The 224,129-nt window shown below is 70.4% G+C and carries 215 protein-coding genes and 1 tRNA gene (2 of these 216 only partly in view); 105 read left to right on the top strand and 111 right to left on the bottom strand.

All coding sequences use genetic code 11. From position 1 onward, the window contains the following. A protein-coding gene (locus tag KFLA_RS05465; protein WP_012918769.1) for a DUF642 domain-containing protein crosses the window boundary here: on the bottom strand, positions 1-234 show its 5' portion. It extends 228 nt beyond the left edge of the window; only the first 234 of its 462 coding nucleotides appear in the window; it begins with the start codon at positions 232-234; its stop codon lies off the left edge, out of view. 157 nt (positions 235-391) lie between these two features. Between KFLA_RS05465 and KFLA_RS05460 the strand changes: the two genes are divergently transcribed. Continuing rightward, on the top strand, positions 392-2,191 hold the full coding sequence (locus KFLA_RS05460; protein WP_041289160.1) for a lipase family protein: 1,800 nt from the start codon (positions 392-394) through the stop codon (positions 2,189-2,191). 25 nt (positions 2,192-2,216) lie between these two features. Here KFLA_RS05460 and KFLA_RS05455 read toward each other — a convergent pair whose 3' ends face one another. Further along, a complete protein-coding gene (locus KFLA_RS05455; RefSeq protein ID WP_158307261.1) occupies positions 2,217-3,422 on the bottom strand; it encodes an MFS transporter in 1,206 nt (401 codons plus the stop codon). Between the two features lie 76 nt (positions 3,423-3,498). Beyond that, a complete protein-coding gene (locus KFLA_RS05450; protein WP_012918766.1) occupies positions 3,499-4,044 on the bottom strand; it encodes a GNAT family N-acetyltransferase in 546 nt (181 codons plus the stop codon). Positions 4,045-4,197: 153 nt separating this feature from the next. Between KFLA_RS05450 and KFLA_RS05445 the strand changes: the two genes are divergently transcribed. Continuing rightward, positions 4,198-4,863 (top strand): phosphotransferase family protein, encoded by a 666-nt coding sequence (locus tag KFLA_RS05445; protein ID WP_012918765.1) that lies wholly within the window; start codon positions 4,198-4,200, stop codon positions 4,861-4,863. A gap of 8 nt (positions 4,864-4,871) precedes the next feature. On the opposite strand, the gene KFLA_RS05440 is transcribed toward KFLA_RS05445, so the two are convergent. The 4 genes from KFLA_RS05440 to KFLA_RS05425 all read right to left on the bottom strand — a co-directional run bounded on the left by KFLA_RS05440 (position 4,872) and on the right by KFLA_RS05425 (position 9,021). Beyond that, on the bottom strand, positions 4,872-6,551 hold the full coding sequence (locus KFLA_RS05440; RefSeq protein ID WP_012918764.1) for a glycoside hydrolase family 13 protein: 1,680 nt from the start codon (positions 6,549-6,551) through the stop codon (positions 4,872-4,874). 98 nt (positions 6,552-6,649) lie between these two features. Continuing rightward, positions 6,650-6,955, bottom strand: coding sequence for an OsmC family protein (locus tag KFLA_RS05435; RefSeq protein ID WP_012918763.1), 306 nt, complete (start codon positions 6,953-6,955; stop codon positions 6,650-6,652). 24 nt (positions 6,956-6,979) lie between these two features. Beyond that, positions 6,980-8,446 (bottom strand): dihydrolipoyl dehydrogenase family protein, encoded by a 1,467-nt coding sequence (locus tag KFLA_RS05430; protein WP_012918762.1) that lies wholly within the window; start codon positions 8,444-8,446, stop codon positions 6,980-6,982. Then, positions 8,446-9,021 carry a hypothetical protein gene (locus KFLA_RS05425; RefSeq protein WP_012918761.1) on the bottom strand — a complete coding sequence of 192 codons (576 nt, stop codon included), beginning with the start codon at positions 9,019-9,021 and terminating at the stop codon, positions 8,446-8,448. Before KFLA_RS05425 ends, KFLA_RS05430 begins: the two co-directional genes overlap by 1 nt. Before the next feature lie 129 nt (positions 9,022-9,150). On the opposite strand from KFLA_RS05425, the gene KFLA_RS05420 reads away from it, so the two are divergent. Further along, complete coding sequence (locus tag KFLA_RS05420) at positions 9,151-9,723, top strand: TetR/AcrR family transcriptional regulator (RefSeq protein ID WP_012918760.1); 573 nt, start codon at positions 9,151-9,153, stop codon at positions 9,721-9,723. Positions 9,724-9,846: 123 nt separating this feature from the next. Further along, entirely contained in the window at positions 9,847-10,668 is an 822-nt protein-coding gene (locus KFLA_RS05415) for an SAM-dependent methyltransferase (protein ID WP_041289804.1), read from the top strand. A gap of 6 nt (positions 10,669-10,674) precedes the next feature. Here KFLA_RS05415 and KFLA_RS05410 read toward each other — a convergent pair whose 3' ends face one another. Further along, entirely contained in the window at positions 10,675-11,148 is a 474-nt protein-coding gene (locus KFLA_RS05410) for a MerR family transcriptional regulator (RefSeq protein ID WP_012918758.1), read from the bottom strand. 17 nt (positions 11,149-11,165) lie between these two features. After that, entirely contained in the window at positions 11,166-12,038 is an 873-nt protein-coding gene (locus KFLA_RS05405) for an SDR family NAD(P)-dependent oxidoreductase (RefSeq protein ID WP_012918757.1), read from the bottom strand. Positions 12,039-12,161: 123 nt separating this feature from the next. Here KFLA_RS05405 and KFLA_RS05400 point away from each other — a divergent pair, with 123 nt between their 5' ends. The 7 genes from KFLA_RS05400 (at position 12,162) to KFLA_RS05370 (ending at position 17,369) form a co-directional block, all read left to right on the top strand. Then, the gene (locus KFLA_RS05400) at positions 12,162-12,488 is read left to right on the top strand and encodes a PadR family transcriptional regulator (RefSeq protein WP_012918756.1); all 327 of its coding nucleotides are present in this window, start codon (positions 12,162-12,164) and stop codon (positions 12,486-12,488) included. Beyond that, positions 12,485-12,844, top strand: coding sequence for a DUF1048 domain-containing protein (locus KFLA_RS05395; RefSeq protein ID WP_012918755.1), 360 nt, complete (start codon positions 12,485-12,487; stop codon positions 12,842-12,844). Before KFLA_RS05400 ends, KFLA_RS05395 begins: the two co-directional genes overlap by 4 nt. Position 12,845: 1 nt before the next feature. Then, complete coding sequence (locus KFLA_RS05390) at positions 12,846-13,172, top strand: DUF1048 domain-containing protein (RefSeq protein ID WP_012918754.1); 327 nt, start codon at positions 12,846-12,848, stop codon at positions 13,170-13,172. A 155-nt stretch (positions 13,173-13,327) separates the two neighbouring features. Then, complete coding sequence (locus KFLA_RS05385; RefSeq protein ID WP_012918753.1) at positions 13,328-14,662, top strand: TrkH family potassium uptake protein; 1,335 nt, start codon at positions 13,328-13,330, stop codon at positions 14,660-14,662. Next, entirely contained in the window at positions 14,655-15,329 is a 675-nt protein-coding gene (locus KFLA_RS05380) for a potassium channel family protein (protein WP_012918752.1), read from the top strand. Before KFLA_RS05385 ends, KFLA_RS05380 begins: the two co-directional genes overlap by 8 nt. Before the next feature lie 90 nt (positions 15,330-15,419). Beyond that, positions 15,420-16,328 (top strand): GNAT family N-acetyltransferase, encoded by a 909-nt coding sequence (locus tag KFLA_RS05375; protein ID WP_012918751.1) that lies wholly within the window; start codon positions 15,420-15,422, stop codon positions 16,326-16,328. Between the two features lie 120 nt (positions 16,329-16,448). Then, a complete protein-coding gene (locus KFLA_RS05370) occupies positions 16,449-17,369 on the top strand; it encodes an NADP-dependent oxidoreductase (protein ID WP_012918750.1) in 921 nt (306 codons plus the stop codon). A 13-nt stretch (positions 17,370-17,382) separates the two neighbouring features. Here the strand turns inward: KFLA_RS05370 and KFLA_RS05365 are convergent, their stop codons facing one another. Then, positions 17,383-17,877, bottom strand: a complete 495-nt coding sequence (locus KFLA_RS05365) for a GNAT family N-acetyltransferase (RefSeq protein WP_041289801.1) — start codon at positions 17,875-17,877, stop codon at positions 17,383-17,385. 152 nt (positions 17,878-18,029) lie between these two features. On the opposite strand from KFLA_RS05365, the gene KFLA_RS05360 reads away from it, so the two are divergent. Continuing rightward, positions 18,030-19,220 carry an NAD(P)/FAD-dependent oxidoreductase gene (locus KFLA_RS05360; protein ID WP_012918748.1) on the top strand — a complete coding sequence of 397 codons (1,191 nt, stop codon included), beginning with the start codon at positions 18,030-18,032 and terminating at the stop codon, positions 19,218-19,220. 64 nt (positions 19,221-19,284) lie between these two features. After that, positions 19,285-20,229 carry an RNA polymerase sigma-70 factor gene (locus tag KFLA_RS05355; RefSeq protein WP_012918747.1) on the top strand — a complete coding sequence of 315 codons (945 nt, stop codon included), beginning with the start codon at positions 19,285-19,287 and terminating at the stop codon, positions 20,227-20,229. A gap of 51 nt (positions 20,230-20,280) precedes the next feature. Here KFLA_RS05355 and KFLA_RS05350 read toward each other — a convergent pair whose 3' ends face one another. Continuing rightward, positions 20,281-21,396, bottom strand: a complete 1,116-nt coding sequence (locus KFLA_RS05350; RefSeq protein WP_012918746.1) for a DNA glycosylase AlkZ-like family protein — start codon at positions 21,394-21,396, stop codon at positions 20,281-20,283. Between the two features lie 114 nt (positions 21,397-21,510). Here KFLA_RS05350 and KFLA_RS05345 point away from each other — a divergent pair, with 114 nt between their 5' ends. From KFLA_RS05345 to KFLA_RS05335, 3 genes are all read left to right on the top strand, one after another. Beyond that, positions 21,511-22,059, top strand: coding sequence for an SMI1/KNR4 family protein (locus tag KFLA_RS05345; RefSeq protein ID WP_012918745.1), 549 nt, complete (start codon positions 21,511-21,513; stop codon positions 22,057-22,059). Between the two features lie 189 nt (positions 22,060-22,248). Continuing rightward, entirely contained in the window at positions 22,249-24,873 is a 2,625-nt protein-coding gene (locus KFLA_RS37805) for a hypothetical protein (protein ID WP_158307260.1), read from the top strand. Positions 24,874-24,931: 58 nt separating this feature from the next. Beyond that, positions 24,932-25,525, top strand: coding sequence for an alpha/beta fold hydrolase (locus KFLA_RS05335; RefSeq protein ID WP_202797084.1), 594 nt, complete (start codon positions 24,932-24,934; stop codon positions 25,523-25,525). Here the strand turns inward: KFLA_RS05335 and KFLA_RS05330 are convergent. Then, positions 25,514-26,500 (bottom strand): phosphotransferase family protein, encoded by a 987-nt coding sequence (locus tag KFLA_RS05330; protein ID WP_012918742.1) that lies wholly within the window; start codon positions 26,498-26,500, stop codon positions 25,514-25,516. The two genes, KFLA_RS05335 and KFLA_RS05330, sit on opposite strands and share 12 nt — an antisense overlap. Positions 26,501-26,745: 245 nt before the next feature. Beyond that, a complete protein-coding gene (locus KFLA_RS05325) occupies positions 26,746-27,498 on the bottom strand; it encodes an SDR family NAD(P)-dependent oxidoreductase (RefSeq protein ID WP_012918741.1) in 753 nt (250 codons plus the stop codon). An 87-nt stretch (positions 27,499-27,585) separates the two neighbouring features. Here KFLA_RS05325 and KFLA_RS05320 point away from each other — a divergent pair, with 87 nt between their 5' ends. After that, positions 27,586-28,020 (top strand): Rrf2 family transcriptional regulator, encoded by a 435-nt coding sequence (locus tag KFLA_RS05320; RefSeq protein ID WP_012918740.1) that lies wholly within the window; start codon positions 27,586-27,588, stop codon positions 28,018-28,020. 118 nt (positions 28,021-28,138) lie between these two features. Here the strand turns inward: KFLA_RS05320 and KFLA_RS05315 are convergent. Together KFLA_RS05315 and KFLA_RS05310 are read right to left on the bottom strand one after the other, a co-directional pair. Continuing rightward, positions 28,139-28,211: transfer RNA gene (locus KFLA_RS05315), tRNA-Thr, on the bottom strand. A gap of 65 nt (positions 28,212-28,276) precedes the next feature. Continuing rightward, a complete protein-coding gene (locus KFLA_RS05310) occupies positions 28,277-31,213 on the bottom strand; it encodes an AfsR/SARP family transcriptional regulator (RefSeq protein ID WP_012918739.1) in 2,937 nt (978 codons plus the stop codon). Between the two features lie 70 nt (positions 31,214-31,283). Between KFLA_RS05310 and KFLA_RS05305 the strand changes: the two genes are divergently transcribed. Continuing rightward, on the top strand, positions 31,284-31,742 hold the full coding sequence (locus KFLA_RS05305; protein ID WP_012918738.1) for a DUF3592 domain-containing protein: 459 nt from the start codon (positions 31,284-31,286) through the stop codon (positions 31,740-31,742). A 20-nt stretch (positions 31,743-31,762) separates the two neighbouring features. Further along, the gene (locus KFLA_RS05300; protein WP_012918737.1) at positions 31,763-32,344 is read left to right on the top strand and encodes a dihydrofolate reductase family protein; all 582 of its coding nucleotides are present in this window, start codon (positions 31,763-31,765) and stop codon (positions 32,342-32,344) included. On the opposite strand, the gene KFLA_RS05295 is transcribed toward KFLA_RS05300, so the two are convergent. Then, a complete protein-coding gene (locus KFLA_RS05295) occupies positions 32,345-33,148 on the bottom strand; it encodes an EamA family transporter (RefSeq protein ID WP_041289158.1) in 804 nt (267 codons plus the stop codon). A gap of 299 nt (positions 33,149-33,447) precedes the next feature. On the opposite strand from KFLA_RS05295, the gene KFLA_RS05290 reads away from it, so the two are divergent. Beyond that, positions 33,448-34,302, top strand: coding sequence for a LysR family transcriptional regulator (locus tag KFLA_RS05290; protein ID WP_041289157.1), 855 nt, complete (start codon positions 33,448-33,450; stop codon positions 34,300-34,302). 3 nt (positions 34,303-34,305) lie between these two features. Here the strand turns inward: KFLA_RS05290 and KFLA_RS05285 are convergent, their stop codons facing one another. From KFLA_RS05285 to KFLA_RS05260, 6 genes are all read right to left on the bottom strand, one after another. Further along, positions 34,306-34,830: a type 1 glutamine amidotransferase domain-containing protein gene (locus KFLA_RS05285; RefSeq protein ID WP_012918734.1), complete on the bottom strand. Its 525-nt coding sequence runs from the start codon at positions 34,828-34,830 to the stop codon at positions 34,306-34,308. A 69-nt stretch (positions 34,831-34,899) separates the two neighbouring features. Next, positions 34,900-35,424, bottom strand: coding sequence for a gamma carbonic anhydrase family protein (locus tag KFLA_RS05280; RefSeq protein ID WP_012918733.1), 525 nt, complete (start codon positions 35,422-35,424; stop codon positions 34,900-34,902). A 10-nt stretch (positions 35,425-35,434) separates the two neighbouring features. Beyond that, complete coding sequence (locus KFLA_RS05275) at positions 35,435-36,658, bottom strand: MFS transporter (RefSeq protein WP_012918732.1); 1,224 nt, start codon at positions 36,656-36,658, stop codon at positions 35,435-35,437. Further along, positions 36,655-38,025 carry a GH1 family beta-glucosidase gene (locus KFLA_RS05270; protein WP_012918731.1) on the bottom strand — a complete coding sequence of 457 codons (1,371 nt, stop codon included), beginning with the start codon at positions 38,023-38,025 and terminating at the stop codon, positions 36,655-36,657. The genes KFLA_RS05275 and KFLA_RS05270 overlap by 4 nt, the downstream gene beginning before the upstream one ends. Further along, positions 38,015-38,623: a YbjQ family protein gene (locus KFLA_RS05265; RefSeq protein ID WP_012918730.1), complete on the bottom strand. Its 609-nt coding sequence runs from the start codon at positions 38,621-38,623 to the stop codon at positions 38,015-38,017. Before KFLA_RS05265 ends, KFLA_RS05270 begins: the two co-directional genes overlap by 11 nt. Before the next feature lie 27 nt (positions 38,624-38,650). Next, positions 38,651-41,869: a penicillin acylase family protein gene (locus tag KFLA_RS05260; RefSeq protein ID WP_012918729.1), complete on the bottom strand. Its 3,219-nt coding sequence runs from the start codon at positions 41,867-41,869 to the stop codon at positions 38,651-38,653. A 242-nt stretch (positions 41,870-42,111) separates the two neighbouring features. Between KFLA_RS05260 and KFLA_RS05255 the strand changes: the two genes are divergently transcribed. Further along, a complete protein-coding gene (locus KFLA_RS05255; RefSeq protein WP_012918728.1) occupies positions 42,112-43,203 on the top strand; it encodes an aminotransferase class V-fold PLP-dependent enzyme in 1,092 nt (363 codons plus the stop codon). A gap of 54 nt (positions 43,204-43,257) precedes the next feature. Here the strand turns inward: KFLA_RS05255 and KFLA_RS05250 are convergent, their stop codons facing one another. Next, positions 43,258-45,405 (bottom strand): DEAD/DEAH box helicase, encoded by a 2,148-nt coding sequence (locus KFLA_RS05250; protein ID WP_012918727.1) that lies wholly within the window; start codon positions 45,403-45,405, stop codon positions 43,258-43,260. 375 nt (positions 45,406-45,780) lie between these two features. On the opposite strand from KFLA_RS05250, the gene soxR reads away from it, so the two are divergent. After that, complete coding sequence (gene soxR, locus KFLA_RS05245; RefSeq protein WP_012918726.1) at positions 45,781-46,254, top strand: redox-sensitive transcriptional activator SoxR; 474 nt, start codon at positions 45,781-45,783, stop codon at positions 46,252-46,254. 54 nt (positions 46,255-46,308) lie between these two features. On the opposite strand, the gene KFLA_RS05240 is transcribed toward soxR, so the two are convergent. Next, entirely contained in the window at positions 46,309-47,331 is a 1,023-nt protein-coding gene (locus tag KFLA_RS05240; protein WP_012918725.1) for a LacI family DNA-binding transcriptional regulator, read from the bottom strand. A gap of 223 nt (positions 47,332-47,554) precedes the next feature. On the opposite strand from KFLA_RS05240, the gene KFLA_RS05235 reads away from it, so the two are divergent. Further along, on the top strand, positions 47,555-48,634 hold the full coding sequence (locus KFLA_RS05235; protein WP_012918724.1) for an ABC transporter ATP-binding protein: 1,080 nt from the start codon (positions 47,555-47,557) through the stop codon (positions 48,632-48,634). Positions 48,635-48,704: 70 nt separating this feature from the next. Here KFLA_RS05235 and KFLA_RS05230 read toward each other — a convergent pair whose 3' ends face one another. Both KFLA_RS05230 and KFLA_RS05225 read right to left on the bottom strand, forming a co-directional pair. Beyond that, entirely contained in the window at positions 48,705-49,694 is a 990-nt protein-coding gene (locus KFLA_RS05230; RefSeq protein ID WP_012918723.1) for an ABC transporter permease subunit, read from the bottom strand. After that, positions 49,691-50,704 carry an ABC transporter ATP-binding protein gene (locus KFLA_RS05225; RefSeq protein WP_012918722.1) on the bottom strand — a complete coding sequence of 338 codons (1,014 nt, stop codon included), beginning with the start codon at positions 50,702-50,704 and terminating at the stop codon, positions 49,691-49,693. Before KFLA_RS05225 ends, KFLA_RS05230 begins: the two co-directional genes overlap by 4 nt. A 211-nt stretch (positions 50,705-50,915) precedes the next feature. Here KFLA_RS05225 and KFLA_RS05220 point away from each other — a divergent pair, with 211 nt between their 5' ends. Genes KFLA_RS05220 through KFLA_RS05205 form a run of 4 tightly spaced genes read left to right on the top strand, consistent with a single transcriptional unit; the run spans position 50,916 to position 54,754 of the window. Further along, positions 50,916-51,224 carry a metal-sensitive transcriptional regulator gene (locus tag KFLA_RS05220; RefSeq protein WP_012918721.1) on the top strand — a complete coding sequence of 103 codons (309 nt, stop codon included), beginning with the start codon at positions 50,916-50,918 and terminating at the stop codon, positions 51,222-51,224. A 31-nt stretch (positions 51,225-51,255) separates the two neighbouring features. Continuing rightward, on the top strand, positions 51,256-51,492 hold the full coding sequence (locus tag KFLA_RS05215; RefSeq protein ID WP_012918720.1) for a heavy-metal-associated domain-containing protein: 237 nt from the start codon (positions 51,256-51,258) through the stop codon (positions 51,490-51,492). Then, positions 51,489-52,484, top strand: coding sequence for a hypothetical protein (locus tag KFLA_RS05210; RefSeq protein ID WP_012918719.1), 996 nt, complete (start codon positions 51,489-51,491; stop codon positions 52,482-52,484). The genes KFLA_RS05215 and KFLA_RS05210 overlap by 4 nt, the downstream gene beginning before the upstream one ends. A gap of 11 nt (positions 52,485-52,495) precedes the next feature. After that, positions 52,496-54,754, top strand: coding sequence for a heavy metal translocating P-type ATPase (locus KFLA_RS05205; protein ID WP_012918718.1), 2,259 nt, complete (start codon positions 52,496-52,498; stop codon positions 54,752-54,754). 59 nt (positions 54,755-54,813) lie between these two features. Here the strand turns inward: KFLA_RS05205 and KFLA_RS05200 are convergent, their stop codons facing one another. The 5 genes from KFLA_RS05200 to KFLA_RS05180 form a co-directional block, all read right to left on the bottom strand. Next, entirely contained in the window at positions 54,814-56,373 is a 1,560-nt protein-coding gene (locus KFLA_RS05200; RefSeq protein WP_012918717.1) for a glycoside hydrolase family 13 protein, read from the bottom strand. 28 nt (positions 56,374-56,401) lie between these two features. Then, positions 56,402-57,373 carry a carbohydrate ABC transporter permease gene (locus KFLA_RS05195; protein WP_012918716.1) on the bottom strand — a complete coding sequence of 324 codons (972 nt, stop codon included), beginning with the start codon at positions 57,371-57,373 and terminating at the stop codon, positions 56,402-56,404. Positions 57,374-57,382: 9 nt separating this feature from the next. Next, positions 57,383-58,303, bottom strand: coding sequence for a carbohydrate ABC transporter permease (locus KFLA_RS05190; protein WP_012918715.1), 921 nt, complete (start codon positions 58,301-58,303; stop codon positions 57,383-57,385). Positions 58,304-58,355: 52 nt separating this feature from the next. Continuing rightward, on the bottom strand, positions 58,356-59,735 hold the full coding sequence (locus KFLA_RS05185) for an ABC transporter substrate-binding protein (RefSeq protein ID WP_012918714.1): 1,380 nt from the start codon (positions 59,733-59,735) through the stop codon (positions 58,356-58,358). A gap of 214 nt (positions 59,736-59,949) precedes the next feature. Next, the gene (locus KFLA_RS05180) at positions 59,950-60,957 is read right to left on the bottom strand and encodes a LacI family DNA-binding transcriptional regulator (protein ID WP_012918713.1); all 1,008 of its coding nucleotides are present in this window, start codon (positions 60,955-60,957) and stop codon (positions 59,950-59,952) included. A gap of 124 nt (positions 60,958-61,081) precedes the next feature. On the opposite strand from KFLA_RS05180, the gene KFLA_RS05175 reads away from it, so the two are divergent. The 6 genes from KFLA_RS05175 (at position 61,082) to KFLA_RS05150 (ending at position 65,726) form a co-directional block, all read left to right on the top strand. Then, positions 61,082-62,308: a DUF4032 domain-containing protein gene (locus KFLA_RS05175; protein WP_012918712.1), complete on the top strand. Its 1,227-nt coding sequence runs from the start codon at positions 61,082-61,084 to the stop codon at positions 62,306-62,308. A 102-nt stretch (positions 62,309-62,410) separates the two neighbouring features. After that, positions 62,411-62,941, top strand: coding sequence for a SigE family RNA polymerase sigma factor (locus tag KFLA_RS05170; RefSeq protein ID WP_012918711.1), 531 nt, complete (start codon positions 62,411-62,413; stop codon positions 62,939-62,941). Continuing rightward, positions 62,938-64,059 carry a hypothetical protein gene (locus KFLA_RS05165; protein ID WP_012918710.1) on the top strand — a complete coding sequence of 374 codons (1,122 nt, stop codon included), beginning with the start codon at positions 62,938-62,940 and terminating at the stop codon, positions 64,057-64,059. The genes KFLA_RS05170 and KFLA_RS05165 overlap by 4 nt, the downstream gene beginning before the upstream one ends. After that, the gene (locus KFLA_RS05160; RefSeq protein WP_012918709.1) at positions 64,056-65,054 is read left to right on the top strand and encodes a hypothetical protein; all 999 of its coding nucleotides are present in this window, start codon (positions 64,056-64,058) and stop codon (positions 65,052-65,054) included. The genes KFLA_RS05165 and KFLA_RS05160 overlap by 4 nt, the downstream gene beginning before the upstream one ends. A 10-nt stretch (positions 65,055-65,064) precedes the next feature. After that, a complete protein-coding gene (locus tag KFLA_RS05155) occupies positions 65,065-65,301 on the top strand; it encodes a hypothetical protein (protein ID WP_012918708.1) in 237 nt (78 codons plus the stop codon). Positions 65,302-65,318: 17 nt separating this feature from the next. Continuing rightward, positions 65,319-65,726 carry a hypothetical protein gene (locus KFLA_RS05150; RefSeq protein WP_148256551.1) on the top strand — a complete coding sequence of 136 codons (408 nt, stop codon included), beginning with the start codon at positions 65,319-65,321 and terminating at the stop codon, positions 65,724-65,726. Between the two features lie 69 nt (positions 65,727-65,795). Here the strand turns inward: KFLA_RS05150 and KFLA_RS05145 are convergent, their stop codons facing one another. From KFLA_RS05145 to KFLA_RS05135, 3 genes are all read right to left on the bottom strand, one after another. Beyond that, a complete protein-coding gene (locus KFLA_RS05145; protein WP_012918706.1) occupies positions 65,796-66,191 on the bottom strand; it encodes a type II toxin-antitoxin system VapC family toxin in 396 nt (131 codons plus the stop codon). Positions 66,192-66,378: 187 nt separating this feature from the next. Then, complete coding sequence (locus KFLA_RS05140) at positions 66,379-67,146, bottom strand: SDR family NAD(P)-dependent oxidoreductase (RefSeq protein WP_012918705.1); 768 nt, start codon at positions 67,144-67,146, stop codon at positions 66,379-66,381. Continuing rightward, positions 67,143-68,297 carry an acyl-CoA dehydrogenase family protein gene (locus KFLA_RS05135; protein ID WP_012918704.1) on the bottom strand — a complete coding sequence of 385 codons (1,155 nt, stop codon included), beginning with the start codon at positions 68,295-68,297 and terminating at the stop codon, positions 67,143-67,145. The genes KFLA_RS05140 and KFLA_RS05135 overlap by 4 nt, the downstream gene beginning before the upstream one ends. Before the next feature lie 85 nt (positions 68,298-68,382). Here KFLA_RS05135 and KFLA_RS05130 point away from each other — a divergent pair, with 85 nt between their 5' ends. Further along, positions 68,383-68,967, top strand: coding sequence for a TetR/AcrR family transcriptional regulator (locus KFLA_RS05130; RefSeq protein ID WP_012918703.1), 585 nt, complete (start codon positions 68,383-68,385; stop codon positions 68,965-68,967). Between the two features lie 6 nt (positions 68,968-68,973). Here the strand turns inward: KFLA_RS05130 and KFLA_RS05125 are convergent, their stop codons facing one another. Next, positions 68,974-71,700 carry an AfsR/SARP family transcriptional regulator gene (locus KFLA_RS05125; protein WP_049797268.1) on the bottom strand — a complete coding sequence of 909 codons (2,727 nt, stop codon included), beginning with the start codon at positions 71,698-71,700 and terminating at the stop codon, positions 68,974-68,976. Between the two features lie 99 nt (positions 71,701-71,799). Between KFLA_RS05125 and KFLA_RS05120 the strand changes: the two genes are divergently transcribed. Both KFLA_RS05120 and KFLA_RS05115 read left to right on the top strand, forming a co-directional pair. Further along, positions 71,800-73,452, top strand: coding sequence for a DUF7800 domain-containing protein (locus tag KFLA_RS05120; protein WP_012918701.1), 1,653 nt, complete (start codon positions 71,800-71,802; stop codon positions 73,450-73,452). A 114-nt stretch (positions 73,453-73,566) separates the two neighbouring features. Beyond that, positions 73,567-74,457: a S1 family peptidase gene (locus KFLA_RS05115; RefSeq protein WP_012918700.1), complete on the top strand. Its 891-nt coding sequence runs from the start codon at positions 73,567-73,569 to the stop codon at positions 74,455-74,457. Between the two features lie 70 nt (positions 74,458-74,527). Here the strand turns inward: KFLA_RS05115 and KFLA_RS05110 are convergent, their stop codons facing one another. Genes KFLA_RS05110 through cysS form a run of 4 tightly spaced genes read right to left on the bottom strand, consistent with a single transcriptional unit; the run spans position 74,528 to position 77,672 of the window. Further along, positions 74,528-74,932, bottom strand: coding sequence for a type II toxin-antitoxin system VapC family toxin (locus tag KFLA_RS05110; RefSeq protein WP_012918699.1), 405 nt, complete (start codon positions 74,930-74,932; stop codon positions 74,528-74,530). Then, a complete protein-coding gene (locus KFLA_RS05105) occupies positions 74,929-75,210 on the bottom strand; it encodes a type II toxin-antitoxin system Phd/YefM family antitoxin (protein ID WP_012918698.1) in 282 nt (93 codons plus the stop codon). Before KFLA_RS05105 ends, KFLA_RS05110 begins: the two co-directional genes overlap by 4 nt. Positions 75,211-75,262: 52 nt before the next feature. After that, positions 75,263-76,225: a 23S rRNA (guanosine(2251)-2'-O)-methyltransferase RlmB gene (gene rlmB, locus KFLA_RS05100; RefSeq protein ID WP_012918697.1), complete on the bottom strand. Its 963-nt coding sequence runs from the start codon at positions 76,223-76,225 to the stop codon at positions 75,263-75,265. A 4-nt stretch (positions 76,226-76,229) separates the two neighbouring features. Continuing rightward, positions 76,230-77,672 carry a cysteine--tRNA ligase gene (gene cysS, locus KFLA_RS05095; protein WP_012918696.1) on the bottom strand — a complete coding sequence of 481 codons (1,443 nt, stop codon included), beginning with the start codon at positions 77,670-77,672 and terminating at the stop codon, positions 76,230-76,232. Between the two features lie 108 nt (positions 77,673-77,780). Here cysS and KFLA_RS05090 point away from each other — a divergent pair, with 108 nt between their 5' ends. The 4 genes from KFLA_RS05090 to KFLA_RS05075 all read left to right on the top strand — a co-directional run bounded on the left by KFLA_RS05090 (position 77,781) and on the right by KFLA_RS05075 (position 81,973). Continuing rightward, on the top strand, positions 77,781-79,019 hold the full coding sequence (locus tag KFLA_RS05090; RefSeq protein WP_012918695.1) for a neutral zinc metallopeptidase: 1,239 nt from the start codon (positions 77,781-77,783) through the stop codon (positions 79,017-79,019). Positions 79,020-79,139: 120 nt separating this feature from the next. Continuing rightward, entirely contained in the window at positions 79,140-79,985 is an 846-nt protein-coding gene (locus KFLA_RS05085; protein WP_012918694.1) for a lysozyme, read from the top strand. Between the two features lie 65 nt (positions 79,986-80,050). Next, positions 80,051-80,611, top strand: coding sequence for a GNAT family N-acetyltransferase (locus tag KFLA_RS05080; protein ID WP_041289153.1), 561 nt, complete (start codon positions 80,051-80,053; stop codon positions 80,609-80,611). Positions 80,612-80,683: 72 nt separating this feature from the next. Beyond that, the gene (locus KFLA_RS05075) at positions 80,684-81,973 is read left to right on the top strand and encodes a peptidase C39 family protein (protein WP_012918692.1); all 1,290 of its coding nucleotides are present in this window, start codon (positions 80,684-80,686) and stop codon (positions 81,971-81,973) included. 42 nt (positions 81,974-82,015) lie between these two features. Here the strand turns inward: KFLA_RS05075 and KFLA_RS05070 are convergent, their stop codons facing one another. Continuing rightward, positions 82,016-83,695 (bottom strand): DUF2207 domain-containing protein, encoded by a 1,680-nt coding sequence (locus KFLA_RS05070; protein WP_012918691.1) that lies wholly within the window; start codon positions 83,693-83,695, stop codon positions 82,016-82,018. A 486-nt stretch (positions 83,696-84,181) separates the two neighbouring features. Between KFLA_RS05070 and KFLA_RS05065 the strand changes: the two genes are divergently transcribed. The 3 genes from KFLA_RS05065 to KFLA_RS37800 all read left to right on the top strand — a co-directional run bounded on the left by KFLA_RS05065 (position 84,182) and on the right by KFLA_RS37800 (position 88,725). Further along, entirely contained in the window at positions 84,182-85,342 is a 1,161-nt protein-coding gene (locus KFLA_RS05065; RefSeq protein WP_237706735.1) for a neutral zinc metallopeptidase, read from the top strand. 110 nt (positions 85,343-85,452) lie between these two features. Beyond that, entirely contained in the window at positions 85,453-86,604 is a 1,152-nt protein-coding gene (locus KFLA_RS35365; protein WP_012918689.1) for a neutral zinc metallopeptidase, read from the top strand. 9 nt (positions 86,605-86,613) lie between these two features. After that, entirely contained in the window at positions 86,614-88,725 is a 2,112-nt protein-coding gene (locus KFLA_RS37800; RefSeq protein ID WP_012918688.1) for a neutral zinc metallopeptidase, read from the top strand. Positions 88,726-88,787: 62 nt separating this feature from the next. Here the strand turns inward: KFLA_RS37800 and KFLA_RS05050 are convergent, their stop codons facing one another. Then, complete coding sequence (locus KFLA_RS05050) at positions 88,788-90,473, bottom strand: DUF2207 domain-containing protein (protein ID WP_012918687.1); 1,686 nt, start codon at positions 90,471-90,473, stop codon at positions 88,788-88,790. 80 nt (positions 90,474-90,553) lie between these two features. Between KFLA_RS05050 and KFLA_RS05045 the strand changes: the two genes are divergently transcribed. From KFLA_RS05045 to KFLA_RS05035, 3 genes are all read left to right on the top strand, one after another. Then, positions 90,554-91,753, top strand: a complete 1,200-nt coding sequence (locus KFLA_RS05045) for a neutral zinc metallopeptidase (RefSeq protein WP_012918686.1) — start codon at positions 90,554-90,556, stop codon at positions 91,751-91,753. Between the two features lie 70 nt (positions 91,754-91,823). Further along, positions 91,824-95,795: a Pls/PosA family non-ribosomal peptide synthetase gene (locus tag KFLA_RS05040; protein ID WP_012918685.1), complete on the top strand. Its 3,972-nt coding sequence runs from the start codon at positions 91,824-91,826 to the stop codon at positions 95,793-95,795. Further along, complete coding sequence (locus tag KFLA_RS05035) at positions 95,795-97,156, top strand: M1 family metallopeptidase (RefSeq protein ID WP_012918684.1); 1,362 nt, start codon at positions 95,795-95,797, stop codon at positions 97,154-97,156. The genes KFLA_RS05040 and KFLA_RS05035 overlap by 1 nt, the downstream gene beginning before the upstream one ends. Before the next feature lie 24 nt (positions 97,157-97,180). Here KFLA_RS05035 and KFLA_RS05030 read toward each other — a convergent pair whose 3' ends face one another. Continuing rightward, positions 97,181-98,044, bottom strand: coding sequence for a LysR family transcriptional regulator (locus KFLA_RS05030; protein ID WP_012918683.1), 864 nt, complete (start codon positions 98,042-98,044; stop codon positions 97,181-97,183). Between the two features lie 91 nt (positions 98,045-98,135). On the opposite strand from KFLA_RS05030, the gene KFLA_RS05025 reads away from it, so the two are divergent. Next, positions 98,136-99,086 (top strand): nitrilase family protein, encoded by a 951-nt coding sequence (locus KFLA_RS05025; RefSeq protein ID WP_012918682.1) that lies wholly within the window; start codon positions 98,136-98,138, stop codon positions 99,084-99,086. 112 nt (positions 99,087-99,198) lie between these two features. Here KFLA_RS05025 and ispF read toward each other — a convergent pair whose 3' ends face one another. Genes ispF through KFLA_RS05010 form a run of 3 tightly spaced genes read right to left on the bottom strand, consistent with a single transcriptional unit; the run spans position 99,199 to position 100,906 of the window. Beyond that, a complete protein-coding gene (gene ispF, locus KFLA_RS05020; protein ID WP_012918681.1) occupies positions 99,199-99,669 on the bottom strand; it encodes a 2-C-methyl-D-erythritol 2,4-cyclodiphosphate synthase in 471 nt (156 codons plus the stop codon). Next, positions 99,666-100,367 carry a 2-C-methyl-D-erythritol 4-phosphate cytidylyltransferase gene (ispD, locus tag KFLA_RS05015; protein ID WP_012918680.1) on the bottom strand — a complete coding sequence of 234 codons (702 nt, stop codon included), beginning with the start codon at positions 100,365-100,367 and terminating at the stop codon, positions 99,666-99,668. Before ispD ends, ispF begins: the two co-directional genes overlap by 4 nt. A gap of 53 nt (positions 100,368-100,420) precedes the next feature. Next, positions 100,421-100,906: a CarD family transcriptional regulator gene (locus KFLA_RS05010; RefSeq protein ID WP_012918679.1), complete on the bottom strand. Its 486-nt coding sequence runs from the start codon at positions 100,904-100,906 to the stop codon at positions 100,421-100,423. A 252-nt stretch (positions 100,907-101,158) separates the two neighbouring features. Here KFLA_RS05010 and KFLA_RS05005 point away from each other — a divergent pair, with 252 nt between their 5' ends. Continuing rightward, positions 101,159-101,719 (top strand): copper chaperone PCu(A)C domain-containing protein, encoded by a 561-nt coding sequence (locus tag KFLA_RS05005; protein WP_012918678.1) that lies wholly within the window; start codon positions 101,159-101,161, stop codon positions 101,717-101,719. A 124-nt stretch (positions 101,720-101,843) separates the two neighbouring features. On the opposite strand, the gene KFLA_RS05000 is transcribed toward KFLA_RS05005, so the two are convergent. The 3 genes from KFLA_RS05000 to KFLA_RS04990 form a co-directional block, all read right to left on the bottom strand. Further along, a complete protein-coding gene (locus KFLA_RS05000; RefSeq protein ID WP_012918677.1) occupies positions 101,844-102,881 on the bottom strand; it encodes an iron-siderophore ABC transporter substrate-binding protein in 1,038 nt (345 codons plus the stop codon). A gap of 84 nt (positions 102,882-102,965) precedes the next feature. Continuing rightward, positions 102,966-103,643, bottom strand: coding sequence for a response regulator transcription factor (locus KFLA_RS04995; RefSeq protein ID WP_012918676.1), 678 nt, complete (start codon positions 103,641-103,643; stop codon positions 102,966-102,968). Next, positions 103,640-104,860 carry a sensor histidine kinase gene (locus KFLA_RS04990; protein ID WP_012918675.1) on the bottom strand — a complete coding sequence of 407 codons (1,221 nt, stop codon included), beginning with the start codon at positions 104,858-104,860 and terminating at the stop codon, positions 103,640-103,642. Before KFLA_RS04990 ends, KFLA_RS04995 begins: the two co-directional genes overlap by 4 nt. A 223-nt stretch (positions 104,861-105,083) precedes the next feature. Between KFLA_RS04990 and phoU the strand changes: the two genes are divergently transcribed. The 3 genes from phoU to KFLA_RS04975 all read left to right on the top strand — a co-directional run bounded on the left by phoU (position 105,084) and on the right by KFLA_RS04975 (position 107,623). Next, positions 105,084-105,794 (top strand): phosphate signaling complex protein PhoU, encoded by a 711-nt coding sequence (gene phoU / locus KFLA_RS04985; protein WP_012918674.1) that lies wholly within the window; start codon positions 105,084-105,086, stop codon positions 105,792-105,794. 141 nt (positions 105,795-105,935) lie between these two features. Continuing rightward, positions 105,936-106,877: a daunorubicin resistance protein DrrA family ABC transporter ATP-binding protein gene (locus KFLA_RS04980; RefSeq protein WP_012918673.1), complete on the top strand. Its 942-nt coding sequence runs from the start codon at positions 105,936-105,938 to the stop codon at positions 106,875-106,877. Continuing rightward, positions 106,874-107,623, top strand: a complete 750-nt coding sequence (locus KFLA_RS04975) for an ABC transporter permease (protein WP_012918672.1) — start codon at positions 106,874-106,876, stop codon at positions 107,621-107,623. Before KFLA_RS04980 ends, KFLA_RS04975 begins: the two co-directional genes overlap by 4 nt. On the opposite strand, the gene KFLA_RS04970 is transcribed toward KFLA_RS04975, so the two are convergent. From KFLA_RS04970 to mshA, 4 genes are all read right to left on the bottom strand, one after another. Next, positions 107,607-110,741: an AfsR/SARP family transcriptional regulator gene (locus KFLA_RS04970; protein WP_012918671.1), complete on the bottom strand. Its 3,135-nt coding sequence runs from the start codon at positions 110,739-110,741 to the stop codon at positions 107,607-107,609. The two genes, KFLA_RS04975 and KFLA_RS04970, sit on opposite strands and share 17 nt — an antisense overlap. Positions 110,742-110,816: 75 nt before the next feature. Further along, the gene (locus KFLA_RS04965; protein WP_012918670.1) at positions 110,817-111,563 is read right to left on the bottom strand and encodes a phosphoglyceromutase; all 747 of its coding nucleotides are present in this window, start codon (positions 111,561-111,563) and stop codon (positions 110,817-110,819) included. Positions 111,564-111,573: 10 nt separating this feature from the next. Then, positions 111,574-112,062: a type III secretion system chaperone family protein gene (locus KFLA_RS04960; RefSeq protein WP_012918669.1), complete on the bottom strand. Its 489-nt coding sequence runs from the start codon at positions 112,060-112,062 to the stop codon at positions 111,574-111,576. A 180-nt stretch (positions 112,063-112,242) separates the two neighbouring features. Beyond that, entirely contained in the window at positions 112,243-113,517 is a 1,275-nt protein-coding gene (gene mshA, locus KFLA_RS04955) for a D-inositol-3-phosphate glycosyltransferase (protein WP_012918668.1), read from the bottom strand. Between the two features lie 120 nt (positions 113,518-113,637). Between mshA and KFLA_RS04950 the strand changes: the two genes are divergently transcribed. Then, the gene (locus tag KFLA_RS04950; protein WP_012918667.1) at positions 113,638-114,381 is read left to right on the top strand and encodes an SDR family oxidoreductase; all 744 of its coding nucleotides are present in this window, start codon (positions 113,638-113,640) and stop codon (positions 114,379-114,381) included. A gap of 305 nt (positions 114,382-114,686) precedes the next feature. On the opposite strand, the gene KFLA_RS04945 is transcribed toward KFLA_RS04950, so the two are convergent. Beyond that, complete coding sequence (locus tag KFLA_RS04945) at positions 114,687-115,325, bottom strand: TetR/AcrR family transcriptional regulator (RefSeq protein ID WP_012918666.1); 639 nt, start codon at positions 115,323-115,325, stop codon at positions 114,687-114,689. 298 nt (positions 115,326-115,623) lie between these two features. Here KFLA_RS04945 and typA point away from each other — a divergent pair, with 298 nt between their 5' ends. Further along, positions 115,624-117,486 (top strand): translational GTPase TypA, encoded by a 1,863-nt coding sequence (typA, locus tag KFLA_RS04940; protein ID WP_012918665.1) that lies wholly within the window; start codon positions 115,624-115,626, stop codon positions 117,484-117,486. Between the two features lie 120 nt (positions 117,487-117,606). Then, the gene (locus tag KFLA_RS04935; RefSeq protein WP_012918664.1) at positions 117,607-118,185 is read left to right on the top strand and encodes a L,D-transpeptidase; all 579 of its coding nucleotides are present in this window, start codon (positions 117,607-117,609) and stop codon (positions 118,183-118,185) included. Positions 118,186-118,219: 34 nt separating this feature from the next. Here KFLA_RS04935 and KFLA_RS04930 read toward each other — a convergent pair whose 3' ends face one another. Continuing rightward, positions 118,220-118,723 (bottom strand): macro domain-containing protein, encoded by a 504-nt coding sequence (locus tag KFLA_RS04930; protein WP_012918663.1) that lies wholly within the window; start codon positions 118,721-118,723, stop codon positions 118,220-118,222. Between the two features lie 181 nt (positions 118,724-118,904). Between KFLA_RS04930 and KFLA_RS04925 the strand changes: the two genes are divergently transcribed. Next, complete coding sequence (locus KFLA_RS04925; protein ID WP_012918662.1) at positions 118,905-119,750, top strand: L,D-transpeptidase family protein; 846 nt, start codon at positions 118,905-118,907, stop codon at positions 119,748-119,750. A gap of 282 nt (positions 119,751-120,032) precedes the next feature. On the opposite strand, the gene KFLA_RS04920 is transcribed toward KFLA_RS04925, so the two are convergent. The 6 genes from KFLA_RS04920 to KFLA_RS04895 all read right to left on the bottom strand — a co-directional run bounded on the left by KFLA_RS04920 (position 120,033) and on the right by KFLA_RS04895 (position 125,272). Next, positions 120,033-120,386: a DUF2516 family protein gene (locus KFLA_RS04920; RefSeq protein WP_012918661.1), complete on the bottom strand. Its 354-nt coding sequence runs from the start codon at positions 120,384-120,386 to the stop codon at positions 120,033-120,035. 101 nt (positions 120,387-120,487) lie between these two features. After that, positions 120,488-121,021, bottom strand: coding sequence for a hypothetical protein (locus KFLA_RS04915; RefSeq protein WP_012918660.1), 534 nt, complete (start codon positions 121,019-121,021; stop codon positions 120,488-120,490). A 57-nt stretch (positions 121,022-121,078) separates the two neighbouring features. Then, a complete protein-coding gene (locus tag KFLA_RS04910; protein ID WP_012918659.1) occupies positions 121,079-121,636 on the bottom strand; it encodes a helix-turn-helix domain-containing protein in 558 nt (185 codons plus the stop codon). Positions 121,637-121,731: 95 nt separating this feature from the next. Further along, a complete protein-coding gene (locus tag KFLA_RS04905; protein ID WP_148256550.1) occupies positions 121,732-122,733 on the bottom strand; it encodes an asparaginase in 1,002 nt (333 codons plus the stop codon). 58 nt (positions 122,734-122,791) lie between these two features. Then, complete coding sequence (ygfZ, locus tag KFLA_RS04900) at positions 122,792-123,796, bottom strand: CAF17-like 4Fe-4S cluster assembly/insertion protein YgfZ (RefSeq protein WP_012918657.1); 1,005 nt, start codon at positions 123,794-123,796, stop codon at positions 122,792-122,794. A 93-nt stretch (positions 123,797-123,889) separates the two neighbouring features. Beyond that, positions 123,890-125,272, bottom strand: coding sequence for a C4-dicarboxylate transporter DctA (locus KFLA_RS04895; protein ID WP_012918656.1), 1,383 nt, complete (start codon positions 125,270-125,272; stop codon positions 123,890-123,892). A 171-nt stretch (positions 125,273-125,443) separates the two neighbouring features. On the opposite strand from KFLA_RS04895, the gene KFLA_RS04890 reads away from it, so the two are divergent. Next, a complete protein-coding gene (locus tag KFLA_RS04890; RefSeq protein WP_012918655.1) occupies positions 125,444-126,700 on the top strand; it encodes a sensor histidine kinase in 1,257 nt (418 codons plus the stop codon). Beyond that, on the top strand, positions 126,693-127,373 hold the full coding sequence (locus KFLA_RS04885; RefSeq protein ID WP_012918654.1) for a response regulator: 681 nt from the start codon (positions 126,693-126,695) through the stop codon (positions 127,371-127,373). Before KFLA_RS04890 ends, KFLA_RS04885 begins: the two co-directional genes overlap by 8 nt. Before the next feature lie 211 nt (positions 127,374-127,584). Here KFLA_RS04885 and KFLA_RS04880 read toward each other — a convergent pair whose 3' ends face one another. Beyond that, complete coding sequence (locus tag KFLA_RS04880) at positions 127,585-128,079, bottom strand: heme-binding beta-barrel domain-containing protein (RefSeq protein WP_012918653.1); 495 nt, start codon at positions 128,077-128,079, stop codon at positions 127,585-127,587. Between the two features lie 140 nt (positions 128,080-128,219). Between KFLA_RS04880 and KFLA_RS04875 the strand changes: the two genes are divergently transcribed. Continuing rightward, entirely contained in the window at positions 128,220-128,615 is a 396-nt protein-coding gene (locus KFLA_RS04875; RefSeq protein WP_237706734.1) for a DsrE family protein, read from the top strand. Between the two features lie 199 nt (positions 128,616-128,814). On the opposite strand, the gene KFLA_RS37250 is transcribed toward KFLA_RS04875, so the two are convergent. The 3 genes from KFLA_RS37250 to KFLA_RS04860 form a co-directional block, all read right to left on the bottom strand. After that, positions 128,815-131,028 carry an AAA ATPase-like protein gene (locus KFLA_RS37250; protein WP_012918650.1) on the bottom strand — a complete coding sequence of 738 codons (2,214 nt, stop codon included), beginning with the start codon at positions 131,026-131,028 and terminating at the stop codon, positions 128,815-128,817. After that, entirely contained in the window at positions 131,028-131,591 is a 564-nt protein-coding gene (locus tag KFLA_RS04865) for a hypothetical protein (protein WP_012918649.1), read from the bottom strand. The genes KFLA_RS37250 and KFLA_RS04865 overlap by 1 nt, the downstream gene beginning before the upstream one ends. 660 nt (positions 131,592-132,251) lie before the next feature. Continuing rightward, entirely contained in the window at positions 132,252-133,082 is an 831-nt protein-coding gene (locus tag KFLA_RS04860; protein WP_041289148.1) for a beta-keto acid cleavage family enzyme, read from the bottom strand. Between the two features lie 105 nt (positions 133,083-133,187). Between KFLA_RS04860 and dtd the strand changes: the two genes are divergently transcribed. After that, complete coding sequence (gene dtd, locus KFLA_RS04855; protein WP_012918647.1) at positions 133,188-133,613, top strand: D-aminoacyl-tRNA deacylase; 426 nt, start codon at positions 133,188-133,190, stop codon at positions 133,611-133,613. Positions 133,614-133,777: 164 nt separating this feature from the next. On the opposite strand, the gene KFLA_RS04850 is transcribed toward dtd, so the two are convergent. From KFLA_RS04850 to KFLA_RS04825, 6 genes are all read right to left on the bottom strand, one after another. Continuing rightward, complete coding sequence (locus KFLA_RS04850) at positions 133,778-135,004, bottom strand: choice-of-anchor P family protein (RefSeq protein ID WP_012918646.1); 1,227 nt, start codon at positions 135,002-135,004, stop codon at positions 133,778-133,780. A gap of 339 nt (positions 135,005-135,343) precedes the next feature. Further along, entirely contained in the window at positions 135,344-135,640 is a 297-nt protein-coding gene (locus tag KFLA_RS04845; RefSeq protein WP_012918645.1) for a DUF1416 domain-containing protein, read from the bottom strand. 1 nt (position 135,641) lies between these two features. Then, entirely contained in the window at positions 135,642-136,490 is an 849-nt protein-coding gene (locus KFLA_RS04840; RefSeq protein WP_012918644.1) for a sulfurtransferase, read from the bottom strand. Continuing rightward, positions 136,487-136,960: a DUF4395 domain-containing protein gene (locus tag KFLA_RS04835; protein ID WP_012918643.1), complete on the bottom strand. Its 474-nt coding sequence runs from the start codon at positions 136,958-136,960 to the stop codon at positions 136,487-136,489. Before KFLA_RS04835 ends, KFLA_RS04840 begins: the two co-directional genes overlap by 4 nt. A 262-nt stretch (positions 136,961-137,222) precedes the next feature. After that, on the bottom strand, positions 137,223-137,924 hold the full coding sequence (locus KFLA_RS04830) for an RDD family protein (RefSeq protein WP_041289147.1): 702 nt from the start codon (positions 137,922-137,924) through the stop codon (positions 137,223-137,225). Between the two features lie 34 nt (positions 137,925-137,958). Continuing rightward, positions 137,959-138,420, bottom strand: a complete 462-nt coding sequence (locus tag KFLA_RS04825) for a thioredoxin family protein (RefSeq protein WP_012918641.1) — start codon at positions 138,418-138,420, stop codon at positions 137,959-137,961. A gap of 104 nt (positions 138,421-138,524) precedes the next feature. Between KFLA_RS04825 and arfB the strand changes: the two genes are divergently transcribed. Genes arfB through KFLA_RS04805 form a run of 4 tightly spaced genes read left to right on the top strand, consistent with a single transcriptional unit; the run spans position 138,525 to position 140,782 of the window. Then, positions 138,525-138,959, top strand: coding sequence for an alternative ribosome rescue aminoacyl-tRNA hydrolase ArfB (arfB, locus tag KFLA_RS04820; protein ID WP_012918640.1), 435 nt, complete (start codon positions 138,525-138,527; stop codon positions 138,957-138,959). Positions 138,960-138,984: 25 nt separating this feature from the next. After that, a complete protein-coding gene (locus KFLA_RS04815) occupies positions 138,985-139,605 on the top strand; it encodes a hypothetical protein (protein WP_012918639.1) in 621 nt (206 codons plus the stop codon). Further along, positions 139,602-140,180: a hypothetical protein gene (locus KFLA_RS04810; RefSeq protein ID WP_012918638.1), complete on the top strand. Its 579-nt coding sequence runs from the start codon at positions 139,602-139,604 to the stop codon at positions 140,178-140,180. The genes KFLA_RS04815 and KFLA_RS04810 overlap by 4 nt, the downstream gene beginning before the upstream one ends. After that, complete coding sequence (locus KFLA_RS04805; protein WP_012918637.1) at positions 140,177-140,782, top strand: hypothetical protein; 606 nt, start codon at positions 140,177-140,179, stop codon at positions 140,780-140,782. The genes KFLA_RS04810 and KFLA_RS04805 overlap by 4 nt, the downstream gene beginning before the upstream one ends. Here the strand turns inward: KFLA_RS04805 and KFLA_RS04800 are convergent. After that, positions 140,736-142,121 carry a hypothetical protein gene (locus KFLA_RS04800; RefSeq protein WP_237706733.1) on the bottom strand — a complete coding sequence of 462 codons (1,386 nt, stop codon included), beginning with the start codon at positions 142,119-142,121 and terminating at the stop codon, positions 140,736-140,738. The two genes, KFLA_RS04805 and KFLA_RS04800, sit on opposite strands and share 47 nt — an antisense overlap. 61 nt (positions 142,122-142,182) lie before the next feature. Continuing rightward, complete coding sequence (locus tag KFLA_RS04795) at positions 142,183-142,422, bottom strand: MoaD/ThiS family protein (protein ID WP_012918635.1); 240 nt, start codon at positions 142,420-142,422, stop codon at positions 142,183-142,185. Between the two features lie 162 nt (positions 142,423-142,584). On the opposite strand from KFLA_RS04795, the gene KFLA_RS04790 reads away from it, so the two are divergent. Next, a complete protein-coding gene (locus KFLA_RS04790) occupies positions 142,585-143,295 on the top strand; it encodes a winged helix-turn-helix transcriptional regulator (protein ID WP_012918634.1) in 711 nt (236 codons plus the stop codon). 120 nt (positions 143,296-143,415) lie between these two features. After that, positions 143,416-143,727, top strand: a complete 312-nt coding sequence (locus KFLA_RS04785; protein WP_012918633.1) for a hypothetical protein — start codon at positions 143,416-143,418, stop codon at positions 143,725-143,727. Between the two features lie 89 nt (positions 143,728-143,816). Here the strand turns inward: KFLA_RS04785 and KFLA_RS04780 are convergent, their stop codons facing one another. Further along, on the bottom strand, positions 143,817-145,484 hold the full coding sequence (locus KFLA_RS04780) for a bifunctional metallophosphatase/5'-nucleotidase (protein ID WP_237706732.1): 1,668 nt from the start codon (positions 145,482-145,484) through the stop codon (positions 143,817-143,819). Between the two features lie 222 nt (positions 145,485-145,706). Here KFLA_RS04780 and mshD point away from each other — a divergent pair, with 222 nt between their 5' ends. The 3 genes from mshD to KFLA_RS35360 all read left to right on the top strand — a co-directional run bounded on the left by mshD (position 145,707) and on the right by KFLA_RS35360 (position 148,351). Next, positions 145,707-146,621, top strand: coding sequence for a mycothiol synthase (mshD, locus tag KFLA_RS04775; RefSeq protein ID WP_012918631.1), 915 nt, complete (start codon positions 145,707-145,709; stop codon positions 146,619-146,621). Positions 146,622-146,831: 210 nt separating this feature from the next. Beyond that, a complete protein-coding gene (locus KFLA_RS37245; RefSeq protein ID WP_012918630.1) occupies positions 146,832-147,437 on the top strand; it encodes a DUF6318 family protein in 606 nt (201 codons plus the stop codon). After that, positions 147,434-148,351 (top strand): PKD domain-containing protein, encoded by a 918-nt coding sequence (locus KFLA_RS35360; protein WP_012918629.1) that lies wholly within the window; start codon positions 147,434-147,436, stop codon positions 148,349-148,351. The genes KFLA_RS37245 and KFLA_RS35360 overlap by 4 nt, the downstream gene beginning before the upstream one ends. A 42-nt stretch (positions 148,352-148,393) precedes the next feature. On the opposite strand, the gene KFLA_RS04760 is transcribed toward KFLA_RS35360, so the two are convergent. After that, positions 148,394-149,467: an alpha/beta hydrolase gene (locus KFLA_RS04760; RefSeq protein ID WP_012918628.1), complete on the bottom strand. Its 1,074-nt coding sequence runs from the start codon at positions 149,465-149,467 to the stop codon at positions 148,394-148,396. A gap of 98 nt (positions 149,468-149,565) precedes the next feature. Between KFLA_RS04760 and KFLA_RS04755 the strand changes: the two genes are divergently transcribed. The 7 genes from KFLA_RS04755 to pstB all read left to right on the top strand — a co-directional run bounded on the left by KFLA_RS04755 (position 149,566) and on the right by pstB (position 157,526). Continuing rightward, complete coding sequence (locus tag KFLA_RS04755) at positions 149,566-151,725, top strand: RNA degradosome polyphosphate kinase (protein ID WP_012918627.1); 2,160 nt, start codon at positions 149,566-149,568, stop codon at positions 151,723-151,725. A 47-nt stretch (positions 151,726-151,772) separates the two neighbouring features. Then, a complete protein-coding gene (locus KFLA_RS04750; protein ID WP_012918626.1) occupies positions 151,773-152,663 on the top strand; it encodes an NUDIX hydrolase in 891 nt (296 codons plus the stop codon). 135 nt (positions 152,664-152,798) lie between these two features. Further along, positions 152,799-153,272 carry a bifunctional nuclease family protein gene (locus KFLA_RS04745; protein ID WP_012918625.1) on the top strand — a complete coding sequence of 158 codons (474 nt, stop codon included), beginning with the start codon at positions 152,799-152,801 and terminating at the stop codon, positions 153,270-153,272. Positions 153,273-153,507: 235 nt separating this feature from the next. After that, positions 153,508-154,641 carry a phosphate ABC transporter substrate-binding protein PstS gene (pstS, locus tag KFLA_RS04740; protein WP_012918624.1) on the top strand — a complete coding sequence of 378 codons (1,134 nt, stop codon included), beginning with the start codon at positions 153,508-153,510 and terminating at the stop codon, positions 154,639-154,641. A 117-nt stretch (positions 154,642-154,758) separates the two neighbouring features. Then, positions 154,759-155,811, top strand: coding sequence for a phosphate ABC transporter permease subunit PstC (pstC, locus tag KFLA_RS04735; RefSeq protein WP_012918623.1), 1,053 nt, complete (start codon positions 154,759-154,761; stop codon positions 155,809-155,811). Beyond that, the gene (gene pstA, locus KFLA_RS04730; protein ID WP_012918622.1) at positions 155,808-156,728 is read left to right on the top strand and encodes a phosphate ABC transporter permease PstA; all 921 of its coding nucleotides are present in this window, start codon (positions 155,808-155,810) and stop codon (positions 156,726-156,728) included. Before pstC ends, pstA begins: the two co-directional genes overlap by 4 nt. 21 nt (positions 156,729-156,749) lie before the next feature. Then, on the top strand, positions 156,750-157,526 hold the full coding sequence (pstB, locus tag KFLA_RS04725; RefSeq protein ID WP_012918621.1) for a phosphate ABC transporter ATP-binding protein PstB: 777 nt from the start codon (positions 156,750-156,752) through the stop codon (positions 157,524-157,526). A 72-nt stretch (positions 157,527-157,598) separates the two neighbouring features. Here the strand turns inward: pstB and KFLA_RS04720 are convergent, their stop codons facing one another. Continuing rightward, positions 157,599-158,042, bottom strand: coding sequence for a DUF2752 domain-containing protein (locus KFLA_RS04720; protein ID WP_148256548.1), 444 nt, complete (start codon positions 158,040-158,042; stop codon positions 157,599-157,601). Positions 158,043-158,163: 121 nt separating this feature from the next. Between KFLA_RS04720 and KFLA_RS04715 the strand changes: the two genes are divergently transcribed. After that, the gene (locus KFLA_RS04715; protein WP_012918619.1) at positions 158,164-158,889 is read left to right on the top strand and encodes an RDD family protein; all 726 of its coding nucleotides are present in this window, start codon (positions 158,164-158,166) and stop codon (positions 158,887-158,889) included. Between the two features lie 121 nt (positions 158,890-159,010). Then, a complete protein-coding gene (locus tag KFLA_RS04710; RefSeq protein ID WP_012918618.1) occupies positions 159,011-159,670 on the top strand; it encodes an RDD family protein in 660 nt (219 codons plus the stop codon). Between the two features lie 37 nt (positions 159,671-159,707). Here the strand turns inward: KFLA_RS04710 and KFLA_RS04705 are convergent, their stop codons facing one another. The 4 genes from KFLA_RS04705 to thiC form a co-directional block, all read right to left on the bottom strand. Next, complete coding sequence (locus tag KFLA_RS04705) at positions 159,708-160,262, bottom strand: hypothetical protein (protein ID WP_012918617.1); 555 nt, start codon at positions 160,260-160,262, stop codon at positions 159,708-159,710. Continuing rightward, positions 160,259-160,858, bottom strand: a complete 600-nt coding sequence (locus KFLA_RS04700) for a helix-turn-helix domain-containing protein (RefSeq protein WP_012918616.1) — start codon at positions 160,856-160,858, stop codon at positions 160,259-160,261. The genes KFLA_RS04705 and KFLA_RS04700 overlap by 4 nt, the downstream gene beginning before the upstream one ends. Positions 160,859-161,043: 185 nt before the next feature. Further along, positions 161,044-162,012 (bottom strand): WD40 repeat domain-containing protein, encoded by a 969-nt coding sequence (locus KFLA_RS04695; protein ID WP_202797082.1) that lies wholly within the window; start codon positions 162,010-162,012, stop codon positions 161,044-161,046. A gap of 60 nt (positions 162,013-162,072) precedes the next feature. After that, on the bottom strand, positions 162,073-163,710 hold the full coding sequence (thiC, locus tag KFLA_RS04690) for a phosphomethylpyrimidine synthase ThiC (protein WP_012918614.1): 1,638 nt from the start codon (positions 163,708-163,710) through the stop codon (positions 162,073-162,075). 333 nt (positions 163,711-164,043) lie between these two features. Here thiC and KFLA_RS04685 point away from each other — a divergent pair, with 333 nt between their 5' ends. Further along, positions 164,044-164,796: a lysophospholipid acyltransferase family protein gene (locus KFLA_RS04685; RefSeq protein ID WP_012918613.1), complete on the top strand. Its 753-nt coding sequence runs from the start codon at positions 164,044-164,046 to the stop codon at positions 164,794-164,796. Positions 164,797-164,949: 153 nt separating this feature from the next. Then, entirely contained in the window at positions 164,950-165,489 is a 540-nt protein-coding gene (locus KFLA_RS04680; protein ID WP_237706731.1) for a hypothetical protein, read from the top strand. A 1-nt stretch (position 165,490) separates the two neighbouring features. Here KFLA_RS04680 and KFLA_RS04675 read toward each other — a convergent pair whose 3' ends face one another. The 7 genes from KFLA_RS04675 to KFLA_RS04645 all read right to left on the bottom strand — a co-directional run bounded on the left by KFLA_RS04675 (position 165,491) and on the right by KFLA_RS04645 (position 170,645). Then, positions 165,491-166,489 (bottom strand): inorganic phosphate transporter, encoded by a 999-nt coding sequence (locus KFLA_RS04675; protein ID WP_012918611.1) that lies wholly within the window; start codon positions 166,487-166,489, stop codon positions 165,491-165,493. 2 nt (positions 166,490-166,491) lie between these two features. Continuing rightward, positions 166,492-167,124 carry a DUF47 domain-containing protein gene (locus KFLA_RS04670; protein WP_012918610.1) on the bottom strand — a complete coding sequence of 211 codons (633 nt, stop codon included), beginning with the start codon at positions 167,122-167,124 and terminating at the stop codon, positions 166,492-166,494. Positions 167,125-167,262: 138 nt separating this feature from the next. Next, the gene (locus KFLA_RS04665) at positions 167,263-167,568 is read right to left on the bottom strand and encodes a DUF202 domain-containing protein (RefSeq protein ID WP_012918609.1); all 306 of its coding nucleotides are present in this window, start codon (positions 167,566-167,568) and stop codon (positions 167,263-167,265) included. Beyond that, the gene (locus tag KFLA_RS04660; RefSeq protein WP_012918608.1) at positions 167,565-167,912 is read right to left on the bottom strand and encodes a YidH family protein; all 348 of its coding nucleotides are present in this window, start codon (positions 167,910-167,912) and stop codon (positions 167,565-167,567) included. The genes KFLA_RS04665 and KFLA_RS04660 overlap by 4 nt, the downstream gene beginning before the upstream one ends. Then, on the bottom strand, positions 167,909-169,144 hold the full coding sequence (locus KFLA_RS04655; RefSeq protein WP_237706730.1) for a glycoside hydrolase family 3 N-terminal domain-containing protein: 1,236 nt from the start codon (positions 169,142-169,144) through the stop codon (positions 167,909-167,911). Before KFLA_RS04655 ends, KFLA_RS04660 begins: the two co-directional genes overlap by 4 nt. A 37-nt stretch (positions 169,145-169,181) precedes the next feature. Then, complete coding sequence (locus KFLA_RS04650) at positions 169,182-169,667, bottom strand: MarR family winged helix-turn-helix transcriptional regulator (protein ID WP_012918606.1); 486 nt, start codon at positions 169,665-169,667, stop codon at positions 169,182-169,184. Positions 169,668-169,733: 66 nt separating this feature from the next. Further along, positions 169,734-170,645 (bottom strand): DMT family transporter, encoded by a 912-nt coding sequence (locus tag KFLA_RS04645; protein ID WP_012918605.1) that lies wholly within the window; start codon positions 170,643-170,645, stop codon positions 169,734-169,736. Between the two features lie 37 nt (positions 170,646-170,682). Between KFLA_RS04645 and KFLA_RS04640 the strand changes: the two genes are divergently transcribed. Further along, positions 170,683-171,330 carry a TetR/AcrR family transcriptional regulator gene (locus KFLA_RS04640; RefSeq protein ID WP_012918604.1) on the top strand — a complete coding sequence of 216 codons (648 nt, stop codon included), beginning with the start codon at positions 170,683-170,685 and terminating at the stop codon, positions 171,328-171,330. A 6-nt stretch (positions 171,331-171,336) separates the two neighbouring features. On the opposite strand, the gene KFLA_RS04635 is transcribed toward KFLA_RS04640, so the two are convergent. Both KFLA_RS04635 and KFLA_RS04630 read right to left on the bottom strand, forming a co-directional pair. Beyond that, the gene (locus tag KFLA_RS04635; RefSeq protein WP_012918603.1) at positions 171,337-171,996 is read right to left on the bottom strand and encodes a potassium channel family protein; all 660 of its coding nucleotides are present in this window, start codon (positions 171,994-171,996) and stop codon (positions 171,337-171,339) included. Next, on the bottom strand, positions 171,993-172,502 hold the full coding sequence (locus KFLA_RS04630; RefSeq protein ID WP_012918602.1) for an acyl-CoA thioesterase: 510 nt from the start codon (positions 172,500-172,502) through the stop codon (positions 171,993-171,995). The genes KFLA_RS04635 and KFLA_RS04630 overlap by 4 nt, the downstream gene beginning before the upstream one ends. A gap of 116 nt (positions 172,503-172,618) precedes the next feature. Here KFLA_RS04630 and KFLA_RS04625 point away from each other — a divergent pair, with 116 nt between their 5' ends. Next, positions 172,619-173,605, top strand: a complete 987-nt coding sequence (locus tag KFLA_RS04625) for a hypothetical protein (RefSeq protein WP_012918601.1) — start codon at positions 172,619-172,621, stop codon at positions 173,603-173,605. Positions 173,606-173,720: 115 nt separating this feature from the next. Here the strand turns inward: KFLA_RS04625 and KFLA_RS04620 are convergent, their stop codons facing one another. The 3 genes from KFLA_RS04620 to KFLA_RS04610 all read right to left on the bottom strand — a co-directional run bounded on the left by KFLA_RS04620 (position 173,721) and on the right by KFLA_RS04610 (position 176,936). Beyond that, complete coding sequence (locus KFLA_RS04620) at positions 173,721-174,386, bottom strand: fasciclin domain-containing protein (RefSeq protein WP_012918600.1); 666 nt, start codon at positions 174,384-174,386, stop codon at positions 173,721-173,723. 159 nt (positions 174,387-174,545) lie between these two features. After that, positions 174,546-176,243 carry a molybdopterin-dependent oxidoreductase gene (locus KFLA_RS04615; protein ID WP_063822767.1) on the bottom strand — a complete coding sequence of 566 codons (1,698 nt, stop codon included), beginning with the start codon at positions 176,241-176,243 and terminating at the stop codon, positions 174,546-174,548. Positions 176,244-176,315: 72 nt separating this feature from the next. Continuing rightward, a complete protein-coding gene (locus KFLA_RS04610; RefSeq protein WP_041289143.1) occupies positions 176,316-176,936 on the bottom strand; it encodes a flavin reductase family protein in 621 nt (206 codons plus the stop codon). 401 nt (positions 176,937-177,337) lie between these two features. Here KFLA_RS04610 and KFLA_RS04605 point away from each other — a divergent pair, with 401 nt between their 5' ends. The 3 genes from KFLA_RS04605 (at position 177,338) to KFLA_RS04595 (ending at position 180,364) form a co-directional block, all read left to right on the top strand. Beyond that, positions 177,338-178,498: a phosphotransferase family protein gene (locus KFLA_RS04605; RefSeq protein ID WP_337466404.1), complete on the top strand. Its 1,161-nt coding sequence runs from the start codon at positions 177,338-177,340 to the stop codon at positions 178,496-178,498. 68 nt (positions 178,499-178,566) lie between these two features. Further along, the gene (mgrA, locus tag KFLA_RS04600) at positions 178,567-179,601 is read left to right on the top strand and encodes an L-glyceraldehyde 3-phosphate reductase (RefSeq protein WP_012918596.1); all 1,035 of its coding nucleotides are present in this window, start codon (positions 178,567-178,569) and stop codon (positions 179,599-179,601) included. Between the two features lie 118 nt (positions 179,602-179,719). Then, positions 179,720-180,364, top strand: a complete 645-nt coding sequence (locus KFLA_RS04595) for a hypothetical protein (RefSeq protein WP_012918595.1) — start codon at positions 179,720-179,722, stop codon at positions 180,362-180,364. Between the two features lie 234 nt (positions 180,365-180,598). Here the strand turns inward: KFLA_RS04595 and KFLA_RS04590 are convergent, their stop codons facing one another. Both KFLA_RS04590 and KFLA_RS04585 read right to left on the bottom strand, forming a co-directional pair. Beyond that, positions 180,599-181,579 carry a TAXI family TRAP transporter solute-binding subunit gene (locus tag KFLA_RS04590; protein ID WP_012918594.1) on the bottom strand — a complete coding sequence of 327 codons (981 nt, stop codon included), beginning with the start codon at positions 181,577-181,579 and terminating at the stop codon, positions 180,599-180,601. Beyond that, positions 181,579-183,600, bottom strand: a complete 2,022-nt coding sequence (locus tag KFLA_RS04585) for a TRAP transporter permease (protein ID WP_012918593.1) — start codon at positions 183,598-183,600, stop codon at positions 181,579-181,581. Before KFLA_RS04585 ends, KFLA_RS04590 begins: the two co-directional genes overlap by 1 nt. 117 nt (positions 183,601-183,717) lie before the next feature. Here KFLA_RS04585 and KFLA_RS04580 point away from each other — a divergent pair, with 117 nt between their 5' ends. Continuing rightward, the gene (locus tag KFLA_RS04580) at positions 183,718-184,383 is read left to right on the top strand and encodes a response regulator transcription factor (protein ID WP_012918592.1); all 666 of its coding nucleotides are present in this window, start codon (positions 183,718-183,720) and stop codon (positions 184,381-184,383) included. Positions 184,384-184,386: 3 nt separating this feature from the next. Next, on the top strand, positions 184,387-185,760 hold the full coding sequence (locus KFLA_RS04575; protein WP_012918591.1) for a sensor histidine kinase: 1,374 nt from the start codon (positions 184,387-184,389) through the stop codon (positions 185,758-185,760). Positions 185,761-185,924: 164 nt separating this feature from the next. On the opposite strand, the gene KFLA_RS04570 is transcribed toward KFLA_RS04575, so the two are convergent. Next, positions 185,925-186,926, bottom strand: coding sequence for a TAXI family TRAP transporter solute-binding subunit (locus KFLA_RS04570; RefSeq protein WP_012918590.1), 1,002 nt, complete (start codon positions 186,924-186,926; stop codon positions 185,925-185,927). A gap of 179 nt (positions 186,927-187,105) precedes the next feature. On the opposite strand from KFLA_RS04570, the gene KFLA_RS04565 reads away from it, so the two are divergent. Both KFLA_RS04565 and KFLA_RS04560 read left to right on the top strand, forming a co-directional pair. Then, complete coding sequence (locus tag KFLA_RS04565) at positions 187,106-190,126, top strand: alpha-mannosidase (protein WP_012918589.1); 3,021 nt, start codon at positions 187,106-187,108, stop codon at positions 190,124-190,126. A 225-nt stretch (positions 190,127-190,351) separates the two neighbouring features. Further along, on the top strand, positions 190,352-191,683 hold the full coding sequence (locus KFLA_RS04560) for a cytochrome P450 (RefSeq protein WP_012918588.1): 1,332 nt from the start codon (positions 190,352-190,354) through the stop codon (positions 191,681-191,683). Here KFLA_RS04560 and KFLA_RS04555 read toward each other — a convergent pair whose 3' ends face one another. Then, the gene (locus KFLA_RS04555) at positions 191,684-192,187 is read right to left on the bottom strand and encodes a DUF5709 domain-containing protein (protein ID WP_012918587.1); all 504 of its coding nucleotides are present in this window, start codon (positions 192,185-192,187) and stop codon (positions 191,684-191,686) included. A 98-nt stretch (positions 192,188-192,285) separates the two neighbouring features. On the opposite strand from KFLA_RS04555, the gene KFLA_RS04550 reads away from it, so the two are divergent. Beyond that, complete coding sequence (locus KFLA_RS04550) at positions 192,286-193,440, top strand: FUSC family protein (protein WP_063822766.1); 1,155 nt, start codon at positions 192,286-192,288, stop codon at positions 193,438-193,440. Positions 193,441-193,859: 419 nt separating this feature from the next. Here KFLA_RS04550 and KFLA_RS04545 read toward each other — a convergent pair whose 3' ends face one another. Beyond that, positions 193,860-194,306, bottom strand: coding sequence for an OsmC family protein (locus KFLA_RS04545; RefSeq protein ID WP_012918584.1), 447 nt, complete (start codon positions 194,304-194,306; stop codon positions 193,860-193,862). 4 nt (positions 194,307-194,310) lie between these two features. Further along, on the bottom strand, positions 194,311-195,543 hold the full coding sequence (locus KFLA_RS04540) for a phosphatidylinositol-specific phospholipase C1-like protein (RefSeq protein WP_012918583.1): 1,233 nt from the start codon (positions 195,541-195,543) through the stop codon (positions 194,311-194,313). 144 nt (positions 195,544-195,687) lie between these two features. On the opposite strand from KFLA_RS04540, the gene KFLA_RS04535 reads away from it, so the two are divergent. Continuing rightward, positions 195,688-196,320, top strand: a complete 633-nt coding sequence (locus tag KFLA_RS04535; protein WP_012918582.1) for a TetR/AcrR family transcriptional regulator — start codon at positions 195,688-195,690, stop codon at positions 196,318-196,320. Positions 196,321-196,350: 30 nt separating this feature from the next. On the opposite strand, the gene KFLA_RS04530 is transcribed toward KFLA_RS04535, so the two are convergent. After that, entirely contained in the window at positions 196,351-196,749 is a 399-nt protein-coding gene (locus KFLA_RS04530) for a hypothetical protein (RefSeq protein WP_237706729.1), read from the bottom strand. Positions 196,750-196,905: 156 nt separating this feature from the next. Next, positions 196,906-198,792 (bottom strand): DUF5107 domain-containing protein, encoded by a 1,887-nt coding sequence (locus KFLA_RS04525; protein WP_012918580.1) that lies wholly within the window; start codon positions 198,790-198,792, stop codon positions 196,906-196,908. Between the two features lie 88 nt (positions 198,793-198,880). Between KFLA_RS04525 and KFLA_RS04520 the strand changes: the two genes are divergently transcribed. Next, on the top strand, positions 198,881-200,536 hold the full coding sequence (locus KFLA_RS04520) for an FAD-binding dehydrogenase (protein WP_012918579.1): 1,656 nt from the start codon (positions 198,881-198,883) through the stop codon (positions 200,534-200,536). A gap of 192 nt (positions 200,537-200,728) precedes the next feature. Further along, complete coding sequence (locus KFLA_RS04515; protein WP_012918578.1) at positions 200,729-201,898, top strand: tannase/feruloyl esterase family alpha/beta hydrolase; 1,170 nt, start codon at positions 200,729-200,731, stop codon at positions 201,896-201,898. On the opposite strand, the gene KFLA_RS04510 is transcribed toward KFLA_RS04515, so the two are convergent. Next, a complete protein-coding gene (locus KFLA_RS04510) occupies positions 201,895-202,812 on the bottom strand; it encodes a serine protein kinase RIO (RefSeq protein ID WP_012918577.1) in 918 nt (305 codons plus the stop codon). The genes KFLA_RS04515 and KFLA_RS04510 overlap by 4 nt on opposite strands. A 171-nt stretch (positions 202,813-202,983) precedes the next feature. Next, the gene (locus tag KFLA_RS04505; RefSeq protein ID WP_012918576.1) at positions 202,984-203,703 is read right to left on the bottom strand and encodes an NIPSNAP family protein; all 720 of its coding nucleotides are present in this window, start codon (positions 203,701-203,703) and stop codon (positions 202,984-202,986) included. A gap of 165 nt (positions 203,704-203,868) precedes the next feature. Between KFLA_RS04505 and KFLA_RS04500 the strand changes: the two genes are divergently transcribed. After that, the gene (locus tag KFLA_RS04500; protein ID WP_012918575.1) at positions 203,869-204,363 is read left to right on the top strand and encodes a hypothetical protein; all 495 of its coding nucleotides are present in this window, start codon (positions 203,869-203,871) and stop codon (positions 204,361-204,363) included. Positions 204,364-204,463: 100 nt separating this feature from the next. Here KFLA_RS04500 and KFLA_RS38220 read toward each other — a convergent pair whose 3' ends face one another. Further along, positions 204,464-204,607, bottom strand: a complete 144-nt coding sequence (locus KFLA_RS38220; RefSeq protein ID WP_012918574.1) for a GPGG-motif small membrane protein — start codon at positions 204,605-204,607, stop codon at positions 204,464-204,466. Between the two features lie 189 nt (positions 204,608-204,796). Here KFLA_RS38220 and KFLA_RS04495 point away from each other — a divergent pair, with 189 nt between their 5' ends. Further along, positions 204,797-205,762, top strand: a complete 966-nt coding sequence (locus tag KFLA_RS04495) for a TIGR03557 family F420-dependent LLM class oxidoreductase (RefSeq protein WP_012918573.1) — start codon at positions 204,797-204,799, stop codon at positions 205,760-205,762. A gap of 16 nt (positions 205,763-205,778) precedes the next feature. Here KFLA_RS04495 and KFLA_RS04490 read toward each other — a convergent pair whose 3' ends face one another. Continuing rightward, positions 205,779-206,396: a UdgX family uracil-DNA binding protein gene (locus KFLA_RS04490; RefSeq protein ID WP_012918572.1), complete on the bottom strand. Its 618-nt coding sequence runs from the start codon at positions 206,394-206,396 to the stop codon at positions 205,779-205,781. A gap of 170 nt (positions 206,397-206,566) precedes the next feature. Between KFLA_RS04490 and KFLA_RS04485 the strand changes: the two genes are divergently transcribed. After that, positions 206,567-207,364 carry a sigma-70 family RNA polymerase sigma factor gene (locus KFLA_RS04485; protein WP_049797522.1) on the top strand — a complete coding sequence of 266 codons (798 nt, stop codon included), beginning with the start codon at positions 206,567-206,569 and terminating at the stop codon, positions 207,362-207,364. Positions 207,365-207,413: 49 nt separating this feature from the next. Here KFLA_RS04485 and KFLA_RS04480 read toward each other — a convergent pair whose 3' ends face one another. The 5 genes from KFLA_RS04480 to KFLA_RS04460 all read right to left on the bottom strand — a co-directional run bounded on the left by KFLA_RS04480 (position 207,414) and on the right by KFLA_RS04460 (position 213,087). Beyond that, positions 207,414-209,792 carry a phosphoketolase family protein gene (locus tag KFLA_RS04480; protein ID WP_012918570.1) on the bottom strand — a complete coding sequence of 793 codons (2,379 nt, stop codon included), beginning with the start codon at positions 209,790-209,792 and terminating at the stop codon, positions 207,414-207,416. A 10-nt stretch (positions 209,793-209,802) separates the two neighbouring features. Continuing rightward, a complete protein-coding gene (locus tag KFLA_RS04475) occupies positions 209,803-210,975 on the bottom strand; it encodes a zinc-dependent alcohol dehydrogenase (RefSeq protein ID WP_012918569.1) in 1,173 nt (390 codons plus the stop codon). Between the two features lie 13 nt (positions 210,976-210,988). Further along, positions 210,989-211,312 (bottom strand): hypothetical protein, encoded by a 324-nt coding sequence (locus tag KFLA_RS04470; protein WP_012918568.1) that lies wholly within the window; start codon positions 211,310-211,312, stop codon positions 210,989-210,991. 49 nt (positions 211,313-211,361) lie between these two features. After that, complete coding sequence (locus KFLA_RS04465) at positions 211,362-211,967, bottom strand: flavodoxin family protein (protein WP_012918567.1); 606 nt, start codon at positions 211,965-211,967, stop codon at positions 211,362-211,364. A gap of 106 nt (positions 211,968-212,073) precedes the next feature. Continuing rightward, the gene (locus KFLA_RS04460) at positions 212,074-213,087 is read right to left on the bottom strand and encodes a DNA topoisomerase IB (protein ID WP_012918566.1); all 1,014 of its coding nucleotides are present in this window, start codon (positions 213,085-213,087) and stop codon (positions 212,074-212,076) included. An 89-nt stretch (positions 213,088-213,176) separates the two neighbouring features. Here KFLA_RS04460 and KFLA_RS04455 point away from each other — a divergent pair, with 89 nt between their 5' ends. The 4 genes from KFLA_RS04455 to ku all read left to right on the top strand — a co-directional run bounded on the left by KFLA_RS04455 (position 213,177) and on the right by ku (position 216,239). Next, a complete protein-coding gene (locus KFLA_RS04455) occupies positions 213,177-213,350 on the top strand; it encodes a CsbD family protein (protein ID WP_012918565.1) in 174 nt (57 codons plus the stop codon). A gap of 83 nt (positions 213,351-213,433) precedes the next feature. Next, positions 213,434-214,303, top strand: a complete 870-nt coding sequence (locus KFLA_RS04450) for an alpha/beta fold hydrolase (RefSeq protein WP_012918564.1) — start codon at positions 213,434-213,436, stop codon at positions 214,301-214,303. A 10-nt stretch (positions 214,304-214,313) separates the two neighbouring features. After that, on the top strand, positions 214,314-215,192 hold the full coding sequence (locus KFLA_RS04445) for a hypothetical protein (RefSeq protein WP_012918563.1): 879 nt from the start codon (positions 214,314-214,316) through the stop codon (positions 215,190-215,192). 33 nt (positions 215,193-215,225) lie between these two features. Further along, positions 215,226-216,239 carry a non-homologous end joining protein Ku gene (gene ku, locus KFLA_RS38695; protein ID WP_012918562.1) on the top strand — a complete coding sequence of 338 codons (1,014 nt, stop codon included), beginning with the start codon at positions 215,226-215,228 and terminating at the stop codon, positions 216,237-216,239. Here ku and KFLA_RS04435 read toward each other — a convergent pair. After that, positions 216,223-217,095: a LysR family transcriptional regulator gene (locus tag KFLA_RS04435; RefSeq protein ID WP_012918561.1), complete on the bottom strand. Its 873-nt coding sequence runs from the start codon at positions 217,093-217,095 to the stop codon at positions 216,223-216,225. The two genes, ku and KFLA_RS04435, sit on opposite strands and share 17 nt — an antisense overlap. Positions 217,096-217,167: 72 nt before the next feature. On the opposite strand from KFLA_RS04435, the gene KFLA_RS04430 reads away from it, so the two are divergent. From KFLA_RS04430 to KFLA_RS04420, 3 genes are all read left to right on the top strand, one after another. Beyond that, on the top strand, positions 217,168-217,824 hold the full coding sequence (locus KFLA_RS04430) for a type 1 glutamine amidotransferase domain-containing protein (protein ID WP_012918560.1): 657 nt from the start codon (positions 217,168-217,170) through the stop codon (positions 217,822-217,824). Positions 217,825-217,979: 155 nt separating this feature from the next. After that, complete coding sequence (locus KFLA_RS04425) at positions 217,980-218,675, top strand: hypothetical protein (protein WP_012918559.1); 696 nt, start codon at positions 217,980-217,982, stop codon at positions 218,673-218,675. 66 nt (positions 218,676-218,741) lie between these two features. Beyond that, positions 218,742-219,191 carry a GNAT family N-acetyltransferase gene (locus tag KFLA_RS04420; protein ID WP_012918558.1) on the top strand — a complete coding sequence of 150 codons (450 nt, stop codon included), beginning with the start codon at positions 218,742-218,744 and terminating at the stop codon, positions 219,189-219,191. Here the strand turns inward: KFLA_RS04420 and KFLA_RS04415 are convergent. Continuing rightward, positions 219,149-220,465 (bottom strand): MFS transporter, encoded by a 1,317-nt coding sequence (locus KFLA_RS04415; protein WP_012918557.1) that lies wholly within the window; start codon positions 220,463-220,465, stop codon positions 219,149-219,151. The two genes, KFLA_RS04420 and KFLA_RS04415, sit on opposite strands and share 43 nt — an antisense overlap. A 94-nt stretch (positions 220,466-220,559) precedes the next feature. On the opposite strand from KFLA_RS04415, the gene KFLA_RS04410 reads away from it, so the two are divergent. Together KFLA_RS04410 and KFLA_RS04405 are read left to right on the top strand one after the other, a co-directional pair. Further along, complete coding sequence (locus tag KFLA_RS04410) at positions 220,560-221,036, top strand: MarR family winged helix-turn-helix transcriptional regulator (protein WP_012918556.1); 477 nt, start codon at positions 220,560-220,562, stop codon at positions 221,034-221,036. Positions 221,037-221,084: 48 nt separating this feature from the next. After that, positions 221,085-223,232 carry a thiamine pyrophosphate-dependent enzyme gene (locus KFLA_RS04405; protein WP_012918555.1) on the top strand — a complete coding sequence of 716 codons (2,148 nt, stop codon included), beginning with the start codon at positions 221,085-221,087 and terminating at the stop codon, positions 223,230-223,232. A gap of 34 nt (positions 223,233-223,266) precedes the next feature. Here the strand turns inward: KFLA_RS04405 and KFLA_RS04400 are convergent, their stop codons facing one another. Further along, on the bottom strand, positions 223,267-223,755 hold the full coding sequence (locus tag KFLA_RS04400; protein WP_012918554.1) for a DnaJ family domain-containing protein: 489 nt from the start codon (positions 223,753-223,755) through the stop codon (positions 223,267-223,269). A gap of 141 nt (positions 223,756-223,896) precedes the next feature. Between KFLA_RS04400 and KFLA_RS37030 the strand changes: the two genes are divergently transcribed. After that, a protein-coding gene (locus KFLA_RS37030) for an aldehyde dehydrogenase family protein (RefSeq protein ID WP_041289780.1) crosses the window boundary here: on the top strand, positions 223,897-224,129 show its 5' end (the start). 1,312 nt of this gene lie beyond the right edge of the window; 233 of the gene's 1,545 nt are visible here — the first part of the coding sequence; the start codon lies at positions 223,897-223,899; the stop codon falls past the right edge of the window.

Here is a 224,129-nt window from a genome sequence, read left to right as displayed (position 1 = left end):
CCCGTTCACAGTGGCCTTTCCGCTCTTGACGGTGGGCGAACCTTCGGGATTGCCCGCCACCGCGAAGGTGACCTTGTACGTCGTGAGCAGCTGCGCGGGCAGGCTCCTGGCGACAGCGCCGTCGCCGGAACCGTTCAGGTCAAGGGACTGCCGCCCCTCGGCGTCCACCCAGTCGGTGGTCAGGTCGACGCTGCCCGACGTCACCGTCCAGCCGCCGAACTGCTGCCCGGCCACGTAGGCAGATGAACGGGTGGATCCTCACAGTCAGCGTACGAGCACGCTCCGCAATCGACCTCGCTCAGCGGCGCGGCCGCTCTGACAGCGCCGTAGACCGCTGCGCAAGCAGACTATGACTGGCAGTAACGACCGCGGATCGCCTACGGTGGGAGTCATGTCGGCTCGGACGCCGTACCGCCGGTTGAACCGCCGGGTTCGGGCGCTGCCCGGCCTGCTGTCGCGTGCGCCGTGGTGGGTGCTGGTGATCGTCGGAACGGCGACCACCGCGCTGGGTCTGCTGCTCGCTGTTCGGCCCCTGAGCTCGCTGACCGTGCTCGGCATCTACACCGGCATCAGTTGTGTGGTGTCCGGCCTCGGTGAACTGGTTGCCCGCCGCGAGCGTGGCGCGCGACTGCCCTTGGTCACGGGCATCGGCTGGGTCCTCGCAGGTCTGGCCTTGCTCGTCTGGCTCGGCCGGAGCCTGGAACTGCTCGGCCCGTTCCTGGCCTTTCTGCTCATCGTCAGTGGTGCTGTTCGGCTGCTCGACGTGCGACGAGGCCCGGCCGCGGACCGGGTGCTCGCGGCCGTGTTCGGACTGTCGGAGATCGCGTTCGGGCTGGTCGCGCGGGTCTGGCCGGACGCCACCCTGCTGGTCGTCGCGCTGCTGTTCGGCGTACGCACCGCCTGCTTCGGTCTGTCCCTCCTCGGGCGAGGAATCGGGCGCCGACTCCGGCCGGCCGGGACGCGACGGACGACCGGGCCCCGGTGGCAGCACGGTCTGCGATGGGTCGCCGCGGTGGTCGCGCTGTTCACCGCGACCACAACTCTCGTCGTCAGCGAGCAGTTCCGGCAGGGGATCCCGGTGGTCGACAACTTCTACGACGCGCCTGACGTCGTACCCACCGAGCCCGGGCGGCTCCTGCGGGCCGAGCCCTATGACGGCGACCTACCGCAGGGGCTCACTGCCCAGCGCATCCTCTACACGACCACCGCGGACGACGGCGTTCCCGGCCTGGCGAGCGCCGTCGTGGCGGTGCCCGCCGAGCCGACCGGTCGCCCGACGCCGCTGATCGCCTGGGCCCATGGCACGGTCGGTGTCGCGCGAGCGTGCGCTCCCAGCCTGGGGCGCAACGCGATCTCGACCGAGGGCATGCCGTCGATGGACGCCCTGGCGCGCAACGGGTGGGGCATGGTCGCCACCGACTACATCGGCCAGGGCACCGAGGGCGCTTTCCCCTACCTGGTCGGGCAGGGCGAGGGGCGCTCGGTCCTCGACGCAGTCCGGGCCGCCCATCAGTTGGACGGCCTCGACCTCGCACCCGAGACGGTGATCTGGGGACACTCCCAGGGCGGGCACGCCGCGCTGTGGGCCGGGCAACTGGCGCCGACCTACGCGCCGGACGTCAAGGTCGTCGGGACCGCCGCGCTGTCGGCCGCGAGCGATCCGCTTGCGCTCGCCCAGCTCGTCACCGCGCATCCCGGCGCCCTCGGGGCGAGCCTCGGCATCTCGTTCGTGGTGGCGGCGTACAGCCGTTCGTACCCGGACATCTCCCTCGACGTCGTCACTCCGGCCGCCAGGACGCTGGTGAAGGAGGCGGCCGCCCGGTGCACCAGCGAACCCGGGACCCTGCTCACGGTGCTCACCGGCGTCGCCGTCTCCCGCGACACACCGATCCTCGCCGAGGACCCGGCAACCGGAGCGGTCGGCCGACGGCTGCGCCAGAACGTCGCACTGGGCCCCTGGTCCGCTCCGCTGTTCATCGCGCAGGGCACCGCGGACGAGGTCATCATCTCGCGTCTCCAGGACGACTACGTGGCCCGGCTCTGCGCCGCCGGCCGCCCGCTGCGCTACACGCGGTACCCGGGCCGGACACACATGGGCGTTCTCGAACCCGGGTCACCGCTGAACACCGACCTCGAGCGCTGGACCGCCGATCGACTCGCCGGGAGGGACCAGCAGAACACCTGCTCCTGACGGCCCGCCCACTAATCCCCTAGCCTCATCGCGCCCGTGGTTCTACCGCAGCTCCAGGGCGCCGCATCACGGCGGCGGTCAGGCCGAAGAGCGCGGCTGAGGCGGCCAGGGCGATGGGCAGCGAGACCAGGCTTGCGGTCGCCGCGATCGCCAGGCCGCACGTCACCTCGCCGAGATACTCGGCCTGGGCCAGGAACGAGTGCGTCGTCGCCCGTACAACGCTCGTCGTCCGCGCGTTCACCCACAGCGCTGCGATGATCCGGGTCAAGGGGACAGCGATCCCGGACACGATCACCAGCGCGGCACTGGCACTGGCCGCATCCGGCGCGAACGCGACACCGGTCATGCCGAGCAGCCCGATCATCGCTGCCACCCGGTACGAGTGGCGCGCGCGCTCACCGTCGAGACGCCTCTCCACCCGACGCAGCACCACGGCGCCGACGACCAGAGCCAGCACACCGACACCCGTCAACCAAACGATCGGGTCCCAGGCCACTGGGAGCCCCAGGTCGACCAGCTGCTTCGGTGCGAGCCGGCCACCGGCGTCGGCCGCACCGTTGATCAGGAAGGTGGCCAGGAAGATCAGCCGGAGCTCCGGGCTCCGGCGGACGAGCGCGACACCGCCACGGAAGATGCTCCAGGACGCCGACCATCGGGCGGCCCGAGCCGGGGCGAAGCGTTGCTCGGTGAACCGGAGGGCCACGTACAGCCCGAGCAGAAGCATGGCGGCGCCGGCCGTCACGATCGCGATGTCGCGCTGCGTCGCCCAGGCCAGCGCGCCCAGCCCCACAAGCCCGGTCGCCGCGCCGGTCAGCTGCGCCCGCGCTGCCCGCGCCAGAACGGCGGAGATGCGCTCGGGCTGCTCGAGCTCGTCGGTGATCCAGGCGACGTCGGCTCCGCTGGCGAAGGACCAGGACACGCCCCACAGCACCTGGGTTGCCAGGAGCAACGGAAATGCCGTGACCAGCCCGGTCACCAGCATCGCCGTACCCATCAGGAGCTGGGAGACCACCAGCGACCACTTGCGGCTGATCGTGTCGGCCAGTACTCCGGCAGGCACCTCGCAGGCCAGCGCGAAGATCCCCTGCACAGCTCCGATCAGGACGATCTGGGCCGCCGAGAGGTTCGCGTCCACAACCAGGTAGAGGCTGGTGACGAGCCACCAGCCGTTGTGGAGGACGGCCCGTAGCCAGGTCCACCGGACGAACACCGTGATCAAGGAGCTGCTCACGAGACAGTCCACCGCACGGGATCCACCAGGCGCAAAGCGTTTTCCAGCTACCCAGCCACTCTGCGCCTCGGTGCCCTCAGCTGGTCAGCTGCGCGGCATCGCGCCAGACCATGCGCAGGCGCCGGGGAGAGCCGTGGAGACGGCTTGCATCTCCGCCCGGCGGTGAGACGGTTGCCGTCTCCACTTCACTGGCTCCCAGAGCGCGATAGAAGTGCTGAGCGTCGGTGTTCTGCTGCAGCACCCACAGGTAGATCGCGTTGCCCGTCGCCTGATCGATGACCGCGGCCGCCGCGTGAGAAAGGAGCCGGGTGCCGACGCCGGTACGGCGCTGACTGTGGTGGACGTGCAGATTGTCGACCAGGCTGCCCCACCTCGGATGGTGATCCAGCATGACGTGGACGAACCCCGCCAGCTGGTCGTCGTACTCGGCGAGAATCGTTGCGGTGCCGGTCGGCGCGGCCAGCCGGGCCGACCAGACCACACGACGGTCGGCCTCGAGGTCGCCGTCGAGGAACGAGTCGGAGAACGCACCTCGATAGTGCCGGCGCCAACTGTCCGCGTGCAGGCCGGCGACCCGCTCGGCATCGTCTGCTCCGGCTGATCGGAAGACCAGTGATCGCACGACAACTCCCTTTCCTGGCTCGCCGGTACGGCAATCACCCTAATGCGGTCAGGCGCCGGCCCACTTCGAATAGTCTCTGCTCGAGACGGCGGGCAGAGTGTGGCTCCGTGACTGGCGCTGTTCACCTGGCGTGCGAGGGAAGAGCTGACGTCGATGATTCCGATGAAGCACGGCTACACCAACAACACCATGGGCGACGGCGCCGTGGTGGAGAAGCAGTACGCCGGGCCGGACGCCGCGCTGCGCCGGGAGCGCGAGTACGCCGTACTGTGCGAGCTGCAGGGCCGGCTGCCGGTACCGCCCGTTCGGGGACTCGTTGCCGGGACTCTGCGGCTCGGCTTCGTGCCCGGCAAGCCAGGTCAGGAACTGCTCGACGCCGAGTATGCCGAGGCGGTTCTGATGTCGTGCGGGCGGATTCTCGGCCGTATCCACTCCACCGAGATCATCGGCCTGCCGAAGACCTCGCCCGGAGACGTCCTCGTGCACGGCGACTTCGGACCGAACAACCTCCTGCTCGACCCGGAGACCTTCGCGGTGACCGGCGTGGTGGACTGGGAGTTCGCCCACTACGGCGATCCGCTGGACGACCTCGCCTGGTGCGAGTGGATCGTCCGGATGCACCACCCGGAGCAGGCCCACGCCCTGCCCGCCTTCTTCGACGCCTACCCGGGCGACGTCCCCGCCTGGCCGGCAAGGCAAGCCGCGATGGTGGCACGCTGCAAGCAGCTACAAGACTTCTGCGAGCGCTGGACCCCGGACGGCCCGGCCGTCACCCTCTGGAAAGCACGCACCACCACCACCGCCGCCTGGACCGCGTAGGCCACCTCTCAGGTTGCCAGCCAGACGGCGGCGTTTCCTGGCAGGGTGTGATCGCCGGGAAGTGCACGGCTGGCTAGTAGTGGTCGCCCTGACGGCATTGGTACGGGCTCCGAGCCGATGTTGACGACACAGCGGAAGCCCGGAGCGCGGTCGAAGAGGATCAAGGATTCGCTGCTGCCCGGCAGCCAGGTGACCTCGCCGTCGCCCAAGGCCGGCAGGGCGCGGCGCAGTCGAAGAGCCGTGCGGTAGAACTCGAGCATCGACGACGGATCACCGGTTTGGGCTTCGACCGTCAGGGCCTTCCAGTCCGGAGGCTGCGGCAGCCAGGTGTTCGGCGTGGTAGAGAAGCCGTAGGGCGGCACGCTCCCCTCCCAGGGCAAGGGAACCCGGCTGCCGTCGCGTCCGGGATCAGTACCTCCGGATCGGTACCACGTGGGATCTCGCCGAGCAGCAGGCGGCAGTTCCTCGACCTCGGGCAGGCCGAGTTCTTCACCCTGGTAGAGATAGACGCTGCCCGGCAGGGCCAGGGTGAGCAGGACCGAGGCCCGGGCGCGCAACTGACCGAGCTGGGGATCCGCCGGCCGTCCGCGCAGGTCTTTGAGCCAGAAGCCGGGCTCCTGGGTCAGGCGAGCGAATCGGGAAGTGTGCCGCACGACGTCGTGGTTGGACAGCACCCAGGTCGGCGGCGTACTGGTGGCACTGTGCTCGGCCAGAGTCTCCACCAAGGTCCGCCGCAACTGGCCGCCGTCCCAGGGCGTGATCAGGTACCCGGGATTGAACGCGGTGTGCAGTTCGTCCGGGCGCAGGTACCGCGACAGCCGGCTCGGTTCATCGATCCAGGCCTCGGCGACGAAGACCTTCGGCGGGTCGTAGCTGTCGGCGATGGCACGCCAGGTCCGGTAGACGTCGTGCACCTCGTCCCGGTCCCAGTGCGGGTGAGCCGCCCAGGGCGGCCGGACCAGTTCACCGTCGACCTCCACCCGCGGCGGCGGGTACCGACGGCCGTCCAGATCGGGCAGTCCGGCCTCCTTGAACAACGCGTTGGCCACGTCGATGCGGAATCCGTCGGCGCCCAGGTCGAACCAGAACCGCAGCGTCTGCTCGAAGTCCGCCCGGACATCCGGGTGGTTCCAGTTCAGGTCGGGCTGCTCGGCCGCGAACAGATGGAGGTACCACTGCCCTGGTGAGCCGTCCGGTTCCGTCACGCGCGTCCAGGCCGGGCCGTTGAAGACGCTGGTCCAGTCGTTCGGCGGCAGTTCGCCGTCGACGCCCCGGCCGTCGCGGAAGAGGAACCGGTCCCGTGCCGCCGCGCCAGGTCCCGCGGCGAGCGCCTGCCGGAACCACGGGTGCTGGTCCGAGCAGTGATTGGGCACCAGGTCCAGCAGCACCCGAAGCCCCTTCTCCTGAGCTACGGCGATCAGTTCGCGCGCGTCGTCGAGCGTGCCGAACCTGGGATCGATCGCGCGATGGTTGCTGATGTCGTAGCCCGCATCCGCCATCGGCGACGGGTACCAGGGATTGACCCAGATCGCGTCGGCACCGAGCGCGACGACGTGATCCAGCCGGGCGCGGAGTCCGGCGATGTCGCCGAGGCCGTCCCCGTCGCCGTCGGCGAAGCTGGCGATGTAGACCTGGTAGACGACGGCATCGCGCCACCAGTCTGCAGAACTCTTCACGCCCGCGCTCATCGCTACTCCTCACTGTCGGCGTCGTCGGTCAAGCTAACCGCCGGCACCGACAGTTCAGGACGGATGCGTCGCCGGCAGTCCAGCGCACCGCGGATCGTTCAGGCCACGGTGGCGTCCACGGTGCCGGGGATGTTGCCGCGGGTGGCGTTGGAGTACGGGCAGATCGTGTGGGCGGCGGCGACGAGCGCGTCGGCGGTGGCCTCGTCGATGCCGCCGAACTCCGCGTGCAGTGCGGCGGAGAGACTGAAACCGCCCTGCTCGGGGTTCGTGGCGCCACCCGGTCCGCCCATCTCGTGCGGGACGGCGAGGGTGACGTCGAGCAGGCCGTCGTTGCTGGCTGCGCGCCCGCCGGCCCGACCGTCTCCGGTCGAGGTGGCCATGGCGGTGTACAGAGGTTGGGACATGCCGTTCTCCTTCTGTGCTTGGGATCAGGTGAGCCGAGTACGGCGGCCGTCGGCTTCGAGCAGGCGGAGCCAGATCTCGCTGATGGTCGGATAGGCGGGGACCGCGTGCCAGAGACGGTCGAGCGAGACCTCCGCGGTGACGGCGATAGTGGCCGCATGCAACAGTTCGGCCACGTCGGGCCCGACCGCGGTGAAGCCGATCAGGACGTTGCGGTCCGCGTCGACGATCATCCGGGCCTGGCCGCGGTAGCCGTCCGCGTGCAGCGCCGCGCCGGCGACCGCGCCAAGATCGTGGTCGACGACCCTGATCCGGAAGCCGGCGGCCGAGGCGGCCTCGGCGGACAGGCCGACGGCGGCGACCTCGGGATCGGTGAAGATCACCTGCGTGGTGGCCCGTTCGTCGGCGGTGACAGCGTGGCGCCCCCAGGCAGCGAGATCGAGCTCCTGGCCGTGAGCTCGCGCGGCGATCGCATCGCCCAGCGCGCGAGCTTGGTACTTGCCGTGATGCGTCAACAGTGCCCGCTTGTTCACGTCGCCCGCGGCGTACAGCCAGCCATCGCCGACCGGCTTGCCGTCGTCGCCGACCACAGCGAGAGCGTCGTCGACGGGAAGCCAGGCTCCGGGGGTGAGACCGAGGTGGTCCAGGCCGAGGTCCTTGGTGTTCGGGGTCCGTCCGGTGGCGACCAGGACTTCGTCGGCGGCGACGAGCCGACCGTCGGAGAGGGTGAGGTGCACGGTGCCGGACGTGTCCCGCCGGGCCTCGGTCGCGTCGAGCTTCAGGTGCAGCGAGACACCGGCCGCACGGAGCGCAGCGGTCACCTGGTCACTGGCGAACGGCTCAACACCGGGGAGCAGCCGGGTCTGGGAAATGAGTGTCACGTGTGAGCCGAGGGCGCTGAACGCAGTCGCCATCTCTGATCCGACCACTCCCCCGCCGATGATCGCGAGCCGATCGGGAACGGTTCGCGCGGCCGCAGCTTCCCTGCTCGCCCATGGAGCCACGTCCGCCAGGCAGAGGACGGGCGGTAGCTGGGCGCTGCTTCCGGTGGCGATGACGACTGCGTGGCGTGCCTGCAGCACCCTGCTCGTGCCATCGGTGCCGGTGACCGTGACGACCCGGGTGCCGGTGATGCGTCCGTGGCCGCGGACCAGCGCGATCCCTGCCTGGTCGAGCCATTCGGCTTGCCCCGTGTCGCTCCAGTTGGAGGCGAAACGGTCCCGCCGGGCCAGTACCGCGGCGACCTCCAGGCCCCCGGTGACTGCCTGACCGGCAGCCGGCAGTGCGCGAGCGGCGCGCACCGCGGCCGCGTCGCGGAGCAGGGCCTTGGTCGGCATGCACGCCCAGTACGAGCACTCGCCGCCGACGAGTTCGCGTTCGACGATCGCCGCGCTGAGGCCGCCTTGCACCACCCGGTCGGCAACGTTCTCGCCGACCGGGCCGGCGCCGATGATCACCACGTCGAAGGTGGTGCTTTCGCTCGGGTTCGCCATCACTTCGCCGCCGCTGCGAGGCGGTGCAGACGGATCGCCGAGCTCAGGAAGAAGACGCCGCCGACCGTGGCGTACCCGGCGATGCCGCTGATCGAAGCGTTCGCGCCGGCGGCCATCAGGACGAAGCCGGTCCCGGCGAGCGTGGAGAGTCCACCGCTCAGGATCATCGGCCACTGGCCACCGAGGCGGTAACGCAGGATCGCGACGATCAACTGCACGACGCCCGCGGTGATCGCCCAGGCTCCCCACACCCGCAGCACGCTCGGGATGCCGGAGGTGACCGCGACGGCCAGTGCGATCGCCGCGAGCAGGCTGAGGGCTAGGTTCGCGTACAGCGGTGTTCGCGCTCGGGTGGCACCCGAGGAACGGAGGTCGACGACGGCCGCGGCCAGGTCGACCAGCGGGTAGAGCACCAGGAGGGCGATGCTCACCGGATTGAGCGTCGACGCGCTGAGGATGAGCAAAACGGCCCAGAGGACGGCGAATCCGGAGCGGGCGTAGTACAGGTTTCGCAGGTTGGTGCCGGCGGTCGCCGCACCCGCGCGCTGGACGCCCGCCGCAGTGGAACTGGACATCAGAGTCTTCTTTCACTGTGGTAGATAGAACGATCGGTCTTGCTGAGCTTCACGCATCGGTGCCGCACTGTCAAGACCGATCGTTCTGTCTGCTAGCCTGGCGGCACGGATCCGAGGAAGGAGAGGCGGATGTCGGAAGCCCGGGCACGACTGCTCAGTACGGCCAGCGGCCTGTTCTACTCGGAGGGGCTGCACTCGGTCGGCATCGACCGCATCATCGCCACCGCCGGAGTGACCCGCGCGACGCTCTACCGGCACTTCCCCAGCAAGGACGAACTGCTCGTCGCCTACCTGACGCAGGCCGACCAGGCGATCCGCGCCCGAGTGAGCGCCGCGCGATCCGAGGATGCCTCCGCCGACGAGGTCATTCGCACTGTCAGTCGGTCCATCGCGGACGACATCCAGCACCCCGGCTTTCGCGGCTGCGCGTTCCTCAACGCCGCCGCCGAGTATCCCGACCCGGCCCACCCGGTGCACCAGGCGGTCCTGCGGCACCGGCAGTGGTTTCTGGCCACGATCACCGAGCTCTTCACCGACACCGGAAAGCCGGACCCGGAGCCTGCCGCCCAGCACTTCGTCATGCTGCGCGACGGCGCCATGACCGCCGGCTGCCTGTCCGACCCCGAGCCCATCTGCGCGACGTTCCTGCGCGGGATCGAAGGACTGCTCACGTACCGCAGCCGCCGGCAGCCGGACGCCTGAACCTCACACCTGACCAGGCGATCGTCACTTCGGGTTCCTGACCGATACCGCAGGTAACCAGGAGCTAGTAAGGTGTCGTCCGCCGACGGTCCGGTCGGCCCGGTTCGCAACTTGGGGAAGGTCATGCAGCCTGACAAGCAGCCACTCTCGATCACCATCGACGAGACCGTTCCGACCGCGGCGCGCATGTACGACTACTACCTCGGCGGCAAGGACAATTTCGCAGCGGACCGAGCAGCCGTTGCCGAGCTCGACCAGGTCGTCCCGAGCACCCGCGCCCTGGCCGTGAACAACCGGCGGTTCCTGCAGCGGGCCGTGCGGGTTCTCGCCGAGGAGCACGGGATCAAGCAGTTCCTCGACCACGGATCCGGCCTGCCCACGCAGGACAACGTGCACCAGGTCGCCCAGCGGACCCACGAGGACGCACGAGTCGTCTACGTCGACAACGACCCGGTGGTGCTGGCGCACGGCCGGGCGCTGCTGGTCGAGGACGAGCGCACGACGGTCATCCAGGCCGACCTGCGCGACACCGACACGATCTTTTCCCACCCCGACACCCAGCGGTTGATCGACTTCTCCCAGCCGGTCGCCGTGCTGTTCAACTCGGTCTTCCACTGCATCCCGGACAGCGAGACCGACGGCCCGTCGGCCGTGGTTCACCGGGTCACCGAGCGGCTGGTTCCGGGCAGCTACCTGGTGATGTGCCAGCTGGTCAGCGAGGACCCCCGGATCCGCGAGTCCGTCACCAAGTTCATGGACCAGGTCACGCAGGGCCACTGGGGCCGTGTTCGGCAGGAGAAGGACGTGGCCGAGTGGTTCGAGGGCATGGACATCCTCGAGCCCGGACTCGTCGAGGTGTCCACGTGGCGGCCCGACGGCAACGACGCTCCGCAGCAACTGACCTCGGAGTGGATCGAGTTCGGCGGCATCGCCCGCCTTCGCTGAGCGTTCTCAGCCTTCGGGGTGACCGTCGTAGGTGCGGATCTTGTACTCCGTGGTCTCCAGCGCGAGGGTGAGTTCGCGCAGCTGCTGCTTGATCCGGTCGCGCTGGTCGAGCATGATGCGCCGGCGGTCGGGCATCGTGCTCGCGCCTTGCTCGACGAGCGCGATGTACCGCTTGAGGTCGTGCATCGTCATGCCCGCCACCCGCATCCGGGTCAGAAAAACCAGCCGCCGCAGGTCTAGCGCGGAGTACTCGCGGTACCCGGAAGCGTTGCGGGCGGGCCGCACGAGGCCCTGCTGCTCGTAGTACCGGAGCGTGTGCGTCGACAGTCCGACGACACCGGCGGCCTCGGCGACTCCCAGCGGCGCCGCCGACGCGTCGATCGTGGCATCGCCCAGCAGGTCGTGCAGCGCGTCCACGACCGACGTGGACTGCTCGTCGGACGCGGTGAGAATGCGGTCGATCAGCGCGTCGGTGGCCATGCACGCCACCCTAGGGGTCAGAACGCCCGGACCGAGGGTGGCATCCCCGGGAAGTCCGCTGACTCGCTCACGGCAGCCCACTTCTGGACGTCGTCGAGCGCACGCTGGTAGACGCGGGTGAGGTTGCGCACCGCCTCGGCACCGAGCGGCAGCCGCAGCGGCGCGTCGGCGCCGTCGAGCACGTCCCGGATGATGGCGGCGGCCCGGCCGGGATCACCTTCCTGACGGCCGTCGGCGTCGGCCATGTTGGCCCGCACGGCACCGATCACGTCGTCGTACGTAGCTTGCCGGTCGGCGGTCTTGAGCACGTCGGCCGTGTTGAACTCGGTGCGGAAGCGGCTGGGCTCGACGATCAGCACGCGGATACCGAACGGCGCGACCTCGCCGGCCAGCGCCTCGGACCAGCCTTCCAGCGCGAACTTGCCGGCCGAGTAGCTCCCGACCGCGGGGAACGACATGCGTCCGCCCTGACTGCTCATCTGCACGATCGCGCCCGCGCCCTGCTCCCGTAGGTGCGGCAGAGCAGCCCGGACGTAGGCGGCCGGGCCGAGCAGGTGCTGCTCGAGCATGTCGCGCAGTTCGCCGTCGCTGACTTCCTCGGCCGCCCCGACCTGCCCGGCGCCGGCGTTGTTGACGAGGACGTCGACCCGCCCGAACACGTCGAGCGCGCGCTGCACGACCGCGGCAGCGCCCGACGTGTCCCGCACATCGTGCTCGACCCCCACGAACCGATCCCCACAGCGGGCCTTGAACGCATCGAACCGGTCGACGCGGCGCGCGGTCCCGAGCACCTGCTCCCCGGCCCGCAGGGCAGCCTCGGCCAGCGCCAGGCCGAGGCCGGAACTCGCGCCGGTGATGATCCATGTCTTGCTGTCGCTGCTTGTCGCCATGGTTTCGACCGTAGAGATTCGAGCGCGCTCGAAGGCAAGCTCCGACCTACTACTTCCACTACTCCGTGATACTGTGTACCGGTACTCAGCGGTACTGAGTACTTGGGCTCGAGGAGGCGCCGGATGGACGGCCTGACGGAGATGCTGAAGGGCACGCTCGAGGGCTGCGTGCTGCAGATCATCGGCAGCGAACAGACCTACGGGTACGCCATCACGCGCCGGTTGAACGAGCTCGGCTTCACCGACGTCGTCGAGGGCACGGTCTACACCATCCTGGTGCGACTGGAGAAGAACGGGCTCGTCGAGGTGACGAAGCGACCGTCGGGGCAGGGTCCGCCGCGCAAGTTCTATGCGCTCAACGACGCCGGCCGCGACGAGCTCACGACGTTCTGGGCGAAATGGGACTACGTCGCAGCACGGATCGACAAGCTCAGAGAGGGCGGGACATGAACCTGTGGCAACGCATGACCGGCAGCGACCTCACCCGTGAGTGGACGGCGTTCGAGGCGCGGGCCGCGGCACTGCCGGCCGACCACCGGGCGGCGTGGCAACAGATCAAGCTCCACCTGACCGCGTCCCACTCGGACTTCACCGGCCGAAACCTGCTACCGATCGCCGACGGTGCTTTGGGGCTGCTGGAAGAGACCGCGGCCGACGGGCAGAGCGTCCGGGAAGTGCTCGGTGACGACATCGCGGGCTTCTGCGCGGCGCTGGCCGGCGGCGAAGGGGCACCCAGCTATCGCGACCGGTGGCGCGACCAGCTGAACAGGAACGTCGCCAGGAAACTGAACCGGCTGGGAGGCTGACGTGGGCATTCGGGACATCATCGACGGCAAGAAGCAGTGGCGGGCGCACGTGGCACGCGTCAAGGCGCTCCCGCCGGACTACCAGATCGTCTACCAGGAGATCCAGAAGTACTACTTCAAGGTCGGACCGATCGACCTGCAGGAAGGCCACCTGCTGCCCGGGTTGCTCGGCTTCTTCGAGGAGGGCGCCGCTGCCGGCCGGGGCGTGCTGGAGCTCACCGGCGAGGACGTCGCGGCCTTCTGCGACGAGCTGATCAAGGATTCGCGCACCTACGCGGACATCTACCAGGAGTCCGTCAGCGCAGAGTCCGGCACGGCCGAGAAGTAGCACCGTTGGCGCTCACCAGCTGGGTTCGGCGGTTTCTAACAGACCTCTAACACCGTTGCTGCACAGGGATTCCGGGTGATGAACTCCCGGCGGCAAGGATGTAGTCGACGGCACCGCCGCGTACGATCCAGCGGGCAGCGACAACGGAGGTACGGATGAAGTGGCGCCACCCGGGCCAGCTGGTCGTGGCCGGGTTCGCAGCGGTGACAGCCGTCGGCACCATGCTACTGATGTTGCCAGTGGCATCGACCACCGGAGAGTCGACCGGTGTGGTGCCGGCGCTGTTCACCGCGGTGTCGGCGGTGTGCGTCACCGGCCTGATCGTGGTCGACACCCCGACGTACTGGTCCGGGTTCGGCGAAGGCGTCGTTCTCGGGCTGATCCAGATCGGCGGCCTGGGGGTGATGACGCTGGCCTCGGTCCTCGCCCTGCTGGTCGCACGTCGGCTCGGCATGCGCCTGCAACTGTCGGCCCAGGCCGAGACGAAAGCGCTGGGTCTGGGCGACGTCCGCCAGGTCGTCGGCGGCGTGATCCGGCTCAGCCTCGCCGTCGAGGTCGTCATCGCGATCCTGCTCGCGCTGCGCTTCGGTCTCGGCTACGGCGAGTCGTTCGGCCGCGCGGTCTACCTCGGGGTGTTCCACGCGGTGTCGGCGTACAACAACGCCGGCTTCGCCCTGTACAGCGACAGCCTGATCGGGTTCGCCACCGACCCGTTCATCTGCTTCCCGATCATGGCGGCGATCGTTCTCGGCGGCCTGGGCTTCCCGGTCGTGCTGGAGTTGCTGCGCCGCCGCCGGCGCGAGTGGCGCGGCCGGCCGTGGTCGCTGCACACCCGGATCACGCTGGCCACGTACGGCGGTCTGCTGGTCGTCGGCACCGTCGCCGTCACCGTGGTCGAGTGGCGCAATCCCGCCACGCTCGGCGCGCTGGAGCTTCACCACAGATTGCTGGTCGGGCTGTTCCACGGTGTGATGCCGCGGACCGCCGGGTTCAACAGTCTCGACGTGGCCCAGTTGGAGCCGACCACGCTGCTGGTCAACGACGTGCTGATGTTCATCGGCGGCGGCAGCGCCGGCACCGCGGGCGGCATCAAGGTGACCACCTTCGCGCTGCTGGCCTTCGTCATGCTCGCCGAGATCCGTGGCGAACCGACGGTCCACGTCCTGAACCGCCGGCTGCCCGGGCAGGTCCAGCGCCAGGCACTCACCGTCGCCCTGCTCGGCGTCGGCACTGTGATGGCCGGGACGCTCGCGCTGCTGGCGATGACCTCGTTCAAGCTGGACGACGTGCTGTTCGAAACCGTCTCGGCGTTCGGCACCGTCGGCATGTCCACCGGCATCACCGCGAAGCTCCCGGTGGCCGGACAGTTCGTCCTGATGGCCTTGATGTTCATCGGCCGGCTCGGTCCGGTCACCCTGGCGTCGGCACTCGCGATCAGAGACCGTCCGCGCCGCTACGAACTACCTGAGGAGAGACCCGTCGTTGGCTGACCAGAAACGCACGAACCACAGCTCGCGCATCGTCGTGATCGGCCTCGGCCGCTTCGGCAGCTCACTGGCCCGCGAACTCGCCCGCGGCGGCTACCAGATCCTCGGAATCGATGCCGACCCGCGCCGCGTCCAGGCCATCGCCGACGAGCTGACCCACACCGTTGTCGCCGACACCACCGACGAGGAGGCGCTGCGCCAGCTCGGCGTACCGGAGTTCGAGCGCGCCGTGGTCGGCATCGGCAGCAACCTCGAGGCGAGCATCCTGACCACGTCCTTGCTGGCCGACTTCGCCATCCCCACCATCTGGGCCAAGGCCACCAACCGGCAGCAGGGCCGCATCCTGGAACGGATCGGCGCCCACCACGTGGTCCTGCCCGAGCACGACATGGGCGAACGCGTCGCGCACCTGGTCACCGGCCGGATGCTCGACTTCATCGAGTTCGAGGACGACTACGCGATCGTGAAAACCAACGCCCCGGTCCAGACCCACGACCAGTCGCTGGGCAAGAGCCGGCTCCGCTCGAAGTACGGCGTCACCGTGGTCGGCGTCAAACGTCCCGGCGAGGGTTTCACCTACGCCACCGCCGACACCGTCGTGCACCGCGGCGACGTGCTGATCGTCGCGGGCAAGACCGCTGACGTCGAAACCGTCGCCGATCTCGACTGACCTCAGCAGCAGCTGGGCCGATCGGAGCGGGTGGTCAGCGAGGGCACAAAACCCCGCGCTCTTTCCGGGGAATCAGGGCAAGCTGAGGTCATGACTGCGACTGTCCGGACGGCGATCACCGACGCCGACTACGAGGCTTGGCGCGCGGTGCGGATCGCCGTACTGCCGTACGAGCGCTGCCCGACCGTCGCCGAGCTGCGCGAGCGGGACCGCCCCGGCCGGCTGATGCTGCTGGCGGAGGCCGACGGCCACGTGGTCGGCAGCGGACTGGCGGATCGTTCCGGCGACGGCGAACGGGCGTCGCTCACGCCGCGCGTCCACCCGGAGTTCCGGCGACGCGGCGTGGGGACCAGCCTGCTCCGGGCGCTCGCCGACCATGCCGTTGCCCAGGGCTACGACGCTGCCGGGACCGGCGTCGACGACGACGGGTCGCGGCTCTTCGCGGAGCGGTTCGGCTTCGTGGAAACGGATCGGCAGGTCGAGCAGGTGCGGCAGCTCGGCGACGAGCCGTGGCCGGCGGCACCGACGGAGTACCGCATCGTCTCGGTCGCGGACCGTCCGGAGCTGTGGCCGGCGGCCTACCACCAGGTCGCGCTGCCGACCTTGCCGGACATGGACCTGCCGGTCCCGCTGCGGGTTTCGCCGACGGACTGGGAGACGGAGTGGATCAACGACCCGGCCGCGATGTTCGTGGCCGTCGCCGGTGACACGGTGATCGGCGTGGCGGGGCTGCTGCTGGACACCGATCGTCCGGAACGCGCGGAGGTCGCCTACACCGCCGTACGCCGGGAGTGGCGCGGCAAGTCGGTCGCCGCGACCCTCAAACGCACCAGCATGGCGTGGGCCGCCGACCACGGAATCACCGAGATCTACACCTGGACGCAGCGGGGCAACGACGCGATGCGCCGCCTCAACGAACACCTCGGCTTCAGTTACGGCATCGTCAGCATCACCCTGCGAGCACCGCTGCCGCTGGCCGGGCTGGGTCCACAGCAGTAGATCGGCACGCTGGGCGAAGTGGCCCATCCTCCCTGCCGGGCAATGGCCCATGGATGCGGGCAACCTCGTCGGTACGGTCGAAAACGAGCGATCGTAGCTGCCTACCGTTAGGGGTCACTCATGCGTGCAATCACCGTTCGAGACCGCGCTGCCGGCGTCGACGGGCTGTCCCTGACGGACCTCCCCTCTCCTCATGCTGCCGAGAACGACGTCATCGTCCGGGTCCACGCCGCCGGGTTCACCCGCGGCGAGCTCGAGTGGCCCGGCACCTGGACCGACCGGGCCGGTCGAGATCGGACCCCGAGCGTGCCGGGGCACGAAGTAGCAGGCGTCGTCGCCGAGCTCGGGTTCGGCACCACCGGTCTCACGGTGGGTCAGCGCGTGTTCGGCCTGACCGACTGGACCCGGAACGGAACACTGGCGGAGTACGTCGCGGTGGAAGCGCGCAACCTCGCTCCGCTGCCCGCTGACGTGGACCACGTCGTCGCGGCCGCCTCGCCGATTTCCGGGCTGACCGCCTGGCAGGGTCTGTTCGAGCACGGCCGTCTGCGCACCGGCCAGACCGTGCTGGTCCACGGAGCCGCGGGCGCGGTCGGTTCGCTCGCCGTACAACTCGCGCGGGAGATCGGTGCCCAGGTGATCGGCACGGGTCGCGCCGCCCACCGGGCGACCGCGCTCGACCTCGGCGTGCACAGGTTCGTGGACCTCGACAGCGAACCACTGGAAGCCGCCGGCGAGGTGGACGTGGTCTTCGACGTGATCGGCGGCGACATCCTGGACGCCTCGGCCGCGCTGGTCCGCGCCGGAGGCGCGCTGGTCACCATCGCCGCTCCACCGACGGTCAAACCCCGCGACGGCCGAGCCGTCTTCTTCATCGTCGAGCCGGACCGTGGCCAGCTCGCCTCCATCGCCGACCGCCTCCGCGACGGCCGGCTGACCCCGATCATCGGCGCCGTACGACCGCTGTCCGAAGCCCCCACCGCCTTCGCCGGCAGCCCGCAAACACCCGGCCGAACGATCATCCGGGTCGCCGAAGACTGATTCTTTCAGCTGCTCACAGATACTTGGCCAAGGACAGATCGGTCCGGGGAGCGCCGTCGATGACGAATTCGGCGATGCGGCGCCCTTCGACGACGTAGCCGTGCCGTTCGTACAGGCGTTGGGCAGACGTGTTGGTCTCGAAGACGTACAGGGAGATCTTCCGGGCGCCGCGCTGCTTCGCCTCGGTGGCCACCGCGTCGAGCAGGGTGGAGCCGATGCCCTTGCCCCGCGCCGTCGGCGAGACGGCCAGACCGGCTACCTCCAGTACGCCGGCTCCCTCGGCGAACTGGTACTTGTCCTGCAGCTTGACGTACCCGACCACATCACCGCCGAGCTCCGCGACGAGGTAGCTCTGGGGTCCGGCGCGCTCGGTGAAGAAGCTCCCGCGCAGCGCGGCTCGGAACGAAGGGAACCCGCTGCTGGAGTCCCACGCGGCGGAATCCAGGGCCAGCAGTGCGGGGTCGTCGGCTTCCGCCGCAGGACGAACAAGCACGCGTTCAGCAGTCATCGTCACATCCTGAACCATGGCTTTCCTGGCTGCCCATCGTGCCCGCGCCCTCGCCCGCTCGCCTCGGCTACCTGTGATCTGGGTAACACGCTGTCAGGATCTTCGCTCAGTCGGTGTCTGGTGCTCGAACACTTCGGAGCGAAGGAGACACCATGCAGCAGAACACCGAGATCGTTGTGGTCGGCGGCGGGTACGCCGGGGTGATGGCGGCCAACCGTCTCACGCAGCGTGACGACGTGACGGTGACCGTCGTGAACCCGCGGCGGGTCTTCGTACCGCGGCTCCGGCTGCACCAACTGGTCGGCGGGACCCACGACGCGGTCGTCGCCTACGACGACGTTCTCGCCGAGGGGGTTCGGCTGGTCGTGGACAGCGTGACGCGGATCGACGCGGCCGAGCGCTCCGTGACGCTCGCCGAGGGTGGCACGATCGGCTACGACTACCTGGTCTATGCGGTAGGCAGCGGCAGTGCGGGGCCACAGGTGCCGGGAGCGGCCGAGTTCGCCTACCCGATCGCGACCCTGGACGCGGCACAGCGGCTGCGGTCGGTGCTCGCCGACCGGCCGCTCGCAGCCGGCGTGACCGTCGTCGGAGGCGGACCGACCGGCATCGAGACCGCTGCGGAACTGGCGGAGCAGGGCCGCGCCGTCACGCTGGTCTGCGGTGCTGCCCTCGGGCCGTACCTGCACCCTCGGGCTCGGCGTACCGCCCGCAAGTACCTGGCCAGGCTGGGCGTCAGGGTCATCGAAGGACCCAAAGCGTCGGTCACCGCGGTGACACAGGAAAGCGTGGAGCTCGGTGACGGGCGGACCCTGCCCAGCGAGGTGACGATCTGGACAGCGGGCTTCGGCGTACCCGACCTGGCCGCTCGCAGTGGGCTGCGGACCGACGCCGCCGGTCGCCTGATCACCGACGAAACCCTGACCAGCGTGAACGACGAGCGCATCGTCGCGGCGGGCGACTCCTCGGCGCCGTCCGAGCTGCCGTTCCGGATGAGCGCGTACGCCGCGGGCTGCCTGGGTGCTCACGCCGCGGACACCGTGCTGCACCGGATCGCCGGCGAGCGGCCGACCCCGATCGACCTGTCGTTCAGCGCGATGTGCATCAGCTTCGGCCGGCACGCCGGGATCTTCCAGCTCGCCCACAAGAACGACGTCGCGGCGCCGCTGTACTTCCCGGGACGTGCGGGCAAGAAGCTGAAGGAGCTGTCCTGTGCTTTCAGCGTGAAGCATCTGGTCAAGGAGGCGGAGAAACCGGGTTCGCACTCGTGGCCCAAGGACGGCAAGCACCGGCCGCAGCTGCTGCGGACCCGCCGCGACGACACCACCCCGTCGGTTGCCTAGGACACCAACCCGCCGTCGTGGCATCGGCCGCCGGACCACCGGCTACCGGGCAGGAGAGGACTTCATGAACAGCACAGGTGAATCGCACGGCCGGAAGGCCGATGCTCCGGCGGAATCCGCCGGCGCCACGGACGCGGCGACCGAGGCCTTCGTCACGCATCGGAACCTGCTGTTCACCGTTGCCTACGAGATGCTCGGTTCGGCGGCCGATGCCGAGGACGTCCTGCAGGAAGCCTGGCTGCGCTGGGTGAAGGTCGACCTGGACCAGGTCAAGGACCATCGCGCCTACCTGGTCCGGATCACCAGCCGGCAAGCACTCAACCGGCTGCGCTCGGTCAAGCGCCGCCGCGAGTCGTACGTCGGCTCGTGGCTTCCGGAGCCGCTGCTCACCACGCCGGACGTGGCTGCCGACGTCGAACTGTCCGAGAGCGTGTCGATGGCGCTGATGCTCGTTCTCGAGACGTTGACACCGACCGAACGCGCGGTGTTCGTCCTGCGCGAGGCCTTCGGGATCGGCTACGACGACATCGCGGCCGCCGTCGACAAGACCCCGGCCGCGGTGCACCAGATCGCCCACCGTGCCCGCCGCCACGTCGAAGCCCGGCGGCCGCGCCGCTCAGTCACCGCCCGGCAGGCCCAGGTTGCGCTCGACGCCTTCCAGCGCGCGCTCGAGACCCGGGACCTGCAAGGCCTGCTCGACGTGCTCGCGCCCGACGTCGTGGCGATCAGCGACGGCGGCGGCATCAAGCAGACCACTCCGCGGCCGGTCGTCGGCGCCCGCAAGGTGGCGACGTTCATCGTCGGTGGCCTCACCAAGCACGACGTCACGCTCACCGTCGAACCGACCGCGGTCAACGGCAGCCCCGCACTGGCTCTGCACTACGACGGCGACCTCGACGGCGTCATCGCCATCAGCGTCGAGGACTCCCGCATCACCGGCTTGTACTACGTCCGCAACCCGCAGAAGCTGACCCACCGAGCAACGGAGATTCCACTTACCCGGCAATGATGCCGCCCGGCCGCTCGCGAGGCAGGCGGGCCGCCGTACGACTTTCGCCGGCTACGAGGTCCGTCTCAAGTGCAGGTCCCGGCCGAGGATGCCGGAGAGTCTCGCGGCCTCTTGCTCGATGGCCTTCTCGGGTGGTCGTCGCTCGCCGAGCCAGGCGACCGTGAGCTCGTCACCCCTGAGCGCCCATGTTCCGCAGACGACTCCGCCAACTACCACAGGGTTGGCTTTGCGGGTCATGAGCGCTCGTAGCGATGCCGGGGTCACGTGGACGTCACTGGTGCCGGGACCGATCACCCACTGGTCGTGCCCGGGAAGGAACCGCACGGCCTCCGAATGCCGCGAAGCAGCCAGCGCGTCGACATCCTCCCGCACCACGTAGGCCGTGGTGCCTTGGACGTCGACTGCAGCCAGTCGATCACCGAGCCCGGAGATCCAACCGTTGATCCGTTTGCGGCCGGCGCTCAGCCCGTTGCCGAGCCAGTAGTGAAGATGGGCGAAGGTCGCTGGTCCGTAGCTTCGAAAGTACGCCGTGATGGCGCGCGGACCCGCGTCGTCGAGCTCGGGCAGCCCTGGCCACCGCGGGTTGCTGTCGAGGCGCTGGAAGGTGTGCTGCCCGTCCCGGCGTGGACCCAGGCTCACGTCGCCTTGCCACGTCAGCGGCTTGATCAGCGTGCCCGCGCCCTCGGCGAAAACCGGCTTCAGGTGCCGGTACGCCGGGCGGCGCGTCAGCACATCGCCGAGCTCGAAGATGGTCAGCGGCCCGTCGCTCAGCGCATCACGCACCGCGGCGCGGAAGTCGGGCCAGTCCTGCGGCGCGAGCCGGTAGTACTCCACCCAGCTCGGCAGCTCCCACTGCCGCCCGGCCGACCGGAGCGCGAGGTAGATCCCACCGTCCTCGGGCGCGAGGTAGTGCATCGCCCCGCGGAACGCGAACGCCTTGATCACCGTCCCGTCCGCCACCGCCGCCGCGAGCTCGCCGGGACGAGACGTCTCGCGCCGGGTCCTCACCGCGAGCTCGGCGAGGGACTCGTCCATGGACAGCACCGCACCCAGCCGACGAACGACGTCGGCCACCGACTCCGACCCGATCGGGTCCAGCAGGTGCCGCCCCATCCGCCAGCCCAGCGCCTGCGCCCAGGTGACCGTCGTCTCCGTCGACGTCTTCATCTCCGCATCCTCGCACCGATCCCGGACGAAAATCCGCCCATGAACCAGAAACCAACGATCCCCTGGTTTCTCCAAGGAACCTGATGTGAAGTAGGCGCTCCCTAGGGTGACCTCATGAGTATCGAGTCCCTCTGGCGCGACATCGAGCGCGAGCTCGCGTCAAGCCCCCAGGTCCTGTCGAGCCTGCGACCACCAGCCGCCCGCGACCAACTGCATCGCTGGAGCACCGCAGTCGGTGCCGACTTACCTGAGGCGTTGCGCGATGCATACCTCGTCCACGACGGCACCACGCTCACTGGCGCCGGTGGGTTCTCCTTCATCGCCGAGTGGTACCCACTCCCGGTCGAGCGCGCGATACAACGGCACGCATCTCACGCCGAGTACCTCCAGCTAGTAGCGAGTCCGAACTTGGTGCCGTTCGCCGTCGACCCCGGTGGCAGCGCGCTCGCGCTGAGCTTCGATGGAAGCGACGACCTGTACCTGATTCTCGACGACGCTCCCCCGGTTCCCTACACGTTCCACGAGTTCACCACCCTGGCTGGTCTCCTGTCAGCCACAGTGACCGGCCTGCAGGGCGCGAGCGGTGACTATCGGCCTGAACTTGATGAGCGACATCTCTCGTGGATCAACCTGGAAGAAGAGGCAGACGATCTGGGCTACTGACGCCGCTTACTTCCCGCGTCGACCGGAGGTGCACGCTGGTGGTGTCAAAGTTCGATCGACAACCGCCGTCCACAGTGAGCACGGCGCCGGTCACTGCCGACGCGTTCGCCCGAAGGGCGTCGAACCATCGCGCACGACATCGCTGCCGACTGATCATCTACACCGCACCCACCGGTTCGTCCTCCGAAGATGCGCTCCAATTGCTCGCAGGGCTCGGCACCCAGCGCATCGGCCGACCAGGCTGATCACCCCCGAGCCGACCTGACACGACCGGGGCCTTGCTGGACATGGGTGGGTATGACGAGTACATCGGGGTTGCCCCGCGCGGCGCAGATCCACGGTGCGCGTCGCATCGACTCTGTTCTGGCTGAGGATCAGCTGCCGGCGGACGGCGGCAAACGCCGAAGGTCGGTCCGCAATTCAGGGCGACGTGACAACGATTCGCCGGCTGGGCCCGTTTTTCAAGGTATGCAGCTCGTCGAGAACCGCCCGGCGTCGGTTGATCGGCTGCGGCGCCGGTACAGCGCGATGCGCCTGCTGCCATGGCTTCTTCCCGCTCTGGTCGCCGTCAGTGGACTCAGGTACGCAGGCGTCCCGGCGGACGCAATCGCGACGTACTGCGGGTACTTCGGCGCGGGCGTGGTGCTGCCGGGAACGTTGCTGCTGCGCCTCATCTGGCGTAGTACCGGCAACTGGGTGGAGGACGTCGCGCTCGGTGCGGCGACTGGGACGGCCTGTCAGTTCATCGGTTGGGCCGGCTTCACGGCGCTCGGACTTCAGCAGTGGTTGGCGATCTGGCCGGCGGCGGTGCTCGTTGCGTTCGTCGCGGTGCCGCGATTGCGCCGGTACTGGCGGATCGATCGCCCGGCTCCGTTGCCGCTCCGCTGGTCCTGGGGAGTGGCGATCGCGGTCGCGGTGATGCTGTTCGGCGTCGTCGCCGGGCCGCTGCTGTACCACCTCGCGCCGGGAACCCTGGAGAACAACCTGCAGCAGCCCGTCGGCACGGAGTACCACCAAGATCTGCTCTACCACCTGTCGATGGTGCACGAACTCATGCGCTCTGTACCACCACAGCTACCGCAGGTGGCCGGCGAAGCGCTGGATTACCACTGGTTCGCCAACGCCGACATGGCAGCGGCCGCCCACATCACCGGGCTGTCCGCCGAACTGGTGTTGTTCCGGCTCTGGCTGGTTCCCCTGACGGCGGTGACGATGCTGCTCACGGCCGTGCTGGCGCGGCAGATCTCCCGAGAGTGGCCGACCGCGGTGATCGCGGTGGGGATTCTCGCGGTGCCGGCAGCCGGAGCGCTGATCGGGCACCAGCGCCTGTCGGTCGTCGGCACCCTCATCTACTACGCCAGTCCTTCGCAGACGTTCGCGCTGATTGCGCTGGTGGCCGCGGCGTTCTTCCTCGTGGAAGTGCTGTACCGCACCAGCTCGTCAGGTGCGTGGGTTCTCGCAGTAACGTTCGCCGTCCTGGGTGGCGGCGCGAAACCGACCGTGCTGCCCCTCCTGCTCGGCGCGGTCGGTCTGGCCGGCCTGTACGTCGCCGTGCGCAAGCGGGGTGTTCCTTGGCGATCGGTGATCGCGGGTGGAATCCTGCTCTCCGCCGGAACTGTTGCCATGCTCACCGTGACCGGCAGCACCGGCGGATCGGGGTTTCGTCCACTGGCCGTCCTGCGGGCACAGGGACCGTCGTACTGGGCGGCCACCGGCGATCGGTCGCTCGCGGCGTCCGGCGACTTCCTGCTCCGCCCGATCGCCGAAGGTCGAGTCGTCGCAGTGGTGACCCTGCTCGCGGTGCTGCTCGTCGGCCAGCTCGGCATGCTGGTCGGGTTCGGTCTGCTGGCGTCGCGGCGGATGCGCACGGACCCGGCCGGCTGGTTCCTGCTCGGGGGACTGACCGCAGGCTGGCTCGCTTTCCTGCTGGTAGACCACCCTTCATCCAGTGAGTACTACTTCCTCCGCGGCCTGGTGCCGTTCGCGGCGGTGGCGGCGGCCTGGATGATCAGTATCGCCATCCGTGGACGGAGCCTGCGCCAGGGCCTGATGCTCGCCGTACTCGGTGTGGTGTTCGGCGTTGCCGTGGTTCCGGTTCAGGAGCTGGTCGAGGTCTCCGAGCTGGGCACCGGTTGGTCCGCGGTCCTGGCGCTGGCCCGTGGCCCGCTGGTCGTGCTGGTGGCGATGCTGCTCGCCTGGCACTGCTGGCGGCGGCTGCTCAACGCCTGGCCGGGGCTCGTCGGGATGGGGCTGCTGATCCCGGTCATGATGACGATCGGCGTCTCCTTGGGCAGCACGATCGACCAGGCCGCCGCCTCCCGCGCATCGACCGCACGACCGGTGTACACGTCGAAGAACCTCAGCTTCAGCGTCGGCGAACAGGCGGCCGCCCGCTGGCTGCGGGAGAACACGGGGCCGCACGACGTCGTGGCGACCAACACCGCCTGCTGGCCGAACCGCAAGGACTGCGTCGCGCTGGGATACCTGGTCAGCGGTCTGGGCGGACGCCGAACACTGCTGGAGGGCTGGGCCTACACGCAACAGGCTATGGCCGAGCACGGCACCGGCGGAAATGCATACATGTTCCAACCCGCACCGTGGCAGGAACGTGCCCAGCTGAATCGCCTGCTGTTCTCGGCGCCGACCGCGGAGACCCTCCGCCAGGCCCGCGACGAGTACGGCGTGCGCTGGCTGTTCGTGGACCGGGCTCACGACCGCGAACCGGTCGTGAGCACAGGGACGAACCTCGAGCTGCAGTTCGAGAACGGGGCCGTCAGCGTGTTCCGAATCACCGACGACCAGGCGCGATCGTGAGGACGATGCAGCGGAGATCGGCTGCAGGGCGGCTCCGTTGTGCGGCAGGCTGGCGTCAGTGAGCATCGAACCCTTCCGGCTGGCGATCCCCAGCATCCCCGGCTTCGGGCTGTCCGGTCCGACCCGTGAGCCGGGCTGGGAGGTGCACCGGATGGCCAAGGCCTTCGGCGAGCTGATGGACCGGCTCGGCGACCACCGGTACGGCGTACAGGGTGGTGACTGGGGTGCGGCCATCTCCCGCGAGCTCGGCCGGGTGCGCCCCGAGCAGGTGGTCGGCGTCCACCTCAACCTGCTGCCCGGCGGCGGCGCCACCAGCGAGCCGACCGAGCAAGAGCTCGCGGCGCTCGACCCGGCCGAACGCGACCGCACGATCGCCTCCTGGCAGCAGGAGAAGCAGGGTTACGCCGACCTGCAGTCGACCCGCCCCCGGACGCTGGCCTACGCGCTGGTGGACTCGCCGGTCGGTCAGCTCGCCTGGATCGCGGAGAAGTGGCACGAGTGGGCCGACCCCGCGCAGCCGATCGCGCGGGACCACCTGCTCACCACGGTGATGCTGTACTGGCTGACCGGTACGGCGGGCTCGGCCGGCCGCGCCTACTACGAGGAGTTTTCGGAATTCGGCTTTCCGGCCGGGCTTCTCCTACATCCGTAGGGCTGCGTCGATACCGGTTTGTTCGTGCAGGAAGGTCTGCGCCCGGCGTACCGGGTCCACCAGGAACTTGCGAAAGTCTGCCCGCGTCGCGGCATCCAGCAGGTCCTCCGATTCCACCGCGGGCAGCACATTCAGCAGCCAGCGAACCGTCGTCAACACCTCGAAGTAGGTCAAGCCGTCAAGCGGACCGCCACTCTGCTGTGCGTACTCGGCTCGAACAGCGCTGCTGAACAATCGGAAATCGCTCCGCTGCATCAGCATGCAGGTCCAGGCGAGATCAAAGCGGGCATCACCGATCTGCCAGTCCCAGTCGATCACCCAGAGGCGTTCACCGCCGTCTACCAGCACGTTCCAGGGATGGTAGTCCCGGTGGAGAATGACCGGCCGCTCGCAGGGCACTGTGTGTTTGCGCTTCTCCAGCCAGTTCACAACCTCAACCAGGGGCGCGTGCGACTCGCTGTCGCGGCGCAGTTGCTCGAGCTCGTGCTCGATATATCCGTACGGATGTGTCCGGACGGCTGGCTCGAGGACTTGTGCATCAAGAGCGTGAAGCGCGACCAACTGCGCCACGAACGACTCGGTGAGTCGAGCCTGCGTGCCTGAATCGGCAGCCTGAAAGACCTGCCACAAGGAGCTTCCCGAAATATGGTCCATCACCATGAACGGCTGCCCAAGGTGCCGAGCGTCTGCTTCATGGAGAATGCCGCGCGGCACGGAAAGGTCCATGGCGCGCAGTCGGTTGAGCGCACCCCACTCCCGGGCCGCATGCTCACCCCCACGCGCGTTCGGTGCGTACATCTTGAGCACCGCCGTCGCCGCGGGACCCGAGCCGGCTTCTTCCAGCGTGAAGGTGTACAGACTGCTTGCCCACCCGCCCGCCAGCTTCACCAGCGGCCCGAGCGCCGGCGGTGGTTGTTCCGAACTGCGGCGAGCGAAATAGGCCGCCAAGCGCGACCGCAACTGATCTGGCGTCATCGACTGCGCTTTCTCTGGAACCGGAACAGCTGACGACTACTCGCCGACGAACAGGCTGCTTCGCTGACATGGTAGGCACCGGCCGGTCGATGCCGCGGTGGATCCGGAGGCCGGAGCGGCGCGATCGCTCGTCGTGGGTCTGCGCGAGGCAGAGTTGTCCGTGCAGGATCTGGTCGCGGCAGCGCGACGATCGCACCGACCAGTTCCCCGACGATCCCGCGTCCGCGCCGGGTGATCGCCCGGCTTCAGGCGTTGTAGCCGCCGTGGGCGTCGAGGACGGCGCCGGTGACGTAGGTGGCGGTGGGGCCGGCGAGGAAGCCGATGGCGGCGGCGATCTCGTCGGGGTGACCGAACCGCTGGATGGACAGATTCAACAGCAGCGGCTTCAGCGCCTCGGGGTCCGGGCTCATGTCGGTCTCCATCAGGCCGGCCTCGACGACGTTCGCGGTGATGCCGCGCGGGCCGAGGTCGCGGGCGACGCCGAGGGTGTAGCGCTCGATTCCGGACTTGGTCGCGGCGTAGTCGGCCACGCCGGGAACGCCGGTGCGGGAGCCGAGCCCGGAACTGATGGTGATGATCCGGCCGTTGTCGCGCAGCACCTTGACCGCGGCCCGGATGACTCCGATGACGCCGAGATAGTTGACCGCGTGCATCCGGTCGAGGGCCGCGGTGTCCACGTCCGGGTCGTCGACCGTCCGGCCCTGCTCGACCCCGATCGCCGCGTTGTTCACCAGGATGTCGAGTCCGCCGTACGCCGCGACGACCTGGTCGATCAACGCCGGCGCCTGACTGGTGTCGGCGTGGTCGACCTGGAACGCGACCGCTTTGGCCCCGAGCGCCTGGACCTCGTCGACCACCGCCTGGGCCTTCGCCGCGGAACGCACATAGGTGAACGCGACGTCCGCGCCCTGCCCGGCCAGCAGCCGGACCGTCGAGGCACCCAGCCCTCGGGACCCTCCGGTGACCAGCGCAACCTTGCCCGCCAATGCCTTGCTCATACCGACTCCTTCATCGTAACAACATTAGTTACATCAAGTTCAACGTAACACATTTGATTACGACGCCACCTGCCGTAGCCTGGCGACGTGAGCGCGAACAGCAGGCTGACCATCGCGGCGCACACGCTGGCCTGGATCGGCCTGTACCAGCGCCAGGGCCACGAGGTCGCCACCTCCGAACAGATCGCGGGCAGCGCGAACACGAACCCGGTCGTGATCCGCCGCCTGCTCGGCGAACTGCGCGAGGCCGGGCTGGTGGAGTCGCGCCGCGGCGCCGGCGCCGGCTGGTCACTGACCCGCGACCTCGCCTCGATCACCCTGCTCGACGTGTACGACGCGATCGAACCCGGACCGCTCTTCGCCTTGCACCGCGCCAACCCCGACGACGGATGCGTCGTCGGCCACGGCATCCAGCCCGCACTGCACGACGTCTACGCCGGCATCGAGTGCACTGTGCGAACCGAACTGAGCAAGACCACCCTCGAAGACGTCCTCCAGGCGGTACTCGCGGTCCCCCGCTAACCGACACCGCGCGCCAGGGTGCACCGACACTGCGCGTCGACACGCTCCCGCCCATTGGGGGTGAAAGGCGCCTCGCCGAGGTACCACCAGGGCCGCCGCGACTGGGTCAAGTACAGAGAGCCGGCGAGGGGACTCGAACCCCTAACCACCGCTTTACAAGAGCGGTGCGCTGCCAATTGCGCCACGCCGGCGAGTGCGGGTCCATCGTAGAGGATCGGGTGGCGGGTGGGGTCAGGGGTGGGGCGGGGCGCGGCGGTCACCGGAGGGTTGCGTCGTTTGCCGCCCAGCGATCGACTTCGACGGAACCCAGTTCGCGGTAGATGCTGAGCGCCTCCTCTCGGTGTCGAGCAGCCTGCTCGGTCTCCCCCGCGGCAGTCAGGCAGTCGGTCAGGCCGGCCAGCGCGCGGGCCCGGTCGAAGGTTGCGGCCCGGCTCTGGACCAAGGCCAGGACCCGGGTGAACTCGTCCGCGCCGCGGCGATGGTTGCCCGCGGCCAGCAGGGTGCCGCCGAGCCGGAGGCGTACCTCGGCTTCCGCGTCCGGATTGCCCGTCGCGACAGCCTGTTCCAGGGCCCGGTGATGTGACTCCAGGGCGCCGTCGATGTCGCCGAGCTGCTCCAGCGCCGTACCGCGGACGGTGAGCAGCTCAGCGCTCGACCAGGGAGTCATCGGCGCGCCGAGATCGGTCAGCCGGCGCATGGTCGCGAGCGACTCGGCCGGTTGCCGCAGCTCCACCTGGCAGAGCGCGATCATGCCGAGCAGGCGGGTCATCCGAAGCCGCAGGCCCCCACTTTCCGCCGCCGCGTACGCCGCCCGCGCGCACGCCAGCGCCTCGGCGTGGCGGCCCTGGACCCAGTAGCAGATCGCCAGCGTGTGGTGGTACGTCGTGGCGATCCGGGGCGAGAGTGATCCACTCAGCTCGACCACGCGGGCCAGTTGCTCGATCGCCCGCGCCGGCCGGCCCATCCGTAGCGAGGCGCGACCGAGCTGGGCCGCGGCGTACGCCTGCAGGTTGCGGCTGCCGAGGTCGCGCGCCAGCTCGATCGCCTGGTCGAGCACCTCCAGCCCGGCCTCGCGGTCGTGCCGGGTCAGCTCGATCCAGGCGGACTGGACGAGGAAGTAGCACTCCGCCTCGCGGTCCTTGACCCGCCGGGCGGCGGCCAGTCCCTCGGCGAGCAGCCGACGGCACAAGTCGAGCCGGTCATTGGTGAAAACAGCCGGATAGATGCCGAGCGTGAGGTCGACGACGGCGGCCGGCCGGTCGTTGTCGACGGCCCAGTCGAGGGCGTCGAGCACGTTCTCGACCTCCTGCGCGACCCAGGCGGTCGCCTGCTCCGAGGTTCCGAGCGCCGGCAGCGCCCCCAGCACCGGCCGCCGCTCGAACGGCGGATCACCCAGCAGCTGTACGCCGGCGGCACGCGCCGCCGCCGCGTAGTACGCGAGCAGCCGGTCGCGGGCGGTCTCGGCCTCGGTCGACGGGAGGCCGGTGGCGAACTCGCGGATCAGGTCGTGCAGGCGGTAGCGGCCGGGGCCGTTCTCCAGCAGCATGTTCGCGTCGACCAAGGCGTCGAGCGCGTCCTCCGCGGAGTCTGGTGCCGTGTCGGTCAGGGCGGCGGCGACGTAGCGGTCGACGTCGCGGCCGGGGACCAGGCTGACCAGGCGGAGCAACCGCCGGCACTCGCTCGGCAACTGCTCGTACGAGACCATGAAGGCCGTCGTCACGCTGCGGCCGTCGACACTCAACTCGGCCAATCGGTTGCCCTTGGCGTCCATACGGTCGTTGAGGTGGGCAATGGTCCAGCTGTGCCGGTGGCGGAGTTTGGAACCGGCGATCGAGAGCGCCAACGGGATGCGGCCGCAGCGCTCGACCAGTCCGGTCAGTGCGGGGTCGGACCGGTCTCGCCCAGAGACCGTCGCGATCAGATTCGCGGCGTCTTCGGCGGTCAGTGCGGGCAAGCCGATCCGGACCGACGGGTCCAGACCGGTGAGCTGCGAGCGGCTCGTCACCACCACCGCGCAACCAGGTGCTCCAGGCAACAGATGGCGGACTGTGTCACTGTCCGGCGCGTTGTCCAGTACGACGAGCAGCCGCCGCGTCGCGGTCTGCGAACGCCACAGCGCCGCGGCCTCGGTGAGGTCGCTGGGGATCTGGTCGTCGGCGGTGCCGAGGCCGCGGAGCAGGTGGTTCAGAGCCTGCTCCGGGCGCATCGGCGGACGGCCGGACGTGTGCCCGAGCAGATCGACGAAGAGCCGGCCGTCGGGGAAGTGGCCGGCGACCTCGCGGGCAGCCCGCACGGCCAAGGTGGTCTTGCCGATACCGGCCATGCCGTCGACGCAGACGAGTGGCATCACCTGCCGATGGGTCAGCGCCGTGGTGAGCCGACGCAGGTCCTCCGAGCGGCCGACGAACGCTGATCCGCCGTACGGGAGCTCGTCGCGGCCGGGCTGCGGAGGCTCGGCGGCTTGGGACTCGTTGGCGAGCACGACCTGATGGGCGGCGCGCAGACTCGGACCCGGTTCGACGCCGAGCTCGGAGATCAGGGCCGCGCGAGTGCGGGCGTAGGCGTCGAGTGCGTCCGCCTGACGGCCCGCGCGGTACAGCGCGATCATCAGCTGGCCGGTCGCCTGCTCGTCCAGCGGATCGTCCTCGACCCGGGCGATCAGCTCGGCGATCACGTCGTCGTACCGCCCGAGCGCCAGGTCGAGCTCGATCCGCTCCGCCTGCACCTTCCGGCGCAGTTCGGTCAGGCGGTGCCGTTCCGAGGCGAGGTAGCGCCCGGGCAGGCCGGCGAGCGGCTCACCGCTGAACAGGTCGAGCGCGGCGGCGAACAACGCGGCTGCCTGCTGCCGATCCGTCGTACGCCGAGCGTCCGCGACCGTCGCCTCGAACATGGTCACGTCCAGCTCGTCCGGTTCGAGGTCGAGCACATAGCCGTGGCGGGTCCGGCGGAGGACGTCGCCGTTCGGCAGCGCCTGGCGCACGCGGTACACGTACGGCGCGACCACCTTCGCCCCGCTCGCCGGTGCCGCGTCGCCCCACGCTGTGCTGAGCAGCTCCTCGGCGGTGAGGACGTGGTTCGCGTTGAGCGCCAGTACGGCCAGCAGCGCCTGCTGGCGGACCGGACCCAGGTCGAACGCCCGCTCCCCCACGAATCCCCGCGGCACCCCCAGCAACTCGAGCCGCAGCCTGTCCATGCCCCCAGTCTCCCCGACGCGGTGTACTCGTGCTCGGCGAGCTGGCCCGGGCGCATGTGAGCATGAGGGAATGGCGAAGCTGCTCAGCTGGGTCGGTGTCGTGGCCGTGCTGGTCGCCGTCTTCGGGGTGGTCATCCAGCTGGACGTCCGGTACCAGCGGGGCGTCGGCCGGGACTTCCTCGCCCAGGGCGTGCCGGCGGTCGCGACGCAGGTCGAGCTGGAGGTCGATGCCGGGCGAGACACGTCCGTCGATGCCGTCGACGTCGTCTTCCGCACCGCGGACGGCCAGGAGGTCCGGACAGAGCTGATCGGGCAGCTCGGCGATCCCGAAGGGGCCGCAGAGGGGCCGAGCGTGCCGGCGGCTGGCACCCGGTACGCCGTACCGCTGCGGGTGCTTTACCGGCGGGCCGCGCCGGCGGAGGCGATCGCCGTCATCGACGCGGAGGACAAGGCGAATCCCGGTCCGGTGATTCCGGTCGCCTGGGCGATGGTGGCGGGCGGGGCGATGGCGGCGGTGGGCGCGTTCTGATTGGTGCGGAAGGAGAGCTCGTGAGCAAGGTCAGTGTGGTGAACTTCCAGTCGGTCGACGGGGTGATCCAGTCGGTGCTGTCGGCGGACGAGGATCGGGAGGGCGGGTTCGAGCACGGCGGGTGGGTGCTGCCGTACTCGGACGAGGTAGTGGCGGGATTCATGCAGGAGGCAACGGTCGCGGCGGACGGGCTGCTGCTCGGCCGGAAGACGTACGAGCAGTTCGCGGCGGTCTGGCCGTCCGCCGATCAGAGCGAGCCGGCGATCGCGGCGATGAACCGGGTTCCGAAGTACGTCGCGTCGCGCACGCTGGACAGCGGCGAGTGGAGCAACACGGTGATCCTCGGGCCGGACGTGGCGGCACAGGTCGCGGAGCTGAAGGGACGACCGGGCAACGATCTGGTGGTGTTCGGGAGCGGTGAGTTGCTGCGGACGTTGCTGGCTCACCGGTTGGTCGATGAGCTGCATCTGTTGACGTTCCCGCTGGTGATCGGCACGGGAAAGAAGATGTTCGGGGAGCTGCCGGAGCCGATGCGGCTCACGCACACCGCGTCGAAGCTGTCGCCTCGTGGGGTCTCGATCGCGAGTTACACGGTCCAGTAGTCACTTCGTCGGGGTGATGGCGCTGGTGGCGTTGGCGGTGATGACGGCGGTGATGGCGATCCACTCCAGCGGGCCCAGGTGCTGGTCGAGGATCAGCCAGCCGACGACGGCGGCGAGCAGGGGGTTGATGCTCATGAAGAGGCCGAAGAAGCCGGCGGGGACCAGGCGCAGGGTGAACAGGTCGAAGAGGTAGGGCACGGCGGAGGCGAGTAGGCCGGCGATGACGGCGTACAGGAGGTACTTCGGGGCGGGGGTGTGCTGGATGAGGATCCAGCCGCCGATCGGGAGGTAGCCGGCGGCTGAGACCGCGGCGGCTGCGGCGGCGCCTTGGGCTGAGGGCAGGCGGGTGCCGAGGGTGCGGTTGAGCAGGATGTACGCCGCCCAGCAGCAGGCGGCGATCAGGCCGAAGAAGATGCCGAGGTAGTCGGTGGTGGGTTGCGGGCGCATGAGGACGAAGACGGCAGCGCCGGCGACCAGGGCGCAGATGAGGTCGACTCTGCGGCGGGAGGCGGCGAGGGCGACGGCCAGTGGGCCGAGGAACTCGAGGGTGACGGCCAGGCCCAGGCCGATGCGGTGCACGGCGGTGTAGAGGGTGAGGTTCATCGTGGCGTAGATGGCGGCGAGGGCGAGGACGGGGAGCCACTGGCGACGGGTGAACTTGTGCATCGGAGGGCGGACGACGGCGAGCATGACGATGGCGGCTACTGCTTGGCGGATCGCTACTACGCCGGCTGGGCCGAGGCCGGGAAAGCCCAGGGCGCCGGTGGCTGCGCCTACTTGGTTGGAGACGCCGCTGGTGAGCATGAGGAGGATGCCTCGGAGGCGGCCTTTTCCGTTGGCTGCGGTTGCTTCAGGGGCGCTGGGTGGTGTGTTCGAAAGGGTGGTCGTGAGGGGTGGCTGGCTCGGGCCGGTGTCACCGGCGGGCACGCCGACTGGGGTGGTGTCGGCGGCGCCGGGAGGTGAGTGCAAGGAGTCACCGAGGGGTGGCTGGCCAGCCGGGGTGGCGGGGGTGGGTGGGAGCGGGCTGGCGGGCATAGGGCGAGGATGCGCCTGGTGGGCGCATGCACAAAATGCAAACTACGGAGCACCTATACGCTGGCTGTATGGATGTGGACCTGCGGCAGTTGCGGTGTTTGGTGGGGGTGGTGGAGGCCGGGTCGTTCACCGATGCGGCGATCGATTTGGGGGTGTCGCAGGCGGCGGTTTCGCGGGGGGTGGCAGGGCTGGAGCGGGCGCTGGGGGTTCGGTTGTTGTACCGGACCAGTCGGAGTGTGAGTTTGACGCCGGCGGGGGCGCAGGTGCTGGAGCGGGCTCGGCGGGTGGTGCACGAGGTCGAGGAACTGGTGCGGGAGGCGACGTCGGGGCACGCGCGGTTGCGGGTGGGGCATGCGTGGTCGGCGCTCGGGCGGCACACGACGGGCTTCCAGCGGCGCTGGGCGAAGGCGCATCCAGACGTGGAGCTGCTGCTGGTGCGGACGAACACGCCGACGGGTGGACTGGCCGAAGGGGCGTGCGATCTCGCCGTGGTGCGGACGGCGGTGGACGAGAAGTACTACGCGAGCAGTGTGGTCGGCGTCGAGCGGCGGAAGGTCGTGCTCGCCGCCGACGATCCGTTGGCGCGGCGACGGTCGGTGCGACTGGACGACGTCCGGGACCGGGTCGTGCTGGTCGATCGGCGGACCGGTACGACGACCCCGGAGCTCTGGCCGACCGGCACTCCGCCGCGGATCGAGAACACCGCGGACGTCGACGACTGGCTGGCGCTGATCGCGGCCGGCGGGTACGTCGGGATCACCCCGGAGAGCACCGCCACGCAGTACGGGCGGGCCGGGGTGGTGTTCCTGCCGTTGCAGGACGCGCCACCCGTGCCCGTCCGGGTCATCTGGCCGCGTCAGGACCCGCACCCGTCGACGCAGCACGCTGTCGCGCTGATCAGCGAGGCGTACCGCACGCAGTGAGCGCTACTGCAGCGCGTCGAGCAGCGTCTTGTTGAACGCCGCCAGGTCGTCGGGCTTGCGGCTGGTGATCAGGTTGCCGTCGGTGACGACCTCCTCGTCCACCCACTCGGCGCCCGCATTGCGCAGGTCGGTTTGCAGACTCGGCCAGGACGTCATCCGGCGGCCGCGGACCACGTCGGCCTCGACCAGGGTCCACGGTGCGTGACAGATCGCCGCGACCGGCTTGCCGGACTCGACGAACTGCTTGGCGAACGCCACCGCGGACCGGTCCATCCGCAGCGCGTCCGGGTTGGCGACGCCGCCAGGCAGGACGAGAGCGTCGAAGTCGTCCACCGAGGCGTCGCCGACCGCCTGGTCGACCGGCTGGGTCTCGGCCGGCGTCAGGTGGTTGAAGGTCTGCACCTCGCCGGTCTCCGGACTGAGCAGCACCGGCTGGTGACCGGCCTCCTGCACCGCCTTCCACGGCTCACTCAGCTCGACCCGCTCGATGCCTTCCGCGGCGACCAGGAACGCGATCTTCTTGCTCATCACCATCTCCTCGGTATCCGGGACGGCCCGGACGACCGTCCCGTACCTCGGTACCCCGGCGGGCTCGCTCTACTCGACCAGCTCGACCGAGGCGGCGTGCCGGCGGGCCAGGTCGTGGTAGACGGCGGCGTTGTGGTCGACGAACAGCTTCGCCGTGCCCTCCAGCGGCACGATCTTCTTCGCCGGGCTGCCGAGCGCGACCGACTCCCCTGGGATCTGGCTGCCCGGCGTGACGGTGGCCCCGGCGGCGACCAGCGTGCGGGCGCCGATCACGGCGCCGTCGAGCACGATCGCGCCGTTGCCGATCAGGGCGGACTCGCCGATCGTGCAGTCGTGCACCAGGCACTGGTGCCCGACGGTGACGTTGGGGCCGACCTCGCAGACGTTGCCGCCGCCGACGTGCAGCACCGAGTTGTCCTGGATGTTCGCGCCCTCCCGGATGACGATCCGGCCGAGGTCGGCGCGGACCACCACGCCGTACCAGATCGACACGTCCTTCTCCACCACGACGTCGCCGACCAGCGTCGCGGTCGGGGCGATCCAGGCTTCCGGGTGCACGACGGGGCTCTTGCCCTCGAACGAATAGAGCGGCATGGCGGCCACTCTAGGAGACGGATCTGATCTGCCGGACCAGTACGGCGCCCAGCAGGGTGACGGCCGCGGCGAGTCCGTAGAGCACCGGGTAGCCGCCGGCGTACTTGACCACCGGCGCGGCCACGGCCGGGGCGAGCACCTGGGGCAGCGAGTTCGCGATGTTGATCACGCCGAGGTCCTTGGCCCGGTCGCGCGCGCTCGGCAGGACCTCGGTGAGCAGGGCGAAGTCGACCGACAGGTAGACGCCGAAGCCGGTCCCGAGGATCACCGCGCCGACGATCGCGCCCGGCCAGGTCGGCCACACCGCCAGTACTCCGGCGGCGACCGCCATCACGACGCCGGAGCCGGTGACGAACACCTTCCGCCGGCCGACCCGGTCCGACCACGCGCCGGAGGTCACCGCCGTCAACACCACGCAGAGGCTGTAGATGGCGGTCAGCACCAGGACGCCGACGTCGGGATCGGAGTGGCCGACCGCGTCCTGCAAGTAGTAGAAGAGGTAGAGCGTGCCGAGCCCGTTGCCCAGGTTCAGCAGGAACCGGGTCAGCCAGGCCCAACCGAAGTCGGGGTACCGCCGCGGGCTGATCCAGAAGCCCTTCCAGAACTCGGGCCAGACCAGCGGAGTCCGTTCCGTCAGCGCCTGATCACCGCTGCGCAGCAGGTACGGCACCACCGAGATCAGCAGGAACGCCGCACACGCGATGTATCCGCCACCGACTCCGCCGACGACCGTCGCGAGCCCTACGCCGACCAGCGCGCCGAGGGTCTGCGCCAGCGCGACCCAACCGCCGACCACACCGCGCTGCGTCGTCGGCACCAGATCCGGTACGACGGCGGTGATCGCGGCCAGCAGCGCGTTGCCGAACAGTTGCACCACGCACCAACCGACCAGCATCCACAGCACGGCGTCCGAACCGCTGAGCACGAGCAACCCGACCGCGCCGCCGACCGCGCCCGCGAACACCCACGGCGCACGGCGTCCGCGGCGTGCGGTGGTCCGGTCCGAGACGGCGCCGAAAATCGGGTTGGCGACGACCGAGACCGCGGCACCGATCCCGGTGACCAGTCCGAAGACGAACTCCTTGTTGCCAGGGGCAATCGCTTCGGACTGCTGGGCGAGCAGGACCTGGAGCGGCCCCAGCCAGGCGGCGAACACCCCGACGTTCGCCAGCACCACCGCCGCCGTCCACCGCCCCCGGACCGGGACCGCCGGCTCGGCGAGCGCGGTGGTCATCGCCGGCTCTGGGCGATCAGCTCGCGGTACCAGCCGTACGACGCCTTCGGCGTCCGCGTCCGGGTCTCGAAGTCGACGTGCACCAGGCCGAACCGCTGCGTGTACCCGGCGGCCCACTCGAAGTTGTCCAGCAGCGACCACTGGAAGTACCCGCGCACGTCGATCCCGTCGTCGATCGCGGCCTTCAGCGCCCGCAGGTACCCGTCGAGGTAGTCGATCCGCCGCCGGTCGTCGACCACCCCGTCGACGACGCCGTCGTTGATCGCGCACCCGTTCTCGGTGACGTAGAGCGGTGGCAACCGGTCGCCGTACCGCGTCCGCAGCGTCTGCAGGATCTCGCCGAACGCCGCCGGCACCACCGGCCAGCCGAAGTCGGTCATCGCGTAGCCGGTCAGCGCCCGCGGCTCGAACGGCAGGCCCGGCGGCAGCGCGATCCCGTCGGTGGCGCCGGTGTCGGCGTTGCCGGTTGGCGCCCCGACCAGCGTCGGCGCGTAGTGGTTGAGTCCGAAGAAGTCGAGCGGGGTCGAGATCACCACCAGGTCCTCGGCGACCGGCCCGGGCATTGCCGCCGCCAGGTCGTCGGTCGGGTAGCGGCCGAGCAGCACCGGGTCGGCGAACAGCCAGTTGATCAGGGTGTCGTAGAGCGCGGCCGCTTCCTGGTCCTCGGCACTCTCGCTGGCGGCCCAGGTGGGTGAGTGGTTGCTGGCGATCCCGATCTCGCGGGCACCACCGGCGCGCAGTGCCTGAACGGCGCGGCCATGGGCGAGCAGTTGGTGGTGCGCGACGGGTAGGGCCCCGAAGCCGAGGTCGCGGCCCGGCGCGTGCGCCCCGACCGCGTAGCCCATCAGCGTGAGCACCATCGGCTCGTTGATCGTCATCCACAGGCCGACCCGGTCCGCGAACCGCTCGGCCAGCAAAGCGGCGTAGTCGGCGAAGCGCTCGGTGATGTCGCGCTCCAGCCAACCGCCGGCATCCTCCAGCGGTTGGGGCGTGTCCCAGTGGAACAGCGTCGGCGCCGGCTGGATCCCGGCCGCGAGCAGCTCGTCGATCAGCCGGTCGTAGAAGCCGAGGCCTTCGGGGTTCACCGCTCCGCTGCCGGCCGGCTGGATCCGGGGCCAGGAGAACGAGAACCGGTACGTGTCGACGCCGAGGTCCCGCAGCAGCCGCACGTCCTCGGCGTACCGGTGGTAGTGGTCGCAGGCAACCGATCCGGTGCTGCCGTCGAGCACCCGGCCCGGTGCGCCGGCGAAGGTGTCCCAGACCGACGGGCCGCGACCACCCTCGGTCGCGGCCCCCTCGATCTGGTACGCCGAGGTCGAGACCCCCCACCGGAAGCCGGGACCGAAGGACGGCAGGTCAGCTGTCATCCGCATCGTCCTCGGCGGGCTTGGGGTCCTGCGGCCGGGGCGGTTCCACCGGACGCACGATCACCGCGGTGCCGTAGGCCGCCACCTCGCTCATCGTCTGCGCGATCTCGTTGCAGTCGAAGCGCATCGCGAGGATCGCGTTCGCGCCCATCTGCTGGGCCATCTGACACATCCGCAGCACCGCGACGTGCCGCGACTCGGCCAGCATCTGGGTGTACTCCGGCACCTCGCCGCCACCCAGCGACCGGAAGCTGGCGGTGAAGTTCGAGCCGAAGTCCCGGCTGCGCACGGTCAGCCCGAACACCTCCCCGAACACCTTCTGCGCGGTGTAGCCGGGAAGGTCGTTCATCGTCGACACCAGGACCGGGTACGGCGAACCAGCCGGCGCCACGTGCGGCACGTTCGACTGCTGCACCGACTGATACCCACCGGGCGCCTGGCCGTAGCCGGCCGGCGGCCCCTGCTGGTACCCGGGCGGCGGTCCCTGCTGGTAGCCCGGCTGCTGCGGCGGCACGTACCCCGGCGGAGGCCCCTGCTGATACCCCGGCTGCGGCCGGTAGGGAGGCTGGTTCGGATGCGGGGGGAAGTTCTGGTTCATGCCCACATCCTCGCAGGCAGGATCGGGTCATTGCCGGTAGACCTGGAGCTCGTGCAGCGAGTAGCCGTAGCGGGTCGCCCGCTGCGTTCCGGTGACCCGCACGTACCGTGCCTGGGCCGGTGCGAAGCGGACCACGTCCGTCCCGCCGTTCCCGTTGCTGGTGGCAAACACCTGCTGCCAGTTCACGTTGTCCCGGGACACTTCCACCCGGTACGCCGTCGCGTACGCCGCCTCCCAGCGCAGTACCACTCGGCGGATCGCCTGCTCGCTGCCGAAATCCACCTTCAGCCACTGCGGATCCGACCAGTTGCTCGCCCACCGGGTCGTCAGGTTGCCGTCCACCGCGTTGCCCGGCGGCGAGCTGAACCAGCCGGTCTCGTGGCTGCTCGCGGTCGCGGTCCGGCCGAGCGCCTGGTTGCTCACGTCGTCCCCACGGCGGGCCGGGAACTCGACCACCTGCTGGTACGTCGGCCGGTTGACCCAGGCGATCCGGTCCTGGGTGATACCGCCCATCGGCTGGTGCACGATCTGGTCGGCGCAGTACTGGTCGCCGGCCGCGCAGTCCGCGGTCGCCGGGTACGTCGTTGCCGCGGGCACCTGGACGGCGGCGGCCAGCGAGTCGGCCAGCACGGTCCGGCACTCGCTCAGCGAGCCACCTCCGCAGTACGTGACCGGCTGGGGCGTCGCGACCGGGTCGCCGAGCACCATGCGCAGGTCCCGCTGCACGAAGCCCCACCAGCCGTTCTGGAACGCCGATCCCTGCGCGCCCGGCCGCTCGTCGATCTTCTGGGCGCGCACCAGAGCGTCGTACAGCTCAGGGCCGAGCTTGGTCCGGAACTGGGCCGGAACGAGCAACGGCCACCAGGCGTCGAGGATGCGGATCGCCTCCGCGTGCTGGTAGGTCTTCGAGGCCTCGTTCGCGGTCCTGCGGTGACTGCCGGCGGACTGCCAGGCGGTGAGCTCGGCGATCGCGTCCGCGACAGCCGGGTCGGTGACCGGCGCGCTGTTCAGGACCCGCAGCAGGTACGGCAGGACCTTGTCGGCGCGCAGGTCGACCGTCGCGGCGTCCTCCATCGCCTCGACCAGCTTGCCGCGGGTGAACTTCTGGCCACTGTCCAGCACGGCCTCGATCCGGTCGTCGAGCGGCTGGCTGCGGTAGACCGAGTTGTAGCCGAAGTTGCCGTCGGCCGCGGAGAAGCCCGGTGCCTGCTTGTTGTTCCAGCTGGTCAGGTAGTCCTGGTTGACGACCTGCGGATGCTCGCTCGCCGGCGTGTAGGTCGCCCGGTTGGTGTCCGGGTTCCAGCCCTGCCACTCGTAGCTGCTCCAGGTCGGCAGGTTCGGGTCGGCTCCCGGCGGACGGACCGGGTTGTCGCCGGAGTTGTAGTACGCGATGTCGTCCTTGTCGGTGTAGAACCAGTTGAAGGTGTAGCCGATGGTGTGCGCCGCAGCGCGGAAGTCCTGCGCCGACCGGATCCGGTCCGGGTCGTTGAACAGCATGAACCCGAGCGCCGAGCCGGCCTCGTTGCCGTAGGTCGACCGGTTCTTCGTGAACAGCACCGGCCGGCCGCCTACCGTGCCACGATGGGTGACGATGCCGTACTTCGTCCGCTGGGCGACCAGCGTGTACGCGCCGGCCGGCTCCGACGAGCCGAGGCTCGGGTACCACGCATTGCGCCGCTCCAGCTTCTCGATCGGCGTGCACTGGTCGCGGAACAGGTAGTGCGTCGAGGCCTTCGTCGGGGTTCCACCGCCAGGCTCGCACAGCGGTACGGCGTACGTGTCGGTGATGTCCTGACCGGCGGACGTCGCGCTCCACGAGTAGTCGGCGCCGCGGCCGATCAGCGTGTAGAAGTTGAGGCCCGCGAAGGCGACGCCGCGCGAGCTGACGCCGGGTCCCTGCAGCTCCTGGCGCAGCAGCAACTGCGGCGCGAAGTACCCGGTCTGCGGGCCGTAGACGGCGACCGGGTTGCCGCTCTCGGTGTGCGCTCCAGAGATCAGCAGCGCGTTGGACATGCCCTTGGGCCCGAAACCCTCGGGCAGGACACCGCCGTCGAAGATGCCCTTCAGCGCTTTCTTGCCCTGCGCCTTGTTCGGTGGCTTGACCGCGTCACTGCTCTTCGGCAACGCGGCCTTCCGCCGGCTGGCCGAGCCCGTCTGGTCGACCACCAGCGGCTCCGGCGTCACCGAGCCACGATCGGGCAAGGCTCGTCCGGCCGGATTCTCCTCGGTGGTGCCGTACGGGAAGGTGGCTCCGTTGTGCACCGTCGTGTTCGCCTCGGGGTCGTTCTGCGAGCGGAACGACTGCCACACCTTCGTGCCCTCGGTCACGCCGTACTTCGCCTGTGCCTCCAGCAGCGCGAGGGCCGAGGCCATCTCGCCGCCGCCACCGGTGCCGAAGATGCCGGCCACCACCGCCGCGGTGGCGACCACGTCGGTCACCTTCCACGGCCGTGGTGTCGGCAGCCCGAGCGCGACGTACTCGCCCGGGTAGGCGATGCCGACGCTCGCGATGTAGTGGTTCACCCCGTCCACCCAGGCCTGGATGTCCTGCTGCAGCTTGCGGCCGTCGGCGCCGTAGCGCTCGTCCGCGTCGTCGTACTGCTTCTGCAGCTCGGCCTCGGTGTACGGCGCGGTCCGCCAGAACTCCTGCTCGAACTCACGGTTGCCCGGAGCACCGCCCGCGAACGGGGTGAGCTGACCGCGGCCGAGGTGCCGGAACACGTCCATCACGAACAGCCGGTCCTGCGCCCCGGCGTACCCGGCGCCGAACATCGTGCCCTCGCGGGTGGTACCGGTGATGTGCGGGATACCGCGGGACCGGTCCCGCACGATCGTGACGTCGGGCCGCGGTTTCACGGTGCTCGCCACGTCGCCGGCCCGGACCCCGAACGAGGCATCGTCGAAGTACGGCGCCAGGCCGTCATCGGTGATGCCCTGGGAGTTCCACACCAGTCGCTCGTACGGCTTCAGCGTGTCGCTGAAGTGCGCCGGCCGGGTGCCGAACCCCTTGAACAGCAGGAGATCCGCGAAGGTGGCGTTGCCGTTCTGGCCGGGCGGGACGATGTCGGAGCACTGCTCGAGGCAGTAGTCGGCCGGTGCCGTGGCGGCGGGCTGGACGACGGTTCGGCGCTCGGCCCGGGCCGGTGTGGACAGACCTGCGAGCACGACGGCCCCAGCGGCAAGCACCGCGGTGGTCGTCCGTAGGGCGGAGCGGGACAGCTGGCGGTGTGCTGGGCGGGACGGCACAGGTCCTCCCTCAAGACTCGGGGGCGAGCGATGACGGCAGGGGATGCTGAAAAATGAGGATGACTCACCAGTAGCAAGAGGTCAAGGGCTCGACGACACGATCGGTCAGTTGCCTTGGGCAACAGTTCCGAAGAGACGGAATTTCGGATTTTCCGGTCTCGACCGGTTCTCACCAGGAGCGACGACAAAGTCTCGATCAGGTCTCGCCAATGACGGTGCGTGACCACTAATGTGATCAAATCATGAGCATCCATGAGCGGCACCGGCTGAGTGTGGTGGTCAACGCGCGCGGGACGTTCACGCCGCTGGGGGTGTCGCGGAGCTCGGCCGGAGTGGCCGGCGCCGTCGCCGAGGCACTGCCGGAGTTCTTCGTGATGGAAGAGCTCCGGGACCGGGTCAGCGACGCGATCGCGTCCGCCACCGGCGCCCAGGCCGGCACTGTGGTGCACTGCACGTCATCGGCCATCACCCTGGCCGTGGCCGCCGCGATGGCCGGCACCGACCCGCGCCGGATCGCCGCGCTGCCGGACACCCGGGACATGCACAACCGGGTCGTCATCCCCGCCGTTCACGTGGTCGACTACGGCCAGTCGAACCTGCAGGCGATCCGGCTGGCCGGCGCTCACGTCAGCCTGGCCGGTGACGAGAACCGTTGTGGGCTCGACGATCTGGACGAGGCGCTGGACGAGCAGGAGGTCAGCTGCCTGCTGCTCACGTCCTCCCGGTTGACGCACGGGGAGCCCCTCGACCTGACGGCCGCGGTCCGGCTGGCGCACCGCCGCGGCGTACCGGCGATCATCGACGGCGCCGGCCAGTTCCCGCGGACGGCGGACCTGCTGGCGACCGGTGCCGACCTGGTGCTGATCAGCGGCCAGAAGTACCTCGCCTCGCCGACGGCGGGACTCGTCGCGGGATCCCGTCGGATGGTGCAGGCGGTTCGGGCCCAGGACCGCGGCATCGGCCGCGGGATGAAGGCGACCAAGGAGGCCGTCGTCGGCGTGCTGGCCGCGCTCGAGGAGTGGCAGGCGATGGACCGGGCCAAGTGGGAGGCGGACCAGGCGACGAAGGTGACGTCGTTCGTGCAGGCCGCCGGCGAGATTCCCGGGATCACCGCCGAGGTGATTCCGGACCCGACCTCGTTGCCGTTGTCCCGCGCTCTGCTGACCGTCGAGGACGCCGCCGGGCTGGCGCGCGAGCTGGAAGCGGGCACCCCGCCGATCTACGTGATGACCGACCGGGTGGACGAGGGTCAGCTGGTGCTGGAGCTGATCCCGCTCGACGCGGGCGAGATCGCGACCATTCTCGACCGGTTGCGCGTCCTGCTGGACAAGTGAAAGAGCCCGGTTTCCGCTGCTGGTGCAGGAGAAACCGGGCCCTGATCAGTTCACTCAGCGCGGCTGGTAGGACTTGCCGCCCTCGGAGCGACGGGGACCGCTGCCCCGGTCCGGGCGGCGACGGGCGTCGCCACCGCGACCCTCGAAGCTGCGGCCACCGGGCCGGCCACTGCCGAACCGCTTGCCGCCGCCACCCTTGCCACCGAAGCGCTTCGGCTTCGGCTCGGGCAGCTTGACCGGGTAACCGGACGGCTTGGTGCCGCCGGTCAGCTCGGTGACCAGCTCGTCGCCCGGACGAGCCCGGACCGGCTCGGTGTCGACACCGGCCGACTCGGCCATCCGGATCATGCCCCGACGCTGGTGCGGCAGGAGCAGCGTGACGACCGCGCCCTTGCCACCGGCGCGCGCCGTCCGGCCGGCGCGGTGCAGGTAGTCCTTGTGCTCGGCCGGCGGGTCGGCCTGGACGACCAGGCCGACGTCGTCGACGTGGATACCGCGGGCCGCGACGTCGGTTGCCACCAGCACCGGGACGGAACCGTCCTTGAACTGGTCGAGCGTGCGGTTGCGGGCGCCCTGGGTCAGGCCGCCGTGCAGCGCCGCCGCCATCACGCCCCGGTCACGGAGCTGGGTGGCGACGCGGTCGGCGCCCAGCTTGGTGCGGACGAAGATGATCGTGCGGCCGTCGCGGCTGGCCAGCTCGGCCGTCAGCGACTGCTTGTGCCCCGGCTCGATCACCAGCAGGTGGTGCTCCATCGTGGTGACGCTCGCCTGGCCGGACTCGGTCGAGTGCGTGACCGGGTCCTTCAGGTAGGTCTTCACGATCGTGTCGACGTCGTTGTCCAGCGTCGCCGAGAACAGCAGCCGCTGACCTTCCTTCGGGGTCATGTCGAGCAGCGTGGTGACCGCCGGCATGAAGCCCATGTCGCACATGTGGTCGGCCTCGTCGAGCACGGCCACCTCCACCGCGCCGAGGTCGGCAGCGCCCTGCTCGCACAGGTCGATCAGCCGGCCCGGGGTGGCGATCAGCAGGTCGACCCCGCGCCGGAGCGCGTCGATCTGCTTCGGGTAGGGCAGACCGCCCGCGATCAGCTTGACCGAGACGCCCATCACGTGCGCCAGCGGCTCGAGCGCGTCGTGCACCTGCATCGCCAGCTCGCGGGTCGGCACCAGGATCATGCCGCGCGGACGGCGGGACTCGGTGTGCCCGCCGGCCAGCCGCATCAGCGTCGGCAGGCCGAAGCCGAGGGTCTTGCCGGAGCCGGTCTGGCCACGGCCGAGCACGTCCTTGCCGGCCAGCGCGTCGGGGATGGTCGCGGTCTGGATCGGGAACGGCGCGGTGATGCCGTCCCGGGCCAGCCGCTGCACCAGCCGCGGCGCCAGGCCGAGGGCGGAGAACGGGTTGCCCTCGGCCACCGGGCCGAGGTCGACGAACTCTTCGACCGGACGCTCGGGGCGCTCGGTCAGCTCGACCCGCTCCGGACGCTCGTACCGGGTGCGCTCGCCGCGGTCGTACTGCGGGCGGTCGTACTGCTGGCGCTCGCTGCGCTGGTAGCCGCCGGACCGCTGGCCGGACTGCGGCCGGTCGGACCGGTCGAACTCGCGGCGCGGCGCGTCGGAACGCTGGTACTGCGGCCGGTCGCTGCGCTCGTTCTGCGGGCGCTCGGTGCGCTGGTACTGCGGCCGGTCGCTGCGCTCGTACTGCGGGCGCTCGGTGCGCTCCGGACGCGACTGAGCGGCCGGACGCTCGGCGGCGCGGTAGCCCTTCACCGGGCGGTCGGTCGAACGCTCCGGACGACGGTCGTCGCGCCGGTCGTTGTCGCGGCGGAAGCCACCGGAGTCGGCGGCGCGGTACGTGCTGTTGCCGCCGCGGTAGTTGCTGCTGTCACCGCGGTAGTTGCCGCTGGTGCCACGGTTGCCCTCGGCACGGTTGTCGCGGTTGCCGTCGCGGCGGTAGCCGCCGGCGTCACGGCTGTCGCGCGACCCGCGGTCGGAGTACTGGCTGGGGCCGCCCCGGCGCTCGCCGCGGGCGACGTCGTTGCGGACCTCGCCACGGTTCTCGCCGCCGGTGCTCGGCACGGCCTCGGCCGCCATCCGCTCGCCGTACGACTGGGTCTGGAACTTCTTGTGGCGGGGCTTCTTCACCCGATCGCCGGCGTCGGCGCCGTCGCTCGGAACGAACTGGTCCTGGTGGTGCTGGGACACGCAATCTCTCTCTCAACGTCGCGGCCCGATGCCGGATCGGAGCCCACACACAAGCGCCGGCCACGAAACATGGCCGGATCTGTGCTGCGGGGCAGGAGACTGGGCATCGACCTGCGGGTGCTCATCGCATTGCACCCATGTCGCCGGGGATCATCAGCGGGTTGCTGAAACCGACGGGTCGGAGCGCCTGGGAAATGCTCTGGTGACGCGATTCGCGCACCGACGTCAGAAAGTATACCCCGCCGCACCGGCGGGCCTGACCACGAGCTCTGATCTGTCCGTCACAGCCACCGGCGGGGCCGCCCGGCGGCGCCCTGCGAGGCGCCCGGGTCTCAAGGGAGCTTCAGGTCTTGCGTGCCCTCCTAGGGTGAGGGTATGGCGCAGGAACACGTTGTCAGCAAGGACCACTGGCTGTCGATCGGCGAGATCGCGGCCCGTTCGGGCGTCGCCGCGTCGGCCCTGCGGTTCTACGAGGAGCAGGGCCTGATCAGCTCGCGACGGACCGCGGGCAACCAGCGGCAGTACCAGCGCAGCACGCTGCGCCGCATCGCGTTCGTCCAGGCGGCCCAGCGGGTCGGGTTGGCGCTCTCGGAGATCAAGCAGGCCCTGGACTCGCTGCCCGACGACCGCACTCCGACGCGCGCGGACTGGAGCCGGCTCTCCAAGACCTGGCGCAGCCGGCTCGACCAGCGGATCGCCGAGCTCGAGCGGCTCCGCGACGACCTGGACGGCTGCATCGGCTGCGGCTGCCTGAGCCTCCAGCGCTGCAACCTCTACAACAAGTCCGACCGCCTGGCCGAACGCGGCCCCGGCGCCCAGATCCTCAACGTCGGCATCCCCGGCAAGTGACGACACACACCTGCACAGAAGGTGCGCTCGCCCGGCGCGACCTAGCCGAGCTGTCTACGCGGGGGCCGGGCCGGTGCTGTTGCGGACGATGAGTTCGGGGCGGAAGAGGAACTCGGTGCGGGGAGTGGCGTGGCCGACGACCTCGTCCAAGAGGGACTGGACGGCGGCCAGGGCCATCGCCTGGACGGGCTGGCGGACCGTGGTCATCGGCGGGTCGGTGAACTCCATCATCGGGGCGTCGTCGTAGCCGACCACCGAGAGGTCGCCGGGTACGGACAGCTCCCGCTGGCGGGCGGCGCGGATCACGCCGAGCGCCATCATGTCGGAGCCGCAGACGACCGCGCTCACGCCGACATCGAGCAGCCGCTGGGCCGCCGCCGCGCCGCCCTCCACACCGAACATGCTCAGCTCGACCAGCTCGTCGACCTCGCCGTCCGACAAGCCGAGCTGCGCCTTCATCGCGGTCCGGTAGCCCGCCAGCTTGCGCTGGACGACGATGAACCGCTCCGGGCCGGAGGCGAACCCGATCCGCCGGTGCCCGAGCGCGACCAGGTGGGAGACGGCGAGCTCGGTCGCGGCGTACTCGTCGGAGGAGATGAAGGGAGCGCCGACGCCGGGCAGCCAGCCGTTCACGAAAACCACCGGCAGGTTGCGGTCCACCAGCGCCTGGTACCGGGCGTGGTCGGCGCCGGTGTCCGCGTGCAGGCCGGAGACGAAGATGATGCCGGAGACGCCGCGCTCGAGCAGCATCTCGACGTACTCCTCCTCGGTCGCTCCGGACGGCGACTGGGTGCACAGCACCGGGGTGAACCCGCGCTGCGACAGCGCCGACTCGATCACCTGCGCGAAGGCGGGGAAGATCGGGTTGATCAGTTCGGGCATCACCAGCCCGATCAGGCCGGCGGAGCGGCGCCGCAGCCGGGTCGGCCGTTCGAAGCCGAGCACGTCGAGCGCCGTCATCACCGCCTGCCGAGTGTCCTCGGCCACTCCGGGTCGGCTGTTCAGCACCCGGGACACGGTCGCCTCACTGACCCCCGCCTTGGCTGCGATGTCCGCCAGCCTCGCTCTGCTGCTCACGACCCGCACCCTACCCAGCCCGGATGGACCTTGCAGCAAGAACCTGCAAGTTCTTGCAGACTGAAACTGCGCACACCTGTCCAGAAAGTGAACAGTACGGACACCTCTTCCGGCGTAAACCTTGTCAGGAGCAGCCCGGCAGGCCAGGATGGGCCCACCCCCGCCCGGGGGCCTTTACTACGGATCGTCCGGCACGTTCCTGCCGGTGAAGGGATGAATCGTCATGGCCACTGTGTCTTTCAAGTCCGCGACCCGGGTCTACCCCGGCTCCGAGACGCCCGCCGTCGACAAGCTCAACCTCGAGATCGAGGACGGCGAGTTCATGGTGCTCGTCGGCCCGTCCGGCTGCGGCAAGTCGACCTCGCTGCGCATGCTCGCCGGCCTCGAAGAGGTCAACGAGGGCTCCATCTACATCGGCGACCGCGACGTCACGCACCGTCCGCCGAAGGAGCGGGACATCGCGATGGTGTTCCAGAACTACGCGCTGTACCCGCACATGTCGGTCGCCGACAACATGGGCTTCGCGCTGAAGATGCAGGGTGTCTCCAAGGAGGACCGCGCCAAGCGCGTGCTCGAGGCGGCCAAGCTGCTCGGCCTCGAGGAGTACCTGGACCGCAAGCCGAAGGCGCTGTCCGGTGGTCAGCGGCAGCGCGTCGCGATGGGCCGGGCCATCGTCCGGAACCCGCAGGTCTTCCTGATGGACGAGCCGCTGTCGAACCTCGACGCCAAGCTGCGCGTCCAGACCCGCACCCAGATCGCCGAGCTGCAGAACCGGCTGGGCGTCACCACGGTCTACGTCACCCACGACCAGATCGAGGCGATGACGATGGGCGACCGGGTCGCCGTGCTGAAGGACGGCCTGCTCCAGCAGGTCGACACCCCGCTGAACCTGTACGACAACCCGAAGAACAAGTTCGTCGCCGGCTTCATCGGCTCGCCCGCGATGAACCTGCTCGAGGCGGACATCACCGACACCGGCGCGAAGGTCGGCGACTACATCATCCCGATCGAGCGCGGCGTGCTCGGCAAGGCCGGCAACGACAAGACCCTGACCGTGGGCATCCGCCCGGAGGCCTTCCAGGTCTCCGACCAGGGCCTGCCGGTGAAGGTCGCGGTGATCGAGGAGCTCGGCGCCGACGCGTACCTGTACGGCACCGCCGAGCACAACAACGAGCACCAGCAGATCGTCGCCCGGATCGACGCCCGGATGCCGGTCGAGAAGGGTTCCACGATCCGGCTGGCCGCGGTGCCGGAGAAGCTGCACCTGTTCTCGACCTCGACCGAGGAGCGCCTGACGGCCTGATCCGCCGTACTGCGTGACGCCGGCCCCGGGTGGTTCGTCCACCCGGGGCCGGCATTCGTTCGTGCGGGGGTCAGTTCACGTCGCGGCGGCGGAACACCAGACCGCCGAGCGTGATCAGCACGACCGCGACGATGCCGAGGTACCAGGCGCCGTGCTCGAAGCTGAGCGCCTTCTCGACCGACTCGCAGTTGTAGTAGCCCTCCGGCGTCGACTTGCAGCTCTGCACGTAGTACGTCGTCCCGTGCATCACCCAGGCGTCGAAGTTGACCCGGGCCAGCCAGGGCTGGGCGCTCTGCAGGATGCTGCCGAACACGCCCTCCACCAGGACGGCGTACCCCATCACCAAGCCGATCGCGGCGGCGGTGTGCCGCAGCAACAGGCCCAGGACGCCGCCGAGCGCGCCGGCCACGGCGGTGAGCAGGCCGGCCCGGACCGAGGTCTCCGCCAGGTTGCCCCAGACCTCGCCGGTGGTCCCGGCGGTGCTGCCGAGGTCAGCGACGATCAGATACGTGCCGACCAGCAGCAAAGCCAGCGTTGCCACCGCGACCGGGACCATGCCGATCGCGACGCCGAGCAGTTTGCTGCCGTAGACCCGGAGCCGGCGCGGCTCGAACGTCAGCCAGTTGCCGATCGAGCCGCTGCTGAACTCCGCGCCGACGAAACTGGCACCGATCAGGAACGCCGCGAACGCCAGCAGGTAGGACGACCCGAGCAGCAACTCCGGCATCACCTCGGTGAAGACGGTCTGCGGCTTGCCCCACTGCTCCAGCGCCGGCTCGGGGTTGTTGCACATCTCGTCGACGGTCGGCTTGGGATCCGGCATCGACGCGTAGTTGTCCCGGCAGTCCTTCTCGTACTTCTCGTGGTTCGCCACCCAGTCCTTGTGCGCCTGCTCGAACTGGACCCGGTTCCGCTCCTGGTCGGCGGCCGACAGCGGGCGCGCGTTCCACCAGGTCGCGGCCAGCATCAGCACCGTGACGGCCAGCACCGCCCCGACTCCGAGCATCACCAGCCGGCGCGCCACCAGCCTGCGCAGCTCGACTCCCGTCAGCCGGATCACTGGCCGCCTCCTGTCGTCTCGGTCGCGCCAGTACGTCGGACGGCGTCCGGGGTGATCGCCTGCGAACCGGCCAGGCCTGGACCGCCGGCCCCGAGGCCCTCGTCGGCGGTGAGCTCCAGGAACACCGACTCCAGGTCGGCCCGGACCGGGACCAGCTCGGCGACGTACAGGCGCTGGTCGGCCAGCCGGCGGGTGACGTCCGCCGGGTGCTCGGCGCCGTCCACGAACAGGTAGTTGCCCTCAGCCCGCACCGTGAGTCCGGCCGCGGCCAGGACGGCGGTGGCCGCCGCCTGGTCGTCGATGGCCAGCTTCACCGTGGCCTTGCCGGTGCCGCCGATCACTTCCGCGACCGACCCGGAGGCGAGCAACCGGCCCTGGCCGATGATCGAGACGGTGTCGGCGACCTGCTCGACCTCGGCCAGGATGTGGCTGCTGACCAGGACCGTGCGGCCCTGCTCGCCCAGCGACCGCATCGTCTCGCGGATCTCCCGGATGCCGGCCGGGTCGAGACCGTTGGTCGGCTCGTCGAAGATCAGCAGGTCCGGCTTCTTCAGCAGCGTCGCGGCGATCGCCAGCCGCTGCTTCATGCCGAGCGAGTAGGTCTTGAACCGGTCCTTGCCGCGCTCCCCCAGCGACGTCTCGTCCAGCACCTCGCCGACCCGGGTCCTCGGCGCACCGATCGCGTCGGCCAGCAGTTCGAGATTCTTGCGCCCGCTGAACGCCGGGAAGAACTTCGGCGACTCGACGATCGCGCCGACCCGGGAGACCACCGCGGGCAGCTGCTCCGGCACCGGTCGGCCGAACAGGGTCATCACCCCGGCGTCGGCCCGGACCAGTCCGAGCAGCATCCGGATCGAGGTGGTCTTGCCGGACCCGTTCGGCCCCAGGAAGCCGTGCACCCCACCGACCGGCACGTCGAGGTCGAGTCCTTGGACCGCGACCACCTGCTTGCCCCGTCGGGTGCGGTACGTCTTCCGCAAGCCCCGCGTACTGATCGCCAGGTCCGCCATGCCACCTTCTCCGTCCGTCACGACCCGCAGCGGGCCGCAGTCTCGCGCGATGAGACGCCTACCCTCCCACTTTTGTTGCAGCACCGGCCGCTGTCCGCCGGACAATACCCCTGCCAGGTATCGGACCGGACTTGCCATCCATACCCCGAGGGGGTACCTTCTGAGGTGTCGATATACCCCTATGGGGTAGCAGTGAGGAAAGAGGGCCGCCATGACCACCGACGGGACCACCGAGCACGTGCACGGCTACACCGCCGAGAAGTCCAGCCACCTGAAGCGGCTGCGTCGGATCGAGGGCCAGATTCGTGGCCTGCAGCGGATGGTCGAGGAGGACAAGTACTGCATCGACATCCTGACCCAGGTGTCGGCCGCGACGAAGGCGCTCCAGTCGTTCTCGCTGGAACTGCTGGAGGAGCACCTGTCGCACTGCGTGGTCGAGGCCGCGCAGCGCGGCGGTCCGGAGGCCGAGGAGAAGGTGCGCGAAGCCTCCGACGCGATCGCCCGCCTGGTCCGTAGCTGACGTACCCGAGAAACCCTTGAAGGAGACAACGATGACGACCACCACCTACGCCGTGTCCGGGATGACGTGCGGGCACTGCACCTCCGCGGTGACCGAGGAGCTCACCAAGCTGCCGGGCGTCCAGCAGGTCAGGATCGACCTGAACGCGGGCGGCACCTCCGCCGTGCACGTGACCAGCGAGACGGGCCTGGACGAGGCCGCCGTCCGCGAGGCCGTCGACGAGGCCGGCTACGAGCTGGCCGCGTCCTCCCCGGGCGCGACGGCATGAGCCGGGCTGTCGTGGTCCGGCTCGGCGCGTTCGCCGGCGTACTGGCGCTGGCCTTCGCCGGCACCTTCGCGCTCGGCTCCGCGATCGACCCGATCGCGGCAGCCGACCCGGCGCAGGAGACGCCCGGCATGGCCGGCATGGAGCAGCCGGCCGCGGGGCACGGCGAAGGACACGGCGACGCCGCTGGGCAGCCGCCCGGGCTCGCCGTGTCCCAGTCCGGCTACACGCTGGTCCCGGCGACGACGTTCTTCCAGTCGTCGCAACAGACCGCGCTGCGCTTCACGATCCAAGGGCCGGACGGCAAGCCGGTCACGCAGTACACGAAGACCCACGAGAAGGACCTGCACCTGATCGTGGTCCGGCGCGACCTGTCCGGCTTCCACCACCTGCACCCGACGATGGACGCCACCGGCACCTGGAGCATCCCGTTCACCTTCACCGCGGGCGGCACCTGGCGGCTGTACGCCGACTTCCAGCCGGCCGCGCTCGACGAGACCCTCACCCTGGGCACCGACGTGAACGTGTCCGGCCTCTACATCCCCGTCCCGCTGAACGACCCGGCGAGCGCGACCACCGTCGACGGGTACGACGTGACGCTGGCCGGTACGCCGCAGGCGGGCAAGGAGTCCGAGCTGACCTTTGCCGTCAGCAAGGACGGCAAGCCGGTCACCGACCTGCAGCCGTATCTGGGCGCCTTCGGGCACCTGGTCTCGCTGCGCAGCGGCGACCTGGCCTACCTGCACAACCACCCGGCCGAGCACGCCGACGCCGGCACGAAGGGCGGACCGCAGATCACCTTCGGCACCACCTTCCCGACCGCCGGCACCTACTCGCTCTACCTGGACTTCCAGCACGCCGGGGCGGTTCGCACCGCCGAGTTCACCGTCCGGGTCGGCACCGACGGCACCGCGATCGTGCCGCCCACCCCGCAACCCAGCCACCCCGGGAAGAGCAGCAGCCCGGGCCACGGCGAGACCCCGCACGGCCACTGAGAGGAGGCATCATGACAACCCCAGAAGCAGGGCAGTCCGTCGAGCTGATCATCGGTGGCATGACCTGCGCCTCCTGCGCCGCGCGGGTGGAGAAGAAGCTCAACCGGATGGACGGCGTCACCGCCACGGTGAACTACGCCACCGAGAAGGCGAAGGTCACCTACGCCGAGGGCATCAGCACCGACGACCTGGTCGCCACCGTCGAGGCCACCGGCTACACCGCGGCGCTGCCGGCCCCGCCGGCCGGTGACCGCGGCGGTGACGAGGCCGGCCACGTCGTACCGGACGAGCTGAAGCCGTTGCGTCAACGGCTGGTCACCAGCATCGTGCTGGCGGTGCCGGTCATTGCCCTCGGCATGATTCCGGCGCTGCAGTTCGACTTCTGGCAGTGGGCGTCGCTGACACTGGCCGCTCCGGTCGTCACCTGGGCCGCGTGGCCGTTCCACAAGGCCGCCTGGACCAACCTGCGGCACGGCGCCGCGACGATGGACACGCTGATCTCGCTCGGTGTGGTCAGCTCGTTCCTCTGGTCGCTGTACGCGCTGTTCCTCGGCGGCGCCGGCGAGCCGGGCATGAAGATGCCATTCACGTTGATCCCGTCCCGCGGCGGGGGCACCGAGGAGATCTACCTCGAGGTCGCGGCCGGTGTCACCACGTTCATCCTGGCCGGCCGGTACTTCGAGGCACGGGCGAAGCGGCGCTCCGGCGCTGCGCTACGGGCCCTGCTGGAGCTCGGCGCCAAGGACGTCGCGGTCCTGCGCAACGGCACCGAGGTGCGAATCCCCGCCGACCAGCTGTCCGTCGGCGACGAGTTCGTCGTCCGGCCCGGCGAGAAGATCGCCACCGACGGCGTGATCGTCACCGGCAGCAGCGCGGTCGACGCGTCGATGCTGACCGGCGAGTCGGTGCCGGTCGAGGTCGGCGCGGGCGACCCGGTCGTCGGCGCCACCGTGAACGCGGGCGGCCGGCTGGTCGTCCGGGCCACCCGGGTCGGCGGCGACACCCAGCTCGCCCAGATGGCCCGGCTGGTCGAGGACGCGCAGAACGGCAAGGCCGAGGTCCAGCGGCTGGCCGACCGGATCTCCGGCATCTTCGTACCGATCGTGATCGGGCTCGCGCTCGGCACGCTCGGCTTCTGGCTCGGCAACGGATCGGCCGTCGAGGTCGCCTTCACCGCAGCCGTCGCCGTACTGATCATCGCCTGCCCGTGTGCGCTGGGACTGGCGACGCCGACCGCGCTGATGGTCGGGACCGGCCGCGGTGCGCAGCTCGGCATCCTGATCAAGGGTCCTGAGGTGCTCGAGTCCACTCGACGCGTCGACACCGTCGTGCTGGACAAGACCGGAACCGTCACGACCGGCCGGATGGACCTGGTCGACGTCCTGCTGGCCGAGGGCGAGCAGCGGGCCGACGTACTGCGGCTGGCGGGGGCGCTCGAGCACTCCAGCGAGCACCCGATCGCGCAGGCCATCGCCCGCGGCGCCACCGACGAGCTCGGCAAGCTGCCGCCGGTCGAGGACTTCGGCAACGTCGAGGGCCTCGGTGTGCAGGGCATCGTCGAGGGGCACGCCGTCCTGGTCGGGCGGACCAAGCTGCTGGAGGAGTGGAGCCAGTACCTGCCGGACGAGCTCGCGCACGCCAAGGAGCGCGCCGAGACCGAGGGCAGTACGGCGGTCGCGGTCGGCTGGGACGGCAAGGCCCGCGCCGTGCTGGTGGTCGCGGACACCGTGAAGCCCAGCTCCGCCGAGGCAATCCAGCAGCTGCGTGGCCTGGGGCTGCGCCCGGTCCTGCTCACCGGCGACAACGAGGCGGTCGCCCGCAAGGTCGCCGCCGAGGTCGGCATCGACGAGGTGATCGCCGAGGTGCTGCCGGCCGGCAAGGTCGACGCGGTGAAGGAGCTGCAGGCCGAGGGCCGGGTGGTCGCGATGGTCGGCGACGGCGTGAACGACGCCGCGGCGCTGGCGCAGGCCGACCTCGGCCTGAGCATGGGCACCGGCACCGATGTCGCGATCGAGGCGAGCGACCTGACCCTGGTTCGGGGCGACCTGCGCTCGGCGGCGGACGCGATCAGGCTCGCCCGGCGCACCCTGGGCACGATCAAGGGCAACCTGTTCTGGGCCTTCGCCTACAACGTCGCGGCGCTGCCGCTGGCGGCCGCCGGCCTGCTGAACCCGATGCTCGCCGGCGCGGCAATGGCCTTCAGCTCGATCTTCGTCGTGTCGAACAGCCTGCGTCTGCGTCGCTTCCGCCCGCTCACCCAGCAACCCTGACAGCAACGTCCGAAGGACCCGAGGCGCTTGCCTCGGGTCCTTCGGACGTCAGGAGCCTGTCAGCGGAGCCAAGCGGAGGTGTCGCTGGGGAGTTTGCCGGCGTCCAGGGGGGAGCTGGTCAGGACGAGCTCGGTGTGCGGTGGCAGCTCGACCGGGTCCGGGCCGAGGTTGGTGATGCTGACCAGGCCGGAGTCGCGCCGGAAGGCCAGGACGTCGGGAGGCGAGTCGAGCCAGGTCAGCGTGCCGTCGCCGAGCTGCGTGCGGCGGATGCGCAGGCCGTCGCAGTACAGGGAGAGCATCGAGTTCTGGTCGGCGCGCTGGGACTCGACGGTGAGGTTCTTCCAGTCGGCGGGTTGCGGCAGCCACGGCGTACCGGCGCCGAAGCCGAAGGGCGGTTCCTGGCCGGACCACGGGATCGGCACCCGGCACCCGTCGCGGCCGCGGTCGGTGCCGCCGGAGCGGGCGAAGATCGGGTCCTGCAGCAGCTCGTCCGGCAGGTCCTCGACCTCGGGCAGGCCGAGCTCCTCGCCCTGGTACACGTACAACCCACCGGGCAGCGCCATCGCCAGCAGCGCCGCGGCCCGGGCCCGGCGCTCGCCGAGCACGAGGTCGGTCGGCATGCCGTGCTTGCGGTCCTGGTGCGAGAACGACGTGTCCGGCCGCCCGTACTTCGTCACCGGGCGGGTCACGTCGTGGTTCGACAGCACCCAGGTCGGCGGCGCACCGATCGGCACGTGCGTGGTCAGCGTCAGGTCGATCGACGCGCGCAGCTCGGCGGCCTGCCACGGACGGGACAGGAAGTCGAAGTTGAACGCGGTCTGCATCTCGTCCGGGCGCAGGTAGAGCGCGAACCGTTCCTGGTCCGGCATCCACATCTCGCCGACCAGGAACCGGCCCTCGTAGGCGTCGGTGATCGCGCGCCAGCCGCGGTAGACCTCGTGCACCTCGTCGTGGTCGGTGTAGGACTCCTCGACCGAGTTCAGGTCCTTGAACAGCACGGCGGCGCTGTCGATCCGGATCCCGTCGACGCCGCGGTCCAGCCAGAACCGCAGGATCGCGTGGAACTCCTCGACCACCTCGGGGTTGCGCCAGTTGAAGTCCGGCTGCTCGGGCGCGAACAGGTGCAGGTACCACTCGCCGTCCGGGACCTGGGTCCAGGCCGGGCCGTTGAAGATCGACTGCCAGTCGTTCGGTGGCAGGCCGCCGTCGCGGCCGGGACGGAACAGGAACCGCTCCCGCTCGGGCGAACCGGGCCCGGCCGCCAGCGCCCGGACGAACCAGTCCTGCTGGTCGGAGCCGTGGTTCGGCACGATGTCGATGATCGTCCGGATGCCGAGCGCGTGCGCCTCGTCGATGTACGCCTCGGCCTCGGCCAGCGTGCCGAAGCTCGGCTCGATCGCCCGGTAGTCGGCCACGTCGTAGCCGCCGTCGGCCATCGGCGAGGGGTACCACGGGTTCAGCCAGATCGCGTCCACGCCGAGCTCGGCCAGGTAGGGCAGCTTGGCCCGCAGGCCGGCCAGGTCGCCGATCCCGTCACCGTTGCCGTCGGCGAAGCTGCGCAGGTAGACCTGGTAGATCGCGGCTCCGCGCCACCAGGTCGCGGTCCCGGTTTCCGACATGCTCTCTCCTTGGGTTTCGGGTGGGGGATCAGCCCTTGAGGCTGCCGGCGGTCAGGCCCGCCATGATGCTGCGCTGGAACACGAAGAACACCGCGATGGCCGGCAGGCTGGCGATCACCAGCGCGGCGATCAGCACGTTCTGCGGCATCTGCGCGGACAGCGACGCGATGCCGACGCTGATCGGCATCTTGTCGGTCTCCGGCAGCACCAGCAGCGGCCAGACGAAGTCCTTCCAGACCGTGACCACCGACAGGATCGACACCACGCCGAGGATCGGCCGCGACACCGGCAGCACGATCGACCACAGGATGCGCAGCGGCGACGCGCCGTCGATCTCGGCCGCCTCCAGCAGCTCGCGCGGGATCGAGTCGAAGAACCGCTTGAGCAGGAAGATGAAGAAGCCGTTCGCCGCGGCCGGCAACCAGATCGCCCACGGGGTGTTCAGCAGGTCGAAGTGGAAGATCGGCACGTCCTTGGCGACCAGGTAGGTCGGCAGCAGCAGCACCATCGGCGGGATCATCAGCGTGGCCAGCATCAGGCCGAGGATCAGCTTGCCGAACATCGGCCGCAGCTTGGACAGCGCGTACGCCGCGCTCACGTCCACGGCCAGCGTGAGCAGCCATGCGCCGCCGGCGTACAGGGCGGTGTTCTTCAGGAAGACGCCGAGCTGGAGCTGGTTCCAGGCCTCCGCGTAGACGCCGAAGTCGACGTCCTTCGGAAAGAAGCTCGGCGGGATCTGCGCCAGCTCGTCCGGCGACTTCAGCGCACCGGTCACCATCCAGTACAGCGGGAACACGAAGGCCAGCGTGAAGCTGACGACGACCAGGACCAGGACGGTCCAGTAGATCAGCTTGCCGTGCCACGAACGCAACGACAGCGGCGAGACCAGGGTCCTGGTCACCGAGCCGCGGCCGCCGTTCCTGCGTCGCCGGGGCCGCTTCGGGGTCACCGGCGGTGCTGTTGCCTCCAGCAACGGAGGTGGGTTCAACGTGGTGGTCATATCCCGCCCCTAGTTCTGGTTGTCCCGCGACACGCGCAGGTAGATCGCCGAGAACACCATCAGCACGACCATCAGCATCAGGCCGAGCGCGCCGCCGCCGCCGAAGTCGCCGAAGTTGAAGGCGTACTGGTACATCAGGTACGCCACCGTGACGGTCGCGTTCTCCGGGCCGCCGCCGGTCAGCAGGTACGGCTCGATGAACACCTGCATGGTCGCGACGACCTGGAGCAGCAGCATCACCAGCAGGATCAGCTTGGTCTGCGGGACGGTCACGTGCCAGACCCGCCGGAACAGTCCGGCGCCGTCCAGCTCGGCCGACTCGTACAGGTCACCGGGGATGCTCTGCAGTGCGGCCAGGTAGATCAGCGTGCCGGTGCCGAGGTTCATCCAGGTCGACACGATGACCAGCGAGATCAGCGCGGTGCTGGTCGAGTCGAGCCAGCTCAACGGTGGCAGGTGGAAGACGTCCAGCACCTGGTTGAACAGACCGGCGCCCGGGTCGTAGAACCACTTGAACAGCAGCACGCCGACGGCTGGCGGCAGCATCACCGGCAGGTAGACCACGAACCGCAGGTAGGCCTTGGCGTGCCGCAACTCGTTCAGCACGACGGCGAGCACGAAGGGGATCGCGTAGCCGACGATCAGCGCGAGCCCGCTGAAGGCGGCGGTGTTCAGCCAGGCGGACCGGAAGGCCGGGTCCGCGAAGACGGTCCGGAAGTTCTCCAGCCCCACCCATCGCGGCGGGTCGACGAAGTTCGTCTGCTGGAAGCTCAGCACCACCTCGCGGATCATCGGGTACCAGGAGAAGAAGGCGAAACAGATCAGCGCTCCGCACAGGAACCCGTACGCCGTGAGGTTCCTGCCGACCGCGCGGCGCGCCGCCCCCGGGTGGGAGCGGCGCACCGGCGGTCTGGCGGTGACAACGGCCATCAGGTGTTCTTGGCTGGAGCGGAACTCGTGAGCCCGCGCAGTAGGCGGGGGCTCACGAGTTCCGCTCCAGGATCTTGTTCGCCTTGGCTTCGGCGTCCGCCAGGAGCTTGTCGATGTCGGCGTCCTTGCGGGTGAGCACCGCGGACATCGCCACGTCGAGCACGGCGTACAGCTCCTGCGCCTTCGGCGGTTCCAGCTTGTTGGTGATGCTGGTCTGCGCGTTGGCGTACGGCGCGAAGTGCTCGACCGGGACGGTGGCGTACTGCTTGCGCAGCGCGGTGATCTCCTTGCCCGGCGGGGTGTCGCCGTACAGGTCGGGGATCGGCAGGCCGACCGGGCGACCCTGCGCCTTGGACCGCTGGTAGTTGAACTGGCCCTCACCCGGCGTCAGCTCGTGGAACTCCAGCCACAGCAGGCCGGCCTTGATCTTGTCCGGCGAGGCCTTCGGGTTGAACATGTAGCCGTCACCGCCGGCCAGCGAGGCCTTGCCCTCGGACTCCGGCACCACGGTGACGCCGTAGTCCTCGAACTTGCCCTGGAAGTCGTTGTTCACCGACTGCACGACGTCCGGGGCGCCGATCATCATGCCGAGCTTGCCCGCGCCCATCATGCGCATCAGGTCCTCCCACTGCAGCAGCTGCTTGCTGCCCATGGAGTTGTCGTTCCAGCGCATTTGCTTGAGGTTCTCCAGCACGGCCTTGCCCTCGGCGCTGTTGAAGGCCGCGGACTTGCCGTCCTCGCTCACCATCGTCCCGCCCCGGGCGTACAGCGAGGCGGCGAAGTGCCAGCCGCCGGTGTTGCCTGCGCTGTACTCACCGAAGCCGACGTGGCCGGCGCCGAGCCCGGCGATCTTCTTGGCCGCCTCGTGCACCTCGGCCCAGGTCTTCGGCGGGGAGTTCGGGTCCAGCCCGGCCTGGGTGAACAGCTTGCGGTTGTAGACCAGGCCCATGTTGTAGTTCGTCCGCGGCAGCCCGTAGGTCTTGTCGCCGTCCTTGAAGACGCCGAGCACGTCCGGGCGCAGGTCCTTCAGGGTCTTCACGCTGCCGACGTACTCGCTGATGTCGGCGGCCTGCCGGGCCTTGATGATCTTCTGGACGTCGGTGTAGTAGACGTAGAACAGGTCCTCCTGGGTGCCGCCGGCCAGCTTCGCCTGGAAGGTGTCGGGGTTGATGCAGGGGAAGGCGTCCTTGCTCTCGATCGTGATGTTCGGGTGCAGCTTCTGGAACTCCGCGACGTCCTCGTCCCAGGCCGTGCGCTCCTTCGGGTTGCTCTTCGGCGGCTGACAGCCGACCGTGATGGTCACCTTGGCGTCGGCGCCCCCGGAACTCTGCGCGGCCGGTTCGTCGTCCCCCGATCCGCAGGACGAGGCCACCAGACCCAGTCCCGCCACGAGCAACAGGCCGAGTGCCCTGCGATGGCTCGTTGTCCTCATCGATCTGCCCTTCTCGGTACGGCCGAGGGCGACTCCCCGCCCCTTGATGTGGTCCGTACCGTAGGCAACTCGACCGGATCTGCGCAATACTTCGATCTCAAGTTGCAAAAACGAGACTATCGAGGTCGGGCCCCGACAGGCAGAAAGGGTGGAGCGGGCAACTGCCCACTCCACCCTTCGGTGGCCGTGCTGCGTTCTGGACTGGCTCTCGTTGTCAGGCGGAGACCGGCGCGGTGCGCAACCGGGCGGTGGACGCGCGGACCACCAGCTCCGGCTCGAAGAGCAACTCGTCGGCCGGCACCGAGGCGCGCTCGATCAGCGCGACCAGCATGTCGACCGCCGCCCGGCCCATCGCGTCGATCGGCTGCCGGACCGTGGTCAGCGGCGGATCGGTGCAGTTCATCATCGCGGAGTCGTCGTAGCCGATCACCGAGACGTCCCCGGGCACCGACAGGCCGGCCCGGCGGACTGCCCGGATCGCGCCGAGCGCCAGGATGTCGCTGGCGCAGACGATGCCGGTGGCGCCGTGCTTGACCAGCCGGGTGGCGGCCGCGTGCCCGCCCTCGAGCGAGAACATCGTGTGCTCGACCAGCTCGGGATCGGCTTCCGGAGAGCCGAGAAAGGCGTCCAGCTTGCGGCGGGACGGGATGTGGTCCCGTGGGCCGAGCACCAGACCGATCTTCTGATGCCCGAGCGCCCGCAGGTGCCCGAGCGCCATCTCGGCGGCGACGAAGTCGTCCGAGGAGACCTGCGGGAAGCCGAGGTGGTCGACCGCTGCGTTCACCAGCACGGTGGGCAGCCGGCGTTCCTGGATCAGCTCGTAATGGGCGTGCGGAGCGTCCGCCTGGGCGTAGAAGCCACCGGCGAAAACCACACCGGAGACCTGCTGCTGCAGGAGCAGGTCGACGTAGTCCGCCTCGGACACACCGCCGACCGTCCGGGTGCAGAGCAAGGACGTGAAACCTTGCTGTGCCAGCGCGCCGCCGACCACCTCGGCGAAGGCCGGGAAGATCGGGTTCTGCAGCTCGGGCAGCACCAGGCCGACCAGCCGTGCGCGGTCGCCGCGGAGCTGGGTCGGCCGCTCGTAGCCGAGCACGTCCAGCGCGGTCAGCACCGCTTCCCGAGTCGCCTCGGACACGCCGGGCTTGCCGTTCAGCACCCGGCTCACGGTTGCCTCGCTGACTCCGACCTTCTTCGCCACCTCTGCAAGTCGTCGCGTCATGACGCAAACTCTACGCCACATTTCGCAAGAATTTGCGTCCACTTGCGTTCGAGTTCGGTGCGTTTCCTGTCCGTACGCGCTGCTCCACCGGTCGTCCGGGGGGTGGAACTGCGACACTGGAGCCGTGCCTCGTTTCGTCGCCACCCGCCCCGACACCGGTTTGCTGTCACTGCCCTGGGACATCCCGCTGGAGGACTGGCCCGAGGACCGACTGGTCGCGCTGCCGCGCGGTATCTCGCGGCACGTCGTCCGGTTCGTCCGGGTGAACGGCAGCGTCTACGCGATCAAGGAGGTGATGGAGCACCTCGCCCTGCACGAGTACCGGCTGCTGCGCGACCTCGAGCGGCTCGACTCCCCCTCGGTCGAACCGGTCGGCGTGATCACCGACCGGCTGGACCGCAACGGCGAACCGCTCGACTCGATCCTGGTCACCCGGCACCTGCAGTTCTCGCTGCCGTACCGGGCGCTGTTCTCCAGCACCCTGCGGCCCGACACCGTGAACCGGCTGATCGACGCGCTGGTCGCGCTGATCGTCCGGCTGCACCTGCTCGGCTTCTTCTGGGGCGACTGCTCGCTGTCGAACACGTTGTTCCGCCGCGACGCCGGCGCCTTCGCGGCGTACCTGGTGGACGCGGAGACCGGTGAGCTGCACCAGGACATCTCCGACGGGCAGCGCGCGCACGACCTCTACACCGCGGAGATCAACCTGTTCGGCGAGTTCCTCGACCTGCAGGAGGGCGGGCTGCTCGACCCGGACATCGACCCGCAGCAGACGGTCGAGTCGATCACCGCCCGGTACGAGGCGCTCTGGGCCGAGCTGACCGCGCCGGAGGAGTTCGCCACCGACGAGATCCACCGGCTGGACTCGCGGATCCGGCGGCTGAACGAGCTCGGCTTCGACGTCGCCGAGATCGACATCATCACCGACTGGGACGGCAGCCAGGTCCGGATCCAGCCGAAGGTCGTGGACGCCGGGCACCACTCGCGGCGGCTGCTGCGGCTGACCGGTCTGGACGTCGAGGAGAACCAGGCCCGCCGGCTGCTGAACGACCTGGACTCGTTCGCCGCCGCCACCGACCAGCAGAACGAGGACGAGGAGATCGTCGCGCACCAGTGGCTGACCGACGTCTTCGAGCCGGTGGTCCGCTCGGTGCCCCGCGACCTGAACCGCAAGCTGGAGCCCGCCGAGGTCTTCCACGAGGTGCTCGAGCACCGCTGGTTCCTGTCCGAGCAGGCCGGCCACGAGGTCGACACGCTGGAAGCCGCCCGCTCGTACGTCGCCACCGTGCTGAGCGCCAAGCCCGACGAGAAGCTGGCCCTGCCGACCGCTCCGGTGGGTGAATCGGACTAGGGGGTCTCCCGATCTCGGGCCGTAGGCAGGGAATCGGAAGACACGCCCCAGCGGTGCAACGTCTGGTCCTCCGCCGGCGTGGTTAGGGCGTGGAGGGACCAGATGACCACCGATGACGGACCACCGGATTTCGACACCTGGGTGTCGCACCGGGGTGCCGGGTTGTTGCGGTTCGCCTATCTGGTGACCCGGGACCGCGGCCGGGCCGAGGAGGCGGTCCAGGACGCGCTGGTCGCGGCGTACCCGCGATGGTCGCGGATCGGCGCCGACCCCGACGCCTACGTCCGGCGCTGCATCGTGAACGCCGACATCTCCCGCTGGCGGCGGTTCTTCCGGCGGGAGACCCCGGTCGACGACCCGGCCGTCTTCGTCGACCTCGGCGAACCGGCCGTCGGCGGATCCACCACCGGCGCCGACCACGCGGTGTTGCACGCCGATGCCGACGCGGTCTGGCGGTTGTGCGCCTCACTACCCACCCGGCAGCGTGCTGCCGTCGTCCTGCGCTACTACGAAGGCCTGCCCGACGCGGAGATCGCCGAGGTTCTCGGCTGCACCGCGGCGACGGTCCGCTCCCAGATCCACCGTGCCCTCGGTTCCCTGCGAGCCACCCTGAAGGAGGTCGAGCGGCTGTGAGCGATCCCGCAAAGAACCCGACCGACGACCCGGCGACCGGCGCGCTGATCACCCGCGCCCTGTCCACCCACGCGGACTCCGCGCCCGCCGACGACACTCTGCTGACCGACGTCCACACCCGCCTGCGCCGACGGCGGGTGGCCCGCACCGCCTCAGCCGTCGTCCTGGCGTGCGCCGCGGTCGCGACGACGATCACCGGCATCGGTGCTCTTGGCAACGACACGTCGGGGCCGCCTGCCGCCACCTCCCAGCCGGCCGCCGACGGCTGGCACTGGGAGTCGTACAGGACGGTGCAGGTGCAGGTGCCCGACGGGTGGGCGGATTCCAGCTACAGCCACCTGTGGACCTGCCCGGACCGCGAGATCCTCGCCGCCGCAGGCACGCCGACAGACCGCCCGGCCCCCCGCCGGCAGCCTCTCGTCGGGCGCCCCTATCGCGGCGCGGTCTTCACGATCGACTGTGGACCGGTCTCCCCTCTGCCGGAACGGGTTCCGCACCTGTGGTTCGGCGAGGGCAACCGGACGACCGGGGTGACGCAGTACGACCACGGCTGGGCGGACGAGGTCCGCATCGTCAACGGGATCCGGCTCACCGTGTTCAGCAACGATCCCGCGCTGCGCCGGCGCATCCTGGACTCCGCGGAGCCGATCGGCACCACCGACGCCTACGGCTGCGCGCCGACGGCGCCCGACTTCCTGGCCGCCGGCCGGCCACCGAGCGGTCCGGGCCTGACCGGAATCGGCGAGGTGAGCTCGATCAAGGTCTGTGCGTACGCCTTCGACTCTCGCGCCGGGGGCCCCGCACTGTCGGCCGGCGACGAGATCACCGGCGACCAGGCGCGACGGTTGACCGACGCCCTGCGTGCCGCGCCGGAGGGCTCGGGACCGAATGAGCCCTACAACTGCCGGACACCGGACGAGCGGGACGACATTCTGCTGACCCTGCGCGGCAGCGCGGGTGAGCAACAGGTCGCCCTCCGCCACTCGACCTGCGATTTCAACGGCATCGACGACGGAAGCACCCACCGCCGACTGACCAGGGCGGCGCTGCTGCCGCTGGTCGGCGCTGCGTACCCCCTGATGGGCAAGCCGATGGTCCTGGAGAGGTTGCCCCGATGAACAAGTCGTCGGCCAAGGGTTCGACCCGTCTCGTTGCCGTCGCGCTCACCGGCGCCGCAATCGCCGGACTGCTCGTCGGAGTGAACGTGCTGACCGCCCGAGAATCGGCCACTGCCGACGCCGAGCCACCTGTCGCGGCGCGGGTGGCGTCGTCGAAGGACGGCTGGCGCTGGGAGACCTACGGCACCGTCCAGTTGCAGGTGCCGAAGAGCTGGCGCCAGGAGCTGTGGGCTGGACCGCCTCAGTGCCCCGAGCACGACCGGGAGCCGGCGCCGGTCGTACTGCGGCCAGGCGGCGCTCGCCTGGCGATGCTCATCACCTGCCAGAGCCCCACGCCGACGGTCCACCAGATCGCCCCATCGGTGATCTTCGGCGGCACCGAGGCCGGCCTGGCCCGGCTCGCCGACGGCTGGATCCGGGAAACCCGGACCATCGGCGGCCAACTGATCACCGTGACCACCGGCGACAACGACCTCCGGCAGCGGATCTTCGCTTCCGCCGGCGTGATCGGCGCGGTCGACAGCTACGGCTGCGATCCCCGGACGGCACTGGCCAGGGCCGAGGTCCTGCGTCCGCCGTTTCAGGGCGGGCTCAAGGCGGTCGGCACCGTCACGTCGGTCAGCGTCTGCCGGTACTCCACCGGGAGACCAGAGCTGCTGTCCAGTTCTCGCCTCACCGGAGCCGCTGCGCAACGCTTGACCCGCGACCTGATCGCCGCCCCGGCCGGCACCGGCCCCACGGTCACCGAATCCCGCCTCTGCGGAACCGACCCCGGCGGAGAGGTGATCATCCTGCGGGTCCACGGCACGAACCGGAACCAGGACGTGATCTACCGCCACGGTGGCTGCCGCCACAACGGCACGGACGACGGCTCGACCCTTCGCCGACTGACCCCGGCCACCGCACGGCAGATCTTCATCGGCATTCATCTCCCGAACGGTGTCACCAATGTGCTCCACCAACTGCTGATCGGCACACCGCCGCCGGTCTACTGAAGGGCCTGCCATGCCACGAAGGACCTTCTACCGCGTCAGGGCGGCCGCGCTGACCGGCGCCGCGATCGCCGGCCTGCTGGTCGGCGCGACCGTGCTGACTGCACGGACCCCGCCCACCGCCGACGCCGTACCGGCCGGGGCCGAGCTCGGGACACCGGCACGGGATGGATGGCGCTGGGAGTCCTACCATCACGTCCAGCTCCAGGTCCCGGACAGCTGGCGTCGGTTGGCGCGGTTCGGGCCGTGAGCGTCTGCCGCTACTCCATGGCCGGTGTTCCCATCCCGCCGGCCGGTCGCACCGGCGATCCGTCGATGCGCGCGCCGCTGAAGGCCAGCACCCGGCTCATCGGCAGCGAGGCCGAGCGACTGGTTCGCAACCTGGTCGCCGCAGCTGTGGGCGTCGGGCCCACCACCGGCGATCCGACCTGCAGTTCCCACCCCGGCAACGACGTCGTCGTCCTCCGCGTCGACGGCAGCCACCACGACCAGGACGTCGTCTACCGCTACGACGGCTGCCGGCACAACGGCACCGACGACGGCTCGATCCTGCGCAAGGCAACGCCGCAGACCGCACAGCAGATCTTCGTCGGCGTACACCAACCGAACTCCGCCGGCTACGCCCTCTACGAACTCCTGCACGGCCCCGTGCCACCGTCCCTGCAGCCGAGATGAGCTGTTGCCGTAGGCCAACCGAGGCCCGCACGACCGCGTGGAAGGAACGCCCTCTCTGGTCTCCCCCGCTCAGACCGGGCAGGCGGTCGGCAGGCCGAGCGTCTCAGCGGAAGCGAGCAAGCGCCGGTCGTAGGTGACGAAGGCCGTGAGGTCGTCGGCGAGCACGGCATGGGCCGTCGCGAGGTGGATCGCGTCCAGCGGGCGGATCAACGGGTCGGCGTACGCCGCAGCCGTTGCCCGCACCTGCTCGTCGATCTCGTACACCGCCAGCCGAGACAGTACGGCCGGCACTGCCGCCAGGAGTGCGGGCTCCGTTCGCCGGAGCGCACGGGGCAGCTCGATCTCTGCCAGCGCGGAAGACACCAGCGGCAGGTCCATCCGGTCGTTCAGCCAGTCGGTCAGCGCGTCCGAGGGCACCTCGCGGCGAACCAGCTTCACCAGGGCCGCCGTGGCGAGGTAGATCATCAGGAGCGTTCCTCGTCGCGCAGTTGCTCGAGCAGGTCGCCCGACTGCTGCGTCGTTCGCACCTCGCCTTTCGGCCGTGGCAGCGGACCCGTCGAACGCGGTGGACGCAAGTTGCCGGTGGCCAGCAGCCGGCCGATCGGCGACGGGGCCGTTCGGCGCTCGGGCAGCCGTTGTCCACAGGGCAGTTTCAGCGGGGTGGCATCCGGAGGGCGCCGTCGAGGCGGATGACCTCGCCGTTGAGCAGCTGGTTGTCGAGGATGTGGGCGACCAGGGCGGCGTACTCGTCGGGGCGGCCGAGGCGGGCGGGGTGCGGGACCTGCTGCTCCAGGACGGTACGGGCGTCCTCGGGCAGGCCGGCCAGCATCGGGGTCTCCATCGTGCCGGGGGCGATGGTGACGACGCGGATGCCCTTGTCGGCCAGGTCGCGGGCGGCGGTCAGGGTGAGTCCGACGATGCCGCCCTTGCTGGCCGCGTACGCCGCCTGACCGATCTGGCCGTCGTACGCGGCGATCGAGGCGGTCATCACGACCACGCCGCGGTCGCCGTCGTCGCCGGCCGGCAGCGCGACCATCCGCTCGGCGGCGAGCCGGAGCACGTTGAAGGTGCCGACCAGGTTGACCTCGACCACCTGCCGGAAGGTTGCCAGCGGCAACGGACCCTTGCGGCCGACGACCCGGCCGGGGGTGGCGATGCCGGCGCAGGTGACGACCACCCGCAGGTCACCGAGCTCGGCGGCGGCGTCGAGGGCAGCGACGACGGCGGCCTCGTCGGTGACGTCGGTGGGCGCGAAGACGACGCGCTCCCCCAGCTCGTCGGCGATGCGCTTGCCCGCCGACGACGGCAGGTCGCAGATCACCACGGCGACCCCGGCGGCGGCGAGCCGGCGTACGGTCGCCTCGCCGAGACCGGAGCCACCGCCGGTGACCAGGGCAACGTCGTTCGGGCCGAGCTTCATCGAGACACACTCCTGAGCAGGTCGCGGCTGATCACCAGGCGCTGGATCTGGTTGGTTCCTTCGAAGATCTGCGTCACCTTGGCCTCGCGCATGTAGCGCTCGGCCGGGAAGTCGCGGGTGTAACCGTAGCCACCGAGCACCTGGACCGCGTCGGTGGTCACCTTCATCGCGGCGTCGGTGCAGACCAGCTTGGCGATCGCCGCCTGCTGGGTGAACGGCCGGCCGAGGTCGCGCCGCCGGGCCGCCTGCAGGTACGTCGCCCGGGCGGACTCCACCGCGGCGGCCATGTCGGCGAGCAGGAACTGCAGCCCCTGGAAGTCCGCGATCGCGTGCCCGAACTGCTTGCGCTCCAGCGCGTACGCCGCCGCGCAGTCCAGCGCCGCCTGCGCCAACCCCACCGCGCAGGCGGCGATGCCCAGCCGGCCCGAGTCGAGGGCGGACAGCGCGATCCGCATCCCGTCGCCCTCGGCGCCGATCAGGTGCGCGGCCGGCACCCGGACCCGGTCGTAGTTGACCAGCGTGGTGGTCGAGCCGGTCAGGCCCATCTTCCGCTCGGGCGCGCCGAAGCTCAGGCCGTCGGTCGAGGCCGGCACGTGGAAGGCGGAGATCCCGTGCTTGGCATCGGCCGACGTGCGGGCGAACGTGGTGTAGAAGTCGGCCTGCGAGCCGTGCGTGATCCACGCCTTGGTCCCGGTCAGCACGTACTCGTCGCCGTCGCGGACCGCCTTGGTGGTCATCGCGCTGATGTCGGACCCGGCTTGCGGCTCCGACAGCGCGTACGCGCCGAGCAGCTCGCCGCCGATCATGTCCGGCAGCAGCTGCTCCCGCTGCTCATCGGTGCCACGGGTCGCCACCGCGTAGCTGGTCATCGTGTGCACCGACAGGCCGACGCCGACCGACATCCAGGCCGCCGCGATCTCCTCCAGCATCTGCAGGTAGACCTCGTACGGCTGGTCGGCGCCGCCGTACTGCTCCGGGTACGGCAGTCCGAGCAGCCCGGCCTTGCCGAGGGTCCGGAAGGCGGTCCGCGGGAAGGTCTCGGTCTCCTCAGCCTGCGCCGCGTACGGCGCCAGCTCGTGCTCGCACAGGTCCCGGACCAGGGCCAGCAGGTCGGTGGATTCCTCGGTGGGCAGCAGCCGGTCGACGGCCATCGGGCACCCCTCTCGGTGGGTGCTGAAACGGTACTCGTATTGATACTGAAGACTCAAGTCCAGTATCGTTCTATGCTGTCTCGATATGACAACAGTCGTCCCGGGACGCCGCACCCGCCGGCAGTCCGAGCTGCTCGACCGGCTTCTGTCGTTGTTCCTCACGCAGGGCTTCAGCAGGTTCACCCTGGACGACCTGGCCGCCGAACTGCGCTGCAGCAAGACCACCCTGTACGCGCTGGCGCCGAGCAAGGAGCAGCTCGCGGTCGAGGTGGTCAAGCACTACTTCAAGAACGCCACCGCCCAGGTCGAGGCGACGGTCGCCCGGCAGACCCGGCACGACCGCCGGATCGCCGCCTACCTGAACGCGGTCGCCGACGCGCTGCGGCCGGCCAGCCGCACCTTCCTCGACGACGTGTCGACCTTCGCGCCGGCCCGCTCGGTGTACGAGCGCAACACCCGGATCGCCGCCGACCGGGTCCGTACACTGATCGAGGACGGCATCGCCAGCAAGACGTTCCGCCAGGTCGACATCGGCTTCGCCGCCGAGATGGTCGCCCACACCATGCAGGCGATCCAGCGCGGGGACATCGCCCGCCGTACCGGCCTGAACGACGCCGAGGCCTACCGCGAGCTCGCCTCGTTCGTGCTGCACTCCCTGCGGGTCGACTGACACCGCTCAGAGGCCGGCGATCAGCTCGGTCAGTTCCGCCCGGCGACGGTCGTCACCGGCGGCGGTGAACACCTCCAGCGCCTGCTGCCAGACCGCCCGCGCCTCGTCGCGCCGCCCGAGCGCGACCAGGACGTGGCCGCGGTGGATCGACAGCGGCTGCTGGGAGAGCCGGTCTTCCAGCCCGGCCAACTCCGCCAGGGCCGCGTCGGTGTACGCGAGCGCCTGCTTCGCGTCGCCTGTCGCCATCGCCATCTCGGACAGGTTCGCCAGCGCGCGGCCGGCGTGGTAGCCCGATTCGAGCTCTCGGTAGATTTCCAGCGCCTCCGTGGTGTGCTCGATGGCGTCGGCGATCGGCTCGACCAAGTCGAGCTCAGTTCCCCCCAGGTTGATCAAAGCGTGGGCCAGTCGGAGCCGCATGGACCGCTCGGTCGACGCCCGGGCCAGCTCCACCGCCTCGGTGGCGGCCTGCCGCGCCTCCTCACGCTGCCCGATGGTGCCCAACGCCGCCGTCAGGAAGGTAAGGGCGGCGGCCAGCAGCCTTGCGTTGCCGTGCAGCCGGGCCAGGTCGCACACCTTCTGCTGTTCCGCGATGGCGCCGGTCGGGTCCCCGGACAGGAAAAGCCCTCGCGCCCGGCGGAACCGGGCCCAACCGCGCAGCGCCGGGTCGCCGAGTTCATCGGCTGCCTGGACACCCAGCTCCGCGATCGCCAGCCACTCGACCGTGTCCGGATCGCGGTCCACGGTCTGCAGGTCGCAGAGCTCGGCGGTGAGTGCCACGACGCGCTCGTGGTCGCCACGCTCGGCGGCCGCGTGCACCAACCTCTGCACGGCCCCGTGCCGGCGCCGGTACCAGGCGAAGGCGTCGGGAAGTCCTTCGAACTCGAGCGGCTCGAGCGCGGTCCTGGGCTGGTAGTCCCGATCCCTGACCGCCCGGAGCAATGCGGTCCGCGCCGCGGCCGTGGTGAGGATGTACCAGTCGTCGAGGCGGGTCAGGGCGTCCTTGCGTTCCGGCTCCCGCTCGGCCAGCTCCGCGGCGAAGACGGCGAGCAGGTCGTGCAGGCGGTAGTGGTCCCGGCCGACGACCTGAAGCAGATGGACGGCCGCGAGCCGGTCCATCAGGCGGCGGGCGCGTTGCCGTGGCTCGCCGATCAGCGCGGCGGCGAGGTTCAGCTCGAAGTCCGGCGTCGGGTGCAGGCCGAGCAGTGCGAAGGCGCGGGCCTCCTGGCGGTCCAGAGCGTCGTACGACCAGGCCAGCACGGTGCGGAGGTCGGTGCTGGAGTCGTGCGAGTCGGAGAGCAGGTCGAGCCGGTCCTGCTGGGCCCGGAGCGCGGCAACCGTCGTACTGACTGGGCTGTCGTGGCGCGACGACTGCAGCGCGGCGATGGTCAGTGCGAGCGGGAGGTGTCCGCACAGTTCGGCCAGCTCTTCCAGGGCGGACCGGTCAGCCGGTACACCGAGGGTCGCTTCCAGCAGCTCGACGGACTCGGCCATCGACAGCAGTCGTACGGCGTGCCTCGACGCACCGTCCCGGACGGCCAGCCCGAGCAGCTCGTTGCGGCTGGTGACGATGGTCAGGCAGTCGCCACCGGGCAGCAGCGGGCGGACGTGGTCGGAGTCCCGGGCGTTGTCGAGGAAGACCAGCATGCGGCGGTCGCTGAGGACCGTGCGCAGCAGCGCGGTCCGCTCAGCCACGGTCGCGGGCACCGCACGGTCCGGTACGCCGGCCGACCGCAGCAACATCCCAAGGCCTGCAAGCGGCTCCAGCGGTTCGTCCGGCCCGTACCCACGCAGGTCAAGGTAGAGCTGACCATCGGGGTAGTCCGACGCTGTCCGGGTGGCCCATTGCAGGCCGAGCGTTGTCTTGCCGACTCCGCCGGGTCCGTGCAGTGCGATCGTCCGGGCCGACCGCGCCCGCATCCGGTCGAGGGCTGCGAGGTCGCCTGGCCGCCCGACGCAGCGGACCGGCGCCGGCGGGAGCTGCCGCGGTACCGGCCGACCTGCTGGTGGCGCTGCCGGAGCAGGAGCCGGGTCCGGCGCGAGCAGAGCGTGGTACAGCTGCTGCAGCTCGGCGGCGGGCGGTGTGCCCAGCTGGTCGGTGACGAGCAGACGGAGCTCCTCATAGCGGGACAGAGCCTCGGCCTGACGACCGGAGCGCTGCAGTGCGGTGAGCAGCCGCAGCCAGAGTGACTCGCGGAGCGGGTAGCGCGAGACCAGCTCATTCAGCTGCGGGATCCACTCCGCGGAGTCCTCCGCCAGGTCGATGCGTTGCTCGATCGCCGCCAGATGACGCTCGGTCAGGGCCGGCAGGTGCTCGTCCTGCAACGGGCCGGACGGTACGCCGGTGAACGGTTCTCCGGCCCACAGCTGCAGCGCCTCGTCCAGCAGCTTCGCCGCTGCGCCCGGAGCTGCCTGCGCGGCTTCCTCGGTCAGCCGCACGAACCGGGTCACGTCGACCTCGGCAGCCCCCGGCTCAAGCTGGTAGCCGCCAGGCACGGTCCGGATGGTGTCCTGGCCGAGGAGTTTGCGCAGTCGCCGGACGTTGTTGTGCAGCGCGCTCTTCGCGTTGCCCGGCAGACTTTCACCCCAGGTCAGGTCGATCAGCACGTCGACCGGAACCATCCGTGGCCCGGACACGGCGAGCGCCGCCAGCACCGACCGCTGCCGACCGGCGGGGACCTCGAGGACGTGGCGCTGCCGGCGGACTTCGAACGAGCCCAGCAGACGAATCCACAACGATGCTCCGGTCACTCCCGGTACCCCCTCGGTCGCGAACCGCCATTGTCCCGGATGCACCGGTCACCGCCGGGTTGCGGACACCGGTACGTTCATCGAATGCAGCTGCAGTTGGGGCCGCTCCTGCGGTACGTCGACGAGACGCGGGCCACCGTCTGGGTGGAGACGACCGAGCCGGGCGAGGTCGAGATCCTCGGCCACCGGGCCCGGACCTGGTCCGTGCACGGGCACCACTACGCGCTGGTGCTGATCGAAGGGCTCGAGCCGGCCACCAGTACGCCGTACGAGGTGCACCTGGACGGGAACCGGGTGTGGCCGCCGGCCGACTCGCCGTACGGGCCGAGCACGATCCGGACCCCGCGGGCCGACGGCACGTTCCGGCTGACCTTCGGGTCCTGCCGGCGGTCGGCGCCGTTCGACGAGCAGGGGTTCAAGGAGTTCGGCCCGGACGCGCTGGTCGCGCTGGCCGAGCGGATGGCCGGACGGGGCGGCGGATCGGGCGACGAGACGCCCGACGCGATCCTGCTGCTCGGGGACCAGGTGTACGCCGACGACCCGTCGGACGCCGTTCTGGAGCAGCTGCGGGCCGCGCACGGCGGCCGGCCGGGCTCGGAGGTGCAGGACGAGATCGGCAACTTCGAGGAGTACACCTGGCTGTACGACGACGCCTGGACGAACCCTGCGGTGCGCTGGCTGTTCTCGACCGTGCCACTGTGCATGCTGCTCGACGACCACGACCTGCGGGACGACTGGAACACGTCGCTGACCTGGCGCGAGTGGGTCACCAGCCAGCCGTGGTGGCACGACCGGGTGGTCGGCGCCTACGCGTCGTACTGGGTCTACCAGCACCTCGGCAACCTGTCGCCGGAGCAGCTGGCCCAGGACCCCACCTACGCGGCGATGCTGACGCTGACCGACGACGACGAGCGGACGGCGTACCTGGACTCCTTCGCCTGGAAGGCGGACGAGGACCCGGCGTCCACCCGGTGGAGCTACTACCGCGACTTCGGCGCGCGGGCCCACGGGGTCCGGCTGCTGGCGGTCGACTCGCGCTGCTCTCGGCACCTGGAACCGGACGACCGGGCCATGGTCGACGCGCACGAGTGGAAGTGGGTTCGCCGGCACACGGTCGAAGCGTCGCAGCCGATCCACCACCTGCTGCTCGCCTCCACGCTGCCGTTCCTGCTCGCGCCCGGGCTGCACCACCTGGAGGGCTGGGACGAGGCGATCTCGTCCGGCGCCTGGGGTCCGCGCGGCGCCCGGATCGGCGAGCGGATCCGGCAAGGGATGGACCTGGAGCACTGGGCGTCGTTCCGGAAGTCCTTCGACGACGTGACCGAGCTGCTGACCGACCTGGTCCGCGCCGAGGACCCGCCGGCCTCGATCCTGATGCTGTCCGGCGACGTGCACTGCAGCTACCTCGCCGAGGCGCGGCTGACCGGCGTACGGCATCCGGAGACGGCGATCCGGCAGTTGACGATGTCCCCCTTCCGCAACCCGATCCCCCAGCACGTGCGGGTGGCGAACAAGCTGCTGGACAGCCGGTGGCTGACGTTTCTGCTGCACAAGCTGGCCCGGTCGGCCGGGGTCCAGGACGTCGCGGCGACCTGGCGGACGGCGTACGGGCCGTGGTTCGACAACGGGGTGATGACGGTGACGATCGACGGCGAGGACTGGGAGGTCGAGGTGGAGCACGCCGACCTGTCCGGGAGCGGGCAAACCCTCGTCCGGACGCTGACGTACGGAGGATAACCCTCACGCTGAGAGATTGTCCGAATACTCAGCGAACAACTGGGTATGCCTTCCGGCGGTTGAGTCAAGGACGCACCCGCCCCGAGCGCGTCCTCATCGTGAGGAGGCACAACCATGCGTATTCGCCGTGCCGTGGCCCTGCTGGCAACCGCCGGTCTGGCCACCACCACCGTTCAGCTCGCAGCCCCGGCCAACGCGGCCCCGGGTGGCGAGGCACCCGCCGTCACCTCGGCGAGCAGCATCACCGCCACCCTGGCCAAGGAGGCGTCGATCCCGGGCACCGCCTGGATGACCGACGAGAAGTCCGGCCGCATCATCGTCTCGTACGACGACACCGTGAGCGGCGGCAAGTTCGCCGCTCTCACCGCCGTCACCAAGCGCTTCGGCAGCCAGGTCGTGCTGGAGAAGCTGCCCGGCGTACTCAGCAAGCGGATCAGCGGCGGACAGGCCATCTACGGTGGCGGCTACCGCTGCTCGCTCGGCTTCAACGTCCGCGACAGCGCCGGCACCTACTACTTCATCACCGCCGGCCACTGCACCAACTCGGCCAGCACCTGGTACGCCAACTCGTCGCAGTCCACCGTGCTCGGCACCCGGACCGGCAGCAGCTTCCCGGGCAACGACTACGGCATCGTCCGGTACAGCACGTCGTACACGAACCACCCCGGCAACGTGTACCTCTACAACGGCTCGTACCAGGACATCACCACGGCGGGCAACGCGTCCGTCGGCCAGGCCGTGCGCCGCAGCGGCAGCACCACCGGTCTGCGCAGCGGCTCGGTCACCGGCGTCAACGCGACGGTGAACTACCCCGAGGGCTCCGTCAGCGGCCTGATCCGCACCAACGTCTGCGCCGAAGGCGGCGACTCCGGCGGCTCACTGTTCGCCGGCTCCACCGCCCTGGGTCTGACCTCCGGCGGCAGCGGCAACTGCTCCACCGGCGGCACGACCTACTTCCAGCCCGTCATCGAGGTCCTCAACCGCTACGGCGTCAACGTCTACTGACCCGTCGCATCCGCGGCGCCCTCTGTCCCTCTCTGGGGCAGGGGGCGTTGTGCTGCGAACTGCCGTCTGGTCAGGCCGGCGCGAGGACCGGAAATCCCAGCTCGGCAGCAGCTCCGCTCAACTCCTTGTCGTACGTGACGAATTGCTCCAGGTCAGCACGGAACGGTTCCGCACTGGCGAGATGGATGGCGTCGAGAGAACCGAGCCGCGCCGTGCGGTAAGCCATCGCCCGAGCGAGCACGGTCGAGCTGAGGTCGACGACATAGATCCCGCGGACCGCTTGGCCGGTGAAGTACGGCACCTGCTGATGGTCGACGCCGGCCCGCAGCAACGTTCGGGTGATCTCCAACTTGGCCAGCTCGCTCGTGAGCAGTTCCGTGTCGGGCGGCAGCGCTTCGCGCCACTTGCGCAACGCGGCCGACTCCTTCTCCGGCTTGATGAACTTCAGCAGCGCACAAGCGTCCAGGTAGATCACCGACGCCGCTCCTTGTCGCGGTCCGAGATCAGCAGGTCGGAAAGGCTTTCGACCTCCGGTGCCAGCTCCAGCGCCAGATCCGGCATGCCGAACTCAGCCGGTGGAGCCACTTCGCCGGAGTCGATCATGTGCTGCAGCGTTGCGGGCTGTTCCTGCTCGGGAACGAGCCGGAGCACCGGCCGTCCGCGGTCGGTGACCACGATCGTCTCGCCGGCCCGGACGCGGGCCACCGCCTTCGACGGGTTCTGATTCAGTTCGCGCAGCCCGATGGTCACCATGACGCCAATGTACCTACCTGAGGTAGGTACATCAAGGCCACAGCGTCCGAGCTCACTGGGTGCGGCGGCGGGAGATTTCGTAGAGGGCTACGCCGGTGGCGATGCCGGCGTTGAGGGACTCGGTGGCCGACGTCATCGGGATGGAGACGATGAGGTCGCAGTTCTCGCGGACCAGGCGGGCCAGGCCTTTGCCCTCGGAGCCGACGACCAGGACGATCGGGTCGGTGGCGGCCTGGAGGTCGGGCAGCTCCACCTCGCCGTCCATGTCCAGGCCGATGACGAACAGGCCGGCGTCCTTGTAGGACTTCAGCGCGCGGTTCAGGTTGGTGGCGCGGGCGACCGGGATCCGGGCGGCGGCGCCGGCCGAGGTCTTCCAGGCCGACGCGGACACCGAGGCGGCGCGGCGCTCGGGGACCAGCACGCCGTGGGCGCCGAACGCCGCCGCCGAGCGGGTGATCGCGCCCAGGTTGCGGGGGTCGGTCACACCGTCCAGCGCGACGATCAGCGGCACCTGGTCGGCGTCGTACGCCGCGCGCAGCAGGTCGTCGGGATGGGCGTACTCGTACGGCGGGATCTGGATCGCGAGGCCTTGGTGCACGCCGTTGCTGGTGAGCCGGTCCAGCTCCTGGCGCGGCACCTCGAGCAGGGCGACGCCGCGCTCGACGGACAGCAGCAGCGCCTCCCGCAGCCGCGGGTCACGCTCGGTGCCCTCGGCAACATAGATCGCGCTGGCCGGTACGCCGGCGCGCAGCGCCTCGACCACCGGGTTGCGGCCGTAGACCCACTCGACGGTCGCGTCCGGGTCCTTGCGGGCCGGGCGGCGGCCCGCGGACCGCTCCTGCGCCTTGGCCTTCGCCTTGGCCCGCTTGTACGCCGGGTGCTTGACCCGCTCCTCGGCCTTCGGGGTCGGGCCCCTGCCCTCGAGCCCGCGGCGGACCCGGCCACCGGATCCCGCGGTCGGGTTGCCGCGCGCCTTCTTGCGGATCGCGCCCTTGCGTTGACTGCTGCCTGGCATCGGTTCAGTTTCCTTCGGTGGTTTTCGGCGCAATGGTCCAGCGCGGCCCCTGCGGGGTGTCCTCGACGACGACGCCGAGCGCCTTGAGCCGGTCGCGGATCTGGTCCGAGGCGGCGTAGTCCTTGCGTTCCCGGGCCGCTTGGCGCTGGTCCAGCAACGCCTGCACCAGCCCGTCGACGACCTCGGTCAGCTCGTCGGTCGTCCCGGTCCGCGACACCCACGGCTCGGCCAGCGGGTCGAGCCCGAACACGTCGAGCATCGAGCGGACCGTGGCCAGCGTCTCCCGCAGGGCGGGTGAATCCCCGTCCGCGAGCAGCTTGTTGCCGTCCCGCACGGTGGTGTGCAACACCGCCATCGCGGCCGGCGTGCCCAGGTCGTCGTCCATCGCGGCGACGAAGTCGGCCGGCAGCTCGACGGCGGCCGGGTCGACGCGGTCGGCCGCGCCGGTCAGCTCGGTCGCCCGGGTGACGAAACCCTCGATCCGCTGGAAGCTGGTCGCGGCCTCGTCCAGCGCGCCGAAGGAGAACTCCACCACCGAGCGGTAGTGCGACTGGACCAGGTAGAACCGCAGCTCGATCGGGCGGACCCGCTCGACGACGTTGCGCACGATCGCGCCGTTGCCCAGCGACTTGGACATCTTCTCGCCGGCCGCGGTGACGAGGGCGTTGTGCATCCAGAACCGGGCGAACTTCTGCCCGACCGCGGTCGACTGGGCCAGCTCGTTCTCGTGGTGCGGGAAGCGCAGGTCCAGGCCGCCGCCGTGGATGTCGAACTCGCCGCCGAGGTACTTGCCGGCCATCGCCGAGCACTCCAGGTGCCAGCCCGGCCGGCCGCGGCCCCACGGGGTCGGCCAGGAGGCGGTCAGCGGCACGCCCTCGGTGTGGCCCTTCCAGAGCGCGAAGTCGCGCGGGTCCCGCTTGCCGCGCGGGTCCGCGTCCTCGGCGGCCTCCATGTCGTCGATCTTCTGGTTCGACAGCTCGCCGTAGGCCGGCCAGGACTTCACGTCGAAGTAGACGTCGCCGGAGCCGTCCTGCGCGACGTACGCGTGGCCGCCGTCGATCAGCTGCTGGATCATCTCCAGCATCTCCGGGATGTGTCCGGTCGCGCGCGGCTCGTACGTCGGCGGGCGGCAGCCCAGCACGTCGTAGGCCCAGTGCAGCTCGCGCTCGAACTCGTACGCGTGCGCCCACCACGGGATCTCGCGCTCGGCCGACTTCGCCAGGATCTTGTCCTCGATGTCGGTCACGTTCGCGATCACGGTGACCTGGTAGCCGGAGCGCTCCAGCCAGCGCCGCAGGACGTCGAACACGACCTCCTTGTAGATGTGCCCGACGTGCGGCGCACCCTGCACCGTCAGCCCACAGTGGTAGATCCCGACCTTGCCCGGATGGACCGGTACGAAATCCCTCACTGCTGCCGTCGCGGTGTCGTACAAGCGAAGTGTCACCGATCAAGGGTAACGGTGTTTCGAGACTGCTCTTGACAATTCTCCCCAGGCAGGACCCGGCTCCGGCGGACCCTCCGGCGGCTACCGTCTGCGTCGAAGGAGGGAACCTTGTCGAACCAGCAGCCCCCGTACGGCCCGCCGCAGCCGCCGTACCAGCCCCAGCAGGGACCGCAGTACGGGCCGCCGCCGCAGTATGGGCAGCCGCAGCAGTACGGGCAGCCGCAGTACGGGCAGCCGCAGTACCAGGGGCCGCAGCCGTACCAGCCGCAGTACCCGCAGTACGGCGGTCAGCAGTTCGGCCCTCCGCCGGGTGGTCCCGGCTTCGGCTGGGGGCCGCAGTTCGGCCAGCAGCCGCCGAAGCGCAAGAAGAGCAAGGCCTGGATCGCGGTGCCGATCGTGCTCGGCTTCGCCCTGGTGGCCGGGCTGTGGACGATCGGCGTGATCAACAAGCACAACCGGCACAAGGACTACGCCCAGCCGCAACCGCAGCCGACGTACAGCTACCCAGCGCCCAGTGAGCAGCCCGGATCGCCCGACCCCAGCGCCCCGGTCACCCAACCGACCTCCCGGCCGACGGTCCCGCGGCCGACCCGGACCACGCCGCCCCCGCCGCGGGAGCCGACCGCGTGGGAGGTCGCCTCCCGGGACAAGATCTACCGGGTCGGGGTCCAGCGAGGCGCGGGGTGCCGGGAGCCCCGGGTGCAGGCCTCCAGCGTGGCCGGTGCGCGCTCCTACTACCTGCCGGTCAAGGCGTGCCTGGACCGGGCCTGGCGGCCCCAGCTGGGGGCGGCGGGCGACCCGTTCCGGTCCCCGAACCTGGTGGCGATGTCCGGGCCGGCCATCTCGCCGTGCGGCGGCGGCGCTCCCAGCGCGTTCTACTGCTCGGCGAACGAGACCATCTACATGGACGCGGTCGATGACGTGAAGCTCTACCGCCGGTCCTCCCACCCGCAGTCGCGCGCGTTCCACCGGGCGGCGATGCTCGACACGCTCGCGCACGAGTACGGCCACCACGTGCAGTACCTCAGCGGCACGCTCAGGGCCTACCGGAAGCTGGCCTACGAGGCACCCACCCGGGCGAAGGAGCTGGAGCTCGCCCGGCGCAAGGAGCTGCAGGCCACCTGCTTCGGCGCGATCTTCATCGGGGCGAACCGGCAGAGCTATCCGGTGACCGGCAGCCTCAAACGGCAGTGGAACTGGCTCACCGCGAACTCCGGCGACGAGTACGCCCCGGTCCGCGACCACGGCAGCCGGGAGGTCCAGCCGTACTGGGTGAACCGCGCGTTCAACAGCCGCAACCTCGCCGCCTGCAACACCTTCACCGCCACCTCCGACAAGGTCCGCTGACCACGACTGTCAACATTTCACGAGATAGCCGATGATCGGCGGTTATTTCCTACCTCCGAACGGGTAAGACCCCCGCGAGCGCTCATTCCCGCCCCTTTGTGCTCTCTGTGGAGGTCCCTCGTGAAGTCCCTCGTCACGGGTGCCGCCGTCACGCTCGGCCTGCTCCTGGCCCCGCTCACCGGCTCCACCCTCGCCACCGCGCGCCCCGACGCGCCGCACCAGCCCACCCCCGAAGCCCGTGCCCACGGCATCACCCGCGCCGGTGAGGCGTTCATGGGCTGGCGCCAGTCGACGCCCAGCACCACCGCGCCCACCACTGCGATCGCCCCGGCCGCGATGGCCCCGGCCGCCACGGTCGAGGGCATCGACGTCTCCAGCCACCAGGGCAACGTCAACTGGGCGTCGTGGTGGAACGCCGGCAAGCGGTTCGCCTACGTGAAGGCGACCGAAGGCAACTACTACACGAACCCGTACTTCGCCCAGCAGTACAACGGTTCCTACAACGTCGGCATGATCCGCGGCGCGTACCACTTCGCCACCCCCGACGACTCCAGCGGCGCCAACCAGGCCAACTACTTCGTCGACCACGGCGGCGGCTGGTCCCGGGACGGCCGGACCCTGCCCGGCGCGCTCGACATCGAGTACAACCCGTACGGCGCGACCTGCTACGGCAAGACCCAGGCCGGCATGGTGAGCTGGATCCGGGACTTCCTCACGACGTACAAGTCCCGTACCGGCCGGGACGCCGTCATCTACACCAACCTCGACTGGTGGAGCCGGTGCACCGGCAACAGCACCGCCTTCAACGGCACCAACCCGCTCTGGGTGGCCCGGTACGCCTCGGCGCCGGGGACTCTGCCGGGCGGCTGGCCCTACTACACGTTCTGGCAGTACAGCTCCAGCCCGATCGACCAGAACCGCTTCAACGGCGACCAGACCCGGCTGGTGGCACTCGCCAACGGATGAACCGCGCACCGCGGCGCCCGGTTAAACCGGGTGCCGCGGTCCGGCATTGGGCCTATCGTCACGGCATGCCCTTCTCGCTGCCGATCGAGACCGACCGACTGATCCTGCGCCGCTACACCGAGGCCGACTACGACGATCTGCTGAAGCTGCAGTCGAACGACGACGTGGCCAGGTTCCTGCTCTACGACGCGAAGACGCCCGAGCAGGTCCGGGAGTCGCTGGCCGGCCGTCTGGCCGACGTCGCGATGGACACCGACGGCCAGGCGCTCACGCTGGCCGCCGTGCTCCGGGAGACCGGGCAGCACCTCGGCGAGGTGACGCTGTTCGTGCACTCCGCGGAGCACCGCAGCGGCGAGATCGGCTTCGTCTTCCACCCGGAGTCGCACGGCCACGGGTACGCCTCGGAGGCGTCCGTCGAGCTGCTCCGGCTCGGCTTCGAGCAGCTCGGGATGCACCGGATCATCGGCCGCCTGGACCACCGCAACACCAGCTCGGCGAACCTGCTGCGCCGGCTCGGGATGCGGCAGGAGGCGCACTTCGTCCGCAACGAGTTCCTCAAGGGCGAGTGGACCGACGAGCTGGTCTTCGCGATGCTCGCCGACGAGTGGACGCGTCGCAGTAAGTAACTTACCGAACTGGCGTTATTTACGGCACGCGTTCACCGAGACAGCCGCTCGCCGGGGGTCTACCGTCGAAGCATGACCGCCACCCGACCTCTCGCCGCCCTGATCACCGGGGTGGTCGTGCTGAGCCTCACCGCCGTACCCGGCGAGGCCGCCAAGGTGCCGCTGACCAGCGACATCTCCTACCGCGCCTGGTCGTCGACCGCCGACTTCCTGGCCGGTGACCACCAGGGCACCACCGTGACCGACGGCAGCCTGACGTTCGGCACGGCCACCGGGACCACGGCGTACGTCGACCCGTTCGGCGACGGCTCGGCCAAGAGCTACGACCGGACCAGCTGGACGTCGCCCGAAGTGCGGCCCGGCTTCGGCCTGACCGAGCTGATCGCCTCGTGGAACGCGACCACCCCGCCGGGCACCTGGGCCGAGGTGTCGATGGCCGGCCGCACCGACCTCGGGACGACCACCAAGTGGTACGTGCTGGGTCGGTGGAGCAGCGGGGACGACACGGCGGCCGGCGACATCCACCGCACGTCCGTGCCGAGCCAGGGCGACACCAACGGCTCCGTTGCCGTCGACACCTTCGTCGCCGCGACCGGCCGCACGCTCAACAGCTGGCAGCTCAAGGTGACGCTCTACCGTCTCAGCGGGACGAGCGCGACGCCCACTGTCCGCTCGGTCGGCGCGATGGCGTCCCACTTGGCCGAGCAGAAGAAGGTTCCGGTGAGCCCGCTCGGCGGGGCGCAGGGCACGGTGCTCGACGTCCCGACGTACTCGCAGGAGACGCACATCGGGCACTACCCGCAGTGGGACGGCGGCGGTGAGGCCTGGTGCTCCGCGACGTCGACCGCGATGGTGCTCGACTACTACGGCGCCGGCCCGACCGCGGCCGAGACCGCGTGGGTCGACCCGGCCGACGCGGACCCGCAGGTGGACCACGCCGCCCGGTCGGTCTTCGACTACGCCTACGACGGCGCCGGCAACTGGCCGTTCAACACCGCGTACGCCGGGACGCGGGGGCTGGACGCGTTCGTCACCAGGCTCCGGTCGCTGACCGAGGCCGAGCAGTTCATCAAGGCCGGCATCCCGCTGGTGGCGTCGCTGTCGTTCAAGAAGGGCGACCTGCCGGGCGCCGGCTACGGCACGAACGGACACCTGATGGTGATCGTCGGCTTCGCCCCGAACGGCGACGTGGTGGTCAACGACCCGGCCTCGCACCTGATCCCGAGCAACGACCAGGTCCGCACGACGTACGACCGGGAGGCGTTCGAGAACGCCTGGGTGCCGCACTCGGGCGGCCTGGTCTACGTGATCCACCCGGCCGGCACACCGCTGCCCGCGACGGTTGCCCAAAGCAACTGGTGACGCCCTTGACCCCGCCGCGCGCCGCGAAGCGCGCGGCGGAGGTCAGCGGGTGAAGAGCGCGCCGGTGAGGTTGGTGGTGAGGTTGCGCAGCGAGTCCGGCAGGTACTGCAGGTGCCAGCCGCGGGGACCCCGGTACCAGTGGAAACCTTCGTCCGCGCTGTCGTCGACGTCCGTGGCCACCAGGGCGTCGATCCAGCGCTCCGAGCCGCCGAGCACGACGGCGTACGGCAGGGCACGGGAGCACAGCTCGGCGTGCTGGTCGCTGGGCAGCTCGCTGACGTCCATCTCCAGCAGCTCGCCGCGGATCGCCGCCACCTGACCGAGGACCCGGCCGGCGGCGGGCGCCTTGGCCGGCATGTGCCGCCCGACGGCGAGCAGGCCGACGCCGACGGCGGTGATCGCGATGCCGAGCAGCCCCCAGGTGCTGAACAGGGCGAGCAGCACGGTCAGGATCACACCGAGCACGGTGACGCCGATGCCGATGGTGGCCCACAGCGAGCGGGTGCGGTCCGGCCGCTCGGTGAACCAGCCGCGCTTCACCACGCCGTCGTACAGGGCGTCCTGGACCTGGCCGAGGTTGGCCCGGACCTGCTTGCCGAGCTCGGAGACCAGGACCGTGTCGTTGTCGCCGAAGATCGCCCGCAGCAGCACGTTCTCGTAGCGCTGCAGCTGCTCGGCCGGCGCGTGCGCGACCCGCTTGAGCTCCCAGTCCGGCCGGGCGAACTCCGTCGCGTGCTCCAGCTCGGTGATCGTCAGGTGACCGCGCACCGCCAGGTCGATGATCGTCGCGGTCACGTCGACCGGGTCGATCCGCTCGTCGATCAGCGTGCCGACCTCGCCGGGCCGCAGGTCGGCCGGCGGGGTGAAGTCGATCCGGGCGTCCTGGCCGAGGCTGAACAGCGACGCCGGCACCACGCGGCGCGGGTCGACCTGGTCACGGCCGCGCAGCCGGTACAGGGCCAGCAGCGCGGCGGCGCCGAGCAGCAGCACCAGCAGCGCGGTGACCAGCTGCGCGGTGTCGGTCGAGAAGGCGCGCTGGAAGGTCTTGCGGTACTCCACGATCGCATTCGCCGCGATCTCGCCCTCGGGGAAGCCGACCGTCATCCGGACCGTGTTGCCGGGCGGCAGGCCCTGCTGGCGGAACGTCGGACCGGCCGTCTCGCCCAGCTGGGCCAGCGTGCACGGGTGGTTGCTGTCGACCGCGCCGGCGAAGCACGAGACGTGCGTGACCTGCGGCGTGCTGTAGACGATGCTCGCGTCCTGCACGGTCAGCGCGAGACCGGTCAGCGGCGTGAACCGCAGCTCGGTGCCGTTCAGCGTGGTCGCGACCGCGCCGCGCACGGTGTAGGTGAAGTCCAGCTGCGCGTCGCCGGAGACGTCCTCGACCGCGATCGAGGTGATGTCGCCCTCGGTGCTGACCTCGGCCTTCTTGGTCTCGCCACCGGCCTTCACCTGCAGGTCGGCGATCTCCTGCACGTGGTCGACGTCGTCGGGCAGGTGGTCACGGGTGAGCAGGAACCGGGTGAACGTCCCGGTCACGTTGCTCAGCTTCCACGACTCCGACACCTTCAGCGCGCCGTCGCGCTCGACCCGGACCTCGCTGTCGTAGTTCGTGACCACCGGGTCGGCGGTACCACTCAGACCGGAGGCACCGGCGGGGACACCGGTCCCGGCCAGGACTCCGAGAGCGCACAGGGACACCCCGAGCAGACGTAGACGCATCGCCCAATCACACCGTATCGAGAGGGTCAGGTTGGATCGGTCAACCGCGGTACGGCGTGCGGCGGCCGCTTGCACCGGGCACCCTACCGTGACTCGTGCCGACCGCAACGATCCGGCTGAGCCCGGTCTCGGATAGCGTCTGGGCGATGCGCGGCCGCGCCCCGGGCCGCGCCGGTGTCCGTCGGCGGGGGCGATGGAGCGCGCGTGTCCGACAACCAGTGGGGACCTCCGGGGCAGTACCCCCAGCAGCCACCGCAAGGGCCGTACCAGCCCGGGCCTCCGTACGGGCAGCCTCCGTACGCGCCTCCGCCGGGCCAGCCTGCGTACGGGAGTCAGCCGCCTCCCGGTCAACCGCTGTACGGAAACCAGCCGCCTCCCGGCCAGCCGCCGTACGGAAACCAGCCGCCTCCCGGCCAGCCGCCGTACGGGAACCAGCCGCCTCCGGGGCAACCGCCCTACGGAGGCCAGCCGCAGTACGGCGGGCAGGTGCCGCCGCCCGGGCCGTTGGCGCCGCAGCCGTGGCACCCGCAGCCGGGCCAGGGTGGCTTCGGCGCACCGCCGCCGATGCAGCAGCTCCCGCACGGCCTCGGTTGGGGCGCTCCCCCGCCCGGCGGTCCGCAGCGGCCGCGGAAGAAGAGCAAGGCCCCCTGGATCGTCGTGCCGATCCTGCTCGTCGGCCTGGCGATGGCCGGCCTGGCGATCGCCACCGCGATCGCCCAGCAGAACCGCCCGAACGACTACTCCAGCCCGGTCCCGACCTCCACCCCCAGCACCCCGGCCAGCACCCCGGTCGGCACCCCGACCGAGGAGCCGACGGCCGGACCGTCGTCGACCGCGCCGACCACGCCCGTGCCGACCCGGCCGACAGTGACCCGGCCGACCGCGCCCCGGACCACCAGCACGCCGCCGGTCCGGCGCGGCCCGACCGACTACGAGATCGTCAGCCGCAACCGCATCTACCGGGCCGGCACGATGCCGTCGCTGGGCTGCCGGGAGTCGAACGCGCGCCCGTCGACGGCAGCCGGCGCCCGGGCGAACTACGCCAACCTGAAGAACTGCCTCGGCCGCTCCTGGCCCGTCCTGGTCCAGCGGTCCGGAGCCCAGTTCCGGCCGCCGACCGTGCTGACCTTCACCGGAGTCGTCCAGTCGCCGTGCGGCTCGATGAGCGACACCGGTCCGCCGTTCTACTGCAGCAGCAACGAGGCCATCTACATGAACCTGCGCGAGGACGTCGGCAACTACAACCGCTACCGGCACAGCAACGGCAAGGTCTGGGCCCGGATGTGGATGCTGCACCAGTTCGCCCACGAGTACGGCCACCACATCCAGCACCTGACCGGCATTCTCGAGGCGAATCACGACATGCGCTACGACGCCCCGACCAGGGCGGCCGAGCTGGAGATGACCCGGCGGCTGGAGCTGCAGGCATCCTGCTTCAGTGACGTCTTCATCGGCGCCAACCGGCGGACCTACCCGATCACCGGGCAGGCTCAGCGGGAGTGGAAGTGGCTGATCGCCCACACCATCGACCCCCGGCGCGACCACGGCAACGCCGAGAACCACCGGTACTGGGCCCAGCGCGGCTACGATGCCCGGACCCCGGCCGCCTGCAACACGTTCACCTCGACCTCGGCGAGGGTGCAGTAGGGCCACCGGCGAGATCCGGCGGGCCGATCGGGAGACGGGGAGCTGTTCTGGTGGATAGCCTGGGACGTCCGGATCACGCCCTGGGTGTCCCGGGGGGATGAGGAACGACCGTGTCGAACCAGAACTGGAGCGAACCACCCCAAGCGCCTCCGCCGGGTCCACTGCCCGACGGCTCGATACCGCTCTACGCCAGCTACCCGCTGCCCGGTACGCCGGGCGGCGGTCCTGCGTTGCCGCCGGTCGGCTGGGGGCCCGAGTTCGGTGGGCAGCACCACTTCCAGCACGGTGGACCTGCTCGCCGACGCCGGTCCGGGCTGGTCAGGAGCCTGCTGCTGCTCGGCGGAGTCGGCGTACTGGTCGTCGTGGCCGCACTGGCGCTCCGCGGCGAAGACAATGTGCCGACCGTCGCACCAGCGACGGGTCCGGGTGGTTCCAGCAGCACGGCTCCGGCCAGTACGCCGGGCAGCACACCGACCGGGTCCGACGACAACTCCGCCGGAACCCCTGGTGCCGGCAAGCCGTCGCAGGGCAGTGCGCAGATCGTCCAGGCCGACGGGTTCTACCGCAGCGGTGTGCAGCGGTCGGTCGACTGTCGTGAGCGGCAGACGACGTTGAGCAGCGCGGGGGCTGTTCAGACGTACTACGCCAACCTGGTCGGCTGCCTGAACCGGGCCTGGGCTCCGCTGGTACGGGCCGGCCAGGACACCTTCGTGGCGCCTCGGGTGCTCTTCTGGGCGGGAACTGTCCAGTCGCCGTGCACCGGCGGGTCCCCGGTGTCGTTCTACTGCAGCACCAACCGGACGCTGTACCTGAAGTTCGAGGACGACATCAAGCTGTGGAACCGGTCGCCCGACGACGCCAGCCGCGCGTTCTCCCGGATGTGGGCGACCTACACCGCCGGGCACGAGTTCGGTCACCACCTGCAGCAGATCACCGGTATCCTGCCCGCCGCGGCGCAACTCGAGTACGACGCGCCGGACCGTGCGGCCCGGCTCGAGCTGAGCCGCCGGATCGAACTGCAGGCGTCCTGCCTGGGGGCGGCGTTCATGGGGGCGAACAAACTGTCGTACGGCATCACGGGGCTGGACCTGACCGTCTACCGCCGTTACATCGAGGCTCAGACCGGGGATGAGAACAACCGCGGCGGACCGCGGGATCACGGCGCGCGGGTCAGTCACCAGTACTGGGCCGCGCAGGGCTTCAACACCGTCAACAGCGCCAACTGCAACACGTTCACGGCTTCGGCCAGCAAGGTCTCGTGAGGAGTATCGATGTCGGACAACTGGAATCCACCCCCGGGGCGGGACCCGTCGGAGCCCGAGGGCGAGCAGCCCACCGGCGAAGAGGGCACGTCCCGCCGGGATGGCCAGTCGCCCCGCTGGTGGACCGAGTCCACCGACAAGCAGCAGGAGTACCTGCGGCCGGACCCGCAACACCCCGTCCCTCCGCCGGCGCCCCCAGGCCCCACCCAGTGGTACACCCCAGGCCTGTCCGACCAGCCCTCCAGCCACCCCGGCGCCCCGACGGGCGCAGGCGGCAGCGCTGCAGGCGGCAACTCAGCCGGCGATAGCTCCGCCAGCGCGGCAGGCGGCAGCTCAGCTGGTCAAGCCAGCCGCACCTCGGCCGGTCAAGCCAGCGGCACCTCGGCCGGTCCAGCCAGCGGCAGCTCGGCCGGCGGTCCGGCGGCGGGCGGCTCGACTCAGCCCTCGGCCACCCCGGGTGGCACCTCCGGCTGGAACCAACCGCCCTACAGCCAGCCCGGCACGTCGCGCGGCCAGCACTCGGCCCCGCCTCCCACCGGCCCCCGCCACGGCACCACCGAGGGCAGCTACGGCAGGTCCTACACCGGCAACCAGCCCACCTCCCCCTCCGGCACCCCCGCCGCCTCCGGCTCCCTCGGCGCAAGCGCAGGCGCCGGCACCCCAGGAGCCGGTACGCCGGGCAGTGGGCGCCAGGTCGACGGAGGCGCATCCGGCGCCGGTACGCCGGGCCTCGGGACATCGCCCGCCGGCACAGGCGCAGCGGCCGCAGGCGCAGCGGGCGCGGGCGCAGCGGCCGCAGGTGCATCCGGCGCCGGCGCACCCGGCTCGCGGACGCCGGGCGCGGGCACCCCTGGCACCGGCACACCCAGCACCGGCGCCGGGATCACCAGTTCGTGGCCGAGTGCGTCGACCGGCCCGGTGCTGCCGCAGTCCGGGAGTTCCTGGCCCGGGCCGACCGGGCAGCAGCAGTCGTCGCAGAGTGGGAACCCGTGGTCGGGTGCGACCTCGGGTGGTTACCCGCCGGGCTACCAGCAGCAGAGTGGCCAGCCCGGCTGGCAGCAGCCGCAAAGCGGAGGTCCGGGTGGTCCGCAGGGTGGGCAGCCGGCCTGGCAGTACCCGCCGATCCCGATCCCGCAGCCGCCGGGCCCCGGCCGCCGCCGCAAGCCCCGCCAGCTGTCGAAGGGCCTGCTCATCGGTCTGGTCGCGCTCGCCGTCGTGCTGGTCGGCTCCGGCATCACCGCCGCGATCCAGCTGAACAAGGACGACCCGACCGTCCCGGTCGCCGTCGACACCCCCACGCCGACCCCGTCGGAGACGCCGACCGAGACCCCCACGGTCACCCCGTCGCCGACCCCGCCGCCTCCGCCGCCCCCGAAGCCGAAGCCGAAGCCGCGCCAGCTCACGCCGTACGAGGTGGTGGCGAAGAACAAGATCTACTCGGTCGGGGTGCTGCAGCCGACCAAGTGCGTCGAGCCGCCGTACCGGCCGACCACGTTCGCGGCGACCAAGGCGTACTACAACCGCCTGCTGCCGTGCCTCAACCGCACCTGGTGGCTGGCGCTGAAGAAGTCCGGCCAGCCGTTCCGCGCCCCGCACGTGATCGTCTACGCCAACCAGGTGAAGACGCCGTGCGGCACCGAGCGCGGCACCCGCGGCTTCTACTGCGGCGCCAACGAGGCGATCTACATGCCGTTCAACGTCGACTACAAGAACTACCGGATCAACCCGATGTACACCCGGGCCTGGATGCTGAACACGTTCGCGCACGAGTACGGGCACCACATCCAGCAGCTGACCGGCATCTTCCGGGCCAGCTTCACCCGGCAGGCGACGATGGCCGACCCGAACCTGCGGCTGCTGGAGTCGCGCCGGCGCGAGCTGCAGGCGTCCTGCCTCGGCTCGGCGTACCTGGGCACCAACGCGCCGTACATCCCGCTGCGCGGCGACCTGCTGAACAGCTGGAAGTTCGCCGTCGCCAACGCCGGTGACGAGTTCAGCAAGCCGCGGGTCCGCGACCACGGCTCGAAGGTGAACCACAACCGCTGGTCGATCCGGGGCTTCAACTACAAGAACCCGATCTTCTGCAACACCTTCAACACCAACCCGCAGTACACCAGCTGACCCAGGACGACGAAGCCCCGGGAGCCCTTGGCAGCAAGGGGTCCCGGGGCTTCGTGCTGAGGTCAGAAGAGCCGGCGCGCGGCGGTCAGCGTGCCGCCGAAGGTGGTGACGAAGTTCGACAGCGACTCGCCGATGTCGGACAGGTGCCAGTTCTCCGGGCCGGAGTACCAGCCGATGCCGGCGTCCGGGTCGTCGTCGTCATCGGTCGCGGCGATCTCCAGCGCCCACTTCTCGGTCAGCCCGAGCACGGCGGCGTACGGCAGGCAGCGGGAGGCGAACTCGAGCCGGTGGCTCTGCGGCAGACTCGCCGAGGTCTCGGCGGCCAGGTAGCGCTGCAGCCCACCGACGCGCCCGAGAACGGCGGCGCCGCGCGCGGTGCGCGCCGGCGCGACCTGGCCGGCCAGCGACAACGCGACCCCGGCGAGCATCACGGCCAGACCGACCAGGCCGAACTTCGTGGCGACCGCGAGCACGATCGTCAGCACCACGCCGGCGGCGAGCAGCACCAGACCCGCGGTGGTCCAGCGGTTCCGGACGGCGTCCGGACGGTTCGCGAACCAGCCCTGGGTCACGACGTCGGCGTACAGCTGCTCGCGGACCAGGGTGAGCCGCGGGCGCAGCGCCGGGCCGAGGGTGGACACCAGCACGGTGTCGCCGTCGGCGAAGACCGCGTCCAGCAGCGCCTTCTCGTACGGCAGCAGCTCGGGCCCGCCCGCGTTCAGCCGGCGCAGCTCCCAGTCCAGCCGGGCGAAGGGCGTCGCGCGGGGCAGCTCGACGATGGTGAGGTAGTTGCGGATGGCAAGGTCCAGCAGGGTCGCGGTGATGTCCACGACGTCGGCCGACTCGTCCACCACGGTGCCGACCTGGCCCGGGCGGATCCCGTCCGGCGCCGCGAACTGGGGACCGTCGGGCCCGTCCAGCACCGGCCGCTCGGGCGCCCCGCCACCGGTCCGGCTCGCGTCCCGGCCCTTGAAGAACCACAGCGCCGCGGCGGCCAGCACGCCGAGGCCGAGCAGCAGCGCGCTCAGCCCGAGGGTGGCGCTGTCGGCGGTGAAGGCGTGGTGCAGCGTCCAGCGGGTCTTGAACGCGGCGTTCGGCTGGACCGTCGCCTGGTCGCTGAGGCCGGTCAGGAAGGTCAGCCGCCCACCGGCCGGCACCTGCAGCTGCTCGATCTCCACGGCAGCCGACTCGCCCAGCTGGAACGAGGTGCACGGCTTGCTCGAGCCGACCCGGCCGGCGAAGCAGGTCACCCAGCTCGCGAACGGCACGTTCACCGCCACGGTCGCCTTCGGGATCGAGGCGCCGAAGCCCTGGACGATCGGCCAGCTCACCGTGCGGCCCTCGGTCGAGTCGGCCACCACGTTGCCGACCTCGTAGCTGTAGACGACCTTGGACTGGCCGGACACCTGCACCGACAGCTGCCGGCCGTTGTCCACCTCGGTGTCGGCGAACCCGGCCGCGGGCTGCCCGTTCACGGTCGCGGACACGTTGCTCAGGTCGTAGACCCGGTCGTCCTCGGCGTCCGAGCGGACCCGGGTCGCCAGAGTCCGGCTGAAGGTGCCGCTGCCCGCGGTGACGTCGACGGTCTCGGTGACCTTGAGCACGCCGTCGCCGGTCAGCGTCGCCTCCGCGGTGTACGCCGTGATCCGGTCGTCCGCGGCCTGGGCCGGCAGCGTGCCGAGGGCAACGAGGGGGGTCGTCAGGGACACGAGCAGGGCTGCCGGGAGGAGGCGGCGCTTCAGTGACATGGGTCGAGGGTAGTCTCGGGGCGGTTCGCCCAGCGAACCCGCTCGACGTTCCTCCCGGCGCAGAAGGGGCCACCGAACCAGTGAGCAATCCTTACGGGTACGACCGCCCCCAGGACCGTCCTCGGGACCAGCAGCCGGGACAGCGTTCTCCGGCGCCGCCGCCCGGCATCCTGCCGCCGCCGCAGGCCGGTGCCTGGCAGCCGGGCCAGCCGCAGCAGCCGGCGTACGGGGGTCAGTACCAGTACCAGGGGCAGCAGTATCCCGGTCCAGGCCAGTACCAGCAGGGACCCTTTCCGGGTCAGCCGCCGCAGGGCCAGTACCCCGGTCAGTGGGCCCAGCCGTACTACGGCGGCCCCAACCACTTCAACGGCTTCCAGCCCCCGCGGCGGCGCCGTGGCGGTGCGCTCAAGTTCCTGCTGATCGGCTTCTCCGCGCTCGCCATGCTGGGGATTACGCTCGCAGTGGTCGTCGCCACGCTGGTCGGCGGCGCCGGCACCGACCAGCCCCAGGCCGCCGGCCCGACGATCGTGCCCACGGCGACCACCAAGCCGGACAAGGGCACCGCCGAGGACTACCTGCTGAACAGCACGCTCTACCAGGCCGGCGGGCTCGGCGAGCTGGACTGCCCGGCGGAGAAGCTGGGCGACGGCAGCCTGGCCGCGCAGAAGGTGTACTACGAGAAGCTCTTCAAGTGCCTGAACGACGGCTGGCGCCCGGTGCTGAACAAGATCGGCGTGACCAAGCCGGACCCGGGGCTGGTGGTGTTCGACAAGCCGGTGAACACGCCGTGCGGCTCGTTCAAGCCGATGTCCGGCCGGGTGCTCGCGTTCTACTGCTACGGCAACAACGTGATGTACACCGACGTGCAGCAGATGAACAAGGCGTTCGGTCCCGAGGAGGACCTGGCGTACCTGCTGACGATTGCGCACGAGTACGGCCACCACATCCAGGGTGTCACCGACCTGTTCTACGCCCGCGCGGTGTACCTGCAGGACCACCCGGAGCAGAAGCTGGAGAGCTCCCGGCGCAACGAGGTGCAGGCGTCCTGCCTGGGCGGCGTGTTCAGCCGGGCGGTCGCGAAGAGTTATCCCTTCACCAAGCGGATGAAGGAGTTCGAGTACCAGGCCAGCAACAGCTTCGGCGAGACGGAGAAGACCCCGCCCTCGGAACGCACCCACGGCCTGGCCACCAGCCAGGGCTTCTGGATCCTGAACGGCTTCAACGTCGGCGAGGCCAAGGCCTGCAACACCTTCGCCGCCCCGGCCGACCTGGTGAAGTAGCTCACCGCCGTCATCTCACCGTGGCGGCACGTTCGGTTCCGGTTCAACCGGTCCGCGTATCATCCGCCCGGTGACTTTGCGACGGGGGGACAGCGCGCCGCCCGCGCGCACGCTGGTCGAGATCCTGCACGAAACGGCCGGCCGGTATCCCGACGACCCCGCGCTCGACGACTCGCACGTGAGCCTCAGCTACCGCGAGCTGGTCGAGCAGGTGACCAAGTTCGCGTCCCGGCTGAACGGACTCGGCATCGGCCCCGGCGACCGGGTCGGGGTGCGGATCTCGTCCGGCCACAACGACCTGTACGTGGCGATCCTGGGCATTCTGCAGGCCGGCGCCGCGTACGTCCCGGTCGACGCCGACGACCCGCCCGAACGCGCCGAACTGGTCTTCGGCGAGGCCGGTGTCGCCGCCATCGTCACCGACGGTCTGGAGCTCACCGACGCCCGGACCGGCGGCGCTGCGTCCACCGGCGTCCGTCCCGACGGGCCGGACGAGGATGGCTACTACGACTTCCCGTACTCCGCCCGGATGGACCAGACCGGCCCCGACGCCTTCACCGACGGCCCGCACGCCGGTACGCCGTACCGGGACGCGGCCGACGGGCCGACACCGGACGACGACGCGTGGATCATCTTCACCTCCGGCTCGACCGGGGTTCCGAAGGGTGTCGCGGTGACGCACCGGTCGGCGGCCGCCTTCGTCGACGCCGAGGCGCGGCTGTTCCTCCAGCAGGAGCCGATCAGCTCGGACGACCGGGTGCTGGCCGGCCTGTCGGTCGCCTTCGACGCCTCCTGCGAGGAGATGTGGCTGGCCTGGCGGCACGGCGCCTGCCTGGTCCCGGCCCCGCGCTCGCTGGTCCGCAGCGGCATGGACCTCGGGCCATGGTTGGTTGCCCAGGGCATCACCGTCGTGTCCACCGTGCCGACGCTCGCCGCGCTCTGGCCGGCCGACGCGCTCGATGCCGTCCGGCTGCTGATCTTCGGCGGCGAGGCCTGTCCGCCCGAGCTGGCCGAGCGGCTCGCCGTCGACGGCCGCGAGGTGTGGAACACCTACGGACCGACCGAGGCCACCGTGGTCGCGTGCGGCGCCCAGCTGACCGGGGAGGGCCCGGTCCGGATCGGGCTGCCGCTGGACGGCTGGGACCTCGCCGTCGTCGATGCCCAGGGCAACGAGGTTGCCGAGGGCGAGATCGGTGAGCTGATCATCGGCGGGGTCGGGCTGGCCCGGTACCTGGACCCGGCCAAGGACGCCGAGAAGTTCGCGCCGATGCCCTCGCTGGGCTGGGGCCGGGCGTACCGCAGCGGTGACCTGGTCCGCAAGGACGAGGCCGGCCTGCTGTTCCAGGGCCGCGCCGACGAGCAGATCAAGCTCGGCGGCCGCCGGATCGAGCTCGGCGAGGTGGACGCGGCTTTGCAGTCGCTGCCCGGGGTGTCCGGCGCGGCCGCCGCCGTCCGGACGAGCGCGGCAGGCAACCAGCTGCTGGTCGGCTACCTGGTGCCCGACGACCCGGACAGCTTCGACCAGACGGCGGCGACCGAGCGGCTCCGCGAGGCGCTCCCCGCCGCGCTCGTCCCCCTGATCGCGCTGACCGACACCTTGCCCACCCGGACGTCCGGCAAGGTCGACCGGGACGCGCTGCCCTGGCCCCTGCCCGGCATGGACACCGACGCCCCGGCCGCCGACCTGGACGGTACGGCGGGGTGGCTGGCCGAACGCTGGACCAAGGTGCTCGGCGCGAAGGTGACCGGCCCGGACAACGACTTCTTCCTGCACGGCGGCGGCAGTCTCGCCGCCGCCCAGCTCGTCTCCGCTCTGCGCGAGCGGTACCCGGAGATCACCGTCGCGGACATCTACGAGTACCCGCGGCTCGGTGCGCTGGCCGACCGGCTGGACTCTGCCACGACCACCGCCGAACCGGTGGAGCTGCGCGACATCCGCCCGACTCCTCCAGGCACCCAGCTGCTGCAGACGGCCCTGACGCTGGTCCTGCAGACCGTCGTCGGCGTTCGCTGGCTGGTCTACCTGTTCACCCTGAACAACCTGCTGGCGCTGACCGCCGGTCCGCACCCGTGGATGCGCACGGTCTCCTGGTGGTGGATCCTGCTCGGCTGGCTGCTGCTGATCAGCCCCGCCGGCCGGATGGGCATCGCCGTGGTCGGTGCCCGGCTGCTGCTCCGGGGGCTGAAACCCGGCGTCCATCCCCGCGGCGGCACGGTCCACGTCCGGCTGTGGGCCGCCGAGAACCTGGCCGACGCGGCCGGTGCCGCCAATCTCGCCGGCGCCCCCTGGATCGCGTACTACGCCCGCGCGCTCGGCGCCAAGATCGGCCGGGGCGTCGACCTGCACACGCTGCCACCGGTGACCGGGCTGCTCACGATGGGCCGCGGCGCCTCGATCGAGCCCGAGGTGGATCTGTCCGGCTACTGGATCGACGGCGACCGCCTGCACGTCGGCGCGGTCAGTGTCGGCGCCGAGGCGGTGATCGGCTCGCGCAGCACGCTGCTGCCCGGCGCGGAGATCGGCCGCAACGCCGAGATCGCGGCCGGTTCGGCCGTCGCCGGCAAGGTCCCCGCGGGCGAACGCTGGTCCGGCTCCCCCGCCACCCGGGTCGGCCGGGCCCGGCGGCCGTGGCCGGAGCAGCGTCCCGCCCGGGCCCCGTGGTGGGTCCTCGCGTACGGCGCGGCGTCCGCGCTGATGTCGCTGCTCCCGGTCGCCGCCGCGGCCGCCGCCATCGCCGTACTGGGGCGGGCTGTGCGGGGCACCGAGACGCTCGGTGAGGCCGCGCTGAAGGCGCTGACGGCGATCCCGTTGATGACGCTGGTCGGCTTCGTCACGCTGGCCCTGCTGACGCTGCTCTTCGTCCGCCTGCTGGGGCTCGGGATCAAGCCGGGGCACTACCCGGTGCGGAGCCGGATCGGGTGGCAGGTGTGGGCGACGGAGCGGTTGCTGGACTCCGCCCGCACACTGCTGTTCCCGCTGTACGCGAGCCTGCTGACGCCGTGGTGGCTGCGGGCACTCGGCGCGAAGATCGGCCGCGACGTCGAGGCGTCGACCGTGCTGCTGCTGCCGAAGATGACGACGGTCGGCGACGGCGCGTTCCTGGCCGACGACACGATGATCGCGTCGTACGAGCTCGGCGGCGGCTGGTTGCACGTGGCCGGCGCGAAGGTCGGCAAGCGGGCCTTCCTGGGCAACTCGGGCATGACGGCGCCCGGCCGGTCGGTGCCCAAGAACGGGCTGGTGGCGGTGCTGTCCGCGGCGCCGAAGAAGTCGAAGGCCGGGACATCCTGGCTCGGCAGCCCGCCGGTCAAGCTGCGCCGCCAGGCGGTCGCGGGTGACCAGAGCCGGACCTTCGACCCGCCGCTGCGGCTCAAGGTGGCCCGCGCGCTGGTCGAGCTGTGCCGCTTCGTCCCGATGATGTGCACGGTGCTGATCGCGCTCGGCGTGCTGTTCGGGCTGCAGGCGCTCGACCTGTGGCTCGGGCCGTGGCCGACCGTGCTGCTGTCCGGCGCGGTGATCCTGGCCGCCGGGGCGGTCGCGGGCGGGATGGCGACGGTGGCCAAGTGGGTGATCGTCGGCCGGACCCGCGCGGTCGAGTACCCGCTGTGGAGCTCGTTCGTCTGGCGCAACGAGGTGGTGGACAACTTCGTCGAGCTGGTCGCCGCGCCCTGGTTCGCCAACGCCGCGGCGGGCACGCCGGTGCTGGCGCTGTGGCTGCGCACGCTCGGCGCGAAGATCGGCAAGGGCGTGTGGTGCGAGACGTACTGGCTGCCGGAGGCCGACCTGATCACGCTCGGCGACGGGGCCACGGTGAATCGCGGGTGCGTGCTCCAGACGCACCTGTTCCATGACAGGGTGATGTCCATGAGCACCGTCACCTTCGGTCCGGGATCGACCCTGGGGCCGCACGGCATCGTGCTGCCGGCCGCCTCGGTCGGCGCGGGCGCGACCGTGGGCCCGGTGTCCCTGGTGATGCGGGGTGAGAGCGTGCCGGCCGGGACCCGCTGGGCCGGTAACCCGATCGCGCCCTGGCAGGGTTGATGGTTGCCGATGACTTGCTCAAGGCACGGCCGGGCCCGGACACCGCGGGGGACCCGTACGTTCCGAGCCACGGCAACGGCGGCTACTCGGTCGAGTCGTACGAGCTCGATCTCGACTACCGGGTCAACAGCAACCGGCTGACCGGCAAGGCGACCATCACCGCGGTCGCGACCCAGCCGCTGTCCCGGCTCAGTCTCGACCTGGTTGGCCTACGGGTCGCCAAGGTGTCCGTCAACGGCCGCCGGGCCGGCCGGTACACGCACCGCAACGGCAAGCTGCACGTCTGGCCCGCCGCCGGCCTGATGGACGGCACCGAGTTCGTCGTCGAGGTCCAGTACTCCGGCAACCCCGCGCCCGCCGACAGCCCGTGGGGCGAGCTCGGCTGGGAGGAACTGACCGAGGGCGTCATCGTCGCGAGCCAGCCCAGCGGGGCGGCCACCTGGTTCCCCTGCAACGACCATCCCGGCGACAAGGCGCACTACCGGATCACCGTCACCACCGACTCGCCGTACCACGTGGTCGCGAACGGGCGGCTGGTGTCGCGGCGGAGCAAGGCGAGCCGGACCAGCTGGGTCTACGACCAGGCCGCCCCGATGGCGACGTACCTGGCGACCGTGCAGATCGGCCGGTACGACGAGCTGGAGCTGGCCTCGGCGCCGGTGACCCAGCGGGCGGTCCTGCCGCACGGGCTGATCCGCGACTTCCGGACCGACTTCGGCCGGCAGCAGGACATGGTGAAGCTGTTCTGCGAGCTCTTCGGGCCGTACCCGTTCACGGCGTACACGGTGGTGGTGACGGACGACCCGCTGGAGATTCCGCTGGAGGCGCAGGGCATCTCGGTGTTCGGCAGCAACCATGTGGACGGCCGGCGGGGGTCCGAGCGGCTGGTCGCGCACGAGCTGGCCCACCAGTGGTTCGGCAACAGCCTGACCCCGGCCAGCTGGCGGCACATCTGGCTCAACGAGGGATTCGCCTGTTACGCCGAGTGGTTGTGGTCGGAGCGGTCCGGTGGCCTGTCGGCCGACCAGCAGGTCTCGAAGGCTCACAGCCGGCTGGCCGGTCTCGCTCAGGATCTGCTGCTGTCCAACCCCGGCCCTGAGCTGATGTTCGACGACCGCCTCTACAAGCGCGGCGCGATCACCCTGCACATGGTGCGCCTGCACCTCGGCGACGGTGTCTTCTTCGACTTGCTCCGCACCTGGACCCGGACGCATCGGCACGGCTCGGTCACCACCGAGGATTTCATCGACCTCGCCGCCTCGGTCGCCCCTGACGAAGCCGCCGTCCGCGCGCTCTTCGCGGCCTGGCTGGACTCCCCGGCCCTGCCTGCACTGCCCCGGACCACCCGCCGCCGGCGCTGACCGTTCCGAGGTGGGCGCGGCCGCTCAGCTGCGCGCGGCGTCGGTCGCTGCGGTGAGGAAGCGGTCGAGCACGAGTGAGCGTTCCACCCACGCCGCGCCGATCCACCAGCACGCGGACTTGCCTCGCAGCGGCACCAGCCGCACGCCGTCAGAGGCGATCGTGCCCGCACTGGCCGGTACGACGGCCGGGCCCACTCCGGCGGCGACCAGCGCGAGCACGGTCAACAGGTCGTCCGCCTCCTGCAGGATCAGGGGTGTGCAGCCGAGTTCGGCGTACAGGGTGGTGATCTGGTGGGACAGGCCGGGGCCACGGACCGGGCGCAACCGCACCAGCGGGCGGCCGTCGAGCCAGGCCGGGATGTTGGCGGGGACGTCGATCGTCGCGGGCAGGGCCAACGCCAACCGGTCCTTGCGTAGCCGGACGTGGTCGATCCCGGCCGGTGCCGGCAGGCGGACGAACCCGATCTGCAGAGTGCCGGCGAGCAGGCGTTCGCACTGGACCGCGGACGACATGTCGTCGAGCGACACCGCGACGCCGGGGTACCTGCTCCGGAACAACGCCACGGCCCGCGGGGCGAGCTCGATCCCGGACAAGCCGAAACCGATCGCCAGCGAGCCGTCCTCCCCGGCCGCGACCGACGCGGCCCGGCGTTCGAAGGCCTCCGACCGGCTGAGCAGGTCGAGCGCGTCGGGCAGCAACGCCTCCCCGGCCGCGGTCAGTCGCGCGCCCTGGCGGCCACGGACGAACAGGGTCGCCCCGACCCGGCGTTCGAGCAGCTGCAGCTGCTTCGTGACAGCCGGCTGACTGGTCGACAGCTCGACCGCGGCGGCGCTGACGTTGCCCGTGCGAGCGACCGTGGCGAAGGTTCGGAGCAGCCGCAGGTCCATAACCACAGGATATGGATAACCCTGTGGATATCATTGGACGGCATGCTCGGGGCGCGGTTTGCTGGCGGTAGACCCCGCGAAGGAGATGCCGATGCTGCGAACCGCCGTCGTCCAGTTCGAACCGGTCCCGGACGATCCGGAGACCAACTTGTCCACCGTCCGGCGCCTCGCCCAGCAGGCCGTCGACCAGGGCGCTCAGCTGGTGGTGTTCCCGGAGATGTGCCTGCTCGGCTACTGGCACCTGCGCCGCCACCCGGCCGCCCGGCTGCACGAGCTCGCCGAACCGCGGACCGGCCCGGGCATCTCCGCCGTCCGCGCTCTCGCCCGCGAGCTCGGCGCCGGCCTCGGCGTCGGCTGGCTCGAGGCCGACGCCGGCCGGCTCTTCAACGCGTACGCCGTGTGCCTGCCGGACGGCGAGCTGCACGTGCACCGCAAGCTGCACGCGTTCGAGCACGAGGCGATCTCCAGCGGCGACGGCTTCACCGTCTTCGACACGCCGTGGCAGGTCAGGGTCGGCATCCTGATCTGCTGGGACAACAACCTGGTCGAGAACGTCCGCGCCACCGCATTGCTCGGGGCAACGGTGCTGCTCGCGCCGCACCAGACCGGCGGCACCAGGTCGCGCAGCCCGCACGGGATGAAGCCGATCCCGGTCGAGGTCTGGCACCGGCGGGCGGAGGACCCGGCGGCGGTCGAGGCCGCCTTCAACGGGCCGAACGGCCGGGGCTGGCTGATGCGCTGGCTGCCGGCCCGGGCCCACGACAACGGGCTGTTCGTGCTCTTCAGCAACGGAGTCGGCCAGGACGACGACGAGCTGCGCACCGGCAACTCGATGGTGATCGACCCGTACGGCCGCATCGTCGCCGAGACCCCGGTCCCCGCCGAGGCGGTGGTGGTCGCGGACCTCGACCTCGACCTGGTGCCGGCCTCAACGGGTCAGCGCTGGCTCCGCGGCCGCCGTCCTGAGTTGTACGCCGTGCTCACCGAGCGGCGAGGCGACGAACTGTCTCCCCGCGAGGTCCGCTTCGGCCGTCCCCGCTGATCCTTGCCCAACACCAGCTCTGTGCACCGCTCAGCCGGCGATGAGGCCGAAAGTTGGCTGGGCGGTGCCCAAAGTGGGGTTCGTGCAGCGTGGAACGGTGGCGCGGGAGTCGTCAGTAGACCAGGGCGGTGGCGATCGCGGCGATGCCTTCGCCCCGGCCGGTGAGGCCCAGACCGTCCGTGGTCGTGGCGCTGACCGAGACGTCGGCGTCACAGGCCGCGCTCAGGGCCTTCTCGGCCTCCTCGCGCCGCGCGGCGAAGCGCGGACGGTTGCAGATCACCTGGACGGACACGTTGCCGATCTCGTAGCCCGCGGCCCGGACCCGTCGCGCCGCCTCGGCGAGCAAGGCAGCCCCGGAAGCGCCGGCCCACTCGGGCTCCGCGGTACCGAAGTTCGAGCCGAGGTCGCCGAGTCGTGCGGCGGACAGTAGGGCGTCACACGCGGCATGCGCGGCCACGTCGCCGTCGGAGTGTCCCGACGGCCCGGCGGCCTCGTCCGGCCAGAGCAGCCCGGCCAGCCACATCGGCCGGCCTGCTTCGACCGGGTGCACGTCGACCCCCGTGCCCACTCTCGGCACCTTCACGAGGACCGCCTCTCGGCCAGGATCCACTCGGCCAGCAACAGATCGCGCGGCCGGGTCACCTTGAACGCGTCCTCGGAACCCTCGACCGTCTGCACCGTCACGCCGAGCCGCTCGCACAGCATCGCGTCGTCCGTTGCCCCGGTCACCGCACCGCCGCAAGCATGGGCCCTGCGCAACAGTCCCGGCTCGAACCCCTGCGGCGTCTGGACCGCGACCAGCGTGGACCGGTCGGGCGTGTCGACCACCTGGCCGCGCGCGTCCACCCGCTTCACCGTGTCGGTCACCGGGATCGCCGGCACCACCGCCGGAGCGCCCGCGCGGACCGCGTCGACGACCCGCTCGATCACCGCGACCGGTACGAACGACCGGGCCGCGTCGTGCACCAGCACGCAGTCGATGCCCTCGGCAGGGACCAGCTCCAGCGCGTGCCGGACCGAGTCGGTGCGTTCGGCGCCGCCGGCCACAATGTGCAGCGCGGAGTCACCGGCGTATGGGTCGAGCAATGTGCGGACGACGTGCTCGCTGCCCGGCGGGACCGCGACGACGAAACAGACGAGGTCGGCGGCGGTCGCTGCCCGCAGTCCACGCAGAGCGTGGACCAACAGCGATTCGCCGCCGACCTCTCGTAACGCTTTGGGTGCCTCGCCACCGAGCCGAAGCCCGAGACCGGCCGCCGGAATGATCGCCGCAGTACTCACGACGCCATCATGCCGGACAGTACCGACTCGAGAACCGGATCAGTTCCCGGAGATCAGGAAGCGAGGACCTCGTCGAGGATGGCTTCCGCCTTGTCCTCGTTGGTGTGCTCGGCCAGCGCCAGCTCGGAGACCAGGATCTGGCGAGCCTTCGCCAGCATCCGCTTCTCACCGGCGGACAGACCGCGGTCACGCTCACGGCGCCACAGGTCGCGCACGACCTCTGCCACCTTCATCACGTCACCGGAGTGCAACTTCTCCAGGTTCGCCTTGTAACGTCGCGACCAGTTGGTCGGCTCCTCCGTGTGCGGCGCCCGCAGCACGTCGAAGACGCGCTCCAGACCGGCCTGATCCACGACGTCACGCACGCCGACGAGATCGAGGTTGCACGCGGGGACCCGGACGACCAGGTCGTTCTGAGCGACGATCCTCAAGACCAGATAGGTCTTGTCCTCACCTTTGATCTGACGGGTCTCGATGTCCTCGATGACGGCCGCACCGTGATTGGGGTAAACAACCGTCTCGCCGACTGTGAAAGTCATATGTCACGTGCCCCTTTCCAACACCTATGCTACCACGCGGTCGCTGGTCCGGCCGGGGCGTTTGCGCTGGTCAGAGGCCATTTCCCGCCTTGACAAACGCTGTCCGGCGTGCCTCGCGCGCGGTGTTCGGTGGCCCGGGACACCCTCACCAGGTGGAGCCGCCGTCCGGCCGGGGCCCCGTAGTCGCTACGCTTTGCTGCGCCGGAGGCTGCTGCCTGACGGTGTCCACAGCTTGTAGGAGAGGGATCCCCAGTGCCCATCACGTTGCCCCCGCAGGCCCTGCGCCGCGCAGCCGCGGCCGGCGCCACCGTCACGCTGGGCCTCGCGCTCGCGGCCTGCGGTGCGAACTTCAACGCACAGACCCAGCAGGCCTACCAGCCCGCCGAGGGCACCAACGCGGACTCCGGCTCGGTCGGCGTCCGCAACATGCTGGTGCTCGCGTCCGAGGACGGCAAGGGTGTCCTGCACTCCGCGATCGTCAACACCGGGCGCACCGCCGACACGCTGGTGTCGATCGCGTCCGCGCCGGCCGACGCCCCGGAGACCGGCGACGGCCAGGTCCCCGCGGAGCAGCCCGCCACCGTCACCTTCGGCGGCGTCCGGCCGATGACGCTGGCGCCGGGCGCCTCGCTGATCCTGCCGCCGGCCACCGGCAAGCCGTTCACCGTCACCGGCGGCAAGCCGGGCTCGATGATCAAGGTGACCATCACCTTCGCCAAGGCCGCCCCGATCACCGCTTCGATCCCGGTCCTCACCACCGACCACTACAGCCCCACGCCGCGCGACGACGCGGGCGGGGAGAGCCACGGCTGACCGCGCCGGACGGGCCGCGCCGCCCCGTGAGCGGCGCCAGCACGGACGAACGGGCCACCCCGGCACGCGGGGTGGCCCGTTCGCTGTCCGGCGGTCCTGTGGCCGGGACCGCCCGGTCAGCCGGTCAGTTGGCGGCCTCAGCGGCCTTCGACAGGCCCGGCACGATCTTGTCCAGCACCCATGGGACCGACAGCACGCTGACCGCGCTCATGCCGGAGATGACCTGCTGGTCCTCCATCACGTACGCGCTGCCCTTCTTCACCGCGCCGAGCGCGCCGTACACCGGGTCGGCGGTGAACTTGGCCGCGCCGATCCCGTCGACGTAGGCGACCAGCACGTCGGCGTCGATCTCGGCCACCTTCTCCTTGCTGACGGTGAGCGCGAACTCCTTCTTGGTGTTCGTCTGCTCCAGCTTCTCCACGCCGGGCGCGTTCTTGAAGCCCATCTCGGTCAGGATCTGCACCCGCGGGTCACCCGGCATGTAAACGTAGTTCTCGGCGCCGAACGAGCCAACGGTGATCGTCTTGTCCTTGAACTCCGGGTGCTCGGCGGCGACCTTGGCGATCCGGTCCTTGATGCCGGCGATCAACTGGTCGGCCTCGGCCGGCTTGCCCAGCGCCTTGCCGATCAGCGTGGTCTGGTCCTGCCAACTGGTCTGCCACGGCGCGCCCGGGTAGGCGACGGTCGGCGCGATCCCGGACAGCGTCTTGTAGACGGTCTCGTCGAACCCCTCGTACGGCGCCAGGATGACGTCCGGGTCGAGCGCGGCGATCTTCTCGTACGGGTAGGTGTCGCCGGAGTCCAGCAGCGTCGTCTTCGACGCGTCGAACTTGTCGGCGTCCCAGGCGGTGACGCCCTCCTTGGCCGCCCCGTAGGTGACCTTGGGCATGCCGACCGGGGTCTCGCCGAGGGCGTAGACCACGTCCTGCGCGTTCCAGCCGAGCGTGACGATGCGCTGCGGCTTGGACGGGATGGTGGTCTCGCCGAAGACGTTCTTCAGCGTGACCGGGAAACCGGCGCCGGCCTCGCCGGTGGCGGCGGCCGGTTCGTCGGCGTCGCTGCCGCACGCGGCCAGCGTGGTCGCGACCAGCAGGGCGGCGGCCGCGAGCGCGGCACCGCGGGCCGGGCGCAGGGCCGCGCGGGAACGGCGGGACCAGGACATGGTGGTTCTCCTTAGCTGGAATTGCCTCAACTAAGGAGAGCCTAAGCTAACCCGCCGACCGGTGCCCAGCCGGCGGGGTGTGACTCATGCCTCGAACTTGTAGCCCAGGCCGCGCACGGTGACCAGGTGGGCCGGGTTCGACGGGTCCTTCTCCAGCTTGGAGCGGAGCCGCTTGACGTGCACGTCCAGGGTCTTGGTGTCGCCCACGTAGTCGGCGCCCCAGATCCGGTCGATCAGCTGCCCACGGGTGAGCACCCGGCCGGTGTTGCGCAGCAGCATCTCGAGCAGCTCGAACTCCTTCAGCGGCAGCCGGATCTCCGTCCCGGACACCGTCACCACGTGCCGCTCCACGTCCATCCGGACCGGCCCGGCCTCCAGGGTGTCGGGCAGCAGCTCGACGTCCTGGCCGCGTCGCAGCACGGCCTTGATCCGGGCCAGCAGCTCACGCGGGCTGTACGGCTTGGTGACGTAGTCGTCGGCGCCCAGCTCGAGCCCGACCACCTTGTCCACCTCGGTGTCCTTGGCACTGACGATGATCACCGGCACGTTGCCCCGGGTCCGCAGCGCGCGGCAGACCTCGGTGCCGGACAGGCCCGGCAGCATCAGGTCGAGCAGGACGATGTCCGCACCGGCCCGGTCGTACTCGTCCAGCGCGTCCGGGCCGGTCTCCGCGACGGCGACCTCGAACCCCTCCTTGCGCAGTACGTACGACAGCGCGTCGCTGTAGCTCTCCTCGTCTTCGACGACCAGCACTCGGGTCACGAAGCTGTCTCCTTTGCGATCTGACCTGACGGGGTAGGCGTCAGGGTGGTGGCCGGCTCCTCCTGGATGGGGGAACCGGTCGGTCGCCCGGTGGCGGGATCGAGCCGCAGCGGGAGCCGGACGGTGAAGGTGGAACCCTGGCCCTCGACGCTCCAGACCCGCACGTCGCCACCGTGGATCGAGGCGATGTGCTTGACGATCGACAGGCCCAGCCCGGTGCCGCCGGTCTCCCGGCTGCGGGCCCGGTCGACCCGGTAGAAGCGTTCGAAGATGCGTTCCAGGTCGCTGCTCGGGATGCCGACGCCCTGGTCGGACACGGTCACCTCGACCAGGTCGCCGATCGGGTGCGCGGCGACCGCGACCCGGGTGCCGTCGGGGCTGTAGTTGACCGCGTTCTCGACCAGGTTGCCGATCGCGATCGCCAGCTGGTCCTCGCTGCCCATCACCTCGAGGTCGGGATCGGTCTTCACCACGATGCTGATGCCGCGACCCTCGGCGTCGACCCGGCAGCGGTCCACCGCGGCGTCGATCACGCCGTTGATGTCGACCGGGCCGGGGTTCTCCAGCGGGTCGTCGCCCTGCAGCCGGGACAGCTCGATGATCTCCTTGACCAGCCGGCTCAGCCGGGCGGCCTCGATCCGCATCCGACCGGAGAACCGCTGCACCGCCTCGGGGTCGTCGGAGGCCTCCGAGACCGCGTCCGCGAGCAGGATCAGCGCCCCGATCGGGGTCTTCAGCTCGTGGCTGACGTTGACGGTGAAGTCGCGCCGGATCGCCTCCAGCCGGCGCTCCCGGGTCCGGTCCTCGACCAGCACCAGCACCAGCTGGCTGCCCAGCGGGGCCACCCGGGCGCTCACGTACTGCGTGGCGCCGAGCCGGCCGCGCACGATCTCCAGGTCCTGCTGGCGGATCTCGCCGTCGCGGCGCACCGCCCGGACCATCGTCAGCAGGTCGTCGACCACCAGCCGCTCGCCCCGGACGATGCCGAGCACGTGCGCCGGGGCGCTGGCCTGCAGCACCTGGTCCTCGGGACCCATCACCACCGCGGACGACCGCAGCACCGACAGCACGGTGGCCACGCCGCTGGGCACCGCGGGCTCGGGCGAGACCGGGACCTTGGTCTGGGAACGCTCGCTGAGCATCATCGCGCCGAGTGAAAGCAGGGCCAGGGCCGCGCCGATGACGCCGCCCAGCACCGCAGCCAGCGTGGGGTCCACGGAACCGATGCTACGCGGGGAAAGCACAGGGAAAGACCGAATGAGCACCGGATGACCGGAACGCGTCCTCACTGTTCATCGTCCGTTCACCACTCGTCGCCGTCCGGCAACCTCGACGGCATACGGTCGCCCGTGGGCGGGTACCGGACCATGCCCGCAGCACCTCCCGGTTCCGGGCCGAACGGTTCCGGGCCGAACCGGACAGCACAGATCGGATGCAGAAATGCGCGACACCTACCACGAGCAGCTCGACGACATCCTCGCCGAGCTCGAGCGGATGACCCGGACGGTGTCGACCGCCGTACGGCGCTCCACCACCGCGCTGCTGGAGGCCGACATCCGGCAGGCCGAAGAGGTGATTGCCGCCGACATCCAGCTGGACGCGGCCGGCGAGGGCGTCGAGGAGAAGGTCTTCGAGCTGATGGCCCGGCAGGCACCCGTCGCCAACGAGCTGCGGATGCTCGTCGCCGCGCTGCGCATGGTCGCCGACCTGGAGCGGATGGGCGACCTGGCCGCGCACGTGTCGAAGATCGCCCGGCTGCGCTACCCGGCCTCGGCGATCCCGGCGGAGCTGCACGGCGTGATCCAGGAGATGGCCTCGGTGGCCGGCCGGATGGTCGACGGCGCCGGTGACGTGATCAAGAGCCACGACGTCGACGCGGCCGCCCGGCTCGAGCTGGTCGACGACGAGATGGACGCCCTGCGCAGCAGCCAGTTCCGGCTGATGATGGACGACTCCTGGCCGCACGGGGTCGAGGTGGCCGTCGACATCGCGCTGCTCGGCCGCTACTACGAGCGGATCGCCGACCACGCCGTCTCGATGGCCCGCCGGGTGGTCTACCTGGTCACCGGCGAGCTCCCGGTCGCCGTCGGCGGCACCGCCGCCGGCTCCGGCGCCGGCGCCTCGGCCCCCTCCCCGAACTCCGCGAACTGACCTTTTCCCCCGCAGGGCCCTCGGCAACCATTCGGTCGCCGGGGGCCTTCGCCGTTCGCGCGCGAACCGCCGGCCGGGACGTCAGAGGCCGTGTCAGGACGGTGTCAGGGGGGTGGCAGGCGGAGCCCTGACGGTAGTCCCATGAACACTTCAGCGATTGCGGCATCAGGGCTGCGCAAGGCCTTCGGGGACAAGACCGTTCTCGACGGCGTCGACCTGGAGGTCGGTACGGGAACGGTCTTCTCCCTGCTCGGCCCGAACGGCGCGGGCAAGACCACGACGGTGAACGTGCTGACCACGTTGATGACCGCCGACAGCGGAACGGTCCGCGTCGCCGGGCACGACGTCACCACCGAGACCAAGGCGGTCCGGGCGGCCATCGGTGTCACCGGCCAGTTCGCCGCGGTCGACGAACTGCTGACCGGCCAGGAGAACCTGCAGCTGATGACCGACCTCAAGGGTCTGGGCTCGGCCGAGGCCCGGCGGATCATCGCGGAGCTGCTGGAGCGGTTCGAGCTGACCGAGTCGGCGCAGAAGCCGGCGGCGACGTACTCCGGCGGCATGCGCCGCAAGCTCGACCTGGCGATGACGCTGGTCGGCAACCCCCGGATCATCTTCCTGGACGAGCCGACGACCGGCCTGGACCCGCGCAGCCGCCGGACCATGTGGGCCATCATCCGCGAGCTGGTGGCCGACGGGGTGACGATCTTCCTCACCACCCAGTACCTGGAGGAGGCCGACCGCCTCGCCGACCGGATCGCGGTGCTGGACCAGGGCCGCCTGGTCGCCCAGGGCACACCCGACGAGCTCAAGCGCCAGATCCCCGGCAGCCACGTCCGGCTGCGGTTCGCCGGGTCCACCGAGCTCGACGCGGCGGCGCAGGTCCTCGGCGACGCCGGCCGGGACGACGACAACCTGGTCCTCCGGGTTCCCAGCGACGGCGGCGCCAAGTCGGTCCGGGCGCTGCTGAACCAGCTCGACGACCGTTCGATCGACGTCGAGGAGTTCTCCGTGCACACGCCGGACCTCGACGACGTCTTCCTCGCCCTGACGGGCCGTACCAGCACGGAGGCCGCACAATGAGCGCCCAGTCCCACTCCCTCGTCATGCTGCGCCGCAACTTCAAGCACGTCGCCCGGAACCCGACCTCGGTGTTCAACGGGGTGCTGATGCCGGTCGTCATGCTGCTGATGTTCGTGTACGTGTTCGGTGACGCGTTCAACGTCGGCGTCGACTACGTCGACTACGCCACGCCGGGCCTGATGCTGATGGCGATCTGCTACGGGCTGGGGGCCACCGCGGTGGCGGTGAACTCCGACATGACCAAGGGCATCATCAACCGGTTCAAGGTGATGGACGTCTCCCGCAGCGCGGTGCTGACCGGTCACGTCGTCACCAGCGTGCTGACCAACCTGATCGCCATCGCGGCCCTCGTCGGCGTGTCCTACCTGCTGGGCTTCCGCCCGGCGGCGAGTGCGACGGACTGGCTGGGCGTGATCGGCCTGGTCGTGCTGCTCGGCTTCGCGGCCGCCTGGCTCACGGTCGCTCTGGGCCTGGCGGCGAAATCCCCCGAGACCGCCGGGATGGCCGCCGTACCGCTGGTGATGCTGCCGTTCTTCAGCAGCGCGATCGTGCCGGCGGACAAGATGGGCCCCGGGGTCCGGCAGTTCGCGGAGTACCAGCCCTTCACGCCGATCATCGAGACCCTGCGCGGCCTGCTCAACGGAGCACCGGCGTCCGGCGACGCGATCGCCGCCGTCGCCTGGTGCCTGGCCATCGCCGTCGCCGGCTACCTGTGGGCGCGGGCGACGTTCAAGAAGCGAGCGTGACCTCGACGAGCCCGGCCCAGGCCGTCCGCTGACCGTCCCGCGTCACCTCGGCGAGCTGTGCGTCGCCGAGGTGACGTCGTACGTCGTGCTCGATGCGGACCGCGTCCGGGTGGAAGCGGATCGGACCTCCGCCCAGCTGGACGCTGGTCCCGAGCAGCCGCGCGGCCTGCTCGTACTGGTCCCGGCGCAGCGCGAGGTCCGCGATCCCGAGCAGCACCCGGGCGATCAGGGGCAGGAACGCCACCTCCGCGGCCGCCTGCCAGGCGGCGGCGCGATGGGCGCGGGACTCGTCCAGGTCGTCGGCGAGGTAGCCGAGCAGGTTGTGGATCTCGGCCCGGACGCTCGGCTGCTCCGCGGTGTCGCCCAGCAGAGTGGTCGCGAGATCGAGCTGCCGGCGAGCCTCCGCGACGTCCCCGTCGAGACGGCCGAACTCCGCCTTGGCGAGGGCCAGGTCGACCAGAGCGTACGGCCAGGTGACACCTTCGGCCCGTCGGTCGGCCTCGGCGATGGCGGCCCGAGCGGCATCCAGGTCCCCGTCGAGCCACAACAGCAGGGCCTGGTGGGTGCGCATCTGGACGACGTCTTCCACGGCCCCGACCTCGGTCAGAACCGCGGCCGCCTGGTCGTAGTGGTCGCAGGCGGCCGCAAGGTCGCCGCGCAGGGCCAGCTGGCCCGCCAGCTCGGCCAGGACCATCGACATCCCGAACCGTTCGCCGAGCGTCCGGAACTCTGCGAGCGCCCGCTGCAGCTGGGCCTCGACCTCGGGGCCGCCCTGGCCCAGCATGCTGCGGATCTTGCTGACCTGCCACCGGGCCATCGCCCGGACCCAGGGATCCGCGCTGTCCAGCAAGGCCTCGATCGCGGCCGGTGCCTCGTCCGGTGCCCGCAGCAGGCGTTCCAGCGGAACCACGAACTCCAGCAGCGGGTTGTCGTGCGTGGCCTGCTGACTGAACTCGTACGCCTTGAGAATCCATTCCGAGCCGACCTGTTCGCCGCCGGGCCCCGACGTCACGAAGAGCACCACCAGCCCGTACGTCATCGCCCGTACGTCGTCAGGAACGTCGCCCGGCAGGTCCGCGGCCGCGATCAGCAGCTCGAGGCCTTCGGATCGGCGCCCACCCAGCCACCAGTACCACCCGGCTCCGGTCGCGAGCCGCATCGCCGCGTGCGCGTCACCGGCGGCGATGGCTCCCCGCACCGCGGTGCTGAGGTTGTCGTGGTCCGCCGCCAGCCGGGCGAGCCACTCCAGTTGCCCGGCGCGGCGCAGGTGCGGTTCGGCGGCCTCGGCGAGCTCGGTGAAGTAGCCGAGGTGCGCCCGCCTGGCGCCCTCCGACTCGCCCGCCTCCGCGAGCCGCTGGGCGGCGTACTCCTTGATCGTGGTGAGCATCCGGTAGCGCGGGGCGCCCTCGTGCTGCGGAATCAGCAGCGACTTCTCGGCCAGCGAGGTGAGCAGCTCCAGTACGTCGTCGGGCTCGACCGCCTCGCCGGCGCAGACCTGCTCGGCCGCCTCCAGACTCGCGCCGCCCGAGAACACCGCGAGCCGGCGCAGCACCGTGCGCTCCGCCTCGGTGAGCAGCTCCCAGCTCCAGTCGATCACCGCGCGCAGCGTCTTGTGCCGCGGCAGGGCGGTGCGGCTACCACTGGTGAGCAGCCGGAACCGGTCGTCGAGCCGGTTGGCGAGCTGGTCGACGGACATCGTGCGCAACCGCGCCGCGGCCAGTTCGATGGCCAGTGGCATCCCGTCCAGTGCCCGGCAGATACGCACGATCGTCGCCAAGGTGTGCGCGTCGCTGCCGAGGTCCTTGCGCACCATCCGCGCCCGGTCCCGCAGCAGCTGGACGGCCGGAGAGGACTCGCCGTCACCAGGGCCGGCGCCGGTCGGCAACGGCAGCGGCTCCACCTGCCACAGCGCCTCACCGGTGATGCCGAGCGGCTCCCTGCTGGTCGCCAGGATGCGCAGCCGCCGGCACTCGCCGAGTACCCGGTCGGCGAACTTCGCCGCCGGCTCGATCAGGTGCTCGCAGTTGTCCAGGATCAGCAGGGCCTCCCGGTCGCGGATCGCGGCGATGATGCCGTCCACCACGTCCGCGCTCGGCTCCGCCCCCAGGACGGCGTCCCGCAGTCCCAGCCCGGTGAGCGTCGCCTGGGCGACGTCGCCCTCGGAGCCGACCGGGGCGAGCTCGACCAACCAGACCCCGTCGGGCAGGTCGCCGAGCAACGTCCGCGCGGTTTCGGTCGCCAGCCTGGTCTTTCCCGAGCCGCCCGGACCGATCAGCGTCGTCAGCCGGTGCCGGGCGATCAGCTCGCGGACCACGGCCACGTCGGCGTCCCTGCCGACGAAGCTGGTGAGCTCGGCCCGCACGTTGGTCTTTCGGTTCTGCTCGCGCTGTCCCACCTCGCCCCGCAGCAGCGCGACGTGCAGCGCCGACAGCTCCGGGGAGGGATCCGCGCCCAGCGCGTCGGCCAGCGCCTCCCTCGTCCGCTCGTACACGACCAGCGCCTCGGTCGCGCGACCGGCCGCGGCCAGGGCCCGCATCAACGCAGCGGCCAGCCGTTCCCGCACCGGGAACGCGGCCACCAGGTCGGTCAGCTCCGGCACCAGCTCCGCGCCGTGGCCGAGGCTGACCTCCGCGTCGAACCGGTCCTCCACCGCTGTCAGGCGCAGTCGCTCGAGCCGCGTCACCACCGCGTCGAACGCAGGGCTGTCCTCCAGGCCGACGTCCTGCAGGGCCGCACCCCGCCACAGAGCGAGAGCCTCCCGCAACAGCCGCACCCGCCCCGTGCTCTGCTCGGCGCGAGCCTGGTCGACGAGGCGTTCGAACCGCAGAGCGTCGACAGCGTCGGCGTCCACCGTCAGCCGGTAGCCGCCGGTCAGGCCCTCGACCACACCTCCGGGCAGCACCTTGCGCAGCCGGGAGGCCAACCGCTGCAGGGCATTCGTCGCGTCGGCCGGCGGGTTCTCACCCCAGATCCAGTCGACGAGCGTCGCCTTCGAGACCACCCGGCCCGGTTCGAGCGCGAGGGCGGTCAGCAGTGCACGCAGCCGGGCGCCCGGTACGTCGGCCACCGCGCCGTCGTCCGTGCGTACCTCGAATGGTCCGAGCAACCCGATCTGCACCGGGCGATTCTCCCACGGCGCCGAGCCCGCCCGGATCGGTCCGGAGCGGGCTCGACAGCGACCGGTTGCGCGCGGTCAGCGGCCTTGGTTCTTGACGGCCTCGATGGCGGCCTGGGCGGCGGCCGGGTCGAGGTACTCGCCGCCGGGGGTGACCGGGTTGAAGTCGTCGTCCAGCTCGTAGTACAGCGGGACGCCGGTCGGGATGTTCAGGCCGACGACGGTCTTCTCGTCGAGCTGGTCCAGGTGCTTGACCAGCGCGCGCAGCGAGTTGCCGTGCGCGGTGACCAGCACGGTCTTGCCGTCGCGCAGGTCCGGCACGATCGCGTCGTACCAGTACGGCAGCATCCGGACCACGACGTCCTTCAGGCACTCCGTTGCCGGCAGCAACTCGCTGGGCAGGGCGGCGTACCGCGGGTCGCCGGCCTGGTCGAACTCCGAACCGCGCTCGATCGGCGGCGGCGGGGTGTCGTAGGAGCGGCGGAACAGCATGAACTGCTCCTCACCAAGCTCCTCCAGCGTCTGCTTCTTGTCCTTGCCCTGCAGAGCGCCGTAGTGCCGCTCGTTCAGCCGCCAGGACCGGCGAACGTCGATCCACTGGCGCCCGGCCTCCTCGAGGGCGATGTTCGCGGTGCGGATGGCACGGCGCAGCAGGGAGGTGTGCAGCACGTCCGGCAGCAGGTCGCGCTCCAGCAGCAGCTGGCCGCCGCGGTGCGCCTCCTCGACGCCCTGGGCGTTCAGGTCGACGTCGACCCAGCCGGTGAACAGGTTCTTGGCGTTCCAGTCGCTGTGGCCGTGGCGGAGCAGGATCAGGCGATAGGTCATACCGGCAAGACTATCGGGGCTCCAGCCAGCCCTTGAACGCGTCCAGGTTCCGGGTCGACTCGCCGCGGGCGATCCGCCACGCGTACTCCTTGCGGATCGAGCTCGCGAACCCCAGCTCGAGAATGGTGTTGAACGACGAGTCGGCGTACTCCAGCACCGCGCCGAGCAGCCGGTCGACCTCACCCGGCGTGATCGCGTGCAGCGGAACCCGGCCGTCCAGGTGGATGTCACCGAGGTGGTCGACGGCGAACGCGACGCCGTACATCTTGAGGTTCCGCTCCAGCAGCCAGCGGTAGACGGCCTCGTGGTTCTCGTCCGGGCGCCGGGCGACGAACGCGTGCACCTGGACCGCCTGGCTGCCGACGGTGAGCGTGACGGTCGTCTTCAGCTTGCGCTCGCCCGGCAGATCGGCGCTGAACGCGCCCGGGGTGGTCTCGGTGAACTCGAGCTCGTTCTCGGTCAGCACCTGACGGATCACGTCCGCCGCGGACACCCTCATCCGGCCACCTCCGCGGCTGTGTCTAGTGTGTGGTGAGGCTTGAACGATAGCGGTGTCCAGGGGCGTGCATCGTGGTGCTTGGGAAGTGTCCTCGATGCGGAGCATCGTGGATGCTGCCCAAGTGCCGCGAGGTGCGTGCCTGGGCGCCGATAGCGTCGAGCCTCACCACACACTAGACACCTACTCGGCCGCCATCGTTTCTGTGGCCGTCCGGTAGGCGGCCAGCGTTGTCTGCGCGGTCAGTTCCCACCCGAAGCCCTGGGCATGCTCGACCGCGGCCTTGCCCATCGTCTCCCGGGTGCCGGGATCCGTCGCGATCGCGGCCAGCGCGTCGGCGAAGTCGTCGACGCCGTGCCCTGGCACCAGCAGCCCGGTGACACCGTCGGTGACCGCCGTGGTCAGCCCACCGACGGCCGCCGCGACCACCGGCGTACCGCAGGCCTGCGCCTCCAGCGCGACCAGCCCGAACGACTCCGAGTACGACGGGACGCAGACCACCGACGCCGCGCGGTACCAGTCGGCCAGCCCGGGCCGGGGCATCGGCTTCACGAACCGGGTCACGTCGTCGACGCCGAGCCGGCGGGCCAGCTCCGCGTGCGCCTCGGGGTGTTCCATCCCGTTGCCGGACGGCCCGCCGATGACCGCCACGACCAGCCGGTCACGCAGCTCCGGCTGCCGCTCCAGCATCCGGGCGGCGGCGCGGATCAGCAGGTCGGGCGCCTTCAGCGGCTGGATCCGGCCGACGAAAGCCAGCACGATCGCGTCCTCGCGCACCCCGACCGCCCGGCGCGCCGCCGCCTGGTCGCCCGGCGCGAACACCTCCAGGTCGACGCCGGGGTTGACCACTTCCACCTTCGCCGGCTGCGCGCCGTACAGGGTGACGAGCTCGTGGGCCTCCTCGTCGGTGTTGGCCAGCAGCCGGTCCGCCGCCTCCACCACCTGCTCCTCGCCGAGCAGCCGGGCGGGAGGCTCGGGCACGTCGTCGTCGGCGAGGCTGGCGTTCTTCACCTTGGCCATCGTGTGCATGGTGTGCACCAGCGGGACGGCCCAGCGGTCCCGGGCGAGCAGACCGACCTGGCCCGACAGCCAGTAGTGCGAGTGGATCACGTCGTAGTAGCCCGGTTCGCGGATCGCCTCGGCGCGCAGGACGGCGCGGGCGAAGGTGCAGAGCTGGGCGGGCAGTTCGTTCTTCGACAGCCCTTCGTACGGGCCGGCGGCGACGTTGCGCACGGTGACGCCGGGAACCAGCTCCACCTTGGCCGGCAGAGCGGAGGAGGTCGCACGGGTGAAGATGTCGACCGCGATGCCCAGGTCGGCCAAGCGCCTGGACAGCTCGACCACGTAGACGTTCATGCCGCCCGCGTCGCCGGTCCCGGGCTGGTCCAACGGCGACGTGTGCAAGCTGATCATCGCGACCCGCCGGAGAGGACGGTCCACGGCCGGAGGCTCAGTCACCGACCCAGCGTACGCCGCTGCCGCGCCCCGCGACCGCGCCGTCGTACCAGCCGCGCGGGCGCGCTCCGGTTCCGTGAGACGGGGTGCCGGCCTGCCCGGGATCTTTGAAAGACTTCGGTTATGACGACTCGTCCTGTTGCCGTAGTGACCGGAGCCAGTAGCGGGATCGGGGCGGCGACCGCCCGCGATCTGGGCCGGGCCGGGTTCGAGGTGGTGTGCGCGGCCCGCCGGCTGGACCGGGTGGAGGCGCTCGCCAAGGAGATCGACGGCCGGGCCGTGCGTTGTGACGTCACCTCGGCCGAGGACGTCGCGGCGCTCACCGCGGCCGTCGGCGACCGGCTCGACCTGCTGGTCAACAACGCCGGCGGCGCGTTCGGCTTCGAGCCGGTCGCGGAGGCCGACCTGGGCGCCTGGCGGCGGATGTACGAGGTGAACGTGATCGGCGTGGCCGCGGTGACGAAGTCGTTGCTGCCGGCCCTGGTCGCCGGCCGCGGCACGATCGTCGTGATGGGCTCGACGGCCGGCCAGGTCGCCTACGAGGGCGGCGGCGGGTACGTCGCTGCCAAGCACGCGGTGAAGGCGGTCGTGGACACGCTGCGGCTGGAGCTGTTCGACCAGCCGGTCCGGGTCTGCGAGATCGCGCCCGGCATGGTCCGCAGCGAGGGCTTCGCACTCACCCGCTTCGACGGCGACGAGGCGAAGGCCGAGGCCGTGTACGCCGGGGTCGCCGAGCCGCTGACTTCGCAGGACGTCGCCGAGATCGTCACCTGGGTCGCCACCCGACCCCCGCACGTCAACATCGACCGGCTCACCGTCCGCCCCCGCGCCCAGGCCGCCCAGCACAAGGTCCACCGGGTCCAGTAGGCAACGCCGTACCGGACCGGTCGTCCCCGCGTCTTCCTCCTCTCACCTCCCACTTCGGGCTCAGCTCCCTACGCCCCACCTTGGGCACGGTTCAGCCGCTGTCGTTGCGGCCCGATGGCTACCCCGTGCACAAACTGCTCCGAAGGGTGCACCGGCCAAACCCGATCAACCCCGCTACGCATCCCCGGAACGGTCCGACCTTGAGCACGGCTCGGCCACTTGCGCGGCGTTCTGGTGGCTGCCCGGTGCTCAAAGTGCCTTCGGCGGCGGGGCGAGAGAGCATCCAGGGAGGCGAGGGTGAGGCGTCAGGCCTTGGCGCGGAGGCGGTTGACCGGGGGCGACGGGACCGGCAGCGGCGTCGTCGGTGCCGGCAGGCCGTAGCCGGCGTGCAGGCGGCGGCGGACGTGCTCGAGCGGAAAGGTCTCGGGGTAGATCGCGAGCTTGACCGTGACGCCCTCGAGAGTTGCCCGGAGCAACATTTCCTCGACGGCCGGGTCGGCGGCACCGCGCGCGGCGAAGACCTCGCGGATGGCGTCCTCGACCAGCACGAGCCGGGCCGACTTCCGGGTCTCCACCTCGGCGAACACCCCGTGCGTGCTCGGCTGCATCATCAGCGAGATCGCCAGCCGCTGCACCGGCAGGCCGGCCGCGGCCGCCGTGAGGGCTCCGTCGATGATGCCGGCGAGCCGTTCGTCCGGCGTACCGGTGATCGCGAGCAGGCCGGCGATCCCGTCCAGCCACCGGTCCAGCAGTTGCGCGGCCAGCTCCCGCTTGGACGGGAAGTAGTAGGCCACCAGGCCGCGGGACACCCCGGCCCGTGCGGTGACGTCGGAGATCGACGCGGCCTCGTAGCCCTTCTCGGCGAACACCTCGAGAGCCGCGCCGAGAATGCGCTCGCGGGACCGCTCCCGCATCTCCTGGTTGGTGGCGACCGACCGCGGCACGTTCTTCTTCCCTGGTCAGGTTCCTGGAGGCCGAGCAACCCCCCACGGTGTGCTCGGCGCTCCGGGACCGACCCCCCGGTGTTCCTTCGCGGTGTTCCCCCCGGCCCCTCCCCAGGCGCCCACCTCAAGACTGGACGTCCGGTCAACGAATGTCAAAGGGTTCGCCGGTTTCGTGCACACAGTGGGTCACCGGTAGGATGACATGGCTGCGCAGTGCGTCGAGTGGCATCTCGTGCGACACCTAACACGCCGTAGCCACCGCCTGACTCTTTGTCCCAACTGCTTGGAGCGCTTCCGCATGCCCCTCCGTAATGACCTGCGCAACGTGGCCATCGTGGCCCACGTCGACCACGGGAAGACCACCCTGGTCGACGCGATGCTGTGGCAGTCCGGCGCGTTCGGAGCCCACCAGCACGTGGACGAACGCGCGATGGACTCCGGCGACCTGGAGCGTGAGAAGGGCATCACGATCCTCGCCAAGAACACCGCCGTCCGGCACAAGATGGCCAACGGCGAGCAGATGACGCTGAACATCATCGACACCCCCGGTCACGCCGACTTCGGTGGCGAGGTCGAGCGCGGCCTGTCGATGGTCGACGCGATCGTGCTGCTGGTGGACGCCTCCGAGGGCCCGCTGCCGCAGACCCGGTTCGTACTGCGCAAGGCGCTGGCCCGGCAGATGCCGGTGATCCTGGTGGTCAACAAGGTCGACCGCCCGGACGCCCGGATCGCCGAGGTCGTCGACGAGACCTACGAGCTGTTCCTCGACCTGCTGGACCACGACGCCGACCAGGGCGCGCTCGACTTCCCGGTCGTGTACGCCTCGGCCCGGGCCGGCCGCGCCTCGCTGAACCAGCCCGAGGACGGCGGCATGCCGGACTCCGAGGACCTCGAGCCGCTGTTCGAGACGATCCTGGCCAACGTGCCGGCCCCGGAGTACACCGAGGGCGCGCCGCTGCAGGCGCACGTCACCAACCTGGACGCCTCGCCGTTCCTCGGTCGGCTCGCGCTGGTCCGGGTGCACGAGGGCACCCTGAAGAAGGGCTCGCAGGTCACCTGGTGCAAGCACGACGGCACCTTCCAGCGGGTCAAGATCACCGAACTGCTGGTCACCGAGGCGCTCGAGCGGGTGCCCGGCGACTCGGCCGGACCGGGTGACATCGTCGCGATCGCCGGCATCCCGGAGATCATGATCGGCGACACCCTGGCCGACCCGGAGAACCCGAAGCCGCTGCCGTTCATCACCGTGGACGAGCCGGCCATCTCGATGACGATCGGTACCAACACCTCGCCGCTGGCCGGCCGGACCAAGGGCACCAAGGTCACCGCCCGCCTGGTCAAGGACCGGCTCGACAAGGAACTGGTCGGCAACGTGTCGATCAAGGTGCTGCCGACCGAGCGTCCGGACGCCTGGGAGGTGCAGGGTCGTGGTGAGCTGGCGCTGGCCATCCTGGTCGAGCAGATGCGCCGTGAGGGCTACGAGCTCACCGTCGGCAAGCCGCAGGTGGTCACCAAGGAGATCGACGGCAAGAAGCACGAGCCGGTCGAGCGGCTGACCATCGACTGCCCCGAGGAGTACCTCGGCACCGTCACCCAGCTGCTCGCGGTCCGCAAGGGCCGGATGGAGCAGATGACCAACCACGGCACCGGCTGGGTCCGGATGGAGTTCCTGGTCCCGGCCCGCGGCCTGATCGGCTTCCGCACCGAGTTCCTCACCGACACCCGCGGCACCGGCATCGCGCACCACGTGTTCGAGGGCTACGAGCCGTGGTTCGGCGAGTTGCGCACCCGCCCGTCCGGCTCGCTGGTCTCCGACCGCACCGGCGTCGCGACGTCGTACGCGATGATCAACCTGCAGGAGCGCGGCACGATGTTCGTCGAGCCGGGCACCGAGGTGTACGAGGGCATGATCGTCGGCGAGAACTCGCGCGCCGACGACATGGACGTCAACATCACCAAGGAAAAGAAGATGACCAACGTCCGCTCGAACGCGGACGAGTTCGAGAAGCTGGTGCCGGCCCGCAAGCTCTCGCTCGAGCAGTCGCTGGAGTTCTGCCGCGAGGACGAGTGCGTCGAGGTCACGCCGGACGCGATCCGGATGCGCAAGGTCGCGCTGACCCAGATCGAGCGCGCGAAGCTGGGCCGCAAGAACAAGGGCTGATCGACGACGTCGCCGGCGGTCACGATCCACGGGGGAGTATCCGGATCGTGACCGAACCGGCCGGGCCCGCACGACGTCTACACAGTGGAAGTTACTCAGTTGGGGGAAGGACAAGGGGACATGGGGATTCTGCGTAAGCTCGGCGCCACCACGACGGCGGTCGCGCTCCTGGGGGTCGGCGTGCTCACCGCCGGACCGGCGACGGCGGCCCAGGCCGCTCCGGCCGTGGCACCGAAGGTTGCGCCCAAGGCCACCGCTCCGCAGCCGAAGGCTCCGGCGGCGAAGAAGCCGGCCGGCAAGAACGTGCTGGTGCCCGGCAAGCTGCGGCTCGACAAGCGCTGCATGACCGGCCGGATCATCTGCATGAACAAGAAGACGCGCAAGCTGGCGTTCCTGTACAACGGCAAGCTGCTCGCCACCGGCGACGTGCGCTTCGGCGGCCCGAGGACGCCGACCCGCAACGGCAGCTTCAAGGTGTACCGCAAGTCGAAGAACCACGTCTCGTCGATCTACAAGTCGCCGATGCCGTACGCGATGTTCTTCAGCGGTGGCCAGGCCGTGCACTACTCGGCCGACTTCAAGGCCCGTGGCTACAACGGCGCCTCGCACGGCTGCGCGAACATGCGCGACAAGAAGAAGATCGCCTGGATCTTCGCCCGGGTGAAGATCGGCGACAAGGTGCTCGTCTACAACGCCTGAGCACCAGCACGGACACCACGACGGCGGCCGGGGATCACTCCCCGGCCGCCGTCGCCGTCGTGAAGGCCTTGAACAGCCGCGGCTCGACCAGGCAGAAGGTCGCGGTCCGCACCGCGGTCGGCGTACGGCGCAGGGTCCGGACGGCGATGTCGGCGGCCGACTGCGCGGGCCAGCCGTAGATGCCGGCCGAGACGGCGGGCAGCGTCAGGTGGGCCGCCTCGAGCTCGTCCGCGATCCGCAGCGCGTTGCGGTAGCAGGACTCCAGCAGCGCCGGATCCCGCTGGCCGGCCGTGTGGTTCGGCCCCACCACGTGGATCACGTACGACGCCGGCAGGTCGCCCGCCGTCGTCCAGCCGGCTTCTCCGGTCGGCAGGCCGTCCGGGTAGCGCTGGACCAGCTCGGCCAGGATCGCCGGTCCGCCGGCCCGGTGGATCGCTCCGTCCACCCCACCGCCTCCGCGCAAGGCGTGGTGCGCGGCGTTGACGATCGCGTCGGCCGGCACGGTCGTGATGTCTTCGGTGCTCAGGACGATCTCCATCGCCCCAGTGTGGAACAGGTCACGACTTGCCCTCCACAGGTGTACCGGGTCCGTTCCACCCCCTACGCTGTCCCGGCACCGTGGAAACCGAACGGTGCCAACCAACAGGTCGGTGAGGACGTCCTACTGCTGCAGGAGGATTCACCTGCTGCGGGGGACGGTTCGACCACGAGGGGTTCGGATGCGCACGGGAAACTGGGTACGGGGGATGTCGGCGGTCCGGCACGTGATGGCCGGCGCCGTCGTCGCCGCGGCGGCGACCGGGATGATGGTCTACGGGCTGGAGGGCACCGCGAGTTCAGCGACCGCCGCCCCTGCCGCGCCGGTGGCGAGCACGGACCTGAAGACGGTGCCGTTCGAGGTCAGCGGTGAGCTGCCGATCTACCCGAAGGCACTGTGGAGCAACGGCGCCACCAGTCCCGACGTCCGCAAGGTCGAGGCCCGGCTGATCCAGCTGAAGCTGCTGGACAAGCGCTGGCTGGACGCCTCCTTCGGTACGTCGACCCGGTCCGCGGTGAAGAAGTTCCAGACCTCGAAGGGCATTCCCGCGCTCGGCTACGTCGACCAGAACACCTGGGACCAGCTGAAGGCCGCGACGCGTGAACCCACCCAAACCGAGTTGTTCCCGCCGCCTCCGGTGGTGAACGGCAGGCCCCTGGACCCGCGCTGCGCGACCGGGGTGTCGCTCTGCATCGACAAGACCAGCCGCAAACTGCGGTACGTCGTCGACGGTGCCGTGAAAATGCAGTTCGACGTCCGGTTCGGCGCCCAGAAGACGGCGACCCGCGAAGGCGGGTTCTCGGTCGGCTGGAAGAGCCGCAACCACGTGTCGAAGCTGTACGACTCGCCGATGCCGTACGCGATGTTCTTCAGCGGCGGCCAGGCCGTGCACTACTCCTCGGACTTCGCCGCCCGCGGGTACGCCGGCGGCTCGCACGGCTGCGTGAACGTTCGCGACCTGGCCAAGATCAAGTGGCTGTTCGACCAGGTGAAGGTCGGCGACAAGGTCATCGTCTACCGCTCGTAACCCACCCCACCCCTCCGCCGCCCCACCCGGATCCTGAGCCGAACTCTCGTGGGTTAACCCCTCAGGTGCACGGTTGGCCCACCAAATTCCGGTGGGCCAACCCTGTCTTTGAAGGGTTAACCCATGAAAGTGCGCCCCGGCATCGGCAGGCGCGCCGGCGGGGGCTGGCCCGGCGAGGGCTGGCCCGGCGGGGGCTGGCCCGGCGGAGGGCTGGCCCGGCGGGGGAAGTGCGCGCCGGCGGCGGTGGGGGCGGCGTGCGGCGAGGGGAGGGCTGGGTGTGGGTCAGAGCGGGCGGGGGCCGCGGCGGCGGCGGATCCCCCAGCCGCCGCCCCGGCCGCGGCCGGTGGCGGCGCGCAGGGCCGGTCGCGCGTCGACCAGGTAGACGCCGGCGGCGACGATGCCGATCAGGCCGAAGAAGCTGAGCCAGCCCTGGAAGATCTGCGACAGCGAGAAGGTGGCCAGGATCAGCACCCAGCCCGGCTTGGTCAGTTTGTCCGCGGCGACGAAGACCGCGCGGGGGCGGAAGACGGCATCCAGCAGCGCGACCAGCTTCAGGCCGAGCAGCACCCACCAGATGACGTCGATCGGATTACCGAACCCCGGGAACAGGACCGGGAACGTGGCGAGTGCGTGCATGCGTACGAGCCTAACAAGCCAACGGGCGGCCCACCTCTGCCCAGCGGCAGATTCGGACCACCCGTCGGTGTTTCCAGCCCGCCGCAGCGGCGGTACTACGGTCAGTCGCCGACCTTGGCGGCCGCGTCGGTCGCGGCCTTGGAGGCGCTCTTCGCGGTCTTGCGGGCGCTGGTGGCGGTCGCCTTGACGTTGCGGGAGGCGCTGTCGGCGGTCTTCTTCGTGGTCGTCCGGGTGGCCTTGGCCTTGCTCACCGTGGTCTCGGCCTGCGCGACCAGGTCCTCGGTGGCCTTCTGGCTGCGGATCCGGGCGACGATCTCCTCGCCGCGGCTGGCCAGGTCCTCGTAGGTCTCCTCGGCCTGACCGAGCACGGTGGTGAGGCCGGCCTGGGCGACGGCCGGCAGCTCGCGGAGCTTCGCCGGCACGGTCCGGGCCTCGACGGCCAGCGCCTCGAGCCGCTTGGACAGCTCGGCCTGACGTTTGGTCAGCTCGGTCTGCAGCGTGCTCTGCAGGGCCTTCTGGTCCAGCTGGGCGAACCGGGTGCTGACGTCCTCGCTGACCGCGCGGAACTTCTCCACGGCCAGGTCGCCGGCACCGGCGATGACGTACAGGGGCGTGACGGGGGTACGGGTAGCCATCAGGCTTCTCCTCGGGACATAGCGGATCTACTGAGCTGTGCGTGCAACTGCAGGGGCTTAGGGGGTCGCCGGCTTGCGGGCCGGCGCGCTCTTGGCGACCGCCGGCTTGCGCGCGGACGCGGTCTTGCGGGCAGTGGTTCTCGGGGCCGCGGGCTTCTCGGCCGCGGTCGTGGGGGCCGCGGGCGTCGTCGCCGGCGCGGTCTTCTCGGGGTCCGCCGGGTCGTCCGGCTGGTCGTCCGTCGCGTTCTCCCGGACGAAGGACGCGTACACGTCCAGCAGGACCCGCTTCTGGCGCTCGGTCAGCGCCGGGTCCAGCAGAATCGCGTCGGTCACGCCGGTGGCCCGGCCGGCGCCGTCCGAGCCGTCGTCGGGGTCGAGGATGCCGGCCCGGACGTACAGGGTCTCCGCGGAGATCCGCAGCGCCTTGGCCAGCTGCTGCAGCACGTCGGCCGACGGCTTGCGCAGGCCGCGCTCGATCTGGCTGAGGTACGGGTTCGACACCCCGGCCAGGTCGGAGAGCTGCCGCAGCGACAACTGCGCGTGCCGGCGCTGCTCGGCGAGGTACTCCCCCACCGAACCCACCGCACCTGCGGCACGATCACTCAACTTGGCCATGGCCCCAGTGTGCTAGCAGCACGCTTGCAATTGCAAGCAAACACACAGTGAGCCCGCTCACTTTCCGTGACAATGCCGACGGGTGAAGGCTGTGGTCAGGCGAAGGTGGCGGAGTGGGGGCGGACGGAGCCGACCTGGACGCCGCCGCCGAGCAGTGGGGCGTGCAGCTGCTTGCCGATCACCTCGTGCTCGACGCCCAGCTTCTTCAGCACCGCGGCCATCACCACGGCCCGGGCGCGGGCGCTGCCGTCCTCGATCTTCAGCGCGATCCCCCGACCGTCGGCCAGCCCGACGGCGTACACGCTCTCCGCGCCGACCTTGCCGAACAACCCCGGAACGGCGCGGATCAGCTCGGCCTCGTCGCGCTTGCTCCCGCTGGCGTACTCCGGGTACTGCCGGAACGCGTCGGCGATCCGGCGCTCGAGCGTTCCTTCCGCTGCGGCGGCGAACAACCCGAAGGAGCGCGCCAGCCCGGCCAGACTGATGGCCAGGATCGGCGCGCCACAGCCGTCGACCGCGACGTACGCGACCTTCTCGCCGGCCGAGTCCTCGACCGCGGTCCGGATCGCCTGCTGCAGCGGGTGCCGCGGCGAGCGGTAGTCGTCGTCGCCCCAGACGCCGTCCGGGCTGGTCTCTTGGGCGGGGTCGTGGATCGGCCAGCCGTTCGCGACGCAGGTGGCGATCATCGCGGCGTGCTTGCCGGAGCAGTTCATGGTGATTCGCTCCGGACCATGGCCGGCCCGGACCCACGCGTCCCGCACGTGGTCCTCGACCGGGTACTGCGGCGGCGTACGCAGCGCGGACTCGTCCAGCCCCACGCCCGCCAGGATCCGCCGTACGCCGTCCAGGTGGAACTGCTCACCCGAGTGCGACGCACCGGCCAGCGCGAGCAGCTCGCCGTCCAGGTCGAGGCCGTGACGCAGCATGCCGAGCGCCTGCATCGGCTTGTTCGACGAGCGCGGGAACATCGGCCGGTCCACCACCCCGGCGGACCACTCGACGCTGCCGTCGGGATTCGTCACCACCACCGAGCCGCGGTGGTGTCCTTCCACGAAGTCGCTGCGGACGACGTCGGCCACGATCACAGGTTCGGTCACGGCTGCACTGTACGGCCCGGCAGTCAGGGGCAAAAACCTCTGTTGGAGATGATTCGGCTCACAGCCGGGCGCGCACGTGCAGCCCGACCTCCGGATGCACGATCAGCTCCTGGGTCGCGGTCACCGTCGGCTGGTCCTCGGCGACCACCTGCAGCTCGGCCGCGGGGTCCACCGAGCGCTTGACCAGCGCGAGCGCGATCGGCCCGAGCTCGTGGTGCCGGGCCGCCGACCCGACGAAGCCGACCTGCTTGTCACCGGCCCGTACGGCGTACCCGTGGGCCGGCAGGTGATCCACCGAGCCGTCGAGGTGCAGCCGGACCAGGCGGCGCGGCGGCCGGCCCAGGTTGTGCACGCGCGCGACGGTTTCCTGCCCCCGGTAGCAGCCCTTGTCCAGGTGAACGCCGATGCCGAGCCAGCCGAGCTCGTTCGGAATCGCCCGCTCGTCGGTGTCCAGGCCCAGCCGCGGCGCTCCCGCCTCGATCCGGAGCGCCTCGTAGGCCCAGACTCCGGCCGGCGGCCCGGCGAGCTCGGCGAACGCGGACAGCTCCTCGCGGGGCAGGAACGTCTCGTACCCACCGAGCGAGTCGCCGCCACTGCGGGTCAGCGGTCCGTCGGCCGGAGCGGTGCCGGGACGCCAGACGATCGCGAAGGCGTCCGTGACATCGGCGATCTCCACCCGGGACATGAACACCATCTTCTGCAGCCACTCGACCAGCGCGGCCGCGGCGCCGGGCTCGGTGTGCAGCCAGAACGTCTCGCCGTCGTCCACGCCGTACATGGCGTGCTCGACGTGTCCCGTCGGGGACAGCAGCAGAGCCGTGGTCGAGGTCCCCGGACGCATGCCCTCGAAGTACTGGGTGGTCAGCGCGTGCAGCCAGGTGAGCCGGTCCGGCCCGCTGATCGTGACCACGTCCCGGTGGGACAGGTCGACGTACCTCTGGCCGGCGACGAGAGCGCGTTGTTCGCGCAGGTCGGAGCCGTAGTGCGCCGCGACACCGGCGTCCAGGCCGTCGGCCTCGACCGCGCCGGGCAGATCCAGCAGGGGGCTGCGCTTCGATGACATGTCACCAGCGTACGTCCAGCGCCGTACCCCGGACAGACCAGTGCCCGTCAGCGGCGAGCTGACGGGCACTGGTGAGGGGTGGGACAGGTGGTTCTAGTGAATGCGGTCCTGAGCATCGCCGGCCGGACCGGCGGTGACGGGCTCGGGGACGTCGCCGGCGTGGGTGTCGCCGGCGGCGAAGGCGGCCTCGTCGAACGGGTCCTCGCCGGCGAAGACCTGACGAACCTGGTCGCGGTCCAGCTCACCGACCCAGTGGCCGACGAGCACGGTGGCGACCGCGTTGCCGGCGAAGTTCGTCAGCGCCCGCGCCTCGGACATGAACCGGTCGATGCCGACGATCAGGCCGACGCCGTCGACCAGTTCCGGCCGGTGCGACTGCAGGCCGCCGGCCAGCGTGGCCAGCCCGGCGCCGGTGACGCCCGCGGCACCCTTCGAGGCGATGATCATGAACGCCAGCAGTGAGATCTGCTGCCCGAGCGAGAACGGCTGGTCCATCGCCTCGGCGATGAACAGCGAGGCCATCGTCAGGTAGATCGCGGTGCCGTCCAGGTTGAACGAGTAGCCGGTCGGAACGGTGATGCCGACCACGCTCTTGGACACCCCGAGGTGCTCCATCTTGCCGATCAGCCGCGGCAGCGCGGTCTCCGACGAGGAGGTGGACACGATCAGTAGGAACTCGCGGCCCAGGTAGCGCAGCAGCTGGAAGATCGACAGACCGGTGACCACGCGCAGCAGCGTGCCGAGCACGACCACCACGAACAGCAGGCAGGTGATGTAGAAGGCCAGCATGATCTTGCCGAGGCTGATCAGCGCGTCGCCGCCGGTGGCGCCGACGACGGCCGCGATGGCGCCGAAGGCACCGATCGGCGCGGCCCACATGATCATCGCCAGCACCTTGAAGACCAGCCGCTGCAGGTGCGCGATGCCGTTCAGGATCGGCTGGCCCTTCGAGCCCATGCCCTGCAGCGCGAAGCCGACCAGCAGCGCGACCAGCACGGTCTGCAGGACCTCACCCTCGGTCAGCGCCGACACGATCGTCTTCGGAATGATGCCGAGCAGGAACTCGGTGGTGGTCGCGTGCGCGCCCTCGGCCTGGCTCTGGCCGGTCTCGCGCAGCTTGTCGGTCAGGTTCAGGCCGGACCCCGGCTGCACCAGGTTGCCGACGACCAGGCCGATCGCCAGCGCGACGGTCGACATCACCACGAAGTACAGCAGCGCCAGGCCGCCGACCTTGCCGACGCTGGCGGCCTGCCGGACCGACCCGATGCCGAGCACCAGGGTGCAGAAGATGACCGGGCTGATCATCATCTTGATCAGGTTCACGAAGCCGGTGCCGAGCGGTTTCAGCTCGACCGCGAAGTCGGAGAACAGGAAGCCGACACCGATGCCGAGCGCGACGGCGACGATGACGGCGATGTAGAGAAAATGGGTCCGGTCGTTGCGGACCGGGGTGGGGCGGGGTGCGGTGCTCGACATACAGGCTCCTCGGCCGGGCGGTGCGGTTCTGAGTAACTGTGACGTGACGCACAGGACAACGGCGCATTTCGTTCATATCGTTCGCACGGCAGCACGTCGGTTCGGCGGGTACCGAAGCGTCCGGATCGCCGTGGGACCACCAGCGGGGGCACTGGTGTGCACAATGTCGCCATGAGACGACGGTCGTGGGAGCTGCGGCACCAGGTGCTCTGGCTGCAGACCGCGACGGTCACCGTGCTGGTCGCCATGGTCTGGATCACGATGGCCAGCCGCGCCCGCGCCCAGGCCGACCGGGACGCCGCGGCCGCCGGCATCACGCCGCCCGGCTGGTCCGAGCTGCTGCGGGCCGAGACCCGGACCATGCTCGGCATCGCCAGCCTGATGCTCGGCGTCGCGATCGCCGGCAACGCGCTGGTCTCCTGGCGGGTCCGTCGGGCCACCCGCGGCATCGGGACCCAGACGCTGGCCTGGATGCTCGACTTCTACCAGGGCGTCCTGCGGGCCGCCCGCGAGGGACTGCTGCTGATCGACGCCGACGGACACGTCCAGCTGGTCAACGACGAGGCGCGGCGGCTGCTCGGTCTGCGCGAGGTCCCACCGGATGCGACGGTCGAAGACCTCCACCTTCCGGCCGGCCTCGCGGAGCTGCTCGGCCAGGGCCGGACGGCGTACGACGAACTGCATCTCGGCGCGCAGGGCGTCGTCGTGGTGAACCAGCAACCGGCCCGGTCCGGGCGGATCGTGACGCTGCGGGACCACACCCAACTGCAGGCGCTGCTCGGCGAGCTGGACGCTGTCCGCAGCCTGGCCGAGTCGCTGCAGGCGCAGAACCACGAGGCGTCGAACCGGCTGCACACCGTGGTGAGCCTGATCGAGATCGGCCGGCCGGAGCGCGCGCGGGAGTTCGCGGTGTCGGAGCTGCAGTTCGCGCAGGCGATGACCGATCGAGTCGTCGGCACGGTCGGCGATCCGGTGCTCGCGTCGCTGCTGCTGGCGAAGCTGTCCCAGGCGCAGGAGCGCGGCGTACTGCTGACGCTGGAGCTGGGGTCGGAGGCGCTGAGCACCCGACTGCCCGCGCAGGACGTCGTCACCGTCGTCGGGAACCTGCTGGACAACGCGATCGAGGCCGCGCGCGGCGGACCCGCTCCGCGGCGGGTCGAACTGAGAGCCGGTACCACGCCTGACGCGATCGACCTGGCCGTCACCAACACGGGCGCCGAGTTGGGGGCGAGCGAGTTGGCGCGGATGTTCGATCGGGGCTGGACGACGAAGAGTGAGCCGGGGCATGGGTTGGGGCTGGTGCTGGTTCGCAGTACGGTCGAACGCTGGCAGGGCACGTTGATGGTCGACCCGGACTCCGAGCTGGACGAGATTCCGGCGCTGACCGTGCGGGTCCGGTTGCCGCGGGCGGTGAGCGCGAGTGCCTGAGCTGCTGCGCGTACTGGTGGTCGAGGACGACCCGGTCGCCGCCGAGGCCCACCGGACGTACGTCGATCGCCTGCCCGGCTTCACCTGTGTGGGAATCGCCGGCACGGCCGCTCGCGCCCTGCAGGTGCTCAGCCACGGGCAGATCGACCTGGTCCTGCTGGACATGAACCTGCCCGACGGCCACGGCCTGGACGTCGTACGGCGTATGCGGGCCGCGGGCAACCAGACCGACGTGGTCGCGGTGACGTCGGCCCGGGAGGTGTCGGCGGTGCAGGCCGCGGCGCGGATCGGGGTGGTGCAGTACGTGCTCAAGCCGTTCGCCTTCGAGACGCTGCGCGACCGGCTCTCGGCGTACGCCCGCCAACGCCGCGCCGCCGAGTCCGGCCAGGTGGTCGCGGACCAGGACGAGGTCGACCGCTTGTTGCACCCAGCAACCGTTTCGTCGGTGCCGAAGGGCTTGGCGGGCTCGGTCCTGGACCGCGTCGTGCAACTGCTCGGCAACCGCGAGGGCTGGACCGCGGAGGAGGTCGCGACGTCCCTCGGCACGTCCCGCATCACCGCCCGCCGCTACCTCGAACACCTCGCGGACCAGGGCCAGGCCCTCCGCACCCAACGCTACGACGGCCGCAGCGGCCGCCCCAAAGTCGAATACTCCTGGGTCAGCGAAAGCTGACCACCGTCCGCAACCCCGCCGGCCCCTCAACGCCGACTTCGAGCACCGCTCAGCCACGGAACGCCCGCACATTTGGTTGGTGGGTGCTCAAAGTGCAGTCCGCCAGCGAGCAGCGGCGGGGTGCTGGGAGCGGCGGGGTGCATCCCGCGAGCTTGCTCGCGTGCCCAGCCAGGCAGGTGGATCAGACAGCAGGCAGCCCGTCGCCCGGAGTTCAGGCGCGGACGAGCGTCGCCCACAGGTGCGGCTGCAGCGGCTGCCCCTCGGCGGCCATGTCGTACGCCCAGAGCAGCTCGCCCTTGACCAGCCCGTAGAGCCGATGCCCCGCGCTGACCTCCTTGGCCGTCGCCGTCCGCGCGATCACGTCGGTCTGCATCTCGACCTTGGCGCCGTCGATGTCGCCGTACCAGATCTCCGCGAACCCGGTCGGGTGCGCCATCACGACCTCGAGCTTGTTGTCCGGCTTGGGCCGCCAGAACCCGGTCTCCACCGCGAGCGGACGCTCCTTGGTGCCGTCCTCGGCGACCACGTAGGTCTGGCTGACGTAGTGCAGGTACGGCTTGCCGTTGTGGCTGAAGTCGATCTGCTGCCCGAACTCGAACTTCTCGATGGTCGGGTAGTCACCGTGCCCGCGGCCCTCCCACCGCCCGAGCAGCCAGGCCAGCGGCATCAGGTCGGGGTGCAGGTCCTGCGGGATCTCGAACGGCATGTACCTGCTCCGGGGTCAGTTCGTGCCGCGGCCGCGGAACAGCCGGTAGACGACGAACGCCGAGAACCAGCCCATGAACACACAGACCAGAACCAGCAGGCTCGTGAAGATGACGTGCAGCACGTTCGCCAGTCTAGGCGATGGCGCGCGGGCTGCTGGGCTACGGTGGCGTGATGTCCCGCACGCTGGTGATCAAGTTGACCGCAGGCGCCGAAGAACCCGAACGCGCGAACCAGGCCTGCACCGTGGCCGCCACCGCCGTCGCCTCCGGCGCCACCGTCTCTCTCTGGCTCACCGGAGACGCCGTCTGGTTCGCCGTGCCCGGCCGCGCCGACGCCGTCGCCCTGCCCCACGCGGCCCCGCTCGCCGATCTGATCGCGGCCGTTCTCGCCGGCGGCCGACTCACCGTCTGCACCCAGTGCGCCAAACGCCGCGACCTCACCGAAACAGACCTGCTCCCCGGCACCAGAATCGCCGGCGCCCCCTCCTTCACCGAGGAAATCCTCACGGAGAACGCGCAGGCCATCGTCTACTGACCTGTCGGTCCTTTGGAGCCACCAGCCTCGGCGGCCTGTAGACACCGGCTACCGCAGTGCGAGGTCGCGCTGCGGCTGGACGAGCCAGCTTCAGCTCGGCCAGCCGCAGCTCACCTCGGTGCGGTCGGCGACACGCCGGCGCGGGGGGTGAGGGGGCGGACAGCTGCTCATCGGCGAGTGCCTCCCCCCTCGGTCGCGGTCACTGCTTGCGTTCGATGGGGTCCTGGCCTCGGGTGCGGTCGGTGTCGCGTTGGTGCTGGGCGCCGGGGGTGCGCCCGGCCTGGCCGGCGGTCACCAGTTGGCGATCGGAGCCTGACGGTGCGCGCGAAGCTCCCGCCCGACCGTCGTGGTTGATCGACTGCAACTTCCTCATGTCAGCCTCGGACAGCCCTCGGCCGCCGGCTGAACCGTTCAGCTGCTGACCGTTGGCCTGCCCGCTCAGCTCCTTCGCCCGCTGTGCCGCACGGTCTGCCTCCAGGCGCGTCTCCAGCGGACCCGTGGGCTGCCGCGCCTGCCGCGCCTGTTGCTGTTGCTGGTCTTGGCGAGGCTGTTGCTGCTGCTCCTGCTGAGGTTGCTGCTGCTGCTCCTGCCGCGCCTCGTTGACTGCCCGCTCGTCGCCCGCGGTTGGCAACGCCGGCCGCTCTACTTCGGCGGGCTGCTCGGCCTCCTGCGACTCCCGTCCCGGCCGCTCCGCCTCAGCCTGCTGTCCCCGCTCGCTCTCCGGCTGCTGATCCCGCCCCGGCTCCGCCTGATCCCGGTCACCCTCCCGCGCATCTCGCTCAGCCTGCTGGGCGTCCCGCTCGGCCTGCTGCGCCTCCCGCTCAGCCAACTGATCCCGCTCGGGCCCAGGCTGACCCCGATCAACCTCCTGCGCATCGCGCTCCGCCTGCTGCGCATCCCGCTCAGCCTGCTGATCCCGCTCCGGCTCCGGCTGGTCCCGATCAGCCTCTTGCGCATCGCGCTGAGCTTGCTCGTCCACCTCGGGCGCATCGCGGTCCTGCTCAGCCTCGGCACGCTCCGCCTGCTGGGCCTCGCGATCCATCTGCGCTTGATCGCGCTCCGGCTGCTGCGCATCCCGGTCAACCTGCTGGTCCTGCTCCTGCCGGTCCGTCTCCTGCGCGTCCCGGTCGGGCTGGTCGCGGTCGGCCTCTTGGGCATCCCGCTCCGGCTCCGGCTGGTCCCGATCGGCTTCTTGCGTGTCGCGCTGGGCCTGCTGGTCCATCTCGGGCGCATCGCGGTCCTGCTCAGCCTCGTCGCGCTCGGACTGCGCGGTCTCCCGGTCAACCTGCTCCTGGTCGCGATCGACCTGCTGGTCAGTCTCTGCCTGCGGCTGACTGACCTCAGAGGCGTCCCGGTCGGCCTCCTCCCGGTCCAGCTCCGCCTGCGGTCCGTCCAGCGCCGGCTCGGCGCGCTCGGCTTCTGCTTGCTGCGCCTCCCGTTCGGGATCGCCTTGATCTCGGTCCAGCTCCTGGCTGTCGCGCTCCGGCTCCCCCGGACCTCGGTCGGCGTCCTGCCCGTCGCGCTCGGCTCCACCTTGACCGGCATCGAGCTCCTGGCGGTCCACCTCCGGCCCGCCCTGCGCGCGGTCACCCTCCAGGGCGTCGCGATCCGGCGTACCGGCGTCGGCAGCGTCGTCCCGATCCAGCTCGTCCACCGCCAGCCCAGCGGCGGCTCCGGCCGCGGCTGCCGGCAGCACGTCCGGCCCATCGGGCCCGTCCTGACCCTCACGCTCCCGACGGTCGCGGTCCTGCTCCTCGCGGCTCTGCTCGTCCCGAACTTCGTCCTGCCGGTCCTCGGACGCCTGCTCCTCGCGCTCGTTGCTCTCCTCGCGTCGCTGGTCGGTCAAGTCCTCGTCCCGGGCGTTCGGAATCCCGTCGCCGTCCACGTCGACCCTCCGGTCCACCTCGTCCTCGCGCAGGTCGCGGTCGCGCGCGTCGAGGATCCGGTTGCCGTCCAAGTCGAGCGGATCGCGCTGGGCCGGCTCCAGCTCCGGGCGGCCGAGCTGCACCTCCGGGTCCGGGTCGTCGCGCAGGAACTCGTCCCGGTCCCGCATTGCACGCTCGACCAGGCCGAGCAGCAGCGTGTTCTTCTGGTGGTCGGTGAGGTTCTGGAGCTGCGACCGCGCTTCCGGGTTGTTCCGGAACAGCTCGAGCACGGCCTCCGTCATCGCCCGCCGCTCCTGCGCGTTGAGCTGACGCTCCTGCCGCTCCAGGTCGCCGTCCCGCTGCGGCGGAATGTCGTCGTTCGCCGGCGTCGGAACCGACGTCGATCCCTGCGCACCGAGCGTGCGGGACGCCCGGTGCCGGCGGCGCATCCGCCCGCGCAACTTGCCGAACGTGCGCGACACCAGCCGAGCGGTCCGCTTGAACGCCCGGTAGAGGTCCTCCAGCAGCTCTTCCTCGATCGACGCCATCACGCCACCTCGCTCGCATAGACGGAGTACGCGAAACCGGCGGTCGGATTCGCCTCACCCGGAATGAGCCGGGTGGCGTACAGATGGAGCTCCGCGCCGGGCCGCAACCACACCGCCAGGTGCCGCCTGCGGTCCCGCCACTCGTCGGGGATGCGCGGGTCGTCGCCCGGACCGACGAACACCGGGTCACCCCAGTGCTGCCGAGCCAGTTGCAGCTGCTCGGGCCAGTGGTCGTCCAGCAACTCGGCTGCGTCCGCGACCTCGTCCGGGGCGATGTCGTACGCCGACCAGAACCCGCGCGGGCTCTCCGGCAGTACGGCGTCGGGAAGCGCGAGCATGACGGTCTCGCGCGGCGTGACCAGGCCCCAGGCGTAGCTGGCCGGGTCGATGTCGCCAGGAGCCCACGGCTGCCAGCCGGTCGCGGCAACCACCCGGGCCACCAGCGCGCGAATCGCCGCCAGCCCCGTCTCCGGCGGCCCCCAGAGCAGGCTCCAGTCGCGGACTTCCGCGAGGTCGGCCATAGCGCGTTCGTCGTCTTCCGGCGACCGCTGCTGCGTCCTCACCAGACCCTCTCCTCTCTCACCCGACCGGTTCAGCCTAGGACGAACCCGTGCCATCCCGCTGAGACGTATCCACAGGCTGTCCAGATCCCCTCCCGGCCGGACAGTTCCGCACCGCGAACGGACCCATCACCTTCCCACGCCCCTACCACCCCCGACGACCCGCCAAAACCTGCAATCCGACAACGATCCACGGTCGGGCCCGACCCACCCGAAACCCGACGTATCGACCAGAGCACGAAGAAGAGGGAGACAAGTAGCCGGCCGATGGCAACGGCATCGGTCCGCATGCAGGGGGCTCGGAACCGATGGGCGGACTTTTGGCCGAACATGCAGCCCGTGCGCTCGCGGATGACGGGCGGGGTACGGCGAACGGCCGAGGTACGCGGCGTATCGCCCGGGCCGGTCGACGACTGAGAGCCGACGCGGAGCCGACCGCGGCGATCGGCCGGTCGCATGCTGCAGGACGACGGCCGCGAGGCGGTGAGAACCGGCAGGCGGACCCCGTCCTGGTACGCCGGCCCCACCACGCACATCGCGATGCCGCTCCTGCTCCGGTACGGCAAGGGCGCCAACCGACCGTCCTGCCGCGCGACCACCTCCGCGACTGGTTGTTGCTCGGGGCCACGATCCTCGCGGTCGGCGGACGCGCGCGGCGGTGGTTCAGACGCGGCGATCGACGTTCAGCAGGTCGCGGGCCTCGTCGGGTGACATCGGCGGACGCTGGGCCAGCGTGGCGAGGGAGGCGGCCCGTTCGACCAGTTCGGCGTTGTGGGTGACCGGCTGCCCCTTCGCCAGGGTCAGCGTGTCCTCCATGCCGACGCGGAGATGACCACCCTTGGCCAGCGCGGTCAGCGCCACCGGAAGGGTCGTCCGCCCGACACCCGTGGCCGACCAGGACGTCACCGCCGCAGGAAGGCTGCTCACCGCCGCCACCAGCGCGTCCGGCGTACCGGGCATGCCGCCGGGCACGCCCATCACCAGGTCGCAGTGCACCTTGCCGCCGTACGGCAGGCCGAACTTGTCGAGCAGCCGGTGCAGAGCGGCGACATGACCGAGGTCGAACAGCTCGAACTCCGGCACGACGTGGCGCTCCTGGGTGCGCTGGTACAGCTCGGTGACGAACGGCCACGGGTTCATGAACACGTCGTCGCCGAAGTTGACCGTGCCCATCGTCAGCGAGCACGAGTCGGGCGCGGCCTCCAGCACCCGGAGCCGGTGCTCGAACGGGTCGGTGACGGCGCCGCCGGTGGACAGCTGGACGATCAGTGCGGTGTTCTCCCGGATCGCGGCGACGGTCTCGGTGAGCCGGCCGAGGTCGAGGGTCGGACGGTGATCGGCGTCGCGGATGTGAATGTGGATCATCGCGGCGCCGGCGGCCTCACAGCGCTTGGCGGTCTCCACCAGCTCCTCGAGCGTGGTGGGCAGCGCCGGGCAGTCCGCCTTCGCGGTCTCGGCGCCGGTCGGGGCAACGGTGATCAACGTCGACGTCATGGACGAATCGTGCCAGATGTCCCCCTCGAACGGGAGATTCACCGGCCAAACGACGCAGAGACCGGATGATTTCCGGCTGATGGCTCACCTTGTCAGACTGTTGCCATGAGAGCAGTAGTACAGCGGGTGAGTCGAGCTTCGGTCGAGGTCGCCGGCGAGGTGGTCGGGGCGATCGATCAGCCGGGCCTGGTGGTCCTGCTCGGCGTCACCCACGACGACACCGAGGAGAAGGCGAAGACCCTGGCCGCGAAGATCTGGACGTTGCGGATCCTGCGCGACGAGCGGTCCTGCGCCGACGAGCAGGCCCCGATCCTGGCGATCAGCCAGTTCACCCTGTACGCCGACACCCGCAAGGGCCGGCGCCCGTCCTGGAGCGCAGCCGCCCCCGGCCCGGTCTCCGAACCCCTGTACGACGCGTTCTGCGCGGCGCTGGAATCCCTCGGCGCCAAGGTCGAGCGCGGCCGCTTCGGCGCCAACATGCAGGTGAGCCTGGTCAACGACGGCCCGGTCACGCTCGTACTCGACGCCTGACCTCCGCACCGAAGGGCACGACCGGCCTGAGCGCCGAAGGCAGCAAACGGGCGGAACCAAAGAATCGGCCCCCGCGCCGGATCCGTGGATCCGGGGCGAGGGCCGATCGAGTGCCTGTCTGGGTCGGTGAGGTGCGACTCAGACAGGGAGGGTGTGTGGCTGGATCAGCCGATCACACCGGCGGCCGAGTGGCCCACGACAACCTTGGTGTTCAGGCTGTAGACGTCGATCACCAGCGCGTTCACGGAGATGTAGCGCTGCTGACGCACGACCTGGTTGAAGGTCAGCTTGGCGACGCCGGGGATCTCCAGCTCCGCGTTCTCGCCGGTCTTCACCGGGTAGGTCTTGTTGCCGACCTTGATCGAGGCGACGCTGGACGAGGACGTCAGACCGACCTTGCCGTCCTTGGTCTTCCACGCCGACGCGGCGGACTCGATCGCGCCGATGGACAGCTTGCCGACCTTGATGCCGGCGACGTGCGAGCTGAAGTCGACGTAGGACTTGTTCGCGCCCATGTCGCCCTTCTTCGTGGTGTAGACCGCACCCACGTAGGCAACCTTCGGGATGTTGAGCTCGCCCACCGCGACGCGGTGCGTCTTGCCTTCCGTGCCCTGGCAGGTGGCCTGGTAGGAAGTCGGGCCCGAGGTGACGAGCTTGTCGACGTTGGCCTTGGTGCCGTACGCGTCACCGATCACCATCGCGGTGGCCGGCTTGGTGACCTCGGCGCGGGTCTTCAGCACCGCGATGTCGACGCCTTCGGGGATGTAACGGTTCTTCACCGTGGCGTGCAGCACGACGGCCTGCGCGTACGAGTAGATGCCGGTGCCGGTCTTCACGCCGCCGACCCGGTTCAGCACGATGTAGCCGAGGCCCGGAACGGCGACCTTGGTGTTCGGCTTGGCCTTGAGCAGCGACGGAACCGAGGTGTTGCCGATCTTCACGCCGGCGAAGGTGGTGCTGCCGGTGTACTGCAGGACGCCGTTCTTGACCCACGCGGTGGTCGTGGTCTTGGCGCCGGTCAGCGCGAGCAGCGAACCGAGCTTGATGTCGACGGCGGTGGCGGTGCTGGTCACGCCGTTGCCGCGGTGGTCGGCGAAAGCGTTGGTGCTGGTCTTGACGGTGCGGGCGATCGCCTGGTCGTTGATGTTCGCCGTGGCCAGGTCGTTCTGCGACTTGCTCCGCGCGTTGGTGGTGCACGCGATCTGGCTGATGACCTGCGGACCGCTGTTCACGAGTCCGGTCTTGACGTCGGTGCCGAACGCGTAACCGCTGTAGCCGTAGACCGGCGAAGCGGACGCCGAGCCCGAGGTCAGCGCGATCGTCGAAGCTACGCCGACAACCGCCGCAACTCCGACGGCAGCGAGCTTCTTGTATCCGATGCGGGGTCTCATGACCCCTCCTCCCTGAGTGATGACGTGACCCACAGTGCGGGCCAGGACACAGACACAACTCAGGTGGTCGCGGTTGGTAACGAGCAAAGCATGGTCCGTGACCAAACCGTTACCTAACCGCCGACCTTGTGATGGTGAGGATCACCTTGTGCGGACACCGACACCCCGAGTCCAGTACGACACGCCGAAATCCCACGTCTTGTTGGTGTTTCGCGACACAGCCGACGCAGTACTGAGAAAGCCGCGGGCGTACCGCAACAAATCAAAGATGCCTGAGGCAACAAAAATCGGAGGGCCCGGGCGCGCAAGGCTCGGGCCCTCCTAGGGGCAGTACTGTACTCAGACCGTGACGGCCACCTCGGCCACCTCGCCGTACTGCGCGACGACCTGCCGGTCGACCGGCGAAGCCTTCGGGGCCAGCGTGCGCAGGGTCCAGCTGCCGGGCGCGGCGAAGAACCGGAAGTGCCCGGTCGCCGACGTCGGCACCTCGGCCGTGAACTCACCGGACGCGTCCAGCAGCCGCACGTAGGCGCCGCCGACCGGCTCCTCGCCGCGCAGCACCTGGCCCTGGATCACGGCCTCCTTGTCGACATCGACACCCTTGAGGTCGAGGCCGCCCTTCTTCGCTCCGCACATGTCAGGCCTTCCCGGGCTCGTCGCCGAGGGCCACCGGCACGCCGACCAGCGAGCCCCACTCGGTCCACGAACCGTCGTAGTTCTTGACGTTCTCCTGACCGAGCAGCTCGTGCAGCACGAACCAGGTGTGCGCCGAACGCTCGCCGATCCGGCAGTACGCGATGGTGTCCTTGCCGAAGTCCACGCCGGCGTCGGCGTACAGCTTCTTCAGCTCGTCGTCGGAGCGGAAGGTGCCGTCGTCGTTGGCCGCCTTGCTCCACGGGATGCTGGCCGCGGTCGGGATGTGCCCGGCCCGCTGCGCCTGCTCCTGCGGGAGGTGGGCCGGGGCGAGCAGCCGGCCGGCGTACTCGTCGGGGCTGCGCACGTCGACCAGGTTCTTCACGCCGATGGCCTCCTGCACCTCGTCGCGGAAGGCGCGGATGCTCAGGTCGGGAGCGTTCGCGGTGTACTGCGTGGCCTCGCGCTTGACCACCTCGTCGGTGAGCTCGCGGCTGTCCAGCTCCCAGCGCTTCCGGCCGCCGTCGAGCAGCCGGACGTCGGCGTGGCCGTACAGCTTGAAGTACCAGAACGCGTAGGCGGCGAACCAGTTGTTGTTGCCGCCGTACAGCACGACGATGTCGTCGTTGCCGACCCCGCGCTCGGACAGCAGCGCCTGGAACTGCTCCTGGTTGACGAAGTCGCGGCGGACCGGGTCCTGGAGGTCTTCCTTCCAGTCCAGCTTGATCGCACCGGCGATGTGGCCGGCGTCGTACGCCGAGACGTCCTCGTCGACCTCGATCAGCACGACGTTCTCGTCGGACTTGTGCTCCTCGACCCAGTCGGCCGAGACGAGAGCGGATTCCCTGCTCATGTGTGCTGCTCCTCAGGTGTGGTGGTGGTTGGCGTACGAATGCGTTGGACCAGCAGATAGGCCTCGCAGCCGAGGCACAGCCCGACCGCGGCGTTCACGAACGCGGCGACCAGGGCGAATCCGGTGGCGACGACGCCGAGCAGCTCGGCGCCGGAGAAGTAACCGATCAGGCCGAGCGCGGCGAAGACCAGTCCGACCAGCTGGGCGAACCGCGGTGGCGCCGCGTCCTCCAGCTCCGCGGGCGGTCCGAGCCGGGGCCGGACCAGCCGTTTGAACACCAGCCCGTACGGCGAGGCCTGGACCCCGAACGCGACCGAGACGGCGAACACGGCGGCCTGGACCACGAGCGGCCACGGACTGTTCAGGATCAGCGTCGCGGCGAGCACGACCGTGGTCAGCGCCGCCGCGAACCGGAGTCCGCGCGGGTCGAGCCGGGCCTGCGCCTGGGATGTTGCCGCCTGGTGGGACACAACGACTCCTCGACAAGGAGCTGGATCGAGCCGGGCCCGCCCGAAGCTGCGGGAGGCGACGTACTGGGAACCGTGCTCAGCGACCGGTTCCGGAGCGCTCTGGACGCCGCCTGGTCAGTGGGGACGACACAGGGACGAGCGCATGCGGCAGTTGTCCACTGCCCTGCGCTTGGTCAACCACGTCGTGTAGGCCACGCCCCCGAGAGTACGGAAAGCCACCGGCAGCCACGCCAATGGTCCCATCCATTGAGACAACTGATCACTATGCGGGATTTGCACTCCAGGCGGCAGGCTGCGGTTGCTTGCCGCGGACGACGTTGGTCGCGGCCACCTTGTCGTGCAGGGCCTGCTTCTTGCCGTCCCGCAGCGGCCAGAGAACGTCGACCAGGGAGCCGATGCCCAGAATGCCCACCACCCCCGGGGCAGTGCCGGCCAAGGAGAACGCCGAGGTCAGCCCGATCCGCTTGAGCACGGCCGGTCCCGGCGGAGGTCCGGCGACGTCCCGGAGCCGGACGCTGATTCCCACCGCCATCTTGCCGGGCGTCGCCCCGGTCCGAACGAGGAACAGGTACTCGTAGACAACGCCCACCAGCAGCTGGATCAGGGAGGTCGCGAGCACCCACCGGTACTCGGCCCACGGCTCGACCAGGCTGAACAGCGGCGTCCCCGGATCGGGCTCCACGAAGAACCGGTACCAGAAATAGCCGCTGAGGGGCAGGCTCACGACGAACACGATCAGCCAGTCGAGCAGCTTGGCGACGGCTCGCGTCCACCATCCCGCCAGCGGTACGCCGTCAGGCGTCGCGGCGACCGCCGGGTCGGAGCCGTAGCCCGCCGCACCGGCTTGTCCCAGGTACGCCGGAGGTCCCTGCCGCGGCCGCTCCTGCGGGGTCCAGGTTGCGCCGTCCCAGTACCGCTGCTGCGCGGGATTCCAGGGGTCGTCGTACCAACCAGGCGCCGTCATCCGCTCAGGATGCGGCATTCACGGGGTCAGGCAGTCAGCTCGCCCGGCGGTCGACGGCAGCGCCGAGTGCCGCGATGACGTCGGCCTTGCGCGGCTGACCGCTGGCCCGGGTCACGGTGCCCCCGGCGGCGTCCAGCACGAGCACGGTCGGGGTGCGCATGATGTTGAGCCGGCGCACCAGCTCCAGGTGCGACTCCGCGTCGATCTCGACGTGCCGTACGCCGTCGACCATCGACTCCACCTCGGCCAGCACCCGGCGGGTCGCCCGGCACGGCGCGCAGAACGCGGAGGAGAACTGCAGCAGCGTCGCCCGCTCCCCCAGCTCGGCGCCGATGTCCTCGGCCGTCACCCGGTCCGCGGGCCGCTCCGTCTCGTCCACCGCTCGTCCCTCGATCACCCGCGTCGCGCGGAACCGTCCGTCGTACCAGGTCTTCAGCACGCTCAGGAGCACGCCGGCGGCGAGCGCGGCGACCAGTACGACGATTCCTGAACTCACAGCGAACCAGAGTACGTCGGTGGCTTTTGCCCACCCGCCGGCCGTTCCATCCCTTGGACGGCCCGCTGGCCAGCACCGCGGGCGACGCCGCCGCATCGGGTTGAATGGGCGCCATGGACGGCGGGCTGACGGTACGTGCCGGGGTGGTGATTCCCGAGGCCGAGCTGGGCTGGCGCTTCTCCCGCTCCAGCGGCCCCGGCGGTCAGTCCGTGAACACCGCCGACAGCCGGGTCGAGCTGATCTTCGACCTGGCCTCGACGACCGCGCTCGGCGAACCCCTCAAGGCGCGGGCGCTGGAGCGGCTGTCGTCCCGCCTGGTGGACGGCGTGCTGACCGTCGCGGCGTCCGAGCACCGGTCCCAGTGGCGCAACCGGGAGGCCGCGCGCGCCCGGCTCGCCAGCCTGCTGCGCGACGCCATCGCCTCACCGCCGCGCCAACGCCGCCCCACCCGGCCCAGCAAGGGCTCCGTCCGTCGTCGGCTGGACGAGAAGAAGCGTCGCGGCGAGACCAAACGGCTCCGTGGCCGGCCCTTCGACTGACCTTCCGGTCGCTAGGCTTCGGGCTGTGCAGGGTGAGACGGGGAACGGGGAGCGGGAGGATCCGCCCGCGCTGCAGGATCTGCAGGTGCGCGGGCGACCGGTCCGCACCTGGGTGGCCGGCGCGGGCGTCGTGCTGCTGGCGATCTCGGCGGCGTTCGGCGGGCTGGCCAAGGCGGAGGAGGAAACGCCGCGGGTGGACGCCGGAACCGCGGTCGACGCCGGCCAGTTCGAGGTGACGATCCAGCGGGTGACCGTGGTCACCGACCTGAAGCCGCTGTTCAGTCCGGACGAGGGCGGCGCGCTGCTCGGTGTGGTGACCAAGCTCGAGCTCACCGACAAGACCGGCACCACCGCGCCGACCGACCTGATCCGGGTCCTCGACGTGCCCGGCATCAAGCCGACCGACGCCCCACTCGGCACCACGAACCTGCGCGACCAGACCCAGTCCCCGGTCCTGACTCCTGGTTTCGGCGAGGACGTCGCCTACATCTGGAAGTTGCCCAAGGCCACAGAGCTGCCGCGCCAGGTCACGCTCGGCATCCAGCACTACACGTTCGGCGAGTCCGTGCTCGACCACCACGAGAAGTGGACCAAGGACCGGCTCGCCGCGGAGACCACCGTCGCGGTGAAGGACAACACGAAGTGAGCGCGCGCAAGCTGGTCAACGCCGGACTGACCGCGGTGGTGCTGGTCGCTGTCGTCGGCCTCTACCGGGTGACCCCCGACGAGACGGACTTCCAGCAGCCGATCGCGGTCAACGGCACCATCGGCAAGGTGGTCCAGACGCCGCGCTTCGACCTGACCGTGGAGAAGGTCCGGATCAGCAAGAAGCTGCGGGTGCCGCGGACCACGCCCGACCGGGACACGCTGTCCGACTTCGTCGTCGTCGACGCCGTCGTCACCGCGACGCGCGAACCGATCCACCTGCAGAAGGTCGACATCCGCGCCGCCGACGGAACGACGTACGCCGCGGCGAACCGCAACGGTCTGCAGAACGCCGACCTGACCGGGTTCCAGTTCGCGCCGGGGATCCCGGCTCGTGGGTCGTTCGTGGTGGAGATGCCGGCCGACCAGTTGCCGGGGGCGACGTTGCTGGTGCTGGAGAAGAAGATCTTCGTCGACCTGGAGCCGCAGGCGACCATCGCGCTCCGGGTGGAGCAGGATCAGCTGGACGGGCTGCGCGAGGACGTCGCCGTCGTGACCAAGGCGGCCGAGCAGTGAGCGGCCGGCGCGCCCGGCCGACCTGGATCCGCCGTAACACCGCCGCGCTGGCGTCGCTGGCGCTGACGGTTCCGCTGCTCGGTTGGTGGTCGGTGCGGGCCGACTACAAGTCCTGGCACGACGCCGAGCCGCGCGACCCGGTCACCGTGGCGGCCGGCGGTACGGCGTACGCGGGGGCGACCTGGTACGCCGCGAGCGTCGAGGTGGATCCGCAGCCCAAGACACGGGTGGCTCCCGAGCCCCCGCCGGAGGGGACGACCCGGGTGCGGGTCTACCTGCGTCTCCAGGTCGACGACCTCGGCAAGCTGGAAGGGCTCGGCGGCTGCCGGGTCCACCTGCGCGCGCCGGACGGGCGGATCTGGGACGAGTCGACCTCCGACGGCGCCTTCCAGGACCGGCCGACCGGCTGCACGGGTGGCTACGACGAGAAGCTGCAGAGCTGGCGGGGCCCGAAGGTCGCGCGGTATTACCTCAAGCCGCAGGCCGGCAAGCCGTTCGAGACGGTCGCGGTGTTCATCGTGCCGTCGTCGGTCGCCGGCACGGTCCAGCCGACGATCACCTGGGCGACGCGGCTTCCTCAGTATCTGGCATTCCCGAGGTAGCCGCGGTCAGGTCGGTGACACCCTGGTCCTCGGTCGACGGGTGCAGGGCGCGGGTCCGCGGCTTCAGGTAGCCGGCGAGCCCGCCGATCATCCGGTCGTACGCCGCGGCCAGCAGCGCCACCTGCAGCATGATCTTCAGCGCCTCGACCAGCAGACCGATCGGCTCGTCGATCACCAGCCACCAGCTCAGCGACTGCGGGCCGATGACGTAGTCGCGCAGCACGATCCACACCGCGCCGGCCAGGAACGTCACCACCGCCCAGGCCAGGAAGTAGCCGAGCAGGGGCCGGATCCCGGACCGGGCCACCAGACGGAACGCGTTCACCACCGGGCTCCAGCGGTCCCGCCAGTCCGACACGACCGAGTTTCCGGCCGCCTGGACCAGACGGGGAGTGCGCTGCCAGCGGTTGGTGATCCGGTCGAACCGCCACCGCGGCTCCGGCGTCTCCGCCTTCTGCACGACCCGGCCGTAGATGACCGCAGTCATCGTGATCCACATCAGCGGCAGCACCGCGGCGCTCCACAGGTCGGCGACCCCGGCGGCGAGGAAGCCGGTGACGGCGTCCCAGATCTCGCGGATCTTCTCCACCCCGAGCACCTGGTCGAGCACCCGGACGTAGCCGTCGTGCACCCAGTCCGCGATCTGGCGCTCCTTCAGCCACTCCTTCGGCGAGGGGATGTAGGAGGAGGCCTGGTAGGCGACCACGAAGATCCACAGCGCTTCCAGGTAGGTGACGAACAGCTTGCGCACCGGACCGCCGTCCGCGCCGTCCTTGCGCTTCTTGAACACCAGCCGCAGCAGGTACGCCGTGACGCCGAGCGCGATGAACAGCCAGGTCGACAGCGACTGCAACCCGGTGGAGGCCTGCTCGACGGTGCCACCGCCCAAGGCGACGGCGGCGTCCTCGTTGGCGTTGTGCACGGCCAGGTCGTACTCGTACTCGAGCGCCTCGAGCTGCAGGAACTTGTAGGCGGCGTAGAAGGCGAGGAACGGCAGCAGCGCCGCCGCGAGCGCGTCGACCGGGCGGCTCTCCCGGCCCGGCTCCACGCCGTCCGGGGCGAACCTGCCCTCGCCGACGGCCCGGCGGTGGAAGGGCAGCTCCCCGCGCAGTACCAGGAACATCGCGACGTACATGGCCAGCGAGATCAGCACCAGCAACGCCAGCAGCGCGATCCCGGCCGCCTCGACCTTCGCGCCCGCCTGGACGGCGCCCCACTGGACACCGCGGTGGGCGAGCTGAGCGATCACGAACACGGCCAGCAGCCGCGGCCAGGCCCGGCCGAACAGCGCTGCCGCACGGCCCACCGTGGTGAGCAAGGTCCCCGAATCCTGTGCCACGAGCGCAGAATCTACCGGGCCCAAGGGGTCCCGGTGGGCTTGGACCTGGCGTTCGGGACTGTCAGCCGCCGGCGAACGGGGGCAGCGCGTCGACCTGCGCGCCGTCGGTCAGCGGCGTGCTGGGGTCGACCCGCTCGCCGTCGAGCAGGAAAGTGCAGATCCCGAGTACCCGGGCGAGCTCCGGCCGGCCCTGCGAGACCGTGCCGATCAGCTCCTTCACCGAGGCGGCCTGGGCGGTCGCCGTGGACTCACCGGCCGCGGCCCGGGCGGCGGCGAAGTACCTGATGGTGACTTCCGGCATGTGGGAGACGCCTCACTAATCGGTTAAGTACTGGAGTATTATGTCAGCTTGCTGTTGCTAACCAGTGTGTCTCGGGCCCCCGGCAATGACGCCGCTGGGGCCTGACGTGCTTCAGGACCGGATCACCCACCGGCGATCCGCCGACCCGCACAAGGAGACAGCGTGAGCACGTTGCTGTTGCTGACGAACGCGCTGCAGGCCTCCACCGAGGTTCTGCCCTCCCTCGCCCTGCTCCCGCACCAGATCCGGATCCTGCCCGCCGAGGTCGCCGCCCTGGTCGACGCTCCTGACGCCGACGCGGTGCTGCTCGATGCCCGCCGGGACCTGGTCACGGTCCGCAGCGTCTCCCGGCTGATCCGCACCACCGGCATCGACGTCCCGCTGCTGCTGGTCGTCACCGAGGGCGGGCTGACCGCGGTGAACGCCGACTGGGGCGCGGACGACGTGCTGCTCGACACCGCCGGCCCGGCCGAGATCGAGGCCCGGCTGCGGCTGGTGATCGGCCGCCTGGCCGCCGTCCGCAACGAGGACCCCGAGACCTCGCTGATCCGCAGCGGCGACGTGGTGATCGACGAGGCCTCCTACACCGCGAAGCTGAACGGGCGCGCGCTCGACCTGACCTACAAGGAGTTCGAGCTCTTCAAGTTTCTCGCGCAGCACCCCGGCCGGGTGTTCACCCGCGAGCAGCTGCTGCAGGAGGTCTGGGGCTACGACTACTTCGGCGGCACCCGGACCGTCGACGTGCACGTCCGGCGGCTGCGCGCGAAGCTGGGCCCCGAGCACGAGTCGCTGATCGGCACCGTGCGCAACGTCGGCTACCGGTTCGTCATCCCGCCCAGCACCCAACGCGAAACCGCCGACAGCACCGTCTGATCCTCCGCTTCGTCCGCCGGGCAGGGGATCCGGCCTGGACCGGTGCACAACTTCGACCTTGGACCACGGCGTGTTCGTGGTGCTACCTTGCGTATTCGGTCTTTTCACGGAAGGTGACCGATGGCGCACGTTGCTCCGACCTCGCACCGCCGCGGTGGCGGCACCCACGCCTCGCACCGCGGCGATTCGTCCGACGGGCCGATCCAGACGACCACCTGGCTCGGACTGACCTTCGCGCTCGTGCTCGGCCTGGTGCTGAGCAGCCGCGACCACGTCGGCGTTCACGCCGCCGGCCTCACACTGCTGATCATGTTGATGCCGCTCACGATCGCAGTGTTCGGCAGTGCCGTGCGCCGTGGCCTCGGCTCGGGCGGCGCGGCCTTCTGCACCGCCGTCGCCCTCACCATCGTCGTTCTCAAGTTCGTGGTCTGAGAGCGGCAAGTTCGTGCTCTGAGCGGCATCACCGGTACGGCGGGCTGCGGAGCCGCGGGCCGAAGCCGTGCGGTCCGCAGCCCGACCGGTCAGGAGATGGAGATCCGGTTGGTCGGCACCGGGGTGTACGGGTCGTGCGCCGACAGGTAGTTCGCGAACGCGTCGATGTCCAGGCCGCCGACGAACTTGTTCTGCGCCGTGGTGAAGGCGGGGAAGCCGTCACCGCCGTCGGCCAGGAAGTTGTTCGTGACGATCCGGTACGTCGTACCGTCGACCAGCGGCTGGCCCGCGATCTTGATCGAACCCGCCACCACCTTGGCGCCCGGCGCGGCGGCCGGGTTGTAGGTGTAGGTGATGCCGGCGACCTGCAGCACCTTGTTCGAGGCCTGGTTGACGCCGGAGAACTGCTGCTCCAGCAGGGCCTTGATCTGGGTGCCGGTCATGTCCATCGAGACCAGGAAGTTGTTGAACGGCTGCACAGCGAACGCCTGCCCGTACGTCACCGCGCCCCCGGTCGACGCCAGGTCGGCGCGGATGCCGCCCGGGTTCATGAACGCGGCCACCGGCGTCTTGCCGCCGGTCACCGTCGACGGGTCGGCCAGCTGCGCGTCCGCGATCAGGTTGCCCAGCGGGGATTCCTGCGAGTCGTCCGGCGTCTTCACGATCGACGGGGTGGTGATGTGGCCGATCACCTTGTTCTCGATCGGCGCGACCAGCTCCTGGTACTTGGTGATCAGCTTGGTCAGGTCGCGGTTCTTCGGCACGTCCTGGGTGACGATCAGGTTGTTCGCCAGCGTGTTCAGCCGGTCGACGTCCTTGGTCTTGTTGTCGATGCTCAGCCGCACCTGGGTGACGACCTTGCCGAACGACGACGCGCTGGTGACCAGGCGCGGCTTGCCGGCCGGGTCGTTGATCGAGCAGTTGTAGGCCGAGTGGGTGTGACCGGAGATGACCGCGTCGATCGCCGGGTCGAGCTTCTTCGCGATGTCGGTCACCGGGCCGGAGATTCCCGGGCAGCTGTTGAACGCGCGCGGGTCAGTGGGGAACCCGCCCTCGTGCAGCAGCACCACGATCGACTCGATGCCCTGCTTGCGCAGCTTCGGCACCAGCGCGTTGGCGGTCTCCACCTCGTCGGTGAAGGTCAGGCCCTCGACGCCGGCCTTGGTGACGATGTTCGGCGTGTTCTCCAGCGTCATGCCGATGAAGGCGATCTTCTGGCCGCCCTTGAACTTCTTCACCGTGTACGGGTCGAGCAGGGTCTTGCGGGTGTTCTCGAAGAACACGTTCGCCGACAGGTAGTCGAAGTCGGCGCCCTTGAACTTGGCCTTCTTGTCCGGGCACGAGTTCTGGTTGTTCTGCCCGTCGCCGTCGTTCAGGCAGCCGCCGGTCTGCATCCGGAGCAGCTCGTGCCAACCCTCGTCGAACTCGTGGTTGCCGACCGACGCGGCCTCCAGGCCCATCACGTTCAGCGCCTCGATGGTCGGCTCGTCGTGGAACGCCGCCGACAGCAGCGGGGACGCGCCGATCAGGTCACCCGCGGCGACCGTGACGGTCTCCTGCCCCTGCGCCTTCGCGGCGGCCCGGAGGTTGTCCAGGTGGGTGGCCAGGTACTCCGCGCCACCGGCCGGGGTGCCGTTCACGTTGCCGCTGGAACTGGTCGCGGGATTGGGCGCGAGGTTGCCGTGGAAGTCGTTCAGTGCGAGCAACTGGATCTGGGTGTGCGTCGGCTGGGCTTTGGCCGGCGCTGCCTGGGTCACGGTTCCCCCCGTGGCCAAGCCGAGTACCACGGCGGCCCCGGCGGCCAGCAGGCCAACGGCCCGCGGCCCCCTCAGCCACGTCTTGTCTCGTCCTGTGAAGGCCATGTTCACTCCGTCGTCGATTCGTCACCGCGGTTGCGCGGTGCCGCGAAATTACCCTGATCGGCGCGGGCGCTCCAAGGCCCTGGCAGTGAACTGGCAAAGACCTTTTACGGTATTCAGGTGACCCTCGAAGCAGTCCCCTCCCCGTTGCCCCCGGCCACCGCGGTCGCCGTCACCGAACTCGCTCGTCTGGCTGCGCAGAGCGACGGTGTGAACCCGTTGTCCGAGCAAACGCTGCTGCACGTCGACAGCGAGCACCACGGTGACCTGCACGTGCTCGCGTACGACGGCGAGCCCGGCACGCTGGACGTTTCCGGCCTGCAGACCGCCGAGAACCTGATCGGCTACGCCGCCCTCGGCCCCGACGGCTCCGCCGAACTCGTCGTCACCCCCGCCGCCCGCCGCCAAGGCACCGGTACGGCGCTGCTCCGCATGCTGCTGGACCACGGCAAGGACCGCCTTCGCCTCTGGGCCCACGGTCGCCTCCCCGGCGCCGACGAACTCGCGGCCCACTTCGACCTCACCGTCGCCCGCGAGCTGTACTTCCTGCGCCGCCCGAGCGCGCCCCTTCCTGAGCCCGGGTGGCCCGAGGGCATCGACGTACGGGCCTTTGTTCCTGGTCAGGACGACGACGCCTGGCTGGAGGTCAACGCCCGAGCCTTCGCCACCCACCCGGAACAAGGCGCTTGGACCACCGAAGACCTCGGGGACCGCCTCCACCAGCCGTGGTTCGATCCCGAAGGCTTCTTCCTGGCTGTGGATTCCAAGACCGGCGCGCTGGCCGGCTTCCACTGGACCAAGGTCGAGGGCGACGAGGGCGAGGTCTACGTCGTTGGCGTCGACCCCAGCTACCAAGGCACCGGTCTTGGCAAGGCGCTCACCCTGCACGGTCTGCATCACCTTCAGGAGGTACGCGGCCTGCCCGCCGTCACCCTCTACGTCGACGGCACCAACACCGCAGCCCGCGCCCTCTACGAAAAACTCGGCTTCACCACCGCCGCGCTGGACGTCCAGTACGCACCCGCCACTGTGTGAACGGTGTCACAACGAACTCGGCTCATCACTTGGCGTCATAACCGGCCGCCGCCGCCGTCCCATCCACAACCAGGAGCCGCCCGAGCCTCTCACCCCCCAGCCGGGCGGCTCCTGGCCCTTTCCCCACTTATCCACAGCCCACAACCGACGCCCCTCCCGCGGTCCCCTCAGCCGGTTACGATCTAGACCGACTACGGAGGGCTGACACTCGTGACAAAGCGCAACCGGCTGACCGCCATCCTCAGCGCCGCCTGCCTGCTCGCCACCCTCACAGCCTGCACGGAGGGCAGCCCGGCCGCGGGCCGACCTGACAGCACCGCGGACGGAACGAACTCGACGCCGACCACGATTCCTACTCCCTCATCACCCTCCGTACCGGCCGCTACCACGGCACCTGAGCGCCCAGCGGCAGCTCGAGGACTGGACCTGGCATCCGCAGAGGCGTTCTACCGGCACTACGTCGACCTCATGAACTACGCAGCCAAGACTGGTCAAACCTCCGAACTGCTGGCCGCCAGCGACCCAGGTTGCGAGGGCTGCAAGGAGTACGCAGGCTATGTGTCGAAGGTGAACGAGGCGAACGGCGGAATCCGGGGCGACTACACCGAAAAGGTGAAGGAAGTGTCCGAACTGGTGCGCGGCGAGAGCGGTCGGGTCGGAGGATCGGCGGTGGTCACCGTGGGCGCCTATACGTCGAGAACCTCGCCATCGGCCGAACCCGTCGTCAGCAAGGCGAAGGAGTACACGGAAGAGATTGCCCTTTCGCCCAGCGACGGCAACTGGGTGATGTACGAGATTCAGCTCGAGTCACGATGACGGCACGACGCTCCGCTCTCCTTGCCTCCGTTGTCGTCGGGCTCGCCACCGCGGCGATGGTGCTCACCTTCCAAAACGCCGATCGTGCCGCGGCCACGAGCAACTCGTCGCTCTCGGCTCGCCCAACGGCGCCACCTCCGGGTGTCACGGTCGATCCGACCAAGGAGGGCGTCAAGGCCAAGGCGACCGCCAAGAAGAAGTCCCGCCTCGACTCGAGCCGCAAAGGTAAGCCGAGGAAGAAGGTGACGACTGCACCGAGGCCTCAGGTCACCATTCCGGCCGCCCTCACCCGAGCTCGCAAGAAGGACTTTCGGCTCAACATCGGGATCTGTGGGTTGCCGGGGCCTGATGGGCAGCGGATTGGGCCGGGGCGGTGTCAGCCGGAGTTGCCGGTGGATGAGCGGCCGGTTGAGCCCACGCAGTCCACGGACGTGGAAGTGGTGGCGCGGCGGTTGCCGGTGCCTCAGGACGTTACCTGGGAGCAGGTGCTCAGTGAGACCAAGAGTGTCGTGTTTCCTGGGTTGCAGGTGAAGGTGCAGCCGGCGGGGCGGACGTTGGTGAACTTGGAGACGATCGTTTACACGGATCAGGCGAAGGTCTCGACGGACACGGTGACCTTGCTGGGGTTCCCGGTTGATGTGGAGGCGACGCCGTTGAGTTACACCTGGAACTTCGGGGACGGGGCGTCGGTGACGACCTCCTCGCCGGGGAAGCCGTATCCGGCGAAGGAGATCGTGCACAAGTACTCGAAGCGCGGCGATGTCGGGGTGACGTTGACGACGCACTACGGGGCGCGGTTCAACGTGGCCGGGACGGGATGGCAGTACGTGGAGGGGACCGTGCCGATCACCGGGCCGGCGACGAACTTGCTGGTTCGGGAGGCTGTGCCGGTGTTGGTGGATCCGCCCAGCTAACCGACCAGCCCGCCCTGACGAGCCGCCAGCACAACAAAGCGACTAGTCCTCCGGGTTGAGAACTTTGCGCAGGTGCGTAGTGATTCGCAGTTGGGCGGCGCGGGTCGGGCCGCCGACGGCGAGCATGCTGGCGTAGCCGTGGACGAGGGTGGGTTCGCGGTGGTGCGTGGTCGGGACGCCGGCCTTGGTGAGCAGTTCGGCGTACTCGTCGCCCTCGTCGCGCAGCGGGTCGAAGCCGGCGGTGGCGACGTAGGCGGGTGCGGTGCCGGTGGGGTCGCCGAGCAGGGGTGAGACCCGGGGATCGGTGCGGACCGACGGGTCGGGGGTGTAGTGGTCGCGGTACCAGCTGATGTCCTCGTCGGTGAGGAAGAAGCCCTCGGCGAACAGGTCCCGGGAAGGACGGCGACCGACCAGGTCGAGGCCCGGGTAGATCATCAGCTGCAGGACCGGCGGTGCCAGATCCCGTACGACGCACTGCTGGGCGACGACCGCGGCCAGGTTGCCGCCGGCCGAGTCGCCGCCCACGGCAATCAGAGCCGGATCGGCCCCCAGGTCCTCGGCGTGCTCGACAGCCCAGGTGAACGCGGCGACGGCATCCTCGGCCGCAACCGGAGCAGGTGCTTCCGGAGCCCGGCGGTAATCCACCGAGAGGACCCGGGCGCCGGCCTCGGCGGCGACGTCGCGGCAGTACGCGTCGTGGCTGTCCAGGTCGCCGGCGACCCAGCCGCCCCCGTGGAAGAACACCAGCAACCCACGTTCCGCCGTCCGGGGCACGTACAGGCGGGCGCCGAGCTGCCCGTCGGCGCCGCGGACGGTGAGTTCGGTCACGCGCAGCATCTCCCGCGGCTGCCCGGCGACGAGCCGGGCCGACGACACCAGGTGAGCGCGGCGGGTCTCGACCGACTGGTTGCCGCGGCCGGGCAGCATCGCCTCGAGGCGGAGCAGGAGCTGCAGATCGGGGTCCAGCACGTTGCCGTCGATCTCGATCGGCGCTCCGGCCAGGCGGCGGCGGACCGCCGGGGGCAGGGCGGTCACCGGCTTCAGGGCGTTGCCCTGGACCGCCTTCTGGACCGCGGCCAGGCCGGCCTGCAGGAGCGCGTCAACTCGTGGGTTCACAAAGAGTGACGCTAGCAACAACCCTCGCCATCGCGCTGTCCCAGCCCGGACATCGGCTGCCGACAGGCACGGCCACCTGCCGTTCACCAAAGGATGGGATGCTGGACAGCGTGGCTGGAGACTTGTTGGCGTCGCACAACCGGGAGTACGACGTCGAGCCCCCGTACGACATCACGGCGGCCGGCGATCTTCCCGAGAACCGCTTCTCGGACCGCGAGCTGAGCTGGCTGGCGTTCAACCAGCGGGTGCTCGAGCTCGCCGAGAGCGACCGGGTGCCGTTGCTGGAGCGAGCCAAGTTCCTGGCGATCTTCGCCAGCAACCTGGACGAGTTCTACATGGTCCGGATCGCCGGCCTGAAGCGCCGGATCGCGGCCGGTGTCGCGGTCCGGGCGGCCAGCGGGCTGATGCCGCGCGAGGTGCTCGACCGGAGCCTGAGCCGCAGCCGGGAGCTGATGGACCGGCAGGCCGAGACCTGGCGCAAGGTGGTGCTGCCCGCGCTGGTCAAGGAGGGCATCGACATTCTCCGCTGGGACGAGCTGGAGCAGCCCGAGCGCGAGGCGATGACCAAGTTCTTCCGGGACCGGGTGTTTCCGGTGCTGACGCCGCTGGCGGTCGACCCGTCGCACCCGTTCCCGTACATCTCCGGCCTGTCGCTCAACCTGGCCGTCGTGGTCCGCAACCCCGACACCGGCGGCGAGCACTTCGCCCGGGTGAAGGTGCCGCCGCTGCTGCCCCGGTTCGTCCGGGTCGCCGAGGGCCGGTTCGTGCCGCTGGAGGACGTCATCGCGACCCACCTGGGCCAGTTGTTCCCGGGCATGGAGGTCACCCAGCACCACACCTTCCGGGTCACCCGCAACGAGGACCTCGAGGTCGAGGAGGACGACGCGGAGAACCTGCTCGCCGCGCTCGAGAAGGAGCTGCTGCGGCGCCGGTTCGGCCCGCCGGTCCGGCTCGAGGTGGAGGAGTCGATCGACCCGCAGGTCCGGGCGCTGCTGGTGTCCGAGCTGGGCGTCACCGAGGCCGAGGTCTTCGAGCTGCCCGGGCCGCTGGACCTGCGCGGCCTGTTCGACATCGCCTCGCTGGACCGCGCCGAGCTGAAGTACCCCGGCTTCGTCCCGTCGACGCACCCGCACCTGGCCGAGGTGGAGACCTCCAACCCGGCCGACATGTTCCACGCGCTCAAGCAGCGCGACGTGCTGGTGCACCACCCGTACGACTCGTTCTCCACCAGCGTGCAGCGCTTCATCGAGCAGGCGGCGGCCGATCCGCACGTGCTGGCGATCAAGCAGACCCTGTACCGGACCAGCGGTGACTCGCCGATCGTGGACGCGCTGATCGACGCGGCCGAGGCCGGCAAGCAGGTCCTGGTCCTGGTCGAGATCCAGGCCCGGTTCGACGAGCAGGCCAACATCAAGTGGGCCCGGCAGCTCGAGCACGCCGGCTGCCACGTCGTGTACGGCGTGATCGGGCTGAAGACGCACTGCAAGCTGTCGATGGTGGTCCGCGACGAGCCCGACGGGTTGCGCCGCTACGCCCACATCGGCACCGGCAACTACCACCCGAAGACGGCCCGGATGTACGAGGACCTCGGCCTGCTGACCAGCGACAAGGTGGTCACCGAGGACATCGCGCACCTGTTCAACCACCTGTCCGGCTTCGCCCGCCGCAGCGGCTACCGCCGGCTCCTGGTCGCCCCGCAGTCGGTACGCCGGGGCCTGCTGGAGCGGATCGAGCGGGAGATCGAGCACCACCTCGCCGGCCGCCCGGCCCGGGTCCGGATCAAGGTGAACAGCCTGGTCGACGAGGCCCTCTGCGACGCGCTGTACCGCGCGTCCCAGGCCGGCGTACCGGTGGACCTGTGGATCCGCGGCATCTGCACGCTCCGCCCCGGGGTGCCCGGCATGTCGGACAACATCCGGGTCCGCAGCATTCTGGGCCGGTTCCTGGAGCACAGCCGCGTGTTCTGCTTCGAGAACGGTGGCGATCCGGAGGTGTGGATCGGGTCGGCCGACCTGATGCACCGCAACCTGGACCGCCGGGTCGAGGTGCTGGTCCAGCTGAAGGAGCCGGACCACCTGAGCGAGCTGCGTGAGCTGTTCGACCTCGGCTTCGACGAGCGGTTCGGGTCGTGGTGGCTGCAGGCCGACGACACCTGGCAGGCCCGGCTGACCACCGAGGACGGCGAGCCGCTGCGGGACCTGCAGGAGCGGCTGATCGCCACGCGCGGCCGCCGCCGGCAGGCCGATCCGATCACCTAGGGCGCGTCCGGAGTCCGAGCAGCCGACCTGATCGAGGGCAGGAAACGATGAGCAAGCCGGCGACGGTCATCGCCGCGGGCGGTGTCGTGTGGCGCGACCGGCGCGGCACCCGCGAGGTGCTGCTGGTGCACCGCCCGCGGTACGACGACTGGTCCCTGCCGAAGGGCAAGCTGGCCGGAGGCGAGCACGTCCTGGTCGCGGCCCGGCGGGAGATCGAGGAGGAGACCGGGCACCGGGTGCTGCTCGGCCCGCCGCTCGGCGTCCAGCGGTACGACGTGCGCAAGAACGGCAGCACCGTGCCGAAGCTGGTGCACTACTGGTCCGCCGAGGTCACCACCGGCGCCGACGACGAGCCCCGGTTCGAGCCGAACGACGAGATCGACCGGCTCGAGTGGCTGACGGTCGACAAGGCCGCCCGCCGGCTCAGCTACCCGCGCGACGTGACGATCCTCGACCAGCTGGACGCGGTCACCCCAGTCGAATCGTCCCTGGTCCTGCTCCGGCACACCGAGGCGGTCAAGCGCAAGGAGTGGGACGGCAAGGACACCGTCCGCCCACTGACTCGCACCGGCCGCGCGACGGCCGAGCGACTGGTCGACGTACTGGGTGCTCTGGGCGTCAACCGGGTGCTGAGCAGTGACGCCGAGCGGTGCGCGACCACGGTCGCCCCGTACGCCGCGGCGCTCGGCCGGCGGATCCACCTGCACCCGGAGATCTCCGAGCGCGGCTTCGAGGCCGATCCGACGGCGCTGAACGGGCTGTGCCGTCAGGTCTGGAAGCCCGGCCGGGTCACCGTGGTCTGCTCCCACCGGCCGGTTCTGCCCGCGCTGGCCCGCGAGCTCGGGCTGCCGGTCGGCAAGTACTCCCCCGGCTCGTTCGTCGTCGCGCACCGGCTGGCCGACGGTGGTCTGGTGCACGAGCGGTTCAGCGCGCCGTGAGCTGACGGCGGCTGTGCAAAGAGATCGTCACAGTCGGGGCGGCCTCCGAGTGCGCCGCGGCCGGCCGGGTATGTTCCTCCCGAGGACACCGGCGCCCTACCGGGGGCCGGCGCACGGAGAGGTTCGGTCGCACCCATGACGACGATGCGAGAACTGACCCTGATCGGGATCCGGATGGAATCGCCCAACCGCGCGCCCGTGATGATGCTGCGGGAGACCGAGGGCTACCGCTACCTGCCGATCTCGATCGGTTCGGTGGAGGCGACCGCCATCGCGTACGAGGAGCAAGGGCTGCGCCCGTCGCGGCCACTGACCCACGACCTGATGCGCGACCTGATCCGGGCGTTCGGCGTGCACATCGAGGCGGTCGAGATCGTCGAGCTGCGCGACGCGGTGTTCTACGCCGAGCTGGTCCTGGCCAACGGCGCCCGCGTCTCGGCCCGGCCGAGCGATTCCGTCGCCCTCGCGGTCCGCCTCGGTACGCCGATCCGGTGCACCGAGCAAGTCCTGCGCGATGCCGGCGTGGCCACTCCGGAGGAGGAGCAGGCCGAGCTGGAACGCTTCCGCCAGTTCCTCGACGGGGTCGCCCCGGAGGACTTCTCCAGCTGATCCGGCGCCGGCCGGCCGATACCTGACCGTGACCAACGAGGCACGAATGTCACGCACAGTCACGTCTCTTAACGCAGTTCACCTAATGGCCTCCTGACGGCACGCCAGTCGTCGCGATTGCTACTGGAACCGTTCACCGCTCGTTCACCCGCCACGAGCCGACCGGTCACCTGCTCTCCCTACCGTCTGTGGAAGTTCACAAAGTCTGATATTCCCGCAGAAGGGCAACACTCTCGTGTCCGTCAATCGCCTGCTCCGCGTCGGCACCGTCGCCGTGGCATCCCTCGGCGTTCTCGCTCTGAGCGCCTGTGGCAGTGACCCGGAGCCGACCGGCTCCTCGAGCCCGTCCGGCTCCACCTCGTCGTCGGCCGGCGGCGACTGCCCCGAGGGCACCCTGAACGCCGAGGGATCCTCGGCGCAGAAGAACGCCATCGAGGAAGTCATCGCCAAGTACAACGAGAAGTGCGCCGACGTCACGGTGAACTACAACCCGACCGGTTCCGGCGCGGGCATCAAGCAGTTCAACGCCGCCCAGGTCGACTTCGCCGGCTCCGACTCCGCGCTGAAGACCGAGGCCAAGGACGGCGGCGAGGCCGAGGCCGCGGCCGCCGCGAAGCGCTGCCAGAACAACCCGGCGGTGAACCTGCCGATGGTGATCGGCCCGGTCGCGATCGCCTACAACCTGGACGGCGTGGAGAAGCTGGTTCTCGACGGCCCGACCGCCGCGAAGATCTTCCAGGGCACCGTGAAGACCTGGAACGCCCCGGAGATCGCCAAGCTGAACCCCGGCGTCAACCTCCCGTCGGCGCCGATCGCGGTGTTCTTCCGCTCCGACGAGTCCGGCACCACCGAGAACTTCACCAAGTACCTCGAGGCCGCGGGCGGTGGCGCCTGGAAGGGCGAGCCGGCCAAGAAGTGGAGCGGTACCGGCGCGGGCAAGGAGAAGTCCGCGGGTGTCGCCGAGGGCGTGAAGAGCACCAGGAACTCGATCACCTACGTCGAGTGGTCCTACGCGGTGGACAACAAGCTGGGCGTCGCGCAGGTCGACTCCGGCGCCGGCCCGGTCCCGCTGACCGCCGAGTCCGCCGGCAAGGCGCTGGCCGCCGCGAAGCCGGCCGGTTCCGGTTCGGACCTCGCGCTGAAGCTGGACTACGCGACCAAGGCGCCGGGTGCGTACCCGATCATCCTGGTCACCTACGAGATCGCCTGCACCAAGGGCCTGCCGGCCGAGAAGACCGCGCTGGTGAAGGGCTTCCTCAGCTACTTCGCGAGCACCGAGGGTCAGGCCTCGCTCGCCGAGCTGAACTACGCGCCGCTTCCGGAGGAGATGCGCACCAAGGTCGACGCCGCGATCCAGGCGATCAGCTGATCCGCTGACGACCCCGCAGTACGGCGTGATGCGAGCCCCGGCCAGACCCTCATCGGGCGGCCGGGGCTCGCCTCGTGACCGAGCACCCCGTTCACCTCGGCGCTTGGAGCAGCATCGATGAGCAGTACAGACGTCACGGCACCGCCCGACCGGCCGGACGACACCAAGAAGCTGGACCTCGGACCGGTCGGCCACCTCGGGGACCGGTTGTTCGCCGGCCTTGCCCGTGGGTCCGGCGGGCTGGTGATCCTGATCGTCGCCTTCGTCGGCATCTTCCTGCTGGCGCTGGCGATCCCCGCGCTGGCCAACAACGAGAGCAGCTTTCTGTTCTCCCGGATCTGGGAGCCGGGCGCCAACCCGCCGCAGTTCGGCATCGCGGCGCTGTTCTACACCACCGTGATCAGCTCGATCATCGCGATGGTGATCGCGGTCCCGATCGCGGTCGGCGTGGCGCTGTTCACGACCTACTACGCGCCGAAGCGGCTGGCCGCGCCGGTCGCCTACGCGATCGACCTGCTCGCCGCGGTGCCGTCGATCATCTACGGCCTGTGGGGCATCCTGTTCTTCGCCCCGATCCTGCGGCCGGTGATCGACGGCCTGAGCAACGCACTCGGCTGGCTGCCGCTGTTCGAGAAGCCGCCGACCGACAACGTCGGCGTCGTCTTCACCGCCTCGGTGGTGCTGGCGATCATGATCCTGCCGGTGGTCACCGCGATCAGCCGGGAGATCTTCGCGCAGACGCCGGTCGCGCACCGCGAAGGCGCCCTGGCGCTCGGCTCCACCCGCTGGGAGATGATCCGGATGGCCGTGCTGCCGTACGGCCGCTCCGGCGTGGTCAGCGCGTCGATGCTCGGCCTGGGCCGCGCGCTCGGTGAGACCGTCGCGGTGCTGATCATCCTGTCGGTGCCGAACGGCAACGACCCCTGGAACTCGTCGATCTTCGCCGGCGGCGAGACGTTCGCCTCGAAGATCGCCAACAACGCCGCGGAGTTCGACTCGCCGGACAAGACCGGCGCCTACATCGCCGCCGGCCTGGTGCTGTTCGTGGTGACCTTCCTGGTCAACTCGGCCGCCCGGCTGATCGTGGCCCGCAGCGGACCCGGCGGCAAGCGGACCCGCAAGGTCCGCCGGGTTGGCGACAAGCCGCAGACCGAAGGAGCATCGCTGTGAGCACGCTCGCCGCCAACAAGCCGGCGTACGACGGACAGACGCTCGACCTGACCGGCAAGTCCGGCGGCCGCGCGTTCCGCAACACCTTGGCTTCGGTGCTGATCACCCTGTGCTTCCTGATCGCGCTGATCCCGCTGCTGTGGATCCTGTGGACCGTGATCAGCAAGGGCTACAGCCTGCTGTTCGACGCGGGCTGGTGGAGCGAGTCGCAGCGCGGCATCACGGTCCGCCGCGAGGGCGGTGGCGCGTACCACGCGGTGATGGGCACGCTGATCATGGCCCTGATCACCGCGCTGATCGCGGTCCCGATCGCCATTCTCGGCGCGATCTACCTGGTCGAGTACGGCCGGGGCACCAAGGCGGCCAAGGTGGTCAGCTTCATGATCGACATCCTCACCGGGGTGCCCTCGATCGTTGCGGCGCTGTTCATCTACGCGGTCTGGATCACCGTGTTCGGCTTCAACCGGGTCGGTTTCGCGGTCTCGCTGTCGCTGGTGCTGCTGATGCTGCCGGTGGTGCTGCGCTCCACCGAGGAGATGCTGAAGCTGGTGCCGGACGAACTCCGGGAGGCGTCGTACGCGCTCGGGGTGCCGAAGTGGAAGACGATCCTCAAGGTCGTGGTGCCGACCGCGTTCGGCGGCATCATCACCGGCGTGATGCTCGGTCTGGCCCGGGTGATGGGTGAGACCGCGCCGCTGCTGATCCTGGTCGGCTACTCCAAGAACATCAACCTGAACCCGTTCGACGGGTTCATGGGCGCGCTGCCGACGATGATCAACCAGGACCGGACCGAGCTGGCGCTGCAGCCGGCCGCGGACCGGGTCTGGGCGGCCGCGTTGACCCTGATCCTGCTGGTTCTCCTGCTCAACGTGCTGGCCCGCCTCGTGGCGCGGTTCAGCGCGGTCAAGTCCAAATAGTCAGAGAGGTTCTGAGTCGATATGGCGAAGCGCATCGAGGTCAGCGGCCTCAACGTCTACTACGGCGACTTCAAGGCGGTGGAGGACGTCTCGATGACGATCGAGCCGCGCTCGGTCACCGCGTTCATCGGTCCGTCCGGCTGCGGCAAGTCCACCTACCTGCGGACGCTGAACCGGATGCACGAGGTGATCCCCGGCGCCCGGGTCGAGGGCAAGGTGATGCTGGACCAGCAGGACCTGTACGCCTCCGGCATCGACCCGGTCGCGGTCCGCCGGGTGGTCGGCATGGTGTTCCAGCGGCCGAACCCGTTCCCGACCATGTCGATCTTCGACAACGTCGCGTCCGGGCTGAAGCTGAACGGGGTCAAGGACCGCAAGAAGCTGACCGAAGTGGTCGAGCGGTCGCTGCACGGGGCCAACCTGTGGAACGAGGTGAAGGACCGCCTGGACAAGCCGGGCGCGGGCCTGTCGGGTGGTCAGCAGCAGCGGCTGTGCATCGCCCGGGCGATCGCGGTCGAGCCCGAGGTGATCCTGATGGACGAGCCGTGCTCGGCGCTGGACCCGATCTCCACGCTGGCGATCGAGGACCTGATCGAGCAGCTCAAGAACAGGTTCACCGTCGTGATCGTCACCCACAACATGCAGCAGGCGGCCCGGGTCTCCGACCAGACCGCCTTCTTCAACCTGGCCGCGACCGGCAAGCCGGGCCGGCTGATCGAGATGGGCCCGACCAAGCAGATCTTCTCCAACCCGAACGAGAAGGCGACCGAGGACTACATCACCGGCCGCTTCGGCTGATCCTCCCCGCCACCCGGAAGACGCCGTGGGCAACGATGCGCCCGCGGCGTCTTCCCTTGTCCGGCAGGCGTTCTAGACCAGATTGCGCAGTACGCCGTACAGCGCCATCACGGCCAGGAACGCCGGCGGCACCACCTGCTGGATCCGGGCGCCGGGACGCGGCCGGGGCAGACGGAACCAGCCGAGCCGCTCCAGCGTCCATGCCAGCAGCATGTATCCGACGAGCAGCGTGACGACCGGGAGCACCACGAACATGGGTGGGTTGTACGGCCAGGCACGGGCCACGTCGCCCTCCAGCAGGGCGGCAGCCATCCGCGTCGTTCCACAGAACGGGCAGTTCAGCCCGGTCGCCAGCTGGAACGGGCACGGCAGACCGATCCGGCCGCCCGAGAGTCCGTTGACCCCGGCAAGCACCGCACCACCGGCCAGCACCGCTGCCAGCCCCCGCACCCGACGGTCCAGCGGCTCCGGCATGGCGGGCCGGGGCTCGTTGCCTCTAGGGTGTGCCGGATGCATGGATCCACGGTAAACCGTTCCGGGTGACCGTGATCCGGACTCTCCGGAGCGGTACGTGGCCGGTGAGCTCCAGAATCGCTAGCCTGCAATGACTCCTCAACGAAGATCAGAAGGGATCGTCGTGAGCACTCCGACGCCACCACCGGGTTACGACCCGCAGAACCCGAACCAGTCGGGCGGACCGGACCAGACGCCGGACCAGTACGGGCAGCCGGGCCAGTACGGACAGCAGCCGGGTCAGTACGGCCAGCAGCCCGGTCAGTACGACGAGCCCGGGCAGTACGGGCAGCAGCCCGGCGCGTACCCGGGCCAGCCGGGTCAGCCCGGCCAGTACGGGCAGGCCCCGGGTCAGCCGGGCGGTTCCTCCTACCCGTCGTACCCGCAGTCGGGCGCGACGCCCTACGGCCAGCAGCCGTACGCCGGCTACGGCTACGGCAACCCCGGCGGCGAGCTCGCCACCTGGCCGGTCCGGGTCGGCGCGTTCCTGATCGACGGCCTGATCGTCGCGGTGCCGAACTGGATCGGCAGCACGCTGACGGCCACCGACAACTCCGGGTTGAGGATCGTCGGCTACCTGCTCATCTTGGTCGCGCTCGGTCTGTGGATCTACAACCGGATCATCCAGCAGGGCAAGACCGGCCAGAGCTGGGGCAAGAAGGCGCTCGGCCTCAAGCTGGTCGGTGCGGACAGCGGCCAGACGGTCGGCGCCGGCAAGGCGTTCCTGCGCGAGATCTGCCACATCCTCGACAGCCTGCCCTGCTACCTGGGCTACCTGTGGCCGCTGTGGGACGAGAAGAAGCAGACCTTCTCGGACAAGATCAACAGCACCTACGTCGTCAAGCTCTGACGTCGCCCCCGCTTCACCCCCGGACGCCGTGGCCGTTTCAGGCCACGGCGTCCGTCGTTGTGCACGTCACGCCGACGGGTCCGCCATACTTGCGCCCGGACCGCCCCAGAAAGGACCTCGCGTGAGCACCCCTCCCTTCGACCCGAACAGCCGCCCGCAGGACCAGCCGCCCTATCCCGGCCAGCCGAACCAGCCGGCTTTCCCGAACCAGCCGGCGTACCCCGACCAGCCGGGCTTCCCGAATCAGCCGGCGTACCCCAACCAGCCCGGCGGCTACGGCCCGCAGTACAACCCGTCCCAGCCGGGCTACAACCCGTACGCCGCAGGCGGTGGCTACGGCTTCAACTACGCGCCGCCGGGCGAGCTGGCCGGCTGGGGATCCCGCGTGGTCGCCTCGATCCTGGACTCGCTGCTGGCGATCGTTGTGATCCTGGCCGGCGTGGTCGTCGCCGTCGCGGTCAGCGGCAGCATGGAGACGATGAGCAGCGGCGGCACTGCGGCGCTGGTGGTCGCCTACCTGGCGGCGTTCGCCGTGCAGATCTGGAACCGGGTCATCCGGCAGGGCCGGACCGGCCAGTCGCTGGGCAAGAAGGTCGTCGGGCTCAAGGTCGTCTCGCCGGAGACCGGTGAGCTGATCGGGATGGGACGCACGCTCGGCCGGGAGGTCTGCGCCGTGATCTTCAACAACTTCTGCTTCCTCAACGTGCTCTGGCCGTTGTGGGACGACAAGTCGCAGACCTGGCACGACAAGGTCGCCGGCGACATCGTCATCAAGGTCTGAGCGGGCTGCCGTCGCCGTCCCCGCTGGGCCTGACGGCTCAGCGGGACAGCAGCAGCCCGGCGCACGTGATCGCCCAGAGCACGCTGGTGAAGGTGCCGATGATGAAGCGTTCGGCCACCGCCTGCGGGGTCACCGAGGCCGGTTGGTCCGGGCTGCGGAGCTCCGGGTAGCGCGCGAGGCCCTTGATCGCGAGCACGACGGCGATGCCCTCCGGCCAGCCGGCCACCAGCGAGCCGTAGATCGCGCCGCGTTCCAGCGCACCGATCAGCGCGCCGCCGCGCAGGACCTCGCCCGCCTTCTGGGTCGACTGCGCGCGGGTGTTGCCGCGGTCCACCAGCGACAGCACGGACGTCGTCAGCGGACCGCCACCGGTCACCGCGAGGCCGCCGGAGAGCAGGAGCAGCGTGTTCCACCACTCTTGTCGCCAGCCGGAGACGCCGTTGCCGTACAGCAGGATGATCCCGTCGGCCACCAGGCAGGCCAGCATCACGCCGCTGCAGACGATCTCGCTGGTCCGGCCGGCCGGAAGCGCGAAGGCCACCACGGCGAGGATCAGCCCGAGTGTGGTCAGCGCGAGGACAGCCGCCGTCATGCAGCGGCACCTCGCTCCAGCAGCTCCGCCGCCAGAACCCGGCCGCGCTGCTCCTCGGCGAACCCGGCCGCCTGCGCCCGCTGGGTGACCGCCGACTGGCTGATCCCGAGCTTCACGCCGATCTCGCGGCGGGTCAGCCCTTCCGCGAGCAGGTCCGCGACGGCCCAGCCCCGCTCGCTACGGCGTCGCAGTACGGACGCCATCAGCCAGAGCACGCTCTCCACCTGCTCGGCGGCATGCGGGTCGTCGCCGACGACGTTCACGTGGTGCGGGCTCGACTTGGCGCGGTTGACCGCCTCCCGCGCGTTGACGAACGCCGAGCCGCTGCCCGCCCGCGTACTGCGCGGCAGCGGTTCGTCGACCGCACCGATGCCCAGACCGACGTGCCAGCAGTCCGCGCGGATCAGGTGCACGATGACGTCGACCGTTGCCCGGGCCTCCGAGAGCACCCCCTGCACCTCGTCGCCCGCGGTCCGCTCGAACTTCCGCAACAGGCCGGTCCGGCGCGGTCGCCGGTTCAGCGTGTTCAGCAGCTCGGGTACGAGATCCCTCGTGCTCCGGCTGGCCCACTGATCTACCGTGAGAACGAAGACCACCGCCCTGCACCTCCTTCCCAACGCAGATTAAGGCTACAGTCTTATTCACGTAGAGTGAAGGAAAAAACCTGAATCGGTTCACCCGATCACCGACAGTGATCACCCCGCGAACTCGCCGATTCCCCAATTCTCCGCTCAATCCGGCCTGCTCCGCCCGCCGACTCACCGTCGGTCTTCACGCGGAGTCAAGGAACCAGCAGCAGGTGGATGCCGCCCGCACCCGCCACCGCGAGCCGCCGGCCGTCGGGATGCAGCGCCGCCACCGGCGACGGTTCGTCCGTCCGGCCGTAGCTGGTCCGGCGCTCCGGGACCCGGACCTCGGGCCACTCGACCAGCAGCTCGCCGGTCTCCGCCGACAGTGCCCGGGGATGGCCGGACAGCGACACGAGTCTGTTGCCGCGGCCAAGCAACGCACCCAGCGGGCGGTCACTGGAGTGCCGATGCACCCAGGCCGACTCGGCGAACGACCAGATGCCGAGCTGCTGCGGGCCGAGTACCGCGCCCTGCTCGCCGCCCCATACGTCGTCGCCGGCTGCGACAGCCAGCCGATCCGCGTCGAGCCAGCAGGCCGAGACGATGTCCGCGTCCCGGCCTGTCGCCAGGGGCAACAGTCCTTCGCCGTCGAGCGCCGCCGGTACGACGACCGCCCGCTCGACGTCGAACACGTGGGCGACCCCGACCGGATGCCACATCCACCCGACCGACAGCAATCTCCGCCCGTCCGGGCTGAACTGCAGCTGGGAGTGGAACACGTCGGCCGGATCCCGATCTCCCGTGGTGATCCGGCGGCCGGACTCGAGCTCCTCGATCTCCAGCACGTTGTACCGGTCGGGGCAGTGCGCGATCACGTCCAGCCCGTCGGGCAACGTCCCGAGAGCCACCGGGTAGTCGTAGGCCTCGGCCAGGTAGTAGCTGCGGTTGAGCTCGCGCAGGAGCTTCCCGTCCTTCACCAGCACCGCCTTGGTCCCGCGCTCGACGTACAGCACGGCGTACCGCCGGTGGCTGACGGCCCGGTCGAGCAGCGATCCCCAGCTCACCTCGGCCCGGTGCTCGGTCCCGTCCGCGGCCCACCGGCGGCCGCCTCCGACGACGTCCACCAGCGCGTCGCCGTGCCAGCTGAGCGACCGCACCACACCACTTGTCTCCAGCAACATGATGACCACCATCATGCCCTGACCACGGCGCCCCGGGTGGTTGCCCGGGGCGCCTTTTTGTCAGTCGACGACCGGAAGGTAGAGCTTGCTGTCGTTGTCCTTGAACGTCTCGGACATCTCGGCGAGCCCGGCCTCGATCGCCTCGGTGGAGGTCAGGCCGTGCTGCTCGGCGTACTCGCGGATGTCGGCGGTGATCCGCATCGAGCAGAACTTCGGGCCGCACATCGAGCAGAAGTGGGCGGTCTTGGCCGGCTCGGCGGGCAGCGTCTCGTCGTGGTACGAGCGGGCGGTGTCCGGGTCCAGCGAGAGGTTGAACTGGTCCTCCCAGCGAAACTCGAACCGGGCCGTGGACAGTGCGTCGTCCCAGTCCTGCGCGCCGGGATGACCCTTGGCCAGGTCCGCGGCGTGGGCGGCGATCTTGTACGTGATCACCCCGGTCTTCACGTCGTCGCGGTCCGGTAGCCCGAGGTGCTCCTTCGGGGTGACGTAACACAGCATCGCCGTGCCGAGCCAGCCGATCTGCGCCGCGCCGATCGCACTGGTGATGTGGTCGTACGCCGGGGCGACGTCGGTGGCCAGCGGCCCCAACGTGTAGAACGGCGCCTCCCCGCACAGCTCCTCCTCGAGCCGCACGTTCTCGGCGATCTTGTGCATCGGCACGTGACCGGGCCCCTCGATCATCACCTGCACGTCGTGCTGCCAGGCGATCTTCGTCAGCTCCCCCAGCGTGCGCAGCTCGGCGAACTGCGCCGCGTCGTTGGCGTCGGCGATGCTGCCCGGGCGCAACCCGTCGCCCAGCGAGAAGGTCACGTCGTACTCGCGCAGGATCTCGCAGAGCTCGGCGAAGTGCGTGTACAGGAAGGACTCCTGGTGGTGCGCGAGGCACCAGGCCGCCATGATCGAGCCACCCCGCGACACGATGCCGGTCACCCGGCGGGCGGTCAGCGGCACGTACCGCAGCAGCACCCCGGCGTGCACGGTCATGTAGTCGACGCCCTGCTCGCACTGCTCGATCACGGTGTCGCGGTAGACCTCCCAGGACAGCTCGGCCGGATCACCCTTCACCTTCTCCAGCGCCTGGTAGAGCGGCACCGTGCCGATCGGCACCGGCGAGTTGCGCAGGATCCACTCGCGGGTCTCGTGGATGTTCTTGCCGGTGGACAGGTCCATCACCGTGTCCGCGCCCCAGCGGGTCGCCCAGACCAGCTTCTCGACCTCTTGCTCGATCGAGCTGGTGACGGCCGAGTTGCCGATGTTCGCGTTCACCTTCACCAGGAACTTCTTGCCGATGATCATCGGCTCGGACTCCGGGTGCCGGTGGTTGGCCGGGATCACCGCCCGGCCGCGGGCCACCTCGTCGCGCACGAACTCCGGCTCGACGCCTTCGCGGACCGCGATGTAGCGCATCTCCTCGGTGATCGTGCCGGCCCGCGCGTGCGCGAGCTGGGTCAGCGGCGCGCGGCCGGCGACCCAGTCCCGGCGGATCGCCGGCAGCCCGGTCTGGACGTCGATCGCCGCGGCCGCGTCGGTGTACGGGCCGGAGGTGTCGTAGAGGTCGAAATGCTCGCCGTTGGTCAGGTTCACCCGGCGGGCCGGGACGCGCAGGTCGCCCCGGTAGATCTTCTGCGATCCCGAGATCGGTCCGGTGGTGACACTCGGACGGACGGCGGGCAGGGCACTGTTGCCGATGGTTGTCACGATGCTGCTCCCTACGCCGGAATTACCCGGACAGGTTCGGCGGTCGGCGGCACCGGTTCGCCCAGCCTGGTCGTACCGGTCGCCCGGTCGCCAGGGGTGCGCAGTCCAGCCACCCTCTCAGCCCGCTACGGCGCGAGCTCCCGCGATCTCAACTTTGCCACCGCCCACGATAGCCACCGCGCCGGCGCTGTGTACTGGATCCCGCGTGGCGGTCGAACCTCCAGCACTCGACAACCGACGGCGACGCCGCTCGGCAGGGCGCGGCGGCGGCGAGTCGGGCGCCGGCGGCGGGGTTGGTGAGTGCCGGCGGTCCGGAGCCGGTAGCGTCGAGGAATGCGTGACATTGTCTACCCGCCGGTGGTCGGGATCGCGAAGACGGCGTTCAAGGTGCTCGACGTGAGGTTCCGGCTGGTCGGCACCGAGAACGTGCCACGGACCGGCGGCGCGGTGATCGCGCTGAACCACATCAGCTACGTCGACTTCGTGATCGGCGGCTTCGGCGCCCAGCCGAGCAAGCGGCTGGTCCGCTTCATGGCCAAGGACGTGCTGTTCCGCAACCGCATCTCCGGCCCACTGATGCGCGGCATGCACCACATCCCCGTCGACCGGGGCGCCGGCGCCGCGTCGTACCGGGAGGCGCTGCGCTACCTCGGCGAGGGCGAGCTGGTCGGGGTGTTCCCGGAGGCGACGATCTCCCGGTCGTTCGAGCTGAAGGAGTTCAAGTCCGGCACCGTGCGGATGGCGGCCGCGGCCGGGGTGCCGGTGATCCCGATGATCCTGTGGGGCACCCAGCGGATGCTGACCAAGGACCACCCGCGCGACTTCTCCCGGCACCGCGACATCTCGATCACGGTCGGCACGCCGATCACGGTGACCCGGCAGGACGACGCCGGCGAGGCGACCGAGCACCTGCGCACCACGATGGCCGGCATGCTCGACGAGACCATCCGGGCGTATCCCGAGCAGCCGCCCGGCGCCTGGTGGCTGCCCGCGTCGTACGGCGGTGGGGCCCCGACGCCGGAGGAAGCGGAACGGCTCGACCAGGAGGAGCTGAGCCGGCGCCGCGCCAAGCACCGCGAGCGCTGAGCCTGCCCCAGACCTTGACCCGGGCCCGGCGCCGGAGTAACAAGACCCTTGATTGTCGTGCCGGACCTGGGGGGTCCCTCTCGACGACGGTCGACGGCTCCTGGGCGGGGACGCCGGCTGACGGTCTCTGGTGGGTCGGGGAAGGTTCTCGTGGTGGTGGAAACCGAGGAGTTGCATCTCTTCGAGCCGGGGCGGCTGAAGATCCCGGCGCACGTGGCGGAGGAGATTCCCGATGCGGGGGTGTTCTTCCTGTCCTGGGCGACCCAGGACCTGCGCCCCGAGCAGGCCCGCGAGATCGAGGCCGCGGTGAACGGGCGGCGCTGCCCCAACGGCTGGTTCCCGCTGGAGAGCCTGGACAGCATCGGCCGCCGCGGCGGGCTGCGCAAGGGACCGCTGACCTACCTGGCCCAGATGACCGCCGAGGACCCGGAGATCCTGCGCCGCTGGGCCACCCGGGGACTGCCGGAGACCGGGCCGCAGGCGGAGGCCAGACAGCAGATCGACGCCACCGCGAACCGGTTGCTGCGGACCCAGGGCCATGCCGCCGCGGCGACCTGGGTGATGGCGGTCCGGCCGCGGGCGTTTCTCAGCCTCGGCCTGCTCGGCGACAAGCTGTTCGCGAGCTGGGACACCTGCCTGGCGACGCTGCGCACGAAGGACGTCGCCAAGGCCGTCCGCCGCTGGAACCGCTGACCTACTCCAGGATCAGGTGGGCCACGGCGTAGCAGACGGCGGCGACGGCACCCGCGGCCGGGATGGTCACGATCCAGGCGAGCACGATGCCCTTCGCGACGCCCCAGCGGACCGCCGAGAGTCGCTTGGTGGCGCCCGCGCCCATCACCGCGGAGGTGATCGTGTGGGTGGTCGAGACCGGCGCGTGCAGGCCGATCGCCATCACGTAGAGCACCGTGGCCGCAACCGCTTCGGAGGCGAAGCCGCGGGCCGGGTCGAGGTGGATGATGCGGCGGCCCAGGGTCCGCATGATCCGCCAGCCGCCGGAGTACGTGCCCAGCGAGATCGCGGTCGCGGCGGCCACCTTGACCCAGATCGGGATCTCGTCACCGGGTTGCACGTGGCCGGTGGTGAGCAGGGCGAGGAAGATCACGCCCATCGTCTTCTGGGCGTCCTGCAGACCGTGGCCGAGCGCCATCGCCGCGGCCGACAGCGACTGGGCCAGCCGGAAGCCACGGGTGGTCTTGCCCGGGTTGCTGCGCCGGAAGATCCACAGGATCGCGGTCATCACCAGGAACGCGCCGAGGAAGCCGACCGCGGGCGAGATCATCATCGGGATGACGACCTTGTCCACGATGCCGGACCACAGCACGGTGCTGGCCGACGCCAGGCCGGCGCCGACCAGGCCGCCGATCAGCGCGTGCGACGACGAGCTGGGCAGACCGAAGTACCAGGTGATCAGGTTCCAGGTGATGGCGCCGACCAGGGCGGACAGCACGATCACCAGGCCGTGCTCGCCGGCCGGGGTGTTGATGATGCCCTTGCCGACGGTCTCGGCCACCTCGGTGCCGAGGAACGCGCCGACGAAGTTCATCACCGCGGCCATCACCAGCGCGACCCGTGGCGTCAGTGCGCGGGTCGAGACCGAGGTCGCGATCGCGTTGGCGGCGTCGTGGAAGCCGTTGGTGTAGTCGAAGATCAACGCGATCGCGATGACCGCGACGACGAGCGCGAGCTCCACGCTCAGCTCTCCTTGACGGCGATCTGCTCGACCGTGTTGGCGACGTGCTCGAACGCGTCGACCGCGTCCTCCAGCAGGTCGATCACGGTCTTCACCTTCATCACCGTCAGCGCGTCGAACTCGCCGCTGAACAGCTTGGCGATGATCCGCCGGTGCACCGCGTCACCGGTGTTCTCCAGCCGGTTGACCTCGATCCAGTACTCGGCGAGGTCCTTCATCGTGCGCAGCCGCGGCATCGTCTCGGCCGTCAGCGCGGCCATCCGCTGCAGCACCTCGATCTGCTCGGCCACCTCCGTCGGCAGCGAGTCCAGGTTGAACAGGTGGACGGCGTCGACGGCCTCCTCCATGAAGTCCATCACGTCGTCCAGGTCGGACGCGAGACGGTAGATGTCCTCCCGGTCGAACGGCGTGACGAAGGTCGAGTTCACCCGCCGGATGATCGAGTGGGTGGTCTCGTCCGCCGCGTGCTCGGCGTCCTTCATCTGCGCGGCGATCTGGTGGCTGGCGGACAGCCCGCTGCCCGCCGTACTGCCGAGCAGCTCGGCGAGGATGCGGGCCCCGGCGACGAGGTGGTTGGCGGACTCGGTGAAAAGGTCGTAGAACGTCGGGTCGTTCGGACGCAGACGTAACGGCACTTCAAGCTCCGGATGAACGAGGGACAAACCGTGAACATGCTAGGGGCAACGGACCGCTGAGCTCGCATCCGCAAGGGCACGGTACCGCGAGATTGTGAACACATTGCCCGGATGCGACCAATCCGTGACCAGACGGTGTCAGCGCGTGACGACGGCGTACAGGTCGAACAGCCCCACCAGCAGGACGAGGCCGGCGGCGGCTCGCAGCACCCCGTCGTGGCCCAGGAAGCCTGGCTTCTCCAGTGCCGTCCGGCGGTACACCGCGCTCACGGCGGCCCAGCAGACCAGCGCCAGCACGATGACGACGACGCCCAGCCCGAACCTTACCGACGACGTACCGTGACCGGAAGCGAGCAGCAGGACACCGTTGGCGACCAGGCCGAGCGAGGTGCGGCGCCAGGCGAGCAGGGTCCGTTCGGGCTGCAGGCCGGGATCGCGGGTCATCGCCACAGGGTGAACAGCAGGCCGATCGCTCCCACCACCGCGATGGTTGCCCCGAGCATCAAGGGCAGCCTGGTGACCGGCAACGGCTGGTCGCGTCGCATCGCCTGGAGGTTGCGCTGCCAGCGGTGGAAGGCGCCTGCCGTGGTGACCAACCCGGCCCCGACCAGCACGATGCCGATGATCCTGGCCGGCCAGCGGTCCGGTCCGAGGTCGAGGAACTGGACGGCGGACAGACCACCGGCATAACAGGCCAGTGATGTCCGCAGGTAAGCCAGGTACGTGCGTTCGTTGGCCAGGGTGAAGCGGTAGTCGGGCTCGTGGGCGGCGCCGTCCGGCTCGGTCATCCGCAGTCCATCAGGCCACGGTTCTGCTTGAGCACGAGCACGCGGCGCACGCTGGCCTCCACCTGCGCCGCGAACGCCTTGTCCCGCTGGGCCTTGCGGACCACCGCGTCGATCATCGTGCCGGTGAGTCCCGCCCTGGCGGTGATCACCACGTCACCACCGGCGCCGATGAACCGGGTGGCGCGCTCCCCCGCCGGCACCGAGGCCACCTCGGCCGCCGCGCCGACGTCGTCGGTGATCACCACGCCGCCGAACCGCAGCTCGCGGCGCAGCATGCCCTGGATGACGATCGGTGAGAACACCGCGCGGTTGTCGGGATCGATCTCGGTGTAGGTGACGGTGGAGATCATCACCATGTCGCTGCCGGCCTCGATCCCGGCCGCGAACGGCCCGAGGTCGGCATCGCCGCGCACGGTGACGGTGTCCACCACCCCGGCGGAGAAGTCGGTGTTGCCCCGCACCCGGCCCAGTCCCGGGAAGTGCTTGACCGAGGTCATCACCCCGGCCGCGTCCATGCCGCGGATGAACGCGGCGACGTGCGGTCCGACGGCGTCCGGCGTACTGCCGTAGCCGCGGTCGAGCGCCCCGATCGGCGCGTTGTCGTCGCCCAACGACTCCGGTACGACGTCCGCGACCGGCGCCAGGTCGACGTTGACCCCGGCGCGCTTGAGCTGCCGGCCCCAGGTGGTCGCCTCCGCGGTGAGCTTCTGCGGGGTCCAGGTGGCCTGCTCGGTCGCGGCCGGGATGCGGTCGAAGCCGGAGCCCTTCAGACGCTGGATCTTGCCACCCTCCTGGTCGGCGGCCACGAACGGCTGGATCCCGTCGATGGTGGCCGCGGACCTGACGGCGGCCATCTCGGAGCGGGTGTGGTCGAGGCTGCCGCCGCTGCCCATCAGCAGGACACCGCCTGGCTTGCGCTCACGGACCACGGACCGCTCGGCAGAGGTCATGCCGGTGGAGGCGATGCCGGTCATGATCAGCTGAGCCGCTCGCTCACGCAGCGTCAGGCCGGCCAGCTTCTGCTCCAGGCAGCCCACGTTCGGCGGCGTACTCGGAGTCTGACTGGGCGACCGGCTCGGCGTGTCCGTGGCCGGCGGCGGGTCCGACGGCGACAGCGGCACGGTGGAGGAGGGAACGGTGCTGGGACCGGCCGTCGGCGAGCCACCGCTGCTGCAACCGGCGAGAAGCAGTGCTGTGGCGGCGACAACGGCTACGCCTGGGAAGGTCTTCATCGACGTCATTCTTACCGACTGCGGCGACCGGCCGGTGTCAGCGGGACTCCCAGGCGGCGCTGTCGTAGGTACCCCCGGAGTGCCGGGCCAGGGTCGCGCAGATGTCGTGCAGCTGCTCGACCTGGTCGTCGCTGAGCGCGTCGAAGACCGCAGCGCGGACCGTCTCGACGTGACCGGGCGCGGTCTCCTTCAGTTTCTGCAGTCCGGCCTCGGTGAGGATCGCGACCTGACCACGCCGGTCGGACTCGATCCCCTCGCGACGGACCCAACCGACCTTCTCCAGCCTGTTCACCGCGTGCGAGAGCCTGCTGCGTGAACCCAGGGTGGAGACGGCCAGCTCGCTCATCCGCAGCCGCCCCTCAGGCGCTTCGGAGAGCCGGACGAGGATCTCGAAGTACGTGTGCGGCATGCCGGCGTCACGCTGCAGCTGTTGCTCGATCCGGCCGTTGACCACCCGCTGGGCGGCGATGAACGCACGCCAGGCCTGCTGCTCTTTCTCGTCCAGCCACCGGGGTTCCGCCATGTCCGCAGCGTAACCACCTCAGGGGTGTCGTGCGCGTGTTCTCCCTCACCGCGCTCTGGCCAGTGCTCACCGCGCTCGGGCCGGCCGGCGGATCAGCAGGACGGCAACTGCGCAGACGAGCATCCCGGCCAGGGCGATCGGGCCGATCGTCTCGCCGAACATCAAGTAGGCGAGCACCATCGTGGTCGGCGGCACCAGGTACAGCATGGAGCTGACTCGCGTCGCTCCGGACAACCGCAGGTTGACCAGGTAGAGCCCCCAGCCGCCTGCGGTGGAGAACACCACCAGCCACACCGCAGCACCGTAGAAACCCAGCTCGCCAGGAACGGTCATCTGCTGCGTAGCAGTGGCCACCACGATGAACAGGACACCGGAGACAACGCTCTGCAGGCAGAGCGCGTCGAGCAGGTTGGTCTGCGGCTTACGCCTCCGCTCAAGGACCGTGCCCGCGGCCAGCCCGAGCAGGCCGGCCACAGGCAGCGCGAAGAGCCATGGCGACCCGTGGCCCGAGCCGAGGTCGTCCGCGACCACCAGGCCGACACCGCCCAGGCCCAGCGCCAGGCCGGCCCACTGCAGCGGCGACACCCGCTCACCGAGCAGCGGTCCGGCGACCGTGGCGATCAGGATGGGCTGGAGCGAGCCGATGAGCGCCGTGATGCCGGCGGAGATCCCGTGGTCGATCCCGACGAAGATCAGGCCCAGGTAGACGAACTGGGTGAGGACCGCCATCCCGGTGTGGGTGATCAGGTCGGCTCGGGTGATTCGTGGCCGCCGGATGGCCAGCGCAACGGCCGCGATCGTGCCGGCGAGCAGGAACCGCCAGGCCAGCAGATCGAAGGCCGAGCTGTACTCCGTGCCCCAGCGGGCGCCGATGAACCCGGAGCTCCAGAACACGACGAAGCCCGCGGCCGCGAGGAACGGGAGCGCTCGGGGCGGGGCGGCTCGGCGTACGGAGGGAGGCAGGGTTTCGGTGCTCATGCCACCAAGTAACCATACCGGTCGGTATACTGTCAGTATGGTCGACCAGACGCTGAGACAAGCCGCCGCGGAACTGCTCGTGGAGCGCACCGAGGCGCACGCTCCAGCCAAGCCACTGACTGCGGCTGGGGAGCGGATCCTGGCTGCTGCGTCGGCGCTGTTCTACGCGCAGGGCATCCGCGCCGTCGGCGTGGACGCGATCGCCGACGCGGCGGCCGTGACGAAGAAGACGCTGTACGACCGGTTCGGATCGAAGGACCAGCTGGTCGCGGCGTACCTGGAGAATCGCAACCGGCGCTGGCACGCCTTCCTGGACGAGCAGCTCGCCGCTCGCCGGCCGACACGGCCGGAGGACGTGATTCTGACGCTGTTCGCCGCCTTGACCGACTGGATGGCGGAGTCGCGCCGGGGCTGCGGCTTCATCAACGCCAGTGTCGAGCTCACGGCCCCCGACCACCCCGCGATGCCGGTGATCGTCGGGCAGAAGCGGTGGATGCGGGCGGAGTTCCTGGCTCAGGCCGAACGAGCCGGTTTCCAGCAGTGCGAGGAGCTGGCGGACCGGTTGTTGCTGCTGCACGAGGGTGCACTGGTCAGCTACCGGGTGGCTGCGATGGAGAACGCGCCCGAAGTAGCTCACCGGGCGGCGGCCGATCTGCTGGCTTCCTGGCCGCGCTCCGCCGGTTAGTGGGCGTCAGTTGCGCCGCGTGACGGTCAGACCGACCACGCGGGACACGACCATCGCGACGTAGCCGAGACCGGCCAGCTGCTCGAGCATGACCACGGACCGCGCCCAGGACTTGATCGGCACGATGTCACTCAGCCCGGTGCTCGACAGCGTGGTGAAGCTGAGGAACAGCAGCTCCATCCAGCTACGGTCCTGCTCCGGATTGACCGCGGCGATGAAGCTGCCGGGATCCAGCGCCTGCACACACACGAACACGTAGGCGAACCCCCAGGCCACCAGCGTGAACGTCGCGCCGGTCGCGAACAGCTCGTCGACGCTGACGTGGTGGTCGGACAGCATGTAGCGCAGCAGGCTGTAGGCCGCGTAGAAGTAGAACGCCGCGTGGAAGGCGCCGGAGATCGGCACGATCGCCTCCATCGGGCGGAACGCGTCGACCATCGAGAGCACGACCGCAGGAAGGCCCAGGCAGACGCTGACCCAGGTGAGGCCAGGGGTCGACCGCACCGAGAACACCGCGAGCACCAGGACGACGATGCCGAGCGTCTCGAACGCGACCCGGCCACCGCGCGAGCCCTCCATCGCCGGGTAGACCAGCACGCCGAGCAGCTGCACCACCAGCAGCACGGCCGACGGATGCCACCGCACTCCGCGCAACACCGGCATCATGCCGCCCCCTCGCGGGAGTCGATGATCGCCTTGCGCCGGGCCAACCGGTGGCTGCGGCGGATCTCGGCCTCGCGCATCCGCCGGCGGTCCTCGTCGTTCTCCGGCTCCACCTGTGGCACCTGCCGCGGCTGCCCGTCGGCGTCCACCGCGACGAACACCAGGTAAGCGGTCGCCACGTGCACCTGCGGGCCGACAGAGTCCCAGCGGTCGGCGGTGATCCGGACACCGATCTCCATCGAGCTGCGGCCGGTCCAGTTCACCTGCGCGGTGAAGTGCACGACATCGCCGACGCGGACCGGCACCAGGAACACCATCTCGTCCATCGACGCGGTGACCGCGGGCCCGCCGGAGTGCCGGGCCGCGACCACGCCGGCGACCGAGTCCACCAAGGTCATGATCACGCCGCCGTGCACGGTGCCGAGCAGGTTCGTCTCGTGCTGCGCCGTGATGTGCGAGAGTGATAACCGGGCCGCCGAGGACGGCCGGGACGCCGGGACGTCGGACATGCTGCTCCTAGCGGTCGGGATGGCAGGCAGAATAGCCCCGCGTTGTCCACAGCCCCGGAACTGGCCTCTCGGAAACCGCCACCTCGCTCGTACTTTCTTTGCGAGGAGGTCCCCAGATGACCAATCAGCTCCCAGAACGTGCCCACGGCAACCATCTCCCACCGGATCCGCCCGTCCGGCGGGCCCTGCCCCCGCTCAGCCGCGCGGAGACCGCCCACCTCGTCCGCCTGGCGGTGGCAGCCGCCGCCGAGCACGGCCTCCAGGCCACCTACGACGGCACCGACGCCCTGCGCCTGACCCCAGCCGTCCGGCGGGCGCCATCCACCGACCCTCCCGGTTCCTTCGAGCTTGGCTGCGGCGGCGAGATCGTCGCGGGGTTGACCAACCTGGCCCGGATGGTCGCCGCCGAGCGGTCGCACCGGTGGCCACAGTTGGTCGCCGAGCACTTCGACCGCCTCGGCGACCACCTCCTGCACGGGCCACCCCCACCACCGGCCGACCCGTCCCGCGATCTGCTGGCTCGGCTCACCCCGACCAGCTCGCTTCCACCCTCCTGGACGGCCGGCCTGCGTGAGTTCCTGCCGGGCCTGCTGGCCGTTCCCGCGACCACCGACAACGGCCTGGTCACCATGCACCTCGACCCGAGCGACTTCGGCATGACCCGCGCCGAGGCGCTGAGCACCGGCCTGGCGAACCTGCGCCGCCTCCCGGACACCGTCGAGTACGTCGACCACGACGGCGCCCGCATCGCCGTCCTGAGCGGTTCCAGCTTCGCCGCGTCCCGCGCTTTGGTCCTCGACACGGTCCTGCGCGAGACCCTGCACGTCGAGAACCCGCAGTACGGCGTACTGGTCGCCCTGCCGGTGCGCAGCCTGTTGCTGATTCATGTCGTCACCGACCTGTCCGTGCTGCCGGCCATCGCGGTGATGCTCGGCTTGTCGCTCCGCACCCACGCCGAGCATCCCGGGCCTCTGACCCCGTGGATCCACCACGTCACCGGCAGCACCTGGTCACCCGCCACCACGCAGCCCGACGATCTCGAGGCGATCCACCTGACCCCGGAAGTGCAAGCCCTCGCCAGAACGCTCAGCCACCTGGAGTAGATCGGTGAACCGCATTCTCACTTCGGCGCAGGCACGTCGGCGACGTACGTGGAACTGGGCGGCGCCACCAGCGAAGGTGACGTCGCCCAGGTCAGGGGCCGAATGGACGGCTGGATCAGCCGGCCGCGGGCATCAGCACGGTGTCGATCAGGTAGACCGTGGCGTTGGCGGTCTTCACGCCACCGCAGACGACGTTCGCGTTGTTGACCTTCAGCGACTGGCCGGAGCCGGTCACGGTGACCACGCCCTTCTGCACGGTGGTCTGCTTGCCCACCACGGCCGTCGGGTCGAGCTGACCCGGGACAACGTGGAAGGTCAGGATCTTGGTCAGCAGCGCGCTGTCGGTCTTCAGCGTGTTGATGGTCGCGGCCGGGATCTTGGCGAAGGCGGAGTCGATCGGGGCGAACACGGTGAACTCGCCGCCGTTGAGCGTGGAGACCAGGTCCACCTTCGGGTTGAGCTTGCCCGACACCGAGGCGACCAGCGTCTTGAGCAGCGGGTTGCCCGACGCGGCGGTCGCGACCGGCTCGGCCGCCATTCCGTCGATCGAACCGGCGCCGTTCGGGTTGGCCTTCGCGTAGTCGGCGCAGCCCGGACCGACCAGGCCGGCCGCGTTGTCCATCGACGGCGAGGTGCTCGGGGTCTCGGCCGGAGCCGAGGTGGAGGTCGAGGCCGCCGGAGCGCTGGTGCCGGCGTCGTCGCCGCTTCCGCAGGCGGCGGTTGCGAGCAGCAACGACACGGCGGAGGTGGCGAGGGCGACGCGCTTCAGGGTGTTCGACATGACGATCGTTCTCCTTCTGATGACTTCACTGGGGGTGTTGCTGTGGGCTTGGTGCTGCGAAGCGGCTACGGCCGCGGCAGATCTGGTCCGGGAGCTGCCCTGCCCGGGAGCTACCCGCTCCGTTCGGGCGGGGTCACCGCGCGAGGTCGGCGGTGGCGGTTACTCGACCATCACCACCGTGTTGTGCAGGCCGCTCGACCCGTTCGGTCGCGGGGCGGCGCGGTCGGCCGTCTGCACCTGTCCGGTCTTGTCGGTCGCGCGGACGGTGAGGGTGTGGTTGCCCGAGGTGGCGTTCCAGCGGAAGGTCCACTGGCGCCAGATGTCGATGCCGGCCTCGTCGGCGAGCTGCGCCTCCTGCCAGGGCCCGTCGTCGACCTGGACCTCGACCTTGGCGATGCCCCGGTGCTGTGCCCAGGCGACGCCGGCGGCGACCGCCGGGCCGGGCTTGACCCGGGCGAACCCCTTCGGAACGTCGATCCGCGACGCGGTCTTGATCGGGGCCTCGACGGCCCAGCCGCGGTCGGTCCAGTAGGCGCTGAAGTCGTCGAACCGGGTGACCTCGAAGTCGACGATCCACTTCGTCGCGGAGACGTACCCGTACAGGCCGGGCACCACCATCCGGACCGGGAAGCCGTGGTCGAAGGGCAACGGTTCGCCGTTCATGCCGAGCGCGAAGAGCGCGTCCCGGCCGTCGGTGAGCGCCTGCAACGGGGTGCCGATGGTGAGACCGTCGACACTGGTCGACTTCACCGCGTCCGCACCGGCCTGCACACCCGCCTCTCGCAGGATCTCGGCGATCGGTACGCCGATCCAGCGGGCGTTGCCGACGTAGGGTCCACCGACCTCGTTGGAGACACAGGTCAGGGTGATGTCACGCTCGACCAGGCGGCGGTTGAGCAGGTCGGCGAAGTTCAGCCGGAGCTCGCGGTCCACCATGCCGTGCACGCGCAGTTCCCAGTTCCGGGGGTCCACCTTGGGCACGGTGAGCAGGGTGTCGACGCGGTAGAAGGACTTGTTCGGCGTCACGAAGGGGCTCACGCCGGCCACGTTCGCGGCGACTCCGGCCGGCAGGACCTTCGCCCGGCTGGCCGCCGCGGGAATCCTGATCGCCCGCCGTGTCGCCTCGTCCACGCCGCCGGGCAGGACCCGGGACACCACAGCTCCACCGGCACCGACCGCACCCAGCGCGAACGTCGTCACCAGGAACTTGCGCCGATCGAAGCCGGACGGTGCTTCGGCTTCCGGGATCGCTGCGTGGGCGCCGGCAGTCTCGGTGCCGGCCTCGGTGCCGGCGATCTCGGCGCCGGCCGCTTGTCCGGCAGTCGCCGAGGCGCCGCTCGTCGGGGAGCCCGTCGTCGTCAGGGAGCTCGTGGCCGTGGCGTCGGCTTCTGGTGGTTGCTTTCTGCTCCCACGGAGCGAATAGCCCCGCGAGCGCAGGACCAAATACATGCCGGCAGTTGCCACCAGCAACGTGATGACGCCGGGCAGCACCCGCACCACCCCGTTGGTCGCCAACGACCGCCCGGTGGCCGCCGCCAGAATCGCCAGCAGCCCCAGCAGAACGGTCATCCCGAGCGCGACCCGGGGCCGCTTGAGGCCGATCACTCCGGCCGCCATCGCGAACACCGCGACCGCGACCAGGACCCCGCCGACCAGGATCGGCTTGTCCGCCGTCCCGAGGTTCTTCACCGCCCAGTCCTTCAACGGACCGGGAGCCAGATCGATCATCTGGGTACCGACCCCGACCACCGGCGACGTCCCACCCGCAAGCGCGGCAGTCAGCTCCCCGAGGCCGAGACCGGCCGCGGCGGCAAAAAGGCCACCGACTGCTGCTGGGATGCGCTGATGCGAGGTCATGCCCGGTCTTCGGACCGAACCCTCAGCCGGATAGGTCGATCGGCGGGAAACTTCTGCCGCTCCCGCCTACGGCTACTGCTTCGGCGCGAAGTGCCCCGGCCAGTCGTCGTACCGGATGCGGCTGATCGCGCGGACTTCGCCGAGCGTCGACCACTCGTCCTTGCCGAGCCGGGCCAGCGGGCGGAGACGCTGGATGTCCGGGTGGTCGCCGTCCATCACCTCCGAGGCGATCGCCAGATGCCGGACGTGCCCGATCACCACCGTCGAGTCACCGAGCTCGAGCGTCGTGTGCAGCGTGCACTCGATCGCCACCGGCGACTCGGCCACCCGCGGCACCGCCACGGCGCGGGCCGGCTCCGGGGTCAGTCCGACCGCCTCGAACTCCGACACCCCCGCCGGAAAGTTCGTCCCGGTCGCGTTCACCTGCTCGAACAACCGCTCGGCCGCGAAGTTCACCACGAACTCCCCGGTCGCCTCGACGTTGGTCAAGCTGTCCTTGCGCCCGACCGAGGTGAACTGCACCATCGGCGGCCGCACACACGCCACCGTGAAGAACGAGTGCGGCGCCAGATTCAGCACACCGTCCGCCGACACCGACGACACCCACGCAATCGGCCGCGGCACCACCACGGAGTTCAACACCGCGTAGAACTCCCGCCCACCCACCACGTCCGGATCTACATCCACTCGCACCTCGCCAGTATCCCCCGCGCACGAAAACCGCTGGGCCCGCCACCACCCACCCTCCACACTGACCGGGATGACCGAAGACACCACGTCGCCGAATCCGCCCGCCCAGGTCGCCGCCGAAGACCGAGCACGGCACGGTCACGGTCGAGCTGGCCCGGCTGCAAGATCGAGAAGGCCGGCCACCGGCTCGCGCATCGCCCGGCCCAGGACCGGGGACAGCAGACCGACCCGGCACCGCGCCGGCGGGCCGGGACGGCGCCGTCGCTGTGGTGTCGGCCGCACCGCACGCACCGGCCCGGTCGAGACAGGCACCGCCAGCTCAGCGGCGCAACTTCGGGCCGCATCGGCGGAATCGTCGTGCGGCGGGTTGCCTTGGTGCCGCCGTCGCTCGGCGGTTGTCCTTGATGCCGCCGTCGCGCGGCGGGGCGGCGCAAAGGTGTGATCACGGACTGGAGAGGACGGTGGACGTGGACGTGACCGGCTCAGGGGGCTCGGGCGGTGCGTGGAGTTCCGGCGGTTCCGACGGTTCGGGCGGCGCCCGTGGCTCCGGCGCTCCCAGCGGCTCCGGCGGCTCCAGCGGTCCCGGCGGTCCCGGCGGTCACGGCGGTTCCAGCGGCTCCGGCGGTTCCAGCGGCTCCGGCAGTTCGAGCGGGGAGGCGGAGGCGATGGGCGTTGCCGTGGAGGTGGCGAGGCGGCTGGGTGTGCCGACAGCGGAGGTCGTCGAGGTTGCTGGAGGTGTGGCCAATCGAGCGTTTCGGCTGGGTGGCGAGTTGATCCTGCGCATGCCGCGGGAGGAGAGGTTCGCGGCTGATCTTCGGAAGGAGGTGGGCGTGGTTCCGTTGGCGCGGCAGGCTGGGGTGCGGACGCCGGCGATCGTGGCGGAGGGGGTGGTGCACGGAGCAGGCGGGCCCAGTACGCCGTACGTGGTGACGGAGCGAGTTGAGGGCAACGATCTTGCCGATGGTGCCGCGGGCATCGAAGTGTGGGGAGAGCTCGGCCGCCAGATCGCGTTGCTGCACGCAACAGCGCGGCAACCGATCGCCGGAGTGCCCGAGGACGGGAGCGATCGGAGCACGGCGGTCGGGGAGCTGGTCGAGCGCGGGTACCTCGACGCCGGCACGGCGGACTGGTTGGAGAGGTGGCTCGACGAGTTGAGCAGCAGGTTCGACCTGAACGCGCCGCAGGTGTTGCTGCATGGGGATCTCGGGCGGCAGAACGTGATGGTGCGAGCTGGTCGGTTCCAGGCGTTGATCGACTGGGGTGATGCCGCATGGGGGCCGCGGGCGATGGAGTTCGCCAAGTTGCGGCTGCAGGAGGTCGCGCAGCTGCTGCCCAGTTACCGGAGTGCCGCAGCGGTGCGGTGCGAGACCGGCGAGTTGGAAGCCGAGGTGCTCTGGTTCCACCTCGCCTGGGGAGTCGCGAACCTCAAAGGCCCACCCAGACCGGGTCAGCGGCACTGGACGGCGTCGCCCGCGAGCCGGATGCTCGGGGCGCTTCGGTTCCTGACGTCCTCGCCGCCGGAGCCCTGGCCGGGGTTGATCAAGAAGGTGGATCTCTGGGACTGATCGACGGCGGTTCTGCAGTAATACAAGGGGTTCGCGGACTTGTCACGACATGGTGCAGACTGACGGTCGTGACTGACTACACAGCAGCTGAGAACCGGTACGACGACCAGATGGCCTATCGGCGGACGGGACGCAGCGGGCTGCAGCTGCCGGCGATCTCGCTGGGGCTGTGGCACAACTTCGGCGACGACAAGCCGTTCGTGACGCAGCGCGACATTCTGCGCCGGGCGTTCGACCTCGGCGTCACCCACTTCGACCTGGCGAACAACTACGGCCCGCCGTACGGGTCCGCGGAGACCAACTTCGGCACGCACTTCGCCCGGGACTTCCGCCCGTACCGTGACGAGCTGATCATCTCGACCAAGGCCGGCTACGACATGTGGCCGGGCCCGTACGGCCAGGGCGGCGGCTCGCGCAAGTACCTGCTGGCCTCGCTCGACCAGTCGCTGAGCCGGATGGGCCTGGACTACGTCGACATCTTCTACTCCCACCGCTTCGACCCGGACACCCCGCTCGAGGAGACGATGGGCGCGCTCGACGCCGCCGTACGTTCCGGCAAGGCGCTGTACGCCGGAATCTCGTCGTACTCCGCGGAGAAGACCCGCGAGGCGGCCCGGATCCTGGCCGAGCTCGGCACGCCGCTGCTGATCCACCAGCCGTCGTACTCGATGCTCAACCGGTGGATCGAGGAGGACCTGCTCGACGCCGTCGGTGAGCTCGGGGTCGGCGTGATCGCCTTCTCGCCGCTGGCCCAGGGCCTGCTCACCGACCGGTACCTGAACGGCGTGCCGGAGGACTCCCGCGCCGCGCAGGGCAAGTCGCTGAGCACCGACATGCTGACCGAGGAGACGCTCAAGCACGTCCGCGCGCTGAACGAGATCGCCCAGCAGCGCGGCCAGTCGGTCGCCCAGCTGGCGCTCGCCTGGACGCTGCGGGACGACCGGGTCACCAGCGCGCTGATCGGCGCCTCCAGCGTCGCGCAACTGGAGGACAACCTGGCCGCGGTGAAGACCCTCGGCTTCACCCAGGCCGAGCTCGACGCCATCGACGCCGACGCGGTCGAGGCCGGCATCAACCTGTGGAAGAAGAGCTCGGACCACTGACGCGAACCCTCTCGATCGAACCGGCGTCCTTACGGTCCGATCACGTGGGGTCCCCAGACGGTTGCGCCCGGCAGGTGGCGGGCGCAACCTGAGGGCAACCCCCCAGGAGGTGGTGACGATGACCGCTTCAACGCTCGAAGTGGCTCTGACCTACGAGCACGACAAGATCCGCGAGCTCGCCGCTCCGGCCCACCAGCCGGACGCCGCCCTCCCCCATCGCCGGCACGAGACCGACTGGTTCTATGCGATCACCGCCCAGCACCTGACGGCCGCCGAGGACGTCCTGCTGCCGTACGTCCGGCGTCTCCCCGACGGGCGCAAGCTGGTCGCGACGTACGTCGCCAACGCCAAGCAGCTGGAACGCTCCCTGCGGTTCCTCAAGGCCAGGCAGTACGGCGACAGCCGCGTCCTGCACCTCCGCCCCGGGGACGTGTGGCAGGTGGTCGACCGGCTGCTGGACGAGCACGAACGACTGGAAGCCGACTACGGCCGGATGCTCGGCGAGTCGATGGCCGGCGGTGACGTCGGCGCGCTGACCGAGCGGCTGCTGAGCGCCCAGGAGGTCGCGCCGACCCGATCCCACCCGTTCTCCCCGCACACCGGGATGGCCGGCCGGATGGCGCACCGCGCTTGGCGGGTCGCCGACAACGTCTGGGACAGCGCCGAGGGCCGAGTGGTGCCGACGACGTACCACGTGCACCCGAAGCGCGACTCGGTGCTCTCGCACTACCTGCGCGGCGCCCAGGTGCCCCGCAGCAGCTGACAACACCGGTCCCGAACAGCAGGTGGCCGGGCCCGGTCCGAGGATGCCTCCGCGGACCGAACCCGGCCGGTGCCCCTGCCACTGCGCCTGGTCGTGGCCGGGGCGGTCCCTTCTCCACAGCGCCTGGTCGTGGAGGAGGGGGTGGTTCCCGCCTCCGCCGCGCCTGGTGTGCGGAGGTGGGACCCAGCGTCCTTCCCCGCTGCGCCTGGTGTGCGGGGAGGGACGGGTTCGGGGCTACTTCAGTGCGTCCAGCGCCTTCTTCGCGCCGGGGTGCAGCGGCACCGGGTCGGTCTTGTCGGCGTCCTCCACGGTGATGCCCTTGGCGGCCGCGTTCACCTGCACCAGCGCGTCCTTGTTCTCGTAGATCACCTTGGTCAGCTTCTCGGCCAGCTCGTCCGGCATGTTCTTGCGGACCAGCAGCACGTTCGGAACGATGATCGTGGCCACGTCGGCCGGCTGCTTGTACGTCGCGGCCGGGACCGTGCCCTGGGCGTAGATGCTGCCGTACTTCGTCTGCAGCGCCGGCAGCAGGTCGGTGATCGGGATCAGCTTCACGTTCTTGCCGAGGCTGGTGGTCAGGTCGGTGATGCCGCCGGTCGGCAGTCCGCCGGACCACACCAGCGCGTCGATCGAGCCGCTCTTCATCGCGTCGACCGACTCGGGCAGGCCGAGCCGCTGGGCGGTGACGTCCCGGGCCGGGTCCAGACCGGCCGCCTCGAGCAGCCGGCGGGCGATCACCTCGGTGCCGGAGTTCGGCGAGCCGGTGGAGACCCGCTTGCCCTTGAGGTCGGCGATCTTGCTGATGCCGGCCGAGGCCCGGACCGCGACCTGGGTGTAGTTGGGATAGAGCCGGGTCAGCGCCGCCACCTCCTGCGGCTGCTGGAAGCTGTTCTGCCCCTTGACCGCGTCGGTCGCGGTGTCGCCGAGCGAGAACGCGATGTCGTAGTTGCCCGCCACCAGTCCCTGCACGTTCTGCACCGAGGCGCCGGTCTCGCTGGCCGTGGCCCGGTAGCCCTCGACCTTCTCCGAGATCACCGACGCGAGCGCGCCGCCGAGCTGGTAGTACACGCCGGTGGTGTTGCCGGTGGCAATCGTCAGGCGGCCGCCGTCGGTTCCGGTGCCACCGGCCTCGGGCTCACGCTGACCTCCGCAGGCGGCCAGCGAGACGGCGGCGGCCAGCGCGACCACGGCGGTGGAGAGGCGTCGGGTTCTCATCAAGTGACGGGTCCTTCCGGTTGTCCGGCCTGGCGCTGCCGCCGGACCAGGTTGACGACGACGGCAACAAGTAGCAAACCGATTCCGGCGGCGATGGTTACGGGCGCCAGGTAGAGCAGCAGCATCGCGGCCGGCACGCAGAGCGCCCGCTCGAGCCACCCGGTGGCGGTCAGGATCCAGCCGCCGGTCACCACGGCGAGCGCCGCCACCGCCAGCATCGACACCAGCAGCGTCCACAGCATGCCGACGAGACTGCCCTGGCCCAGCAGGTGCGCGCCGTTGTCGGTGAGCACGAACGCGAACGGCACGAGGAACGCGGGCAGGGTGTACTTCCACGCCTGCCACATCGTCGCCATCGTCCGGCCGCCGGTGATCGCCGAGGTGGCCACCGCGGCCAGCGCCGTCGGCGGCGACACCTCCGACAGCACCGCGTAGTAGAAGATGAACATGTACGCCTCGGCCGGGGTGACGCCGAGTTGCACCAGCGCCGGCGCGATGATCACCGCGGCGATGATGAACGACGCCGTCACCGGCACCGCCAGGCCGAGAATCAGCACCGCGAACGCCGACAGCACCACGGTCAGGATCAGCACGACCGTCGGGTTGTCGGTCACGCCCCGGCCGGCGTCGACGATGATCTCGGCCAGGTTCAGCCCGAGCCCGGTCTGGGTGGTCACCGCGACGATCACCCCGGCCGTCGCGCAGGTCGCCACCACCGGCAGCACCGAGCGGGTGCCCTGGGCCAGCGCCTTGAACAGCGGGCCGGCGGTGAGCCGGTGCTCGCGGTCCAGAAACGACAGTGCGAACTGGATGACGACCGCGTAGACCACGGCCTTGAACGGCGGCACGTCGACCGCCATGAAGCCGATGATCACGAACAGCGACAGGAAGTGGTAGCCGAACCGCAGCAGCAGCCGGAGGGCCGACTGCGTCGAGGTCTCCGTCGAGGTGGTGCCGTGCCGCCGGGCGTCGATCTCGATCGCCAGCAGGATGCCGAGGTAGTACAGGATCGTCGGGATCACCGCGTAGCCGAGCACGGTCAGGTACGACACCTGCAGGAACTCGGCGATGATGAAGGCGGCCGCGCCGAGCGTCGGCGGCGACAGGATCGCGCCGATGCCCGCGGCGGCGAGCATGCCGCCGGCCGGTTCGGGCGGGTAGCCCGCGCGACGCAGGATCGGCCAGGACACCGTGCCCAGCGACACCGCAGTCGCCGTACCGGAGCCGGAGACCGTGCCGAGCAGGAAGCCGGCCATCGTGACCGTCCGGCCGGGCGCCGTCCGGCTGCGCTTGAACGCGGCGAACGACAGGTCGATGAAGAACTTGCCGGCGCCGGAGTGGTCGAGCACCGCGCCGTAGATGGTGAACAGCACGATGTAGCTGGCCGCGACGGCGAGCGGGGTGCCGTAGAAGCCGGCCGTACCCATCGTGAACTGCGCGATGATCGCGTCGAAGTTGAAACCCTGGTGCGACAGCGACCAGGTATAGGGCAGGTAGCCGCCGTAGTAGGCGTACGCGACGAAGAGCAGGCTGAACAGCGGCAGCACCCAGCCGGTGGTCCGGCGGCAGGCCTCGAGCAGCAGCACCAGCAGCAGGGCGCCGACCAGCACGTCGAGACCGGTCGGGGTCTGCCGGCGCTCGAGGTAGCCGTCGAAGTCGAACAGCGGGTAGACGCAGACCGCGAGGGCGAGGGCCGCGAGCAACCAGTCCAGCAGACCGGGGTCGTCGTGCGTCCGCCCCTTGAACGGGTTCAGGAACGCCGGCACCTTCCAGCCCCGGTAGCACAGCAGCGTGATCGGCAGGACCGCTGCGAGAAAGATCACCAGGTAGTACTGCGTGCCGGCCGACAGCGGGAAGAACACCTGCAGCAGAACGCCGACGCTGACCACCGCGCACCAGGCGGTGATCACCAGGTCGAGGGCAGGGCGGAGCCGCCGAGCCGGCTTCTCCTGCTCGTACTCGGCCAGATCGGACTCGGGCAGCGCGGTGGTGCCGCCCCCCGTACCAACACCGACAGTCATCTACCGGTTCCCTCCTGTGGTCGGAGACTAGTGTCGCCGAACACGGCGTGGAGTCACGTGATTACGTCTTTACCAAGATCTGACACATGTGAGCGCCACCTGCCCTACGATCACGGCATGAGCGGCGCCGTCAGGATTCTGTTGGTCGAAGACGATCTCGATATCGCCAACGCTCTGATACCTGCCTTGCGCCGGTACGGGCTGATGGTGACGCACGTCCGCACCGCCGCGGACGCGCTCGCTGCCGACCCCGGAGACCTGGTGCTGCTGGACCTCGGACTGCCCGACGGCGACGGCATCAACGTCTGCCGGCAGATCCGCACGGTGTCCGACGTACCGGTGATCGCGGTGACCGCGCGCGGAGAGGCGGCCGACCGGGTGCGCGGGCTGCGCAGCGGCGCGGACGACTACGTGGTGAAGCCGTTCGCGATCTCCGAGCTGCTCGCCCGGATCGACGCCGTACTGCGGCGGACCGGGCTGCTGCAACCTCGCCCCCGGGTCACCGTGGGCGACCTGACCGTGGACATCGAGGCCCGGACCGTGCAGGTCGCCGACAAGCCCATCAGCCTGACCCGCAAGGAGTTCGACGTGCTCGCTGTGCTGGCCGCGCACCACGGCCGGGTGGTGCCGCGTGAACAGGTCGCGCTGTACGCCTGGCAGTCCGTCTTCGAGGCCTCGTCGCGGACCATGGACGTGCACGTCGCGAGCCTGCGCGCCAAGCTCGGCCGGCCCGAGCTGGTGCAGACGATCCGCGGCGTCGGCTACCGCCTCGGTTCGGACTGACCGTTGCGCCGTCGTCTGCTGCAGTCACTCGTCCCGATGGTCGTCGTGCTGGCGATCATCGCCGCGGTGCCGCTGGCCAACTACATCGCCACCGGTCAGTCCCGCACGCTCTTCCTGTCCCGCAGCAACGACGCCGACTGGTTCGCCACGATGGCCGAGTCGCCACTGCAGTCCGGCGACATCGCGACCCTGCGCGAGCTCGCGGTCCGCTACCACGAGCTGTACGCGACGCCGGTGTTCGTGGTCGACGTCGACCGCCGGGTGATCGCCACCTCGCGGTCCGGGGTGGACGTGAAGGAGCCCGACCTCAAGGTCGCCCTGGACAGCACGCTGGCCGGGCGGCTGCCGGCCGAACCGGCCGCGTTGTGGCCCTGGCGGTCCGGCGAGATGGTCGTCGCCCGCCCGGTCGTGAACAACGGGCGGGTGCTCGGCGCCGCCGTTCTGCGGGTGCCGACCGAGAAGGCGCGCGACCAGGTCGAGCGCGGGCTTCTGCTGCTGCTCGGTGGACTGCTGATCTCGATCGGTGCCGTCGTGGTCGGCATCGTCCGGCCGGTCACCCGCTGGGTGCTGCGGCCGCTGAACGACCTCGACAACGCGACGCACCAGGTCACCCGGGGCGCGCTCGACACCCGGGTCTCCACCGACGGCCGCGCGCCCGAGCTGCGCCGGCTCGGCGACAGCTTCAACTCGATGGCGCTCAGCCTGCACCAGGCGCGGCAGCGGGAGCGGGAGTTCGTCGCCGACGCGTCGCACCAGCTGCGGACGCCGCTGACTTCGGCCCGGATCCACATCGAGGGGCTGTCCCGGCTGTCGCCGACGGCGCGGTTCGCGCTCAGCGACATCGACCGGCTGGGCCGGATCGTGCAGCGGCTCTCCCGGCTGGCCGGCTCGGACCGGCCCGGCGACATCGAGAGCAGCAACGAGGCGCCGCTGGACCTGGCGCAGGCGGTGAAGGAGCGCCTGGTCGGCTGGAAGGCGGTGTACGCCGCGGACGACCTGGAGCTGGTCATCGGCGAGATGGTGCCGGGTGGGGTGGCGCCGGAGCTCGAGGTCGACGACATCCTCGACGTCCTGCTCGACAACGCCAGCAAGTACGGCGCGCCGCCGGTCGAGGTGTCGGTCGTGCGCGACGGCACCGAGGTGGTGCTGTCGGTCCGCGACCACGGGCTCGGGCTGGGCTCGCGGGACCTGAAGAAGGTCGGCGAGCGGTTCTGGCGCAGCGCGCACCACCGCGAGATGCCGGGCACCGGGCTCGGGCTGGCCATCGTCCGCTCCGAAGCAGCCCGCGTCGGCGGCCGCGTCGTGGCCCGCCCGCCGGTCGGCGGCGGCCTGGTCATCGAAGTCCGCGTCCCCCTCATCGACGACTACGAGGACTGAGAGACAAGCACGCGCCCGGGCGCAGCTCGGCACAACGACCCGAGTGCCGAACGGGCAACGCGAGCAAGCTCGCGGGAGAGCGGGGCTGGTTATTTTCTGCGAGCTTGCTCGCGGGCCCGGCCAGGCACGTGGGGTGGGTGGCCTGCTGGCTGAGCCCGAGCGGATCAGATGTGGTTGTTCTTGTACCAGCGCTCGGCGGCGGGGTGCAGAGGGATGGGCATGGTGGCGATGGCGGAGCGGGCGTCGAGGGAGCCTGCTTCGGGGTGCACGGCCATCAGGTCGGTCTGCCGGCGGAACATCGTGTTCAGCGTCCACCACGCCCACGAGTCGGACAGCCCGCGGCGGGCCAGCAGGTAGTTGGGGACCGCGAGCGTCGGCACCGACGCGGAGAGCTGGTAGACCGACGGCGGGATCGACGACAGCACGTACCCACCGAAGCGCTTGCTCGCGATCGCCTGCGCGGTGCTGCCGATGTCGACCAGCCGGAACCCCGTGGTCGACTGCAGCCCCAGGATCGGCTTGGTCGGCAGACCGCCGCTCCAGATCAGCGCGTCGATGCCCGCTCTCGGATTGCGCACCTTGTCCTGCAGCGCCTGCACGGCCGTCTCCAGGTCGAAGAACCGCGGGATCACCTTGACTCCGGCGGTGTTCAGGATCCGCTGCGCCACCACCCGGGTGCCGGAGTTCTGCGGCCCGATGCTGACCACCTTGCCGTTGAGGTCCTCAAACCTCGTCACGTCGGACCCGGTCGGCACCACCACGTGCACGTAGTTGTCGTACGTCCGGGCCAGCGCGGTGAAGCGGGACCGCAGCGACCCGGTCGCGAACTGCGTGCCCGGCGTCCCCTCCCAGGCGTCCAGCGCGGAGTCGGACAGGCTGAAGCCGATGTCGGCGGTGCCGGCGGACAGCATGCGCAGGTTCGCCACCGAGCCCTCGGTCAGGATCGGCGTCATCGCCACCCCGGTCACCTCGCTGACCAGCTTGGCCAGACCGGCGCCGTAGATCGCGTAGACCCCGCCCTCGTTGCCGGTCGCGAACTTGGCCGGACCAGCCGGAGCCGGTTCGTCGGAGCGGCCGCGGGAGCAGCCCGGCAGGCTCAGGGACGCGGCGGCCGCGGCCCCCAGTCCCAGCGCGTGGCGACGGGTCAGCAGGCGGGGGCGATCCATGGGGACAACTTAGAGGGCGCCGGGAGCACGCGCCATGGCGGTCCCGTCACAGGCCTGTACGGCGTGCTGTCACCCGGGCGCGGACAGCTGGCGTCTGGACGCGCCCGGGTGATCTGTGACAGCGTTGTCAACACAGTCGGCCGGGATGGCCGCGAACCCTGTCAGCGGAGGATGATTTCGTGCACGACGACCGACAACTGATCGAGGAGCGGCTCAAGCGCGCCCTGCGGGAGCGGATCCGCCCCGCGGTCTACGGCGCCTCCGTCCCGCTGACCGTCGAGGTGTGGCACGCCCCGGGCGAGCCGGTGCCCGCCGCCGAGGCGATCGCCGCGCAGTACGAGCCGGCCGAGATCGGCCTGCCGTGGGGCCCGGCCTGGGGCACCGCGTGGTTCAAGTTCAGCGGCCAGGTGCCGGCCGAGTGGGCCGGCGCGGAGATCGAGGCCGTCATCGACCTCGGCTTCAGCGGTGGCCCGGGCTTCTCCGCGGAGGGCCTGGTGCACACCACCTCGGGCGTACCGCTGAAGGGCCTGCACCCGCGGCAGACCTACGCGCCGCTGTCCATCCTCGGCCCGGACGGTACGCCGGCCGCGCCCGGTGACGAGATCAGCTTCTTCGTCGAGGCCGCGGCCAACCCCGAGGTGCTCGGCTGGAACGCGTTCGCGCCGATCGACGACCTCGGCGACAAGCCGGAGCCGGGCGGCAAGCCGATCTACCAGCTCACCCGCGCCGACCTGGCGATCTTCAACGCCGAGGTGTGGAACCTCATCCTCGACCTCGAGGCACTGGACGGCCTGCAGAAGGAGCTGACCCCGCAGGAGCCGCGCCGCCGGGAGATTCTCCGCGCGCTGAGCCGGGCCCTGGACGTGCTGGACTACGAGGACGTTGCCGGCACCGCCGTCGAGGCCCGCGCCCAGCTCACCGACGTACTGAGCCGGCCGGCGCACGCCAGCGCCCACCAGCTGTCCGCGGTCGGGCATGCACACATCGACTCGGCCTGGCTCTGGCCGCTGCGCGAGACCCGCCGCAAGGTGGCCCGCACGGTGTCCAACGTCGCCACGCTGGCCGAGGAGTACCCGGAGCTCGTCTTCGCGTTCTCACAGGCCCAGCAGCACGCCTGGGTGAAGGACAACTACCCCGAGGTGTGGGAGCGGCTGAAGAAGGCGGTTGCCGACGGCACCATCGTGCCGGTGGGCGGCATGTGGGTCGAGTCCGACACCAACCTGCCCGGCGGCGAGGCGCTGGCCCGTCAGTTCGTGCACGGCAAGCGGTTCTTCCTGGACGAGTACGGCATCGACACCCAGGAGGTCTGGCTGCCGGACTCGTTCGGCTACACCGCCGCGCTGCCGCAGCTGGTCAAGCTGTCCGGCTCGAAGTGGTTCCTGACCCAGAAGATCTCCTGGAACAAGGAGAACCGCTTCCCGCACCACACCTTCCAGTGGGAGGGTCTCGACGGCACGCGGGTGTTCACCCACTTCCCGCCGATCGACACCTACAACTCCGACCTGTCCGGCCGGGAGCTCGCGCACGCCCAGCGCAACTTCGCCGAGAACGGCGCCGCGACCCGGTCGCTGGTCCCGTTCGGCTACGGCGACGGCGGTGGCGGCCCGACCCGCGAGTTCGTCGCGACCGCGCGCCGGGTGGCGAACCTGGAGTCCTCGCCGCGGGTGACGATCGAGTCGCCGACCGAGTTCTTCACCGCCGCCGAGGAGGAGTACCCGAACGCCCCGGTCTGGTCGGGCGAGCTCTACCTGGAGATCCACCGGGCGACGTACACCTCGCAGGCCAAGACCAAGCAGGGCAACCGGCGCAGCGAGCACCTGCTGCGGGAGGCCGAGCTGTGGTCCGCGGCGGCCGTGGTGGCGGGCAAGCTGGACAGCTACCCGTACGAGGACCTGGACCGGATCTGGAAGTCGGTGCTGCTGAACCAGTTCCACGACATCCTCCCGGGCAGCTCGATCGCCTGGGTGCACCGCGAGGCCGAGGCGACGTACGCCGCGCTGGCCGAGGAGCTGAACGCGATCATCGCCAAGGCCCAGCAGGCGCTGGCCGGCGAGGGCTCGGCGCAGATCGTCTTCAACGCCGCACCGCACGCCCGCGGCGGCGTCCCGGCCCTCGGCGCCGGCATCGCCACCGGCGAGGGCCAGGCGGCCACCGTCGACGGCAACGTGCTCGACAACGGCCTGATCCGGGTCACCGTCGACGACCGCGGCCTGATCATCTCCCTGTACGACGTGACCGCCGAGCGCGAGGTGATCGCCCCGGGCACCGCGGCCAACCTGCTGCAGCTGCACGTGGACACCCCGAACCAGTGGGACGCCTGGGACGTCGACTCGTTCTACAAGAACAACGTCCGCGACATCACCGAGGTGGACACCGTCGACTTCGGCACCGAGGACGGTGTGGCCACGGTGGTGGTCAAGCGGTCCTTCAACCGGTCCAGCATCGTGCAGACGCTGCGGGTCCGGCCGGGCACCAAGCGGGTCGACATCGAAACCTGCGTCGACTGGCACGAGTCGGAGAAGTTCCTCAAGGCGGCGTACCCGGTCGACGTGCACGCCGACCGGTCCGCCTCGGAGACCCAGTTCGGGCACATCTTCCGGCCGACCCACCAGAACACCTCGTGGGACGCGGCGAAGTTCGAGATCGCGGCGCACCGCTGGGTGCACGTCGCCGAGCACGGGTACGGCGTTGCCATGGTCAACGACTCGACGTACGGCCACGACATCAACCGGACCGCGCGCGAGGACGGCGGCACCACCACCACGATCCGCACCTCGCTGATCCGGGCGCCGCGGTTCCCCGACCCGCAGACCGACCAGGGCGTGCACACCGTGCACCACGCGCTGGTGGTCGGCGCCGGGATCCCGGAGGCGATCGAGGAGGGCTACCGGATCAACCTGCCGGAGCGCGTCGTCACCGGCGCCGAGGGCGTCGCGCCGCTGGTCGAGGTGAGCAACGGCAACGTGATCGTCGAGGCGGTCAAGCTGGCCGACGACCAGTCCGGCGACGTCGTCGTCCGGCTCTACGAGTCCAGCGGCGGCCGGTCCCGGGCGACCGTCCGGCCGGGCTTCGCGGCCGGTGCGGTGACCGAGGTCGACCTGCTCGAGCGGCACCTGGCCGACCGCGAGCTGGTCGACGGCGGTGTGTCCTTCGAGCTCCGCCCGTTCCAGATCCTCACCCTGCGCTTCACCCGCGCCTGACCCAGCACGCCGTCTCCCGCCGATCGCCGGGGCCGCACGGCCGTCCCACGGCTCTCGTGGGTTAACCCGTCAGATGCATGGTTGGCCTCCCAGATTCTGGGGGGCCAACCCTGCGTTCGGGGGGTTAACCCACGAGAGTTCGCTCGGCCGAGGTGTGCTGGGCCGCCCGGCGTTCACCGGGCTGTCGTAGCGTTGTCGGTCCAGAGCCCGATTTCGGGAGGTGGCATGGCCGAGCCGACGCCCTTGCTCGGTGCTCGCACGCTCGATCGGCAGACCGCGCGCACGCTGCCGCCGGGGCCGAAGTGGCCGACGCTGGTGCAGACCGTGCTCTTCGCCGGGCACCGCAAGACCTTCTTTCCCCGGATGCGCGCCCGGTACGGCGACGTCTTCACCATCCGGCTGGTCCCGTCGAGCCGCGTGGTGGTGGTGCTGAGCCGGCCCGAGGACATCCGGGACGTGTTCACCACGCCGCCGACGGTGATGCACGCCGGCGAGGGCAACCAGGTGCTCAAGCCGATCATGGGCGACCACTCGCTGCTGCTGATCGACGACGAGGACCACGCCCGGACGCGCCGCCAGCTGATGCCGGCCTTTCTCGGCAACGCACTGCGCGGGTACGCCGGCATGATCGCCGACCTGGCCCGCGCCGAGGTGGAGTCCTGGCCGGTCGGCCAACCGTTCCGGCTGCACGACCGGATGCGCGACCTCACCCTCGAGGTGATCCTGCAGGTGGTGTTCGGGGTGACCGACTCGGCCCGGCTGGCAGAACTGCGGCCGCTGGTCGACCGGATCGTCGCGGTCCGGCCGATCATCATGCTCGGCGGCTTCTACCCGCAGCTGCTGCGGTTGCCGCCGTGGCGCACCTACCTGGAGACCCAGCGCCGGGTCGACGAGATCCTGTACGACGAGATCGCCCGCCGCCGCGATGACGTTGCCGGCCGCAACGACGTGCTGAGCCGGCTGCTGGCCGCGGGCAGCTGGTCGGACGTGGAGCTGCGCGACCAGCTGGTCACCCTGCTCCTGGCCGGGCACGAAACGACCGCGACCGGGCTGGCCTGGGCGTTCCACGAGCTGGCCCGGCGCCCCGACGAGCTGGCCGCGGCACAACGGGCGGCTGACTCCGGCGACGACGAACGGCTGGAGGCGATCACCAAGGAGTCGCTGCGGCTGCACCCGGTGGTCTACCAGGTCGGTCGCCGGCTGACCGAGACCGTCGACCTGGCCGGCTACCGGTTGCCGCGCGGCACCACGATCATGGCCGCGCTGGGGCTGGTGCACGCCGACGGCGAGCACTACCCGGCGGCCGGCGAGTTCCGCCCGGACCGGTTCCTGTCCGAGGACCCGCCCGCGGCCGGGACCTGGATCCCGTTCGGCGGTGGTGCCCGTCGGTGCATCGGCGCCGGTTTCTCGCTGCTGGAGGCGACCGAGATCCTCCGCGCCACGCTCAGCCGGTACGACGTGCACCCGGTCCGCCCGGAGCCGGAAACAGCGCAGCCGCGGAACGTGACCCTGGTCCCGTCCCGCGGCTGCGAGGTCGTCGTCACCCCGCGGGGCTGATCAGTTCTCCGGGTCACCCACGTCGCCGAGGTCGACGTCGCGGACGTCCTGCAGGTCGGTCTCGTCCTCGTCGTCGAGCGTGAACGGCTCGTCGTCGTCCACCACGTGCACGGCGGCCTCCTCCGCGCTCGCCGCGGCGCCGTCGAAGCCGACGTCGGAGGCGATCAGGTCCTTCTCCTCGTCCTCGTGGGCGCCCTCGTCCGGTGCGACCAGCCGGCCGGAGCGCACGCCGCCGACCTCCGGGCCACCGACGTTCTCGCCTTCCTCGGCGTACGGGTCGACGTCGGGCTCCTCCTGGGACAGCCGCTGGTCCAGCGTCTCGCCCTGCAGCGCCTCGTCCGCGGTGGTGCCGAAGCCCTCGCCGGCCGACCACTTCTCGGGCGGCGAGTAGCCCTCGTCCAGCAGGTCGTCGACACCGCGGTCGTTGAGAGTGTCCTGCGGCTGCAACTGGTCCTCGTCGTCGACGCTGTAGCTGCCGTAGTCCTCACGGTTGTTCTCGGTCATGGCCCCACCCTGACTGGCCGCCCGGCCCGAAGCAAGCCGGCCGGCGACACCACCCGGGCCGCGGCGTCCCGGCGTACGGCAGAGGTGATGATGGGGTGGTGGACCCGGTCAGGCTGACGCTGGAGCAGTTGCGCGAGCTGCGCGACGACATCGCGCCGCAGGCTGCCCGCCGGTCCCGGGCCTCGGTGCGCCGCCGGGTGGACCGCTGGCGGGACCGGATCTTCTTCATCGTCCAGTGCGCGCTGGCGGCCGGGGTCGCCTGGGCGCTGGCCCGGTACGCCGTCGGCCACCCGCAGCCGTTCTTCGCGCCGGTCGCGGCGATGGTCTGTCTCGGGTTCAGCTTCGGCCAGCGGCTGCGCCGGGTGGCCGAGGTGATGGTCGGGGTGGCCGTCGGCGTCGGCGTCGGCGACCTGTTCGTCACGTTCTTCGGCACCGGCGTGGTCCAGATCGTCTTCGTGATCGCGCTGGCGATGAGCCTCGCGGTGCTGCTCGGCGCCGGCACCCTGATGACCACCCAGGCCGGCGTGCAGGCCGCGATCGTCACCACCCTGCTGCCCGACCCGGGCGCCGGGTTCAGCCGCTGGCTGGACGCCGCGCTCGGCGGCGTGGTCGCGCTGGCGGCCGCCACCATCGCCCCGGCCGCCGCGATCCGTCGCCCCCGGCAACAGGCCTCCGCGGTGCTGAACGAGCTGGCCGCGATCCTGGTGGAGACCGCCGACGGCCTGCGCACCGGCGACGAGGACGCCGTCACCGACGCGCTGCGCCGGGCCCGGGCCAGCGAGTCGCTGCTGGACGACCTGCGCAGCGCCGCCGACGAGGGGGTCGCGGTGGTCCGGCTGTCGCCGTTCCGGCGCCGGCACCGTGGCCGGGTCCAGGAGATCGCCGACCTGGTGGTGCCGCTGGACCGGGCGATCCGCAACATCCGGGTGCTGGTCCGTCGGTGCGCGGTCTCGGTCTGGCGGGACGAGAAGATGCCGGCCGAGTACCCGATGCTGCTGGAGCGCCTCGCGGACGGCACCCGGCTGATCGCGGAGTCGCTGTTCGAGCCGCACGCCGACGTCGCCGCCCACCGGGTGCTCGGCGAGCTGGGCCGCCGGACCGCGGTGATGCCGATCCCGGCCTCGCTGTCCGGGGTGGTGGTGCTCGGCCAGATCCGCTCCACCGTCGTCGACCTGCTCGAGCTGACCGGTACGACGTACGACGAGGCCCGGCAGCTGGTACCCCTGCGGCCGGACGGGCTGGACGAGAAGTAGCCGGCGGAAAGTGCTCCAGGTCACACCGAAAAGTTCTGCGAGATCTCCGTCATAGCCGGGCACCCGGTGCGTCTCACCAGCATGACGATCCACCGACTGATGGCCACCATCGCCACCGAGCAGGTCAGCTTGCGCGGCGAGGACGAGCCCACCCCCACCCCGGACGACCGGAGCGACGCCGCCGCAGAGCAGTAACGGCGCGTACCGGACGGACGGAGCCGGTGGCGCACCCGGACGGTCTTCCCCACCGAGGTAGACCGCACGGAGGTCGCACACCGCAGAGGCGCCCATGCGAGGCGCCGCCGGCTCCGTCGAGTGCCCCGCCACCGCGGGGCACGCGAGAACCACCCGCCGACTGTCCTGACGCCGCTTGCGCGAGGCTCAGGGCGGTCGGACGGGTGGTTTTCTGCTGTCCGGGGTCAGATCCCCGCGACGGTGACCTGCGTGGTCACCGAGTTCGCGATGAAGCACTGCTCGTGGGCGAGGTGGTGCATCTTCGCCAGCGTCTCCGCGTCCGGTCCGGAGCCGGCGAACGCGATCTTCGGGTGCAGCGTCACCTGGGTGATCGCCGGCTTGCCCTGCTCGTTCTTCGCCAGCAGCCCGACCGCGTGGTCGTCGTACGCGTCGACCACCAGCCGCTTCTTCGCCGCGATCGAGAGGAAGGTGAGCATGTGGCACGACGAGAGCGCCGCCACGAACGCCTCCTCGGGATCCACCGGCCCCGGGCTGCCCAGGTACGCCGGGTTGGCGGATGCCGGCACGGTCACGCCGCCGTCGAAGCGCCACTCGTGGTCGCGGCTGTAGGTCTGGTAGGTGAACTCGTGCTCACCACGGCTCCAGCTGACATCCACGACGTGCTCCGACATGACCTCACCTCTCCGAGACGTTGCCCCTGCACCAGGCCGGAGCGGACACCGGGTTGCAGCGTACTGCGGTGTCGCCCGGCAGCTTGGCGACGAAGTCGCGGTCGTACCGCGCGGCCATCCCGGCGACCGGGAAGTCGGTGGTCACCCACTGGGCGCCGCTGCCCAGCGCGATGCCGACCCGGCTGACCTCGTTCGTCAGCACGGTCGCCATCGGCTCGTCGGACCGGGTCCGGACCAGGTAGCCCTTGCGGACCAGCCGCTGGATCTCGGCCTGGTTGGCGCCGCGCGGGTCGTTCACCATCGTCACCGCGGCGTCCGGCTGGCCCTCCGGACCGCGGGTGAAGACCGCCCGGCCCTCGAGGTTCGGCCGCTCGGCCCGGTACAGGTCGCGGATCGCGCCCTCGCCGCCGTTGTCGAAGAAGAACATCACCTTGCCGCGGGCCCGGGCGAGCGTCGGCCAGCCCTTGGTCAGCACGGACTGCTCCAGGGTCAGGCCGGGCTTGCGCACGTCGTCCGGCGACAGCAGCTGGTCCTCGTCGAACACCGAACGGATCTCGGCGTCGACACCGGCCAGGTTCTCGGCGTTCCACGGCGGCGCCTGGACGCCGCCGGCGGCGACGATCCGGGGATCGGACTGCTTGAGCTCGAGCTGGATCGTGACCGGCGCGTGGTTCGGGTGCTGGTCCGACCAGGTCTTGACCTGCTGCAGGCACAGCACGAACGTCCGGCAGGTGGTGTTGTAGTCGAAGTCGGCGATGTGCATCACCTTGATCCCGGGCTGGGCCAGCGCCGGGTCGGTGAGCGGACCTTGACCGGTCAGTTTCCGGATCAGCGGGTAGGTGTAGAGGCCGCCGGCCGGGTCCGGAAACAGGTCGAGCTCCAGGGCACGGATGTTCTGGTCCTGCAACTGCTGCGGGATCGAGGCGTGCGAGTACCAGAGGTTGCCGGCGTTCGGGTCCTGCGCCTGCTGGGCCTGCTTCTCGACCGCGCTCAGCTCACGGTGGTAGGCGTTGTGGGCGCCGATGGTCTGAATCTGGTTCAGGCGCAGCGCGGAGCGGGTCTGCTGCCGCTTCGCCGAGGCGTCCGCGCCGGCCGCCTGGGACTGCGGCTGGGCCTGCGACGGCGCCGCCACGCCGTCGGTGCCGGCCGGGCGGGTGCCGACGGCCGCGCCGGCCAGTCCCGCGGCGGCGACCGCCGCGGACGCGAGGCCCGCGGTGAGTTTGCTGCTGATCCGCATGCTGGAGTTCCCCTCCGTCGATTCGGGCGGTGTCTGCCGCCCGATTCTGTCCCGCCGGAGGTCCGCAAAGCTGTCGGCAAGCTGTCATCGAACTGAACGCCGTGGGATGGCAACGTTGTCCCCGACCCGGGGCACAATGACCCCATGGTCTCCACTAGCGCTGGTGAGGATCCGGGCGCGTACCCGTTGCGGCGGATGCCGACCCAGGACCGGGCCAGCCGTCAGGTCGAACGCATTCTCGACGCGGCCTGCGCCGAGGTGGTCGAGCGCGGCTACGACGCCGCCTCCACGAGCACGATCGCCAAGCGCGCCGAGATCGCGGTCGGCAGCGTCTACCGGTACTTCCCGGACAAGCGCACGCTGATCCAGGCGATCGAGCGACGCAACCAGCACCGCTACACCGAGGCGGTCCGGGAGCGGCTGGCCGTGGTCGCCGACTGGCGCGAGGCGGTCGACGTCACCCTGGACACGTTCCGGGAGATGCACCGGACCGATCCCGGGTTCCGGGCCGTCGTGCTGAGCGGGCTCGGCGATCCGCAGCTGGAGGCGACGCCCGGCGAGTTCGACGACCAGCACGCCGGCGAGTTCGCCGAGCTGCTGACCCAGCGCTTCGGCGCCGCGGACAGCCACGAGTTCCGGCTCACGGTCACCCTGACCATCACCATGGGCGAGGCGCTGTCCCACCTGGCCGAGCGGCTGCCCGCGGAGGACGCGGAGATCGTGCTCGCGCAGGGCCGCCCGACCCTGCACCGGCTCCTGGAGCCCTACCTGCCCTGAGGTCCAGGCCTCGAGGCCTGGACGAAAGACCTACGGTTGCGGGACCGGCGACCGTCTCGGTCCCAGCTGGGGCCAGTGACTGACCCGGCCCTCGACCCGGCCCCGGCGCGGCGACCGGACGTCGTAGCTGACGATCACCCGGTCCTCGGCCGCGTACAGGGTGCGGCTTGCCATCGGCAGCCGGCGGGTCGCCACGAACGGACCCTCGCCGTGCCGCGTGTAGTACTCGACGACGACCTCGACGTATTCCGTCGGAGCGCCGTCCTCACCCTGGCCGCGAACGGGTCCGCGGACCTTGACCACCCGGCCGGCGGTCTTCTCCTCGCCGAGTCCGCGACGCCTGCGGGCGCCCGCGAACACCTCTGCCACGATGCATGCCGAGACCAGCAGCACCAAGCCGAAACAACCCAGAACAACGATTGTCATCATGGCACTCACCCCCGACGCGCCGCCCGCGGTAGCGCGGTCGCCGTTGTCGTCACTTCCTGCGGCGGCCCTCGCCGCACAACGGTGAGACGCCACCAGGAGAGTCCCGGTTCCAAGTCCTGACAAACTTGCGCTCGGTGATCGCGCAACTGCGACCAGTCAGTCGTCGCCGAACATGCCGAAGTCGTAGCGGGCCGGCACCGGACGGTTCGTTCCGAGCTGCTGCTGGGCCTGCCGCCAGTACTCCGCGAGCGGGTTCGCCCCTTCCCGTACGCCGGCCGGTTCGACCCCTTCGTCCAGCAACCGCTCGGCGCCCGCGGGATCGCCGGCCGCGAGCAGGTACCGCACTCGGACGAGGCTGATCCGCTGGTCGTCGGCCAGCTCGGCCGGAACTCGGTCGAGGATCGCGCCGGCCCGGACCACGTTCACCTCCAGCGCGGCCGTCACCGCCTCGACGAGCAACGGCACCAGGTCCGGGTGCAGTTCGGCCGCTCGCTCGTACGCCGTGAGGTCGCTCGTCGCCAAGGCCAGGTTCCGCAGCGCCCACGGGTTGTCGCCGGACTTCCGCCAGGCGTCGACAGCGCCGTCCTGGTCGCCCTCGACCCACCGAGCAACTCCACGGTGGTACCAGGTGAGCCAGTTGTCCTCGGCTGCTTCCAGCAAGTCCTTCCAGCCGATCAGCGTCCCATCGGGCGCCGAGTGATCGGCGGGCAGGCGGCCTTCCAGCAGGGGCAACCAGGCGCGCTCGCGCTCGGTCAGCGTCGACTCGGCGAACGGCGTACCGGCTGAGACGTTCCAGCCGGTACGGCGCAGTTCCAGCGCGCCCCAGCCTGATCCTGTCGCCAGCTGATCGACCGGCTCGGCGTCAGCGATCGCCAGCCAAGCCTGCTCGCGATTCTCCAGGTCACTGAGCCGGCCGGCCAGTACGCCGTCCACCGCGGACCGTGCCTCCGCCCAGTCTCCATGGACGACGGTCGGCTCCATCGACAGCCGGCCGTACGCCTCCAGCCAGGTCCAGTTAGTAGCTGCAGGCAACTTCAAGTGTTCCAGCTGGGTGCGGGCCAGACCTGCCTGGATCTCGCAGTACCCCGGGCCGTCGAGTCCTGGTGACAACCACTCCTGCCAGCGCCGGCCCCCGCGGCCTTCGCCCCAGACGAACAGCTTGCGGCCGCGCAGCCGGTCCGTCGACGCCTGCACAAGTCCGTTGCCTTCAGCATCGAGCGCCGCGATCCAGGGCCGCTGGCCGGGCAACGGCTCGAAGAAGAAGTCGACCGCCCGGCGGTGCCGCAGCGGATAGCTGAGGTCGATGCCCTCGTACTCCGGTACGCCGACCAGGTCGAGGTTGTTGCCGTAGCCGTAGCGCCACGTCTGGTCCGCCGGGACCAGCACCCGGGTCCCGGGTGTCTGTTCGACGGCGATGTTGGACCACCAGTACGCCGGGACCACGTCGGGCGACGGGTTCTGGATGCGGACACCGACGTACAGCAGGCCGGAGTCGGCCGGGAGCCAGAAGTCGAGCTGGACGACGAGGTTGCGGGTGCGCTCCCACTCCCAGAGGCGTAGTACCGGCGTACCGTCCGGGCCGTCGACGCGGGCTGCGTGCAACGGGGAGCAGGTGCCGGTCCAGTGGCCGGTGCTGCCGAGGTTCCACTCGACGCCGCCGGCGAACCAGGCGTTGCGCAGCGCGAGGTTGGCCGGCTGGATCACCGGGTTGCGGTAGAGCAGCTCCTGATCGTTGGCCTTGTGCACGAGCGAGTAGAGCCGGCCTCCGAGCCCCGGCAGCACGGTGGCGCGCAGGTGCTCGTTCTCCAGGACCAGGCACGGGATCGCCTGCTCCTGGAGGTTGCGGTCGTAGCCGTCCTGGTCGAGACAGGGCAGCACGCTGCGCAGACCGCCGTACCGGATGTTCTCGGCGAGGTCGGGCGGCAGGGAGTCGAGGTTCTCGACCCGGTGCAGGTCTCGGTCGCCGGCCAGCGGCGGCAGCGGGTTCTCCGGACCGAGGGAGGCGGCGGGTAGGTGCAGGGCCTGCGCGGAGAGGGTCGTCACCCGATTGATTCTTGCAAGAGTGCGCAGCTGCGGTCCATCGATCGCGTTGTCTGGTATCCATGGACGACCGATGTGAGGGGATGGGCCGATGGACGCAGATGTGATCGTCGTGGGAGCGGGGCTGGCCGGGTTGGCGGCGACCGCCGAGCTGGCCGACGCGGGCCGCAAGGTGCTGCTGCTCGACCAGGAGCCGGAGGCCTCGCTCGGCGGGCAGGCGCACTGGTCCTTCGGTGGCCTGCTGTTCGTCGACTCTCCCGAGCAGCGCCGGATGGGAATCAAGGACTCCCACGACCTGGCCCTGCAGGACTGGCTCGGCTCGGCCGGATTCGACCGGCTCGACGACGAGGACCGCTGGGCCCGGCAGTGGGCCGAGGCGTACGTCGACTTCGCGGCCGGGGAGAAGCGGCCCTGGCTGCACGCCCAGGGGGTTCGCTGGTTCCCGGTGGTCGGCTGGGCCGAGCGCGGCGGCTACAACGCCGACGGCCACGGCAACTCGGTGCCGCGGTTCCACATCACCTGGGGCACCGGGCCTGGTCTGGTGGCGCCGTTCGAGCGGCGCGTCCGTGAGGCGGCGGCGAAAGGGCTGGTGGAGTTCCGGTTCCGGCACCGGGTGGACGAGCTGACCGTCACCGGTGGCGTCGTCGACGGGGTCGCCGGGAAGGTGCTGGAGCCGAGCGAGTCGGCCCGCGCGGTGGCCAGCTCTCGGGTCGAGGTGCAGGACTTCGCGCTCACGGCACAGGCCGTGATCGTCACCTCCGGCGGCATCGGCGGCAACCACGACCTGGTCCGGTCCCAGTGGCCGGCCCGGATGGGGAAACCGCCGAAGAACCTGATCAGCGGCGTACCGGCGCACGTCGACGGCCGGATGCTGGCGATCACCGAGGCGGCCGGCGGCCGGTGCGTGAACCGCGACCGGATGTGGCACTACGTCGAAGGCATTCACAACTGGGACCCGATCTGGCCGCAGCACGGCATTCGGATCCTGCCCGGGCCGTCGTCGCTGTGGTTCGACGCCACCGGCAAGCGGCTGCCGGTGCCGCTGTTCCCCGGCTTCGACACCCTCGGCACGCTCGAGCACATCATGACCACCGGGCACGACTACAGCTGGTTCGTGCTGACCCAGAAGATCATCGAGAAGGAGTTCGCGCTCTCCGGCCAGGAGCAGAACCCGGACCTGACCGGCAAGGACATCCGCGGCGTGCTCGGCCGGGCCCGCGGCGGCGCGACCGTACCGGTCCGGGCCTTCATGGAGAAGGGCGCCGACTTCGTGGTCCGGGACAACCTGGCCGACCTGGTCCGCGGCATGAACGAGCTGACCGGCGAGAACCTGATCGACCTGGCCGACCTCGAACGCCAGATCGTCGCCCGCGACCGCGAGCTGGACAACACCTTCACCAAAGACCTGCAGATCACCGCACTGCGCGGGGCCCGCAACTACCGCGGCGACAAGCTCATCCGGGTCGCCACCCCGCACCGCATCCTCGACCCCAAGGCCGGGCCGCTGATCGCGGTGCGGCTGAACATCCTCACCCGCAAGTCCCTCGGCGGCCTGCAGACCGACCTCGACTCCCGCGTCCTGCGCACCGACGGCACTCCGCTGCCGGGCGTCTACGCGGCCGGCGAGGTGGCCGGCTTCGGTGGTGGTGGACTGCACGGGTACCGGTCTCTCGAGGGCACTTTCCTCGGGGGTTGTCTGTTCTCCGGGCGTACTGCGGGGCGGGCGGCCGCGAAGGCGATCGGCTAGTACTTCGCCCCCAAGCGGCCGCCTCCGCTCGCTACCGCTCGCGCGCATCGCCGGCGCTCGCACGCATCGCCGGGCTCCCGCCCACATGTGGCCGCGAACCACAGCCCAAGCCCGGGTTGTATCCCCCGACTCCCTGTCGGACCGCCCCACCCAGCCCTAACGTGACGCGCATCCGACCCCGGGAGGACCGTCATGCGCCGCCTCGCGCTCTCCGCCGCTGTAGTACTGCTGACCGCCGGACTCGCCGTACCCGCTGAAGCCGGGAGATGTGCGCGGCTCAAAGTCCCCGGCGCGGAGTACCAGCAGGTGGCTTGTCTCGCCGATCTCACGACCACGGGCACGGTCGCGTCAGGGCACACCAACCCGGCGGACTACGCAGGGCTCACCCACACCGGGCTTCCCTCCCCCGCCGGGGTCCCGGGCGTGCAGATCGACGGCTACTTCCCCGACAGCTCGACGACGAACACCAACCACGGGTGGAACCATGACGCGCAGTTCGTGATCAGGTTGCCCGAGCGGTGGAACGGCGGGCTGGTGATCGCCGGCTCGCCGGGGGTGCGGGCGCAGTACGCGAACGACAAAGCGATCTCGGACGACGTGCTGGCGAAGGGGTTCGCCTACGCGGCGACGGACAAGGGCAACACGGGTGCCGAGTTCTACCGCGACGGGGTGCGGCCGGGCGACGCGATCGTCGAGTGGAACCGGCGGACGACGCAGCTGGCCCGGGCGGCTCGGGCGGTGGTCGCGCAGCGGTACGGGCGGGCGCCGCGGGAGGTGGTCGCCGCGGGAATCTCCAACGGTGGCTACCTGGTCCGCTGGCAGCTGGAGAACCACCCGGAGCTCTACACCCGTGGAGTCGACCTGGAAGGCACGCTGTGGACGGCGGACGGGCCGAACCTGTTCACCTTCCTGCCGCCGGCGATCAGGGGCTACGAGCAACAAAAGCCGGAGTTGATCACCGCCGCCGGGTTCGACCCGCGATCGCGCTTCCTCTGGGACTTCCACTACACCGTGTACTGGAAGCTGACCCAGCGGATCTACGCGGCCGAGCTCGACCCGACGTACGTGGGCAGCGAGGCGGACTACGACTACGCGGACCGTCCGCAGGCTCGGCAGGCCGTCCGCCGGATCGCGCTGACCGGCCGGATCGGCCGGCCACTGGTCACCATCCACGGCACGTACGACAGCCTGCTGCCGATCACCCAGGACTCCGACGTGTACGCCGCGATGGTGCGCCGCGCGGGTCGGTCGGCCTTGTTCCGGTACCAGCGGGTCGAGGCAGGCAACCACGTCGACGGTCTCGTCGACGCCTACCCCGACCAGCTGGTCCCGCTGGTTCCCCTGCTGCGCAAGGCGATCTAGAACACCATCGTCAACAGGTCGGCGAACAGCTCCTGCTCGTCGACCTCCAGACCACGGTTGCTGAACCAGGTCGCCATGTTGCGGCAGTCCCGGAGCAGGAAGTCCATGCCCAAGGGATTGCCGACGATGTCGATCACCTGCGGCAGGTCGATCATCACGATCCGGTCGTGCTGGGCCAGCACGTTGTACGGCGACAGGTCGCCGTGCGCGAGCCCGGCCCGGGCCAGTTCGCGCATGCCCTCGCGCAACTGCTCGAAGTAGAGCTCGAGCAGCGCCTTCGGCGGCCGGACCTGAGCGAGCCGGGGTGCGGCCCCGCCGTCGCCGTCGTCGATGAACTCCATCAGCAGTTCGGTGCCGTCGACCTGGACCGGGTACGGCACCGGCACGCCGGCTTTCCACAGCCGGCACAGCGCGTCCCACTCGGCGTAGGCCCACTGCCCGGCCGCGACGCTGCGGCCGTGCGCCGACTTCTTCGCCATCGCGCGACTGTCGCGGCTGTTGCGCGTCCGCCGGCCCTCGACGTACGCCGTACTGCGGTGGAACGTGCGGTGCTCCTCGCTGCGGTACCGCTTGGCGGCCAGCAACGACGAGCGGGCCGGGTTGTCGCCGATCGCGTCGACGGCCCGCTCCAGCAGGAAGACGTCGGCTTCCTTACCGGTCTTGAGAATGCCGAGCTCGGTGTCGATCGCGGCCTGCTCGGTCACCACCCAGTCGGGGCGTGGCTCCGGGCCACGGGCGCCGCGCTCGACGTCCAGCCAGGTGGACCAGCGCTGATCGGGGCCGAGCCGCTCGTCGACCTCGGCGAACTGGAAGACGAAAGCGTCGTCGACGCCGGGGGCGGACCGCTGCTCGGGCAGGTCGGTCCAGTGGAGATCAGAAAGTTCTGGGTCCGAACGGAAGACGTCGGAAGACATCAGGTGTGCTCCTGGAGAGTGAGGTGAGACTGATGCGGGCATGCCGCAGCACAGTGATGGCCATGCGTCAGCCCTCCTCAGGTCCAGGCAGCGCTTGTCGCTGCACGAGCACTGTCAGGATGGCGGCCGGTTTGCCGCCGCGCAATTGATTTATCCGGCCGGCCGCCGGAGTCAGCGGAACTGGGAGCGAGCGGTCGGCCGCAGCCGCAGTTCCTGCGCCGGCTTGCGGCAGCGCCGGTCCAGTTCCTCGGCGACCGCCGTCCAGGCCGCGGACTCCGCCAACCGCTGACGGTGCTGCTCGTACGCCGGGTCGTCGGCGAAGGTCGCGAACCAGACGAGCACCGTCTCGTCCCGCAACGGCAGGGCCGGGAAGTTGTTCTCGGCCGGCAGGGTCTCGAAGACCGCGCTGAGTGCGATGCCCGACGCGATCAGTACCGGCGCGACCTGGTCGGTGAAGAACTGCACGAACCCGTCGTCCGCCGAGTTCCGGTGGTAGACCGTGCCGACGACGACCGAGGCCGGAACCTCCGTCGCTCCGATCGGCGGCCGAGGTGTGTCGAGGGCCGGGAAGCCGGCACCGAGCAGGACCGGCCGCAGCAGCAGAGCGTCGTCGGAGTCCTTCATCGTCGCGTTCGCCTCGGCCGACCGGGCCTTCCAGATCGGGCCGTAGTAGAAGCCGTTCAGCGCCTCGGCGCGCGCCTCCAGACTGCGGAAACCGCGCAGCCAGACGAACCGGTCCGGGTCGTCCAGGTCGCGGAACTGGCCGCACACGTGCATGCCGTAGCCCTCCTGCCCCTCGACGAAGGCCTCGTCGAACACGGCGATCAGGTCGTCACGCCGGCCGGGGTACAAGGTGTACTGCCGCAGGTCCAGCACCGCACAACACTCCATCGGATCTCCTCGCTCGACAACGGGCCGAGGCACAGTCAACCCGCTAAACCTGCCAACCGCTGTCAGCGATCGGCAACCGGCTGCAGCCCTTGTCTGGGCCTTGACTGGGGCGGCGGGTGATGGGTACCGGTCGTGGGACCAGCCCAGTCGACGCAGGAGAGGCTGATGATCGACCAGGCCCGCCTCGGGAGCTATCTGCAGGACCACTACGCCGCGTCCGCGGCCGGGATCGAACTGTTCCGGCGAGCGGCCGACCAGCAGAGCGATCCGAGCACGCGGTCCGCGTTGTCCGTGATGGCGGAGAAGGTGGAGACCGAGCAGGCCACGCTGGGTCACTACCTCGCCGCGATCGGCACGAAGCCCGACCCGGTGAAGAACGCCGGCGCCTGGATGGCGGAGAAGCTCGGCCGGTTCAAGCCGAACGGTGAGCTGATCCGCCGGTCGCCGCTGAGCGACGTCCTGGAGCTGGAAGCGCTGCGGGTCGCCGTCGAGGCGAAGGCGGCGAGCTGGCGGGTGCTGCGGTCGCTGTCCGGCGAGGTGGACCGCTTCGACGCCGGGGAGCTGGACGGCCTGCTGGCCGATGCGGACCAGCAGCTCAAGGAGCTCGAGGAGCTGCGGATGCAGGCAGCGGCCCGGGTGTTCCGGCAACAGTCCGGTTGACCCGTGCGGAGGGTTTTCCGTTGTCCAGCAGGGATGTCGCCCCGGAAGGGGCCGAGGGCCACAGCCCGGAGGCTGCGGCCCTCGATCCTGCGTTCGCAGGTCAGGTGAAGATGCTCACGCCGCCCGGACCGACCAGCAGGCCGACGACGATCAGTGCGGCACCCATCAGGAGCTGGCCGCGGACAAGCGAGACGATTCCAGAGATGACGAGGATCGCCGCGATGATCCAGAGCACTAGGCCCATGGTCGTTCCTTTCTCGACGGCCGGGCGGGCTGCCCGGCGGCTGTACCCCGTGCTTCGGTCGGGCGGATTCCCGCCTGCAGATCTGGTGCCCGACCCGCTGACGGCGCAAACGGTGCGCGCATGCCCGGGCCCGGCCCGGGCACCGGGCGCACACACCCTGTAACGCAGTCCGAGTGGAGGAGAGACGACGTGAAGATCGGCTATTTCCTGTCCAGCGAGGAGTACACGCCGGCCCAGCTGATCGAGCAGGCGCGACTGGCCGAGGAGTCCGGTTTCGACGGGCTCTGGATCAGCGACCACTTCCACCCGTGGAACGACGAGCAGGGACAGAGCGCGTTCGTCTGGTCGGCGATCGGCGCGATCTCGCAGGTCTGCGAGCTGCCGGTGACCACCGCAGTGACCTGCCCGACGGTGCGGATCCACCCGGTCGTGGTCGCCCAGGCCGCCGCCACCAGCGCCGTTCTGCTGAACGGCCGCTTCACGCTCGGCATCGGCAGCGGCGAGGCACTCAACGAGCACATCCTCGGTGACGTCTGGCCGACCGTCGACGTCCGGCTGGAGATGCTGGAGGAAGCGGTCGAGATTATGCGCCGGCTGTGGACCGAGGACGGCTTCGTCTCGCACCGGGGCAAGCACTACACCGTGGACACGGCGCGGATCTACACCAAGCCCGATACCCCGCTACCGATCTACATGTCCGGCTTCGGTCCGCAGGCGACCGACGTCGCGGCCCGGATCGCCGACGGCTACATCACCACCTCGCCCGACCAGGAGATGCTCGAGCGTTTCCGGACCAACGGTGGCGGCGACAAGCCGGCCCAGGTGGGCTTCAAGGTCAGCTACGCGCCGACCGAGGAGGAGGGCGTCGAGCAGGCGCACCGGATCTGGGCGAACGCCGGTCTGCCGGGCGAGCTGGCCCAGGTGCTGCCCTCGCCCCGGCACTTCGAGCAGGCCAGCCAGCTGGTGACCAAGGAGTCGACCGCGCAGTCGCTGACCTGCGGCAGCAAGGCCGAGGCACACGTCGAGGCGTTCAAGCCGTACGTCGAGGCCGGCTTCGACGAGATCTACGTGGCCAACATGGGCCCGCACACCGTCGACATGATGAAGCTGTACCGCGACGAGGTGCTGCCGGAACTGCGGCGCTCGGGCCGGTAGCCGGACCGGCGCGCGGTCAGCCCAGCATCGCGGCGGCCGCGCGCAGGTCGGTGACGAACAGCTCGAAGTCCCGGCGGTACTCGCGGGACCGGACGACCGAGGACGGGTGCACGGTCGCGGTCGCCGCCGTACCGTCGGGCAGCGCGATCGGCTCGCCGCGGTGCTGGGTGACCTTGAACGTCGTGCCCAGCAGCGACCGCGCGGCGACCGAGCCGAGCACCACCACCAGCTCCGGCTTCACGACCGCGAGCTCCGAGCGCAACCAGGGGGCGCAGGCAACGATGTGTCCGACGGCCGGCGTCTTGTGGATCCGGCGCTTGCCCCGCTGCTCGAACCGGAAGTGCTTGACCGCGTTGGTGACGTAGACGGTGTCGCGCTCGATGCCCGCCTCGGCCAGCGCCTTGTCCAGCAGCCGGCCGGCCGGTCCGACGAAGACCTGGCCCTCCTTGTCCTCGACGTCGCCGGGCTGCTCCCCGACCAGCATCATCCGGGCCCGGGCCGGGCCGTCGCCGGGCACCACCTGCTCCGCGTTCTCCCACAGGTCGCAACCTCGGCAGGACGGCAGCGCGGCGCGCACCGCCCGCAGACCGCCGCGTTCGGGCACCCAGGGTTCTGCTCCGGTGAAGTCGTTCACGCCGGACCGGTTCCCGTTCCCGAACCGGCGACACGTGCGCGCCGCGGAGGTTTCAAACAGCTGTAACACCTGTGGGGTTGCGTGGACGGAACAGGTTTGGTCTGGTGGAGAGCAAGTGGTTCAGCCGTGACGCCACCCCTCCGCAGGACGACACGACGAGGTCTCTCACCGTGACGATCGCACCTGTACCGGCCGACACCAAGCAGCGCATCGCAGACGCCACCCAGGACCTGCTCGACCAGGCCGCCGTTCCGGGACTGCCAGAGGCCCGGCGCCAGGAGCTGCTCGACCAGGTCATCCTGCTGAACAGCCCGATCGCCCGTTCGATCGCCTCCCGCTACCGCAGCAAGGGCGTCGACTCCGACGACCTCGAGCAGGTCGCGTACCTCGGCCTGGTCAAGGCCGCCAACGGCTACCGGCCGAGCGAGTCGACCGCCTTCCTCGCGTACGCCGTACCGACCATCCGTGGCGAGCTCAAGCGGTACTTCCGGGACTGCGCGTGGACGGTGCGGCCGCCGCGCCGGGTCCAGGAGATGCAGGGCAGCATCGCGGCCGCCGAGCCGGAGCTGACCCAGAAGCTGGGCCACCTGCCGACCGACCGGGAGACGGCCGAAGCGCTCGGCACGGAGCCCGGCGAGATCGCCGAGGCCACCGCGGTCCGGGCCTGCTTCAGCACGCTGTCCCTGGACGCGCCCGGATCGGGCGAAGGCGGGGCGTCCCTGATGGACACCGTCGCCGACGCCGAGGACGGCTACGACCTGGTCGAGAACGTGCACACGCTGACTCCGGCCGTCGCGGACCTGGACGATCGCGACCGCCGGATCCTCCAGCTGCGCTTCTGCCACGGTTACACCCAGGAGGAGATCGGCCAGGAGCTCGGCGTCAGTCAAATGCAGGTCTCCCGCCTGCTGCGCGGCATCCTGGACCGCCTGCGCGAGGAACTCACCGCACCGCAACGCGCGGACTGACCGTCAGCTCGGCACCGACCGTCGTCGGGCCCTTCGCGTGGACTGAGCCTCAGCGGGGGCGGCCCCAGCGCCAGTCGCGCACCTCGGGCAGGTCCTCGCCGTACGTGGTGGTATGAGCGCGGTGCCGGACACGCTGGTCGGAGAAGTGCTGCCGGACCGAGGCCGCGCGGCTGCCCAGCGACGGCACCCGGTCGATCACGTCCATCGCCAGGTGGTAGCGGTCGAGGTTGTTCAGCACCACCATGTCGAACGGCGTGGTGGTGGTGCCCTCCTCGATGTACCCGCGCACGTGCAGGTTGGCGTGCCCGCGCCGCCGGTAGGTCAGCCGGTGAATCAGCCACGGGTAGCCGTGGTACGCGAAGATCACCGGCTTGTCGGTGGTGAACAGCGCGTCGAACTCCGGATCGGTCAGCCCGTGCGGGTGCTCGGTCGCGTCCTGCAGGCGCATCAGGTCGACCACGTTCACCACCCGGACCTTCAGCTGCGGCAGGTGCTCGCGCAGCAGATCGACCGCGGCCATCGTCTCCAGTGTCGGCACGTCGCCGGCGCAGGCCATCACCACGTCGGGCTCGCCGTCGTCGTTGCTGGCGAAGTCCCAGACGCCGATCCCGCGGGCGCAGTGCAGCGCGGCCGACTCCCAGTCCAGCCAGTTCGGCTGCGGCTGCTTGCCGGCGACAACGACGTTGATGTAGTTCCGGGTCCGCAGGCAGTGGTCCATCGTGGACAGCAGCGTGTTGGCGTCCGGCGGCAGGTAGACCCGGACCACCTCGGCCTTCTTGTTCACCACGTGGTCGATGAAGCCGGGATCCTGGTGCGAGAAGCCGTTGTGGTCCTGCCGCCACACGTGCGAGGTGAGCAGGTAGTTGAGCGACGGGACCGGCCGGCGCCAGTCGAGCCGGTTGATCGACTTCAGCCACTTCGCGTGCTGGTTCACCATCGAGTCGACGATGTGCACGAACGCCTCGTACGACGAGAACAGCCCGTGCCGCCCGGTCAGCAGGTACCCCTCCAACCAGCCTTGACAGGTGTGCTCGCTGAGCATCTCCAGCACGCGGCCGTCGATCGCCAGGTTCCGGTCGGTGTCCCGCCGCTCCGCCACCCAGGCCTTGCCGGTCACCTCGTACACCGCGTTCAGCCGGTTCGACTCGGTCTCGTCCGGGCCGAACAGCCGCAGGTTGCGGTGCGGTTCGTTGAGCACGAACGCGTCCCGCAGGTACTGCCCGAACACCTTGGTCGGTTCCCCGTCCTCGGCCCCCGGCGCCTTCACCGGTACGGCGTGGTCGGCGGGGTCGGGCAGTTCCAGGTCCCGAGTGAGGACGCCGCCGTTGGCGTGCGGGCTGGAACCCATCCGCAGCGACGGGGGCGGGGCCAGCTCCAGCAGCCGTTCCACCGGCCGGCCGTCGGCGTCGAACAGCTCTTCCGGCCGGTAGCTGCGCAGCCAGTCCTCCAGCTGGCGCAGGTGGTCGTCGTTCGACCGGACGCCGGACAGCGGGACCTGGTGGGACCGCCAGGTGTCCTCGACCGGCTCGCCGTCCACCGTGTGCGGACCGGTCCAGCCCTTCGGCGTCTTGAGCACGATCATCGGCCAGGCCGACCGGCCCGGCGGTGTCTCGGCGGTCCGCGCCTCCAGCTGGATCTCGTCGATCCGGTCCAGGCAGCGGTCCAGCGTCGCGGCCAGCGCCTGATGCACGGTCGCCGGGTCGGAGCCCTCGACCAGGTACGGCTCGTGGCCGAGGCCGCGCAGCAACGCGGTGAGCTCCTCGTCGCCGATCCGGGCCAGCACCGCCGGGTTGGCGATCTTGTAGCCGTTGAGGTGCAGGATCGGCAGCACCGCGCCGTCGCGACGCGGATCGACGAACTTGTTGCAGTGCCACGACGTCGCCAGCGGGCCGGTCTCGGCCTCGCCGTCACCGATCACGCAGGCGACCACCAGGTCGGGGTTGTCCGCCGCCGCGCCGTAGGCGTGGCTGAGCGAGTAGCCGAGCTCGCCGCCCTCGTTGATCGAACCCGGCACCTCGGGAGCGACGTGGCTGGGAATGCCACCGGGGAAGGAGAACTGCTTGAACAGCCGCGCCATGCCCGGCTCGTCCTGGGTGGTGTTCGGGTACGTCGCGGTCCAGCTGCCCTCGAGCCAGGTGTTGGCGACGATCGCCGGACCGCCGTGGCCCGGCCCGATCACGTACATCAGGTCGCGCTCACGCTGCCGGATCACCCGGTTGAGGTGGGCGTAGATCAGGTTGAGCCCCGGCGTCGTGCCCCAGTGCCCGAGCAGCCGCGGCTTGATGTGGTCGGGCCCCAGCGGCTCCTTCAGCAGCGGGTTGGCGAGCAGGTAGATCTGTCCCACGGACAGGTAGTTCGCGGCTCGCCAGTACGCGTCGAGACCCTGCAACTCCTCGTCGCTCAACGGGGTGGCGTCGATCTGCTGCACGGGTGGCCTCCTACGGCTTCAGCAGAATCTTGACGGCGCCGTCCTGCTTCTTCTGGAACATCTCGTACGCCGCGGGGCCCTCGCTCAGCGGCAGGTGGTGGGTGGCGAAGCCTTCGACCCGCAGCACGTCGGTGTCGTCCAGCAGCGGGAGGATCTTGTCCACCCAGCGGCGCACGTTGGCCTGGCCCATCCGGAGCTGGATCTGCTTGTCGAAGATCGTCAGCATCGGCAGCGGGTCCGCCATCCCGCCGTACACGCCGGACAGCGAGATCGTGCCGCCCCGGCGGACCAGGTCGACGGCCAGGTAGAGCGCGGCCAGCCGGTCGACGCCGGCGGTCTCGATGAACTTCTGCGCCAGCGCGTCCGGCAGCAAGCCCGCCAGCTGCTGCCCGACCTTCGCCTTCGGCGAGCCGTGCGCCTCCATGCCGACCGCGTCGATCACCGAGTCCGGGCCCCGGCCGTCGGTCAGGTTGCGGACCGCGTCGGCCACGTCGTCGGAGTACTCCAGCGTCTCCACGCCGTGCAGGCGAGCGCGTTCCAGCCGCTCCGGCACCAGGTCGATGCCGATCACCCGGTAGCCGCGGTGGATGCCGATCCGGGCGGCCATGTCGCCGATCGGACCGAGCCCGATGACGACCAGCGAGCCACCGTCCGGCACCCCGGCGTACTCGACCGCCTGCCAGGCCGTCGGCAGAACGTCGGACAGGTAGACGAACCGGTCGTCGGACGGACCGTCCGGCACCTTGATTGGCCCGTACTGCGCCTGCGGGACGCGCAGGTACTCGGCCTGACCGCCCGGGACCTGGCCGTAGAGCTTGGTGTAGCCGAAGAGCGCGGCGCCCATGCCCTGCTCGCGGACCTGGGTGGTCTCGCACTGCGTCTGCAGGTCCTGGTCGCACATGAAGCAGTGCCCGCAGGCGATCTGGAAGGGCACCACCACCCGGTCGCCGGGCTTCAGGTTCGTGACCGCGGATCCGACCTCCGCGACCACGCCCATCGCCTCGTGCCCCAGGATGTCGCCGGCGTCGAGGTACGGCGCCAGCACCTCGTACAGGTGCAGGTCCGACCCGCAGATCCCGGTCGAGGTGACCTTGACGATCGCGTCCGTCGGCTGCTCGATCCGCGGGTCCGGCACGTCGCCGTACTCGATCTTGCGCTTGCCCTGCCAGGTCAGTGCCTTCACGTGCGCTCCCTACCTACCGGCCGACGGCCTTCTCCAGCTCGGCCTTGGTCATCTTCGAGCGGCCCTTGATGTTTTTCTGCTTCGCCTCGTTGTAGAGCTGGTCGCGGGTCCGGCCCTGCGCACCGCTGTGCGACCGGAGTCCGCCGCGCCGGCTCGAGGAGATGTCGTGGGTGGAGCTGCGGCTCTTTTGCTTGGCCTCGCCGGAGCGGGCGCGCTCCTTGTTGACCGTGCGGGCTGCGATCTCCTCGGCGACCTTCTCGCTGCGGCCGCGTTCCTTCAAGCCGTCCTTGATGTGCTCGTACTGCCGTTCGCGCTTCTTGCTCGATCCTGCGGGCATGTCGTCTCCTTTCCCGTGCTCGCCCGGTACCCGACGGGTCGGTGGGCAATCAGTCGGGCGGCGCCGGCACGGGGTTCGCAGCCAGGGCGCGGGCGACCGCGACCAGGTTGCTCGCCATCGCCCGGCCGGTCCGGTGCGACCAGTCGTGACCCTCGCCGGTCTCGTTGTAGCTCGGCCCGGGCCCGGGACCCTTGTTCCAGTAGGTCCACGCCTGGCCCGGAATGGTGTAGCCGATGTCGCCCAGACCGCCGGCGATCTCCGAGATGACGTGGTGCGCGCCGTCCTCGTTGCCGGTCACCACCACGCCGGCCACCTTGTTGTACCCGACCGGGCGCCCCGCGTCGTCGGTCTCGCTGATCATCGCGTCCATCCGTTCGAGCATGCGCTGGGCGACCGACGACGGGTGCCCGACCCAGGTCGGTGTGGCGACCACCAGGATCTCGCTGTCCAGCAGCAGCTGGTGCACCTCCGGCCAGTCGTCGCCGTCGCCCTCGTCGCTGGTCACGCCGGGCTTCACGGTCAGGTCGGCCAGCCGGATCCGGGTGGTCTTGACGTCCAGCCGCTCCAGCGCGGCCACCACCACGTCGGCCAGCGAGTCGGTGTTCGACCTGGTCGGTGACGCCTTCAGCGTGCAGTTCAGCACCAAGGCCCGCATCACAGTTCCTCCGTCTCGGCATCCCCCGCTCGCCGCGCCGGTGCCCCGTCGGACCACGTTCATTCCCGCGGCGGGCACGGTCCGTCACTGCCGGTGACGGACCGCGCTACCGGGCGTCCTGGTCGAGCAACTTGTTGACCGAGCGCTCGACCTGGGCCCGCACCCCGGCGTCGTCCAGGTCGTCGCCGACCTTCTCGACCGTGCTCGCGATCGTCCGGCCACGTTCGTACTGCTCGACCACGCGCGGGTCGACGTACGAGGCGCGGGCGACAGTGGGGGTGTTGCCGAGGTGCTCGGAGACCTCCGCGAGCATCTCCTTGACCGCCTCGTTCAGCGCCTTCTTCGTCCGCGGCGGATCGGCCTGGGCCAGGTCGACCGCCGCGTGCACGGTGGCGGTCCAGGTCCGCAGGTCCTTGACCGTGTAGTCGTCGCCGACGAGCTCGTGGAAGCGCTCGTTCACCATGGTGGCGTCGATCTCGTGGTAGCCCGCGTCGTCACGGTAGACCAGCAGCCGCGGGGAGTCGTGCCGGGCCCGCTTGAGCGAGCGGACGGCCGCCACCAGCCGGTCGTCCTCCAGTTCCAGCGTGCGGCGGATCCCGCCCTTCGCGACGAAGTCGAACACCAGCCGGCCCTTGCTCACCTTGACGTCGTCGCGCAGCAGGGTGGACGCGCCCCGGCTGCCGTACTCCTCGGCGTACTGGGTGTTGCCGGTCCGGAAGACCCCGTAGTCCAGCATCCGCAGCGCCACCGCCAGCACCTTGTCGCGGCCGAACCCCTGCCGGCACAGGTCCTGGTCCACAGCCTCCCGGAAGGCCGGCAGCTTGCGGGCCAGCCGGCGGACCCGGTCGTGCTTGTCCGCGTCCTGGGAGGTACGCCAGTCGTCGTGGTACAGGTACTGGCGCCGGCCGGCCTCGTCGGTGCCGATGGCCTGGATGTGGCCGTTGGGGTACGGGCAGATCCAGACGTCCTTCCAGGCCGGCGGGATCGCCAGCGTACGGATCCGCTCGATCACGTCCGGATCGGTGATCCGTTTGCGCTCGGTGTCGAGGTAGGTGAACCCCTTGCCCCGGCGGCGCCGGGTCAGGCCGGGCTTGTCGGGAGTACTACGGCGCAGACGCATACCGGTCGGTACCCGCGTCCCATGCATGTTCGGGCCCGTGCCGGGGAACCCGGGAGGCGTCGGACTACTGATCCACAGAGGAGACACCGATGGGTATCGGAGACAAGATCAAGAACGCCGCCGAGAGCGCCAAGGGCAAGGCCAAGGAGCGCACCGGCGAAGCGACCGACAACGAAGACCTGCAGGCCGAGGGTCAGGTCGACAAGTCGAAGGCCGATCTGAAGCAGGCCGGCGAGAAGGCCAAGGACGCCTTCCGGGACTGACGTCCCCTCAGCGTTCCCCTGGGTCCCCACCAGCTGCCCGGCAGCCGGTGGGGACCCGTCATGTTCCGGGGTACCTGGCCGGCATGTTCGACAACTTCCAACTCGACCGGATCACCGTCGGCGAGGTGCCGCTGCGCGTTCGGCACGGCGGTTCCGGACCGGCCGTCGTGCTCCTGCACGGTCATCCCCGCACCCACACCACCTGGTACGCCGTGGCGCCGCGACTCGCCGCGGCCGGTTTCACCGTCGTCTGCCCTGACCTGCGTGGTTACGGACAGTCGGGCAAACCACCCACCGACGCCGACCACACGCCGTACTCGAAACGGGCGATGGCCAACGACCTCGTCGGACTGATGGACGCGCTCGGTCACGCCACCTTCAGCGTCGTCGGCCACGACCGCGGCTCGTACGTCGCCTACCGGACCGCGCTGGACCACCCGGAGCGGGTGGCCAAGCTGGTCGTGATCGACGGAGTCCCGGCGGTCGAGGCGCTGGAGCGGACCGACGCGAAGTTCGCCGCCCAGTGGTGGCACTGGTGGTTCTTCGCCCAGAGCGAGAAGCCGGCCGAGCGGGTGATCTGCGCCGATCCGGACGCCTGGTACAACGCCTGGACGTCGAACGGGCCCGACGCGCTCGGCCCGGAGAACCACGCCGACTTCCTGGCCGCGATCCGGGACCCGGCGACCGTGCACGGCATGCTCGAGGACTACCGGGCCGGGCTGGGCATCGACCGGCGGACCGACGAGCAGGACCGCGCGGCCGGGCGGCAGATCCGCTGCCCGGCGATGATGCTGTGGTCCACCCGGGACGACATGGAGGAGATCTACGGCGACCCGCTGGAGGTGTGGAAGCCGTGGTGCCCGCAGATCGTCGGGCACGGCATCGACTCGACCCACCACGTCGCCGAGAACGCACCGGCCGAGCTGGTGAAGAGCCTGGCCGAGTTCCTGTAGCGTCAGCCGGGTGGACTTCGAGGAGGCGGCGGACGCGCTGTACGCGGCGTCGGCCGCCGACTTCATTGCTACCCGCAACGAGCTGGCCAAGCAGCTGAAGGCCGACGGCGACCAGCTGGGCGCGACGCGGCTGAAGGCGCTGCGCAAGCCCACGGTCGCCGCCTGGCTGACGAACCTGGTGTCCCGGCAGCTGCCGGACGAGATCGACGACCTGCTGGCGCTCGGCGACGAGTTCCGGGAAGCCACCGCCGACCTGGACGGCGAGCGGCTGCGGGAGCTCACCCCGAAGCGGCACAAGGCGATCGACCAGCTGGTCAAGGCCGCGGGCCAGCTGGCCGACGAGCACGGGCAGAAGATCAGCGCCGACGTCGGGCAGAAGCTGCGCGAGACGCTCGACGCCGCGCTGGTCGACCCAGCGGCGGGCGACGCCGTGCAGGAAGGCCGGCTGAGCAGCGCGCTGCGGCACGTCGGGTTCGGCGTGGTCGACGAGAGCGGCGAGCCGTCGAACGTCACCCCGCTCACCGACGAGCGCCGGCAGCGCGCGGTCGACCGGCGCCGGGCCGCGAAGGCCGGCGCCGGGAAGGCCGACGAGCCGGCTGCCGATGAGGAGTCCGCGGCGGAGAGGGCCGCCCGGGAGAAGGCCGAGCGCGAGGCGGAGGAGCGCAAGGCGGCGGCGCGCGAGGAGTTCGAGGCGGCGGTCGCGGCGGCCGAGAGTGCCGAGGCGACGGTCGAGGAGCTGGACGGACAGCTGACCGCGGCGCAGGAGGCGCTGGAGCACGCCCGCGAGCAGGTACGCCGGCTGACCGCGGAGCTGGACGAGGCGAAGAAGACCGCCCGGGAGGCCCAGAAGGAGAGCCGCGAAGCGCGCAAGCGCTACAACCGGCTGTAACTGGGTACCGGTGGCAGCGGAAAGGAGCTGCTGATGGCGAGGTCGATCTGGAGCGGGTACATCAACTTCGGGCTGGTGTCGGTGCCGGTGGGGTTGTACAGCGCGACCGAGGAGCACGAGCTCGACTTCCACCAGTTCCAGCGCGGCACCTCCGACCGGATCCGGTACAAGCGGGTCAACGAGCGGACCGGCCGCGAGGTCGACTACGACAAGATCGTCAAGGGCCACGACGTCGGCGGCGGCGAGTACGTGATCGTCGAACGCGAGGAGCTGGAGGACATCGCGCCCGGCAAGTCGCGGTCGCTGGAGATCTCCACCTTCGTCGACCTGGACGAGATCGACCCGATCCACTTCCAGAAGAGCTATTACCTGGCCCCGTCCGACAGCGAGAACGCGTCGTCGTACGCGCTGCTGCGGGACGCGCTGGCCAAGAGCAACCGGGCCGGCATCGCCAGTTTCGTGATGCGCAGCAAGGAGTACCTGGCCACGATCCGGGCCGACGGCAAGGTTCTGGTGCTGGAGACGATGTACTTCGCCGACGAGATCCGCGACCCGGCCAAGGAGGTCGGCGACCTGCCGGCCAAGTCGTCGGCCGGCAAGCAGCTGAAGATGGCGGTCGACCTGATCGAGGCGATGAGCGGCGAGTGGCGGCCGCAGGACTACCAGGACAGCTACACCGAGCGGGTCAAGGACCTGGTCGAGTCCAAGCGCAAGGGCAAGGAAGTCGTCTTCACCGAGGAAGAGCCGGAGGCGACGTCGACCACCGACCTGGTGTCCGCGCTGCGGGCCAGCGTCGAGGCGGCGCGGGCCCGGCGGGCCGGTGGCGGCGGGGGCGGCACTGTCAAGAAGTCGACCCCGCAGAAGCGAACCGCCAAGAAGTCGGCCGCGAAGAAGCCCGCCGCGAAGAAGACGGCCGACAAGAAGCCGGCCAAGAAGACGACTGCGAAGAAGACGGCGACCAGGAAGACGGCGACGAAAAAGGCCACCGCCACCAAGAGCACGGCGAAGAAGAGCAGCGCGCGGAAGACGGCTAGGAAAGCCGCCTGAGCAGTTCGTCGCGCACGAGGGCGGCCGCGCTGCGGGGTCCCGCGTCCGACCGGGTCACGACGTACCCGGTGTTCAGCGGCGGCAGCTCCGGCTGTGCGAGCAGCACCAGCTCGCCCGTGGCGATCGCGTCCGCGCACAAGTACGTCGGCAGCACACTCGCCCCCGCTCCGGCGAGCACGGCCGACAACACGCCGCGCAGATCGGGTACGACGAGGTCGGGCGTGCGGGTCAGCCGAACGCCGAAGACGCTACGCCAGTACCGCCGGACGATCGGTGCCTCCTCGGCGTACGCGATCAACGGGACGGACCGCAGCGCTTCCGGCGTACGCACCGGGCCGCCGGCCGACCAGCGCGGGGCCGCGACCAGGGCGAACAGCTCGTCGTACAGGGGTGTGACGCTCAGCCCGGTCCGCCGCGGGCGGATCGAGCTGATCACCACGTCGAGGGTCCGGTTGGCCAGCCCGTCGAGCAGTTCGTCCGGCAGCCCGAAGCGAACGCGCAGCTGCAGGCCGTCGGCCAGCCGGCCGGACAGCGCGGGCAGTGCCTGGTGGCAGAGGTAGTCGGCGGGACCACCGAGGTGGACCGTGCCGGCCGGCTCGTCGAGCTCGTCGGCCACGAGTCCCTGCAGCGCGTCGACGGGTTCGGCGATCCGGCGGGCCAGCTCGTCGCCGGCGGCGGTCGCCCGGACCCCTCGCGCCTGCCGCTCGAACAGCGGACGTCCAAGGGCCGCTTCCAACGCGCGCAGTTGAGCGGTCACCGTCGGCTGCGCGAGGCCGAGGCGTTCGGCACCCGCGGTGATCGAGCCCGCACGATGCACGGCGAGAAAGCTGCGCAACAGGTCCAAAGACAGCGTCACATCAGAAATTCTATGGGTCGTGGTCGCTTCAGCTATTGGTTTTCGATGGCTCTACGGCGGCATCCTGGCGCTATGACACGCGTACTGATTGCTCTGACCAGCCACGCCGAGCTCGGGGACACCGGGCGAGCGACCGGCTTCTACGCTTCCGAGGCCGCTGAGCCGTGGGGCGTCTTCCGCGACGCCGGCTACCAGGTCGACCTGGTCTCGGTCGCCGGTGGCCGGCCGCCGGTCGACGGCCGGGACGACGCCGACCCGGTCCAGCAGCGGTTCTTCGCCGAGGCGGACCTCGAGCGGACTCCGACCGCTTCCGACCTCACCGCCGCCGACTACGACGCGATCTTCTTCGCCGGCGGACACGGCACGATGTGGGACTTCGCCGACGCGAAGGAGCTCGTCGCCCTGGCCGCCGCGATCTACGAACAGGGCGGAGTGGTCGCGGCCGTCTGCCACGGCCCGTCGGCGCTGGTCGGCGTCACGCTGAGCGACGGACGCCCGCTGGTCGAGGGCAAGAACGTGGCCGCCTTCACCAACGCCGAGGAGCACGCCGTCGGCCTGACCACCGTCGTACCGTTCCTGCTCGCGGACGCCCTGACCGCCCGCGGCGCCGTCCACCACCCCGCCGCCGACTTCACCGAGCAGGTCGTCGTGGACGGCCGCCTCGTGACCGGCCAGAATCCCGCCTCCGCTCAGCGCGCAGCCACCGAGGTCAGCAAGCTGCTCGGCTGATCCACGACCCCGTACCGCCTGCGCCTCGGCGCCCACCGGAACCGGGGTGGTACGCCGTTCGTTCTGGTCTTGTCGGCGGCCCGGGTGGAGGATGGGTGGAGCCGACCGGGGCGTCCACCGGGTGTTCCGATGCGCGAGGTCGAGTGAGCGCGGCGATGACACTTTCTCCCAGACTGCGGCGTACGGCGGTGGCGGCCGGCGCGGGGATCGGCACGGCCGGTGCCCTCACCGGGGTCCTGATGCTCGGCCCGGTGGCGGCGATGGCGCTGCTGGCGCTCGTGTTCGTGCTGGTCTGGCCGCTGGCCGCGGTGATCAAGCACCTCGCCGACGAGACGACGTACCGCTCGCCCGCGCTGGTCGGCGCGTACGCGGCGGCGGGAGTGCTCTGTCTGCCGGGCCTCGCCAGGCTGGTCGCCTGGGGTGCGGCCGGCATCGCGATCATTCTCGTCGTCGTGCTCGTCTTCGTACTGCTCGACCTGGTGCTCCCCGACGGCCGCCGTTCCCGCCGCGGTCGCCGGGGCCCGCAAGAGTTGAGCTTCCGCCTGACCGACCACCAGCTGGCGCAGGTCGGTCCGACCGACGAAGCCGACGCCATGGACGACGAGAAGCTGTTCGCCTCGCTGCGCTGCCCACTCAGCACCGAGGAGTTGTGCACCGTCTGGACGGAGACCACCGCCACCCTCGCCCAGGGCGCCGGGGCGCGCGACCGCCAGACCGTCGCCGAGGTCCGCCGGATCTGCCTCGACGAGTTCGAACGCCGTAATCCGGCCGGCTTCCAGCGCTGGATCGAGGCCGGTGCGCCGAGCGATCCCGGGACCTTCCTGCTCCCCCACCCCGGCTCCGAGAACTGAGCCCCACTCCGGCGCGGGAACCGCACCGGCTGGCACCGCCCACCCGCGATCTGATGGGATGAGGCGGTGATCAGACCACGGACCGACGCCGATCTCGTCAGCTGTGTCGTCCTGCTGCGCAACGTGCACGAGTCGGCCGGCTACCCGGTGAACTGGCCCGCCGATCCCAAGCAGTGGCTGACACCGCCGGACGCGCTGGGCTGTTGGGTCCTGAGCGCGGACGGCGAGGTCGCCGGGCACGTCGCCGTGACGGCCGTCGACGGCCGGGCGTTCGTGGAGCGGCTGTTCGTCGATCCCCAGCAGGGCGGGCGAGGGCTCGGTCGGCAACTGCTCGACCATGCGGTCGAGGTGGCCGCGGCCGGGAAGCTCCCGCTGGAGCTGGAGGTGGCCGACAACTGCGAGGCGGCGATCCGGCTGTACGGCCGAGCGGGCTGGAAGGAGCTCGGCCGTACGCCGATCGACTGGGGCGGGGATCAGGCGTCGGCGGTGATCAGGTTCTCCGCGCCGTCCTCCTGATCGAGCGGGTTCGCCAGCTCGTCGGAGCGCATCCGCCCGAACCAGATCACCAGGAACGACACCAGCGCCGGCCCGACGCCGGCGACGACGAACACCGCGGTCACCCCGAACAGCGATCCCGCCGGACCGGCCAGCGCCATCGACACCGGCATCAGCAGCAGCGAGACGAAGAAGTCCAGGCTGGCGATCCGTCCTCGCAGGTGGTCCGGCACTCGGCGCTGCAGCAGCGTGCCCCAGATCACCATCGCGGCCGAGCCGGTCGCGCCGACGATCGCTGCACCGGCCGCCATCAGCCACAGGTCCTCGGCGAACCCGAGCACCACGAACGGCACCGAGCCCAAGCCCCACATCAACGTCATCACGGTCAGGTACCGCCGGGGCAGTTTGCGCGATGAGATCAGCAGCGCGCCGACCGCCCCGCCGATGCCGAACGCAGCCATCACCAGCCCGAACTCCCTCGCGTCCCCGCCCAGCTGGTCGCGGATCGCGAACGGCAGCAGCACCTCCAACGGCCCGAGGATCAGCAGCACGAACACCGTGCCGAACAGCAACGACGCCAGCAACCACCGGGTACGCCGTACGTAGCTCCAGCCCTCGACCAGATCCCGGCCCATCGCCCTGATCCCGCTCGGCGCGGCCTCGGCGTCGTCGTCGGGCTGCGCCGGTCCGGCGGGCTCGTGGCGCAGGTTCATCGCCAGCACGCAGGCCGCCGAGAACAGGTAGGTCAGCCCGGCCACCAGGATCGCGACCCCCGGCGAGATCGCGGCGATCACCAAGCCACCGATCACCGGACCGGTCGCCTGCTGCGCGAGCGGCCGCAGCGTGCCCTCCAGCCCGTTGGCCGCCAGCAGCTCGTCCGGCGGCAGCAGCCGCGGCACCAGCGCCGTGTACGCCGGGATCAGGAACGCCTCGCCGGCGCCGATGATCACCGCTCCGGCAGCCAGGTGCCAGATCTCCAGCAACCCGCCCAGCGCGAGCCCGGCGACCACGAGCAGCACCACGCCTCGCACAACGTCCGCGGTGACGATCACCGTGCGCTGGGGCAACCGGTCGGCCGCGATCCCGCCGAACAGCACGCAGACCACCAGACCGATGCTGTACGCCGTCGTGACGACCGAGAGCTGGACCGGCCCTCCGCCCAGCTCGATCACCTGCCAGGCCAGCGCGACCAGCCAGAGTCCGCTGCCGAGCAGAGCGACCGCGAGCCCGGTCCACAGCAGCCGGTAGTCCCGGTGCCGTAGCGGCCGGACGGCTTTCCAACGGACCTCGCTCACGATGCACCCCTCAAGAGTTGACACACAAACCGTCAGTGCAGCGTACTCGGATCAACCGTTCACTTGTCAACCGTTTACCCGTATACTCCAGGGCATGGCACCTCGACGGTCGAGCGCGGAGCAGGTGGCGGCGTGGCGGGGGCTCTACCGCGCCGACACCCTGCTCTTCACGCATCTGGACAACACTCTGCGCACCGCGGCCAAGATGAGCTACTTCGAGCACGAGGTCCTGCGCGCGCTCGACGCGGCCGGCGGCAAGCTCCGGATGGCGCCGTTGGCGGAGGCTCTGATGATCTCGCGCAGTGGCGCCACCCGGCTGGTGTCCAAGCTGGAGGACAAGGACGGCTGGGTGGTCCGGACCACGTCACCGGCCGACCGCCGGGCCACCTGGGCCGAGCTCACGCCGGCCGGCCGGACGGCGCTGAGAACCGCCGAACCGGTGGTCGATGCGGTGGTGGCGACGTTCTTCGCGGATCATGTTCCAGGTGAGGAGCTTGCACGGGCGACCCGGATCCTGGACCGGCTGGCCGACGCGAACCCCAACGGCGACGGCTTCGACTGCGGCCTCTGACCGATCCGGCCGCGTGCCGGCGCCCGGTGCCGCCGAGGAGGTGGCGCGATGAGCCAGGTCGACGCGTTGTTCGCCGAGCGCGTGCACGCGCTCGAGCCCGTCCATCACGACCTGTCCGCCGACCTGGTCAGCGACCTGTACGACGCCCAGCTCGGCAGCCGGCACGTCGATCTGGCCGCCCGGTGGTTGCAGTCGCAGGGCCACGGCTTCTACACGATCGGCTCCTCCGGCCACGAGGGCAACGCCGCGGTCGCCGCCGCGCTGCGGCCGACCGACCCGGCGTTGCTGCACTACCGCTCCGGCGCGTTCTACCTGGCCCGGGCCGCCCAGCACGGCGCCGCGGCCGCCCCCGCGGACGACGCGGCCGGGCGTCGGCGAGGACATCGCGACGGCCTGCGGGACATCCTGCTCGGGGTCGCCGCGGCGGCCAGCGAACCGATCGCCGGCGGCCGGCACAAGGTGTTCGGCCGGCACGACCTGGCGGTCATCCCGCAGACCTCGACGATCGCGTCGCACCTGCCGCGGGCGATGGGCGTGGCGTTCTCGATCGCCCGGGCCGGCAAGCTCGGCGTACCGTCGCCGTGGCCCGCGGACGCGGTCGTGGTGACCAGCTTCGGCGACGCCTCGGCCAACCACTCGACCGCGACCGGGGCGATCAACGCGGCCCTGCACGCGTCGTACCAGGGCATCCCGATGCCGTTGCTGCTGGTCTGCGAGGACAACGGGATCGGGATCAGCGTGCGTACCCCGGACGGCTGGATCAAGCAGGCCTACGGGCAACGGCCGGGCCTGCGGTACTTCGATGCCGACGGCACCGATCTGGCCGCCACGCTGGCGATGGCGACCGAGGCGGCCACGTTCGTCCGGCGGAACCGGCGGCCGGCCTTCCTGCGGCTGCGGACCGTTCGGCTGCTCGGGCACGCGGGCTCCGACGTCGAGACGGCGTACCGGACGCCGGCCGAGCTGCTCGCCGACGAGGAGCTCGACCCACTGCTCGGCACCGCCCGGCTCCTGCTGGCCAAGGGCTGCTCGGCGGACGAGATCGTCGACCGGTACGAGGCGAAGCGGGCGGAGGTGATGGCGATCGCCCGGGAGGTCGCCGGGCTGCCGCAACTCACCTCGGCCGAAGCGGTCGCGGCGCCGCTGCGGCTGGCCGAGGTCGCCGAGCACAGCCTGCCGGAGCGAACCATCGGCCACCCGGAGCCACTGACGCTCGGCCAGGCGATCAACCGCGCGCTGGCCGACGTGCTCGCGGCGTACCCGGAGTCGATCGTGTTCGGCGAGGACGTCGGCCGCAAAGGTGGCGTGTACGGCGTGACGCGCGGACTGCAGAAGGCGTTCGGGCCGGCCCGCGTGTTCGACACGTTGCTGGACGAGCAGTCGATCCTCGGGCTCGGACTCGGTGCCGGGGTGTCCGGGCTGCTGCCGCTGCCGGAGGTCCAGTACCTGGCCTACCTGCACAACGCCGAGGACCAGCTGCGCGGCGAGGCGGCGTCACTGAAGTTCTTCTCGCAGGGGCAGTATCGCAACCCGATGGTGCTGCGGATCGCCGGCTACGGCTACCAGAAGGGGTTCGGCGGTCACTTCCACAACGACGACGCGATCGGGGTGCTGCGGGACATCCCGGGCATCGTGATCGCGTCGCCGTCCCGGCCGGACGACGCGGCCGCCATGCTGCACACCTGCGCGGCGGCGGCCCGCGGCGACGGCGCCGTCTGCGTGTTCCTGGAGCCGATCGCGCTCTACCACCGGCGCGACCTGTACGCCGAGGGCGACGACGGCTGGCTGGCGGCGTACGGGGCCGAGCACGTACCGATCGGGCGCGGCCGCACGTACGGCGACGGGGACCGGCTGACGCTGGTGACGTTCGGCAACGGGGTACCGATGAGCCTGCGGGTGGCCGCGCGGCTGCCCGGCGTACGGGTGCTCGACCTGCGTTGGCTCGCGCCGCTGCCGGTCGAGGACCTGCTCCGCGAGGCCGAGGCCACCGGGCGCGTCCTGGTCGCGGACGAAACCCGACGCTCGGGCGGCGTCTCCGAAGGCGTGCTGGCCGCCCTCGTCGACGCCGGCTTCACCGGCCGGATGGCGCGGGTGACCAGCGAGGACACCTTCGTCCCGTTGGGAGCGGCGGCGCATCACGTGCTGCTGGGCGAGCCTGCCATCGAGGCGGCGGCCCAGCGCCTGCTGGCCGGCTGACCGCCGGGAATGGCGCCCACAGTGCTGCGGCGCGTCAGCTGAAGAGCCGCTGCCAGACCGACTTGCGGCGGCGACGCGAGTGCTCCTGGTGCCCGGCCCGGGACTGTCCCGGAGGCGGTGCCGGGCGGTCCCGGTGCCACTGCTCGACGACGGCTTCGGTGTCCACGAAACCGACCGGGATCACCGCCCCGGTGGCGTCCCGGATCTGGATCCGGATCCGCTCGTTGAGGTCGGCCAGGTAGTCGCGGACCTCGGTCTCGGTGCGCATCCGGGCGACCTTCTCGGCCACCTGCGCCTTCTCCTTGCGCAGCTGGACCGACGGCGGCAGCAGGACGTCGGCCTCGATCTTCTCCCGGCGCAGGAAGTCCTTCACCCACCAGTCGGGATCGTGCGCGTCGGCCAGCTTCGGGATCGGCTTGCCCTCACCGGACAGGTTCTCGAACTCGCCGCGCTGCTGGGCCTGCCGGATCTGCAGCTCGACCCAGTCCTGGGTCGACATCCCGGGCGGCTTCCGCTCGGTCATGGGGCCTCCCGCGTCTCGGGGTCGCTGTTCGCCCGGGACCTAGCCCCGGCACCCCTACTGAACCATATTGTGAACGCCTTCACAAGGTACTCGCATGAGACGCTGGTCGGCACCGAGATCCGCCAGCGAGAGGACCCACCCGTGTCGTCTGCCATCCTGTCCGTCGTCGCCGGCGAACGCGTCCCTGGCCCGGCCCGCAGCACCGCGTCCACCAACCCGGCGAACACCGCCGACGTGGTCGGTGAGATCGGCCTGGCCGGTCCGGAGGTGCTCGTCCAGGCAGCCCGGGTCGCGCGGGAGGCGCAGCTCGGATGGTCCGCGCTGCCGGCTCCGCAGCGCGGCCAGGTGATCGCGAACGTCGGCCGGCTGATGAC

The organism is Kribbella flavida DSM 17836, from assembly GCF_000024345.1.
In the GTDB taxonomy this organism is placed as follows: Bacteria; Actinomycetota; Actinomycetes; order Propionibacteriales; family Kribbellaceae; genus Kribbella; species Kribbella flavida.
The sequence above is the reverse complement of the archived record's forward strand: the minus strand, read 5'-3'. Positions and strand labels throughout refer to the sequence as shown.

Excerpts from the sequence above, each read along its gene's own strand:
- KFLA_RS05460 (WP_041289160.1), top strand. The coding sequence starts at position 392 with ATGTCGGCTCGGACGCCGTACCGCCGGTTGAACCGCCGGGTTCGGGCG.
- KFLA_RS05445 (WP_012918765.1), top strand. The coding sequence starts at position 4,198 with ATGATTCCGATGAAGCACGGCTACACCAACAACACCATGGGCGACGGC.
- KFLA_RS05440 (WP_012918764.1), bottom strand. The coding sequence starts at position 6,551 with ATGAGCGCGGGCGTGAAGAGTTCTGCAGACTGGTGGCGCGATGCCGTC.
- KFLA_RS05435 (WP_012918763.1), bottom strand. The coding sequence starts at position 6,955 with ATGTCCCAACCTCTGTACACCGCCATGGCCACCTCGACCGGAGACGGT.
- KFLA_RS05430 (WP_012918762.1), bottom strand. The coding sequence starts at position 8,446 with ATGGCGAACCCGAGCGAAAGCACCACCTTCGACGTGGTGATCATCGGC.
- KFLA_RS05425 (WP_012918761.1), bottom strand. The coding sequence starts at position 9,021 with ATGTCCAGTTCCACTGCGGCGGGCGTCCAGCGCGCGGGTGCGGCGACC.
- KFLA_RS05420 (WP_012918760.1), top strand. The coding sequence starts at position 9,151 with ATGTCGGAAGCCCGGGCACGACTGCTCAGTACGGCCAGCGGCCTGTTC.
- KFLA_RS05415 (WP_041289804.1), top strand. The coding sequence starts at position 9,847 with ATGCAGCCTGACAAGCAGCCACTCTCGATCACCATCGACGAGACCGTT.
- KFLA_RS05410 (WP_012918758.1), bottom strand. The coding sequence starts at position 11,148 with ATGGCCACCGACGCGCTGATCGACCGCATTCTCACCGCGTCCGACGAG.
- KFLA_RS05405 (WP_012918757.1), bottom strand. The coding sequence starts at position 12,038 with ATGGCGACAAGCAGCGACAGCAAGACATGGATCATCACCGGCGCGAGT.
- KFLA_RS05400 (WP_012918756.1), top strand. The coding sequence starts at position 12,162 with ATGGACGGCCTGACGGAGATGCTGAAGGGCACGCTCGAGGGCTGCGTG.
- KFLA_RS05395 (WP_012918755.1), top strand. The coding sequence starts at position 12,485 with ATGAACCTGTGGCAACGCATGACCGGCAGCGACCTCACCCGTGAGTGG.
- KFLA_RS05385 (WP_012918753.1), top strand. The coding sequence starts at position 13,328 with ATGAAGTGGCGCCACCCGGGCCAGCTGGTCGTGGCCGGGTTCGCAGCG.
- KFLA_RS05375 (WP_012918751.1), top strand. The coding sequence starts at position 15,420 with ATGACTGCGACTGTCCGGACGGCGATCACCGACGCCGACTACGAGGCT.
- KFLA_RS05370 (WP_012918750.1), top strand. The coding sequence starts at position 16,449 with ATGCGTGCAATCACCGTTCGAGACCGCGCTGCCGGCGTCGACGGGCTG.
- KFLA_RS05365 (WP_041289801.1), bottom strand. The coding sequence starts at position 17,877 with ATGACTGCTGAACGCGTGCTTGTTCGTCCTGCGGCGGAAGCCGACGAC.
- KFLA_RS05360 (WP_012918748.1), top strand. The coding sequence starts at position 18,030 with ATGCAGCAGAACACCGAGATCGTTGTGGTCGGCGGCGGGTACGCCGGG.
- KFLA_RS05355 (WP_012918747.1), top strand. The coding sequence starts at position 19,285 with ATGAACAGCACAGGTGAATCGCACGGCCGGAAGGCCGATGCTCCGGCG.
- KFLA_RS05350 (WP_012918746.1), bottom strand. The coding sequence starts at position 21,396 with ATGAAGACGTCGACGGAGACGACGGTCACCTGGGCGCAGGCGCTGGGC.
- KFLA_RS05345 (WP_012918745.1), top strand. The coding sequence starts at position 21,511 with ATGAGTATCGAGTCCCTCTGGCGCGACATCGAGCGCGAGCTCGCGTCA.
- KFLA_RS37805 (WP_158307260.1), top strand. The coding sequence starts at position 22,249 with ATGCGCTCCAATTGCTCGCAGGGCTCGGCACCCAGCGCATCGGCCGAC.
- KFLA_RS05330 (WP_012918742.1), bottom strand. The coding sequence starts at position 26,500 with ATGACGCCAGATCAGTTGCGGTCGCGCTTGGCGGCCTATTTCGCTCGC.
- KFLA_RS05325 (WP_012918741.1), bottom strand. The coding sequence starts at position 27,498 with ATGAGCAAGGCATTGGCGGGCAAGGTTGCGCTGGTCACCGGAGGGTCC.
- KFLA_RS05310 (WP_012918739.1), bottom strand. The coding sequence starts at position 31,213 with ATGGACAGGCTGCGGCTCGAGTTGCTGGGGGTGCCGCGGGGATTCGTG.
- KFLA_RS05305 (WP_012918738.1), top strand. The coding sequence starts at position 31,284 with ATGGCGAAGCTGCTCAGCTGGGTCGGTGTCGTGGCCGTGCTGGTCGCC.
- KFLA_RS05295 (WP_041289158.1), bottom strand. The coding sequence starts at position 33,148 with ATGCTCACCAGCGGCGTCTCCAACCAAGTAGGCGCAGCCACCGGCGCC.
- KFLA_RS05290 (WP_041289157.1), top strand. The coding sequence starts at position 33,448 with ATGGATGTGGACCTGCGGCAGTTGCGGTGTTTGGTGGGGGTGGTGGAG.
- KFLA_RS05285 (WP_012918734.1), bottom strand. The coding sequence starts at position 34,830 with ATGAGCAAGAAGATCGCGTTCCTGGTCGCCGCGGAAGGCATCGAGCGG.
- KFLA_RS05280 (WP_012918733.1), bottom strand. The coding sequence starts at position 35,424 with ATGCCGCTCTATTCGTTCGAGGGCAAGAGCCCCGTCGTGCACCCGGAA.
- KFLA_RS05275 (WP_012918732.1), bottom strand. The coding sequence starts at position 36,658 with ATGACCACCGCGCTCGCCGAGCCGGCGGTCCCGGTCCGGGGGCGGTGG.
- KFLA_RS05270 (WP_012918731.1), bottom strand. The coding sequence starts at position 38,025 with ATGACAGCTGACCTGCCGTCCTTCGGTCCCGGCTTCCGGTGGGGGGTC.
- KFLA_RS05265 (WP_012918730.1), bottom strand. The coding sequence starts at position 38,623 with ATGAACCAGAACTTCCCCCCGCATCCGAACCAGCCTCCCTACCGGCCG.
- KFLA_RS05255 (WP_012918728.1), top strand. The coding sequence starts at position 42,112 with ATGAGCATCCATGAGCGGCACCGGCTGAGTGTGGTGGTCAACGCGCGC.
- soxR (WP_012918726.1), top strand. The coding sequence starts at position 45,781 with ATGGCGCAGGAACACGTTGTCAGCAAGGACCACTGGCTGTCGATCGGC.
- KFLA_RS05235 (WP_012918724.1), top strand. The coding sequence starts at position 47,555 with ATGGCCACTGTGTCTTTCAAGTCCGCGACCCGGGTCTACCCCGGCTCC.
- KFLA_RS05225 (WP_012918722.1), bottom strand. The coding sequence starts at position 50,704 with ATGGCGGACCTGGCGATCAGTACGCGGGGCTTGCGGAAGACGTACCGC.
- KFLA_RS05220 (WP_012918721.1), top strand. The coding sequence starts at position 50,916 with ATGACCACCGACGGGACCACCGAGCACGTGCACGGCTACACCGCCGAG.
- KFLA_RS05215 (WP_012918720.1), top strand. The coding sequence starts at position 51,256 with ATGACGACCACCACCTACGCCGTGTCCGGGATGACGTGCGGGCACTGC.
- KFLA_RS05210 (WP_012918719.1), top strand. The coding sequence starts at position 51,489 with ATGAGCCGGGCTGTCGTGGTCCGGCTCGGCGCGTTCGCCGGCGTACTG.
- KFLA_RS05205 (WP_012918718.1), top strand. The coding sequence starts at position 52,496 with ATGACAACCCCAGAAGCAGGGCAGTCCGTCGAGCTGATCATCGGTGGC.
- KFLA_RS05200 (WP_012918717.1), bottom strand. The coding sequence starts at position 56,373 with ATGTCGGAAACCGGGACCGCGACCTGGTGGCGCGGAGCCGCGATCTAC.
- KFLA_RS05195 (WP_012918716.1), bottom strand. The coding sequence starts at position 57,373 with ATGACCACCACGTTGAACCCACCTCCGTTGCTGGAGGCAACAGCACCG.
- KFLA_RS05190 (WP_012918715.1), bottom strand. The coding sequence starts at position 58,303 with ATGGCCGTTGTCACCGCCAGACCGCCGGTGCGCCGCTCCCACCCGGGG.
- KFLA_RS05185 (WP_012918714.1), bottom strand. The coding sequence starts at position 59,735 with ATGAGGACAACGAGCCATCGCAGGGCACTCGGCCTGTTGCTCGTGGCG.
- KFLA_RS05180 (WP_012918713.1), bottom strand. The coding sequence starts at position 60,957 with ATGACGCGACGACTTGCAGAGGTGGCGAAGAAGGTCGGAGTCAGCGAG.
- KFLA_RS05170 (WP_012918711.1), top strand. The coding sequence starts at position 62,411 with ATGACCACCGATGACGGACCACCGGATTTCGACACCTGGGTGTCGCAC.
- KFLA_RS05160 (WP_012918709.1), top strand. The coding sequence starts at position 64,056 with ATGAACAAGTCGTCGGCCAAGGGTTCGACCCGTCTCGTTGCCGTCGCG.
- KFLA_RS05155 (WP_012918708.1), top strand. The coding sequence starts at position 65,065 with ATGCCACGAAGGACCTTCTACCGCGTCAGGGCGGCCGCGCTGACCGGC.
- KFLA_RS05150 (WP_148256551.1), top strand. The coding sequence starts at position 65,319 with ATGGCCGGTGTTCCCATCCCGCCGGCCGGTCGCACCGGCGATCCGTCG.
- KFLA_RS05145 (WP_012918706.1), bottom strand. The coding sequence starts at position 66,191 with ATGATCTACCTCGCCACGGCGGCCCTGGTGAAGCTGGTTCGCCGCGAG.
- KFLA_RS05140 (WP_012918705.1), bottom strand. The coding sequence starts at position 67,146 with ATGAAGCTCGGCCCGAACGACGTTGCCCTGGTCACCGGCGGTGGCTCC.
- KFLA_RS05135 (WP_012918704.1), bottom strand. The coding sequence starts at position 68,297 with ATGGCCGTCGACCGGCTGCTGCCCACCGAGGAATCCACCGACCTGCTG.
- KFLA_RS05130 (WP_012918703.1), top strand. The coding sequence starts at position 68,383 with ATGACAACAGTCGTCCCGGGACGCCGCACCCGCCGGCAGTCCGAGCTG.
- KFLA_RS05120 (WP_012918701.1), top strand. The coding sequence starts at position 71,800 with ATGCAGCTGCAGTTGGGGCCGCTCCTGCGGTACGTCGACGAGACGCGG.
- KFLA_RS05115 (WP_012918700.1), top strand. The coding sequence starts at position 73,567 with ATGCGTATTCGCCGTGCCGTGGCCCTGCTGGCAACCGCCGGTCTGGCC.
- KFLA_RS05105 (WP_012918698.1), bottom strand. The coding sequence starts at position 75,210 with ATGGTGACCATCGGGCTGCGCGAACTGAATCAGAACCCGTCGAAGGCG.
- rlmB (WP_012918697.1), bottom strand. The coding sequence starts at position 76,225 with ATGCCAGGCAGCAGTCAACGCAAGGGCGCGATCCGCAAGAAGGCGCGC.
- KFLA_RS05080 (WP_041289153.1), top strand. The coding sequence starts at position 80,051 with ATGCCCTTCTCGCTGCCGATCGAGACCGACCGACTGATCCTGCGCCGC.
- KFLA_RS05075 (WP_012918692.1), top strand. The coding sequence starts at position 80,684 with ATGACCGCCACCCGACCTCTCGCCGCCCTGATCACCGGGGTGGTCGTG.
- KFLA_RS05070 (WP_012918691.1), bottom strand. The coding sequence starts at position 83,695 with ATGCGTCTACGTCTGCTCGGGGTGTCCCTGTGCGCTCTCGGAGTCCTG.
- KFLA_RS37800 (WP_012918688.1), top strand. The coding sequence starts at position 86,614 with ATGTCGGACAACTGGAATCCACCCCCGGGGCGGGACCCGTCGGAGCCC.
- KFLA_RS05050 (WP_012918687.1), bottom strand. The coding sequence starts at position 90,473 with ATGTCACTGAAGCGCCGCCTCCTCCCGGCAGCCCTGCTCGTGTCCCTG.
- KFLA_RS05035 (WP_012918684.1), top strand. The coding sequence starts at position 95,795 with ATGGTTGCCGATGACTTGCTCAAGGCACGGCCGGGCCCGGACACCGCG.
- KFLA_RS05030 (WP_012918683.1), bottom strand. The coding sequence starts at position 98,044 with ATGGACCTGCGGCTGCTCCGAACCTTCGCCACGGTCGCTCGCACGGGC.
- KFLA_RS05025 (WP_012918682.1), top strand. The coding sequence starts at position 98,136 with ATGCTGCGAACCGCCGTCGTCCAGTTCGAACCGGTCCCGGACGATCCG.
- KFLA_RS05010 (WP_012918679.1), bottom strand. The coding sequence starts at position 100,906 with ATGACTTTCACAGTCGGCGAGACGGTTGTTTACCCCAATCACGGTGCG.
- KFLA_RS05000 (WP_012918677.1), bottom strand. The coding sequence starts at position 102,881 with ATGTCCTGGTCCCGCCGTTCCCGCGCGGCCCTGCGCCCGGCCCGCGGT.
- phoU (WP_012918674.1), top strand. The coding sequence starts at position 105,084 with ATGCGCGACACCTACCACGAGCAGCTCGACGACATCCTCGCCGAGCTC.
- KFLA_RS04980 (WP_012918673.1), top strand. The coding sequence starts at position 105,936 with ATGAACACTTCAGCGATTGCGGCATCAGGGCTGCGCAAGGCCTTCGGG.
- KFLA_RS04975 (WP_012918672.1), top strand. The coding sequence starts at position 106,874 with ATGAGCGCCCAGTCCCACTCCCTCGTCATGCTGCGCCGCAACTTCAAG.
- KFLA_RS04965 (WP_012918670.1), bottom strand. The coding sequence starts at position 111,563 with ATGACCTATCGCCTGATCCTGCTCCGCCACGGCCACAGCGACTGGAAC.
- KFLA_RS04960 (WP_012918669.1), bottom strand. The coding sequence starts at position 112,062 with ATGAGGGTGTCCGCGGCGGACGTGATCCGTCAGGTGCTGACCGAGAAC.
- KFLA_RS04950 (WP_012918667.1), top strand. The coding sequence starts at position 113,638 with ATGACGACTCGTCCTGTTGCCGTAGTGACCGGAGCCAGTAGCGGGATC.
- typA (WP_012918665.1), top strand. The coding sequence starts at position 115,624 with ATGCCCCTCCGTAATGACCTGCGCAACGTGGCCATCGTGGCCCACGTC.
- KFLA_RS04935 (WP_012918664.1), top strand. The coding sequence starts at position 117,607 with ATGGGGATTCTGCGTAAGCTCGGCGCCACCACGACGGCGGTCGCGCTC.
- KFLA_RS04930 (WP_012918663.1), bottom strand. The coding sequence starts at position 118,723 with ATGGAGATCGTCCTGAGCACCGAAGACATCACGACCGTGCCGGCCGAC.
- KFLA_RS04925 (WP_012918662.1), top strand. The coding sequence starts at position 118,905 with ATGCGCACGGGAAACTGGGTACGGGGGATGTCGGCGGTCCGGCACGTG.
- KFLA_RS04920 (WP_012918661.1), bottom strand. The coding sequence starts at position 120,386 with ATGCACGCACTCGCCACGTTCCCGGTCCTGTTCCCGGGGTTCGGTAAT.
- KFLA_RS04915 (WP_012918660.1), bottom strand. The coding sequence starts at position 121,021 with ATGGCTACCCGTACCCCCGTCACGCCCCTGTACGTCATCGCCGGTGCC.
- KFLA_RS04910 (WP_012918659.1), bottom strand. The coding sequence starts at position 121,636 with ATGGCCAAGTTGAGTGATCGTGCCGCAGGTGCGGTGGGTTCGGTGGGG.
- ygfZ (WP_012918657.1), bottom strand. The coding sequence starts at position 123,796 with ATGTCATCGAAGCGCAGCCCCCTGCTGGATCTGCCCGGCGCGGTCGAG.
- KFLA_RS04895 (WP_012918656.1), bottom strand. The coding sequence starts at position 125,272 with ATGTCGAGCACCGCACCCCGCCCCACCCCGGTCCGCAACGACCGGACC.
- KFLA_RS04890 (WP_012918655.1), top strand. The coding sequence starts at position 125,444 with ATGAGACGACGGTCGTGGGAGCTGCGGCACCAGGTGCTCTGGCTGCAG.
- KFLA_RS04880 (WP_012918653.1), bottom strand. The coding sequence starts at position 128,079 with ATGCCGTTCGAGATCCCGCAGGACCTGCACCCCGACCTGATGCCGCTG.
- KFLA_RS04875 (WP_237706734.1), top strand. The coding sequence starts at position 128,220 with ATGGCGCGCGGGCTGCTGGGCTACGGTGGCGTGATGTCCCGCACGCTG.
- KFLA_RS37250 (WP_012918650.1), bottom strand. The coding sequence starts at position 131,028 with ATGGCGTCGATCGAGGAAGAGCTGCTGGAGGACCTCTACCGGGCGTTC.
- KFLA_RS04860 (WP_041289148.1), bottom strand. The coding sequence starts at position 133,082 with ATGACGTCGACGTTGATCACCGTTGCCCCGACCGGCGCCGAGACCGCG.
- dtd (WP_012918647.1), top strand. The coding sequence starts at position 133,188 with ATGAGAGCAGTAGTACAGCGGGTGAGTCGAGCTTCGGTCGAGGTCGCC.
- KFLA_RS04850 (WP_012918646.1), bottom strand. The coding sequence starts at position 135,004 with ATGAGACCCCGCATCGGATACAAGAAGCTCGCTGCCGTCGGAGTTGCG.
- KFLA_RS04845 (WP_012918645.1), bottom strand. The coding sequence starts at position 135,640 with ATGTGCGGAGCGAAGAAGGGCGGCCTCGACCTCAAGGGTGTCGATGTC.
- KFLA_RS04840 (WP_012918644.1), bottom strand. The coding sequence starts at position 136,490 with ATGAGCAGGGAATCCGCTCTCGTCTCGGCCGACTGGGTCGAGGAGCAC.
- KFLA_RS04830 (WP_041289147.1), bottom strand. The coding sequence starts at position 137,924 with ATGACGGCGCCTGGTTGGTACGACGACCCCTGGAATCCCGCGCAGCAG.
- arfB (WP_012918640.1), top strand. The coding sequence starts at position 138,525 with ATGGGCGCCATGGACGGCGGGCTGACGGTACGTGCCGGGGTGGTGATT.
- KFLA_RS04795 (WP_012918635.1), bottom strand. The coding sequence starts at position 142,422 with ATGCCGGAAGTCACCATCAGGTACTTCGCCGCCGCCCGGGCCGCGGCC.
- KFLA_RS04785 (WP_012918633.1), top strand. The coding sequence starts at position 143,416 with ATGGCGCACGTTGCTCCGACCTCGCACCGCCGCGGTGGCGGCACCCAC.
- KFLA_RS35360 (WP_012918629.1), top strand. The coding sequence starts at position 147,434 with ATGACGGCACGACGCTCCGCTCTCCTTGCCTCCGTTGTCGTCGGGCTC.
- KFLA_RS04755 (WP_012918627.1), top strand. The coding sequence starts at position 149,566 with ATGCTGGACAGCGTGGCTGGAGACTTGTTGGCGTCGCACAACCGGGAG.
- KFLA_RS04750 (WP_012918626.1), top strand. The coding sequence starts at position 151,773 with ATGAGCAAGCCGGCGACGGTCATCGCCGCGGGCGGTGTCGTGTGGCGC.
- KFLA_RS04745 (WP_012918625.1), top strand. The coding sequence starts at position 152,799 with ATGACGACGATGCGAGAACTGACCCTGATCGGGATCCGGATGGAATCG.
- pstC (WP_012918623.1), top strand. The coding sequence starts at position 154,759 with ATGAGCAGTACAGACGTCACGGCACCGCCCGACCGGCCGGACGACACC.
- pstB (WP_012918621.1), top strand. The coding sequence starts at position 156,750 with ATGGCGAAGCGCATCGAGGTCAGCGGCCTCAACGTCTACTACGGCGAC.
- KFLA_RS04720 (WP_148256548.1), bottom strand. The coding sequence starts at position 158,042 with ATGCATCCGGCACACCCTAGAGGCAACGAGCCCCGGCCCGCCATGCCG.
- KFLA_RS04705 (WP_012918617.1), bottom strand. The coding sequence starts at position 160,262 with ATGACGGCGGCTGTCCTCGCGCTGACCACACTCGGGCTGATCCTCGCC.
- KFLA_RS04695 (WP_202797082.1), bottom strand. The coding sequence starts at position 162,012 with ATGTTGCTGGAGACAAGTGGTGTGGTGCGGTCGCTCAGCTGGCACGGC.
- KFLA_RS04685 (WP_012918613.1), top strand. The coding sequence starts at position 164,044 with ATGCGTGACATTGTCTACCCGCCGGTGGTCGGGATCGCGAAGACGGCG.
- KFLA_RS04665 (WP_012918609.1), bottom strand. The coding sequence starts at position 167,568 with ATGACCCGCGATCCCGGCCTGCAGCCCGAACGGACCCTGCTCGCCTGG.
- KFLA_RS04660 (WP_012918608.1), bottom strand. The coding sequence starts at position 167,912 with ATGACCGAGCCGGACGGCGCCGCCCACGAGCCCGACTACCGCTTCACC.
- KFLA_RS04655 (WP_237706730.1), bottom strand. The coding sequence starts at position 169,144 with ATGAAGACCTTCCCAGGCGTAGCCGTTGTCGCCGCCACAGCACTGCTT.
- KFLA_RS04650 (WP_012918606.1), bottom strand. The coding sequence starts at position 169,667 with ATGGCGGAACCCCGGTGGCTGGACGAGAAAGAGCAGCAGGCCTGGCGT.
- KFLA_RS04645 (WP_012918605.1), bottom strand. The coding sequence starts at position 170,645 with ATGAGCACCGAAACCCTGCCTCCCTCCGTACGCCGAGCCGCCCCGCCC.
- KFLA_RS04640 (WP_012918604.1), top strand. The coding sequence starts at position 170,683 with ATGGTCGACCAGACGCTGAGACAAGCCGCCGCGGAACTGCTCGTGGAG.
- KFLA_RS04635 (WP_012918603.1), bottom strand. The coding sequence starts at position 171,996 with ATGATGCCGGTGTTGCGCGGAGTGCGGTGGCATCCGTCGGCCGTGCTG.
- KFLA_RS04630 (WP_012918602.1), bottom strand. The coding sequence starts at position 172,502 with ATGTCCGACGTCCCGGCGTCCCGGCCGTCCTCGGCGGCCCGGTTATCA.
- KFLA_RS04625 (WP_012918601.1), top strand. The coding sequence starts at position 172,619 with ATGACCAATCAGCTCCCAGAACGTGCCCACGGCAACCATCTCCCACCG.
- KFLA_RS04620 (WP_012918600.1), bottom strand. The coding sequence starts at position 174,386 with ATGTCGAACACCCTGAAGCGCGTCGCCCTCGCCACCTCCGCCGTGTCG.
- KFLA_RS04615 (WP_063822767.1), bottom strand. The coding sequence starts at position 176,243 with ATGACCTCGCATCAGCGCATCCCAGCAGCAGTCGGTGGCCTTTTTGCC.
- KFLA_RS04605 (WP_337466404.1), top strand. The coding sequence starts at position 177,338 with ATGCCGCCGTCGCGCGGCGGGGCGGCGCAAAGGTGTGATCACGGACTG.
- KFLA_RS04595 (WP_012918595.1), top strand. The coding sequence starts at position 179,720 with ATGACCGCTTCAACGCTCGAAGTGGCTCTGACCTACGAGCACGACAAG.
- KFLA_RS04590 (WP_012918594.1), bottom strand. The coding sequence starts at position 181,579 with ATGAGAACCCGACGCCTCTCCACCGCCGTGGTCGCGCTGGCCGCCGCC.
- KFLA_RS04585 (WP_012918593.1), bottom strand. The coding sequence starts at position 183,600 with ATGACTGTCGGTGTTGGTACGGGGGGCGGCACCACCGCGCTGCCCGAG.
- KFLA_RS04580 (WP_012918592.1), top strand. The coding sequence starts at position 183,718 with ATGAGCGGCGCCGTCAGGATTCTGTTGGTCGAAGACGATCTCGATATC.
- KFLA_RS04570 (WP_012918590.1), bottom strand. The coding sequence starts at position 186,926 with ATGGATCGCCCCCGCCTGCTGACCCGTCGCCACGCGCTGGGACTGGGG.
- KFLA_RS04560 (WP_012918588.1), top strand. The coding sequence starts at position 190,352 with ATGGCCGAGCCGACGCCCTTGCTCGGTGCTCGCACGCTCGATCGGCAG.
- KFLA_RS04555 (WP_012918587.1), bottom strand. The coding sequence starts at position 192,187 with ATGACCGAGAACAACCGTGAGGACTACGGCAGCTACAGCGTCGACGAC.
- KFLA_RS04545 (WP_012918584.1), bottom strand. The coding sequence starts at position 194,306 with ATGTCGGAGCACGTCGTGGATGTCAGCTGGAGCCGTGGTGAGCACGAG.
- KFLA_RS04540 (WP_012918583.1), bottom strand. The coding sequence starts at position 195,543 with ATGCGGATCAGCAGCAAACTCACCGCGGGCCTCGCGTCCGCGGCGGTC.
- KFLA_RS04535 (WP_012918582.1), top strand. The coding sequence starts at position 195,688 with ATGGTCTCCACTAGCGCTGGTGAGGATCCGGGCGCGTACCCGTTGCGG.
- KFLA_RS04530 (WP_237706729.1), bottom strand. The coding sequence starts at position 196,749 with ATGATGACAATCGTTGTTCTGGGTTGTTTCGGCTTGGTGCTGCTGGTC.
- KFLA_RS04520 (WP_012918579.1), top strand. The coding sequence starts at position 198,881 with ATGGACGCAGATGTGATCGTCGTGGGAGCGGGGCTGGCCGGGTTGGCG.
- KFLA_RS04515 (WP_012918578.1), top strand. The coding sequence starts at position 200,729 with ATGCGCCGCCTCGCGCTCTCCGCCGCTGTAGTACTGCTGACCGCCGGA.
- KFLA_RS04510 (WP_012918577.1), bottom strand. The coding sequence starts at position 202,812 with ATGTCTTCCGACGTCTTCCGTTCGGACCCAGAACTTTCTGATCTCCAC.
- KFLA_RS04505 (WP_012918576.1), bottom strand. The coding sequence starts at position 203,703 with ATGGAGTGTTGTGCGGTGCTGGACCTGCGGCAGTACACCTTGTACCCC.
- KFLA_RS04500 (WP_012918575.1), top strand. The coding sequence starts at position 203,869 with ATGATCGACCAGGCCCGCCTCGGGAGCTATCTGCAGGACCACTACGCC.
- KFLA_RS38220 (WP_012918574.1), bottom strand. The coding sequence starts at position 204,607 with ATGGGCCTAGTGCTCTGGATCATCGCGGCGATCCTCGTCATCTCTGGA.
- KFLA_RS04470 (WP_012918568.1), bottom strand. The coding sequence starts at position 211,312 with ATGCCCGCAGGATCGAGCAAGAAGCGCGAACGGCAGTACGAGCACATC.
- KFLA_RS04465 (WP_012918567.1), bottom strand. The coding sequence starts at position 211,967 with ATGCGGGCCTTGGTGCTGAACTGCACGCTGAAGGCGTCACCGACCAGG.
- KFLA_RS04460 (WP_012918566.1), bottom strand. The coding sequence starts at position 213,087 with ATGCGTCTGCGCCGTAGTACTCCCGACAAGCCCGGCCTGACCCGGCGC.
- KFLA_RS04455 (WP_012918565.1), top strand. The coding sequence starts at position 213,177 with ATGGGTATCGGAGACAAGATCAAGAACGCCGCCGAGAGCGCCAAGGGC.
- KFLA_RS04450 (WP_012918564.1), top strand. The coding sequence starts at position 213,434 with ATGTTCGACAACTTCCAACTCGACCGGATCACCGTCGGCGAGGTGCCG.
- ku (WP_012918562.1), top strand. The coding sequence starts at position 215,226 with ATGGCGAGGTCGATCTGGAGCGGGTACATCAACTTCGGGCTGGTGTCG.
- KFLA_RS04430 (WP_012918560.1), top strand. The coding sequence starts at position 217,168 with ATGACACGCGTACTGATTGCTCTGACCAGCCACGCCGAGCTCGGGGAC.
- KFLA_RS04425 (WP_012918559.1), top strand. The coding sequence starts at position 217,980 with ATGACACTTTCTCCCAGACTGCGGCGTACGGCGGTGGCGGCCGGCGCG.
- KFLA_RS04410 (WP_012918556.1), top strand. The coding sequence starts at position 220,560 with ATGGCACCTCGACGGTCGAGCGCGGAGCAGGTGGCGGCGTGGCGGGGG.
- KFLA_RS04405 (WP_012918555.1), top strand. The coding sequence starts at position 221,085 with ATGAGCCAGGTCGACGCGTTGTTCGCCGAGCGCGTGCACGCGCTCGAG.
- KFLA_RS04400 (WP_012918554.1), bottom strand. The coding sequence starts at position 223,755 with ATGACCGAGCGGAAGCCGCCCGGGATGTCGACCCAGGACTGGGTCGAG.